The 223952-nt window shown below is 65.4% G+C and carries 238 protein-coding genes, 4 tRNA genes, 5 pseudogenes and 1 riboswitch (2 of these 248 cut by a window edge); of the genes and pseudogenes, 142 read left to right on the plus strand and 105 right to left on the minus strand.

Annotation, left to right across the window (positions count from 1 at the left end; translation table 11 throughout):
* A protein-coding gene (locus N539_RS0111985) for an alpha/beta hydrolase family protein (RefSeq protein ID WP_028970450.1) crosses the window boundary here: on the plus strand, positions 1-108 show its 3' portion. The gene continues 1866 nt to the left of window position 1, outside the view; the window shows 108 of its 1974 coding nt (coding positions 1867-1974); its start codon lies beyond the left edge, outside the window; it ends in the stop codon at positions 106-108.
* Positions 109-361: 253 nt separating this feature from the next.
* On the opposite strand, the gene rpsD is transcribed toward N539_RS0111985, so the two are convergent.
* The 6 genes from rpsD to rpiB all read right to left on the minus strand — a co-directional run bounded on the left by rpsD (position 362) and on the right by rpiB (position 4375).
* Positions 362-976, minus strand: a complete 615-nt coding sequence (gene rpsD / locus N539_RS0111995; RefSeq protein ID WP_028970451.1) for a 30S ribosomal protein S4 — start codon at positions 974-976, stop codon at positions 362-364.
* A gap of 148 nt (positions 977-1124) precedes the next feature.
* Positions 1125-1379 carry a hypothetical protein gene (locus tag N539_RS0112000; RefSeq protein WP_028970452.1) on the minus strand — a complete coding sequence of 85 codons (255 nt, stop codon included), beginning with the start codon at positions 1377-1379 and terminating at the stop codon, positions 1125-1127.
* 56 nt (positions 1380-1435) lie between these two features.
* Positions 1436-2158, minus strand: a complete 723-nt coding sequence (locus N539_RS0112005) for an RNA methyltransferase (protein WP_028970453.1) — start codon at positions 2156-2158, stop codon at positions 1436-1438.
* Positions 2148-2600 carry a transcriptional regulator NrdR gene (gene nrdR, locus N539_RS0112010; protein WP_028970454.1) on the minus strand — a complete coding sequence of 151 codons (453 nt, stop codon included), beginning with the start codon at positions 2598-2600 and terminating at the stop codon, positions 2148-2150. Before nrdR ends, N539_RS0112005 begins: the two co-directional genes overlap by 11 nt.
* Before the next feature lie 3 nt (positions 2601-2603).
* Positions 2604-3923 (minus strand): serine hydroxymethyltransferase, encoded by a 1320-nt coding sequence (gene glyA, locus N539_RS0112015; protein WP_028970455.1) that lies wholly within the window; start codon positions 3921-3923, stop codon positions 2604-2606.
* Positions 3923-4375, minus strand: coding sequence for a ribose 5-phosphate isomerase B (rpiB, locus tag N539_RS0112020; RefSeq protein ID WP_028970456.1), 453 nt, complete (start codon positions 4373-4375; stop codon positions 3923-3925). Before rpiB ends, glyA begins: the two co-directional genes overlap by 1 nt.
* A 139-nt stretch (positions 4376-4514) precedes the next feature.
* Here rpiB and N539_RS0112025 point away from each other — a divergent pair, with 139 nt between their 5' ends.
* Positions 4515-5699, plus strand: coding sequence for an MBL fold metallo-hydrolase (locus N539_RS0112025; RefSeq protein ID WP_081774344.1), 1185 nt, complete (start codon positions 4515-4517; stop codon positions 5697-5699).
* Between the two features lie 21 nt (positions 5700-5720).
* On the opposite strand, the gene hemA is transcribed toward N539_RS0112025, so the two are convergent.
* Positions 5721-6932 (minus strand): 5-aminolevulinate synthase, encoded by a 1212-nt coding sequence (gene hemA / locus N539_RS0112030; RefSeq protein ID WP_028970458.1) that lies wholly within the window; start codon positions 6930-6932, stop codon positions 5721-5723.
* 72 nt (positions 6933-7004) lie between these two features.
* Positions 7005-7793 carry a glutamate racemase gene (gene murI, locus N539_RS0112035; protein ID WP_028970459.1) on the minus strand — a complete coding sequence of 263 codons (789 nt, stop codon included), beginning with the start codon at positions 7791-7793 and terminating at the stop codon, positions 7005-7007.
* A gap of 131 nt (positions 7794-7924) precedes the next feature.
* On the opposite strand from murI, the gene plsY reads away from it, so the two are divergent.
* From plsY to topA, 3 genes are read left to right on the plus strand one after another with little or no spacing between them, the layout of a single operon-like run.
* Complete coding sequence (plsY, locus tag N539_RS19055) at positions 7925-8527, plus strand: glycerol-3-phosphate 1-O-acyltransferase PlsY (protein ID WP_028970823.1); 603 nt, start codon at positions 7925-7927, stop codon at positions 8525-8527.
* Positions 8503-9579 (plus strand): DNA-processing protein DprA, encoded by a 1077-nt coding sequence (gene dprA, locus N539_RS19060; protein WP_028970460.1) that lies wholly within the window; start codon positions 8503-8505, stop codon positions 9577-9579. The genes plsY and dprA overlap by 25 nt, the downstream gene beginning before the upstream one ends.
* A gap of 50 nt (positions 9580-9629) precedes the next feature.
* Complete coding sequence (gene topA / locus N539_RS16930; RefSeq protein WP_037552772.1) at positions 9630-12089, plus strand: type I DNA topoisomerase; 2460 nt, start codon at positions 9630-9632, stop codon at positions 12087-12089.
* A gap of 3 nt (positions 12090-12092) precedes the next feature.
* On the opposite strand, the gene N539_RS0112055 is transcribed toward topA, so the two are convergent.
* From N539_RS0112055 to N539_RS0112090, 8 genes and pseudogenes are all read right to left on the minus strand, one after another.
* Positions 12093-12935: a hypothetical protein gene (locus tag N539_RS0112055; protein WP_028970461.1), complete on the minus strand. Its 843-nt coding sequence runs from the start codon at positions 12933-12935 to the stop codon at positions 12093-12095.
* A 175-nt stretch (positions 12936-13110) separates the two neighbouring features.
* The gene (locus N539_RS0112060; protein WP_156029922.1) at positions 13111-14034 is read right to left on the minus strand and encodes a hypothetical protein; all 924 of its coding nucleotides are present in this window, start codon (positions 14032-14034) and stop codon (positions 13111-13113) included.
* A gap of 132 nt (positions 14035-14166) precedes the next feature.
* A complete protein-coding gene (locus N539_RS17925; RefSeq protein WP_051531775.1) occupies positions 14167-14640 on the minus strand; it encodes an Lrp/AsnC family transcriptional regulator in 474 nt (157 codons plus the stop codon).
* Complete coding sequence (locus N539_RS0112070; RefSeq protein ID WP_028970463.1) at positions 14624-15400, minus strand: HesA/MoeB/ThiF family protein; 777 nt, start codon at positions 15398-15400, stop codon at positions 14624-14626. Before N539_RS0112070 ends, N539_RS17925 begins: the two co-directional genes overlap by 17 nt.
* Positions 15397-15834 (minus strand): dUTP diphosphatase, encoded by a 438-nt coding sequence (dut, locus tag N539_RS0112075; RefSeq protein WP_028970464.1) that lies wholly within the window; start codon positions 15832-15834, stop codon positions 15397-15399. The genes N539_RS0112070 and dut overlap by 4 nt, the downstream gene beginning before the upstream one ends.
* Positions 15831-17008, minus strand: a pseudogene (gene coaBC / locus N539_RS16940) (bifunctional phosphopantothenoylcysteine decarboxylase/phosphopantothenate--cysteine ligase CoaBC). The gene dut and the pseudogene coaBC overlap by 4 nt, the downstream one beginning before the upstream one ends.
* A gap of 4 nt (positions 17009-17012) precedes the next feature.
* Positions 17013-18545 (minus strand): 2-polyprenylphenol 6-hydroxylase, encoded by a 1533-nt coding sequence (ubiB, locus tag N539_RS0112085; protein WP_028970465.1) that lies wholly within the window; start codon positions 18543-18545, stop codon positions 17013-17015.
* On the minus strand, positions 18542-19270 hold the full coding sequence (locus tag N539_RS0112090) for a class I SAM-dependent methyltransferase (RefSeq protein WP_028970466.1): 729 nt from the start codon (positions 19268-19270) through the stop codon (positions 18542-18544). Before N539_RS0112090 ends, ubiB begins: the two co-directional genes overlap by 4 nt.
* Positions 19271-19320: 50 nt before the next feature.
* Here N539_RS0112090 and mutM point away from each other — a divergent pair, with 50 nt between their 5' ends.
* The 3 genes from mutM to dnaA all read left to right on the plus strand — a co-directional run bounded on the left by mutM (position 19321) and on the right by dnaA (position 22240).
* On the plus strand, positions 19321-20127 hold the full coding sequence (gene mutM, locus N539_RS0112095) for a bifunctional DNA-formamidopyrimidine glycosylase/DNA-(apurinic or apyrimidinic site) lyase (protein ID WP_028970467.1): 807 nt from the start codon (positions 19321-19323) through the stop codon (positions 20125-20127).
* A gap of 86 nt (positions 20128-20213) precedes the next feature.
* A complete protein-coding gene (gene rpsT, locus N539_RS0112100) occupies positions 20214-20477 on the plus strand; it encodes a 30S ribosomal protein S20 (protein ID WP_028970468.1) in 264 nt (87 codons plus the stop codon).
* A 371-nt stretch (positions 20478-20848) separates the two neighbouring features.
* Positions 20849-22240, plus strand: coding sequence for a chromosomal replication initiator protein DnaA (gene dnaA, locus N539_RS0112105; protein ID WP_028970469.1), 1392 nt, complete (start codon positions 20849-20851; stop codon positions 22238-22240).
* A 12-nt stretch (positions 22241-22252) separates the two neighbouring features.
* Here the strand turns inward: dnaA and N539_RS0112110 are convergent, their stop codons facing one another.
* The 6 genes from N539_RS0112110 to secB all read right to left on the minus strand — a co-directional run bounded on the left by N539_RS0112110 (position 22253) and on the right by secB (position 27117).
* The gene (locus N539_RS0112110; RefSeq protein WP_028970470.1) at positions 22253-22945 is read right to left on the minus strand and encodes a 2OG-Fe(II) oxygenase; all 693 of its coding nucleotides are present in this window, start codon (positions 22943-22945) and stop codon (positions 22253-22255) included.
* Entirely contained in the window at positions 22942-23121 is a 180-nt protein-coding gene (locus N539_RS19065; protein ID WP_331280086.1) for an MGMT family protein, read from the minus strand. Before N539_RS19065 ends, N539_RS0112110 begins: the two co-directional genes overlap by 4 nt.
* Positions 23122-23246: 125 nt before the next feature.
* A complete protein-coding gene (locus tag N539_RS0112120; protein ID WP_051531776.1) occupies positions 23247-23909 on the minus strand; it encodes a DUF4136 domain-containing protein in 663 nt (220 codons plus the stop codon).
* An 86-nt stretch (positions 23910-23995) separates the two neighbouring features.
* Positions 23996-24991, minus strand: coding sequence for a tryptophan--tRNA ligase (trpS, locus tag N539_RS0112125; protein ID WP_028970473.1), 996 nt, complete (start codon positions 24989-24991; stop codon positions 23996-23998).
* A 10-nt stretch (positions 24992-25001) separates the two neighbouring features.
* On the minus strand, positions 25002-26558 hold the full coding sequence (murJ, locus tag N539_RS0112130) for a murein biosynthesis integral membrane protein MurJ (RefSeq protein WP_028970474.1): 1557 nt from the start codon (positions 26556-26558) through the stop codon (positions 25002-25004).
* Positions 26559-26580: 22 nt separating this feature from the next.
* A complete protein-coding gene (gene secB / locus N539_RS0112135) occupies positions 26581-27117 on the minus strand; it encodes a protein-export chaperone SecB (protein ID WP_028970475.1) in 537 nt (178 codons plus the stop codon).
* A gap of 181 nt (positions 27118-27298) precedes the next feature.
* Here secB and N539_RS0112140 point away from each other — a divergent pair, with 181 nt between their 5' ends.
* From N539_RS0112140 to N539_RS0112155, 4 genes are all read left to right on the plus strand, one after another.
* Entirely contained in the window at positions 27299-27952 is a 654-nt protein-coding gene (locus N539_RS0112140; RefSeq protein WP_028970476.1) for a Tim44/TimA family putative adaptor protein, read from the plus strand.
* 5 nt (positions 27953-27957) lie between these two features.
* Positions 27958-29148 carry a murein transglycosylase A gene (gene mltA / locus N539_RS0112145; protein WP_443027630.1) on the plus strand — a complete coding sequence of 397 codons (1191 nt, stop codon included), beginning with the start codon at positions 27958-27960 and terminating at the stop codon, positions 29146-29148.
* A 108-nt stretch (positions 29149-29256) separates the two neighbouring features.
* Positions 29257-29643, plus strand: a complete 387-nt coding sequence (locus tag N539_RS16945; protein ID WP_331280087.1) for a Smr/MutS family protein — start codon at positions 29257-29259, stop codon at positions 29641-29643.
* A 74-nt stretch (positions 29644-29717) separates the two neighbouring features.
* The gene (locus N539_RS0112155) at positions 29718-31403 is read left to right on the plus strand and encodes a putative bifunctional diguanylate cyclase/phosphodiesterase (protein WP_051531778.1); all 1686 of its coding nucleotides are present in this window, start codon (positions 29718-29720) and stop codon (positions 31401-31403) included.
* On the opposite strand, the gene dapE is transcribed toward N539_RS0112155, so the two are convergent.
* Positions 31400-32530: a succinyl-diaminopimelate desuccinylase gene (gene dapE / locus N539_RS0112160; RefSeq protein ID WP_028970479.1), complete on the minus strand. Its 1131-nt coding sequence runs from the start codon at positions 32528-32530 to the stop codon at positions 31400-31402. The genes N539_RS0112155 and dapE overlap by 4 nt on opposite strands.
* A gap of 164 nt (positions 32531-32694) precedes the next feature.
* Between dapE and N539_RS0112165 the strand changes: the two genes are divergently transcribed.
* Positions 32695-34800, plus strand: coding sequence for a TonB-dependent receptor plug domain-containing protein (locus N539_RS0112165; protein WP_051531779.1), 2106 nt, complete (start codon positions 32695-32697; stop codon positions 34798-34800).
* A 182-nt stretch (positions 34801-34982) separates the two neighbouring features.
* A complete protein-coding gene (locus N539_RS16950; protein ID WP_331280093.1) occupies positions 34983-35294 on the plus strand; it encodes a cupin domain-containing protein in 312 nt (103 codons plus the stop codon).
* On the opposite strand, the gene N539_RS0112175 is transcribed toward N539_RS16950, so the two are convergent.
* The 7 genes from N539_RS0112175 to N539_RS0112205 all read right to left on the minus strand — a co-directional run bounded on the left by N539_RS0112175 (position 35291) and on the right by N539_RS0112205 (position 39399).
* Complete coding sequence (locus N539_RS0112175) at positions 35291-35959, minus strand: glutathione S-transferase family protein (RefSeq protein WP_028970481.1); 669 nt, start codon at positions 35957-35959, stop codon at positions 35291-35293. The two genes, N539_RS16950 and N539_RS0112175, sit on opposite strands and share 4 nt — an antisense overlap.
* Before the next feature lie 10 nt (positions 35960-35969).
* On the minus strand, positions 35970-36608 hold the full coding sequence (yihA, locus tag N539_RS0112180) for a ribosome biogenesis GTP-binding protein YihA/YsxC (RefSeq protein WP_028970482.1): 639 nt from the start codon (positions 36606-36608) through the stop codon (positions 35970-35972).
* A complete protein-coding gene (gene yidC / locus N539_RS0112185) occupies positions 36608-38314 on the minus strand; it encodes a membrane protein insertase YidC (RefSeq protein ID WP_028970483.1) in 1707 nt (568 codons plus the stop codon). Before yidC ends, yihA begins: the two co-directional genes overlap by 1 nt.
* 15 nt (positions 38315-38329) lie before the next feature.
* Positions 38330-38542 (minus strand): membrane protein insertion efficiency factor YidD, encoded by a 213-nt coding sequence (yidD, locus tag N539_RS0112190; RefSeq protein ID WP_028970484.1) that lies wholly within the window; start codon positions 38540-38542, stop codon positions 38330-38332.
* On the minus strand, positions 38539-38856 hold the full coding sequence (rnpA, locus tag N539_RS16955) for a ribonuclease P protein component (protein ID WP_037552920.1): 318 nt from the start codon (positions 38854-38856) through the stop codon (positions 38539-38541). Before rnpA ends, yidD begins: the two co-directional genes overlap by 4 nt.
* Before the next feature lie 5 nt (positions 38857-38861).
* Positions 38862-38996, minus strand: a complete 135-nt coding sequence (rpmH, locus tag N539_RS0112200) for a 50S ribosomal protein L34 (protein WP_028970824.1) — start codon at positions 38994-38996, stop codon at positions 38862-38864.
* 91 nt (positions 38997-39087) lie between these two features.
* Positions 39088-39399, minus strand: coding sequence for a PGPGW domain-containing protein (locus N539_RS0112205; protein WP_231463055.1), 312 nt, complete (start codon positions 39397-39399; stop codon positions 39088-39090).
* Positions 39400-39529: 130 nt separating this feature from the next.
* On the opposite strand from N539_RS0112205, the pseudogene N539_RS16960 reads away from it, so the two are divergent.
* Positions 39530-40261 (plus strand): annotated as a pseudogene (locus N539_RS16960) (magnesium chelatase domain-containing protein); the annotation flags it as partial.
* 63 nt (positions 40262-40324) lie between these two features.
* Here N539_RS16960 and N539_RS18625 read toward each other — a convergent pair.
* The gene (locus N539_RS18625; protein WP_156029924.1) at positions 40325-41254 is read right to left on the minus strand and encodes a hypothetical protein; all 930 of its coding nucleotides are present in this window, start codon (positions 41252-41254) and stop codon (positions 40325-40327) included.
* Positions 41206-41436, minus strand: coding sequence for a DUF6471 domain-containing protein (locus N539_RS19205; protein WP_028970488.1), 231 nt, complete (start codon positions 41434-41436; stop codon positions 41206-41208). Before N539_RS19205 ends, N539_RS18625 begins: the two co-directional genes overlap by 49 nt.
* Positions 41437-41536: 100 nt before the next feature.
* Between N539_RS19205 and N539_RS0112230 the strand changes: the two genes are divergently transcribed.
* On the plus strand, positions 41537-42496 hold the full coding sequence (locus tag N539_RS0112230) for an IS1595 family transposase (protein ID WP_028970489.1): 960 nt from the start codon (positions 41537-41539) through the stop codon (positions 42494-42496).
* A gap of 242 nt (positions 42497-42738) precedes the next feature.
* Here the strand turns inward: N539_RS0112230 and N539_RS18630 are convergent, their stop codons facing one another.
* Positions 42739-43074 carry a hypothetical protein gene (locus N539_RS18630; protein ID WP_156029926.1) on the minus strand — a complete coding sequence of 112 codons (336 nt, stop codon included), beginning with the start codon at positions 43072-43074 and terminating at the stop codon, positions 42739-42741.
* Positions 43075-43194: 120 nt separating this feature from the next.
* Complete coding sequence (locus N539_RS0112245) at positions 43195-43614, minus strand: hypothetical protein (RefSeq protein WP_197018417.1); 420 nt, start codon at positions 43612-43614, stop codon at positions 43195-43197.
* A gap of 70 nt (positions 43615-43684) precedes the next feature.
* Between N539_RS0112245 and N539_RS16970 the strand changes: the two are divergent.
* Positions 43685-44476 (plus strand): annotated as a pseudogene (locus N539_RS16970) (YifB family Mg chelatase-like AAA ATPase); the annotation flags it as partial.
* A gap of 54 nt (positions 44477-44530) precedes the next feature.
* Positions 44531-45028, plus strand: coding sequence for a DUF805 domain-containing protein (locus tag N539_RS17930; RefSeq protein ID WP_197018418.1), 498 nt, complete (start codon positions 44531-44533; stop codon positions 45026-45028).
* Between the two features lie 3 nt (positions 45029-45031).
* Here the strand turns inward: N539_RS17930 and N539_RS0112260 are convergent, their stop codons facing one another.
* On the minus strand, positions 45032-46810 hold the full coding sequence (locus tag N539_RS0112260) for a thiamine pyrophosphate-requiring protein (RefSeq protein WP_028970493.1): 1779 nt from the start codon (positions 46808-46810) through the stop codon (positions 45032-45034).
* A gap of 107 nt (positions 46811-46917) precedes the next feature.
* Here N539_RS0112260 and N539_RS16980 point away from each other — a divergent pair, with 107 nt between their 5' ends.
* From N539_RS16980 to N539_RS17935, 3 genes are all read left to right on the plus strand, one after another.
* Positions 46918-48147, plus strand: coding sequence for an AI-2E family transporter (locus tag N539_RS16980; protein WP_051531781.1), 1230 nt, complete (start codon positions 46918-46920; stop codon positions 48145-48147).
* A gap of 21 nt (positions 48148-48168) precedes the next feature.
* Positions 48169-48245, plus strand: a tRNA-Asp gene (locus tag N539_RS0112270).
* Between the two features lie 35 nt (positions 48246-48280).
* Positions 48281-49027 (plus strand): J domain-containing protein, encoded by a 747-nt coding sequence (locus N539_RS17935; RefSeq protein WP_051531782.1) that lies wholly within the window; start codon positions 48281-48283, stop codon positions 49025-49027.
* Here N539_RS17935 and N539_RS17940 read toward each other — a convergent pair.
* Both N539_RS17940 and N539_RS0112285 read right to left on the minus strand, forming a co-directional pair.
* Positions 49024-50127, minus strand: a complete 1104-nt coding sequence (locus N539_RS17940; RefSeq protein ID WP_051531783.1) for a cell wall hydrolase — start codon at positions 50125-50127, stop codon at positions 49024-49026. The two genes, N539_RS17935 and N539_RS17940, sit on opposite strands and share 4 nt — an antisense overlap.
* A gap of 33 nt (positions 50128-50160) precedes the next feature.
* Positions 50161-50529 (minus strand): DUF2842 domain-containing protein, encoded by a 369-nt coding sequence (locus N539_RS0112285; RefSeq protein ID WP_331280088.1) that lies wholly within the window; start codon positions 50527-50529, stop codon positions 50161-50163.
* Between the two features lie 24 nt (positions 50530-50553).
* Between N539_RS0112285 and N539_RS0112290 the strand changes: the two genes are divergently transcribed.
* A complete protein-coding gene (locus N539_RS0112290) occupies positions 50554-51879 on the plus strand; it encodes a sugar MFS transporter (protein ID WP_028970495.1) in 1326 nt (441 codons plus the stop codon).
* A gap of 18 nt (positions 51880-51897) precedes the next feature.
* Here N539_RS0112290 and N539_RS0112295 read toward each other — a convergent pair whose 3' ends face one another.
* Together N539_RS0112295 and N539_RS0112300 are read right to left on the minus strand one after the other, a co-directional pair.
* Complete coding sequence (locus N539_RS0112295) at positions 51898-52254, minus strand: hypothetical protein (RefSeq protein WP_028970496.1); 357 nt, start codon at positions 52252-52254, stop codon at positions 51898-51900.
* Positions 52255-52370: 116 nt separating this feature from the next.
* The gene (locus tag N539_RS0112300) at positions 52371-53087 is read right to left on the minus strand and encodes a Crp/Fnr family transcriptional regulator (protein WP_028970497.1); all 717 of its coding nucleotides are present in this window, start codon (positions 53085-53087) and stop codon (positions 52371-52373) included.
* 209 nt (positions 53088-53296) lie between these two features.
* Between N539_RS0112300 and N539_RS0112305 the strand changes: the two genes are divergently transcribed.
* The 6 genes from N539_RS0112305 (at position 53297) to N539_RS0112330 (ending at position 55549) form a co-directional block, all read left to right on the plus strand.
* Positions 53297-53554, plus strand: coding sequence for a hypothetical protein (locus N539_RS0112305; protein WP_197018419.1), 258 nt, complete (start codon positions 53297-53299; stop codon positions 53552-53554).
* A 70-nt stretch (positions 53555-53624) separates the two neighbouring features.
* The gene (locus N539_RS0112310; protein ID WP_028970499.1) at positions 53625-54113 is read left to right on the plus strand and encodes a hypothetical protein; all 489 of its coding nucleotides are present in this window, start codon (positions 53625-53627) and stop codon (positions 54111-54113) included.
* A gap of 120 nt (positions 54114-54233) precedes the next feature.
* A complete protein-coding gene (locus N539_RS0112315; protein ID WP_028970500.1) occupies positions 54234-54638 on the plus strand; it encodes a hypothetical protein in 405 nt (134 codons plus the stop codon).
* Positions 54639-54840: 202 nt separating this feature from the next.
* Positions 54841-55068: a hypothetical protein gene (locus N539_RS0112320; RefSeq protein WP_028970501.1), complete on the plus strand. Its 228-nt coding sequence runs from the start codon at positions 54841-54843 to the stop codon at positions 55066-55068.
* Positions 55062-55301, plus strand: a complete 240-nt coding sequence (locus N539_RS0112325) for a hypothetical protein (protein WP_028970502.1) — start codon at positions 55062-55064, stop codon at positions 55299-55301. The genes N539_RS0112320 and N539_RS0112325 overlap by 7 nt, the downstream gene beginning before the upstream one ends.
* 35 nt (positions 55302-55336) lie before the next feature.
* Positions 55337-55549 carry a hypothetical protein gene (locus N539_RS0112330; protein ID WP_028970503.1) on the plus strand — a complete coding sequence of 71 codons (213 nt, stop codon included), beginning with the start codon at positions 55337-55339 and terminating at the stop codon, positions 55547-55549.
* A gap of 21 nt (positions 55550-55570) precedes the next feature.
* Here N539_RS0112330 and N539_RS16995 read toward each other — a convergent pair whose 3' ends face one another.
* The gene (locus tag N539_RS16995) at positions 55571-57007 is read right to left on the minus strand and encodes a hypothetical protein (protein WP_051531784.1); all 1437 of its coding nucleotides are present in this window, start codon (positions 57005-57007) and stop codon (positions 55571-55573) included.
* 244 nt (positions 57008-57251) lie between these two features.
* Here N539_RS16995 and N539_RS0112340 point away from each other — a divergent pair, with 244 nt between their 5' ends.
* Together N539_RS0112340 and N539_RS0112345 are read left to right on the plus strand one after the other, a co-directional pair.
* Positions 57252-57656 (plus strand): MerR family transcriptional regulator, encoded by a 405-nt coding sequence (locus N539_RS0112340; protein ID WP_028970504.1) that lies wholly within the window; start codon positions 57252-57254, stop codon positions 57654-57656.
* Positions 57657-57661: 5 nt separating this feature from the next.
* Positions 57662-58012, plus strand: coding sequence for a DUF3147 family protein (locus tag N539_RS0112345; protein WP_028970505.1), 351 nt, complete (start codon positions 57662-57664; stop codon positions 58010-58012).
* Here N539_RS0112345 and N539_RS17945 read toward each other — a convergent pair.
* The 3 genes from N539_RS17945 to N539_RS18635 all read right to left on the minus strand — a co-directional run bounded on the left by N539_RS17945 (position 58009) and on the right by N539_RS18635 (position 59308).
* The gene (locus N539_RS17945) at positions 58009-58653 is read right to left on the minus strand and encodes a 5-formyltetrahydrofolate cyclo-ligase (protein WP_051531785.1); all 645 of its coding nucleotides are present in this window, start codon (positions 58651-58653) and stop codon (positions 58009-58011) included. The two genes, N539_RS0112345 and N539_RS17945, sit on opposite strands and share 4 nt — an antisense overlap.
* A gap of 148 nt (positions 58654-58801) precedes the next feature.
* Complete coding sequence (locus tag N539_RS0112355) at positions 58802-59131, minus strand: cell division protein ZapA (RefSeq protein WP_028970506.1); 330 nt, start codon at positions 59129-59131, stop codon at positions 58802-58804.
* Positions 59132-59308, minus strand: a complete 177-nt coding sequence (locus N539_RS18635) for a hypothetical protein (protein ID WP_156029930.1) — start codon at positions 59306-59308, stop codon at positions 59132-59134. It lies immediately after the preceding gene.
* 122 nt (positions 59309-59430) lie between these two features.
* Here N539_RS18635 and tkt point away from each other — a divergent pair, with 122 nt between their 5' ends.
* Genes tkt through N539_RS0112385 form a run of 5 tightly spaced genes read left to right on the plus strand, consistent with a single transcriptional unit; the run spans position 59431 to position 65033 of the window.
* Positions 59431-61419 (plus strand): transketolase, encoded by a 1989-nt coding sequence (gene tkt, locus N539_RS0112365; RefSeq protein ID WP_028970507.1) that lies wholly within the window; start codon positions 59431-59433, stop codon positions 61417-61419.
* Positions 61416-62423 (plus strand): type I glyceraldehyde-3-phosphate dehydrogenase, encoded by a 1008-nt coding sequence (gene gap / locus N539_RS0112370; protein WP_028970508.1) that lies wholly within the window; start codon positions 61416-61418, stop codon positions 62421-62423. The genes tkt and gap overlap by 4 nt, the downstream gene beginning before the upstream one ends.
* Position 62424: 1 nt before the next feature.
* The gene (locus tag N539_RS0112375; protein WP_028970509.1) at positions 62425-63630 is read left to right on the plus strand and encodes a phosphoglycerate kinase; all 1206 of its coding nucleotides are present in this window, start codon (positions 62425-62427) and stop codon (positions 63628-63630) included.
* Complete coding sequence (locus N539_RS17950; RefSeq protein WP_051531786.1) at positions 63627-64130, plus strand: GNAT family N-acetyltransferase; 504 nt, start codon at positions 63627-63629, stop codon at positions 64128-64130. The genes N539_RS0112375 and N539_RS17950 overlap by 4 nt, the downstream gene beginning before the upstream one ends.
* Positions 64131-64133: 3 nt before the next feature.
* Positions 64134-65033, plus strand: a complete 900-nt coding sequence (locus N539_RS0112385) for a fructose bisphosphate aldolase (protein ID WP_028970510.1) — start codon at positions 64134-64136, stop codon at positions 65031-65033.
* Position 65034: 1 nt separating this feature from the next.
* On the opposite strand, the gene N539_RS0112390 is transcribed toward N539_RS0112385, so the two are convergent.
* The 3 genes from N539_RS0112390 to N539_RS0112400 all read right to left on the minus strand — a co-directional run bounded on the left by N539_RS0112390 (position 65035) and on the right by N539_RS0112400 (position 66219).
* On the minus strand, positions 65035-65214 hold the full coding sequence (locus N539_RS0112390; RefSeq protein ID WP_231463056.1) for a hypothetical protein: 180 nt from the start codon (positions 65212-65214) through the stop codon (positions 65035-65037).
* A 103-nt stretch (positions 65215-65317) separates the two neighbouring features.
* Positions 65318-65722 carry a VOC family protein gene (locus tag N539_RS0112395; protein WP_028970512.1) on the minus strand — a complete coding sequence of 135 codons (405 nt, stop codon included), beginning with the start codon at positions 65720-65722 and terminating at the stop codon, positions 65318-65320.
* Positions 65719-66219 (minus strand): helix-turn-helix transcriptional regulator, encoded by a 501-nt coding sequence (locus N539_RS0112400; RefSeq protein WP_028970513.1) that lies wholly within the window; start codon positions 66217-66219, stop codon positions 65719-65721. The genes N539_RS0112395 and N539_RS0112400 overlap by 4 nt, the downstream gene beginning before the upstream one ends.
* A 57-nt stretch (positions 66220-66276) precedes the next feature.
* Here N539_RS0112400 and thiE point away from each other — a divergent pair, with 57 nt between their 5' ends.
* Positions 66277-66942, plus strand: coding sequence for a thiamine phosphate synthase (thiE, locus tag N539_RS0112405; RefSeq protein WP_028970514.1), 666 nt, complete (start codon positions 66277-66279; stop codon positions 66940-66942).
* On the opposite strand, the gene N539_RS0112410 is transcribed toward thiE, so the two are convergent.
* The gene (locus N539_RS0112410) at positions 66943-68949 is read right to left on the minus strand and encodes a S9 family peptidase (RefSeq protein ID WP_051531787.1); all 2007 of its coding nucleotides are present in this window, start codon (positions 68947-68949) and stop codon (positions 66943-66945) included.
* 32 nt (positions 68950-68981) lie between these two features.
* A complete protein-coding gene (locus tag N539_RS0112415) occupies positions 68982-69740 on the minus strand; it encodes a DUF72 domain-containing protein (RefSeq protein WP_028970516.1) in 759 nt (252 codons plus the stop codon).
* 39 nt (positions 69741-69779) lie between these two features.
* On the opposite strand from N539_RS0112415, the gene N539_RS0112420 reads away from it, so the two are divergent.
* The 25 genes and pseudogenes from N539_RS0112420 to N539_RS0112540 all read left to right on the plus strand — a co-directional run bounded on the left by N539_RS0112420 (position 69780) and on the right by N539_RS0112540 (position 90616).
* Entirely contained in the window at positions 69780-70835 is a 1056-nt protein-coding gene (locus tag N539_RS0112420; protein ID WP_028970517.1) for a L,D-transpeptidase family protein, read from the plus strand.
* On the plus strand, positions 70835-71455 hold the full coding sequence (locus tag N539_RS0112425; RefSeq protein WP_037552774.1) for a M23 family metallopeptidase: 621 nt from the start codon (positions 70835-70837) through the stop codon (positions 71453-71455). The genes N539_RS0112420 and N539_RS0112425 overlap by 1 nt, the downstream gene beginning before the upstream one ends.
* A 43-nt stretch (positions 71456-71498) precedes the next feature.
* Positions 71499-72062, plus strand: coding sequence for an elongation factor P (gene efp / locus N539_RS0112430; RefSeq protein WP_028970519.1), 564 nt, complete (start codon positions 71499-71501; stop codon positions 72060-72062).
* A 3-nt stretch (positions 72063-72065) separates the two neighbouring features.
* Entirely contained in the window at positions 72066-72878 is an 813-nt protein-coding gene (locus N539_RS0112435) for an inositol monophosphatase family protein (protein WP_028970520.1), read from the plus strand.
* Complete coding sequence (locus N539_RS0112440) at positions 72875-73777, plus strand: hypothetical protein (RefSeq protein ID WP_028970521.1); 903 nt, start codon at positions 72875-72877, stop codon at positions 73775-73777. Before N539_RS0112435 ends, N539_RS0112440 begins: the two co-directional genes overlap by 4 nt.
* Before the next feature lie 74 nt (positions 73778-73851).
* On the plus strand, positions 73852-74229 hold the full coding sequence (gene ndhC, locus N539_RS0112445; protein WP_028970522.1) for an NADH-quinone oxidoreductase subunit A: 378 nt from the start codon (positions 73852-73854) through the stop codon (positions 74227-74229).
* A 92-nt stretch (positions 74230-74321) separates the two neighbouring features.
* Positions 74322-74801, plus strand: a pseudogene (locus N539_RS0112450) (NuoB/complex I 20 kDa subunit family protein); the annotation flags it as partial.
* Positions 74801-75607, plus strand: coding sequence for an NADH-quinone oxidoreductase subunit C (locus N539_RS0112455; protein ID WP_028970524.1), 807 nt, complete (start codon positions 74801-74803; stop codon positions 75605-75607). The pseudogene N539_RS0112450 and the gene N539_RS0112455, both read left to right, overlap by 1 nt.
* The gene (locus N539_RS0112460) at positions 75604-76860 is read left to right on the plus strand and encodes an NADH-quinone oxidoreductase subunit D (protein ID WP_081774350.1); all 1257 of its coding nucleotides are present in this window, start codon (positions 75604-75606) and stop codon (positions 76858-76860) included. Before N539_RS0112455 ends, N539_RS0112460 begins: the two co-directional genes overlap by 4 nt.
* A gap of 196 nt (positions 76861-77056) precedes the next feature.
* Complete coding sequence (gene nuoE / locus N539_RS0112465) at positions 77057-77746, plus strand: NADH-quinone oxidoreductase subunit NuoE (RefSeq protein ID WP_028970526.1); 690 nt, start codon at positions 77057-77059, stop codon at positions 77744-77746.
* Positions 77746-77970: a hypothetical protein gene (locus N539_RS0112470; RefSeq protein ID WP_028970527.1), complete on the plus strand. Its 225-nt coding sequence runs from the start codon at positions 77746-77748 to the stop codon at positions 77968-77970. The genes nuoE and N539_RS0112470 overlap by 1 nt, the downstream gene beginning before the upstream one ends.
* The gene (locus N539_RS18640) at positions 77967-78113 is read left to right on the plus strand and encodes a hypothetical protein (RefSeq protein ID WP_156029932.1); all 147 of its coding nucleotides are present in this window, start codon (positions 77967-77969) and stop codon (positions 78111-78113) included. Before N539_RS0112470 ends, N539_RS18640 begins: the two co-directional genes overlap by 4 nt.
* Positions 78110-78253 carry a hypothetical protein gene (locus N539_RS18645; RefSeq protein ID WP_156029934.1) on the plus strand — a complete coding sequence of 48 codons (144 nt, stop codon included), beginning with the start codon at positions 78110-78112 and terminating at the stop codon, positions 78251-78253. The genes N539_RS18640 and N539_RS18645 overlap by 4 nt, the downstream gene beginning before the upstream one ends.
* Positions 78253-79563, plus strand: a complete 1311-nt coding sequence (nuoF, locus tag N539_RS0112485; RefSeq protein WP_028970528.1) for an NADH-quinone oxidoreductase subunit NuoF — start codon at positions 78253-78255, stop codon at positions 79561-79563. Before N539_RS18645 ends, nuoF begins: the two co-directional genes overlap by 1 nt.
* Positions 79560-80201: a hypothetical protein gene (locus tag N539_RS18650; RefSeq protein ID WP_156029937.1), complete on the plus strand. Its 642-nt coding sequence runs from the start codon at positions 79560-79562 to the stop codon at positions 80199-80201. Before nuoF ends, N539_RS18650 begins: the two co-directional genes overlap by 4 nt.
* Positions 80198-80341 carry a hypothetical protein gene (locus tag N539_RS18655; RefSeq protein WP_156029939.1) on the plus strand — a complete coding sequence of 48 codons (144 nt, stop codon included), beginning with the start codon at positions 80198-80200 and terminating at the stop codon, positions 80339-80341. Before N539_RS18650 ends, N539_RS18655 begins: the two co-directional genes overlap by 4 nt.
* Entirely contained in the window at positions 80334-82343 is a 2010-nt protein-coding gene (gene nuoG / locus N539_RS0112500; protein WP_028970530.1) for an NADH-quinone oxidoreductase subunit NuoG, read from the plus strand. The genes N539_RS18655 and nuoG overlap by 8 nt, the downstream gene beginning before the upstream one ends.
* A gap of 26 nt (positions 82344-82369) precedes the next feature.
* A complete protein-coding gene (gene nuoH / locus N539_RS17010; RefSeq protein ID WP_081774351.1) occupies positions 82370-83521 on the plus strand; it encodes an NADH-quinone oxidoreductase subunit NuoH in 1152 nt (383 codons plus the stop codon).
* Positions 83521-84003 carry an NADH-quinone oxidoreductase subunit NuoI gene (nuoI, locus tag N539_RS0112510; protein WP_037552775.1) on the plus strand — a complete coding sequence of 161 codons (483 nt, stop codon included), beginning with the start codon at positions 83521-83523 and terminating at the stop codon, positions 84001-84003. Before nuoH ends, nuoI begins: the two co-directional genes overlap by 1 nt.
* A 24-nt stretch (positions 84004-84027) precedes the next feature.
* On the plus strand, positions 84028-84633 hold the full coding sequence (locus N539_RS0112515) for an NADH-quinone oxidoreductase subunit J (RefSeq protein WP_028970532.1): 606 nt from the start codon (positions 84028-84030) through the stop codon (positions 84631-84633).
* A complete protein-coding gene (gene nuoK, locus N539_RS0112520; protein WP_028970533.1) occupies positions 84630-84935 on the plus strand; it encodes an NADH-quinone oxidoreductase subunit NuoK in 306 nt (101 codons plus the stop codon). The genes N539_RS0112515 and nuoK overlap by 4 nt, the downstream gene beginning before the upstream one ends.
* On the plus strand, positions 84935-86974 hold the full coding sequence (gene nuoL / locus N539_RS0112525) for an NADH-quinone oxidoreductase subunit L (protein ID WP_197018420.1): 2040 nt from the start codon (positions 84935-84937) through the stop codon (positions 86972-86974). Before nuoK ends, nuoL begins: the two co-directional genes overlap by 1 nt.
* Positions 86971-88494, plus strand: a complete 1524-nt coding sequence (locus N539_RS0112530) for an NADH-quinone oxidoreductase subunit M (protein WP_028970535.1) — start codon at positions 86971-86973, stop codon at positions 88492-88494. Before nuoL ends, N539_RS0112530 begins: the two co-directional genes overlap by 4 nt.
* Positions 88491-89927, plus strand: coding sequence for an NADH-quinone oxidoreductase subunit NuoN (nuoN, locus tag N539_RS0112535; RefSeq protein ID WP_028970536.1), 1437 nt, complete (start codon positions 88491-88493; stop codon positions 89925-89927). The genes N539_RS0112530 and nuoN overlap by 4 nt, the downstream gene beginning before the upstream one ends.
* An 11-nt stretch (positions 89928-89938) precedes the next feature.
* The gene (locus N539_RS0112540; protein ID WP_051531867.1) at positions 89939-90616 is read left to right on the plus strand and encodes a biotin--[acetyl-CoA-carboxylase] ligase; all 678 of its coding nucleotides are present in this window, start codon (positions 89939-89941) and stop codon (positions 90614-90616) included.
* Here N539_RS0112540 and N539_RS0112545 read toward each other — a convergent pair.
* Positions 90608-91330 (minus strand): hypothetical protein, encoded by a 723-nt coding sequence (locus tag N539_RS0112545; protein ID WP_028970537.1) that lies wholly within the window; start codon positions 91328-91330, stop codon positions 90608-90610. The two genes, N539_RS0112540 and N539_RS0112545, sit on opposite strands and share 9 nt — an antisense overlap.
* Positions 91331-91536: 206 nt before the next feature.
* Between N539_RS0112545 and N539_RS17015 the strand changes: the two genes are divergently transcribed.
* The 6 genes from N539_RS17015 (at position 91537) to N539_RS0112575 (ending at position 97844) form a co-directional block, all read left to right on the plus strand.
* The gene (locus tag N539_RS17015; RefSeq protein ID WP_051531788.1) at positions 91537-92430 is read left to right on the plus strand and encodes an alpha/beta fold hydrolase; all 894 of its coding nucleotides are present in this window, start codon (positions 91537-91539) and stop codon (positions 92428-92430) included.
* A gap of 76 nt (positions 92431-92506) precedes the next feature.
* On the plus strand, positions 92507-93430 hold the full coding sequence (locus N539_RS0112555) for an alpha/beta fold hydrolase (protein WP_051531789.1): 924 nt from the start codon (positions 92507-92509) through the stop codon (positions 93428-93430).
* A 3-nt stretch (positions 93431-93433) separates the two neighbouring features.
* Positions 93434-95119: an FAD-dependent oxidoreductase gene (locus N539_RS0112560; RefSeq protein ID WP_028970539.1), complete on the plus strand. Its 1686-nt coding sequence runs from the start codon at positions 93434-93436 to the stop codon at positions 95117-95119.
* Positions 95120-95158: 39 nt separating this feature from the next.
* Positions 95159-95947: a type III pantothenate kinase gene (locus N539_RS0112565; protein ID WP_028970540.1), complete on the plus strand. Its 789-nt coding sequence runs from the start codon at positions 95159-95161 to the stop codon at positions 95945-95947.
* On the plus strand, positions 95944-97584 hold the full coding sequence (locus N539_RS0112570) for a ribonuclease J (protein WP_028970541.1): 1641 nt from the start codon (positions 95944-95946) through the stop codon (positions 97582-97584). The genes N539_RS0112565 and N539_RS0112570 overlap by 4 nt, the downstream gene beginning before the upstream one ends.
* Positions 97581-97844: a DUF1467 family protein gene (locus N539_RS0112575; protein WP_028970542.1), complete on the plus strand. Its 264-nt coding sequence runs from the start codon at positions 97581-97583 to the stop codon at positions 97842-97844. Before N539_RS0112570 ends, N539_RS0112575 begins: the two co-directional genes overlap by 4 nt.
* Here the strand turns inward: N539_RS0112575 and N539_RS0112580 are convergent.
* Complete coding sequence (locus tag N539_RS0112580; RefSeq protein WP_028970543.1) at positions 97841-100147, minus strand: hypothetical protein; 2307 nt, start codon at positions 100145-100147, stop codon at positions 97841-97843. The two genes, N539_RS0112575 and N539_RS0112580, sit on opposite strands and share 4 nt — an antisense overlap.
* A gap of 73 nt (positions 100148-100220) precedes the next feature.
* Here N539_RS0112580 and N539_RS17020 point away from each other — a divergent pair, with 73 nt between their 5' ends.
* The 3 genes from N539_RS17020 to N539_RS0112595 are packed head-to-tail and all read left to right on the plus strand — an operon-like array spanning position 100221 to position 103807.
* Positions 100221-101414 (plus strand): NTP transferase domain-containing protein, encoded by a 1194-nt coding sequence (locus tag N539_RS17020; RefSeq protein ID WP_051531790.1) that lies wholly within the window; start codon positions 100221-100223, stop codon positions 101412-101414.
* Positions 101415-101439: 25 nt separating this feature from the next.
* Positions 101440-102498 carry a DUF2336 domain-containing protein gene (locus N539_RS0112590; protein WP_028970544.1) on the plus strand — a complete coding sequence of 353 codons (1059 nt, stop codon included), beginning with the start codon at positions 101440-101442 and terminating at the stop codon, positions 102496-102498.
* Positions 102479-103807: a sensor histidine kinase gene (locus tag N539_RS0112595; protein ID WP_028970545.1), complete on the plus strand. Its 1329-nt coding sequence runs from the start codon at positions 102479-102481 to the stop codon at positions 103805-103807. Before N539_RS0112590 ends, N539_RS0112595 begins: the two co-directional genes overlap by 20 nt.
* Before the next feature lie 4 nt (positions 103808-103811).
* On the opposite strand, the gene N539_RS0112600 is transcribed toward N539_RS0112595, so the two are convergent.
* On the minus strand, positions 103812-105098 hold the full coding sequence (locus tag N539_RS0112600) for a citrate synthase (protein WP_028970546.1): 1287 nt from the start codon (positions 105096-105098) through the stop codon (positions 103812-103814).
* A 21-nt stretch (positions 105099-105119) separates the two neighbouring features.
* Positions 105120-106514, minus strand: coding sequence for a glutamate--tRNA ligase (gene gltX, locus N539_RS0112605; RefSeq protein ID WP_028970547.1), 1395 nt, complete (start codon positions 106512-106514; stop codon positions 105120-105122).
* A gap of 53 nt (positions 106515-106567) precedes the next feature.
* Between gltX and N539_RS17025 the strand changes: the two genes are divergently transcribed.
* Complete coding sequence (locus N539_RS17025; protein ID WP_081774394.1) at positions 106568-108679, plus strand: ComEC/Rec2 family competence protein; 2112 nt, start codon at positions 106568-106570, stop codon at positions 108677-108679.
* Here the strand turns inward: N539_RS17025 and N539_RS0112615 are convergent.
* The 3 genes from N539_RS0112615 to N539_RS0112625 form a co-directional block, all read right to left on the minus strand.
* Entirely contained in the window at positions 108676-109020 is a 345-nt protein-coding gene (locus N539_RS0112615) for a VOC family protein (protein ID WP_028970548.1), read from the minus strand. The two genes, N539_RS17025 and N539_RS0112615, sit on opposite strands and share 4 nt — an antisense overlap.
* A 1-nt stretch (position 109021) precedes the next feature.
* On the minus strand, positions 109022-109669 hold the full coding sequence (lexA, locus tag N539_RS0112620; RefSeq protein WP_028970549.1) for a transcriptional repressor LexA: 648 nt from the start codon (positions 109667-109669) through the stop codon (positions 109022-109024).
* Between the two features lie 82 nt (positions 109670-109751).
* Positions 109752-111686 carry a peptidylprolyl isomerase gene (locus tag N539_RS0112625; RefSeq protein WP_028970550.1) on the minus strand — a complete coding sequence of 645 codons (1935 nt, stop codon included), beginning with the start codon at positions 111684-111686 and terminating at the stop codon, positions 109752-109754.
* Between the two features lie 101 nt (positions 111687-111787).
* Between N539_RS0112625 and tpiA the strand changes: the two genes are divergently transcribed.
* From tpiA to trxB, 5 genes are all read left to right on the plus strand, one after another.
* Positions 111788-112531 (plus strand): triose-phosphate isomerase, encoded by a 744-nt coding sequence (gene tpiA / locus N539_RS0112630; protein ID WP_028970551.1) that lies wholly within the window; start codon positions 111788-111790, stop codon positions 112529-112531.
* 54 nt (positions 112532-112585) lie between these two features.
* On the plus strand, positions 112586-112954 hold the full coding sequence (gene secG / locus N539_RS0112635) for a preprotein translocase subunit SecG (protein WP_028970552.1): 369 nt from the start codon (positions 112586-112588) through the stop codon (positions 112952-112954).
* Positions 112955-113025: 71 nt separating this feature from the next.
* Positions 113026-114660 carry a CTP synthase gene (locus N539_RS0112640; RefSeq protein ID WP_028970553.1) on the plus strand — a complete coding sequence of 545 codons (1635 nt, stop codon included), beginning with the start codon at positions 113026-113028 and terminating at the stop codon, positions 114658-114660.
* Between the two features lie 375 nt (positions 114661-115035).
* Entirely contained in the window at positions 115036-115185 is a 150-nt protein-coding gene (locus N539_RS18660; protein ID WP_156029941.1) for a lmo0937 family membrane protein, read from the plus strand.
* Between the two features lie 55 nt (positions 115186-115240).
* Positions 115241-116206 (plus strand): thioredoxin-disulfide reductase, encoded by a 966-nt coding sequence (trxB, locus tag N539_RS0112650; RefSeq protein WP_028970554.1) that lies wholly within the window; start codon positions 115241-115243, stop codon positions 116204-116206.
* On the opposite strand, the gene truA is transcribed toward trxB, so the two are convergent.
* Both truA and fmt read right to left on the minus strand, forming a co-directional pair.
* On the minus strand, positions 116207-116965 hold the full coding sequence (truA, locus tag N539_RS0112655; RefSeq protein WP_028970555.1) for a tRNA pseudouridine(38-40) synthase TruA: 759 nt from the start codon (positions 116963-116965) through the stop codon (positions 116207-116209).
* A complete protein-coding gene (fmt, locus tag N539_RS0112660) occupies positions 116962-117858 on the minus strand; it encodes a methionyl-tRNA formyltransferase (protein ID WP_028970556.1) in 897 nt (298 codons plus the stop codon). The genes truA and fmt overlap by 4 nt, the downstream gene beginning before the upstream one ends.
* 49 nt (positions 117859-117907) lie before the next feature.
* Here fmt and recR point away from each other — a divergent pair, with 49 nt between their 5' ends.
* The 3 genes from recR to N539_RS0112675 are packed head-to-tail and all read left to right on the plus strand — an operon-like array spanning position 117908 to position 119455.
* Complete coding sequence (gene recR / locus N539_RS0112665; RefSeq protein WP_028970557.1) at positions 117908-118504, plus strand: recombination mediator RecR; 597 nt, start codon at positions 117908-117910, stop codon at positions 118502-118504.
* Between the two features lie 31 nt (positions 118505-118535).
* A complete protein-coding gene (gene def / locus N539_RS0112670) occupies positions 118536-119078 on the plus strand; it encodes a peptide deformylase (protein ID WP_028970558.1) in 543 nt (180 codons plus the stop codon).
* Entirely contained in the window at positions 119078-119455 is a 378-nt protein-coding gene (locus N539_RS0112675) for a DOPA 4,5-dioxygenase family protein (protein WP_028970559.1), read from the plus strand. The genes def and N539_RS0112675 overlap by 1 nt, the downstream gene beginning before the upstream one ends.
* Here the strand turns inward: N539_RS0112675 and N539_RS0112680 are convergent.
* Complete coding sequence (locus tag N539_RS0112680; RefSeq protein ID WP_028970560.1) at positions 119452-119838, minus strand: four-helix bundle copper-binding protein; 387 nt, start codon at positions 119836-119838, stop codon at positions 119452-119454. The genes N539_RS0112675 and N539_RS0112680 overlap by 4 nt on opposite strands.
* A gap of 112 nt (positions 119839-119950) precedes the next feature.
* On the opposite strand from N539_RS0112680, the gene N539_RS0112685 reads away from it, so the two are divergent.
* Positions 119951-121306 (plus strand): DNA recombination protein RmuC, encoded by a 1356-nt coding sequence (locus N539_RS0112685; protein WP_028970561.1) that lies wholly within the window; start codon positions 119951-119953, stop codon positions 121304-121306.
* Positions 121307-121440: 134 nt separating this feature from the next.
* Here N539_RS0112685 and N539_RS0112690 read toward each other — a convergent pair whose 3' ends face one another.
* Genes N539_RS0112690 through N539_RS0112730 form a run of 9 tightly spaced genes read right to left on the minus strand, consistent with a single transcriptional unit; the run spans position 121441 to position 127328 of the window.
* Complete coding sequence (locus N539_RS0112690; RefSeq protein WP_028970562.1) at positions 121441-121866, minus strand: META domain-containing protein; 426 nt, start codon at positions 121864-121866, stop codon at positions 121441-121443.
* A complete protein-coding gene (locus N539_RS0112695) occupies positions 121847-122188 on the minus strand; it encodes a COG3650 family protein (RefSeq protein ID WP_156029943.1) in 342 nt (113 codons plus the stop codon). Before N539_RS0112695 ends, N539_RS0112690 begins: the two co-directional genes overlap by 20 nt.
* Positions 122189-122223: 35 nt before the next feature.
* Positions 122224-123021 carry a TrmH family RNA methyltransferase gene (locus N539_RS0112700; protein WP_028970564.1) on the minus strand — a complete coding sequence of 266 codons (798 nt, stop codon included), beginning with the start codon at positions 123019-123021 and terminating at the stop codon, positions 122224-122226.
* A complete protein-coding gene (locus N539_RS0112705; protein WP_028970565.1) occupies positions 123021-123293 on the minus strand; it encodes an HPr family phosphocarrier protein in 273 nt (90 codons plus the stop codon). Before N539_RS0112705 ends, N539_RS0112700 begins: the two co-directional genes overlap by 1 nt.
* Positions 123290-123697 carry a PTS sugar transporter subunit IIA gene (locus N539_RS0112710; protein ID WP_028970566.1) on the minus strand — a complete coding sequence of 136 codons (408 nt, stop codon included), beginning with the start codon at positions 123695-123697 and terminating at the stop codon, positions 123290-123292. Before N539_RS0112710 ends, N539_RS0112705 begins: the two co-directional genes overlap by 4 nt.
* On the minus strand, positions 123694-124623 hold the full coding sequence (gene rapZ / locus N539_RS0112715) for an RNase adapter RapZ (protein WP_037552776.1): 930 nt from the start codon (positions 124621-124623) through the stop codon (positions 123694-123696). The genes N539_RS0112710 and rapZ overlap by 4 nt, the downstream gene beginning before the upstream one ends.
* Positions 124623-125081 carry an HPr kinase/phosphorylase gene (locus tag N539_RS0112720; protein WP_028970568.1) on the minus strand — a complete coding sequence of 153 codons (459 nt, stop codon included), beginning with the start codon at positions 125079-125081 and terminating at the stop codon, positions 124623-124625. Before N539_RS0112720 ends, rapZ begins: the two co-directional genes overlap by 1 nt.
* Complete coding sequence (locus N539_RS0112725) at positions 125078-126649, minus strand: sensor histidine kinase (RefSeq protein ID WP_028970569.1); 1572 nt, start codon at positions 126647-126649, stop codon at positions 125078-125080. Before N539_RS0112725 ends, N539_RS0112720 begins: the two co-directional genes overlap by 4 nt.
* On the minus strand, positions 126618-127328 hold the full coding sequence (locus N539_RS0112730; protein ID WP_028970570.1) for a response regulator transcription factor: 711 nt from the start codon (positions 127326-127328) through the stop codon (positions 126618-126620). Before N539_RS0112730 ends, N539_RS0112725 begins: the two co-directional genes overlap by 32 nt.
* Before the next feature lie 179 nt (positions 127329-127507).
* Here N539_RS0112730 and N539_RS17030 point away from each other — a divergent pair, with 179 nt between their 5' ends.
* From N539_RS17030 to N539_RS0112750, 4 genes are read left to right on the plus strand one after another with little or no spacing between them, the layout of a single operon-like run.
* Positions 127508-129157 (plus strand): phosphoenolpyruvate carboxykinase, encoded by a 1650-nt coding sequence (locus N539_RS17030; protein WP_051531792.1) that lies wholly within the window; start codon positions 127508-127510, stop codon positions 129155-129157.
* Between the two features lie 40 nt (positions 129158-129197).
* Positions 129198-129644 carry a hypothetical protein gene (locus tag N539_RS0112740; RefSeq protein WP_028970571.1) on the plus strand — a complete coding sequence of 149 codons (447 nt, stop codon included), beginning with the start codon at positions 129198-129200 and terminating at the stop codon, positions 129642-129644.
* A gap of 44 nt (positions 129645-129688) precedes the next feature.
* Positions 129689-131458: a DUF885 domain-containing protein gene (locus tag N539_RS0112745; RefSeq protein ID WP_028970572.1), complete on the plus strand. Its 1770-nt coding sequence runs from the start codon at positions 129689-129691 to the stop codon at positions 131456-131458.
* A 57-nt stretch (positions 131459-131515) separates the two neighbouring features.
* Positions 131516-131794 (plus strand): hypothetical protein, encoded by a 279-nt coding sequence (locus tag N539_RS0112750; protein WP_028970573.1) that lies wholly within the window; start codon positions 131516-131518, stop codon positions 131792-131794.
* On the opposite strand, the gene N539_RS17035 is transcribed toward N539_RS0112750, so the two are convergent.
* From N539_RS17035 to N539_RS0112765, 3 genes are read right to left on the minus strand one after another with little or no spacing between them, the layout of a single operon-like run.
* Complete coding sequence (locus N539_RS17035; protein WP_037552777.1) at positions 131791-133629, minus strand: DUF885 domain-containing protein; 1839 nt, start codon at positions 133627-133629, stop codon at positions 131791-131793. The two genes, N539_RS0112750 and N539_RS17035, sit on opposite strands and share 4 nt — an antisense overlap.
* An 11-nt stretch (positions 133630-133640) precedes the next feature.
* Positions 133641-134096, minus strand: coding sequence for an NfeD family protein (locus N539_RS0112760; RefSeq protein WP_028970574.1), 456 nt, complete (start codon positions 134094-134096; stop codon positions 133641-133643).
* Positions 134093-135064, minus strand: a complete 972-nt coding sequence (locus tag N539_RS0112765) for an SPFH domain-containing protein (protein WP_197018421.1) — start codon at positions 135062-135064, stop codon at positions 134093-134095. Before N539_RS0112765 ends, N539_RS0112760 begins: the two co-directional genes overlap by 4 nt.
* Positions 135065-135135: 71 nt before the next feature.
* Between N539_RS0112765 and N539_RS0112770 the strand changes: the two genes are divergently transcribed.
* The 4 genes from N539_RS0112770 to N539_RS0112785 are packed head-to-tail and all read left to right on the plus strand — an operon-like array spanning position 135136 to position 139157.
* Positions 135136-135939 carry an HpcH/HpaI aldolase/citrate lyase family protein gene (locus N539_RS0112770; protein WP_028970576.1) on the plus strand — a complete coding sequence of 268 codons (804 nt, stop codon included), beginning with the start codon at positions 135136-135138 and terminating at the stop codon, positions 135937-135939.
* A 40-nt stretch (positions 135940-135979) separates the two neighbouring features.
* Positions 135980-137452 carry an IMP dehydrogenase gene (gene guaB / locus N539_RS0112775; protein WP_028970577.1) on the plus strand — a complete coding sequence of 491 codons (1473 nt, stop codon included), beginning with the start codon at positions 135980-135982 and terminating at the stop codon, positions 137450-137452.
* Positions 137453-137455: 3 nt separating this feature from the next.
* Positions 137456-138631, plus strand: a complete 1176-nt coding sequence (locus tag N539_RS0112780) for an RsmB/NOP family class I SAM-dependent RNA methyltransferase (RefSeq protein WP_028970578.1) — start codon at positions 137456-137458, stop codon at positions 138629-138631.
* 28 nt (positions 138632-138659) lie between these two features.
* Complete coding sequence (locus N539_RS0112785; RefSeq protein ID WP_028970579.1) at positions 138660-139157, plus strand: tetratricopeptide repeat protein; 498 nt, start codon at positions 138660-138662, stop codon at positions 139155-139157.
* Here N539_RS0112785 and rsmA read toward each other — a convergent pair.
* The 4 genes from rsmA to N539_RS0112805 all read right to left on the minus strand — a co-directional run bounded on the left by rsmA (position 139154) and on the right by N539_RS0112805 (position 144647).
* Complete coding sequence (gene rsmA / locus N539_RS0112790) at positions 139154-139972, minus strand: 16S rRNA (adenine(1518)-N(6)/adenine(1519)-N(6))-dimethyltransferase RsmA (RefSeq protein ID WP_028970580.1); 819 nt, start codon at positions 139970-139972, stop codon at positions 139154-139156. The two genes, N539_RS0112785 and rsmA, sit on opposite strands and share 4 nt — an antisense overlap.
* Positions 139969-140973 (minus strand): 4-hydroxythreonine-4-phosphate dehydrogenase PdxA, encoded by a 1005-nt coding sequence (gene pdxA, locus N539_RS0112795; protein ID WP_028970581.1) that lies wholly within the window; start codon positions 140971-140973, stop codon positions 139969-139971. The genes rsmA and pdxA overlap by 4 nt, the downstream gene beginning before the upstream one ends.
* A gap of 27 nt (positions 140974-141000) precedes the next feature.
* Positions 141001-142302, minus strand: coding sequence for a peptidylprolyl isomerase (locus N539_RS0112800; RefSeq protein WP_051531794.1), 1302 nt, complete (start codon positions 142300-142302; stop codon positions 141001-141003).
* Positions 142303-142433: 131 nt separating this feature from the next.
* Positions 142434-144647, minus strand: coding sequence for an LPS-assembly protein LptD (locus N539_RS0112805; protein WP_028970583.1), 2214 nt, complete (start codon positions 144645-144647; stop codon positions 142434-142436).
* A gap of 151 nt (positions 144648-144798) precedes the next feature.
* Here N539_RS0112805 and N539_RS0112810 point away from each other — a divergent pair, with 151 nt between their 5' ends.
* From N539_RS0112810 to ndk, 3 genes are all read left to right on the plus strand, one after another.
* Entirely contained in the window at positions 144799-146271 is a 1473-nt protein-coding gene (locus tag N539_RS0112810; RefSeq protein WP_028970584.1) for a leucyl aminopeptidase, read from the plus strand.
* Positions 146272-146277: 6 nt separating this feature from the next.
* A complete protein-coding gene (locus N539_RS0112815; RefSeq protein ID WP_028970585.1) occupies positions 146278-146715 on the plus strand; it encodes a DNA polymerase III subunit chi in 438 nt (145 codons plus the stop codon).
* Positions 146716-146793: 78 nt separating this feature from the next.
* On the plus strand, positions 146794-147216 hold the full coding sequence (ndk, locus tag N539_RS0112820; RefSeq protein ID WP_028970586.1) for a nucleoside-diphosphate kinase: 423 nt from the start codon (positions 146794-146796) through the stop codon (positions 147214-147216).
* Here the strand turns inward: ndk and N539_RS0112825 are convergent, their stop codons facing one another.
* Genes N539_RS0112825 through purM form a run of 4 tightly spaced genes read right to left on the minus strand, consistent with a single transcriptional unit; the run spans position 147217 to position 149705 of the window.
* Positions 147217-147711 (minus strand): hypothetical protein, encoded by a 495-nt coding sequence (locus N539_RS0112825; RefSeq protein WP_028970587.1) that lies wholly within the window; start codon positions 147709-147711, stop codon positions 147217-147219.
* On the minus strand, positions 147708-148064 hold the full coding sequence (locus N539_RS0112830) for an MmcQ/YjbR family DNA-binding protein (RefSeq protein ID WP_028970588.1): 357 nt from the start codon (positions 148062-148064) through the stop codon (positions 147708-147710). The genes N539_RS0112825 and N539_RS0112830 overlap by 4 nt, the downstream gene beginning before the upstream one ends.
* Positions 148061-148621, minus strand: coding sequence for a phosphoribosylglycinamide formyltransferase (purN, locus tag N539_RS0112835; RefSeq protein ID WP_028970589.1), 561 nt, complete (start codon positions 148619-148621; stop codon positions 148061-148063). The genes N539_RS0112830 and purN overlap by 4 nt, the downstream gene beginning before the upstream one ends.
* On the minus strand, positions 148614-149705 hold the full coding sequence (purM, locus tag N539_RS0112840) for a phosphoribosylformylglycinamidine cyclo-ligase (RefSeq protein ID WP_028970590.1): 1092 nt from the start codon (positions 149703-149705) through the stop codon (positions 148614-148616). The genes purN and purM overlap by 8 nt, the downstream gene beginning before the upstream one ends.
* Positions 149706-149770: 65 nt before the next feature.
* Here purM and N539_RS17040 point away from each other — a divergent pair, with 65 nt between their 5' ends.
* Both N539_RS17040 and N539_RS0112850 read left to right on the plus strand, forming a co-directional pair.
* On the plus strand, positions 149771-151057 hold the full coding sequence (locus N539_RS17040; protein ID WP_051531795.1) for a hypothetical protein: 1287 nt from the start codon (positions 149771-149773) through the stop codon (positions 151055-151057).
* A complete protein-coding gene (locus N539_RS0112850) occupies positions 151054-151677 on the plus strand; it encodes an HdaA/DnaA family protein (RefSeq protein WP_028970591.1) in 624 nt (207 codons plus the stop codon). Before N539_RS17040 ends, N539_RS0112850 begins: the two co-directional genes overlap by 4 nt.
* On the opposite strand, the gene N539_RS0112855 is transcribed toward N539_RS0112850, so the two are convergent.
* The 3 genes from N539_RS0112855 to rnd are packed head-to-tail and all read right to left on the minus strand — an operon-like array spanning position 151674 to position 153461.
* Positions 151674-151967: an I78 family peptidase inhibitor gene (locus N539_RS0112855; protein WP_037552778.1), complete on the minus strand. Its 294-nt coding sequence runs from the start codon at positions 151965-151967 to the stop codon at positions 151674-151676. The genes N539_RS0112850 and N539_RS0112855 overlap by 4 nt on opposite strands.
* A gap of 20 nt (positions 151968-151987) precedes the next feature.
* Complete coding sequence (locus N539_RS17955; protein ID WP_028970593.1) at positions 151988-152284, minus strand: I78 family peptidase inhibitor; 297 nt, start codon at positions 152282-152284, stop codon at positions 151988-151990.
* Positions 152277-153461, minus strand: a complete 1185-nt coding sequence (rnd, locus tag N539_RS0112865) for a ribonuclease D (RefSeq protein WP_028970594.1) — start codon at positions 153459-153461, stop codon at positions 152277-152279. The genes N539_RS17955 and rnd overlap by 8 nt, the downstream gene beginning before the upstream one ends.
* 110 nt (positions 153462-153571) lie before the next feature.
* Between rnd and aspS the strand changes: the two genes are divergently transcribed.
* Together aspS and N539_RS17050 are read left to right on the plus strand one after the other, a co-directional pair.
* Positions 153572-155347, plus strand: a complete 1776-nt coding sequence (gene aspS / locus N539_RS0112870; RefSeq protein ID WP_028970595.1) for an aspartate--tRNA ligase — start codon at positions 153572-153574, stop codon at positions 155345-155347.
* Between the two features lie 107 nt (positions 155348-155454).
* Positions 155455-156201 (plus strand): hypothetical protein, encoded by a 747-nt coding sequence (locus tag N539_RS17050; protein WP_037552779.1) that lies wholly within the window; start codon positions 155455-155457, stop codon positions 156199-156201.
* On the opposite strand, the gene greB is transcribed toward N539_RS17050, so the two are convergent.
* Both greB and N539_RS17055 read right to left on the minus strand, forming a co-directional pair.
* Complete coding sequence (greB, locus tag N539_RS0112880; RefSeq protein ID WP_028970596.1) at positions 156198-156683, minus strand: transcription elongation factor GreB; 486 nt, start codon at positions 156681-156683, stop codon at positions 156198-156200. The two genes, N539_RS17050 and greB, sit on opposite strands and share 4 nt — an antisense overlap.
* A gap of 8 nt (positions 156684-156691) precedes the next feature.
* Positions 156692-158650, minus strand: a complete 1959-nt coding sequence (locus N539_RS17055) for a lytic transglycosylase domain-containing protein (RefSeq protein WP_197018422.1) — start codon at positions 158648-158650, stop codon at positions 156692-156694.
* Between the two features lie 87 nt (positions 158651-158737).
* On the opposite strand from N539_RS17055, the gene dapA reads away from it, so the two are divergent.
* From dapA to clpX, 7 genes are all read left to right on the plus strand, one after another.
* On the plus strand, positions 158738-159613 hold the full coding sequence (gene dapA / locus N539_RS0112890; RefSeq protein ID WP_028970597.1) for a 4-hydroxy-tetrahydrodipicolinate synthase: 876 nt from the start codon (positions 158738-158740) through the stop codon (positions 159611-159613).
* 6 nt (positions 159614-159619) lie between these two features.
* Entirely contained in the window at positions 159620-160102 is a 483-nt protein-coding gene (gene smpB / locus N539_RS0112895; protein ID WP_028970598.1) for an SsrA-binding protein SmpB, read from the plus strand.
* A gap of 15 nt (positions 160103-160117) precedes the next feature.
* Positions 160118-160657 carry a DUF2062 domain-containing protein gene (locus N539_RS0112900; protein WP_028970599.1) on the plus strand — a complete coding sequence of 180 codons (540 nt, stop codon included), beginning with the start codon at positions 160118-160120 and terminating at the stop codon, positions 160655-160657.
* Positions 160658-160758: 101 nt separating this feature from the next.
* Positions 160759-162831, plus strand: a complete 2073-nt coding sequence (locus tag N539_RS0112905; protein WP_028970600.1) for a M13 family metallopeptidase — start codon at positions 160759-160761, stop codon at positions 162829-162831.
* Between the two features lie 10 nt (positions 162832-162841).
* Positions 162842-165229, plus strand: a complete 2388-nt coding sequence (locus N539_RS0112910) for a response regulator (RefSeq protein ID WP_081774354.1) — start codon at positions 162842-162844, stop codon at positions 165227-165229.
* Between the two features lie 41 nt (positions 165230-165270).
* The gene (locus N539_RS0112915; protein WP_028970602.1) at positions 165271-165627 is read left to right on the plus strand and encodes a response regulator; all 357 of its coding nucleotides are present in this window, start codon (positions 165271-165273) and stop codon (positions 165625-165627) included.
* A 198-nt stretch (positions 165628-165825) separates the two neighbouring features.
* A complete protein-coding gene (gene clpX / locus N539_RS0112920; RefSeq protein ID WP_028970603.1) occupies positions 165826-167094 on the plus strand; it encodes an ATP-dependent Clp protease ATP-binding subunit ClpX in 1269 nt (422 codons plus the stop codon).
* A gap of 22 nt (positions 167095-167116) precedes the next feature.
* Here clpX and N539_RS17060 read toward each other — a convergent pair whose 3' ends face one another.
* Together N539_RS17060 and N539_RS17065 are read right to left on the minus strand one after the other, a co-directional pair.
* Entirely contained in the window at positions 167117-168550 is a 1434-nt protein-coding gene (locus N539_RS17060; RefSeq protein WP_156029945.1) for a L,D-transpeptidase family protein, read from the minus strand.
* Between the two features lie 62 nt (positions 168551-168612).
* Positions 168613-168825: a hypothetical protein gene (locus N539_RS17065; RefSeq protein WP_037552781.1), complete on the minus strand. Its 213-nt coding sequence runs from the start codon at positions 168823-168825 to the stop codon at positions 168613-168615.
* A 93-nt stretch (positions 168826-168918) separates the two neighbouring features.
* Between N539_RS17065 and lon the strand changes: the two genes are divergently transcribed.
* Complete coding sequence (gene lon, locus N539_RS0112935) at positions 168919-171318, plus strand: endopeptidase La (protein ID WP_028970604.1); 2400 nt, start codon at positions 168919-168921, stop codon at positions 171316-171318.
* 6 nt (positions 171319-171324) lie between these two features.
* Here lon and N539_RS0112940 read toward each other — a convergent pair whose 3' ends face one another.
* Entirely contained in the window at positions 171325-171930 is a 606-nt protein-coding gene (locus N539_RS0112940; RefSeq protein WP_051531798.1) for an ATP-dependent Clp protease proteolytic subunit, read from the minus strand.
* A gap of 185 nt (positions 171931-172115) precedes the next feature.
* Between N539_RS0112940 and N539_RS0112945 the strand changes: the two genes are divergently transcribed.
* Positions 172116-172388, plus strand: coding sequence for an HU family DNA-binding protein (locus N539_RS0112945; RefSeq protein ID WP_028970606.1), 273 nt, complete (start codon positions 172116-172118; stop codon positions 172386-172388).
* A gap of 56 nt (positions 172389-172444) precedes the next feature.
* Positions 172445-172519, plus strand: a tRNA-Val gene (locus N539_RS0112950).
* Between the two features lie 19 nt (positions 172520-172538).
* On the opposite strand, the gene N539_RS0112955 is transcribed toward N539_RS0112950, so the two are convergent.
* Both N539_RS0112955 and N539_RS0112960 read right to left on the minus strand, forming a co-directional pair.
* A complete protein-coding gene (locus N539_RS0112955; RefSeq protein ID WP_081774355.1) occupies positions 172539-173249 on the minus strand; it encodes a Crp/Fnr family transcriptional regulator in 711 nt (236 codons plus the stop codon).
* A 67-nt stretch (positions 173250-173316) separates the two neighbouring features.
* Entirely contained in the window at positions 173317-173745 is a 429-nt protein-coding gene (locus N539_RS0112960; protein ID WP_028970608.1) for a hydrolase, read from the minus strand.
* Positions 173746-173826: 81 nt separating this feature from the next.
* Between N539_RS0112960 and N539_RS0112965 the strand changes: the two genes are divergently transcribed.
* From N539_RS0112965 to N539_RS17070, 9 genes are all read left to right on the plus strand, one after another.
* A tRNA-His gene (locus tag N539_RS0112965) sits at positions 173827-173903 on the plus strand.
* 30 nt (positions 173904-173933) lie between these two features.
* Positions 173934-174983 carry a Glu/Leu/Phe/Val family dehydrogenase gene (locus N539_RS0112970; protein WP_028970609.1) on the plus strand — a complete coding sequence of 350 codons (1050 nt, stop codon included), beginning with the start codon at positions 173934-173936 and terminating at the stop codon, positions 174981-174983.
* Positions 174984-174993: 10 nt separating this feature from the next.
* Positions 174994-175710, plus strand: coding sequence for a heme ABC transporter permease (locus N539_RS0112975; RefSeq protein WP_028970610.1), 717 nt, complete (start codon positions 174994-174996; stop codon positions 175708-175710).
* On the plus strand, positions 175707-175835 hold the full coding sequence (locus tag N539_RS19140) for a hypothetical protein (protein WP_269319432.1): 129 nt from the start codon (positions 175707-175709) through the stop codon (positions 175833-175835). The genes N539_RS0112975 and N539_RS19140 overlap by 4 nt, the downstream gene beginning before the upstream one ends.
* A complete protein-coding gene (gene ccmE, locus N539_RS0112985) occupies positions 175832-176272 on the plus strand; it encodes a cytochrome c maturation protein CcmE (protein ID WP_028970611.1) in 441 nt (146 codons plus the stop codon). Before N539_RS19140 ends, ccmE begins: the two co-directional genes overlap by 4 nt.
* Positions 176273-176369: 97 nt before the next feature.
* Positions 176370-178292 (plus strand): heme lyase CcmF/NrfE family subunit, encoded by a 1923-nt coding sequence (locus tag N539_RS0112990; protein WP_028970612.1) that lies wholly within the window; start codon positions 176370-176372, stop codon positions 178290-178292.
* Positions 178289-178816 (plus strand): DsbE family thiol:disulfide interchange protein, encoded by a 528-nt coding sequence (locus tag N539_RS0112995; RefSeq protein ID WP_028970613.1) that lies wholly within the window; start codon positions 178289-178291, stop codon positions 178814-178816. The genes N539_RS0112990 and N539_RS0112995 overlap by 4 nt, the downstream gene beginning before the upstream one ends.
* The gene (locus N539_RS0113000) at positions 178813-179211 is read left to right on the plus strand and encodes a cytochrome c-type biogenesis protein (protein ID WP_028970614.1); all 399 of its coding nucleotides are present in this window, start codon (positions 178813-178815) and stop codon (positions 179209-179211) included. The genes N539_RS0112995 and N539_RS0113000 overlap by 4 nt, the downstream gene beginning before the upstream one ends.
* Positions 179211-179837, plus strand: a complete 627-nt coding sequence (locus N539_RS17070) for a tetratricopeptide repeat protein (protein ID WP_051531799.1) — start codon at positions 179211-179213, stop codon at positions 179835-179837. The genes N539_RS0113000 and N539_RS17070 overlap by 1 nt, the downstream gene beginning before the upstream one ends.
* Here N539_RS17070 and ald read toward each other — a convergent pair.
* Positions 179834-180934 carry an alanine dehydrogenase gene (gene ald / locus N539_RS0113010; protein WP_028970615.1) on the minus strand — a complete coding sequence of 367 codons (1101 nt, stop codon included), beginning with the start codon at positions 180932-180934 and terminating at the stop codon, positions 179834-179836. The genes N539_RS17070 and ald overlap by 4 nt on opposite strands.
* A 175-nt stretch (positions 180935-181109) precedes the next feature.
* Between ald and N539_RS0113015 the strand changes: the two genes are divergently transcribed.
* Genes N539_RS0113015 through N539_RS17080 form a run of 3 tightly spaced genes read left to right on the plus strand, consistent with a single transcriptional unit; the run spans position 181110 to position 184134 of the window.
* A complete protein-coding gene (locus tag N539_RS0113015; RefSeq protein ID WP_028970616.1) occupies positions 181110-183050 on the plus strand; it encodes a potassium transporter Kup in 1941 nt (646 codons plus the stop codon).
* 32 nt (positions 183051-183082) lie between these two features.
* A complete protein-coding gene (locus N539_RS17075; protein ID WP_051531800.1) occupies positions 183083-183646 on the plus strand; it encodes a hypothetical protein in 564 nt (187 codons plus the stop codon).
* Positions 183631-184134 (plus strand): 2'-5' RNA ligase family protein, encoded by a 504-nt coding sequence (locus N539_RS17080; protein ID WP_037552783.1) that lies wholly within the window; start codon positions 183631-183633, stop codon positions 184132-184134. Before N539_RS17075 ends, N539_RS17080 begins: the two co-directional genes overlap by 16 nt.
* Here N539_RS17080 and N539_RS0113030 read toward each other — a convergent pair.
* Positions 184131-184556, minus strand: coding sequence for a DUF3775 domain-containing protein (locus N539_RS0113030; RefSeq protein ID WP_028970618.1), 426 nt, complete (start codon positions 184554-184556; stop codon positions 184131-184133). The genes N539_RS17080 and N539_RS0113030 overlap by 4 nt on opposite strands.
* A gap of 129 nt (positions 184557-184685) precedes the next feature.
* Here N539_RS0113030 and N539_RS0113035 point away from each other — a divergent pair.
* Both N539_RS0113035 and N539_RS0113040 read left to right on the plus strand, forming a co-directional pair.
* Positions 184686-184762: transfer RNA gene (locus tag N539_RS0113035), tRNA-Met, on the plus strand.
* 106 nt (positions 184763-184868) lie between these two features.
* Positions 184869-185183 (plus strand): hypothetical protein, encoded by a 315-nt coding sequence (locus N539_RS0113040; protein ID WP_028970619.1) that lies wholly within the window; start codon positions 184869-184871, stop codon positions 185181-185183.
* 5 nt (positions 185184-185188) lie between these two features.
* Here the strand turns inward: N539_RS0113040 and metC are convergent, their stop codons facing one another.
* From metC to N539_RS17085, 4 genes are all read right to left on the minus strand, one after another.
* Positions 185189-186349 (minus strand): cystathionine beta-lyase, encoded by a 1161-nt coding sequence (metC, locus tag N539_RS0113045; protein ID WP_028970620.1) that lies wholly within the window; start codon positions 186347-186349, stop codon positions 185189-185191.
* Between the two features lie 55 nt (positions 186350-186404).
* Entirely contained in the window at positions 186405-186701 is a 297-nt protein-coding gene (locus N539_RS0113050) for a hypothetical protein (protein WP_028970621.1), read from the minus strand.
* A gap of 40 nt (positions 186702-186741) precedes the next feature.
* Entirely contained in the window at positions 186742-186969 is a 228-nt protein-coding gene (locus N539_RS0113055) for a hypothetical protein (protein ID WP_156029947.1), read from the minus strand.
* Between the two features lie 124 nt (positions 186970-187093).
* Positions 187094-187564 (minus strand): energy transducer TonB, encoded by a 471-nt coding sequence (locus N539_RS17085; protein WP_051531801.1) that lies wholly within the window; start codon positions 187562-187564, stop codon positions 187094-187096.
* A 311-nt stretch (positions 187565-187875) separates the two neighbouring features.
* Here N539_RS17085 and proS point away from each other — a divergent pair, with 311 nt between their 5' ends.
* From proS to dnaE, 6 genes are all read left to right on the plus strand, one after another.
* Positions 187876-189246, plus strand: a complete 1371-nt coding sequence (gene proS / locus N539_RS17090) for a proline--tRNA ligase (RefSeq protein ID WP_051531802.1) — start codon at positions 187876-187878, stop codon at positions 189244-189246.
* Positions 189243-190493 (plus strand): lipoprotein-releasing ABC transporter permease subunit, encoded by a 1251-nt coding sequence (locus N539_RS0113070; RefSeq protein WP_028970623.1) that lies wholly within the window; start codon positions 189243-189245, stop codon positions 190491-190493. Before proS ends, N539_RS0113070 begins: the two co-directional genes overlap by 4 nt.
* On the plus strand, positions 190486-191193 hold the full coding sequence (locus N539_RS17095; protein WP_081774357.1) for an ABC transporter ATP-binding protein: 708 nt from the start codon (positions 190486-190488) through the stop codon (positions 191191-191193). The genes N539_RS0113070 and N539_RS17095 overlap by 8 nt, the downstream gene beginning before the upstream one ends.
* Before the next feature lie 35 nt (positions 191194-191228).
* Complete coding sequence (locus N539_RS17960) at positions 191229-192104, plus strand: lysozyme inhibitor LprI family protein (protein WP_156029949.1); 876 nt, start codon at positions 191229-191231, stop codon at positions 192102-192104.
* Between the two features lie 80 nt (positions 192105-192184).
* Positions 192185-192742: a hypothetical protein gene (locus tag N539_RS0113085; RefSeq protein WP_051531803.1), complete on the plus strand. Its 558-nt coding sequence runs from the start codon at positions 192185-192187 to the stop codon at positions 192740-192742.
* Positions 192743-192801: 59 nt separating this feature from the next.
* Positions 192802-196260 (plus strand): DNA polymerase III subunit alpha, encoded by a 3459-nt coding sequence (gene dnaE, locus N539_RS0113090; RefSeq protein WP_037552786.1) that lies wholly within the window; start codon positions 192802-192804, stop codon positions 196258-196260.
* Here dnaE and N539_RS0113095 read toward each other — a convergent pair.
* Together N539_RS0113095 and mtgA are read right to left on the minus strand one after the other, a co-directional pair.
* Positions 196257-196904 carry a hemerythrin domain-containing protein gene (locus tag N539_RS0113095; RefSeq protein WP_028970627.1) on the minus strand — a complete coding sequence of 216 codons (648 nt, stop codon included), beginning with the start codon at positions 196902-196904 and terminating at the stop codon, positions 196257-196259. The genes dnaE and N539_RS0113095 overlap by 4 nt on opposite strands.
* A 338-nt stretch (positions 196905-197242) precedes the next feature.
* Positions 197243-197968: pseudogene (gene mtgA, locus N539_RS17105) on the minus strand (monofunctional biosynthetic peptidoglycan transglycosylase); the annotation flags it as partial.
* A gap of 80 nt (positions 197969-198048) precedes the next feature.
* Here mtgA and alaS point away from each other — a divergent pair.
* The gene (gene alaS / locus N539_RS0113105) at positions 198049-200706 is read left to right on the plus strand and encodes an alanine--tRNA ligase (protein ID WP_028970628.1); all 2658 of its coding nucleotides are present in this window, start codon (positions 198049-198051) and stop codon (positions 200704-200706) included.
* Here alaS and N539_RS0113110 read toward each other — a convergent pair.
* The gene (locus N539_RS0113110) at positions 200703-202478 is read right to left on the minus strand and encodes a cation:proton antiporter domain-containing protein (protein ID WP_028970629.1); all 1776 of its coding nucleotides are present in this window, start codon (positions 202476-202478) and stop codon (positions 200703-200705) included. The genes alaS and N539_RS0113110 overlap by 4 nt on opposite strands.
* 47 nt (positions 202479-202525) lie before the next feature.
* Between N539_RS0113110 and N539_RS0113115 the strand changes: the two genes are divergently transcribed.
* On the plus strand, positions 202526-203743 hold the full coding sequence (locus N539_RS0113115; RefSeq protein ID WP_028970630.1) for an FAD-dependent oxidoreductase: 1218 nt from the start codon (positions 202526-202528) through the stop codon (positions 203741-203743).
* Here the strand turns inward: N539_RS0113115 and N539_RS0113120 are convergent.
* Positions 203733-204962 carry an NADP-dependent isocitrate dehydrogenase gene (locus N539_RS0113120; RefSeq protein WP_028970631.1) on the minus strand — a complete coding sequence of 410 codons (1230 nt, stop codon included), beginning with the start codon at positions 204960-204962 and terminating at the stop codon, positions 203733-203735. The two genes, N539_RS0113115 and N539_RS0113120, sit on opposite strands and share 11 nt — an antisense overlap.
* Before the next feature lie 102 nt (positions 204963-205064).
* Here N539_RS0113120 and N539_RS0113125 point away from each other — a divergent pair, with 102 nt between their 5' ends.
* Together N539_RS0113125 and N539_RS0113130 are read left to right on the plus strand one after the other, a co-directional pair.
* Positions 205065-205805: a phosphatidylserine decarboxylase gene (locus tag N539_RS0113125; RefSeq protein WP_028970632.1), complete on the plus strand. Its 741-nt coding sequence runs from the start codon at positions 205065-205067 to the stop codon at positions 205803-205805.
* 35 nt (positions 205806-205840) lie between these two features.
* Positions 205841-206566, plus strand: coding sequence for a CDP-alcohol phosphatidyltransferase family protein (locus tag N539_RS0113130; protein WP_051531871.1), 726 nt, complete (start codon positions 205841-205843; stop codon positions 206564-206566).
* Here the strand turns inward: N539_RS0113130 and N539_RS0113135 are convergent.
* Positions 206529-206744: a hypothetical protein gene (locus N539_RS0113135; protein WP_156029951.1), complete on the minus strand. Its 216-nt coding sequence runs from the start codon at positions 206742-206744 to the stop codon at positions 206529-206531. The genes N539_RS0113130 and N539_RS0113135 overlap by 38 nt on opposite strands.
* Positions 206745-207009: 265 nt before the next feature.
* Between N539_RS0113135 and rpsB the strand changes: the two genes are divergently transcribed.
* From rpsB to fabZ, 11 genes are all read left to right on the plus strand, one after another.
* Complete coding sequence (gene rpsB, locus N539_RS0113140) at positions 207010-207765, plus strand: 30S ribosomal protein S2 (RefSeq protein WP_028970635.1); 756 nt, start codon at positions 207010-207012, stop codon at positions 207763-207765.
* 90 nt (positions 207766-207855) lie between these two features.
* Positions 207856-208800: a translation elongation factor Ts gene (tsf, locus tag N539_RS0113145; RefSeq protein ID WP_028970636.1), complete on the plus strand. Its 945-nt coding sequence runs from the start codon at positions 207856-207858 to the stop codon at positions 208798-208800.
* 92 nt (positions 208801-208892) lie between these two features.
* A complete protein-coding gene (gene pyrH / locus N539_RS0113150) occupies positions 208893-209621 on the plus strand; it encodes a UMP kinase (protein WP_028970637.1) in 729 nt (242 codons plus the stop codon).
* Entirely contained in the window at positions 209618-210178 is a 561-nt protein-coding gene (frr, locus tag N539_RS0113155; RefSeq protein WP_028970638.1) for a ribosome recycling factor, read from the plus strand. Before pyrH ends, frr begins: the two co-directional genes overlap by 4 nt.
* Before the next feature lie 68 nt (positions 210179-210246).
* A complete protein-coding gene (gene uppS / locus N539_RS0113160) occupies positions 210247-210915 on the plus strand; it encodes a polyprenyl diphosphate synthase (RefSeq protein ID WP_081774359.1) in 669 nt (222 codons plus the stop codon).
* Positions 210912-211544 (plus strand): phosphatidate cytidylyltransferase, encoded by a 633-nt coding sequence (locus N539_RS0113165; protein ID WP_028970640.1) that lies wholly within the window; start codon positions 210912-210914, stop codon positions 211542-211544. The genes uppS and N539_RS0113165 overlap by 4 nt, the downstream gene beginning before the upstream one ends.
* Positions 211541-212701 (plus strand): 1-deoxy-D-xylulose-5-phosphate reductoisomerase, encoded by a 1161-nt coding sequence (locus N539_RS0113170; RefSeq protein WP_028970641.1) that lies wholly within the window; start codon positions 211541-211543, stop codon positions 212699-212701. Before N539_RS0113165 ends, N539_RS0113170 begins: the two co-directional genes overlap by 4 nt.
* A complete protein-coding gene (locus N539_RS0113175) occupies positions 212701-213831 on the plus strand; it encodes a M50 family metallopeptidase (RefSeq protein WP_028970642.1) in 1131 nt (376 codons plus the stop codon). Before N539_RS0113170 ends, N539_RS0113175 begins: the two co-directional genes overlap by 1 nt.
* A 74-nt stretch (positions 213832-213905) precedes the next feature.
* Positions 213906-216509: an outer membrane protein assembly factor BamA gene (gene bamA / locus N539_RS0113180; protein ID WP_051531804.1), complete on the plus strand. Its 2604-nt coding sequence runs from the start codon at positions 213906-213908 to the stop codon at positions 216507-216509.
* The gene (locus N539_RS0113185) at positions 216509-217096 is read left to right on the plus strand and encodes an OmpH family outer membrane protein (RefSeq protein WP_028970644.1); all 588 of its coding nucleotides are present in this window, start codon (positions 216509-216511) and stop codon (positions 217094-217096) included. The genes bamA and N539_RS0113185 overlap by 1 nt, the downstream gene beginning before the upstream one ends.
* Positions 217097-217157: 61 nt before the next feature.
* Entirely contained in the window at positions 217158-217580 is a 423-nt protein-coding gene (fabZ, locus tag N539_RS0113190) for a 3-hydroxyacyl-ACP dehydratase FabZ (protein ID WP_051531872.1), read from the plus strand.
* On the opposite strand, the gene N539_RS17110 is transcribed toward fabZ, so the two are convergent.
* Genes N539_RS17110 through N539_RS17115 form a run of 5 tightly spaced genes read right to left on the minus strand, consistent with a single transcriptional unit; the run spans position 217546 to position 222803 of the window.
* Positions 217546-218274, minus strand: coding sequence for an ATP-binding cassette domain-containing protein (locus tag N539_RS17110; RefSeq protein ID WP_051531805.1), 729 nt, complete (start codon positions 218272-218274; stop codon positions 217546-217548). The two genes, fabZ and N539_RS17110, sit on opposite strands and share 35 nt — an antisense overlap.
* Positions 218271-219236: a FecCD family ABC transporter permease gene (locus N539_RS0113200; RefSeq protein ID WP_028970646.1), complete on the minus strand. Its 966-nt coding sequence runs from the start codon at positions 219234-219236 to the stop codon at positions 218271-218273. Before N539_RS0113200 ends, N539_RS17110 begins: the two co-directional genes overlap by 4 nt.
* Positions 219233-219994, minus strand: a complete 762-nt coding sequence (locus N539_RS0113205) for an ABC transporter substrate-binding protein (protein ID WP_156029953.1) — start codon at positions 219992-219994, stop codon at positions 219233-219235. Before N539_RS0113205 ends, N539_RS0113200 begins: the two co-directional genes overlap by 4 nt.
* Positions 219988-220923, minus strand: coding sequence for a cobalamin-binding protein (locus N539_RS0113210; RefSeq protein ID WP_037552787.1), 936 nt, complete (start codon positions 220921-220923; stop codon positions 219988-219990). The genes N539_RS0113205 and N539_RS0113210 overlap by 7 nt, the downstream gene beginning before the upstream one ends.
* Positions 220911-222803, minus strand: a complete 1893-nt coding sequence (locus N539_RS17115; protein WP_051531806.1) for a TonB-dependent receptor plug domain-containing protein — start codon at positions 222801-222803, stop codon at positions 220911-220913. The genes N539_RS0113210 and N539_RS17115 overlap by 13 nt, the downstream gene beginning before the upstream one ends.
* A gap of 81 nt (positions 222804-222884) precedes the next feature.
* Positions 222885-223027: riboswitch (cobalamin riboswitch) on the minus strand.
* 105 nt (positions 223028-223132) lie between these two features.
* On the opposite strand from N539_RS17115, the gene rpmE reads away from it, so the two are divergent.
* Both rpmE and N539_RS0113225 read left to right on the plus strand, forming a co-directional pair.
* Entirely contained in the window at positions 223133-223363 is a 231-nt protein-coding gene (rpmE, locus tag N539_RS0113220) for a 50S ribosomal protein L31 (RefSeq protein WP_028970649.1), read from the plus strand.
* A 3-nt stretch (positions 223364-223366) separates the two neighbouring features.
* Positions 223367-223912, plus strand: a complete 546-nt coding sequence (locus N539_RS0113225) for a GNAT family N-acetyltransferase (protein ID WP_081774362.1) — start codon at positions 223367-223369, stop codon at positions 223910-223912.
* On the opposite strand, the gene N539_RS0113230 is transcribed toward N539_RS0113225, so the two are convergent.
* Positions 223913-223952, minus strand: partial view of a DUF2207 domain-containing protein gene (locus N539_RS0113230; RefSeq protein WP_037552788.1) — the 3' portion only. It continues 1859 nt past the right edge of the window; 40 of the gene's 1899 nt are visible here — the last part of the coding sequence; its start codon lies beyond the right edge, outside the window — the gene reads right to left on this strand; its stop codon occupies positions 223913-223915. It lies immediately after the preceding gene.

The following is a 223952-nucleotide window of genomic DNA, read 5'->3' on the forward strand; positions in this document are numbered from 1 at the left end:
GATTACCTGGAGTTCAAAGGGCTTTATCACAGCCTTGAGGACTCAACTGTCCGGACCGAATTGCTGACGAAAATCGGGGCATTGCTCGATCGCACGATCGGGCATTGAGATAGGCCTCGACCAGCCGTTCGTCGATCGGCCATTCCGCTCCTGCCGCAGGCTGGTACGACGGCTGCACGAGAATTAATCGGGGCGTGATGCTCGGACAGTGGAAATACCTCGCCGTCGTCCCGGTTGCGAACCAGACCCCGGCGCAAATGGCGCTGTTCCAGCGCTGGCTGCTGATTCCCTACCCGAAGGCGCCGTAACGAAAAGGGCGGCCGTTGCGGGCCGCCCTCGTCTGTGTTCGTGATGCCGCAGACTAGCGCGAATAGAATTCGATCACCAGGTTCGGCTCCATCCGGACCGGATAGGGCACTTCGTCGAGCTTGGGCACGCGGGTGTAAGTGATCTTCGAGGTGCCGTCGGGAACGACGTAATCTGGGATCTCGCGCTCGGCGAGGCTCTGGGCCTCGATCACCAGCGCCATCTCCTGCGCCTTCGCGCCAAGCTCGACCACGTCGCCGACATCAACGCGGCGAGAGGCGATGTTGCACTTCACGCCGTTCACGCGAACGTGGCCGTGGTTGACCAGCTGGCGCGCCGCCCAGATCGTCGGCGCGAACTTGGCGCGATAGACGACCATGTCCAGCCGGCGCTCGAGCAGGCCGATGAGGTTCTGCGAAGCATCGCCCTTCATCTTGCTGGCGTCGAAATAATTCTTCTTGAACTGCTTTTCGGTGATGTCGCCGTAATAGCCCTTCAGCTTCTGCTTGGCGCGCAGTTGGATGCCGAAGTCGGAAATCTTGCTCTTGCGGCGCTGGCCATGCTGGCCTGGGCCATATTCGCGGCGGTTGACCGGGCTCTTGGGCCGTCCGAAGACGTTTTCGCCCATGCGGCGGTCAAGCTTGTATTTGGCGCTGCTGCGCTTCGACACTGTACTTCTCCAATTCGCGTTATCGATGCGCCCGGAACCGCACCGCCAGGCATTGCGCTTGGCGCGATCACCGCTTCACCGGGCATGCGGGATCAATTGCGAGCGGCGCGCCTAGCCGAACTCGACAAGTATTTCAAGAAGCCAGCGCTTAGCGCGGGCTCTCCGAAGGCGTTGCCATCCGGGCGTTACCATCGTTGACCAGGTGCTGGATCGAGTCCTTTTCCTGCTTGTCGATGAAGTCGCGGTCCGATTTGCGCATGCACACCTTCTTCGGGCGCATGCGCGTGCCGACCTCCGAGCCGACATTATCCCGGGTGCAGATGATCGGGTCGGCGTCCTTTTGCGCCGGTTGCGCCGCCGGGGCCTGTGCGGCGGCGGCCAGAGCAGTCACGAGAGCGAGCATGAGATTCCCCTCAAATCCTTGGCCGCAGCAATGCCACATGCGTTGGCCTGCGCCAATCACCGCCGGCGCGGCGGCCCCATAAGTGCCCGGAAAATCCCTCGAACAGCCTTAACCTCGCGTGACGACCAGCCGGTTTTGGTGAAGATTGTCCGGATCGTGTTGCGGGTCGCCTGCATCCTCGAGGGGGGATGGAAATAGCCCTTTTCGACGAGGGCTTCGTCGAGCTGCGCAATCATCCCCTCGATCTCCGCGTGCGGTGCAGGCAGCTCGAGTTCTCTGGCTGGAGGGACCGCGAGCTCCGACCGTTTCGACCATTCGTAGGCGAGCAGGATCACCGCCTGGGCGAGATTCAGGGAGGCAAAATCCGGATTGATCGGAACGGTCACAATGGCGTTCGCCAGCGCGACTTCCTCGGTCTCGAGCCCCGAGCGCTCGGCGCCGAACAGGATCGCGGTGCGCTGGCCAGCAGCCGTGGCGTTCTCGGCCACCTGCTCCGGGGTGAGCACCGGCATCACCAGGTCGCGGCGCCGAACCGTAGTCGCATAGACCATCGAGCAGTCGGCGACCGCTTCCTGGACCGTGTCGAACACTTGTGCGCGTTGTAAGACCACGTCGGCCCCGCTGGCCGCAGGGCCAGCGTCTGGGTTGGGCCAGCCGTCCCGCGGCCGCACCAGCCGCATCTCGGTCACCCCGAAATTGAGCATCGCCCGCGCCGCCTTGCCGATATTCTGCCCCAGTTGGGGGCGGACCAGGACGATGACGGGCGGCTCAGCTCCCATCGCCGACCGCGCCGGCGATCTCGGCGAAATCGCCGGGCTCGCTGAAGTCCTTGTAGACCGAGGCAAAGCGAATGTAGGCGACGTGGTCGAGCGCCTTGAGCCCGTCCATCACCGCCTCGCCGATCTCGCTTGCCCGGACCTCGTCGCCGCGGGTTTCGAGCTGGCGCTGGATCGACGAGACGAGCCGGTCCAGCCGCTCGGTCGGGATGTCCCGCTTGCGGCACGCGATGGCGATGGAGCGCGCGAGTTTCTCGCGGTCGAATGGTTCGCGCTCGCCATCCTTTTTGACCACGGTCAGGTCGCGCAACTGGATCCGCTCGAAGGTGGTAAAACGCGCACCGCAGCCTTCGCATTGCCGGCGGCGGCGGATCGCCGCGCCATCCTCGCTTGGCCGGCTGTCCTTAACCTGGCTGTCTTCATGCGCGCAGAATGGACAGCGCATCCGCTATCCCTGATAGATCGGGAAGCGCGCGCAAAGCTCCCGCACACGCCCGTTCACGTCGCGCTCGATGCTTCCGTTGTTGTCTGGCCCGTTTTTGGCGAGTCCGTCCAGAACGTCGGCGACCATGTCGGCGATATCGCAGAACTCACGCTCGCCGAAGCCCCGCGTGGTGCCTGCGGGCGAGCCGACGCGGATGCCGCTGGTTTGCACGGGTGGAAGCGGGTCGAACGGTACGCCGTTCTTGTTGCAGGTGATTCCGGCGCGCTCGAGGCTCTCGTCGGCGTCCTTGCCGGTGAGGCCGAGCGGGCGAAGGTCGACGAGGGCAAGATGCGTGTCGGTGCCGCCAGCGACGAGATCCGCGCCGCGCTCCTTCAACCGATTGGCGAGCTTTTGGGCATTCGCGATCACCGCCTTGGCATAATCCTTGAACTCGGGCTGGAGCGCTTCGTGAAACGCGACCGCTTTCGCCGCGATGACGTGCATCAAGGGTCCGCCCTGGAGCCCGGGGAAGACCGCCGAATTGATTTTCTTGGCAATGGTTTCGTCGTCGGTGAGGACCATACCGCCACGCGGTCCGCGCAGGGTCTTGTGGGTGGTCGTCGTCACGACATGAGCATGACCGAATGGCGAGGGGTGCTCGCCCGCCGCGACGAGACCGGCGAAATGTGCCATGTCGACCAGGAACAGCGCCCCGACTTCGTCGCAGATGGCGCGGAAGTGGGCGAAATCGAAGTGGCGGGGATAGGCCGAGCCGCCGGCGATGATCAACTTCGGCCGATGCACCTTGGCCAGTCGCTCGACCTCATCGAGATCGACGAGATGATCGTCCTGGCGAACGCCATATTGCACGGCATTGAACCATTTGCCGGACTGGGCCGGCGGGGCGCCATGGGTGAGGTGGCCGCCGGCGGCAAGGCTGAGGCCCATGATCGTGTCGCCGGGCTTCACGAGCGCCAACATGACGGCGCCATTGGCTTGAGCGCCCGAATGCGGCTGGACGTTGGCGAACTGGCAGCCGAACAGCTTCTTGGCGCGCTCGATCGCCAGGGTCTCGACGGCGTCGGATGGCGCGCAACCCTGATAATAGCGGCGGCCGGGATAGCCTTCGGCATATTTGTTGGTGAGCACCGAGCCTTGCGCCTCGAGGACGGCCCGGCTGACGATATTTTCCGACGCGATCAGCTCGATCTGCGTCTGCTCGCGGTGAAGCTCGGCGCGAACTCCCTCTTCGACCCCCGGATCTCCTTCGCTTAAGCCGCTGGTGAAGAAGCCGTGCGGAACGCGGTAACTGCGCTGCTGCTCGAGGTCGGCGGCGGTGGCCATTAGGCATTTTCCCGTTGCGAGGAGGGGGCGGCAAGCTGGTCGACGCGGCGCTGGTGACGGCCGCCTTCGAAGTCGGCGGAGAGGAAGGCCGTGACGCAGGCCTTGGCCATCTCGACGCCGATCAACCGCGCTCCCAGCGCGATCGCATTGGCGTCATTGTGCCGCCGGGCGAGCGCGGCCGACAGCGGCTCGCCGACCTGCGCGCAGCGGCAGGCCGGATTGCGATTGGCCGCAATGGCGACCCCGATGCCGGACCCGCACACGGTGATCCCGCGCTCGGCCCGGCCCTCCGCCAGCGCATCGGCCAGCATCGCGCCGTATCGCGGATAATCGACGCTTTCATGGCTGTTCGTGCCAAGGTCGAGCACGTCGTGGTTCTGTTCCTTGAGCCACGCCGCGAGCTCGTCCTTGAGATCGACGCCGGCATGATCGGCGGTGAGGGCGATGCGCATGGGCAACGCCTAGGGCAACGCCATAAGATTCGCCAGTGCCGCCACCCGTCTAACGGACGCTCCCATCCGTCGAGCTTTGCTGGACAGGTGCAGCTCACTAGTTCAACTCTTATGCAATAATTGAACAGAGAGATGGACGATGCGAATTCTACTCCCGGCGATTGCTTTGATGCTCGGGTCGGCGACCGCGATTGCTCAGCCCAGGGAAACGGCCGTGTCGTCGACGCCCGACATTCGCCCGTTCATCGCGCAGGAGATCAATCCCAAGGTCCACCTGCTGACGTTGCCCAAAGACTGGTATGCAGCGTTGAGCGGCAACGTCGTCCTGATTGAGCAGAGCGACGGCTTCGTAGTGGTCGACAGCGGCGGCAACGCCGGCAACGGCCGCGCAGTGGTGCGCTACGCGAAATCCCTCGCGGACAGGCCGATCAAAGCGGTGATGATTACCCACTGGCATGGGGACCATCCGCAGGGCCTGTCGGCGATCCGCGACGCCTATCCGAAAGTTCGAATCATTTCGACACGCGGCACCGAAGAGGGGATCCGAGGCCCCGCCTCCTATGACATTGGCTATACGCCTGACCCGAAGTTCGATCGCGCGACGGCCAACCTCGCCGAGAAAAACAAGGCGGATTACCTCAAGCTGCTTGACGACCCCACCACGCCGCCCGACCGCAAGGAGCGGATCAAGAGAGCGTTGGGTCAATTTGATGAGATGACTCGCGATTTTGTCGGCAGCTATCTCGTTCTCCCGACCGAAACGTTCGAGCACGAGCTGGTGATCAAAGACCGCGACGTGCCGGTGCATATGCTGTTCCTCGGGCGCGCGAATACTGATGGCGACGCTATCGCCTGGCTGCCGAGGCAGAAGATCGTCGCCAGCGGCGACATCGTCGTGTCGCCTTATCCGTTTGGCTTCGGGAGCTACCCGGCGGACTGGATCGTCACTCTAGGCAAGCTCAAGGCCTTGGGATTCAAGACGCTCATTCCGGGCCATGGGGACCCGATGACCGGCGTTGGCTATCTCGACCGGCTGATCGCATCGATCCGCGACCTCCAGGCGCAGGTCGGCCCGCTCGCAAAGGCTGGCGTGTCGCTCGATAATGCCCGCAAGAGAGTCGATTTTTCAAAATCGATCGCAACATTCGGGGATACGGCGGTCATCAAAGCCAATCTGCAGGGACTATTTTTCGATCCAATGATCGGGAGTGCCTATAAGGAAGCCCGCGGAGAACCGATCCTTCAGGGCGACCTTGAGGGATTTCCCCCACCGGAGGTGACCGACACGCCACCGCTTTCGCGGGCCATCCACCACAAGTTCTGAAGGCCAACAATGACACGGGCGTTAAGCGGCGAGAGCGATTTCTTCGCGGCTCCAGATTTCGACCAGCCCGCCGGTCAGCGCGTCCATCATCTCGGCGCTGTGATGCGGGCCGGGGGTGAAGCGCAGCCGCTCCGTGCCGCGGGGCACGGTCGGGAAATTGATCGGCTGAACGTAGAGCCCGTACTCGGCAAGCAGGATGTCGCTGATGCGCTTCGCCTTGACCGGGCAGCCGACCAGCAGCGGCACGATGTGGGTCACGCTCGGCATCAGCGGCAGGCCCGCGGCCGCGAACTTGGCCTTGAGCATCGCCGCCGATTGCTGCTGTGCTTCGCGCTCGGCGGCTGACGCCTTGAGGTGGCGGACGCTGGCCAGCGCTCCGGCGACGAGCACCGGCGACAGCGAGGTGGTGAAGATGAAGCCCGGCGCGTAGCTGCGGATGCAGTCGATGATCGTGCGGTCGGCGGCGATGTAGCCGCCCATGACGCCGAACGCCTTGCCGAGCGTGCCCTCGATCAGGGTCAGGCGGTGCGCGACATCCTCGCGCTCGGAAATCCCGCCGCCATGAGCGCCGTACATGCCCACGGCGTGCACCTCGTCGAGATAGGTCAGCGCGTTGTATTTGTCGGCGAGGTCGCAGATCGCGGCGATCGGCGCGATGTCGCCGTCCATCGAATAGACGCTCTCGAACGCGATCAGCTTGGGCGTGTCCTCGCCTGCCTCGGCCAGCAGCTCTTCCAGATGATCGAGGTCGTTGTGGCGGAATATGCGCTTCTCGCAGCCGGAGCTTTTGATCCCCGCGATCATCGAGGCGTGATTGAGTTCGTCGGAGAAGATGATGCAGTCGGGGAGCAGCTTGCCGAGCGTCGACAGCGCCGCTTCGTTCGAGACATAGCCGGAGGTGAACAGCAACGCGCCGTCCTTGCCGTGAAGACCGGCTAGCTCGGCCTCCAGCTCGGTGTGATAGTGGGTGTTGCCGCTGATGTTGCGGGTGCCGCCCGAGCCGGCGCCGACGGTGCGCAGGGCTTCGTCCATCGCCTCGACCACTGCGGGATGCTGGCCCATGCCCAGATAGTCGTTGGAGCACCAGACGGTGATCGGCTTCGGTCCATTGCCGCCGAAGCAATGGGCGTTGGGGAAGCTGCCCTTGGTGCGCAGGATGTCGATGAAGACGCGGTAGCGCCCTTCCTCGTGCAGCCTGTCGATGGCGGATCTGAAGATGCGGTCGTAGTCCAACGCTAACCCTTCGCTCGCCGCGCCTTTAGCCTCGGCTCCCTCTCAATTCCATTGCGAACGACTCGCAACAATTCAGAGGATCAGGATTTCATTCAGGCCGAACCTGGCGAGGGCGCTGTCGAGTGGGCGGCGGGCCGCGCTGGTGAAGACCGCGACCCCGGGGCGATGCTCGGCGGGCCACGGCTGTTCCCGCGTCAGATAAGCGATGCGCCGGGCGATGCCTGGCCCGCCATCGACATAGGCAACGTCCGGGAGGGCGGCGCGCAGTTCGTCGGCAAGGAGCGGAAAATGGGTGCAGGCAAGCACGACCGTATCGATCTTCTCGCCGTTCGGCGCATCGAACATTGGCCGAACGGCGACGCGAACCGCATCGACAGCGATATTTTCGCCGCCAAGCTTCGCCTCGGCAAGCTCGACCAGCTCGGGCGAACCATGGCGGATCAGCGTGCAATCCGCCGCGAATCTCGCGGCGAGGTCGTCGACATAGGGCTGGCGCACCGTCGCCTCGGTGCCCAGCACTCCGATCACGCGAGTCTTCGACATCTCGGCGGCCGGCTTGATCGCCGGGACGGTGCCGACCACTGGCAGGTCCAGCGCCGAGCGGACGTGGTCGAGGGCGATGGTCGAAGCGGTGTTGCAGGCGATTACCGCCAGCCGCGGATGGAACCGCTCGACGAGCCGCCCAAGCAGCGCCGGAACGCGGCTGGCGATTTCGGCTTCGCTGCGCTTGCCATAAGGGAACCCGGCGCTGTCCGCCGCATAGACGATCGGGGCGTTCGGCAGCAGCTCGCGGGTCGGGGCGAGCACCGACAGCCCGCCAACACCGGAATCGAAAAACAGGAGGGGGGCCGAAGGGTCCATGGCACCGTCATTGCGAGGAGCGCAGTGACGAAGCAATCCATTTGCGCGGACCGAATCGCTTCCTCCGGCTTCCGCCGGGGTCGCAATGACAGCTCATTGCGTGACCGCATTGATTTGCTACCACTCGCTGAATGACCCGCGAGATGCTCTTCGCTTTGGCGCTCGGTTATCTGTTCGGGTCGATCCCGTTCGGGCTGATCCTGACGCGCATCGCCGGCAAGGGCGATCTGCGGACTATCGGCTCGGGCAATATCGGGGCGACCAACGTGCTGCGGACCGGCAGCAAGCCGCTTGCCGCACTGACACTAATCCTCGACTGCCTCAAGGCGACCGCGGCCGTCTTTCTTTGCCAATATTTTTTCGGCGACGAGACCGGTCCGTTCGCGGCCACTGGCGCGCTCGTTGGACACGTCTACCCGTTCTGGCTGCGCTTTCGCGGCGGCAAAGGAGCCGCGACCCTGTTCGGAATTCTCATCGCGCTGCTTTGGCCGGCAGCGTTTGTCTATGCCGCCGTGTGGCTGCTCCTGTTGCGGACGACCCGAATCTCGTCCGTTGCCGGGATGGGGGCAGCCTTAAGCGTGCCAGTCAGTGCCGCCGTCATCGGCGATTATGCCCTATTTCCAATGCTGCTCGGTTTCGCGTTGCTCGTCCTGTGGAAGCACCGCGAGAACATCGTCCGCCTCCGGAAAGGAACCGAGCCACGCATAGGATCGAAGACCTCGTCGACCGCCTGAGACTGGTCCGGTCACCCGGCATCGGGCCCGTCACCTATCGCCAGTTGATCGCCCGCTTTGGCAATGCCACGGCCGCACTCCGGGCGGTGCCCGATCTGGCGCGGCGTGGGGGCGGTCACGTCCCCGCGCTGTGGGGCCGCGACCAGGCCGAACGCGAAATCGCCCGCGTGGACAAGCTCGGGGGGCGCTATCTGGTGCTCGGGCAGGGCCTTTACCCGCGCATGCTCGCGGAACTCGAGGACGCGCCGCCGCTATTGATCGCCAAGGGGAAGTTCAGCCTGCTCGAAGCGCAAGCCGTGGCGATGGTCGGCGCACGCAATGCGTCGGCGGCGGCGTGCCGCTTTGCGCGCGGTCTCGCTCATGATCTCGGCAGCCAGGGGATAGTGGTCGCGTCGGGCCTCGCCCGGGGCATCGACGCCGCAGCCCACGACGGAGCGATGGACACGGGCACCATTGGCTGCGCGGCCGGCGGCATCGACGTCTTCTATCCGCCCGAGAACGAGCAGCGGCAGCGGCGGATGTGGGAGGTCGGGCTGGTCGTCAGCGAGCGTCCGCCGGGTCTCGAGCCCCGCGCGCGCGATTTTCCGCGACGGAACCGGATCATCGCCGGGATCAGCGTCGGCACCGTTGTTGTGGAAGCAGCCCCACGCTCCGGATCGTTGATTACCGCGCGTCTCGCCGCCGAGGCCGGGCGCGAAGTGATGGCGGTTCCGGGCTCGCCGCTCGATCCGCGCGCCCAGGGCTGCAACCAGCTGATCCGCGACGGCGCCACCTTGATCCAGACCGCCGCCGACGTGATCGAGGCGATCCGGCTGCCGGCGAGCAGCGTTCGCGCCGCACCGGCCCCCTACGATCCGGCCGAGGAGCTCAACGGCGACGATGCACTCGATGCGATCGAGTCGTTGCTGGGCCCGTCGCCGGTGCCGGTCGACGAGATCATCCGCCTGTCAGGTGCTTCGAGCGGCGCCGTGCAGATGGCCTTGCTCGAGCTCGACCTCGCCGGACGGCTCGACCGGCACGCCGGCGGCAGGGTCAGCCTCAGGCCCGCTTGACGAGTGGAATCTCGCGACCCCACCTTTACGCGTATGCGTGAGGACATCCTTTGAAGCTGGTCGTCGTCGAATCGCCGGCCAAGGCGAAAACCATCGAAAAATATCTGGGGAGCGGGCACCGCGTGCTCGCCTCCTTCGGGCACGTGCGCGACCTGCCGCCGAAGGATGGGTCGGTCGATCCCGACCAGGGCTTTGCGATGCAATGGCAAGTTTCGCCCGACCGGTCCAAGCAGCTCAAGGCGATCGCGGATGAAGCGAAGAACGCCGATGTGCTGATTCTCGCCACCGACCCCGACCGCGAGGGCGAAGCGATCAGCTGGCACGTGCAGGAAGTGCTTCGCCAGAGGAAGGTGCTTCCCGCCAAGGTCGAGCGGGTGACTTTCAACGCGATTACCAATTCGGCGGTCACCGAGGCGATGAAAAAGCCGCGCGGGCTCGACGAGAATCTGATCGATGCGTACCGCGCCCGCCGCGCGCTCGACTATCTCGTCGGTTTCACGCTTTCGCCGATCCTGTGGCGCAAGCTGCCGGGCGCCAAGTCGGCGGGACGGGTGCAGTCGGTCGCCCTGCGGCTGATCGTCGACCGCGAGCGCGAGATCGAGATCTTCAGGCCGCAGGAATATTGGGCCGTCGGCGCCAGCTTCGAAGCCGGCGGCCAGGCCTTCGCGGCACGGCTCGTCCAGCTCGACGGGACCAGGATCGAACGATTGACCATCGGCAACCGCGGCGACGCCGACGCCGCGAAAGCCGTGGTCAAAGCAGGGCGCTTCACCGTGTCCTCAACCGAGACCAAGCCTTTTTCGCGGAACCCGCCGCCGCCGTTCACCACCTCGACGCTGCAGCAGGAAGCGGCGCGCAAGCTCGGCTTTGCCGCGAGTCATACGATGCGCGTCGCCCAGTCGCTCTACGAGGACGGGTTGATTACATATATGCGGACGGACGGGGTCGACATGGCACCCGAGGCAGTGAGTGCCGCGCGCCGTGCGATCGCGAACCGGTACGATGCGGGTTACGTGCCCGACCGCCCTCGGCAATATCAAAGCAAGATCAAGAATGCGCAGGAAGCGCACGAGGCAATCCGGCCGACCGATTTCGACCGGTCTCGCGGGGCGTCCGGCGATCACGCCCGGCTCTACGAGCTGGTCTATAATCGCGCGCTCGCCAGTCAGATGGCCTCGGCGCGCCTGGAACGGACGACGGTGGAACTGACCGACGGGCCGGGCAGGGCGGTGCTTCGGGCGACGGGGCAGGTGATGCTCTTCCCCGGCTTCATGGCGCTGTACGACGAGGGCCGCGACGATCCGCAGGACGAGGAAGGCGCGCGGATGCCGCTGCTTCATGAGGGCGATGCGCCGGCGAAGACCGGGGTCGAGGCGACTCAGCACTTCACTCAGCCGCCGCCGCGTTATTCGGAAGCGAGCCTGGTCAAGCGCCTCGAGGAGCTCGGGATCGGCCGGCCCTCGACCTACGCGTCGACCCTTCAGACCCTCAAGGACCGCGAATATGTGCGGGTCGAAAAGGGCCGCTTCGTGCCCGAGGAGAGCGGGCGGCTGGTGACGGCATTCCTCGAGCGCTTTTTTGAGCGGTACGTCAGCTACGATTACACCGCCGAGCTCGAAGATGAGCTCGACGACGTCTCCGGCGGCCGTCTCGACTGGCAGAAGCTGCTCGACGACTTTTGGCACGACTTCCGGCCCAAGGCCGGCGAAGTGATGGACCAGCAGCCGTCTGAGATTACCGCGGCGCTCGACGAATTCCTCGCGCCCTGGCTTTATCCGCCGCGCGCCGACGGCAGCGATCCACGAACCTGCCCCCAATGCGGCAACGGCCGGCTGAGCCTGCGCGGCGGACGGTTCGGCGCCTTTGTCGCGTGCTCAAACTATCCCGACTGCAAATATACGCAGAAGTTCGGGCAGGGCGGCGATCAGGCGCAGAGCGACGGGCCAACCGAGCTCGGCGAAGGAATTCTGCTAAAGACCGGGCGCTTCGGGCCTTACGTCGAGCGCGGGGACAAGCGCGCCTCGATCCCCAAGGACGTGCCCGTGGAGGATCTTACGGCCGAAGTCGCCGAGCGCCTGTTGTCGCTGCCGCGCGAAATCGGGCCGCATCCCGAGACGGGCAAGCCGATCACCGCGTCGATCGGGCGTTACGGCCCATACCTCGCACATGACGGCAAATATGCGAAGCTCGGCTCGACTGCCGAAGTCTTCGAGACCGGCATGAACGCGGCGGTGGCGAAGCTCGCCGACGCGGCTTCGGGTAGCGGGCGGGAGCGCGGAGCTTCACGCGAGCCGATCGCGGTCCTCGGCAAGCACGCCAACGGTAAGGACGTGAAGGTGATGGCAGGCCGTTATGGGCCCTACGTTAGCGACGGCACGACCCACGCGACCCTGCCCAAGGGCGCCGATCCCAAGGCGATCAGTCTCGATGAAGCCGTTCGACTGATCGATGAAAAAGCCGCCAAGGGTCCTTCGAAGCGCCCGGCCAGACGAGCGCGGAAGAAGTCCTGACGCTTATTCGGCGACGTAACGCCAGGGCTGGTCCGGAGCGGCCTTCCGCCACACGGTGAAGAACGGGAATGCCGCCGGCTCGCCCGCCTTGGGCTCCTTGGCGCGGATGAACCCCCAGGTCACGCCGAGATCACCGCTCGTGGCGACCAGCGCGCCCTTGTCGGGTCCCCAGGTGATCGGCGCCGCGTTTCCTTCGCCGGCCGCCTTGGCGATCGCGGTGTTGCCGAACGTAAAGTCGGAGCCGCCGCCCATGTTCATCGCATCTTCCGATCCGAACTCGGCGAAGGCGGGTCCGACGCCGATCTCCTGCGCCCGGTCGGAGAAGGCCTGCTCGGCGGCCTTGAGCGACACCAGGTTGTCCTGCAGCCGTTGCGGGTCTGGTGCGACCATCTCCACGGGAAGCGCGGGATCGACCCGCGTCGTGATGTCCCCGTCGGCGCTGCCGGCACGCTTGTAGAAGGCGACTCGCCAGCCCTCCGGCCGCTTCACCCAATAGGCGAGATATTTGGCCCGGCGATCGGGCTTCCCGGCATCGTGAATGAACATGAAGCCGTAGGTGAACCCCTGAGTGCCGTCGGCCGAGATGCCCGCCCGGATCGGTGACCATTCGGCGCTCGCCGCGGCGTTCGCGGGGTTGCTCTTGAGCGCCTCGACGATGGCCGACTTGCCGATCGCAAAATCGAGCTTGGGCGTCGGCATCACGGCGTTTTCGGTCATCATGGCGCTGATCGAATCGACGATGTTCGCCTTGGCGCCGGCATTGGAAAAAGCGCGGTCGGCAGCGATCAGCTCCGACGCGAGCGTGCGCGGTTCCTGCGCCACCGCAGGAGCCGCGATGACGACCATGCATGCCAGCGGGAATAGTCTTGAGACCATCGTTGTTCGCTCCTGTTTGCACGGACCTTAGCGAAATCTTTTGGCGGCGGCTCGCCTCGTCGTCGAAGCCTTTGCCGTTCCATCGAAAGAAAGTCCCGCGAGCACGAATGCCCGCGGGACTCCGTCGCCGGCTAGGAGGCCGTACCTACTCGGCGACGTAGCGCCAGGGCACTTGGGGCGAAACCCGACGCCACACCGTAAACCAGGGGATGCGAGCGAGGCGGCCAGGCGGAACCGTGCCGTTGCGCTCGAGATAGCCGTAGGTGATTCCGAGATCGCCGCTCGAGGCGACAAGCACGCCGTCCGGCGCCCAGCGCAGTGGGCTACCCTTGTCGGTCCCGAACCCCGCCGCGATCGCGTCGTTGCCGTAGGTGAAATCGGCGCCGCCGCCGACGTTCATCGCATCGGCGCTGCCGTATTTGCGAAATCCGGCGCCCAGGCCAACCACCTGCGATTCATCGGAGAAGGCGCGCTCGGTCTTGTCGAGATCGGCGCGATAGGCGGCGATGGTCGCAGCATCGGCCGGGACTCCGACCAACCGCTCGGGAACGGCCGCGGGCCTGACGTCGGTCGACACCGGGCCCTCGTCGCGCGGGACCAGCTTGAATGCCGCGACGCGCCATCCGGCGGGACGCTTGATCCAATAGGCGACATATTTGTCCAGGACCGGGGGCTTGCCCGCCATGGTCCGGGTCGCGAAGCCATAAGTGAAGCCTTGCGTCCCGTCCGCGGAAACGCCCGCCCGCACCGGTGCCCAGCCGAGGCTCGACGGATCGGCGGCGAACGCCTTGCCAAGAAGTTCGACCGCGTCGGAGCGCCCTTTCGCCAAAGGCGGCTGGGGCACGATGAACATGACCACGTCATCATCGAGCATCGCCGCAACGGCGTCGCCGGCCGGCTTGCCGGCGGCGGCGGCGGCAAAGCCGCGATCCGCGGCGAGCAGATCGTCCGCGACGGCCTGCGGACTTTGACTGATGGTGGTGGTAGGCGGCGAAGACTGCGGCGCCGCCAGCGCGGTGACGGAAAGCAACGCAACTGACGCCGCGAGGCCACGCAATGCTGCGCTCATTTCGATCCTCGATGATTGTTCGACCTGCCTCAGGCTAGGCTGAAGGGCCGCCGATCATCCATGCGGGATCGTCGGGAAAACTGGCCTTAAGGTCACGGGATCGAAGGTTAAATCGCCTTTGACGACGAGAATTTAAGCCGCTGTCTCGTGCGTCGAGTCCGCGAAGATCGGGCGCTCCTCGATGTCGGTCGACAGGATCACCGCGGTCTTGGTGTCGCCAAAGCGGGTGAACTCCCGCAGCAACTCGGTCAGGGACGCATTGTCCGCCAGGCGAACCATCAGCACCAGCAGGCTGGGCCCGGTGACTCGGTAGCAAGCGAATACCGCCTGGTGCTTGCACACCGCGGCAATGCCCTCGGCGTCATTGTTGGCACGCGGCTGGAACTCGATGAGAGCGGAGATCGGCAGGCCGACCTTCGCCGGATTGATCCTCACCGTGAAGCCCTGGATGACGCCGATGTCGCGGAGGCGCGCAATTCGCTCCGCCACGGTCGGGGCTGACAGCGATGTCAGGCGAGCGATCTCCGAGCTCGATCGGCGGCCGTCGACTTCGAGCAATGCCAGGATCTCGCGATCCTTCGCATCGAGATCATGAACTCTGCGCATCGTTTCCCCCGCAAGTTTTACAAGCGCTGTCCTTGGGAATTCTAATGGGTCTGAAATTAAGGGAAAGTCCGTCAAACAGGAACAACTTTCCCGCCCCTTCGTCCCCAATATCGGCGATTTGTCGAAGAGCGAGCAGGGCCGCGAAGCTGCCCGCGATCGCGCTTACCGCGCCGAGGACCCCGTGGTCTGCGCAATTGTCGCAATCGTCGTTGTCGAACGCGTCTCCGACGAAGCAGCGGTAGCAGGGCTGGCCGGCCTCCCAGCCGCGAAACAGGCCGACCTGGCCCTGGAATTGCGCTGCGGCCGCCGAAACCAGCGGAATCCTGAGGCGATGGCTGGAATCCGATACCGCCAGTCGCGTCGCGAAATTATCGCTGCCGTCGAGGATCAAGTCGTGCCCGCCGAGCAATTCGTCGGCGTTGGTCGCATCGATGCGCTCGCGCACCGGACGAATCTCGATCGTCGGGTTGACGGACCCGGCAAACCCCGCCGCGAGCTCAGCCTTGGATTGGCCGACCTGGTCGTCGCGAAACAGCCACTGTCGTTGCAGGTTGGAGCGGTCGACGTCGTCGTCGTCAACAATGGTCAGCCGTCCAATCCCCGCGCCAGTGAGAGCGGGAATCGCCGCGCTACCGATGCCGCCGGCTCCTACGACGACCACTCGCGCCGCCTTGAGCCGCCGTTGGCCCACGCCCCCGATTTGCGGAAGGACGATGTGGCGCGCGTAACGGTCCAGCTCGTCGTCGCTGAGTTCGGTCACCGGCCGGTGCTTCCGAACCCCCCCGCGCCGCGCGCGGTCTCGGCCAGCGCTTCGACCTCGATGAAATTTGCCCGGAGCACCGGAGCCGGGACCATCTGGGCGATCCGTTCGCCGCGCCGGATTTCGAACGGTTCGGCGCCGAGGTTGGCGAGGATCACCTTCACCTCGCCGCGATAGTCGCTGTCGATCGTGCCTGGCGTGTTGAGGCAGGTGATGCCGTGCTTCAGCGCGAGGCCGGAGCGCGGCCGGACCTGGACTTCATAACCGTGCGGGATCTCGATCGCGAAACCGGTCGCCACGGCATGGCGTTGCCCGGGCCGGAGGACGAGATCTTCGGCCGCGCAAACGTCGAGGCCGGCGGCATGTTCGGTCGCATATGTCGGCAGCGGAAGGCCGTCGCCATGGGGTAGCCGCGTGAGTTTGATCTCGATCATCCAATCTCCTCGCCGACGCGCTCGACCAAACGGCGGGCAATCTCTTCCTTAGCCGCTTCGGGCCAATCTTCGATGCCGCCCGCGGTAATCAGGTGCACGCGGTTGCGCGCTCCGCCCATGACGTCGCCCGACACGTCGTTGGCGACGATCCAGTCGGCCTTTTTGGCGGTCCGCTTTGCCATCCCCTGCTCGACCACCCGCTCGGTCTCGGCGGCGAAGCCGATGAGCAGCCGGGGCCGCGATGTGCTGGCGCCGAGTTCGGCGAGAATGTCGCGCGTCGGCACGAACGCGAGCGTCGGCGGCCCGTCGCCCTTCTTGAGCTTGGCGCTGGCCGGCTCGACCCGCCAGTCGGCCACCGCGGCGACGAGGATCGCGACATCGGCGGGGAGGGCGGCAAACACCGCGTCCGCCAGCTCGGCCGCGGTCTCGACATCGACCCGCTGGACGCCCGTGGGCGTTTCGAGCGCGACCGGTCCGGCAATGAGCGTCACGCGTGCCCCAGCCTCCGCGGCGGCGGCGGCAACGGCGAAGCCTTGTCGCCCTGACGAACGGTTGGCGAGGACGCGCACGGGGTCGATCGGCTCGTGCGTCGGGCCGGCGGTCACGAGGATGTGCTTGCCCGCGAGCGTCACTTTCCGCCGAGGAAGCCGTGCTGGCCAAGCCAGTCCATGATCTCCTGCGGCTCCGGCAGCCGCCCCCGGCCATATTCGCCGCAGGCCATGTCCCCTTCGGCCGGCTCGATCACCTTGACCCCGTCTTCGACCAGCTGCTGAACGTTGCGCCGCGTCGCCGCGTGGAGCCACATCCGCACATTCATCGCCGGCGCGACCACCACGGGTTTGTCCGTCGCCAGCAACAGCGTCGTCGCGAGGTCGTCGGCGATGCCCGCCGCCATTTTTGCGAGCAGGTCGGCCGTAGCGGGACAGACGAGCAGGAAGTCGGCCGCTCGGGAAAGCTGGATATGGCCGATCTCGACCTCGTCCTTGAGCTCCCACAGCGATGTGTGAACCTGGCTTTCTGCCAGCGTTCCCAGGCTCATCGCGGTGATGAAATGCTCGCCGCCCCTGGTCAGTACCGGCGTCACCTCGTGGCCGGCCTTCTTGAACAGCCGGACGAGCTCCAGCGCCTTGTAGGCCGCGATGCCGCCGCCGACGATGAGGAGCACCTTTGCCATCGCTCTATCCTAGCACAAACAGGAGCACGGCGCCGATGCCCGCGCCGATGATTCCTGCGATGGCGTAGCCCTGCCAATTTCGCCGCTCGATCACTGCAATGTCGGGTAGCGGCGGGGCTGGCGGGGCGGCGCCGCGCGGCGGGTAATATTCGTCGAGGCGGTTGATCAACTCGGGGATCTTTTTCAGTGCCCGGACGACCTCGATGATGCGGTCGGCATAATAGGCTTCCGGCCCCAGCTCGGAGCGGATCCATTCCTTGAGGAACGGCTCGGCCGTCTCCCACATGTTGATGTCGGGATCGAGCGCGGTCGCGACCCCCTCATTCATCACCATCGTCTTTTGCAGCAGCAGCAGGTGGGGCTGCGTTTGCATGTCGAAGTCGCGGGTGATCGAGAACAGAGTCTCGAGCATCCGCCCGACCGAGATTTCCTTGACTGGCAGCCCACGGATTGGCTCCCCGGCGGCGCGCAGCGCGGTCGCGAACTCGCGCACGCTGTGGTGCGCCGGGACGTATTGCGCGTCGAAGTGGATTTCGGCGACGCGGTCGTAATTGCCGGTGATCAGGCCGTAGAGGATTTCGGCAAGCCAGACGCGCGCGCGGCGGTCGATCCGCCCCATGATCCCGAAGTCGATCGCTCCGATCCGGCCGTCGGGCAGCGCGAACAAATTGCCGTGATGGAGGTCGGCATGGAAGAAGCCGTCCACCACGGCCTGGCGCAGGAAGGCGCGGACGAGGATCGCGGCAAGCGCATTGCAGTCGTGACCCGCCTCGATCAGCGCTTCGCGGTCGTTGAGCTTGATCCCGTCGAGCCACTCCATCGTCAGCACGCGGCGAGCGGTCCGCCGCCAGTCGATTTCCGGGATGTAGTAACCCGGCTCGGCGACCATGTTCTCGCGCAGCTCGGAAGCCGAGGCGCCCTCGCGCTGAAGGTCGAGCTCACGAGCGGTCCACTGGCGGAAATGGGCGACGACCAGGCGAGGGCGCAACCGTTCCGCCTCGCCGCCGTAGCGCTCGACGTGGGCCGCCGCCCATTCGTAGGTCTCGATCGCCCGGGCGAATTCCTCTTCGATGTGCGGACGCAGGACCTTGACCGCAACCTCGCGGCCGTCGGTCGTGACCGCGCGATGGACCTGCGCGATCGAAGCGGCGCCGATCGGCACCTCGTCAAAGCGCGAATAGATCGCTTCGAGCGGCTGGCCGAATGAGCCCTCGATGGTCTGCCGAATGGCTGCGAACGGGGCAGGCGGCAGGTCATCCTGCAGCTGCGACAGATTGGCGGCGGCGCGCTCGCCGACCAGGTCCGGTCGGGTCGAAAGGGCCTGGCCGAGCTTGATTGCCGCCGGGCCGATGTCCTGAAGCGCGCGCGCGTAATCGGGGATGGGCGGCACTCGCGCGCCCAGCCGGGCGATCCGCGCCAGCCGCCGCACCGGGCGCGGGGTCATCGGGTCTTCCTCGATGCCCTGCAGCGCGCCATGACGCGCCAGCGTCCGGCCCCACTTCAGCAAACGCCACAGATGAGTGACAGAAGTGGTCAAATCTTCCAGCCTGAGTGAATGGTCACGAGTCCGCCTAGCATCGGCTCCGCAGCGGCGCGGACGAAGCCCGCCTCAGTCACCATCGCCTTGAACGCCGCCGGACGCGGGAAGCGGCGGATGCTTTCGACGAGATAGCGATAGCTGTCCTCGTCATCTGCGATCGCCTTGCCGAGGCGCGGGATCAGCTTACCGGCCCAGGTCTCGTACAGCTTGGCGAACCCGGGCCAGTCGCTGGACGAGAACTCCATGCAGAAGAAGCGCCCGCCGCGCTTCAGAACGCGATGCGCCTCGCGCAGCGCTGCCGGGATGTCGGTCACGTTCCGGATGCCGAACACGATGGTGTAAGCGTCAAAGTTGCCGTCGGCGAAGCTCAGCTTTTCCGCATTCTCGACCTGCCATGATAGGCTCAGGCGGTGGCCTTCAGCGCGCCGCTTGCCGACTTCGAGCATGTCGGCGTTGATATCCGCGACCGTTACGTGCGACCCGCGCCGCGCCATTCGAAATGCGACGTCGCCGGTGCCGCCGGCCATGTCGAGGATGGTCTCGCCGGCGCGCGGCTTCACGCGGGCGACGAAGCGGTCCTTCCACAGCCGGTGCATCCCGCCCGACATCAGGTCGTTCATGAGGTCGTAGCGCCGGGCGACCGAGCTGAAGACTGCGCCGACTCGCCGTGTCTTCTCTTCGGGGCTGACGAGCTCGTCGCCGAAATTGACCTGGTCGCTCATGGGCCTGCGCCTCTAGCGGGCTTGGCAGCGGTCCGCCATATCGTGCGCCTATGCCCGAGCTTCCCGAAGTCGAGACCACCGTTCGCGGACTGGCGCGCGTGCTCGACGGACGTCGCATCGCGAGCGTCGAAGCGCGGCGGCCCGATCTGCGCCGCGCCATGCCGGTCGATCTCGGCCAGCGCTTGACCGGCTCCCGGGTCACCGGGCTTCACCGCCGCGCCAAATATGGGCTGATCGACACCGACCGCGGCGACACGCTCGTCTTCCATCTCGGCATGTCCGGGCACTGGCGGGTCGACCCGGGCGAGCTTGCCAAGCACGACCACTTTCTGATCGCGACCGATGAGGGAAGGCGAGTCGCGCTTAACGATGCCAGGCGCTTCGGATCGCTGGACCTGGTGCGAACGGACGAACTTGCGCAGTGGCCGCCGTTCAAGGCGCTCGGGCCCGAGCCGTTCGGCATCGATCCGCGGGACCTGAAGCGCCGCCTGACGGGCCGATCGGCCGCTATCAAGCTGCTCCTGCTCGACCAGACCATCATCGCCGGACTGGGCAACATCTACGTTTGCGAGGCGCTGTATCGGGCCGGCATCCATCCGCGCCGCGCCGGCCGGTCGGTCTCGCTCGAGCGATTGCGGCGGCTGGTCCCGGCGATCGAGGCGGTCCTCGACGAAGCGATCGCGGCGGGCGGCTCAACCTTGCGCGATTTTGCCTCACCCGACGGCGAGCTGGGCTATTTTTCAAAGACCTTCCAGGTCTACGACCGGGAGGGCAAAGCTTGCGCTTGCGGTGGAACGGTCAAGCGGATCGTCCAAGGCGGCCGCTCGACCTTCCATTGCCCTCGCTGCCAGCGTTGACCTTCACGGCCTTTGCGGGTAGGGAGCCGGCACTTCGGTGCGACCCCCAAGGGGCGCGCCGTTTTTCATTGAGCTAGAGGATCACAATGGCGAATACGCCGCAGGCCAAAAAGCGCATCCGGCGCAACGCGAGCCGCGAGACCATCAACCATTCGCGAATCAGCCGCATCCGGACCTTCATCAAGCAGGTCGAGTGGGCGATTGCGGCCGGCAAGAAGACCGACGCCGCCGAAGCTCTCAAAATGGTACAACCGGAGATGGCTCGCGGCGTTGCTCGCGGAGTCATCCACAAGAACACGGCTTCCCGCAAATTTTCCCGCCTGTCCAAGAGGGTTGCGTCGCTCGGCTAAAAGCTGGGCTTAACGAAATAGCGAACGCGCCGTCGGGAAACCGGCGGCTCGTTTCGTTTCGGGACCGTCAAAAAAATGCAGCAATTCCGGCGATTCGCGCATTCGTTAACGCGGAAATAATCTTAAAAACCGCAGTTTTGCGCGACTTTCGGCCATGATTGGCCCAATTCCTATGTCAAGGGCCATTATTTCACTTTCGTGAAAAAACGGCACTTGCAAGCTTGGGCCGACACTCTCAAAACCGATCCTTCCGGGCGCGAATCCGCGCCGTGGGCAAGAGAGAAGTGAAGCGTTGAGCGCGCGACTCGGTTCGGGCGCAGCGCTTTCCTTTTGCCTTCGAACGGGGGGCTAGACGAGGGAGGCGCGGAACAGTGCAGGGGGTTGTTGCGAATTCGGTTGACGAGCCTGCCGGAGCGGTCGCCGCACCGCTCGAGGCGGCCTGGGACTCCATCCGCACCGGACTTCGCCGTGACCTTGGCGTTCGCACCTTCGACGGCTGGCTGAAGCCGGCCGAGCTTGGGACCTTCGATCCCGACAGCGGCGCACTCAATCTCGTGATGCCGAGCCAGTTCATGGCCGACTGGGTCCGCTCGCATTTCGGCGAGCGCCTGTCCCTGGCCTGGAAGACCGTGCTTCCGGTGGTTCGCGAAGTGCGGGTGGTCGCGGCATCGGACGCGCCGCGGCCGGCCCCGCTACTCATTCTCGACGAAAGCCCGTTGCCGTCCGAGCGCGATCCCAACGCGCCGAACTTCGATCCGCGGTATCGGTTCGAGACCTTCATCGTCGGCAAGGCCAACGAAGTCGCCGCGACGGCTGCCCGCACGCTGGCGACGTCGCAGACCGTCAGCTTCAACCCGCTGTTCATCCATGGCGGCACCGGCCGCGGCAAGACCCACTTGCTGCATGCGATCGGCCACACCTTCGTCGCCCACAACCGGGGCAGCAAGGTCGTTTCGATGTCGGCCGAAAAGTTCATGGTCGAGTTCATCCGGGCGCTAAAGGAAAACGACACGATCGGGTTCAAGCAGCGCCTCCGGAGCGCCGACCTGCTGCTCATCGATGACGTCCAGTTCATCGCCGGCAAGGATTCCACGCAGGAGGAATTCTTCCACACAATGAACGAGATCATCACCGCCGGGCGGCGGCTGGTGATCACTTCGGACCGCGCTCCGCAGGACCTCGACGGAATTGCCCCGCGCATCCTGTCGCGCCTGTCCTGGGGTCTGGTCGCGGACATCAACGCGGCGGATTACGAGCTTCGCTTTAACATCATCGTCGCCAAGCTGGAGGTGCTTCCCGGCGTCGAAATGCCGCGTCCGGTAATCGACTTCCTCGCCCGCCGGGTGACGTCCTCGGTACGCGAGCTCGAAGGCGCGCTCAACCGCATCGGCGCCTATGCGATGATGACTGGGCGGCCGATCGACGTCGCGTTCGTCGAGGAAGTGCTGGCCAATGTGCTGCGCGCCAACCAGCGTCGCATTTCCATTGATGAAATCCAGACCCAGGTCGCCGAGCATTACCGCATCCGCAAGGCAGAGATGACCTCGGCGCGCCGGGCGCGCGAGGTCGCGCGTCCGCGCCAGGTCGCGATGTATCTGTCGAAGCAGCTGACGCCCAAGTCGCTGCCGGACATCGGCCGGCGCTTCGGCGGCCGCGATCACACCACCGTGATCCACGCCGTCCGCCAGATCGAGAAGCTGCGCGCCAGCGACGCCGAGCTCGACGCCGACATCCGCCTGCTGACGCGCCAGCTCGAGGGCTAGTCCGCGCGGCGGTCAAGCCGCGTCATGGAAGATGATTCCCAACGTGTGGCGACTTCCGGAGCGGATCTCGCTGACGCCGTGCCGGTGCTGCGCGCGATAGTAGCCGCGTGAGCCGCGAACCGGCCGATCGCGGACCGGGAAGATCACGGCGTCGCCCTGACCGAGCGGAACCACCCGCGCCAGCGACTGCCGCCGTGGCCGTTGCTCGGTCAGGATGAATTCGCCGCCTGAAAACTGTGCGGGGTCCGACAACAGCACCGCGACCTGCAGCGGGAACAGGCTTCCGCCGTACACATCCTGATGCAGGCAATTATAGTCGCCGGGACCATAGCGGAGGATCAATGGCGTCGGCCGCGTCTGTCCGGTCGCTCGGCACCGCGCCAGAAAATCCTCGTGGCGGTCGGGATAGCGGATCGGAGAACCGAGCGCCTCCTGCCATCCGTTGGCGATCGGGACGAGCCGTTCATAGAGCATGGGCCGGAGCTCGGCGATCAGCGGCGGGAGCGGGTAGCGGTAATATTTGTATTCCCCGCGTCCGAAACCGTGGCGAGCCATGACGATGGTGCTTCGGTACTGGTCCGACTCGTAACCTGCCGACAGCGACTCACAGGCGTCCGGCGCGATAAGCCCAGGAATGATGTGGAAGCCGCGGCCGTCGAGCCCGTCGCGGACCGCCTCACAGTTGAACCCTGCTAGGTCCGTCACGCTGCGTTCCGCTCGCCGATGAGAAGCTTCGCCTTGCGCCTGGCGCCCCACCGATAGCCGCCGAGCGAGCCGTCCGCGCGAATGACGCGATGGCAGGGGATCAGGATCGCCAGCGGATTTGCCGCGCACGCCTCGGCGACTGCACGGGCGGGCGAAACGAACGCAGGCTTGGTCACGACGCATCTCCTGAAGGCTTGGGAGTCGCTAACAGCGACCGCCTCCGCTTGCGTCCGGCCGATTGCGCCCAAAAGAAAAGGCCCGCCGGATCACTCCAGCGGGCCTGCTTTTGCGGTCGGTCTGCTTAGCCGCGTACTGGCTGCGGCCTTGGAACCGTAATCTTCACCACTTCGCCGTTGCGGCCCGGGAACCCGGTGAACAAGGCTTCGACCAGGCTCGGCACCAGCACGTCGAGGCGATTGGTCTGGGAGCGTGCCTGCGCACGGCCGTCGAACAGCGGCGTATTGGTCCCCGCAGCCCGGATGTGGAGGTCGATCTGGCTGTGATATTCGACGTAGCTGTCGATGCCACGGCCGCCATAGCCGCCGTACCCGAAGGGATCGTCCCACCCGTAATAGAAGGGCGAATGGAAGCCGAAGCGCGGATAATAGAACGGACTGCCGAAGCCATAGCCGCCATACCGCGGGAAGGGGTCCGACTCGATCCGGACCTGGCCGCGATCGACACCGTAGCCCAGCTGGACCGTCATTGACGCGGTTTGGAGGCTGCCGGCGGGCGTGTAGCCACGCGCTTGCAGCTGCTGTGCGACGATCCCGGCATAGCGCTGGAATTCGAGCCCGCCGTTGGCCGCCATGCCTTCACCGGGCACGACAACGAAGGTCTGGCCCTGCGGCGCCGGCATCGCCTGGTAGCGCGAAACCTCGGTGTTCAAAGTATTGGCACAGGCCGACAGGCCGAGCGCCGCGACGCCGAGAAAAGCCGTCGCTGCAAGCTTGGAAATACGCATACCCACACCCCTTCGAATCGGGAAACTTGTTGAATATCAGTGGTGTTATACCACTAACAGCGGTGAACCGTCGATGAAGCGAGTTTCTAGCGCGTCAGTCCGACGGCGTCATATGCAGCCGCAAGCGTAGGTGCCGCGATCTCTGTCGCCCGTTCACTGCCGCTGCGAAGCAGGCGGTCGAGTTCGGCCGGATCTTTCCGGAACTCCTCGAGACGGGAGCGCAATGGGGCGAGAAGCGCGATCAGCGCGTCGGCCAGTGCCGGCTTAAACGCGCCGAAGCCTTGACCGGCAAAGCGCTGCAGCACCTGTTCGACGCTGTCACCGGTGACTTCGGCGTAGATGCCGACGAGGTTCTTGGCCTCTGGGCGGCCGTCGAGTGCGGACTCGTCATCGGGCAGCGGCTCGGGATCGGTTTTTGCTTTGCGGATTTTCTGTCCGATCAGTTCGTCGCTGTCGGTCAAGTTGATCCGGCTCATGTCGGACGGATCGGTCTTGGACATTTTCATGTTGCCGTCGCGCAGGCTCATCACCCGCGCCGCGGTGCCGCCGCCGATATAGGGCTCGGGCGGGACGAACAGGTCGACGTCGAAGTCGGTGTTGAACTTGAGCGCGATGTCCCGCGTCAGCTCGACATGTTGCTTCTGGTCCTCGCCCACCGGCACGTGCGTCGCCTTGTAGAGCAGGATGTCCGCCGCCTGGAGCACCGGGTAGGTGAACAGGCCGACCGACGAGCCTTCCTTGTTCTTGCCTGCCTTGTCCTTCCACTGCGTCATCCGGTTGAGCCAGCCCATCCGGGCCGTGCCCTGAAGGATCCAGGCCAGCTCAGGGTGGGCCGCCACGGCGCTTTGGCGAAACACGATCGACTTGTTCGGATCGATCCCGCTCGCGATCAGCGCCGCCGCCATTTCGCGGACACTCGCGCCCAGGCGCGACGGATCAACCTCGACCGTGAGCGCGTGGAGGTCGGCGAGGAAGAACAGGCATTGGGCCTCATCCTGCATCCTCACCCATCGCAGGATCGCTCCGAGCAAATTGCCGAGGTGCAAGTCGCCGGTTGGCTGGATGCCCGAGACGACGCGCATGGGCCGCGAATCAGCCGGCATCGGTGTAGGACCTCCGTCGCCTCAACAGGGACTTGAACGCCTCGCGGTCGGTGCCGCCGAGGACCCACACCAGCGGAAAATAGACGAGCATGCCGCCGCTGACGACGGCAACCACTCCGACGAGCCGGTGGCCGAGCGAGCCTGTGAACCAGCTGCCGAGCAGCATCTTGATGCCGACAAGCGCGGCGACCATCGCCGCTGCGGCGATCAGCTGCCGGGCGAGGCGCGAGGCGAGCCATCTTTCCAGCCGGAAATGGCCGCGGCGGTGCAAGAGGGCATAGAGAATTGCGCAATTGAGCCACGAGCTGAGCGCAACCGCCGCGGCGAGCCCGCCGATCCCGAACGAAGGGATCAACGCGAAGTTGAGGATGACGTTGACGACGAGTACCACCAGGGCGATCTTGACCGGAGTGGCGGTGTCGCGGCGGGCATAGAAGCCGGGCGTCAAAACTTTCACCAGCACGTAAGCGGGCAGGCCGAGCGCGATGATCGACAAGGTGAGCGCCGTGAAATGCGCGTCGCGAGCGTTGAACTTGCCTGCCTCGAAGATCGCCGAGACGAGCGGCAGGGCGCTGACCGCCAGCGCCAGCGCGGCCGGCAGGCACAGCAGCATCGCCAGCTCCGCCGCCTGTCCCTGGACGCGGGCCGCCTTGCCGGCCTCGCCGATGTCGACGTGGCGGCTGACTTGCGGGAGGATGGCGGTGCCGATCGCGGCGCCGATCACGCCCAAGGGAAGCTGATTGAGGCGGTCGGCATAGTTGAACCAGCTGACCGCGCCGGTGCCGATGCGGGCGAGGAAGAAGGTGTCGATGAACACGCTCACCTGGTAGACGCCGGCGCCGAGGGTGGCGGGCAGCACCACCCTGATGAACTGCTTCACCCCGGGGGTGAGCCGCGGCTTGCGGACCTTGAGAACGATGCCGGCGCGCTTGCAGGCCGCCACTAGCAGGCCGAGCTGGAGCACGCCGCCCACGGTCACGGCGCCGGCAACGGCCGTCGCCGTGATGGCGCCACCCTGACGCACAAAGATTAAAGCCGCCAGCATCGCCAAGTTGAGCAAGGCCGGCGCGAACGCCGCCGCGGTAAAGCGCGAGATGCTGTTGAGGATTCCGGAAAACAGCGAGACCAGGCTGATCAGCAGCAGGTAGGGAAAGGTGATCCGCGTGAGATACGTCCCGAACGCCAGTTGATCGCCGTGCCATCCCGTAATCGCGAGGATGAACAGCGGCATGATCAGTTCGAACAGGATCGTGAACAAGATCAAGGTCGGTAGGAAAACCGCCAGCACTTCCTCGGAGAAGTTGCGAGCTTCGCCTTCGCCGCCGGACTGGAGGCGCTGGCTGTAGAGCGGCACGAACCCGGCCGAAAACGCGCCCTCGCCGAACAGCCGCCGGAAGGTATTGGGCAGGCGGAAGGCGACGTAGAAGGCATCGGTGTAGAAGCCCGCGCCGAGTACGCGCGACATCAGCATCTCGCGCGCAAAGCCGGCGATCCGGCTGACCATCGTCAGCCCGCCGATGGTCCCGGTGGCCTTGTGGAGGTTCATCGCTCGCTCGGCCGCGCCGGCGTCAGGATTCCGAGGGAGCTTCGGACGGCGCCGGCTGGCCCGAGCCGTTGCTCTCGCCGCCCTGCTGTTCCTGGAACGCCTCGAGCTGCGCGAGATAGGCGCCGGCAAAGTCGATCGGGTCGAGCAACAGCGGCGGGAAGCCGGTGTTGGCGACCGCTTCCGACACGATCTGCCGCGCGAACGGGAAGATCAGCCTCGGCGCCTCGATCAGCAGGAACGGCGGAAGCGCTTCCTCGGGGATGTTGCGCAGGCCGAACAGCCCGCCGTAGCTCAAATCGACGACGAAATGGACGCCATTCTCCGAGCGGGCGGAGACCTCCATCTTGAGCACGATCTCGTGAACGTCGTCGCCGAGCTTCTCGACGTTGATGTTGAACTGGACGTCGACGCTTGGCTGAACCTGCCATTGGAAGACCTGAGGCGCGCTCGGATTCTCGACCGACAAGTCCTTGATATATTGCGCGAGTACCGAGACCTGCGGCTCTTCACCTGGCTCGCCCGAGCCATTGCCGTCATTGGTCGGTTCCTGGTCCGCCATTCATGCTGTCCTTACAAAGCCTTGAGTTGTGTCGGGAGCCGCTTCGAGAGGGCGGCGCGTCGGGCTGGGCGACTAGCAGCCGCACAAATGGGGCGCAATGGCGGGTTCGTGCGTTGCCGGTGTTGGAATCTAAACCCGTTGCGCACTATGTTGCGCATCAGGATCGAAATAGGATTGCAAGTTGACCGTCATCGTTATTCTCGCCCTCGTCGCTTTGTTTGTCGGCCTGCGCCTCTATAGCGTGCTGGGCGAGCGCACCGGGCATGAGCAGCAGCCGATCCTCAAGCCAGCCGACCCCGATGCGCGGGTCGAGGCGCGGGTCAGCCAGCCGGCCGTAACCACCCCGGCAGCGACCGATGCCGGCGACATGGCGTTCGTTCCGACCGCCGGACCCGGGGTTCGCGCGATCCTCGCCGCCGACCCGGCATTCGACGTCGCCCGCTTCCTCGAAGGCGCCAAGGCTGCTTACAAGATGATCCTCGAGGCCTTCTGGAAGGGGGATCTCGACGAGGTCCGGAGCCACGTCGACGATCACGTCTATGAAACCTTCTCCAGCGCCGTCGAGCAGCGCCGGAAAGACGGGCTGGTCCTCGACAACCGCCTGGTGGCGATCGAGCAATCGGTGATTTCCGAAGCGACGGTCGATCGCAACATCGCCGTCCTCACCGTCCGCTTCGAGGCCGACATCGCGGCGGTGACTCGCAACGCAGGCGGCGACGTGGTCGCGGGGTCGATGAGCGACGCGGTCCAGACCCGCGACCTGTGGACCTTCCGCCGCGACCTTTCCACCCGCGATCCGAACTGGGTGCTGATCGAGACCGACGAGGACGAGTGACCGGCGTGATCCGGGCATTCGCGCTCGCAACCTTCCTCATTCTTGCGGCCTGCGCGACCATTCCGCCGCCAGCCCCCACTCCCCCGCCGGCACCCGTTCCAGTCCCGGTTCGACCCGTTCCGACCCCCGGTCCAACGCCGCCGACTCCTAGCCCGATCGGACCGACGGCGCGCGCAACCGGCTTCAAGGTCGAGGCGCCGCGCACGCTGAAAGCCGAAGAGGCGCGGAGAGCGCTCGCCGCCTTTCAGGCGAGCTGCCCGGCGCTGATGCGGCGCCAGGACCAGTCGCAGCTGACCAGCCCCGGCAGCTGGAATGCGGTGTGCACCGAGGCGGCGTCGCTCGCTCCCGATTATGCCCCGGGCTTCTTCTTCTACCGCTTCGACTGGCTCAAGGTCGGCGACGGCCGCGCTTTCGCCACCGGTTATTACGAGCCGGAGATCGAGGGTTCGCGAACGCCCGAGCCGGGCTATGTCCCGCTCTATCAACTGCCCCCCGACCTCGTCCGCTGCACCAAGGCCGACGGGACCACGGGCCGCGGCAGGGTCGATCAGACCGGCACCTGCGTCCTCTATTTCACTCGCGCCGAAATCGAGGACGGCGCGCTGGCGGGTAGGGGGCTCGAATTGGCCTGGGCCAAGGATCCGGTCGACCTCTTCTTCCTCGAGATCCAGGGCTCGGGCCGCATTCGCCTTCCCGACGGGACGGTGATACGCGTCGGTTATGCTGGGCAGAATGGCCGCGACTATGTCGCGGTCGGGCGGTTGCTGCGGGACCGAGGGATCCTTCCGCCAGGCGGCGCCAGCATGCAATCGATCAAGGACTGGATCCGCGCCAATCCCGAGGCCGGCAAGGCGTTGATGCGCGAGAATCTCTCGTACGTTTTCTTCAAGGAACTGACCGGGCCAGGTCCGCTCGGCGCGCTCAATGTCGCCGTCACGCCGCACGCCACCGTCGCCGCCGATCCCAATTACGTTCCCCTCGGCGCACCCGTCTTTCTCAAGATGGACCGCGCCGAAGCGACCGGCCTGTGGGTCGCTCAGGATACCGGCGGGGCGATCAAGGGCTCCAACCGTTTCGACACCTTCTGGGGGGCGGGGCCGGAGGCGGTCGCGATTGCCGGGGGCATGTCGGCATCCGGCGAGGCGCTGATTCTCGTTCCCAAGGGAGCGGCGGGCAGTGCGTCCGCTCAGCCCTGACGAAGCTGAGCTGTGGTCCATGTCGCCGCGACCATCAAGCCGCTGTCGCGCGATAGGGTCGAACCCCAAAGCGTTGATAAACCGGCACTATCGGCCGCCAAGCCAAGCGTGGCCAAACCTCCGCGCAGCAACGCCGTCGGCCCGTCCCGGACATCTCTCGGAACGACCCTCGACGGCGGCTGGGACCGCCGGCTTCTTTCCGGCTCCGTCCAGCCCGACGTCACGCTCGACCTTCATGGGCTGAGCCTCGACGCTGCATGGACCGCGATCGACCGCACGCTGGAGCGCGCGATTGCGAATGGCGCGCGGATCGTCCTGCTCATCACCGGCCATCATCGCGCCGGCGATCCGCCGGTCCAGCGCGGGAGGATCCGCGCTGCGGTTCACGATTGGCTCGCGGCGTCGCGCCATGCGCCCGCGATCGCCGCGGTACGGGGCGCGCATCGTCGCCATGGCGGCGGCGGCAGCCTCTACATCGTGCTCAGGCGCCACTGACTTTTTCTTAACCCCTCGCGCGTAACGCGAGCGGATAGGCGGGCACGCCATCCGCGCGAGGTTGCTGACGTTCGATGAAAGCTGGCACGGCCCAACAGATCAGCAACGCGATCCTGTCGTGTGTGGCCGGCTTTGCCTCCTTCCTCTTCTCGCTCGCCGCCTTCCTCTACATCACCGAGTTCGACACCAAGCTGCTGGCCGCGCTCGCCGCCGGGGCGTTTTGCCTGTTGATCAGCTACATCGCGTCGGAGCGGCCCAATAGCGAGAGCGCCCGGGCCCTGAACGCGCTCGGCGACCGCTTGCTTGCCGTGGAGCAAGGGGACCTGACGTCGCCGGCCCCGCCCGCGCTGCGCCGGACCATGCCCAAGCTGGCAACCGCGGTGGACACGCTGTTCGCCGAGGTTCGCACCTCGATCGAGAACGCGCATGCCCTCGGCATGTACGACCCGGTGACGTCGCTTCCGAACCGGCTGCATTTCCGGTCCGAGGCCGACCGGTTGCTGGGCGAAGCGCCGGCCGACGCCAGCTGCGCCATGCTGTTCGTCGATCTCGACCGCTTCAAGAACGTCAACGACAGCCTGGGCCACGCACGGGGCGACCAGCTGCTGATCATGGTCGCCAACCGGTTACGGGTCTGCGTCAACACGGAGTTCGTCGGCAACGCGGCGACGCGACCGTTGCTGGCGCGGCTCGCCGGCGACGAGTTCACGATTTTCTTCCCCGCCATCGAGTCGGTTGCCGCGATCGAGCGGGTTGGGCGGCGGGTGGCGCAGGCGGTCTCCGAGCCGTTCGAGCTTTCTTCGCATAGCGTCGACATCGGCGCGTCCATCGGCGTTGCCGTATCGCCCGATCACGGGACCACCATTGAAGCCCTGATGCGCGCGGCCGACATCGCCATGTACCAGGCCAAATCCAATGGCGGCGGGCAGCATTGCCTGTTCAACGCCGAGCTTGCGGCCCAGCACCAGGAGCGGATCGACACCGAGCGAGCACTGACCGAAGCGGTCCAGCGCGGCGATTTCCTGCTCGCGTTCCAGCCGCAGATGAGCCTGGTGACGGGCGTGGTCGTGGGCGCCGAAGCGCTGCTTCGCTGGAACCACCCGCGCGACGGCCTGCGCCTGCCCGGCACCTTCATCGGGGTGGCCGAACGGACCGGCGTCATTTCGGAAATCGGCGATTGGGTGATGGCCGAGGTCGCCTCCGTCCTCGGCGATTGGCGGCGCACCGGCTTCAAGGGGCGCCTCGCGTTCAACGTGAGCCCCCGCCAGGTCGATCGCCCCGACTTTTTCCTCCGGCTGCGCTCCGCGTTCGAGGACGCGGACGTGCCCCTGTCGATGATCGAGCTCGAGTTCACCGAAACGGTCGCAATGCGGGTCAGCGAGGCGGTGCTCGAGGAAATCGGCGCGCTTCGAGAGGATGGCGCGCGCATCGCGATCGATGACTTCGGAACCGGCTATTCCAACCTCGCACGGCTGCAGGCGATGCCGCTCGATCGGGTCAAGCTCGATCCGTCGCTGATCGCCGAGATCGAATCGTCGGAGAAAGCCCGGGTGATCGTCCAGGCGGTCATCCAGCTGATCAAGGGCGTCGGCTGCGAAGTCGTGGCCGAAGCGGTCGAGACCGTCGCTCAGGGCGACATCCTCCGCGCCATGGGCTGCGACACCGTCCAGGGCTATCTGTTCGCCGCGCCGATGTTCGAGGCCGAGTTCCTCGACTGGATCGGCAACGCCGACCGCGGCAGCGTTAAGTCGGTGGCTTAGCCCAGCACTTTCCGCACCACCCGCTCGTAGATGCGCGACAGTGCGCGAATGTCTTCGACCGCCGCAACTTCGTCCAGCTTGTGCATGGTCGCGTTGGGCAGGCCGAAGTCGACCACCGGGCAGAGCTGGATCAGGAATCGCCCGTCCGACGTGCCGCCGCTGGTCGACAGCTCGGGCTTTTGGCCGGTTTCCTCCTCGATCGCCGCGACGATCACGTCGTAAAGCAGCCCCGGCGGCGTGAGGAACGCCTCGCCCGAAATCCGCGCGCGGACTTCCGATCCCGGAGCTTCGCGCGCGGCGATTTCCTCGACCATTTTGACGAGATCGGCGCCGCGTTGAAGATTGTTGAAGCGGATGTTCAACTGCGCGGTCGCCGACCCGGGGATGACGTTGCTGGCATGCGTCGGGGTGTCGATGCCGGTGAATTCGAGGTTGGATGGCGGAAAGGTGTCTGTTCCGTCGTCGAGATGCACGGCCTCGAGCGCGGCGACGACCCGCGCCAGCGGCGGGATCGGGTTGGTTGTCCGGTGCGGGTAGGCGACGTGGCCTTGCACGCCCGGCACGTCGATCCACATGTTGACCGAGCCGCGCCGCCCGATCTTCACGGTGTCGCCGAGCCGGTCGACCGAGGTCGGCTCGCCGATCAGGATCATGTCCGGGCGGATGCCGCGCTCGTTGAGCCAGTCGATGATCCGCGGCGTACCGTAGACGGCATAGCCTTCCTCGTCGCCGGTGATCAGCAGCGACAGCGTGCCCGCGGCTTGCTCGATCCGTGACAGCGCCGCGACGTAGGCCGCGATGGCGCTCTTCATGTCGTTGGCGCCGCGGCCAACGAGCGCTCCGTCGACGATCTGACCGGCGAACGGGTCGACGCTCCAGCCATCGCCCGGCGGCACCACGTCGAGATGGCCGGCGAAGCCGAAATGCGGGCCGCCGGACCCGCGGATCGCGACCATATTCTCGGTCGGCCCATCGGGGGCTTCGCCCATCACCCAGCGATGGACCTCGAAGCCGAGCGGCGCGAGCGCGCGCTCGAGCGTGTCGAACACCGCTCCGCTCGCCGGCGTCACGCTGGGGCAGGCGATAAGCTCTGAGGCGAAGGCGACGGGATCGATCTCGGGGGGCATGGGGGAGCCGTAGCAAGCCTTCGGGTCGAGGCAAGTTCGGCCCGAGCGGAACGGTTCACCGAGTCATTGGTCGGTTCATCGAAATAGGGCTTGCGTCGACGCTACAAATGTAGCACGCTACAAATGTAGCACTGGCGATTGTGCTAGTGAAACAGGGGAAGTCCATGCTCGTGTTCGGTCGGTTGCGTGGGGTCATGCTGTGCGGAAGCGTCCTTGCCGCGCCCGCGTTCGGCCAGGCTGCAACGCCCGTGCCTGCGTCGGATCCGGCGGTGGCTTCGCCGGCGGTGGCGACGCCAGTGGCCGGGAAACGGATCTACACCACGGCGGACTTCGCGCGCTTCGCCCCCAAGACTGCCTACGACATGCTCGTCCAGGTGCCGAGCTTCACCATTCGCACCGCCGACACGACCGAGCGAGGCCTCGGTCAGGCATCGGAGAACGTGCTGATCAACGGCGAGCGAATCGCCAACAAGTCCGGCGGCGCCGTCGATCAGCTCAAGAAGGTGCCCGCCGCCAATGTCGAGCGGATCGAGATCGTCGACGCCGCGAGCCTCGGCATCGCCGGGCTATCGGGCCAGGTGGCGAACATCGTCTTGAAGCAAGCGACGGCCTCCTCGGGCCAGTTCGACTGGGAGCCGAGCTTCCGGGCGCATTTCGCCAAGCCCGAGCTGCTCGGCGGATCGGTCAGCTATTCCGGCAGGAGTGGGCCGGTCGACTATACGCTCTCGCTCAAGAACAACCCCGGGCGCGGCGGCTTCGGTGGTCCGATCCTGATCTACGATGCCAACCACGTGCTGACCGAGCGGCGGAACGAAATCTATCATTCCGAGACCGAGAATGCGAACGCGGAGGCCAAGTTCACCCTCCATGGGCCGGGCACGTCGATCGGCAACATGACGGTCGGCTACAACCCCTATTGGTCGCCGACCCACATCCGGGACCGGCGCGACTTCGTCACCGGGGAGACCCGCCGGCGATCGACCATCACCAAGCTCGACGGTTATTTCTTCGACTGGAACGGAGATTATGAGTTCGCGCTCGGGCCGGGCCGCTTGAAGACGATCGGCCTTTATCATTTCGAGCACGAGCCGCTGGTCACCACGCAGATCCTGCGCTTCGACAACGGCAATCCCAGCACCGGGACGCGGCTCGACCGCAACACGCGAATCAAGGAAATGATCGGCCGCGCCGAATATGGCTGGAAGGGTGGCAGGAACGACTGGCAGCTGTCGCTCGAGCGCGCGTTCAACTCCCTCGACCAGATCGGACGCCTGTTCAGCCTGTCGCCTGACGGCGAATTCGAGGAGGTCGAATTTCCCGGCGGAAGCGGCAAGGTCCAGGAAGTCCGCTATGAAGCGATCGGGACGCTGAGCCGGCCGCTGACATCCAATCTCGATCTGCAGGTCGCGGCGGGGGCGGAAATCTCCAAACTCGAGCGAGTCGACGGCGACCTGCCGCCGCGTAAATTCTTCCGGCCCAAGGGAAGCGTGACCTTGGGCTGGCGACCGGCGGACGGCTGGGACGCCAGCCTGAAGCTGCGCCGCCGTGTCGGCCAGATCAGCTTCTACGACTTCCTCGACCAGCCTAATCTGTCGAACGACCGCGAGAACAGCGGCAATCCCGACCTGGTCCCTCCACAAAGCTGGGAAGGCGAGGTCGAAGTGGGACGCGACCTTGGTCCGTGGGGCAAGACGCGGCTGCGCACCTGGTATTATGCAGTCGAGGACATCATCGATCGCATCCCGTTGCCGAACAACGGCCAGGGCGTCGGGAACCTGCCAAGCGCGAAACGCTACGGATTCGAGAGCACCAGCACGATCCAGTTCGATCCGATCGGCTGGACCGGCGCCAAGCTCGACCTCACCCTTCTTCGCGAATGGACCTCGGTCCGCGATCCACTGACTCGGGAAAAGCGGTCGATCAGCGGCGTGCAGGATGTTTTTGCAATCGCCCAGCTTCGGCACGACATCCCGCATACCGCCTGGGCGTGGAGCGTTTACGTGCAGCGCAATCACTACGCCAAATATTACTACCCCACCGAGGTTTACGACGCGCAGGATATCCCGACGATCGCCGGCTTCTACGTCGAGCACAAAAACGTCTTCGGGATGACCGTGAGGGCAACGGTCGACAACGTCTTCAACGGCCGACATACGCTCGATCGGGTCGTCTACACCGGTTATCGCGACCGCTTTCCGGTCTCCTTCTTCGACAAGCGTGACCAGCTCGTCGGGCCGCTGTTCAACCTGTCGGTCAAAGGCACCTTCTAGCGCAGCCGCGCCGCCGTCTGTAACGGCGGGCGAGCGGAGGTGCAGCATGCCGAAGGTCGATCTCGAAAGCGTCGAGAAGGTTCAGCGGACGGGCTACCCGCCGCCCGCACGACGCGCAAGTCCGCGGCCGCTGGGCGCAGCGGCTTGCGGCGCCGTTCGGGCTGACCGATTTCGGCGCCAACATTGCGACGCTCGAGCCCGGCGCCTGGTCGAGCCAGCGTCATTGGCACGTCGGCGAGGACGAGCTGGTCGTGATGCTCGAAGGCGAGGCGGTGCTCGTTGAGGACGAGGGCGAGACGGTGATGCGGCCGGGCGATGTCGCGGTCTTCGCCAAGGGCGTCGCCAATGGGCACCATTTGATCAACCGCTCGGATCGGCCGTGCCGCCTCATTGCGATTGGCCGGCCGCCGGCCGACGTCTGCTATTATTCGGACATCGACATGATGGTCGGCGCAGACGGCAAGTACACGCACAAGGACGGCTCGCCTTATTAGGCCGCCTTGTCGACCTCATACTGATCGATCACCCACGGCTCGTCCTGGGCCTTGTCGATCCACTCGGCGACGTCGGGGTGGGACAGCACCGCCTTCATGTAGACCCCCGCGAACGACGGCACGGCGACGCCGTAGGTGATGAAGCGCGTGACGACCGGCGCGTACATCATGTCCGCCGCGCACCATTCGCCGAACAGGAAGTCGCCGGTGCCGCCGAAGCGCGCCCGAGCCTGCGCCCACAGCTGGAGGATGCGGTCGATCTCGTCGCGCATCGGGTCGCTGAGGTCGATCGGGGGAAAACTCTTGCGGACGTTCATCGGCAGCTCGCGGCGGAGGTTGGCGAAGCCGGAATGCATTTCCGCCGCCATCGATCGGGCCATCCCGCGGGCGCTGTCTTCCTCCGGCCAGTAGAGCTCGCGCCCATAGCGGTCGGCGAGGAATTCGATGATCGCCAGGCTGTCCCACACCACGCAATCGCCGTCCCACAGGATCGGCACTTTGCCCAGCGACGGCGCGAATTCGTCGCCCTCGCGGCGTTTCTCCCATTCGGAGTCGAACATCGGCACGACCAGCTCCTCGAATTCCTCGCCCGATTGCTTGCACGCGAGCCAGCCGCGCATCGACCAGGTGGAATAGGCACGGTTGCCGATAATGAGCTTGAACAAGGTAAGCTCCCTAGATGGTTGCCGCTTCGAGGATCGCGGTTCGTAACTCGGCGATTCCGCTACCGGTTTCGCTCGACGTGGTGAAGATGGCCGGGTGCGCGGCGGGATGCTTGCGCGCCTCGACCATCGTGGCTTCATAGAGTGCGCCGAGCGCCGAGGGCTTCACCTTGTCGCCCTTGGTCAGCACCAGGTGATAGCCGACCGCGGCGTCATCGAGCATCCGCATCACGTCGCGGTCGACGTCCTTGAGCCCGTGGCGCGAATCGACGAGCACAAGCGCACGCTTGAGCACTGCCCGCCCGCGCAAATAGTCGTTGACGAGGAAGCGCCAACGCCGGACCAGATCCTTGGGCGCGTCGGCGAAGCCATAGCCGGGCATGTCGACGAGCCGGATTTGCGGCGGGCTGCCGACGTCGAAGATGTTGAGCTCCTGTGTGCGCCCCGGCGTATTCGACGTCCGCGCCAGCGCCTTGCGGTTGGTCAAGGCATTCAGCAGCGAACTCTTGCCGACGTTCGAGCGCCCCGCGAAGGCGATCTCGGGCACGTCGGGATCGGGCAGGAATTTGAGCTCGGGCGCCGACTTCACGAACGCGATCGGTCCCGCGAACAGCTTGCGCGCGCGCTCCCCAAGTTCGCCGTCGTCGGTCATCAGTCGTGAACCGGGTGCGTGTCGGAGAAATGGAGACCGTACTTGCGGTACAGCCACCATTGCTGGGCGATCGTCAGCAAATTGTTGGTGATCCAGTAGAGCTGCAGGCCCGCGGCGAACGGCGCCATCATGAAGACCAGGAACCACGGCATGAGCGCGAACACCTGCGCTTGCGCGGGGTCCATCGGTTGCGGGTTCAGTTTCATCGACAGCCACTGGGTCGCGCCGACCAGGATCGGGAGAATGCCGATGGCCAGGAACGCCGGCGGCGTGAAGTGGAGCAGCCCGAACAGGTTGACCGGCGTCAGTGGGTCGTGCGCGGACAGGTCCCTGATCCAGCCCACGAAAGGCTGATGCCGCATTTCGACGCTGACTAGGAGCACCTTGTAGAGCGCATAGAAGACCGGGATCTGAAGCAGGATCGGCAGGCAGCCCGCGGCGGGATTGATCTTTTCCTGCTGGTAGAGTTTCAGGATCTCCTGCTGCTGGCGCGGTTTGTCGTCCTTGAAGCGCTCCTGGATCGCCTTCATTTTCGGCTGGACCTTGCGCATCGCCGCCATCGACTGGAACTGCTTGTTCGCGATCGGGAACATGATCGCGCGCACGATCAGCGTCAGGCAGATGATCGCGACCCCGAAATTGCCGAGCGTGCGGAACAGGAACAGCAGCAGGTCGAAGATCGGGATCATGAACCAGTGGAACCAGCCCCAGTCGATCGCATAGCTGAAGCGCGGGATGCCCGCCGTCTCGTAGCGATTGAGCAGCGGCTTCTCCTTCGCGCCCGCGAAGAAGCGCGTCGTGGTCGTTTGCGTCGCTCCCGGTGCGATGGTTGACGATGCGAGTGCGTAATCGGCCTGATAGCCGCCGCGGGCGCTCTTGCGGAACTCGCCGCTCAGCGCGCCCTGTGGGGCCAGGGCGGTCAGCCAGTATTTGTCGGTGAAGCCGAGCCATCCGCTCGCGCCGGTGAAGGTTTCGGACTTGCCTTCGTCGAGGTCCTTCCAGTTGACGTCGTAATTGGCCTTGTCGTCGAACACCCCGATCGGACCGACCTGATTGGTCCAGCTGTCGGGGTCGGGTGACTTGGTCGCGCGGCTGACGAGGCCGATCGGACGGACGCTCAGCGACTGCGTCGACGCATTGGCGACCGACTGCTGGACCGTAAACAGATAGTCGGCGTCGACCGCGATTTTGATCTGGTAGCGCGCGCCGGACGGTGCCTGGGTGCTGAGGGTCACCGGTTCGCCGGGCGTCAAAGTCGCGCGGTCCGTCGACCACACCGCGTCGAGGCCGGGCGCCTGTCCGTCGGGCGCCGTCCAGCCGAATTGGGCCACATAGGCGCCCGGGGTTCCGAGCGGCGACAGCAGCCGCACGGGCGGCGAGTCCTTGGCGATCGTCTGCCGCTGTTTCACTAGCAGCAGATCGTCGATCTGCGCCCCCTTGAGGTTGATCGATCCCTGGAGCGAGGGCGTCTCGATGCGCACGCGCGGACCCGATCCGAGCGCCGCGGCGATGCTTTGAACCGTCTTGGGCGTCGTAGGGCCGGCCGGCTGCGCCTGCGGCTGCGGAAGCGGCTGCGACTTGCCGTTCTCGATCTTGGTGCTCGGCGGGTTGGCGGTCGGGAAATATTTGTTCGCCGCCCACGTCCAGCCGAGTAGCACGAGCGCGCTCAACACCACCGCGAGGATCATATTCTTGCTGTCGTTCACTGGTGTAGGATCCTCTTACGGTACCGGGTCATGGCCCTGGCCGCCCCACGGATGGCAGCGCAAGATGCGTTTGAGTGCCAGCCACCCGCCATGCGCCGCCCCATAGCGTTGGATTGCGGTGATCGCATAGGCCGAGCAGCTTGGCTGGTAACGGCAGCTTGGCGGCAGGATCTGCGACGGCCCTTTCTGCCAGCCCTTGGCGATCAGGATCATCAGGCGGGCAATCACGCGCGCAACCGGTCCAGCGCGTTCGCAAACTCCGAACGCAGCAGCTCGAAATCCCGTTCGATGCCATTGGCACGGCCGATCATGACATGGTCCGACCCGGCCACGCCCTTCGCTGGCACGATCTCCCGCGCAAGCGCGCGGAAGCGCCGCTTCATGCGGTTGCGGACGACCGCGCCGCCGATCTTCTTGGTCACGGTAAAGCCCACGCGCATCGACGGATCGGCGTCCTTGCGATCGCGAACCAGCAGGATGAAACCGGGGGTGGATGCCCGCTTCCCGCTGTTGGCAGCGAGGAAGTCGGCGCGTTTCCTCAGCGTGACTAGGCGCTGAGCTTCTTGCGGCCGCGGCCGCGGCGCGCGTTCAGCACCTTGCGTCCGCCGACCGTCGCCATGCGGGACCGGAACCCGTGCCGCCGCTTGCGGACCAGATTGCTCGGCTGGAAGGTGCGCTTCATCGCTCATGCCTTTAAGTTCGAATTCAAAGAAAAAGGGCCGCCCAGGGGCAGCCATTGTTGAGCGCGCCGATAGAGGAGAGGCCAGCCGAAGTCAATCGGCCGCGCCGCCTTGTTCGGCCTTGCGGAGCGCTTCGCGGCGCAGCGCGCTGCGGCGTCTCAGGCCCCAGTCCATCCACCGTCCGGCCTTGGGCTGCCAGCGCTTCAGACGGACATAGCGCCGCTTGGCCCACATGCTGGTCTTGAGGATCAGCGCGACTCCGGGCGCAATCAGGAAGATGCCGCCCGGACCGGGCAGCGGCGCGAGGACGAGGCCGGCGACGACCAGCAACACGCCGAGCGCGAACAGCCCCCATTCGACCACGGGCATGTCGATCAGCTTCCGCCATTGCTCGCGCGAAATCATGCGTATTGATGTGGTGACACACCTGGGTTGACGCAAGCGGCTTGCAGTTATGGTCCACCGCGGGCTAGCTTCGCTCCGCCGAGCTAGGGGGAAGTCTGACCAGCGCCGGGTTTTGTGGGGACGGGGCCTGATGGCCGCGACCGTCGCCACTGTCGCTTATCTCGGCCTCGAGGCGCGCGCCGTCGAGGTTCAGGTCCAGCTGTCGTCGGGTTTGCCGGCATTCATTATCGTCGGGCTGCCGGACAAAGCAGTTGCCGAGAGCCGCGAGCGCGTGCGCGCGGCCTTGGCGTCGATCGGCCTCGCGCTTCCGCCCAAGCGGATCACCGTCAATTTGTCGCCGGCCGATCTGCCCAAGGAAGGCTCGCACTTCGATTTGCCGATCGCTTTGTGCCTGCTGGCGGCGATCGGGGCTACGGACGCCGAGACGCTGTCGCATTATGTCGCGGTCGGTGAGCTCAGCCTCGACGGCCGGGTTGCTCCGTCGCCGGGCGTGCTGCTTGCCGCGATCCATGCCTCGGCGCAGGACAAGGGCCTGATCTGCCCGGTTGCGCAAGGCAGTGAAGCGTCCTGGGCCGGTGAGCTCGACGTCATCGCCGCGCCCGACCTGCTTGCCTTGCTCGCGCATCTCAAGGGAAGCGCGCTACTGCCTGCGCCGCCCGTCGCAGAGGCCGAGCCGCCCGACGGCGGCCCTGATCTTGCGCAGGTCAAAGGGCAGGAGGTCGCCAAGCGCGCGCTCGAGATTTGCGCCGCGGGCGGCCACAATCTGCTGATGAGCGGCCCGCCCGGCGCCGGCAAATCGCTGCTCGCCGCGTGCCTGCCCGGCATCCTCCCGCCGCTGCAGCCGTCCGAGGCACTCGGCATTATGTAGCAGTCTCCGGAAAGGGAGCGCGCCTAGCGGCGCGAGCCGCGCTTGATTAGCGGGTGTCTAGGCGCGCTTCTTGCGGCCCTTCTTAGCCTTCAGAGCCAGTCCCTTTTGCGCGGGTTCTTTATGTGGGGCGGTGGTGCATTTTGTCGTGAAAACCACGCCGGTTGCCACCGATTGGCTGCCGGAAACAACATGTTGTTCGTATCGCCAGTGATCGCCAAACATATCGACGAACGTGATCGCCATATGCAATTCAAAGCGGCCAATCCCGGCGCGCATCGCACGGAGCTTTCCGGGGCTCAGTCGCATCGGGGTGTAGGCTTCCACAGGGACCTGCGGGCCAACCGTTCCCATCGCGGTTTTGTAATTCATGCTCGGGAAAATTCTGGGCTTCTTTCGTCCAGCGATGAAGTAGAGTCGGCGCTCGCTCGCGACTTCCTCCGCCGGGGTTTTTCCAACGTTCCGCAAGAACACGTCGATGCTAGCCTCATTGCCAGAGATCCTAAGCTTCTCCTTTTCGGCAGCCAGGTAGGCCCTCAGTTCGGCGCGCGTCACCTTTTCGGAATGTCGCAGACCCTTTTCGGCGGCGTTAGCAGCCCGCCGCGCTTCGATTGCACCGGCTTCGGTGTGCTCAGCAGCGTTCTTTGCGAAAAAGGCGGCGGCGGCAGCGGCACCGAGCGTGAGCACTCCAATCAGCGTGCCCAGCCAACCAAACAACAAAGTGTAATCAGCGGCATTGCGGGCGGCGTCCGCGGCCTTCCATTGGGCGCAAAGGTCGCTGGCACCGTTGTTCTGGCCTTCCTTACATGGCTCCTGATAACCCTTGGGCTCATTCGGGCGCTGGAGCGCCGCCGCCACATTGTTGAGGGCGTTGGCTACGTTCTGGTTGGTTGCGTCGGCTGGTTGATTACCGGTCTGCTTTGGGTCGGCGGCGGCTAGGCTTAGCCATCCGACAAACGCAACGAGGATGCACCGACAGACTCTAGGCATTGGATTAGAAACACCGCCGTAAACTTGCCCCGAGCAAGCTTGTTTCTAACATTCGGTTCGGTTTCGTGAACCCCTATTGCGGATAGCCTCTCAACCAACTGCGCGTAGGTAACCCCACGCTTCTTCAGCTCGGCCTTGAGCAGACCCTTCGCCTTCGCCTCCCATTTCGCATTATCCGGCATTTGCCACTCCGTTCGTCGCAAATGCCATCATATACAACACTTTTGCACTTGCCTAGAGTGCATCAATGCCATTATATCCGATGCATAGGCACTGGAAACGATGGCAATTCACTTCCTCCTCTCGGCAAAGGCCCGCACTCTGAGCCTGAAAGCTGTGTTCTCGATGAGCGAGGACAAGGCTTACGAGACGTTCAAGGCTCTGCGTTTCGCAGAGACGGACGGCGAGGCTGTTTGCCCGCGCTGCGGCTGTCTCGAAAGCTACAGGAATGCCAAGCGCCGCAACTTTGAGTGCGCCGGGTGCAAGCACCAATTCACAGTCACGAGCGGGACGATCTTCGCCAACCGCAAAATGTCGTTCACCGACTTGCTCGCGGCTATCGTGATCTTCGTGAATGGCGCGAAAGGCGTTGCCGCGCTCCAGCTGAGCCGTGACCTAGACTGCCAATATAAGACCGCGTTCGTTCTCTCGCACAAGCTGCGCGAGGCGATGGCGCGCGAGCAAGCGAGCGTCCAGCTGAACGGCATTGTCGAGATTGATGGCGGCTATTTTGGCGGCCACGTTCGCCCGGAAAACCGCAAGGAAGATCGCAAGGACCGCCGCCTGAAAGCGCACCGTTCCGACAAGCGCCAGTGCGTCGTTATCATGCGCTCCCGCAGTGGCCGCTCGCTACCGTTCGTGGTCGCCAACGAGGGTGACGCTTGTCCGATCGTTCGCGATCGCGTCGGCACCCTCGCCACCATCTACGCCGACGAAGGCACGGGTTGGGATGCGCTCCATGCCGGTTGGGATACGAAGCGCGTCAACCACTCGGTTGCATTCATGGACGAAGGCGTTTGCACCAATCAGGCGGAGAGCTATTTCTCTCGCCTTCGTCGCGCCGAAATCGGGACGCATCACCACATCGCCGGCCCGTATCTCCACGCCTATGCGAACGAAATGGCATGGCGCGAAGATCACCGCCGCGTGGACAACGGCAGACAGGCAATGCTGGTCGCGGGAGCGGTCATGGCAAGTCGTCAGAGCCGCAGTTGGACCGGCTACTGGCAGCGAGCGGCCTAGAGGTCGGGCGGCTCCCAACCCTTCGGGGCCAATCTCGCCATATCCGAGAGCAGGCGTTGGAATCCCCACGGATCGGCATAACCGTCCTCATCGACGGGGACAGTGAACGGCACATGCGGTTCCCATGGGAAGCGCCACCATTCGGCGGTATTCAGCGGGCCAACGCCTTCAAGCGGCTCACAGCCGTAGCTACGGAGAACCCCTTCCCACTCTTCGCGGGGAAACCGGCGCAGCGCGATCAATTAACAGTTCGGGGAAAGTCCCACGTAAGGCACCGGACCGCAAAGATGCGCAGGCATATTGAACGCATCGTCATCGACGTGCGTAGCCTTAAGCACCCTCATAGGCATACCATACATGGCGGACAGGATGGTTTCGAGCGCAGGCTCGACATCGGCACGCACCAAGTCGGCATCACGGTGCGACAGGACAAAGCCAGGCACCGAGTCCGAGTATGCGCGCAGACCACCATCGTCGCGGCTTTCAAACCGGACTTTGACGATTACGGGGCTTTCGGGGCGGCTAGCCATAAAGTGAGTCCTCAAATATTCGTGGCACACAACGAATCCGAGCTTCACTTGTTCACGTTAACAGAACACGCACCATCGAATCCGATGCGTAAGTCATTATTCGCAATGCAGTGAATACCTGATTCGGGTCTTAGACGCAATTCTTTCGGCAATGCAATAGCGCGGCAATTAGGACACTATCCAAAGTTGGTACTGTCCCGGCCCGTCCACAGAAGTCGCGCGGCCTTTGTCCCGCTGCTCGCGCAGGGCAACGCCAACGCGCTTCGTCATAACCCTCAACATACGTTGATCTTCGGCGTCCATTGCCCGCTCCAGCAGCATCTGAGCGGCAATCTCGCGGGTCGTTAGCGGTTCCTTGGACGTTCGCAGTATGGACAGCACCAAGCGCGACATTTGCCCGCGCTTCGCCCAATCGTCGGGCGGGCGGAACGCCTTGGGCCGTATCGCTTCCAGCTCCATATCCGGCGCGACGATCCGAAGCGTCCCGTCGATATGCTCCAGAGCATTGACCAGCTCGCGCAACCGTTCGTGCGTCCGCTCAATGTCGAAAGCTAGCTCGGCCCGCTTCTTTACGAGGCCCGTCACCATGTAGTCTGTCATGGCGATTATGTAGCAATCGCACCAACGGCAGGCTTCCGGAGACTGCTACATAATGCCGGAGGCACTCGAAGTGTCGATGGTCGCATCGGTCGCGGGCGAGCTCAATGGCGGCAAGATCAGGCGGCGGCGTCCGTTCCGCGCGCCGCATCACAGCGCCTCGATGCCGGCGCTGGTCGGCGGTGGCCTTCGCGTCCGCCCTGGCGAGATCAGCCTGGCGCATCTCGGCGTCCTGTTCCTCGACGAGCTTCCCGAATTCCAGCGGCCGGTTCTCGATTCCCTTCGCCAGCCGCTGGAGACCGGATCGGTCAGCGTCGCCCGCGCCAATACCCACGTAACTTTCCCGGCGCGTGTGCAGCTGGTGGCGGCGATGAATCCGTGCCGCTGCGGCCATCTCGGCGATCCGGCGCTGGCCTGCAGTCGCGCGCCGCGCTGTGCCGCCGATTACCAGGCCAAGGTGTCGGGCCCGCTGCTCGACCGCATCGATCTGCATGTCGAGGTGCCGGGCGTGTCGGCGGCCGACCTGACGCTCCCGCCGCCCGCCGAGGGCAGTGCCGAGGTCGGCCGGCGTGTCGCCGCCGCGCGCGAGCTGCAGGCGCGGCGCTACAACGGCAATGGCGTCCGCACCAACGCCGAAGCCGACGGTGAGCTGCTGGATTCGGTGGCGACCCCCGACGACCCCGGCCGCAAGCTCCTCGCCGACGCGGCCGCCGCGATGCGCTTGTCGGCCCGCGGCTTCCATCGCGTGATGCGCGTCGCGCGAACCATCGCCGACCTCGCCGGCACCGAGCAGGTCGGCCGGATCCACATCGCCGAGGCGCTCAGCTACCGCCGCCAGGCACCGCGGAATTGACCAGTTGTTAGTAACGAGGAAGGATTAGTGCGGGATGCGAAGGGGGCAGAGCCATTGGAAAATTTGAATCCGGTCGAATGGGCGATCCGCCCTTTTAGGCGCTACGCGGACTTTGGTGGTCGTTCGCCGAGGGCGGAATATTGGTGGTACGCCGTTTTCGTAGGGATCGTCGGGTTCCTATTGGGCGCCATCGACGGAGGCGTACTTCACACCATCATCCTTGGCACTCTTGGCCCTCTTGGTTTGGCGTTCACAGTGGCCTGCATCCTGCCTAGTGTCGCCGTGCTGGTCAGGCGTCTTCACGATACCGAGCGAAATGGCTGGTGGGCGCTGGTGAAAATTCCTTCCTATGGCCTCATCATGACCGGCACCTCTACGACCGTCGGCGTTTTCGAGGCGATGCCGATGCCCATTATCGTTGTCGCTGTAATCGCATGGCTTGGAGTCGGCATTACCGTCTTCCTTTTCGTAATCAGCGAAGGCACCGGGGGTCCGAATCGCTACGGGCCAGACCCTTACGGTCCAGCCGATCTCGAGGAGGTATTCGCCTAACCTCTAATCGGCATCCTGCTTGTGGAGCACGGCGTTGACGACCTGTCGCGCCGTGTCGCGGATTACGTGCCCGGCATCCTCATCTTTCGACAACGCGAACATGAATTGCTTCGCCTCCTTGAAGCTGATGTGCGGCGGCAATGGCGCGATTTCCGGATCGGTTTTCACTTCGAGCACCACCGGCGTGTCGGCTGAAAGGGCCTCGTCCCACGCCGCTCCGAGGTCCTTCGGGTCGTCGACGTAAATGCCCTTGAGTCCGATCAGCTCGGCAAACCGTGAATATCGCACGTCGGGGATGTCCTGGCTCGCGTCGAAGCGCGGGTTGCCGTTCATCACGCGCTGCTCCCAGGTGACCTCGTTCAGATCCTCGTTGTTGAACACGCATGTGACAAGACGCTTGTCCGGCCAGCGCTCAGCGTATTTCGCGATGGTGATGAGCTCGGCCATGTTGTTCATCTGCATCGCTCCATCGCCGACGAGTGCGACAACCGGCCGGTCCGGATGCGCGAACTTCGCACCAATCGCGTAGGGTACGGCCGCGCCCATCGAGGCCAGACCGCCCGACAGCGAGGCCATCTGCCCCTGCTTCACGCGATAATCTCGGGCATACCAATTGGCGCATGAGCCGCTGTCGCTGGTCACGATCGCATTGTCGGGCAGGCGCGGGGACATTTCCCAAACGACCCGCTGCGGGTTGACCGGATGCGCCTTGGTCTTGGCCCGCGCTTCGAGCGCCTGCCACCAATCGCTCATCCAGCCCTCGATCTGCTCGCGCCAGCCGGGGTCGGCCTTCCGGTCGAGCATGGGCAGGAGCAGGCGAAGAGTCTCGGCGGCGCTGCCGTGCAGGTTCACTTCGCACGGGTAGCGCAACGACAGCATCGCCGGATCGACGTCAATCTGGACGGCTCGCGCGGCGCCGGTCTTGGGCAGGAATTCCGACCAGGGGAAGCCGCTCCCAACGATCAGCAGGGTGTCGCAGCCGTTCATGAGGTCGGAGCTCGGGCGGGTGCCGAGCAGCCCGATGCAGCCGGTCACGAACGGCAGATTGTCGGGCAGGGCAGCCTTGCCGAGGAGCGCTTTGGCCACGCCCGCGCCAAGCTTTTCGGCAACTTCGATCACTTCATCCGCGGCTCCGAACGCGCCGGCGCCGATCAGTATTGCGACCTTGTTGCCGGCGTTCAGCACGTCCGCTGCGCGCCGCAGATCAGCCTCGGCCGGCACGATCACCGGGCGCGAGTATCCCGGTCCCGATCGCGTGAATCCGTGGGCCCGGGCGGGTTCTTCGAACGCTTGTTCCTGCACATCCTTCGGGATGATGACGACCGATGGCCCACGCCGGGCAAGCGCCAGCCGGATGGCCCTGTCGATGACGTGCGGAAGCTGCGCCGGATGCGTGACCTCCTGAACATATTCGGCGACATCGGAGAAGACTCGGTCGAGGTTCAGCTCCTGCTGATAGCTTGCGCCGCGCACCGTCGACTCGGCCTGGCCGCAGATGGCAAGCACCGGCATATGGTCGAGCCTGGCGTCGCACAGGCCGGTGATGAGGTGCGTCGCGCCTGGACCTCCAGTTGCCAGGCACACTCCAAGCTCGCCGGTGAATTTGGCATGAGCGACTGCCATGAAGGCGGCCATCTCCTCGTGACGAGGCTGGATGAAATCGATCGTCCCGTCGCGCTGCAATGCGCCGATGACGCCGTTGATGCCGTCTCCGGAATAGCCAAAGATCCGCTTGATGCCCCAGGCATTCAGCCGGTCGACAAAGAAGTCGGCTGTTTTCATCTCGGGCACAACAACGCGGCGGCGCGCCGTATGCTCCCGGTTGTCGGCGGAGCGCTATACTGACATCCTGCTGGCAGGAGCCCCGTGCCGGCGATAAGGTGCCCGCCATGGACGCGCGGACCCGCAAGCATAGTGAAATCGACCCGGCCTCGGACGAGGCGCGGTTGCTGGCGGAAACGATTACGGTCAAGCGCGACCGCTTGCTCGCTTCGCTGACCCTGATCGCGGGCGTCGGCCTCATCGTCGCTTTGCCGTTCGCGCTTCGCTACGGCGCGGAATTCTTCATGCCGGTGACGGCGGCGCTAGTGGTCGCGATTGCGCTCGTCCCGCTGCTCGAATGGTTCGAACGCCGCGGAGTGCCATCGAAGCTGGCGGCGGGCCTGTGCCTCATCATCTTCCTCGCCATCGCCATCTTCGCCATCGGCTCGATCCTGGTTCCCGCGACCGATTGGGTGGCGCTGGTGCCGAAGCGTATCGGCAAGGTTCGCGATGCGCTCCAGCCGGTGCTCGACCTGTACAAGAATCTCGACCGGTTCATCGACCGTACGACGTCGCAGATCGCGATCTCCCAGCCGCAGGGACGCACCGTTCGGATCGAGACGCCCAACTCCGTGCTCGGCCTGCTTACGTCGTCGGCGCCGCACCTGCTGATCCAGCTGTTCTTTGCGCTGCTGGTGATCTTCTTCTTCCTCGCCGGCTGGACGACGATGCGGAAGAAGACGATCGTCAGCCGCGGCAGCTTCGAAGGTGCATTGACCACGGCGCGGGTGATTCAGCAGGTGGTCGACGCGACCTCGACCTATCTCGGCACGATCACGCTGATCAACGTCGGGCTAGGCGCTCTGACCGCCGCCGTCCTGTGGTGGCTCGGGATGCCGTCGCCGGTGATGTGGGGCGGCATCGTCGCGGTGCTCAACTACATCCCCTACCTCGGCCCGATCGCCTCCGCGCTGCTGCTCTTCTTTGGCGGGCTGATGACCTATCCCGACATCTGGAGCGCGCTCGCCCCGCCGGCGGCATTCATCTCCTTCCACCTGATCGAGGCGAACATCTTCACGCCGCTGGTCGTCGGTCACCGGCTGACCATCAGCCCGCTGTCGATCCTCGTCTCGCTGTCCTTCTGGGCGTGGGTGTGGGGAACCACCGGCGCGTTGCTCGCGGTGCCGCTGCTGATCATCCTCAAGACGATTTTCTCTGCTGCCGGGACGCCCGACATCGCTGGCTTCCTGTTCGAGCATGGTACGCTGACCCACATCGGCGATCCGGACGAGGAGGAAGAGGAGGAGAAGCGCGAGATCCAACCCGCGATGGTTGACACCGAAAAGCCCGCCACCTAGGTCGCCGCCCACGCCAAAAACGCGGGTGTAGCTCAGTTGGTTAGAGCGCCGGCCTGTCACGCCGGAGGTCGCGGGTTCGAGCCCCGTCACTCGCGCCACTTTTCACGCGGCCTTGTGCTGGATAGACGGCGTCATGGCCGGCCGACCCTCCGCTTATGCTGCGCTCGGGCTCGAGCCCGGTGCGGACAGCGCCGCCATCGACCAGGCCTACAAGGACCTCATCAAACGCTACCACCCCGACCGCGCCGGGGGCGATGCCGATCGCGCCGCAGAGATCATCCAGGCCTATCGCCAGCTGCGCGGTTCCGCGGCCCGGGACGCGCTGGAATTCAATGAATTCGAGGGGCTGGCGGCCAAACCCTGGTTCACCCGGGCCGCTCTTCCCATCGCGGCAGCCGGAGCGATCCTCATCCTGGTCCTGACGACTGGGCCGGTCAGCCGCCTCAAGGGTGTGCCCAGCCTGCCGCTCGGGAAAGTCAGCAGGGAGCGCCCTTCCGATCCGATGGAGCAGCCGCTGGCGCTCGCCGCGGTCGACCGCGGAGTGGAGGATGCCCTGCGGCTGAACCACTCAAGCGACGAGATGGCGCTGGCAAGCGCGACCCGCGATTGCCACCATCAGTTGCGGCTCAGGCCAAGCCTCGGCCAGCTCGACCGCTGCGCGGCGTTCGACGACGCCGTCGTCGTCCTCCAGGACCGTGATCCGCTGCGCGACCAGGGGCCCTTCAGCGAGCTTGCCGTGACCGGCCGCCAATGGAGCGGCGCGCAGACTTTGTCGAACGACAATCTGGCGATCGACGGCCGGCTCGACCGGATCCGCCTGCGGGTCGAGCTGGCGCTCGCGCCGGCCGTCCCGCCGTCTCCACCGCCCGAAGCCGATTAAGGCTGCGCGCCGCCTCCGGCCGGGGGAGGGGCTGCGGCGCGCTTGCCGAGAGGCTGCTCGGTCGATGCTGTCTCGCCCGACAAGGCATATTTAAGGTTGTCGGAAGCGTCGAACTTCTTGACGTAGTCCTCGTGCCCCGCATCGTCGGCCGCCTTGCGGGCGACGAGGTTGAAGCGCACCGCGACCCGCTTGTCGCCGCGCATCGACGGCGCCAGCTTGATCGGCTCCGCGCCCGGGATCTTGGCGATCTCCGAGGCGACGCTGCCCGGCCCGGTGACAACATGCTCGACCGCGAGTGCGGCATTACGCAGTGTGACCGCGTTGGGCTCGCGCCCGGCGTAGCCCGAGCTGAACGCGGCGGGCAGGCCCCAGCCGCCGGCCCAGCGGTAGAAGATGTGCGCCCCGACGATCGCGCTCTTGGCCAGCGTCGACGACCAATAAGGGACGACGTAATTGGCGTGATAGTGAGTGGCCCAGCCGACCGGCGCATAGACCGCGCCCGACAGCGCCGCCTCGGCGACCGAATAAGCGCGCTTCCACCCATCTGCGTCGGGCCGGCGATAAAGCGAGCCGTCGCAGGTAAAGGTAAACTGGCAGCCGGTGACTCGAGTCGAGCCTTCGTAGACCACACCGCAGACGCTGGACGGGAAGGCGGGGTGGCGGACGCGATTGAGGACGACCTGGGCGACCGCACGCTTGCCATCGCTGTCCTGATTCCCGGCCTCGTAATAGACCGCGCTGGCGAGGCAGGTGAGCGCCTGGCTGCGAGCGGCGGCATTGCCCTTGAAGGCAAACGGCGCCGCGGCCGGATTGGGGCCGGCCGCGACCGGAATCGCCTGGTTGATCTGCAGCGCCTGCTGTGGCGCCACTTGCTTGAGGATCAGCGGCGGCGGAGCCGGGGGCGCCGCCTGCGGCGTTGCGACGTCCGATACCGAGCCGACCGATCCGGCGATGGCCGCGGCGCCGATCAGGCCGAGCAGGCCCGTGCCAAGCGCCTCGCGCGGATGGGCGCGCCAGAGCTCGATCGGGCGCGCCCTGAGAGCGCCCACTCGAGCCTTGAACGCCGCCAAGGGCGGGGAAAGGGCCAGCGATGCGGTCATTGCGAAGTGATATAGTCCCCTAACACGCGTGATTCAATCGCGCCGCTCAGGCGCCGCCCGGAAGCGGCCGGTTTGCGACCACCTTATCAATGGTTTCAATGGGATGATCCAGACAAGTCCCATAATGAGATAGAATGTCATCTGAACCAGAACAGGCCAGCGCCCGACGAAATGCGCGAGGCTTGCGACGAGCATCGCCCAGACGATTATGAGCAGGAGAATCGCGGCGATTCCGGCTGCTTTCCTGCCCGAAGGTTGCGCATTGTGAGCCATCGGCGCGCCTTTACACGCAAATTTGCGCCGTCCCCAGCCCCCACGGGTGGGCAACAAGAGAGCGTTCACAACGGCGGTTGCCCAAGGATTCAAACCGATTACAAATGCGTCCTGACAGGCGCCGCGCATCCGCCGACCGAGGGGAAAGATTCGATGGTCATCGCAACCCAACCGACTGAAGGTGAAGCCAACACGTCGACGCTCGAGCTGCCGGAGGGCGGCGTCGACGCGCCGAACCTGCGATATTTCGTGATGGCGCTGTTTTTCATCTTCGGTGGCATCACCAGTCTCAACGATGTCATCATTCCCAAGCTGAAAGAGCTGTTCACGCTCAACTACACGCAGGCGATGCTGGTCCAGTTCTGCTTCTTCACCGCTTATCTGGTGATCGGCATTCCCGGCGCCCAGCTGGTCAAGAAGATCGGCTACATGCGCGGCGCGGTGGCGGGCTTGCTGACGATGATGGTCGGTTGCCTGCTGTTCATTCCGGCCTCGGCGACCGCGACCTATGGCCTGTTCCTGTTCGCCTTGTTCGTGCTGGCGAGCGGCGTGGTGGTCGTCCAGGTGGTGTCGAATCCGCTGATCAGCCTGCTCGGGCCGCCCAAGACGGTCCACAGCCGGCTGACCTTCGCGCAAGCGTTCAACAGCCTCGGCACGACGATCTTCCCACGGGTCGGTTCGGCGCTGATTCTCGGCGGCCTCGCCGGTGTGACCGCCGCGCAGCTGTCGGGCGTGGCGCTCGACCAATATCGCACGGCGGAGACCCGCGCCATCGTTCACACCTACATCGGACTGGCCGTCGCGCTGGCCGTGATCGCCGCCGTCGTGTGGTCGTTCCGCAACAAGCTGCCGGGCGAGACGCATGACCACAGCTCGCCCCTGGCCGGCTTCTCCTTGCTCAGGCGCCCCCGCTTCGGCTTCGGCGCGCTGTGCATCTTCCTTTATGTCGGGGCGGAGGTCTCGATCGGCTCGCTGATCGTCAATTACCTGATGCAACAAGATGTGCTCGGGATCACCGACGCCGACGCCGGCAAGATGATCATGTATTATTGGGGCGGGGCGATGGTCGGCCGCTTCATCGGCTCCTACCTGCTTCGCGTCATGAGTCCCGGCAAGATCCTGGCAACGGTCGCGGCGGGAGCGATCGTGCTGATCGCCATTTCGGCCAACACCACCGGTACGACGTCCGCCTACAGCTTGCTTGCGATCGGCCTCATGAACTCGATCATGTTCCCGACGATCTTCAGCCTTGCATGCGAGAAGCTGGGGCCGCGCGCGGCGGATGGGTCCGGGATCATCAACATCGCGATCTTCGGCGGGGCGGTGGTCCCGGTGCTGACCGGGCTGCTGGCCGACAAGTCCGGCAGTCTTCAGTTCGCGCTGCTCCTGCCGGCGCTGTGCTACGCCATCATCGCCGGGTTCGGAATCTATGCCCGCCGCCCCGCCGAAGGGCCGGTGATGAAGGCGGTGACCACCTAGCCGGCGGTTTGACCCTGGCTATCCCATCTGGATGAGCAGGGCATCCATCAGCAAGGCGGTATCGACCGGCTTGACGAGGACCGTGATGCGGAGCTCCAGTTGCGAAAGCGGCGAGGGAAGCGTCTTCGCCGACAGGACCGCCATCGGGATGCTCCGTTCGGCCAGCAGCTCGACCACGTCGGGGCCAGCCGATCCGCAATCGTCCCAGTCGACCACGGCCGCCGAGATGGTCTCGGATTCGAGAATGCTGATGGCGTCAGCGATCGATGCGACCGGGCCGGCGACGCATCCGTCGCGTTCCTCGATGGCCGACGAAAGATCGAGCCCGTGATAGGCATTTCCATCAACGATCAAGACGATCTTGGAGCCGAACATCGCACTCCTTTTGAGCGGGGAGCGCGCGAGGTCTCTCAGTCGCGGCTGGCTCGAGGCGGCTCCGCGATGCCAGTCTAATGCTTCTGATCTATTTAAGTTTCATCCACTTACGCAGATTAATTCACTGCGTCTCCGCGGTCCAGGTGCAGGTAGCCGCTGTCGAAATCGCCGGCCGCCGCCAGCTTCCGCCAATCGCCGATGTAAATGGAACGCGGATTTGCTCGATCGATCAGGCCATCCGCTTCAAGCCCCTTGATGGTGCGGTTGACGTGGACCGCCGTCAATCCAGTCGCATCGGCGAGCTGTTCCTGAGTCATCGGCAACTCATAGTCGGTTTCCACGCCCATCCCGGCGACCTTCAGGCGAATCGAGAACTCGCACAGCAGGTGAGCAATCCGGGTTCGGGCATCGCGCCGCCCCACGTTTGCGATCCATTCACGGAAGATCGAAGCGTCGACGAGAGTGTCCAGCCACATCGCGCGGCCGATCGCCGGCCGCTCGAAGGCGATGCGCAAGATGTCTTCGCGCGGGATCAACGCGACCTTGCCCGTCGTCAGCATTTGCACGCTGTGGTCGGCCACCTTCAGAAGCGAGTTCTGCAGATCGACCATCTCCCCTTTCATGTGGATCGAGACGATCTGGCGATTTCCGTTGCACACGATTTTCGAGCGGACGGCGAAACCGGACAGTATCACGCACGAGTGCGTCGCGACGTCCCGCTCGCGCACGACATAGTGATGCCGATCGTAGGTTCGGATGTGGAATGGCAGCGCCAGCAGCGCGTCTCGATCAGCCTGGCTGAAGCGTTCGTGGTACTCGAGCTTGCGGAGCATCGGCGCGAGGGATGACTCGCTCGGTGGTGATGTGGAGGTCTCGCTCAACTCAGTCTCCCGCTGCAGGGGCGGGAGCACAAGTCTCTCTCTGTCGCCAAGGACAGCCCGTAATACGGTGGCGATTTCTTGCTTTAACACAGTTAGGCTGGATGGGCTGATTTATTATATCTCCTAAGGCTCTCGAAGTTAGCGGCCATCCCCGACATAGATTGGCAGCGGTTGATCCATGTTATTGGTATCTCTCGCAAATTGGTGTGGAGTACCGGCTCGGGGGTGAGGCGATGTCGGAGTATCGGGTCTACTGTCTGGACCAGCAGGGCAAGAGCGTCGAGGTGCAGGAAATCGCTGCGTCGACGGACGAAGAGGCGATCAGGCAGGCACGCGCCCTGAAAGGGTTGCGCCAGTGCGAAGTTTGGCGCGGGCACAACCTAGTCGCGAAGATTACCGATTTTAGCCTGGTGAGCTGACCCGTCCGAAGCGGCGTTGGCATTGCCGACACTCGGCCGGCGTGAGACAATCCCGGCCAGGGAGTGGCCGATGCCGATACGCTTGCCGATCAAAGCTCCGTTCAATCGCATTGGCAGAGGCTCGCCTGGCGTCTCCGCCGCCGCGCTCCTGCTCGCTGCTTGCGCTCCGGTCCCGCCGGCGCAGCCCGCGATCGCCAAGGTCAATCCCGCAAGTATCGCCGCCGCTCCCGGCACGTGGGACGGGCGCGCGGTGGAGGTCGTGGGGCTGGTGCTCTGGGAGGGCGGAAGCTTCGGTCTCTATCAGGATTATGGCGCTTACTGCCGCGGGGCGGAGCGCGCGGCGATCTACGTTCATTGGGCGGAGTGGCCCGGGGTGACGAAGGCGGACAGCCGCCGGCGCGCGATCGTGCGCGGGGTGTTCCGCAACCGTCTGGGCGCAAAACTTTCCGATGGAAGCACCTTGGGCCTGACGGCGGCGCCCGGCCCGGGACCGCTGGAGCCCGGCAGCATCGTCCGCTGGCTGTCCAAGCCTCAGCGCCCATGCCCCAATCGTTCGTAGGCCAGGCTGAAGATCTGCGATCCCCCCAATTCGCCGTTTTCAGCATTTCCTCACTTCCTGCTCATGCCTTTCATCCCGACTGGGGCCATGACGAGCCGCCAGTCATCAGGAGGTAGGCCCATGATCGGTTCGAGCCGACCGGCCGGCGCCGCGGCATCGGCGAGCGGGAGCGGAGCCTATCGGGCAGGCGTCGCCACGGCGCTGGTGACGTCGTTCGCGACCGTGTGGACCACGATCGTTCGCGACGATGGCAATGGCATCGGTTTCTTCCTGCTGATCATGGCGGCCACGGTGGGTGCGTTCGCCGCTTGGTTTCGGCCCGCAGGCATGGCCCGGACCATGCTCGGCGTGGCGATCATGCAGGCCTTGCTGGGCGTGGCCATTGCCACCGCGCCGTCGATCGCGGGCTTGTCGGATGGCGGGTTCAAGCTACTGTTGTTCAGCGGCATCTTCGCGGCGCTGTGGCTGATGTCGGCAGCGCTTTTTTGCGCCGCCGCAAAGGCCGGCAGCCGGGGTTTTGATTAGGGAAAAAACGGCCGCCGTGGTAAGCAGAGTCATCGCGCGGAAAATCCGACCGTAGGCCCGCGCGACTGAGAGACTTGATGTGCTCCCGCTTACCGATGTGGGAGTGCCGCGTGGACCTCAATTACCGTTACCTGGAATCTTTCGAGCGACCGGCACTGTGCCCGCGCGACGCTTTGGCTGTGGCCAAGCGGCAGGGCCAGTCATGAGCCGCACGCTCTATCTGAGCCTCGACGAGGGCAAAGTCGTCGCCCGATGCCTCAAGGAGAAGGTCGGAGTATCCGCGATCGAACGCTTGCCGCGCGGCGGCGTTCGGCTGGTGTGCATGAGCAGCGACGGCGCCGAGCGGATCCGGCGCGCGCTCAAGAGCCACTTGCTCGACGAGGATGGCGTAGCCCGCGAACGGCATCGGCCGAGCACGCCGTTATGGTAGCGAAGAAACCCGAGGACACCGCGGACGGGTGTCGCGCACTGGCGCAGGCCGACCGGGCGCGGGCGGCCGAAGCGGCGAACGGCCATATGCGTGGCACGCTCGAGCCAAGCGCCGAATCGTGGGCCGCCCGCGCGGATTTGCTGGCCGGGCTCCAGGCCAATTTCAGCGCCCGGGCCGAAGCCTATTCCCATGATCACGATGACCGTCGCGCCGGAAGGAAAAGCCATGGATAAAGGACAGATGCGACCGACCATGGAGGTCCGCGGCGATGCGAATTGAAGGCTCAATTCGCTCGAACCTGATCGCGGCGGTCGCAAGCGCTCGCCGCTGGCGGGGGCGGAGGGTCCACAAGGATACCGCGGATCATTGGCGCCGACTGGTCGAACATGGGCGCCTGGTCGATCGCCAGCCTTATGGCGAAGCGGTCGGCGACCTTGTGCAGGAACTCGAAATCGAGCTGACGCACACCAAGGTCAGCTGACGCCGCACCTCAGTTGCCGAGCTAGCGCAGCTTCACGCGCACGAAACCCATCGTTCCGATCGGGTTGTGCCCGCCATAGGCCGCCGCCAACGCATCGGGCACGAAATTGACCGCGACCAGTCCGCCGGCGCCGAACGACCAGTGATCGGCGATGCGGAAGTCGCGGATGGCCCCCAGCGACGCCTTGCCGACACGATAGGCTGGGCCATGCTCAAGGTCGGTGAGCTCGCGGTTCTCGGTCATTTCGCCGCGGCCGAAGATTGTCCACGGCCCGTGCTTGATCGACGCTTCAGCGGCTAACGCATCGTCGTTATGATGCTCGACGGTCTTGCGGCCCCAGGCAAGCGTTGTTGCCATCTTCCAGCCGGGCGCGATCTCGTCGGCCCATAGTGCGCTTGCCGACCAGCGTTTCTGGTCGATGCCGGGTTCGAGCTGCTCCGGATCCCTGAACTGCCCCCAGCTGCCCTGGAGCGCGAGCGTCCGCGCCGGATTCCATGAAACCCGGACCGCGGTCGAATCGAGCGGCCCCGTCTCGATGTTCCAGCGGCGCTGGTCGGGCTCGCGCGCGTTGAAGCGGCTGACCTCGAGCTTCACCCGGTCGACAACGATGCCGCCAGTCACCATGCCGAAGCTGATGTGGGTCGAATCGAGCCAATGGTGGGTGATCGGCGCTTCCGGCGAATCCATGATCGCCTCGCGGTGCATGAACGCCGGCGGCCCGAACGCCGGTTCGCCAGGCAAGCCGGCATAAAGGAAGGCGCTGCTGTTGCTGCCGATGGCCTGGGACACCGAGGCCGACAGCTCCATGAACAAATCGTGCGGGTGCTGGCGGTCGATCAGCCGGGTGGTGTCGTTGGCCGTCTCGCCGCTGGCGAGCAGCAACGGATAGCCGCGACGGCCCATGAGCGGGTCGGGGCTGAGCATCGCCTTGAATTGCAGCGTGCCATTGCCGAGCGGGCGCCGGGCCATGCCCATCAGCATCCCGCTGGCGAAAATCTTGTCGTCGCCGCCCCGCCCCGACTGATGGTCGGCGACGAGGTTGAACACGCCATGCGCCATCAACGTCCAGTCGCCGCTCACGACGTGGAGTGCGTCATGCTCGGACGAGTCCGGCTGCCACGCCGTGCCCGAGCTCTCACGGGTCATCGGATAGGAGCAGAGCGCGCCGGTCATCGCCATCGCCTGTCCGGCGTGGCCAGCCGGGGGCATGCCTTCCATCGGCATTTGTCCCATTTGAGCATGGTCCATCTGGGAATGGTCCATCGGCATTGGCTGTTGCACGGGCTTGTTCGCCGGCTTCCTCGCCGCCGCCTTAGTTGGGCTCGTCTTGCCGACCGCCTTCTTCTTCGCCGCGGGCTTGGTCGCCTTCTTCTCCGGCATCGGCATGGTCATTCCGGGCATATGCTGATGCTGCGCGGTCGCCGACGCGGCTGACAGGAGCGCGCCGGCCCCGAGCAAAAGCGAAAGATGTCTCAGCGGACAGTCCTCAAATAGCTTGGCGCCCCCGGAATAGCCGAGGGCGCCCCTCAATAGCGAACGATCAGCAGCTGCAATTCTTACAGGTGCACGGGTTGCAGCGGCAGCCCGCGCCGGTCGCGCAGCCGCAATTCATTTCCGCCTTTTTGTCCTTACGATCGGTCATCATCTTTCTCCGTTTTTCAAGTTGCTCGAAGCGAGCGAATCGCCATATAGCTTCCGTACCATGGTACAGAGTCAAGCGCCGCAATCACTCAGCATTGGAAAGCTCGCTACGGCGGGCGGCGTGGGGGTCGAGACGATCCGTTTCTACCAGCGCCGTGGCCTCCTCGAGACGCCATCGCGCGGCGACGGGATGCGCCGCTACGGCTCCGACGACGTCCGCCGTCTGCGCTTCATTCGCCAGGCCCAGGCCGCGGGCTTCACGCTCGAGGAGATCAAGGAGCTGCTCGACCTCGACGCGAGCGAGGATCGGAGCCGCGCCCGCGAGCTCGCCAACGCGCGAGTGAAAGCGCTGGACGCGCGAATTTTGGAACTTCAGCGTGCGCGCGACGCACTCCGCCGCCTGGCCAAAGAATGCGGCTCGGGTGGCGCCGGACCGTGCCCGATCCTGACTTCGTTCGAGGACTGAGAAAAATGCTCTATCTCGCGATCAAGGCCGCCCTGTCCGGGATCATCATCGCCGTCGTTTCCGAAGTCGCCAAGCGATATCCCGGGCTCGGCGCTCTCATCGCCTCGCTCCCGCTGGTATCGCTCCTAGGCATGATCTGGTTGTGGCGCGACAAGCCGGACGTCGCCAATATGGCGGCGCACGTCGAGGCGACGTTCTGGTTCGTCCTGCCGTCGCTGCCGATGTTCCTGCTCGTGCCATGGCTCCTGCGCCACGGGACACCCTTCTGGCTCAGCCTCGGGGTCGGCTGCGGACTGACCATTGCGCTTTATCTTACCCTGGCCGCAATCGGGTCGCGCTTCGGCCTGAGGCTCTAGAAGGGCAGCGGCTGTTGCCCGAACCACTCCACGCCGTCGGGGGAAGCGAAGCCGTCGAGCGGAATGTCCCAGGCGTCCGCGGGAATCGTGTCGGCGAGGCGCTGCAAGGGCCAGCCGACGCCGATCAGCTTCGCTCCGATCTTGCGCAACCGCACCAGTGCGCGGTCGTAATGCCCCTTGCCGCGGCCGAGACGGGTGCCTCGTCCATCGATCGCGATCAGGGGCACGAGAACCAGGTCGGGCTCGACCACCGGGTGGCGCTTGGCCGGTTGCATGATCCCGAACGGGCCCGGCTCGAGTGGGTCGCCGGCGAGGAATTTGAACGGCTTGGCCGGGTTGGCGAAGCAGGGATAGCCGACGATTGCGCCGACTGCGCGGGCTTCCTCCATTGCGGAAACGGGACTGATCTCGCTGCCCATCGGGCAATAGCCGCCGACCACCGAGACTCCCGCGAACACAGACGTCAGATGCTCGGCGAGGCGCTGCTCGAGCCGGGCGCGGTCGGCGTCGGACAAAGTGCGGACGAAGGCTTTGCGCGCATCCAGCGCGGCGCGGCGAAGCGAATCCTTGGACAACGGGTCCAGCTCGGCGCGCGCATGCGCCGGGCCGCCGGGGCCGGGAGGGAGTGACGGGACCACCATGGCCGTGTGCCGGAAATCCTCTGACGCCACAAACGTCAGGTGGGAGCCATATGATCCGGACCAGGGTCCAGGCAGGGACAGCCCCCTTGGATTAATAAGCCTCAGGGATGTTCAAGGCTCGTACCGGGCAGTACCCGTCCGCCCCAATCTAGGCGTTCGAGCCCTCGCGCTCAAGGGCGTCGGCGAGCGATTCGAGGCGCGACGCAAGCGCTTCGGCGCGGCGCTGGAGCTCCGGGTCCGGTTCCACGGGGGGTGGAGGCTCAGCGGCTTCCGGCCGATTTTCTACGATCTGGTCCGCGAGCAACAGCGCCGCGAACAGGAACTGGCGCGCTTCCGACAAAGTGCCGAGCCCGGCCAGCGCCTCGCGGCTCTTGCCGTCGACCAGGCGGCCGGCGGCGCGCAGATTCTCCTCTTCGCCCTCGCGGCAGGCGACCTGGTAGGCCCGCCCGGCGATGGTAAGGTCGACATAGGCGGCCACTTAGACGGCGGCCTCGCGGATCAGCTGGTCGAGCTCGGCGACCGCTTCGCGGACCCGGGCGCGCAACTCCTCGTCCTTGCCGGCGGCCGGGGCCGGGCGATCGGCGAGGGCGCGCTCGACCCGTTCGAGAGCCCGTTCGGCGCGGTCGAGAGCGGTGGAAAGCGACGCATCGTCCATGACTCTCCCGCTACGCAAGTCAGCGAGTCCCGGCAAGCTTTGACGCCGGGAATAAGGTCGCTAATGGGCGTCCCGTCACTGGCCTCGTTCATGGCCGGACCGATCCCGACCGACGGAGCCACATGCAGCCGACCCAACGCCGCCTCGCCAACGCGATCCGCGCCCTCGCGATGGATGCGGTGGAGGCCGCCAATAGCGGCCATCCCGGCATGCCCATGGGCATGGCCGACGCGGCGACGGCGCTGTTCACCAAGCATTTGAAGTTCGACGCGGCCGATCCGCGCTGGCCCGACCGCGACCGGTTCATCCTGTCGGCCGGTCACGGCTCGATGCTGATCTACGCCTTGCTCTACCTGACCGGCTATGAGCGGCCGACGCTCGACGACATCAGGCATTTCCGCCAGCTCGGCTCGCCCACCGCGGGCCACCCCGAGAATTTCGAGCTGCCGGGGGTCGAGGTCACGACCGGGCCGCTCGGGCAGGGCGTCGCGATGGCCGTCGGCATGGCGATCGCCGAGCGGCATCTGAACGCGGTTTACGGCGACGAGCTGGTCGACCATCGCACCTTCGTCATCGCCGGCGACGGCGACCTTATGGAGGGCGTCAATCACGAGGCGGTCGGGCTCGCGGGACATTTGAAGCTCGGCCGGCTAATCGTGTTGTGGGACGACAACAAGATCACCATCGACGGCTCGACCGAACTGTCGCGGAGCGAGGATGTCGTCGCGCGCCACCAGGCGGCGGGGTGGCAGACAGTGGAATGCGACGGGCTCGACGCCGGCAAGGTCAGCAAGGCGATCGAGAAAGCGGTCGCCGACGAGCGGCCGAGCCTGATCCGCTGCCGCACGATCATCGGCTATGGCGCGCCCCACAAGCAGGGCACGGCGGCGACTCACGGCGCCGCGCTCGGCAAGGACGAGGTCGAGGCGGCGCGCAAGGAGCTTGGGCTCGAAGACCGTGACTTCGCGGTCTCCGACGATGTCCTCGGCAGCTGGCGCGCCTCCGGGCGCAATGGCGCCGCACCCCATGCCGAATGGCAGCAGCGGCTCGAGGCGAGCGGCAAGAAGGACGAGTTCCTGGCGCGGATCGCGGGCAAGGCCGACGAGGGCTGGCTCAAGCCTTATGTCGACGGGCTGCTGGCCAATCCGGTGACCGTGGCGACGCGCAAGGCCTCGGAGATGGCGCTGGAGGCGATCAACCCCGCGCTTCCGGCGACGATCGGCGGCTCGGCCGACCTCACCGGGTCCAACAACACGAAGACGAAGGGATTAGAGCCGCTTACGGATACGAACTACGGCGGCCGCTATATCTATTACGGGATTCGCGAGTTCGGCATGGCCGCGGCGATGAACGGGATGGCGCTGCACGGCGGCGTGATTCCGTATGGCGGTACGTTCCTCGTCTTCACCGATTACGCGCGCCCGGCGATCCGTCTCTCCGCGCTGCAGAAGGCCCGGGTCATCTACGTAATGACCCACGACAGCATCGGCCTTGGCGAAGACGGCCCGACCCACCAGCCGATCGAGCATCTCCAGAGCCTTCGCGCAATGCCGCAGCTCCAGGTCTATCGACCCGCCGACGCGGTCGAGACGGCCGAGTGTTGGGCGCTGGCGCTGGCGAGCGAGGGGCCATCCATCCTCGCCTTGACCCGGCAGAATCTGCCGCAGGTGCGAACCACCGCCGCGGACGAGAACCTCTGTGCGCGCGGCGCCTACCGGCTGAAGGTGGCGCAGGCGGAGCGCAGAGTCATCCTCATCGCCACCGGCTCGGAGGTCGAAATCGCGCTCAATGCCGCCGAGCTCCTTGAAGCGCAGGGGATCGGCACCGACGTGGTGTCCATGCCCTGCACCGAGCGGTTCGACGCCCAGCCCTGGCAATATCGGGAGGATGTCCTGCCCGATGTCAGCAATCGACAGATCCTCCGCGTCTCGATCGAGGCGGGCACGACCTTCGGGTGGGAGCGCTACACCGGGCTTCACGGCCTCAAGGTCGGCATCGACCGCTTCGGGGTCAGCGCGCCGGCGAAGGACGCCTACGACTATTTCGGGCTCACCCCCGACAAGATCGCGGCCCGGGTCCTCGATCATATGAAACAAAGGGAAATTGCATGACCAAAGTGGCAATCAACGGGTTCGGCCGGATCGGACGGCTGGTCGCCCGCGCGATCCTCGAGCGCCCCGATTGCGGGCTGGAGCTGGTCAGCGTCAACGACCTCGCCGACGCCAAGTCGAACGCGTGGCTGTTCAAGCGCGACAGCGTCCACGGCCTGTTTCCCGGCGATGTCACGACCGATGGCAATGACATCGTCGTCAACGGCAAGCGGATTCACGTCACCGCCGAGCGGGATCCGGCGAAGTTGCCGCACAAGGCGAACGGCGTCGAGATTGCGCTCGAGTGCACGGGCTTCTTCGCCGACCGAGCCGGCGGCGAGAAGCACATTGAGGCTGGAGCGAAGCGGGTGCTGATCTCGGCTCCGGCAAAGGGCGCCGACCTGACCGTGGTCTATGGCGTCAACGACGACAAGCTGACCGCCGACAGCGTCATCGTCTCCAACGCATCGTGCACCACCAACTGCCTGGCGCCGGTCGCCAAGGTTCTCAACGACGCGCTGGGCATCGAGCGCGGGCTGATGACGACCGTCCACGCCTACACCAACGATCAGAAGATCCTCGACCAGATCCATTCCGACCTGCGCCGGGCACGCGCAGCGGCCATGTCAATCATTCCGACGACGACCGGCGCCGCGCGCGCGGTCGGCGAGGTGCTTCCCGAATTGAAGGGTAAGCTCGACGGCTCGGCGATCCGTGTCCCCGTGCCCGACGTCAGCCTGGTCGACCTGACCTTCACGCCGGGCCGCGACACCAGCCGCGACGAGGTCAACCAGATCCTCAAGGCCGCGTCTGAGACGCAGCGCCTCAAGGGCATCCTCGATTACACCGATGAGCCTTTGGTCTCGATCGACCTTCAGCACACCAGCGCGAGCTCGACCATCGACAGCCTCGAAACGGCGGTGATCGAGGGCAAGCTGGTCCGCGTGGTCAGCTGGTACGACAATGAATGGGGCTTCTCGAATCGCATGGTCGACACCGCGGCGGCGATGGCGCGCCTGGGGTGACGTGAGCGGGTTCAAGACCCTCGACGACCTGCCGGAGGAGCTGACCGGAAAGAAGGTCCTCGTCCGGGTCGACCTCAATGTGCCGATGGACGGGGCCAAGGTTACCGACGACACGCGGCTGCGGGCCATGCTGCCGACGGTGCTGGAGCTGAGCGATCGCGGCGCGATCGTCCTGCTGCTGTCGCATTTCGGCCGGCCCAAGGGCGAAATCCGACCCGACATGTCGACCGCGCAGCTGGTGCTTCCGATCCACCGGCTGGCGGGACGCTCGGTGCGGTTCATCGAGGATTGCCAGGGCGCGGAGGCGGCGAGGGCGATCACGACCATGCTGCCGGGCAATATCGGCGTGCTCGAGAACACCCGCTTTCACCTCGGCGAAGAGAAGAACGATCCGGAGCTGGCCAGGGCGATGGCCGCGCTCGGCGATTTTTACGTCGACGACAGCTTCTCGACCGCGCACCGCGCGCACGCCTCCACCGAAGGCATTACGCACTACCTTCCGAGCTATGCCGGCCGCGCGATGGAGGCGGAGCTGAAGGCGCTCGAGCGCGCGCTTGGCGATCCCGAACGTCCGGTCGCGGCGGTGGTCGGCGGGGCCAAGGTCTCGACCAAGCTCGCGGTGCTCGGCCACCTCGTCGGTAAGGTCGATCATCTGATCATCGGCGGCGGCATGGCCAACACCTTCCTCGCGGCGCGCGGGGTGAATGTCGGCAAGTCCCTGTGCGAGCATGAGCTGACCGGCGAGGCGAACGCGATCTTCGATCGGGCCGAGGAAGCCGGATGCACCATCCACCTGCCCTATGATGTCGTGGTGGCCAAGGAATTCGCAGCGAACCCGCCGAGCCTGCGCACCTGCAACGTGCACGAGGTCGCGGCGGACGAGATGATCCTCGACATCGGCCCGGCCGCGGTCGAGGCCCTCGCGGACGTCTTGAAGACTTGCCGCACCCTAGTGTGGAACGGTCCGCTGGGAGCGTTCGAGACGCCGCCGTTCGATGAAGCTACCGTCGCGCTGGCCAAGACGGCCGCGGCGCTGACCAAGGAAGGCTCGCTCGTTTCGGTCGCGGGCGGCGGAGATACGGTGGCCGCGCTTAATCTCGCTGGGGTCGCCGGCGACTTCACCTTTGTCTCGACCGCCGGCGGAGCGTTTCTGGAATGGATGGAAGGCCGCACGCTTCCTGGCGTCGCCGCCCTGGAACGCCAATGATCCGGCCGGCGCGGGACAGTGACCGGGATGCCATTGCGGCGATCCATACTGCGAGCTGGCAGGACACCTATCGCGATGTGTTGCCCGATGATCTTCTCGACGGAACGCTCAGCAGTATCATGGCCGATCGGTGGCAGACGCAGGAGATCGGGGATCGCGACGTGGTGCTGGTCGCGCAAGCGGACGACGGTGAAATCCTCGGTTTCGCGGCCACCTGGGTCGAGGAACAAGGCGGCGGCTACATCGACAACCTTCATGTGCAGTTTTCCGCGCAGTCGCAGGGCCTGGGCCGGGCAATGCTGCGCGAAACAGCCGCTCAGCTGTTGCGCAACGGTGTTCCGACCGGGTACCTGCACGTGGTCGCTTCGAACCAGCGGGCCCGCTCGCTCTACATGAGGCTCGGCGGCGAGCCTGGTCCGATCGAAGACAAGAATCTCTATGGCACGATTGTGCCCAATCAGCGGATCGATTGGTCCGATCTTTCAATCCTTGCGGGGTGACGAATGAACCAGTCTGAGATGACGGCCAAGATCGAGCAGGGCGACGGCTTCATCGCCGCGCTCGACCAGTCGGGCGGGTCCACGCCCAAGGCGCTGCAGGGTTATGGCATCGAAGAAGGCGCCCGGTCGACTGACGCCGAGATGTTCGACCTCATCCACCAGATGCGCTCGCGGGTGATCACTTCCCCCTGCTTCGCCAGCGGCAAGGTGATCGGCGCGATCCTGTTCGAGCGGACGATGGACGGCACGGTCGACGGCAAGCCGACCCCGCAGGCGTTGATCGACCGCGGAATCGTGCCCTTCATCAAGATCGACAAGGGGCTCGAGGACGAAGAGAATGGCGTCCAGATGATGAAGCCGATGCCAGGGCTCAGCGGCCTGCTCGAGCGCGCGCGGCAGCTCGGGGTGTTCGGGACCAAGGAACGGTCGGTCATCAATCTGGCGAACGAGGGTGGAATCGCGGTCCTCGTCGCGCAACAGTTCCAGGTCGCTCAGCAGGTCCTGGAGCACGGCCTGGTCCCGATCATCGAGCCCGAAGTGAACATCAAAAGCCCGGAGCGAGCCGAATGCGACCGGCTGTTGCTCGCGGCATTGCTCGAAGAGCTCGATGAGATTCCCGATGGTCAACGGGTCATGCTGAAGCTCTCAATTCCGGCCGAGCCAAACTCGTTCGCCCCGCTGGTCAGTCATCCGAAGGTGCTGCGAGTGGTTGCGCTGTCCGGAGGGTTCAGCCGCGAGGATGCCTGCCGCGAGCTGGCCAGGAACCCCGGGATGATCGCAAGCTTCAGCCGCGCGTTGCTGTCGGACCTCCGCGCTCAGCAGAGTGACGAGGAGTTCGACCGCACCCTCGGCGCGGCAATCGACGAGATCTACCAGGCGTCGACCGAGAAGGTGCTCGCCTAATCTACGATGGCTGTCGTTTCTCGCGCCACGCCGCCGCGTAGGGCAAACCGAACATGTAGAGGCCCGTGAACATCAGCAGGAACAGGGGCGGCAACGGCGAGTAAGTGATCCAAGCGGGAGGCTGGCCAAGCGCCATGGCGATGAAATTTGCGATTACGGTCAGCGTGAATAGAATTGCCAACCAGCGGTGCACCTGCCGGAACCAGCTGCTCCACTTCAGTTGAGGCTCCTTTGACTGAGGACGAGAATCATCTGGCTTTGTCGAGTAGAACCGCGCCCACATCTTACCGTGCCTCGATCATCTTCCACCCGTTCCCCGACGGGTCGCGGAAGTTCGCGTCGACATTGCCGAAGCGTTCGGTCGGCTCCTGGGTGAATTCCACGCCGCGTGCGCGAAACCGCTCGTACGCCTCGCGGCAATCGTCGACCACGAGGATGAGCGGCGGCATGGCACCCTTGGCGACGATTTCGCTCAGCGTCTGCGCGGTCGCTTCGTCGACGGTCGGCGGCTGAGGCTTGAATAATCCGAGCTGCACGCTCGGCTGGTCCGGATGCTGCACCGTCAGCCAGCGATAGTTGCCGTTCCGCGCGTCGGTGTGGACGCGAAAGCCGAGCTTCTCGACATAGAAATCTAGGGCCTCGTCCTGATCGCGGACGTAAAGACCGGCCACTCCGACACCCTGACTCATGGAATCTCCTCTTGGTTGGGCCTAAGCGCATTATTGTCTGATTCCTGCCGTCGCTTCTCCGAAACTGCGATTGTAAGGTTGGGCCGGTGGGCCGCGCTAACGAAGCAGTGAGGCACGTCCGCGAGGCGGTGCGGGACGGCTTTTTCGCGGGCCCGAAGCTCACTCGGGCTCTCGCCCGTGATGTCGCGGAAGATGCGTCCGAACGTCCCCAGGCTGTTCCAGCCTGTGTCGAACGCGATCTCGGTGATGGACCGCTCAGTGTCGCGGAGCAGCGCCTTGGCCCGCTCGATTCGACGAGTGAGCAAGTAGCGGTGCGGCGGGATTCCGAACGCGTCCTTAAACGACCGCGCGAAATGGGCCTCGGAAACGCCGCTGACGCGCGCGAGACAGGAGACCGTCCATTCTTCATCGCTGGCGGCGTCCATCCGGTCCTTTGCGCGCAGGAGGCGGCGCAGCAGCGCGGGGTCGTGGCTGGCTGGGCTGCGTTTGTCTCGCATCGGCCCCCGATAGGGGCGACTAGCCTCCCCGTGCAAACACGCTAGTGAGCGATCGCGATGGACGAGGACGACTTCGACCCGATCGACTTTCCGCCGCCCGAGCGGACCGAGCCGTCGCGACTCTATCTGATCAGCCCGCAGGAGGTCGGTGGAGCGTTCCCGGACCGGCTCAAAGCGGCACTGGAGCCGGGCGTCGCGACGGCGTTCCAGCTCCGCGTCAAGGACGTCGGCGAGCATGAGCTGGCGCGGCTGGCAGAGCCGCTACAGCGGATTTGCGCCGAGGCCGGCGTGGCCTTCATCGTCAACGACAGCATGGCGCTAGCGAAGCGTCTTGGCGCTGACGGAGTGCACCTCGGCCAGTCGGACGGGGACATCCGCGAGGCGCGGGCGCTGCTCGGGGCGGACGCGCAGATCGGACGGACCTGCCACGACAGCCGCCACCTCGCGATGCAGGCGGGCGAGGATGGCGCCGATTATGTCGCATTCGGGGCCTTCCATCCGACCACGACCAAGCCGTCGCATTACCGTCCGCAGCCTTCGATCCTGAGCTGGTGGTCGACCGTGTTCGAAATCCCCTGCGTGGCGATCGGTGGAATCACGCCGGACAATGCGCGGCCGCTGGTCGAGGCCGGGGCCGACTTCATTGCCGTATGCCAGGCGGTGTGGGGCACCGACGATCCGGGCGCCGCCGCCGCTGCATTCGGCCCGGTACTCGCACTCTGATTATTTGAGATACTTGGCGTACCAGTCGAGGTAGCGCTGATAGCGGTCGCGGAGGAAGCTCGGCCGTTTCAGCCCGTGATATTGGCCCGGGTAGATCACCAGCTCGGTCGGCACGCCGCGGCTCTTCAGCGCCTGGTACATCTGCTCGCTGTTGAGCAGCGGCACGTTGAAATCCTTGTCGCCGACCTGGAACAGCGTCGGGGTGACGATCTTGTCGACGTGATAGAAGGGGTAGGAGTTCTTCATCCACACATCGAGATGCTCCCACGGCTTGCCCAGCTCCACCTCATAGTCGCGGATATATTGGTCGGTGCCGTAGCCGGCGAGGATATTGGAGATGCTGGCGCCGCTGGTCGCGGCCTTGAAGCGCGGGTCGGATGCGATGGTGTAGTTGGTCAGCATCCCGCCGTAGCTCCAGCCGCCGACGCCGAGCCGATTGGGATCGGCAATCCCGCGGGCGACCGCGTCATCGACGGCGGCAAGCACGTCAGGCACGGCAACTCCGCCCCAGTCGGCGTAGAGGGCCTTGGCATAATCCTGCCCAAACCCGGTGCCGCCGCGCGGATTTGCAGCGACGACGGCGTAGCCGTTGGCGGCAAGCAACTGCCATTCGAAGGTGAACCCGTAGTCAAACTGTGACTGCGGTCCGCCGTGAAGGCGGAGGACCGTTGGGACGCGGCCGTTGGCGCCGGTCAGCGGGCGGACGAGAAAGCCATGGACCTCGGTGCCGTCCTTGCTGTGCAGCACCGTGTCCTCGACCGGGGCGAGTTGGACGTCGGCCAACCAGGCATCGTTCTGGCGGGAGATGCGGCGGAGGTTTGTGCCGTCGAGCGCGAACACTTCGGGCGGACGCGCGAAGTCCTCGGCGAGAGCGACTGCATGACCCTTCGCCTCGGCTTGCGCCCAGACAACCGTCTTGCCGGTGGTGAGCCGACGGACGGCGCCGCCTGATGCCGGCACGCTCGCGAGATACTGGGCCTTGTCGTCCTCGACGATGATCCGCAGCGACTTGCCGTCGGCCGACCAGATCGGGTTGCCGACATTGCGGTCGAGCGAGGCGGTAACGACGCGTGGCTCCCCGCCCGAGGCGGGCACCACGGCGAGATGCCGGGTGCCGTAAGAGAAAAGCTCGACCGGACCGCCCTGGATGTAAGCGATGCTACGGCCGTCCGGACTCCAGGCCGGGTAGCTCGAATAATCGGGATCGTTGTCGTCGCCGGCAAAGATGGTGAGCCGGGTCGGGGCCTGCGCCGCGCCATTCGTCGGTACGACCCACAGATCGGTGTTGTAGGTGCGGTCCGGGTCCTTATCGCGATTGCTGACGAAGGCGATCTGGCTGCCGTCGGGCGAGAAAGCGGGGAGGTAATCGTCGAAGTCGCCGGTGACGAGGCGGCGCGCCTGGCCGCTCGCGACATCGAGCAACATCAGCCGCTGGCGACGGTTCGAGAGATAGCCTTCGATGTCGCGCTTGAACTGGAAGCGGTCGATGACGATCGGCTTGGGTGGCTTGTCGTCGTCCTTGGCGTCGTCCGACGATTGCTCAGGATCGGGATCGAGGACGATTAGTGCGATTTGTCGGCCGTTGGGCGACCAGGCATAATCCACTACGCTGCCGTCCACCTTCGTCAGCGGGCGCGCTTCGCCGCCGGTGCGGTCGAGCAGCCACAGCTGGTCGTTGTCGTGCTTGTCCGTGCGCGAGGAAATGAACCCGAGATAGCGCCCGTCGGGGCTCCAGCGGGGCGTGCTTTCGCTTTCCTTTTCGCGACTGGTCAGCTGCAGCGTCCGTGCGCCGTCCCACGAGGTCATCCAGAGATGCGTGAAGGCCTTGTCGGCTTTTACATCGACCGAGCCGACTTGGTAGGCGACCCAGGTCCCGCTCGGGTCGATCGCGGGCGCTGAGACGTCGCGAATGTTGTTGATGTCACTGACGGCGATCGGCCGAGCGGCAGTGGGAGAAGCGCAGATGGCGGTCGTCGCCACGGCGAACGCGAGATAGTTTGATTTCACGAGAACGGCCCCCTCTTCAGAAGGAGCGAGGGTTAAGCGCCTTCTCCGTCCGCGACCATCCCTTTCAACGTGCGCGCGTCTTCGATCGCGTCGCCGCCGATGTCGTTGTTGAAATAGGCCCAGACGGAGCGGCCTTCGTCGCGTTGGGCGAGGAGCCATTCGGCCCATTCGTGCAGCTGGCCGTCGGAATAACGCCCGCGATATTTGCCGCCGGTGCCGTGGAGGCGGACATAGGCAGTCCGGCCGCTCGCCCAGCGAGGGGTCTTCAACCCGACGAGGTCATGAGTGACGAAGCCCGCCCCATGACGGTCGAGCAGGGCGAGAACATCCTCGTGGTACCAGCTGTTGTGGCGGAACTCGAAGACGTGCTCGACCGAGGTTGGAAGGAGGTTCAGAAAGGGTTCGAGCCGCGGAAGGTCTTTGTGAAGGCTCGGCGGCAACTGATAGAGGATCGGGCCGAGATAGGACTTCAAGCGCTGCGCGAGATCTACGAACGTGTCGAGCGCTTCCTCACAGTCCTTGAGCTTCTTCATGTGGGTGATGAAGCGGTTCGCCTTGACCGCGTAGCGGAACCCCGGTGGTGCCTGGTCGTGCCATTTGTCGAATGTGGAGGCGAGCGGGAGTCGGTAGAAGCTGGCGTTGATCTCAACCGTGTCGAACTCGCTCGCATAACGCTCGAACCAGCGCTTCTGCGGCAGGCCTTCGGGATAAAAACTCCCCTTCCAGTGGCGATAGACCCAGCCCGAGCAGCCGACGTGGACGCGGCCATTGGAAACAGTTGAACGCTCCATCGTTGCAACGCCGAACCTTCATTCACGAGGAGAGTTGCGTTGCGTGCCTTGATGTTTTCGGCCGGCCTGATCGGGGCGGCCGTCGCCGCGAGTGCCTGGGCAGTGCCAGGCCACGAAAATCCGCCGCCTTCGCGGATCAGCGGCTGGGTCGCGCCGGGAACGCCGGGATCGCAGATCGACGGCGAGCTGTTCCACGCCCAGGTGCTGCTCGACGCCGCGGGCTTTTCAGCGGGCGTGATCGACGGGAAGAAGGGAACGTCCTTCACACAGGCCGTGCGCGGCTTCCAGGAAGCCAACGGACTTCAGGCCTCGGGCAAGCTCGACGGCCCGACGCGAAGCGCGCTGCTTCGGCAGAACCGCGTGTCGACGATCTACGTAAAGCTCACCGGCGACGACGTTGGCGGGCCGTTCGTCTACCCGTTTCCGAAGAAGCCTGAAGCCCAGGCGAAGCTCAAGTTCATGGGCTATCGCAACATGCTGGAGAAGGTCGCCGAGCGTTACCACACCACGCCGCAAACGGTTGTCGCGCTCAATGGTCCGGACAAGCTGATCGGGCCGGGACAGACGCTGCGCCTGCCCAACGTCGTGCCGGCTTCGCGCAACTATGGCGGCGCTATCAATGACAAGCAGGTGCAGCTCATGGCCATGCTCAACGTCGGCGGCGATCAGCCCAAGGGCGATTATGTGGTGGTCGACAAGAGCGACGGCACGCTCAAGGTCTATCAAGGCGACAAGCCGGCCGGCCGGCTGATCGCGCAATTTCCCGTGACGACGGGCTCGGGCCACGACCCGCTGCCGTTGGGCACGTGGAAGGCGACGACCTATTCCTTCCTGCCGCCGTTCAACTATCAGCCGGACCTATTCTGGGATGTCGCCGACGACAAGGCCGAGCAGAAGCTGCCGCCGGGACCGAACGGGCCGGTCGGCGTCGCTTGGCTCGATCTCACCAAGAAGCATTACGGCATTCACGGCACCAACGAGCCGCAGACCATCCAGCACACCGAAAGCCACGGCTGCCTGCGGTTGACGAACTGGGATGTGATGCGCTTGTCGCGGATGATGAAGCCCGGCTTCACTGCGGTGTTCGTCGCCTGATGCTGCGGCTGATCGGAACCGCGCTGCTCACCGCCGTAGTGACGAGCGCCTTCTGGATTTGGTTCTATAATTTCGTGCCGCAGGGAACGCCCGCGGTCGCACGCAGCGGGAATATCGTCACCGTGCAGCCGGACCAGGAAGCGCCTGTCGTGGTGGCGCAGCAGGTCGTGGTCGGCCCCGCGGGGCTCGCGTTGCCGGTAGTTGGCATCAGGACGGATCAGCTCGTCGACACGTACGACCAGGCTAGGGGCCAAGGTCGGAGGCACGACGCGATCGACATCATGGCCGCGGAAGGGACGCCGGTGATCGCCGCCGCCGACGGCACCATCGAGAAGCTGTTCAATAGCGTTCGCGGCGGATTGACCATCTACGAACGCTCGCCCGACCGGAAGTGGACCTATTATTACGCGCATCTCTCGGCCTACGCGCCCGGGCTCAGCGAAGGGCAGCAGGTCAAACGCGGCCAGGTGATCGCCCGCGTCGGTCACACCGGCGATGCCAGCGCGGCCGGCCCGCACCTCCATTTCGCGATCAACCAGATGGCTCCCGGCGAGCGGTGGTGGAACGGCACGCCGATCAATCCCTATCCCCTGCTTGCCGGGAAAAAGGCCAACGGCTAGGGCTGCGAGGCTCTTTCAATCAGTCTAGCAGGTAAGCGATCCCATGAAGATCAGCGGCGTGGACATTCGTCCCGGCAACATCATCGAATATGAAGGCGGCATTTGGCGCGCCGTGAAGATCCAGCACACCCAGCCGGGCAAGGGCGGCGCCTACATGCAGGTCGAGATGAAGAACCTCATCGACGGCCGCAAGACCAACGTCCGCTTCCGCTCCGCCGAGACCGTCGAGCGCGTCCGCCTCGACACCAAGGACTACCAGTACCTCTATCATGACGGCGACATGCTCGTGTTCATGGACAAGGATACCTACGAGCAGGTGTCACTGCCCGAGGATTTGATCGGCGAGCCGGCGGCCTTCCTCCAGGACGGCATGGACGTGGTGATGGAGCTCTACAACGAGCGGCCGATCTCGGTTCAGTTGCCCGATCAGGTCGAAGGCACGATCGTCGAGGCCGATGCGGTGGTGAAGGGTCAGACCGCGTCATCCAGCTACAAGCCGGCCAAGCTCGATAACGGCGTCCGGGTCATGGTACCGCCGCACATTGCGGCCGGAACGCGGATCGTGGTCGATGTCTACAACAGGGAATATGTCCGCCGCGCGGACTAGCTTATGGTCTCTCACTCCGGCCTGATCACCGTCATGCAACGCGCCGCGCGCAAGGCGGCGCCGCGGCTGAGGCGCGACTTCGGCGAAGTCGAGCAATTGCAGGTCAGCCGCAAGGGGCCGGCCGACTTCGTGTCGATGGCCGACAAGCGGTCGGAAGCGACGATCGTCGACGAGCTCAGGTACGCGCGGCCCGACTGGGGCCTGCTCGTCGAGGAAGCCGGTGAAATCGCCGGCAATCCGGACAAGCCGCGGTGGATCGTCGACCCGCTCGACGGCACCACCAACTTCCTTCACGGCGTGCCGCATTTCTCGATCTCGATCGCGGTCGAGGAGAAGAAGGCCGGCGGCGGGACCGAGATCACGCAGGCGTTGGTCTACCAACCGCTGACCGATGACAGCTACTGGGCGGAAAAGGGCAGGGGCGCGTGGCTCCAGGATGCGCGGCTACGCGTGTCGGCGCGCCGCGACCTCAACGAAAGTCTGATCGGCACCGGCATGCCGCATTGCGGACGCGGCGATCCCGAGCGCTGGGCGAAGATCTATGCCGCGGTCGGGCCGCAGGTCTCGGGCGTGCGCCGGTTCGGATCCGCTGCGCTTGATCTGGCGTGGGTGGCCGCTGGTCGAATGGATGGCTTCTGGGAAGACGATCTCGACCTATGGGATACCGCGGCCGGCGTGCTGCTGGTCAAGGAAGCGGGAGGGTTCGTGACCGACTATCGAGGCGGTGACCGCTCGTTCGAGCGGCGCGAATATGTCGCCGGGTCGTCGGCGATCCACAGCAAGCTGCAGAAACTGGTTGCCGGAGCGGTCCGGTGATCGGGCTGCTGGCGCTGGCAGCCGCCGCCGCACAGCCGCAGACCGTCCTGACCATCGATCCCAGGCACCGCCTGGTCGAAGGCGTCGCGAGCGACGGCAAGACGATTTGGGTCTCGAGCATTCTCGACCGCCAGGTGCTGGAGTGCCAGGCGACATGCCGCACCCTCGCGACCCTGCCCGAAGGCCTGCATCCCTTCGCCATCGCCTGGGACAGTTTGCGCGAGCGGTTGTGGGTTGCGGCGGATTGTCCGCCCGGGGTTCCGGGGATCAAGGCGTGCGACCGTGGCGCGCTGTTGGCGCTCGACACCAAGGGCCGCATCCAGACGCGCATTGCGCCGTTCATCGGCGAGTTCCATCCCGGCGACGTATCTGCTTCGCGCGGGCAGGTGTTCGTCAGCGACAGCCAGAACGGCATGGTCTTCCGCCTGACCAAGAACGAACGGGGCATCATGGCAGTGGTGCTGCCGGACGCCGGCAAGAGCGCGCAAGGGACTGCGCTCAACGCGAACGGGACGGAACTCCTCGTCGCCGACTACAGCCAGGGTATCGCGGTGGCGGACCTAGCGAGTTTCAAGCGAACCCTCCTTCCGAGGCAGGACGGCAAGCCCCTGCGCGGGATCGATGGCCTGGTCCGCTGCGGATCGACCTATTACGGCATTTACAATGGCGCCGCGCCCGGCTTGCTGGTGTCGATCAGGCGGACGGACAAAGGGATCGAGTTCACCCAGCCGCTCGGTGACACGACGCTGCCTGACCCGACCCAGATTGCCTATGACGGCAAGCGCCTGCTGATCGTCGCCGATTCAGGCTGGGCGTCGGTCGACAAGCAGGGGCAACCGCGGACTTCGGGCGCGCCGATCATCGCGGTGCCGTTGTCGGGCGATTGCAAGCCGAAGTAACGCCCTCTCCGGGTTGCGGGAGAGGGGTGTAGGTCCTAAAGCCCGCGCCAAGTTTCGAGCCCCGGAGTTTTCCCTTGGCCAGCGTCGCCTTCGGCTACCTGCCGATCCTGTTGTTCCTGATCGTCGCTTTGGGCCTGTCCACGGCGTTCGTCGTGCTGCCGATGCTGGTTTCGCGGCTGACCGGGGCGCATAAGCCGGACCCCGCCAAGCTCAGCGAATATGAGTGCGGCTTTCCCGCCTTCGAGGACGCCCGGGCCGAGTTCGACGTCCGCTTTTACCTCGTCGCCATCCTGTTCATCGTGTTCGACCTCGAAGCGGCCTTCCTGTTCCCATGGGCGGTCAGCCTTGGCTTCACCAAGTGGACCGGCTGGGGCGCGATGGTGCTGTTCCTGATCGAGCTCGCGCTCGGCCTCGCTTATGCGTGGAAGAAGGGCGCCCTCGAATGGGAGTGATGCTGCGCCCCAACGAAGACCGCATGCCGAACGAGGAAGAGCTCGCCCGGCTAGCCGGGCTCGTCCCCGGTGACATCGACCGGAAGCACCTGGAGGCGCTTCAGCAATCGCTGAACGAAAAAGGCTTCATGGTCACGACCGCCGAGGACCTGTTCACCTGGGCTCGCACCGGCTCGTTGTGGTGGATGACCTTCGGCCTCGCCTGCTGCGCGGTCGAGATGATCCATGTGAACATGCCGCGCTACGACCTTGAAAGATTTGGCGCCGCGCCGCGCGCTTCGCCCCGCCAGTCGGACGTGATGATCGTCGCGGGAACGCTGTGCAACAAGATGGCGGCGCCGCTGCGCCGGGTCTACGACCAGATGAGTGAGCCCCGCTACGTTATCTCGATGGGCAGCTGCGCCAACGGCGGCGGCTATTACCATTACAGCTACTCGGTCGTGCGCGGGTGCGACCGCATCGTCCCCGTCGACATCTACGTCCCCGGCTGCCCGCCGACGGCGGAGGCTTTGCTCTACGGGATACTTCAGCTGCAGCGGAAGATCCGCCGCGAAGGGACGATCGAACGCTAATGGCCTCGGCCGCGCCTCGCTATGCCGATGCTCCGGCGTCGCTCGGCAAGCTTGCCGGTGCTCGCCCGCGCGCCGGGCTCGAGACCGCGTTCGATGTCGATCGCGGCGATCTGGTTGCGGTGCTGAAGGCGCTTCGCGACGAGCATGAATATCAGCAGTTGATGGAGATCGCGGGGGTCGACTATCCCGACCGCGCCGAGCGCTTCGAGGTGGTCTATTGTCTCCTCTCCCTGACCAGGAACCACCGCGTTCGGGTGCATGTGGCGACCGACGAGGAAACACCGGTGCCAAGCGTCACGGGGCTGTGGGCGGTCGCCGGCTGGCTCGAGCGCGAAGTCTACGACATGTATGGTGTCGGCTTCAGCGGCAACGACGACCTTCGCCGCATTCTCACCGATTACGGCTTCGAGGGCTTCCCCCAGCGCAAGGATTTCCCGCTCACCGGCCATATCGAGCTGCGCTACTCGGAGGCTGAGAAGCGCGTGGTCTATGAACCGGTCTCGCTGCCGCAGGATTTCCGCACCTTCGATTTCCTGATGCCGTGGGAAGGGCCCGAATATGTCCTGCCCGGCGACGAGAAGGCGAAGGCGGAATCGCCCGGGGCGCCGAGCCCGATGCCGGCACCGGGCGGGCCGGCGCCGCAGAACGTGAAGACTCCGGCCGAGACGCCGAAGACGACCGAGAAGCCCGCGCAAACTGGCGGCGGAGCGCCGGCCGACAAGCAGGCGACCAAGGAAGCCCGCAAGCCGCGCGTCGCCAAGGCAAAGGGCGAAGTCAGCAAGAAGCCGCGAGCCAAGAAGGCATGACCGACGTGCGCACCCGCAAAGTCGAGGTGAACGTCGGCGCGATCGGCGAGGGCGCGGAGCTCGGCCATCCGCGCGACCCGGGCGATGAGGCGATCAACAATTACACGATCAACTTCGGCCCGCAGCACCCGGCCGCGCACGGCGTCCTCCGGCTGATCATGGAGCTCGACGGCGAGATCGTCGAGCGCGTCGATCCGCACATCGGGCTGCTCCACCGCGGCACCGAGAAGCTGATCGAATACAAGACCTACCAGCAGGCGCTGCCCTACTTCGATCGCCTCGATTACTGCTCGCCGATGTGCATGGAGCACAGCTTCGTGCTTGCGATCGAGAAGCTGATGGGCCTCGAGATTCCGCTGCGCGCCCAGTACATCCGGGTGCTGATGGCGGAGCTAACCCGCATCTCCAACCACATGCTCAACCTCGGCAGCCACATCATGGACGTTGGCGCCATGACGCCAAACCTGTGGCTGTTCGAAGTGCGCGAGGACACGCTGCAATTCTATGAGCGGGCATCGGGCGCGCGGATGCACGCCAATTACTTCCGCGTCGGCGGCGTGCGCGAGGACCTGCCCGAGAAGATGCTCGCCGATTTGGGCGACTGGCTCGACAACCGGCTGCAGCTGTTCGAGGACGCGATCAGCCTGGTTGCCGACAACCGCATCTTCAAGCAGCGCAACGTCGACATCGGCACGGTCGGCCGCGACGATGCGATCGCCTGGGGCTTTTCGGGACCGATGATCCGCGCCAGCGGCGTTCCGTGGGACATCCGCCGCAGCCAGCCGTACGAAGTCTACGACCGGATGGACTTCGAAATCCCGGTTGGGACGCGCGGCGACTGCTACGACCGCTTCATGGTCCGGGTCGAGGAAGTGCGGCAGTCGGCCAAGATCATGCGCCAGTGCCTGAAGGAAATTCCGTCCGGCCCGATCGGCGCCGACAGCAAGGTGTTCCCGCCGCGCCGGGCCGAGATGAAGACCTCGATGGAGGCACTGATCCACCACTTCAAGCTCTATACCGAGGGCTATCACGTGCCCGCGGGCGAAGTGTATCTCGCGACTGAGAGCCCCAAGGGCGAGTTCGGCGTCTATCTCGTCGCAGACGGAACGAACCGGCCCTACCGGTGCAAGATCCGCCCGACGGGGTTCAGCCACCTCCAGGCGATGGACTTCATGATGAAGGGCCACATGCTCGCCGACACCACCGCGGTGCTGAGCGCGATCGACATCGTGTTCGGGGAGGTGGACCGGTGAGCGCGCTGATAGTTGCCCGCCGCACCTTGGTCGCCTTCGTCCTGCTGTGGCTAGCCGCGGTGGTCATGATGTTACTTGTTGGCGGTCAAACGGCAGAGGCGGCCTTCGTTGTCGCAATTTGCGCCCCTATCGGCATGGCTCTGTCTGCAGCTACATGTTTGGTGCTTCAGTTCTTCTCAAGACGGAATGCGCGCTGATGGCCGGGCAGGCAGGCATCCTCGACAGCGCCGAACAGCGCGCGCAGTGGGAAGGGTTTCGCTGGACCGACGACAATGCGCGCATGGCGAAGGAGTTCATCGCCTTCTACCCGGAAGGGCGCCAGCGCTCCGCAATTCTCCCGTTGCTCGACCTCGCCCAGCGCCAGGTCGGCGCCGAAACGCACACGCAGGGCTGGCTGCCGATCCCGGTGATGGAGTTCGTCGGACGCGAGCTCGACTTGCCCTACGTCCAGGTGCTCGAGGTCGCGACCTTCTATACGATGTTCAACCTGGCGCCGGTCGGTCGCTTCCACGTTCAGGTGTGCGGGACGACGCCGTGCATGCTGCGCGGCTCGGATGATGTGCTGAACGCCTGCTTCAAGCGGGGCTTGAGGAAGGGCTACACGACCGAGGACGGCATCTTCACGCTGAGCGAAGTCGAGTGCCTCGGCGCCTGCGCCAACGCGCCGATGGTCCAAATCAACGACGACAATTACGAGGACCTGACCGACGCGAGCATGGGCGCGATCCTCGACGCGCTGGCCGCCGGCCAGACCCCCAGGCCCGGCCCGCAGATCGAACGCCAGACGAGCTGCCCGGAAGGCGGCCCGACCACGCTCAAGAAAATGGCCGAGCGCAATTACGATTATCGCCCGCAATGGACGGCGACGGCCGGGGAGGGGGCGTAATGGCGCTGCTCAAACCCAATTTCTTCAGCGAGCATCCGGTTCGGGCGGGCATGATGTGGGCGCTCGGCTTCGCCGTCCTGTTCCCGTTGGCGATGGCGCTGATGGGGCGGCCGCTTCACGGGCGGATTGTGTGGGTCGTATTCCTTTTAACGACGGTCGTCGGCGGCCTCGGATGGGGATATTCGATGAAGCGGCGTTTCGATCAGAAGGCAGGCGAGCAGTGATCGGCCTGATCGTCGCCGTGATCATCGGCATCTTGGTGATCGGGCTGGTGCTCAATCTGCTCAAGCTCGCGGTCATTGTCGCGGTCGTCGCGGGTATCGCGATATTCGCGCAGAACAAATTCGGGACCAAGCGGCTCAAATGACGATTGTCGGAATCCTCATCGCCGGGGTGCTCGCCTTCCTTGCCTTCCGGTTTGTGACCGGAATGATCAAGTTCGGCGTGATCGCGCTGATCGTGCTTGCGGTGCTGTTCTTCCTCGCCAAGGGCGGAGGGCTCGGCTGATGGGCTACACCGGCCCCCTCGCGGACAAGGACCGCATCTTCACCAATCTCTACGGCTTCCAGTCGCCCTTTCTGAAAGCGGCCGAGGCGCGCGGGGACTGGGACAATACCAAGGGTCTGATGGCCGTCGGCCAGGACCCAATCATCGACGCGGTCAAGGCGTCTGGCTTGCGCGGCCGCGGCGGCGCCGGCTTCCCCACCGGCATGAAGTGGAGCTTCATGCCCAAGGAGCCCAAGCCCGGGAAACCCAACTTCCTGGTCATCAATGCCGACGAGTCTGAGCCTGGGTCGTGCAAAGACCGCGAGATCATCCGGCATGATCCGCACAAGCTGATCGAAGGCGCGCTGATCGCCGGCTATGCGATGCGGGCACGCGCTGGATACATCTACAGCCGCGGCGAATTCATCTACGAAACCGAGGTGTTACGCCGCGCAGTTGCCGAGGCTTATGAAGCTGGGCTGCTGGGCAAGAACGCGGCGGGGTCGGGCTATGACTTCGACCTGTTCGTTCACCGCGGCGCCGGCGCCTACATCTGTGGCGAAGAGATGGCGATGCTCGAAAGCCTCGAGGGCAAGCAGGGCAAGCCGCGCCTGAAGCCGCCATTCCCCGCCGGCGCCGGGCTCTACGGCTGCCCGACCACGGTCAACAATGTCGAGAGCATCGCGGTCGTCCCGACGATCCTGCGGCGCTCACCCGCATGGTTCGCGAGCTTCGGCAACCCCAAGAACGAAGGCACCAAGCTGTTCCAGATCAGCGGGCACGTGAATTGCCCGTGCACCGTCGAGGAGACGATGGGGATCGACTTCAGGGAGCTGATCGAGCGCCATGCCGGGGGCATTCGCGGCGGCTGGGATAATCTCCTCGCCGTGATCCCGGGCGGGTCATCGGTGCCGCTCGTGCCCGCGGCCGAGATCATGGACGCGCCGATGGACTTCGACGGGCTGAAGGCGCTTGGCAGCGGCCTCGGCACCGCGGCGGTGATCGTCATGGACAAATCGACCGACATCGTCCGCGCGATCAGCCGCATCAGCTATTTCTACAAGCACGAGAGCTGCGGCCAGTGCACGCCGTGCCGCGAGGGCACCGGCTGGATGTGGCGGATGATGGAACGGTTGCGCGAGGGCGATGCCGAGGTCGCGGACATCGACAAATTGCTCGACGTCACCAAGCAGGTCGAAGGCCACACCATCTGCGCATTGGGCGACGCCGCCGCCTGGCCGATCCAAGGCCTCGTCCGCCATTTCCGCCCCGAGCTAGAGCGGCGGATTGCCGAGCGCGCCGGGCGCACGATGCTGGAGGCGGCGGAATGACCAATCGTTTCGCCGCCGTTCTTGTTGCAGCTTCGGTCGTAGCTACGCCCGCCGGCGCCGGCACCAGTAAACGTGCGAAGGCAGAGATGATATGGCCCGGAATGATTCTTCAGGTTCCAAGCGTGCGACAGTCGGAGGAAACTATCCGGCGCTTCGCTCAATGTATCGCGAACGAGCACCTTGAGGGCGTGAAAGCATTCTTGGCCGTGCCGGCAAACAGTCCGGACGTCCGAAAAATCGGTGCGGAGCTTGCCACGAATAGTGCGACTGATTGCTCACCCAATCTCTATATGACGATATACGCGCCGACTTTGCGCGCTGCGCTGATCGAGGTCCTCTACAACCGCGACTTCCGAGGAGTAGCATCGCCGCCCCTTCATTTGGGAAGTGATGGCGGTATGATCGATCCCGCCAAGTGCATCGTCTCAAAAGCAGCCGTCATCGCCGATCAGCTAGTGGCCACGGCGCCTGCGTCCAAAGCGCAGAAGACGGCATTCATGTTATTGAGGTCGGCCGCCGATAGCTGTGGAGTTGCCCTCCCGACGGATCAGCGGAAGCTACAATGGCTACGCTTTCAGATTGCCGAGGCCCTGTATCGTCAACGCTCGATCACATCGACGTTCGTAACCGTCAAATGACCACGACGCAGATCACAATCATTATCGCGGCGGCGATCGCGATCATCGCCGCGCTTGCTGCTCGCGGCGGTGGGCCGCGCATCACGCAGATCACGCGCACGGTGGAGCGCGACGACGATAAGGACGGCGACGATGCCTAAAGTCACCGTCGACGGCGTCGAGATCGAGGTGCCGCAGGGCGCGACCGTGCTTCAGGCGTGCGAGCTTGCGGGCAAGGAGATTCCGCGCTTCTGCTATCACGAGCGGCTGTCGATCGCCGGCAATTGCCGCATGTGCCTGGTCGAGGTCGCGCCGGGGCCGCCCAAGCCGCAGGCGAGCTGCGCGCTGCCCGCCGCCGACGGCCAAGCGATCCGCACCGACACCGCGATGGTCAAGAAGGCGCGCGAGGGCGTGATGGAGTTCCTGCTCATCAACCACCCGCTCGACTGCCCGATCTGCGATCAGGGCGGCGAATGCGACCTCCAGGACCAGGCGATGGCCTACGGCCGCAGCTTCACCCGCTACGAGGAGAACAAGCGGGCGATCGACGACAAATATATGGGCCCGGTCATCAAGACCTCGATGACGCGGTGCATCCAGTGCACCCGCTGCATCCGCTTTTCTTCCGAAGTCGCGGGCGTCGACGAGATCGGCATGCTCTACCGCGGCGAGGACAGCCAGATCACGAGCTACCTCGAACACGCGGTGAGCGGCGAACTGTCCGGCAACCTCGCGGACGTCTGCCCGGTCGGCGCGCTGCTGCAAAAACCGCAAATCTTCGAGAGCCGGCCGTGGGAACTGCGCCGGGTGCCTGGCATCGACGTCATGGACGCGGTCGGATCGAACATCCGCTTCGACGTCCGTCAGCGTCAGGTGATGCGGATCCTGCCGCGCATCAACGAGGACGTGAACGAGGAGTGGATCCACGACAAGACGCGCCACCACGTCGACGCACTCGTCCGCAACCGGCTCGACCGGCCGTGGATCCGCGAAAAGGGCAAGCTCAGGGAAGCAACCTGGAAGGAAGCGCTCGACCTGTTCGCCAAGCGATTGAAGAAGGCGGGCAGCAAGGTCGCGGCAATCGCTGGCGACCTGCTCGACGCCGAGACCATGTACGCGGCGAAGAAGCTGCTCGAAGGGCAGGGCTCGACCCTGATCGAAGGACGGCAGACGGGCCTCGACTACGACACGTCGAGCCTCAGCGCCGTCGCGTTCAATTCGACCATCGCCGGCATCGAGGACGCCGACGTCGTGCTGCTGGTCGGATCGAACATCCGGTGGGAAGCGCCGCTGATCGCGACCCGGGTGCGCAAAGTCGCGCGCAAGGGCGGCAAAGTCTTCGCGATCGGGCCGGAAGTCGACCTCGGCATGAAGGTCCAGTGGCTGGGGAATGACCTCAAGCTGCTCGGCGACCTGCCCAAGACCGTCACGGACGGGTTTGTGCGGGCCGAGCGGCCGGCGGTGATCGTTGGCGGCGGAGCTCTTGCCGCGGGCGCGCAGGGGGCATCGCTTGCGCTCGTCGACACGCTCGGCCTGATCAAGGACGGCTGGAACGGTTACAACATCCTTCATTTCTCCGCGTCGCGCATGGCGGGGCTGGTCCTCGGCTATGCGCAGAAGGGCGGGATCGCGGACCTCGAAGCGACGTCGCCCGAGCTGGTGCTGCTGCTTGGGGCGGACGAAATGCCCGCGACCCGGTTCGAAGGCGCGTTCAAGGTTTATATCGGTCATCACGGCGACGCCGGCGCGCGGCAGGCGCATCTCGTGTTGCCGGGCGCGGCCTATGCCGAGAAGCACGGCACCTACGTCAACACCGAAGGCCGGGTGCAGCGTGGCGAGAAAGCAGCGTTTCCGCCGGGCGAGGCGCGCGAAGACTGGGCGATCCTGCGCGCGGTCAGCGAGCTGGCGGGGAAGAAACTGCCGTTCGACACTTTCGCTCAGCTGCGCGCCGCAATGATTATCGAATATCCACAGCTCGGCCGCGACGGCTTGATCGACTTGCCGTGGGCGCCGCCGAAGCTGAGCGCGAAGGTGGAAGGGCCGGTGCGCTACCCGATCGGCGACTTCTTCCTGACCAATGCGATCTGCCGCAATAGCCCGACGATGCAGCGCTGCTCGGAAGAGCTGGTGCACGGCGTCGACGTGCGGGAGGCGGCGGAGTGAGCCTGTTCGTACATCCGACAGCAACGATGGTCGGTTGGGGCATGCAGTACGGGTGGGCGTATTTCATTGCGACGTTCGTCCTCATCTTGCTGATCGCTTTGCCGCTGATGCTCGCGGTGGCGATGGTCATTTACGCCGAACGCAAGATCTGGGCCGCGATAGCGCTTCGCCGCGGGCCCAACGTGGTCGGGCCGTGGGGGCTGCTGCAGAGCTTCGCCGACGGGCTCAAGGTCTTCCTCAAGGAAACGATCATTCCGACCAGCGCCAACAAGGGCCTGTTCCTGATCGCGCCGATCGTCACTTTCACCGTGGCGCTGATCGTGTGGGCGGTCATCCCGTTCCAGCCGGGCCTAGTGCTCGCCGACGTCAACGTCGGACTGCTCTACATCCTCGCGGCAAGCTCGCTCGGCGTCTATGGCGTGATCGTCGCCGGCTGGGCGTCCAACTCCAAATATCCGTTCTTCTCGGCGTTGCGCGCCGCGGCGCAGATGGTGAGCTATGAAGTGTCGATCGGCTTCGTGGTGATTACGGTCGTGCTCTATTCGGGCAGCTTCAACCTGAGCCAGATCGTGCTCGCCCAGACCGGTCATGGCCTCGGCATCGTCAACGCCTACGCCTTCAATCTGCTGCTGTTCCCGATGTGGGTGGTGTTCTTCATCAGCTCGATGGCCGAGACCTTTCGCACCCCGTTCGACCTGGTCGAGGCGGAGAGCGAGCTCGTCGCCGGCCACCAGACCGAATATTCGTCGATGAGCTTCGCGCTGTTCTGGCTCGGCGAATATGCCAACCTCATCCTGATGTGCGCGCTCAACGCGACCCTGTTCTGGGGCGGGTGGCTGCCGCCGCTCAACATCGACCTCATCCCGTGGTTCGATATCCCGGGCTGGATCTGGCTGATCGGCAAGATGTGCCTGTTCTTCTTCATGTTCGGCTGGGTGAAGGCGACCGTGCCGCGCTACCGCTACGACCAGCTGATGCGCCTCGGCTGGAAGATTTTCCTGCCGCTGTCGCTGCTGTTTGTGGTCCTAACGTCGGGGTGGTTGATGCTGACGCGCTTTTCCGCACCCCAAGAAGCGGAGATGTTTGCTCCCTGCGACCCCAGAGTGATTGCGCCTGACGAAGCGCGCGCGATAGAGCAGGCAAATGCCAATCTGCCTGCAAGCGAGGCTATTTGTTGATGATTTCCCGCACCATCAAAGCCTTTACCCTGTGGGAATTCGTCAAGGCGCACGCCCTGACTTTGAAGTATTTCTTCAAGCCCAAGGCGACGATTAATTATCCCTACGAGAAGGCGCCGCAGAGCCCGCGCTTCCGCGGCGAGCATGCGCTGCGCCGTTATCCGAATGGCGAAGAGCGCTGCATCGCGTGCAAGCTGTGCGAGGCGATCTGCCCGGCGCTGGCGATCACCATCGAGGCCGAGCCGCGCGAGGACGGCAGCCGCCGCACCACGCGCTACGACATCGACATGGTCAAGTGCATCTATTGCGGGCTGTGCGCCGAGGCCTGTCCGGTGGATGCGATCGTCGAGGGACCGAACCTCGAATTCGCGACCGAAACGCGCGAGGAATTGCTCTACGACAAGGGCAAGTTGCTTGCCAACGGCGACAAGTGGGAACAGGCGATCGCCGCCAACCTTGCCGCCGATGCCCCCTACCGATAACGCGCCGCCGACAGGGTCCCATTCTTGATTGCAGCCATCGCCTTTTACCTGTTCGCGACGCTCACGATCGTTCCGGCGATCGCGGTGATCTTCTCGCGCAACCCGGTGCACAGCGTGCTGTGGCTGATCCTCGCCTTCTTCAATGCGGCGGGCCTGATGCTGATCCTCGGCGCCGAGTTCATCGCGATGCTGGTGGTGATCGTCTACGTCGGCGCGGTCGCGGTGCTGTTCCTGTTCGTCGTCATGATGCTCGACATCGACTTCGCCCAGCTCCGCTCGGGCTTTACCAAGAACCTGCCGTTCGGGATCATCGTCGCGTTGGTGCTGGCCGGTGAGATCGGCGCCGCTTTGTGGTCTCGGCAGGCGGGGCCGGCGATGAGCGGCCGAGTCATTCCCGCGGCCGGCCAGCCCAACATCGTCGCTCTCGGACAGATGCTCTACAGCCGCTACCTGTTCCCGTTCGAGATCGCGGGATTGATCCTGCTGGTGGCGATGATCGGAGCGATCGTCCTCACCCATCGCAGCCGCCGCGACACCCGGCCACAGAAAGTCTGGCGCCAGGTCGCCCGGCGTCCCCAGGACGCGGTGCGCAACGCCAACCCTGGCGTCGGCGAAGGGATGAAGCTGTGATCGGCCTGACGCACTACCTGACCGTCGCCGCCATCCTGTTCACGATCGGGGTGCTCGGCATCTTCCTCAACCGCCGCAACGTCATCCTGATGCTGATGGCGATCGAGCTGATCCTGCTTGCGGTGAACATCAACCTCGTCGCCTTCTCGGCCTATCTTGGCGACTTGACCGGCCAGGTGCTGGCGATGTTCGTGCTGACCGTCGCCGCCGCCGAAGCCGCAATCGGACTCGCCATCCTCGTCATCTTCTTCCGCCGCCGCGGCTCGATCGCGGTCGACGATGCCAACCGGATGAGGGGCTGATGGCGGTCATCCTGATCGTCTTCCTGCCGCTCGTCGCCGCCATCATCGCCGGGCTTGGCGGCCGCTCGATCGGCAGGGTGCCGGCCAAGGTCGTGACGACTGCGGCGCTGTTCATCGGCGCACTGCTCAGCTGGCCGATCTTCTTCCAATATATCGCGGGCGACGCCCAGCCGGTCGTGGTGCCGGTGGTGAAGTGGATCGAATCGGGAGGCCTGACGGTCGACTGGGCGCTTCGGGTCGATGCGCTGACGGCTGTCATGCTGGTGGTGGTGACGACGGTCTCCAGCCTCGTCCACCTCTACAGCTGGGGCTATATGGAGGAAGACCCGAGCCAGCCGCGGTTCTTCGCTTATCTGTCGCTGTTCAGCTTCGCGATGCTGATGCTGGTGACGGCGGACAATCTCGTGCAGATGTTCTTCGGTTGGGAAGGCGTCGGGCTCGCCTCCTACCTGCTGATCGGCTTCTGGTACCACAAGCCGTCGGCCAATGCGGCGGCGCTCAAGGCGTTCGTCGTCAACCGAATTGGCGATTTCGGCTTCAGCCTCGGCATTTTCGGCACCTTCCTCGTGTTCGGAACAGTATCGATTCCGGCGATCCTCCACGCTGCGCCGGGGATGATCGGCTCGACCATCGGCTTTGCCGGGATGCGGGTCGACACGATGACCTTGCTCTGCGTGTTGCTGTTCATCGGCGCGATGGGCAAATCGGCCCAGATCGGGCTGCACACCTGGCTCCCCGACGCGATGGAGGGCCCGACCCCGGTCAGTGCTCTGATCCACGCGGCAACGATGGTCACCGCGGGCGTGTTCATGGTCTGCCGCCTGTCGCCGATGTTCGAGACCTCGCCGACCGCGATGCACGTCGTCACCTATGTCGGCGCCGCGACCTGCATTTTCGCGGCGACGGTCGGATGTGCGCAGAACGACATCAAGCGGGTGATCGCTTACTCGACCTGCTCGCAATTGGGTTACATGTTCTTCGCCGCGGGGGTCGGCGCGTACGGCGCAGCGATGTTCCATTTGTTCACGCACGCCTTTTTCAAGGCGTTGCTGTTCCTCGGCGCCGGCAGCGTGATCCACGCCATGCACCACGAGCAGGACATGCGTTATTATGGAGCGCTCCGGAAGGAGATCCCAATCACCTTCTGGGTGATGGTCGCGGGCACGCTGGCGATCACCGGGGTCGGCCTTGGCCCAGTCGGTTTCGCTGGCTTCTGGTCGAAGGATGCGATCCTCGAGAGCGCGTGGGCGAGCGGCTCGGTGCCCGGCGTGATCGCTTTCTGGCTGGGCGCGCTCGCGGCGCTGCTGACCAGCTTCTATTCGTGGCGGCTGATCTTCCTGACCTTCTTCGGCGAGCCGCGCTGGGCCGCGTCCGAGCATATCCAGCACGCCCTCCACGGCCATCATGATGCGCCGGACGAGGAGCATGGCGACAGCGGGCATGACGCGCGTCCGGTGCCAATGGGCAGCGGCGGCTATCATCCGCACGAGAGCCCGCTGACCATGCTGGTGCCGATCGGACTGCTGGCAGTCGGCGCGGTATTCGCGGGGCAGGGCTTCCACAGCATCTTCGTCGATGCCGAACGGGCGCCCGAGTTCTGGCGCCAGAGCATCGCGTTCAGCGAGCACCTCGCCCACGCCGCGCACCAATCGGGTTTGTTGATCAAGCTGACGCCCACGATCGTGATGCTGATCGGGCTCTACATCGCGTGGCGGAACTACATGCAGAAGCCGCAGGCGCCCGCGAACTTCGTCGCGCAATTCCCTTCGCTGTACCGGTTCGTGTCCAACAAATGGTATTTCGACGAGCTTTACGACGTCATCTTCGTGCGTCCCGCGCTGTGGCTCGGCCGCCTGCTGTGGAAGGGCGGTGACGAGGGCACGATCGACCGCTTCGGCCCGCACGGCGCGGCTTATGCGGTGAGCATCGGCAACCGGATCACGACGCGCTTCCAGTCCGGCTACCTCTATTCCTACGCGCTGGTGATGCTGCTGGGGCTGATCGGGGCCGCGAGCTGGGCGATCTGGTGGGCGCAATGACCGGGACGCCGTGGCTCAGCCTGCTGATCGCGATCCCGATCATCGCCGCGGTGCTGTGTCTGTTCGTTCGAGCGGAGGGCGCGCGCTGGGTAGCGCTGGTCGCCACGCTGATCGACTTCGCCATCAGCGTCTATCTGTGGATGCAGTACGACCCCGACGGCGCGCAGTGGCAGTTCGTCGAGAAGCTGCCGTTGGGCGGCGGCGTCAGCTGGGCGCTCGGCATCGACGGTATCGCCCTGCTGCTGATCGTCCTCACCGCTTTCCTGATGCCGATCTGCATCGGCGCGAGCTGGCGCGCGATCGAGAAGCGCGTGCCCGAATATATGGCGGCCTTCCTGCTGATGGAGGCGCTGATCATGGGCTCGTTCGCGGCCCAGGACCTGTTCCTCTTCTACATTTTCTTCGAAGGCGGCCTGATCCCGATGTACCTGATCATCGGCGTGTGGGGCGGCGCCGAGCGCATCAAGGCGAGCTACAAGTTCTTCCTCTACACCTTGTTCGGCTCAGTGCTGATGCTGATCGCCATGATCTACATGGTCGGCACGGCCGGCACGACCTCGATTCCGGTCCTGATGGCTTACGACTTCCCGGTCGACGCGCAGAGATGGCTGTTCCTCGCCTTCCTGGCAAGTTTCGCGGTCAAGCTGCCGATGTGGCCGGTCCACACCTGGTTGCCGGACGCGCACGTCCAGGCGCCGACTGCAGGCTCGGTGATCCTCGCCGGCGTGCTGCTGAAGCTCGGCGGGTACGGTTTCATCCGTTTCTCGCTGCCGATGTTCCCCGACGGATCGGCGCAATTCATACCGTTGATGTTCGTCCTGAGCGGAGTTGCGGCGATCTACACCAGCTTCGTGGCCCTGGTGCAGACCGACATGAAGAAGCTGATCGCTTACTCATCGGTCGCGCACATGGCGTTCGTCACCTTCGGATTGTTTGCGATGAACGAGCAGGGCATCGAAGGCGCTTTTTTGGTCATGCTCGCGCACGGGCTCGTGTCAGGGGCGCTCTTCCTGTGCGTCGGCGTCGTCTACGACCGGCTGCATACCCGCGAAATTTCGCGCTACGGCGGGCTTAGCGACAACATGCCGGGTTACGCCCTGTTGTTCATGATCTTCACCATGGCAAGCATCGGCCTCCCCGGCACGAGCAACTTCCCCGCCGAATTCCTGAGCATGGTCGGGACTTATCGCGCTTCGACTTGGGGAGCGATCGCCGCCTGCTTCAGCACGATCCTCGCCGCGGCCTACATGCTCTACCTTTACTGGCGGATCTGCTTCGGCACCCAGCGCAATGCCGACGCAGCAGCAATGACCGACTTGTCGGCGCGCGAATGGTGGCTGCTACTGCCGATCATTGCCGGCGTATTCTGGATGGGCATCTATCCCGAGAGCTTCCTGCACCCAATCCGCAACGATGTTGGGCGGCTCATGACCCGGCTCGAGCGTGTCGCCCCCGCGGGTGATTCGAAGATCAAGCTTGGCCCGGGGTGGATGAGCATGGATCACGGAGCGATGCATTGATTTCCCGCTTCGCTCCGCTTCTGCCCGAGCTGATCCTCAGCATCGGCGCGACCGTGTTGATGATGGTTGCGGCGTTCGGCGGGCGCCGGCTGTCCGGGGTCGTCAGCTGGCTGTCCGTCGCGCTGCTCGTCGGGGCCACTTTCGCACTGATCGGCGCCCCGTCGCACAGCGGGCCGGAGTTCGAGGGGCTGCTCTCAGCGGACCTGTTCGCCAGCTTCGGCAAGGCGCTGATCTTCCCCTCGGCCGCGGTCGCGATCATCGCCGCTCATGGGTGGTTCGAGCGCGGCACCGAGCATGCGAGCGAATATGCGGTGCTGATCCTGTTCAGCGCCGTGGGCATGGCGGTGATGATGTCGGCGACCAGCCTCATCACGCTCTACGTCGGGCTCGAGCTGACCAGCCTCGCGAGCTATGTTCTCGCCTCCTATCGCCGGACCGACGAGCGGTCGGCCGAGGCGGGCCTCAAATATTTCGTGCTTGGGGCGCTTGCCAGCGGCATCCTGCTCTACGGCATCTCGCTTCTGTACGGGTTTACCGGAACCACGAACTTTACCGGCGTCTCGGCGGCGTTCGGGCGCGGCGCTCCGTCGCTCGGTCTGTTGTTCGGGCTGGTCTTCCTGCTCGCCGGCCTCGCCTTCAAGATCAGCGCGGTGCCGTTCCACATGTGGACGCCGGACGTGTACGAGGGCGCCCCGACCCCGGTCACCGCCTTCTTCGCCTCGGCCCCCAAGGTGGCCGCGGTGCTGATGTCGACCAGGGTCTGTCTCGACGCGCTCGCGCCCGCCACCGACGCATGGCGCCAGATCGTCATCTTCGCCGCGCTCGCCTCGATCTTCCTCGGCGCGATCGCCGCGTTCGGCCAGACCAACATCAAGCGGCTGCTCGCTTATTCGTCGATCAACAATGTCGGCTTCGCGTTGATCGGCCTTGCCGCCGGTGGCCCTCGCGGCGGTGCAGCGGTGCTGTTCTACATGACCGTCTATATCGTCATGACGCTGGGCGCCTTCCTGTGCGTGCTGTGGATGCGCGATGCCGAGGGGCGGCCGGTCGAAAGCATCGAGAGCCTGTCGGGACTGGCGCAGACACGGCCGGCGTTCGCGTTCGCGCTGTTTATTTTTATGCTCAGCTTGGCCGGCATCCCGCCGATGTTCGGCTTCTGGCCCAAGCTGGTCGTGTTCCAGGCCGCAATCGCCAGCGGTTATATCGCGCTCGCCGTGGCCGGCATCCTAGGGACTGTTATCGGACTTTATTACTACCTGAAGATCGTCAAGGTGATGTACCTCGACGAGCCGGCGGCGCCTTACGCGCGGGTTCGCGAGCCGGTGCAGGGGCTTCTGATCCTCGTCGCCGCACTGATCGTCTCGCCGCTCGGCTATCTGTTGATCGGCCCACTCGGACGGCTTGCCGACCGGGCAGCGGGATCGATCTTCTGAGCCGCATCCGGATCGTCGAGTCGACCGGCTCGACCAATGCCGACATTCTCGCAGATCAAGAGCGGGTCGAAGGCGACTGGCTCGTCGCCCTGGAGCAGCATTCGGGCAGGGGCCGCCAGGGCCGCGAGTGGGTCTCGGCCAAAGGCAATTTCTATGGCAGCACCCTCGTCACGATGAAAGCAGCCGATCCGCCGGCGCCGAGCCTTTCGCTCGCCGCCGGACTGGCTCTGATCGAAGCGGTTGAACTCGCCGTTCCCGCCCGAGGCTTGGTGCTCAAATGGCCCAACGATCTGATGCTGCAAGGCAGGAAGCTCGCCGGCATCCTGCTCGAGCGTAGCGGCGACAGGGTCGCGGTCGGCTTCGGGGTGAATCTCGCCTCCGCGCCCCCCCTCGCCGATCGCCAGGCGGCGGCGCTCGGCGGCAAGGTCGCGCCGCAGGTCTTCGCGCCGCTGCTGGCGGGCAGCCTCGCGCGGCTGCTGCAGCTGTGGAGGTCGACCGAAATCCCGGCGCTGGGGCGGGCCTGGCAGGAGCGGGCACACCCCCTTGGAACGCGGCTGTCGGTCCATGTGAACAAGGAAGAGACGGTCACCGGCCTGTTCGCGGGGCTCGAGCCCGACGGCGCGCTGCGGCTGCAGCGGGAGGACGGCGCGATCGACATCATCCGCGCGGGCGACGTCGACCTAGCTTAGCGCGGCGTAAAGGGCCTGGCCCGCGCGCTGCCACAGCGGGCTGTTGAATGTCGCGATCTCAAGCGCTTGCTCGATCACCAGAGCAGGCGCGACGAATTTCCACACCGGATGAATCTTGCCGTAGCGCGCCTTGTCGCGGATCGAGGCCACAAGGATCGGCGAGTAAGCGAGGACGAGCGCCAGCCAGATTTCGGGCCGCGGCACCATGGGTAGCAGGTGGCGGAGGCGGAAGAAGGCCGGCCACAGCACGTGAATGGTGGCAAGCAGCATCAGCCGCTTGTGCCAATCGGGACGGCGGCGGAGCGCCAATGCCGCGATCACCAGCAACAGGAACAGCGTCAATCCGCTGGTCGTTGCAGCCAGGCTCGAGGTAGCCGCGGTGCCGAGATCGGGAAGGTCGCGCTCGGTTGCCCAGCGCTGGGTCGCGATTCCGCTGGCCCAAATCAATGCGGCGAGAGGAAGCGCGACCCGGCCGAGGCGGCGATGCGTGGGCGTGCGGGTCGCCCGAACCAGTCGCGATTGGGCAATCACGAACAGAATCCAGCACAGGCTGGCGGCGCCGTGGAGATGGACGAACCTCGGCGCGGCGAAAGTGCGCCTGGCCATCGGCAGGAAATAGGTCGTGCTGAAGCCCAGCGCGACGACCGTCAGCCCGACCAGCGCATATCCTCCGTAGAAGCGAGTGGCGCGGTCGCGCGCCCATGCAGTGGCCATGCTGTCCCCCGGGAGCAAAGGTAACAGTCTCGTGGCGCCCTGCAAGACAGTCACGGAAGGGTCTGCGCCATCGCCGAGTCGTGCTCTCGCTTCCCGCAGCCAGCGGGAGTAGGCGCCACTTCGTTTCGCGACCGAGTCGAAGAACTCTTCTCGAGACTCAGCGCCGGTCCTGCCCGGCCGGCACCTGTTTCCGCAGGAGCGAACTTATGCCCACGTTCAAGACCCGCGATGGTACCGAGATTTTCTATAAGGACTGGGGCGCGCGGGATGCCCAGGTCATCTTCTTCCATCACGGCTGGCCGCTGAGCTCGGACGACTGGGACAACCAGCTGATGTTCTTCCTTGGCCAGGGCTATCGCGTGATCGCCCACGACCGCCGCGGGCATGGCCGCTCGACGCAGACCGATACCGGCAACGACATGGATACCTATGCCGCCGACGTGACCGAGCTGACCGATCATCTCGACCTCCAGAACGCGATCCACATCGGGCATTCAACCGGCGGCGGCGAAGTCACGCGCTATGTTGCGCGGGCGAGGCCCGGGAGGGTCTCGAAGGCGGTCCTGATTTCGGCGATTCCGCCCCTGATGCTGAAAACCGAGGCCAACCCCGGCGGGACTCCGATTGAGGCCTTCGATGCCTATCGTGCGGGCGTCGCGGGCAACCGCGCGCAAATTTATCTCGATGTCGCGTCAGGCCCATTTTACGGCTTCAACCGCACCGGCGTGCTTCCGCAGGAGGGGGTCATCCGCAATTGGTGGCGGCAAGGCATGATGGGCGGCATCAAGGCCCACTACGACTGCATCAAGGTGTTCTCGGAAACCGACCTTACCGAGGACTTGAAGCAGATCGACGTGCCGGTGCTGCTGATCCACAGCGAGGACGACCAGATCGTGCCCTACGCCGATAGCGCGCCACTGGCGGTGAAGCTGCTCAGGAACGGTCAGCTCAAGACCTATTCGACGCTTCCGCACGGCTGCATGACCACCCACCCGGACGAGATCAACTCGGACATCCTGGGCTTCCTTCGCGGTGAGCAAGTCGGCGTGCCGGGCGCGGCCGCCCCGGCGTTGGTGGCGGAGCCGATTCCCGTTGACTAAGTCTGTGATGGCCGGGCCGTCTTCTGGCGGCCCGGCCAGTCCTGGGGGGAAGTGCATAATGATGGCGGGAAGAAACATGGCGCTGCTGTTGGCCGTGGCAGGCTTGTTGCTCCCTGCGCCCGCCACGGCAAAGGTCGAACCCTTTCCAGCCGTGTTCACGACGCGCGACATCCCGATCGACGGCGCGACGATTCATGCTCGCGTCGGCGGAACTGGACCGCTCGTCCTATTGCTCCACGGGTTCGGCGACAGCGGCGACATGTGGGCTCCGCTCGCCGCCCGGCTGGTTAAGGACCACACGGTCGTCGTACCCGACCTGCGCGGGATGGGCCTCTCCTCCCATCCGGAAACGGGCTACGACAAAAAGAGCGAAGGTCAGGACATCGCCGCCGTCCTCGATGCGTTGAAGCTCGATGGACCGCTGGCATTGGTCACCCACGATATCGGGAACATGGTCGGCTACGCGTTCGCCGCCCAGAACCGCCAACGCGTGACGCGGTGGGTGGTGATGGACGCGCCGCTGCCGGGTATCGGTCACTGGGATGATGTGATCAAAGACCGGCGAACATGGCATTTCGATTTCTACGGACCGGATGAGGAGCGGCTCGTCGCCGGTCGCGAGCGAATCTACCTCGACCGCTTCTATAACGAGCTTTCGGCCGACCCTCGCCATATCGACGAGGCAACTCGCGCCCATTACGCCGCGCTCTATTCGCGCCCCCATGCCATCCATGATGCGTTCGCGCAGTTCGCCGCCTTCCGTCAGGACGGCGCCGACAACCAGAAATTCCTGGCCGAGGGCAAGCTCACCATGCCCGTGCTCGCGATTGGCGGCGAGAAAAGCTTCGGGCAAGGCTTCGCCAACGAGATCGCGTTCGTGGCTGACAATGTCCAGCCGCTCAGTGTCGCGAATTCCGGCCATTGGCTGATGGAAGAGCAACCCGAAGCGACAATGGCGGCGATTCAAGCATTCCTGGCCGGATCGACCCCTGGAAAGTGACATATGACCGACCCTAAGGAGACCAACACCTACGCGACGCGCGCGCCGCAGATGTTTCTCCGATTCAGCGACGAGGAGATCGAACGCCTGTCGCGGTTCGGGGAGGCGCGATCCTATCGCGCGGGCGATATGCTGGCGCGGGTCGGCGAGGTTGGCCCGGGCCTCATGCTGATCCTGTCAGGCCAAGTCGAGGTGACCCAGTCGCATGGCGGCGAACACCGACATATCGTCACCCACGAGCGGGGCAATTTCATGGGCGAGCTCGCCCAGCTCTCGGGGCGCCCGTACCTGGTCGATGAAAAGGCGCTGACGGACGTGGAAGCGGTCGCCATTGCGCCCGACCGCCTGAGAGCGTTGCTGGTTGCCGAGGCCGATATCGGCGAGCGGTTGATGCGCGCATTGATCCTGCGCCGGGTCGGCCTGATCGAAACCGGCGCGGGACCGGTCATCGTCGGCGAGGACACCAACGCCGACGTGCTTCGGCTGGTCAATTTCCTGCGCCGCAACGGCCATCCTTACCAGCAGCTGAGCCCGCGCGACGACAGCTGCGCGCAGACGCTGGTCGAGCGCTTCGACGTTACTCCCGAAGAACTCCCGATCGTGTTGTGCCCAAACGGGCAATTGCTCCGCAACCCAACCGAGGACCAGTTGGCGCGCTGCGTCGGGCTCGTTGGTCCGATCAATTCCGAGCGCATTTACGATGTCGCGATCATCGGCGCCGGGCCGGCAGGGCTGGCGACCGCCGTCTACGCCGGATCGGAGGGTCTTTCGGTGCTGGCGATCGACTGCCGCTCCTTCGGCGGCCAGGCCGGGGCATCGTCGCGGATCGAGAATTACCTTGGCTTTCCGACGGGTATTTCCGGGATGGCGCTGATGGGCCGCGCGTTCAGCCAGGCCCAGAAGTTCGGGGTGGAGATCGCGATCCCCGACGAAGCGGTGAAGCTCGAATGCGGCAACGATCCCTGCCGCCTGAGCCTCACCACGGGCGAAGTGATCAGGGCGCGTTCGATCGTGATCGCGACTGGGGCGGAGTATCGCCGGCTCGGCGTCGCGCGCCTCGACGAATTCGAGGGCGCTTCGGTCCATTATTGGGCATCGCCGCTGGAGGGAGACTTGTCGGCGGGCAAGGACGTTGTCCTGGTCGGCGGCGGTAATTCGGCCGGGCAGGCGACTGTGTTCCTGGCCAATCGCGCGCGTAGGGTGACGATGATCGCGCGGCGGCCGTTGAGCGCGACCATGTCGCAGTATCTGATCGACCGCATCGCCGCTCAGCCCAATGTCGAGGTGATCGCCGGCTGCGAAATCACCGAGCTCGTGGGCTCGAACGGCGTGCTCGAGCGAGTCGGCTGGGTCGAACATCCGTCAGGCAAGCGAACCGAGCGGCCCGCCCGCTTCCTGTTCTCCTTCATCGGCGCCGAGCCGAATACCGACTGGCTCGCCAGCTCCGGCCTCAAGCGCGATGATCGCGGCTTCGTTCTCACGGGCGACGAGGTCGGCGAAGGCCGCCTGCCGCTGGAGACCAGCCGCCGCGGCATTTTCGCGGTGGGTGACGTGCGCTCCTGCTCGGTGAAGCGGGTCGCGGCCGCGGTCGGCGATGGCGCGCAGGTCGTTGCCGCGATCCATGCCTATTTGGCGCAGAGTCGCGAGGCGGCGCCGCCGGTCATCCAGCAGGTGGTCGAGACCGCCTGATCGCTTTGCCGCCGCCAGTTCTTGCCCTAAGGGCGCGGCATGCTGCTGGCGATCGATGCGGGAAACACCAACGTTGTCTTCGCGCTGGTCGATGGCGGCGCAATCAAAGCCCGCTGGCGCATCGCGACCGACCCGCGCCGGACTGCCGACGAATATGCCGTGTGGCTGCACCAGCTGCTCGAGCTCGAGGGCCGTTCGAAGAGCGATGTCGAGGCGGTAATCATCGCTACCGTGGTTCCGCGCGCTCTGCATAATCTCGAAGTGCTCAGCTCCAAATATTTCCACGTTGAGCCGATGATTGCAGGGCAGGGCAATGCCGCTTGGCCAATTGCGCTGGACGTTGATGAACCGCACGCTGTGGGCGCCGATCGGGTGCTCAACGCGATGGCCGTCCATGCCAAGCACAAAGGCGACTTGATCGTAATCGATTTTGGCACGGCAACGACATTCGATGTGGTGGATTCGTCCGGCGCTTACAAAGGCGGTATCATCGCGCCAGGCATAAACCTTTCGCTCGACGCTTTGGTGAATGCTGCGGCTAAATTGCCGCGCATCGCTATCGAAGCCCCAAAGGGCAATCTGAGTGTCATCGGCCGCACCACCGAGAGCCAGATGATCATCGGCATCTACTGGGGCTATGTTGCGATGATCGAGGGCCTGACCGATCGGCTGAAGCGTGAGCTCGGGCGACCGGCGACCGTGATCGCCACCGGCGGCCTTGCCATCCTCTTCGACAAGCACACCAATGTGTTCGATGCGATTGAGCCCGATCTCACCATCCAGGGGTTGAGCCTGTTGCACGCGATGGCGATCCAAAAAGCGAAATGATTCCGGGCGAAGAGCTCCTGTTTTGCGCGCTCGGCGGTTCGGGCGAGATCGGCATGAACGTCAATCTCTACGGCTGCCGAGGCCAGTGGATCATGGTCGACCTCGGCCTGACCTTTGCCGACGCTACGTATCCCGGCATCGACCTCATCCTCCCCGACCTCGAGTTCATCGAGAAGCAGCAGGAGCGCCTGGTGGGGATCGTCCTCACCCACGGGCACGAAGACCATATCGGCGCGCTTCCCTATCTCGCCGACGAGCTCAAGAGCCCGCTTTACGCGACGCCCTTCACCGCCGGACTGATCGCCGGCAAGCTCGAGGAGGAGGGGCTGACCGGCCAGGTCAAGCTCAACATCGTCGAGCGCGGCGGAAGCATCGAGCTTGGCCCGTTCAAGGTCAGCTTCGTCGCGCTGTCGCATTCGATCCCCGAAGGCAACGGCCTGCTGATCGAGACTCCGTTCGGCAACATCTTCCACACCGGCGATTGGAAGATCGACGACACCCCGGTGATCGGGGAAGCGCCGAGCACCGAAACGTTGACCGCGATCGGGGATGCCGGAGTGCTCGCCTTGGTGTGCGATTCGACCAACGTCTTCCAGGAGAAGCCGTCCGGATCGGAGGAAAGCGTCCACGAAGGGCTTCTTGCCCAAACGACGAAAGCCAGCGGACGCGTGCTGGTGACGACCTTCGCATCGAATGCCGCGCGGCTCCAGACCATCGGGCGCGTCGCCACCGAAACCGGGCGCAGGGTCTGCATCGCCGGGCGTTCGCTCGAGCGGATCCTGCGCGTTGCCCAGGCAACCGGTTACCTCCGCGACTTTCCGTCGCCGGTCAGCTTCGACGAGGGGATGCGGCTGCCGAAAAGCGAGTTGCTGATCATCGCCACCGGCGGGCAGGGCGAGCCGCGGGCGGCGCTCGGCCGGGTCGCCTCGGGCAACCACGAGCTGAAGCTGACCGAGAACGATACGGTGATCTTCTCCTCGCGCATCATCCCCGGCAACGAGACGGCGATCGGCCGGATCATGAACCAGTTGTCCGACCTCGGCGTGCAGATCGTCACCGAACGACAGTCGCACGTGCATGTCTCGGGGCATCCCGGCCGGCCCGAGCTGGTCCAGATGTACGAATGGGTGCGTCCGCAGATCGTGGTGCCGGTCCACGGCGAAGCGCGACACATGGCGGAACAGGGGCGCCTCGCGCTCAGCCATGGCGTCCCGCACGCCGTCGTCCAGAACAATGGCGACGTGATCCGGTTGGCGCCCGGCGAGCCGAGGAAGGTCGACGAGGTTCGGGTCGGGCGGCTCGTGCTCGACGGCGATGTGATCCTCCCGGCCGACGGCGCCACCATCACCGAGCGCCGCCGCATGGGCTTTGGCGGGCTGATCACGGTTGCGGTGCCGGTTGGCGGCGATGGTCAGCTTGCGGGCAAGCCGCTGGTCCGCGCGTTCGGGGTGCCGGTCGAAGAGGACCGTGACGATTTCATTGCCGATGCGACCGATGCGGCGACCCGGGCCTTCAGTCCGGGAGGCGATGAGGACCGGATGCGCGAGGCGGTGCGGCTCGCGGTCCGGCGGTGCGCCACGCTGTGGACGGGCAAGAAGCCGGTGGTCGAGGTGATGGTGCTGCAAGTCGCCGCATGAAGCTCACCTCGATCGTCGCCATCTATTTCCTGTTCTTCGCTTTCGCGGCATTCGCGCTGCTTCCGTTCGGGGTGAAGACCGATGAGGAGGCCGGAACGCCCAAGGTCCCGGGCCAGGCCGATAGCGCGCCGCACCATTTCGATCTCAAGCGGCATTTGCTGAAAGCCGCGCTGGTCGGCGCGCTGCTGTTCGCGATCTATTACGCCAATTGGGCATTCGGCTGGATCACGCTCGGCGACGTCGAATTCTACCGCGCCTAGCGGCGCTTATCGATCGCCTGGGCGAGCGCCGCGTAGAGCTTGCCCATGTCCGAGGACATCAGGGTCACCGCGATCATTCCTCCCTCGCGTTCGGCGAGGACGCGGCGAAGCATCGCTTCGAAATCGTGGACGTAGCGGTTGACCGAATTCTGGAACTCCGCGTCCGTTTCATAATGCGCTGCGATCGAGCGCGTCTCCGAGCCGCCGATCAGCCGTACCGCGCGGCGGGTGAAGATGCCGCGATTGCCCTTGAGGTAGGCGCCCCAGGCTTTCTCATCGACTTCATCCGACAGGATCTTCTGCACGTCGATGGCCGCCGAGTGCATTGAATCGATCAGCAGCGAGACGCGCCGCGCGAAGGCTTCGCTGTCCTTCTCGCGCTGCTCCTGCCCGGTGCGGTTGATGTGCTGCTCCAGGGCCGCCGCGCTCTGCCCGATGTTGAGCATCTGCTGCGACAAGCGGTCCGACGCCGAGCGAGCCGCGTCGACCGCACGAGCGGCGACGTTCTCGACCTCGCGCAGCCGGTCCTCGATGGTTTCGCGGATGACCCGCTCGAGCGCCTCGCGCGATGCGTCGGAAAGCTTGGCGGCGCTGTCCGGAATCACTCCTTCGATCGCCTCGCGCGCCCGCTCGGCGGCGTGGCCGGCAGCCTCCTTGACCTGCACCAGGGCCGCGACCAGCGCCGGCGCGGTTTCCGCACTGAGGTTGGCGGCTTCACCCTGAGCCTGCGCAATCGCCGAGGTCAGCGCACTAAGCTTCGCTTCCGAGCTCGCGACTCCACCGTCGACGGCGGCGAGTAACGCCGCGAAGCGGTCCTGATGGTCTGCGATCGCCTCGCCGGTGGCGCTCATCCGTTGCCCGGCTTCAACCGCGGCGTCACGCACCCAGCCGATCTCCGGCTTCATGGTGGCGGTGGTTTCGGCCAGCCGTTCGGCATGACCGTGCGCCTCGCCGAGCGCGGAGCCGACCTGGTCGCGGACTTCGGTTGCCAGGCGATCGATGCTTTCGCGCAATCCAGCCGTGCGCTCGGCGAGGGAGCCAATGGCGCTGTCCTGGGAGCCGGCCTGAACGGCGAGAGCGTCAAGCTCGGTGCGGGCGCGGCCGAGCGAGTTGAGGAAATGATTGGCCCGCTCGTCGCCGTTCGAGGCGAGCTCGGTGAAGCGTTGGTCGATCATGGCGAGACCGCGATCGATCTCGGCGATCATCCGCTGCGACGCCCGGTCCTGTTCGGCAACGTTGCTGGACAGGGTGGCGAGCGCGGTATTGGCGTGATTGACGTTGAGCGCCAGCGCTTCTGCGGCTTCGGCGCCGGTCTGGCCGATCCCCGCGGACGACTGCTCGACCAGCGCGGCAACAGCTGCCGCCTGGGCATCGATGCCGCTGCGGATGCTTTCGAGAGTCGCGGTCGTGCGTTCGAGCAGCGCATCGAGAGAGCCCGAGAAGCTGCTTTCCGCCTCGTTGACTTTTTGTGCGGCCGAGCTGCCGGCGCTGTCGATCTCGGCAAGCCGGGCGGCGAGCCGATCGGTGGCCTCGCCGATGATCCGGTCGGCCTCCGTGGCTCGGTTTGTGAGGCTGCCGACATGCTCGCCAAATTGCACCGTCCGCGCACCGGCTTCGGCGCCGACCGACCTCAGTTGCTCGGCGATCGAGCGCGCGGTTTGTTCCGCGCGCGGCAAGTCGTCGAGGAGGACGGCGATGTCGGTGCGGGCGGATTCAGCGGCGCGGTCGAGCGCCTCGCCATGGCGCGCGAGGCGTTCGGTGCTCGAGTCAAACTCGCGGGTAAGGCCGCTAAACTTGCTGCTCGCATCGTCGCCGAGTTGCATCAGATTCTGGGTGATCACCGTCAACTCGGTGCGGCTGTCGGTGATCCGTTGGGACAGCACTTCAAGCAATGCCTCGAGCGACTGCGCCTCGGTTCGCATCACAATGACCGACTGGGTGAAGCGCTCGGCTTCCTTGCGCCGCGTGCGCCCGAACACCAGCCAGGCAAGGCCGAGCAGGGCGAGCGGTCCGGCCGCCACCGCAACCCATTGCGCGACCAATGGAGAAGTCAGCGGCTGCCCGGCCAACGAGCGCCCGGCGGACCAGGCGGTGAAGGCGAGCCACAGCGCGGCGATCATGCTGAGTGCGATCGCCAGCACCTGCCGTCCGCCGGCGCCGCGGACCTCGACCGGCGCTTCCGCCGCCCATTGGCCGGGATCGAACTCCGTTTCGAAGGGCGCGTCGCTCCCGCCCAGTTCGAGGATCTCAGTCTGGTCGGGGACCGGAGACAGCGGCTCGGCGCGTTGCGGGGTGGGTGTCATGGCGACGGCAGTTTACCACCTTTGACGCGCCGCGAAAGCGATTACAGAGGCTTCGCATGCGAGAGGGAGGTTAATGGCGGTCGGGGCGCTGATCGGAGCGTATCAGGAAGACGATTCGGGCGGTCTCCGAGCACTGCTTCCGCTCGCCGGCCGCACCCTGCTCGAATATCAGGTTCGCTGCGCCGCGGCGGCTGACGCCGCGCCGATCGTGGTTGTCGTGGAGCGGGTGCCGCAATCGCTGCAGGATGCGTTCGAGCGTCTGCGGCTCGACGGTCTATCGGTGTTCGCCGTCAGCGACGTGCAGGAAGCGGTCAGTCGGTTCGAGGCGGGCTCGATGATCCTCCTGATCGGCGACGGCGTTGCGCCGCCGGCAGACCTGGTCGCGGCGCTCGCCGAGGAACCGGAGCCGGCGGTGGCGACGGTCCCGGACGCAGAGGAGCACGCAGCCTTCGAGCGGATCGACGGGGAGTCGCGCTGGGCGGGAGTTGCCCTCGTCGACATGCGAAATCTTGGCTCGACGGCCGCGATCCTCGGCGACTGGGACCTGCAATCGACATTGTTGCGCAAGACCCTGCAAGAGGGCGCCTTGCGGGTTCCGGTGAGCGATGACGCCGCGCCGTTGCTCGCCGAGCGGGCCGAACAACTCGCCGACTTCCAGAAGATGCTGATTGCCGCCTCTCGCGGAGCGAGGACCGATTGGGTGAGCCGGTATCTTTTGCCGCCAGTCGAAGAGCTCGCGGTCGAGCGGCTGATGGAAACGGCGGTGCGACCAGGCTGGCTGATCTGGCTTGGCCTGGGGCTCACCTTGGCCGGCGCAGTTTGCTTCGCCAAGGGATGGCTTGGCGCGGGCCTCGGGCTGCTGGTTCTGTCGACGCCGCTGGACATCGTGGCTTCGCGGCTCGCCTCGCTCCGCCTGCGGCCATTGCCGACGCGCATGATGAGCCGCTTGGCTCTGTGGCCAGCGAGCGGGCTCGCCGTGCTCGCGCTGGCCTGGTATGAAGCGCGGCACGTGCCGGGCTGGGGCGCCTTCGTCACCGCCGGCTCCGCGCTTGCCTTTGCCGAAGCGGCGCGGATCGAGAAGGCGATCTTCCCGGTCGGAAGCGAAATCTGGCTGCTGTCACGCCGCAATGCGATTTTCGCGGCGATCCCGTTCGCGCTTGCCGGCACTTGGACTGCGTACCTGATCGCGCTGCTGGCCTATGCGGCGGTGTCCTTCTTCGTCGTTCAGCACGTTCGTCATTTCGGGCCCGAGTTGACGCGAAGTTAACGGAAACCCGATAAGCCGGGTTGCAATGTTGCCAGAGGAATGGCCGATCGCTGCCCCGGCAGCCGACCATGACGCGCCCGCGTACGCGGCGCGGCGCGACCGCTTGTCCACCGTCCGCGCGGATTTCTTTCTCGATTCCACGACCCGCCTGACCGAGCAGGAGCGGGCGCTGATGACCGCCATGCTCCATTGCCTCGTGGGGGATGTCGCCGATGAAATTCGCTCGGCTCTGCCCAAGGGCTGGACGGCCGCAAACGACGAGAGCAACCTCGACGTCATCGAGACGCTGACGAGGTCGCGGCTGCTGGACGAGCCGGCGCTGATGGCGTTGCTGCTACGCCGCGCCGACGAGGAACGGATCACCACCGGCGCGCGGGCCCGCAGCGGCCGTCACGACGCGCGAATCCTCCAGGGGCTGGTGAGCCATGAGAATGGCGCGGTGTCCGCCGCGGCCATGGCATTGATCCTGGCGCGCGGGCGGCGGCGCGACCGCTTCGGCCAATGCCTGGTCGCTTTCGACGATTTAACGACGGGATCGGCGCGGACGTTGGTCCAGACCGTCGCAGCCGTGCTTCGGCAGGGCCTGGCGGCGACGCGGAGCGGGCCGGCGGTGGATGCCGAGCTGGCCAAGGCGTGCCAGCGGGTATTGGCGGACCAGGACCCCGCGCGCGGGATCGACGGGCTGACCGCGGAGCTGGCCCGTCTGCTCGATGAGAACGGTAAGCTTGACGATGAGCTGATCCTCGCCGCGGCGCATGAGGGCGAGATCACATTCGTGGCCGAGGCGCTCGGGCGTCGCAGCGGCCTTACCGGCGCGGTCGCCGCAAGCGAGCTTCTGTCAGGCTCGGCGGAGCGGATCATCGCGCTGTTCCGCTTGGGTGCCTTGCGGCGCGAACTGGTTGCCGGCTTCCTCGCCAGCATCGGCGACCTGTTGGGCCTCACGGACGTGGGCCGCGCGATCGGTCTGTTCGATACCATGACCGACGACCAGGTGGCCGCGGCGCGCGCCTGGCTGACGGTCGATCCCGCCTATCGCCGGGCCCTCGCAATTCTGGAAACGGACGATGGCCAGCGTTCCCTCTGAACCGCGCGCCGTGCTCGGCCGGGTCGACAAGGCGGGGCGGCTGATCGCCGCCGGTCCCGAGCTCGAGGCGCTGCAGCAGGAGGCTGGCTCCACGCTTGGCCAGACGTTAGCGCTTCCTCAGATTGCCGCGGTCGCTCAACTTGCGCGCAAGCTCGGCATCGCGGTGGTTCGCCCGGCATTCGCGGCGTCGAGCGACCACGATATCGAATTTTCGGTGCGGGCGGTCCCCGAAGGCGACGAGGTCGCCCTGACGCTCGAAGGCTGGACGCTTCGTGCTCCTGCGGCGCCGCGGCTTGGCTCGCTCCTTGGCGGAAACGGTCACGCCGACGCGGAACCGGCTACCAGCGAGTGGGCGGCGGACGAGGAGCTCAAGATCATCTCGGTTTCGTCCGAGCTCGGCGAAATGCTGGGAGTCGAAGCGGTCGAGGCCGCCGGAGCGTCCCTGACCCGCCTGTTGCGGCTCGAAGAAGATGAGAATGGCGAGATGCCGCTGATCAGCGCGCTTGCCGCACGGCGCGGTTTTACGGGGCAACGCGCGCGGGGCCGGACCGATGAGAGCCGGGCGATCATCCTCAGCGGCGAGGTGGTGACCGCCGCCGACGGCAGCTTTGCCGGATTCCGCGGAACCGCCCGGCCGGAGCGGGCGGAAGCCGCCGATGAGTCGAGCGCGGCCGCCTTCGATCATGCGCTCGATGAAGTGCTTCGTTCGCCGCTCGACCGGATCATCGAGAGCGCCGAGCGCATCGTCGAACGCGCCGATGGGCCGCTGCGCAACGAATATGCGAGCTACGGCAACGACATCGCGAGCGCGGCGCGGCATCTGCTGTCCGTGGTCCGCGCGATGAGCGAAGACCCGACGCAGGGCCAGCGCGCGATCGATCTGGCCGCGCTGGCCGGCGAAGCGGTGGTGATGGTCGAACCGGCGGCGGAGGAGCGCAATGTCGGGCTCGAGCTCGATGGCAAAGATGCGCTGTTCGCCAGCGGGCAGGAGCGGGGCGTCATCCAAATCCTCGTCAACCTCATCGGCAACGCCGTCCGCCATTCGCCCGACGGCGGTCACGTCCGCCTGTCGTTCGTCAGCACGCCGGGGACGGCCTCGGTGATCGTGTCCGATGAAGGCCCGGGCATCGACCCCGCGGACCAGCAGCGCATCTTCGAGCGGTTCGAGCGCGCCGACGCCGGGAAGGGCGGCACCGGGCTCGGCCTGGCAATTTCGCGGCGCCTGGCGCGATCGATGGGCGGCGACGTGACGGTCGACAGCGTGCCGGGCGCGGGCGCGCGCTTCACCCTGACGCTGCCCAGCCCCTAGCCTTTCAGCGCTTCCCGACCGGCACGTAGTTGCGCTGGGTGGCGCCGACGTAAAGCTGGCGCGGCCGACCGATCTTCTGCTCAGGGTCGGAGATCATTTCGTTCCATTGCGCGACCCAGCCGACGGTGCGGGCAAGCGCGAACAAAGCGGTGAACATCTCGGTCGGGAAGCCGATCGCGTTGAGGATCACGCCCGAATAGAAATCGACGTTGGGGTAGAGCTTCTTTTCGATGAAATAATCGTCGCTGAGCGCAATCCGCTCGAGCTCCTTGGCGACATCGAGGACCGGGTCCGAGATGTTGAGCTCTTTCAGCACCTCGTCGGCGGTCGCCTTCATCACCTTCGCCCGCGGGTCGAAATTCTTGTAGACGCGGTGGCCGAAGCCCATCAGCCGGAACGGGTCGTCCTTGTCCTTCGCCCGGGCGATATATTTCGGGATGTTCGAGGTGTGGCCGATCTCGCGCAGCATGTTGAGCGCGGCTTCGTTGGCGCCGCCGTGCGCGGGGCCCCACAGGCACGCGATCCCGGCCGCGATGCACGCGAATGGGTTGGCCCCCGACGAGCCGGCGAGGCGGACGGTCGAGGTCGACGCATTCTGTTCGTGGTCGGCATGGAGGATAAATATCCGGCGCATCGCCCGCTCGATTACCGGATTGACGTGATAGGGCTCGGCCGGGACGCCGAACGTCATGCGCAGGAAGTTGCCGGTGTAGGTGAGGCTGTTGTCGGGATAGAGGAACGGCTGGCCGACCGAATATTTGTGCGCCATCGCGGCGATCGTCGGCATCTTGGCGATCAGCCGGTGAGAAGCGATCATCCGCTGCTCGGGATCGGTGATGTCGGTGCTGTCGTGATAGAAAGCGCTGAGCGCGCCGACGACGCCGCACATGATCGCCATCGGGTGAGCGTCGCGGCGGAACCCCCGGTAAAAGGTCATCAGCTGCTCGTGCAGCATGGTGTGGCGACTGATTGTCCAGGTGAAATCGTCGAGCTCAACCTTCTTCGGCAGCTCCCCGTGGAGCAGCAGATAGGCGACCTCCATGAAGGTCGAATTCTCGGCCAGCTGGTCGATCGGATAGCCGCGGTGGAGCAGGATGCCCTTTTCGCCGTCGATGTAGGTGATCGCGCTCTGGCAGCTGGCGGTCGACGTATAGCCGGGGTCGTAGGTGAACATCCCGGTCTCGTTGTAGAGCTTGCGGACGTCGAACACCTCGGGGCCGACCGAGCCTTCGAGCACGGGATAGGGGTGGTTCGTGCCGTCGATCGCCAGGGTCACGGTCTTGTCGGTCATTCGTTCGGCTCCAGCATTAGATCACTTTGGCATCTGGTCGGCGATCCGGGCCAGGCTTTCGTCCTTCCCGAGCAACGCAAGCACATCAAAAATTCCGGGCGAGGTCGTGCGCCCGGTCAAGGCGGCGCGGAGCGGTTGAGCGAGCTTGCCGAGCTTGACCTCGGCTGCTTCTGCCACTTCGCGGATGGCCGCCTCTACCGACGCCGCATCCCACTCGGCAAGGGTGGTCAGCCTGGCGTGCGCCGAGGACAACAAGGCCCTTGCCTCCGGAGGAAGCAACGCCGCCGCGGCCTCGTCGGGTGCAATCGGCCTTTGCGCGAACAGGAAGCGCGCGCCCTCGGCGAGCTCGAGCAGGGTGTGGGCGCGGGCCTTGAGCTCGGGCATGGCGCGAGCGAGCAGCGCTTTCTGTTCATCGGCCAGGTCAAGCCGCGGCGCGACGAAGTCGGCAAGCCGTTGGTCATCGGCCTCGCGGATGTAATGGCCGTTGAGGCTTTCCAGCTTCTTGAAGTCGAAGCGCGAGGGCGACTTTCCGACATGGTCGAGATCGAACCATTGGATGGCTTGCTCGCGGCTGATGATCTCGTCGTCGCCATGCCCCCAGCCGAGGCGGAGCAAGTAGTTGCCGACCGCTTCGGGAAGCATTCCCAGTTCGTCGCGATAAGCGTCGACTCCGAGTGCGCCGTGGCGCTTGCTGAGCTTGGCACCGTCGGGCCCGTGGATCAGCGGGACGTGCGCGTAGGTCGGCTCGGGCCAGCCCATCGCGCGGATGATGGCGATCTGGCGAAAGGCATTGTTCAAATGATCGTCGCCGCGGATGACGTGGGTCACGCCCATGTCGTGGTCGTCGACGACGACGGCCAGCATGTAGGTCGGGCTCCCGTCGGAGCGCAGCAGGATGAAATCGTCGAGCTCGGCGTTCTGGACGGTGACTCGGCCCTGAACCCGGTCGTCGATAATCGTTTCGCCGTCGCGCGGCGCTTTCAGGCGGATAACGGGCGATCCTTCGCCTTCATCGGTTCGATCGCGCCATGGGCTGTTGATCCGGAACGGCTTGCGCTCGGCCTGCGCCTTCTCGCGCTGCGCCGCGAGCTCTTCCTGGGTCATGTAGCAGCGATAAGCGTGGCCTCGCTCCAGCATCTTGTGCGCGACTTCGGCGTGGCGCGCCCAGAATTGCGACTGGTAATATTCGTGGCCGTCCCAATCGAGGCCGAGCCAGCGCATCCCGTCGAGGATCGCGTCGATCGCTTCGGCGGTCGAGCGCGCCTTGTCGGTGTCCTCGATGCGGAGGAGGAACTTGCCGCCGTGGTGGCGCGCAAACAGCCAGTTGAACAGCGCCGTGCGGGCGCCGCCGATGTGGAGGAATCCGGTCGGGGAGGGCGCGAACCGCGTGACCACCGGCTTATCACTTGCGCTCAAGCACGCATTCCTCTCAAACTCATGCTGCAATGCAATGGACGAGCGCCCCTAGCATGGGGGAAGCGCCTCTTCCACAGCGTGCTCGGAGCTATTGGAAGACGCGTATTTCCGCGCTTCACGAGGAGCTGGAGAAGCTCCTCGAGGCCGAACGCGCGCAGCTTCCGCCATGGCTGGTGGTCGGGTTCGGCACTGGGATCGCCGCCTGGTTCGCTCTCGACGTCCGCGCGCAATGGGCGGCCGTCCTGTTCCTCTGTGCCGGGCTGGCCGTGGCCGGCTTTGCCCTCGTCAGCGGGCGAGCCGGGCGGGCGCTCGGCTGGTTCGCGCTCGCCGCGACGCTCGGTTGCGCGCTCGTCTGGGCGCGCTCCGCACGGGTGGCGGAGCCGAGGCTGGCGCGTCCCATCGTCACCGATCTGTCGGCACGGGTTGAAAGCGTCGATTTTCTCGCCGCCAAGGACCCTGTCAGGCTGATCCTCGCGCCGAGCGACCCGGAATTGCCGCCCCATGTTCGCGTGTCCGTCGACGAAACGGATTTCCCCGCGGGAATCGCTCCAGGCGCGGAGATCCGGCTCAAGGCGCGATTGGCGCCGCCGCCCCCGATGGCGCTTCCGGGGACCTACGATTTTTCGCGCGACGCCTGGTTCAAGGGGCTGGGTGCCGTCGGCAAGGCGATGGGCCCGGTCACCGTCTCGAAAGCGGCAAAGGCGCACGGGCTCGACCGCATGCGGGCCGAACTGAGACAGCATATCTTGGAGCATCTGCCGAGCAGTTCGGCGGGAATCGCGATCGCGCTGGCGACCGGCGACCAAAATGCGGTCGGCGCCGACGATGCCGAGGCGATGCGCCGGAGCGGCCTCACCCACCTTCTGTCGGTGAGCGGACTGCACATTGCTGCGGTGGTCGCGTTTGCGATGTTCCTGACCCTGAAGCTCCTCGCGTTGAGCGAGCGCCTCGCGCTCCGGTTCAACCTGGTGCTGGCGGCGGCGGCGGTCGCGGCACTCGCGGGGATCGGCTACACGCTGCTAACCGGGGCGCAGGTGCCGACGGTGCGCAGCTGCGTCGCGGCGCTGCTGATCCTCGCCGGCATCGCCCTCGGCCGCGACGCGATCAGCATCCGGCTGATCGCCGTCGGCGCGCTGGTCGTGCTGCTGTTCCGGCCCGAGGCGCTGGCCGGCGCCAGCTTCCAGATGAGTTTCGCCGCGGTCACTGCAATCGTCGCGCTTCATTCGACCGCCTGGTCGCGCCGATGGTTCCAGCGCCGCGATGAGGGGGTGCCGGCGCGCCTGCTCCGGGCGCTGGCCGGGATGATCGCGACCGGCCTGGTGGTCGAGCTGGCGCTCGTGCCGCTGGCCCTGTTTCATTTCCATCGTTCGGGACTCTACGGCGTCGGTGCGAACATCATTGCTATTCCGCTGACTACATTCGTGATCATGCCGCTGGAGGCTGGCGCGCTGCTGCTTGACGTCGCAGGCTGGGGAAAGCCGCTGTGGCTGCTGTGCGGCGTCGCGATCGACGGCCTCATTCGCCTGGCCCACGCCGTGGCCTCGGCCAAAGGCGCCGTTGCGCTGATACCTTCGATGCCGGCATGGGCGTTCGGGCTGATCGCCGTCGGCGGCGTTTGGCTGTGCCTGTGGAGCACGCCGCTGCGGCGGTGGGGCCTGGTGCCGGCGCTGATCGGGGCGGCGGGGGCTGCTGCGGCGCCCTCGCCCGACCTCCTCGTCACCGGCGATGGCAAGCATCTGGCGATCGTCCGCGACGGCACCCCGTTCCTGCTGAGAGAGCGCGCGGGCGATTTCGTTCGCCAGCTGCTGGCTGAAGCCTCGGGCTTCGACGGCGATCCTTTGGCGCTCGGCATTCGACCGTTCAGCGCGTGCTCGCGCGACGCCTGCGTCGCAATCATCCATCGCGATGGCCGCGATTGGCGGATCCTCGCCACCCGCTCGAATTATCTGATGGATTGGCAGTCTTTCATTCGAGCCTGCGGCGAAGCGGATGTGATCGTCTCGGATCGGCGGTTGCCGCGCGGGTGCGTGCCGCGCTGGCTCAAGCTCGACCGTCCTGCGCTGGCCCGAATGGGGGGCGTCTCGATCGTGTTCGGCGACACTCCTCGGGTCGAAACCGTCGCCGATCATGTCGGCGCGCACCCTTGGGTGGAGAACGAGCGCTAGGTCTCGCTCCACACGGCGAGCTCGTTGCCGCCGGGGTCGATGAACTGGAAGCGGCGGCCGCCGGGGAAGCTGAAGATCGGCTTGGCGATGGTCGCGCCTGCCTTGGACACGGCTTCGAACGCGGCCTCGAGATTGTCGGTGCGGATCACCGGAAGCGGCGCGGATAACGCATCACCCGGATCGCCCTGCAGGCCGACATCGGTCGTGCCGTTCGTGGTGGCCGAATAACTCGGGCCATAATCGGAGAAGGTCCACCCGAACGCCTTGGCGTAAAAGGCGCGCGTCAGCTCATGCGCGGTCGCGCTGGGCAGCTCGACATAATCGATCCGCGCGCCGGTCACCTCAGTATCGGCGGATCAGGCCGGCGAGGCGTCCCTGGATCTGGACCCGCGCCTCGTCATAGCGCTGTGCCTCATACCGGCTGTTGGCGGGGTCGAGGCGGATCATGCGGCCCTCGCGGCGGAAGGTCTTGAGGGTCGCTTCTTCATTGTCGATCAAGGCGACCACGATCTCCCCGTCGCGCGCGGTATCGGCCTTGCGGATCAGGGCGAAGTCGCCGTCGAGAATGCCTTCCTCGACCATGGAATCGCCGGATACCTCGAGGGCATAATGCTCGCCCGGCCCAAGCAGGGCAGCGGGAACGGCAAACGTCTCGGTCCCCTGCAGGGCTTCGATCGGCGTGCCCGCCGCAATGCGCCCGTGCAGCGGCAGCTCGATCGTGTCGTTGGCCGGAGCCGGGGCCGCCGGCCGCAGCTGGACCACCTTCGCCGACTGAACCTCGGGAAGCTTCAGCACCTCGAGCGCCCGGGCGCGGTTGGCGAGCCGGCGAATGAAACCGCGCTCCTCCAGCGCCGAGATCAGGCGATGGACGCCCGACTTCGACTTGAGGTCGAGCGCTTCGCGCATCTCGTCGAAGCTGGGGGAAATCCCGTCCTGCTTGAGCCGATCATCGATGAACAGCAGCAGCTCGCGCTGTTTTGCGGTGAGCATATGCGGGTCACTCCCCGTTGGAACGAACGGAGAACGTGTAGGCAACAAACGCGTGCCGGTCAAGAGGCCCGGTCTACGGCGATCAACCGCCGCTTGCAGTGATCCGCTGCTTCACCGTCTTGATCGCGGCCTCGTTGCGCTTGACCTTCATGTCGGCGCGCACGGCGGCGATGAATTCCTGGGCATAGTCCTGGCTGAGCGCGTCCTGCAGCTCGCTTTGCATCCGGCTGACGAGTCCAGGCTGCAGCAGCGCGTTGCCCGGGGTGATTTTCGTCGCCTTCACGACGAAGAAACCGCGTCCGTTGGAGTCGGCGACCATCCGGCTCTTGCCCTCAGTCAGGCTGAACAGCAGCTGCATCGGCGGCGCGATCTGGCCATTGGCTTCGGCGAGCTGAAGCCGCCGCGCGGCCATCGGACGGGTGGCGGGAAGGGCGATACCCAGTTCCTTGATCGCCTGCGCGACCGAAACGCCCTGCGATGCGCGGGCGGCGATTCGGGTCGCGGCGGCGCGCGCCCGCAGCAGAGCCTGGCCAATGATCCAATCCTCGGCGACCCGGTCGCGGATGTTGGCAAGCGGCGCCGGAGCGGCCGCGACGACCTCGGCCGGCGAAACCATCGCATAGCCCTGACTGTTGGGCAGGGTGACGATCTCCGGCGGATCGTTGGGCGCAATCTCAAAGCCGGTCTTGAGCGCCGCGGCGAGCTCGGGCGGGAGCTTGTAGGCCGCGTCGGTCCGCGTCGTTCCCGCCGCCGTGACCAGCGGCGTCGTCGTCACCGGGATCTTGTTGGTGGCAGCAGTCTCGGTGAAATTATTGCCTCCGTCGACCGAGTTCTGGACCTTGTCGACGACGTCCTCGATCGCCTGCTTGCGCTTGTCTGCGGTCAGCTTGGCCGCGATTTCAGACCTGGCCTCCGCGAGCGACTTGCCGCCGATCTTGGTGACCCCGTCGACCTTGACGACGGCCCAGCCGAAATCGGACTGAAGCGGCCCGACGATGGCGCCGGAGGGTGCGGAAAAGACCGCGGCAGCGGCCTTGTCGCCGGCCACGGCGGCGTAGGCTTGCCGGGTTTGATCCTTGAGCGAGCTTGTGGCGGCGTTGGCGCTGGCGGTGGCGGACAGCGCAGTGCCGGCCTTGGCCTTGACCGCGATCGCATTGGCGGTGGCCTGGTCGGGAACGACGGCCTGGCTGATGCTTCGCGTTTCCTTGGCGCCGTAGGTCGCCTGGTTGGCGTTGTAATAGGCCGCGATCTCCTGGTCCGACGGGGCGACGCCCGAGACCAACTCGGGGCCGATCCGCGCGATGCGGATCGTGCGTTGCTCGGGGACCATGTAGCGCCCCCGGTTGGCCGCGTAATAGCGCTGAAGGTCGGCGTCGGTCGGCTTGAGCCCACCGCGGAAGGATTCGACCGGCACCGCCGCCGCTTCGCCTTCGCGCGATTCGAGCAGCATCGAGGCATAAGGCATCGCCATCCCGACCGAGACACGGGCGTTGGTGGCGACTGGCGTTAGAATGACCCGCTGAAGCAGTGAACCGGAAATGAGCGTGCGCACCTCGGCGTCGGTCAGGCGCTGCTGGGCGAGAAACTGCCGGTAGGACTGGTCGCTGAACTTGCCGTTGAGGCCCTTGGTTTGCGGGATCTGGGCGATCTCGCCGTCGATCAGCCGCTTCGACAGATGGATGCCGTATTTGTCGGCGAACGCGAGCAAAGCGCGCTGGTCGATCAGGCTATCGAGAAGCGTGTCGAAGTCGCCGGCGATCGTCGCATAATCGGCCTCCGGGCGCTGACGCCGGACCTCCTGGAGCCGCTTTTGCATGGCGTCGCTCATCTCGGTCTCGAGCACCTGCTGGTCGCCGACCTTCGCGAGTGTCGAGCTACCCATGCCGAAGCCGATATTGCCCGAGCCGAAATTCCGGATGTCGCCGATCGCGAAACCGGCGAGGATCAGGATGAAGAAGGAGGCGACGATGCCAGTGCCGAACTTGGATTTGGAGAAGCGGCGAAAGTTGGTGATCATGACAGCCAGATGATGAAGGGAGTGGAGGGCGCTTTAGGGGCGGGGCTGGCGCGCTTCAAGTCGCCCCGCTAGTGCCCGCTCGCGAGCGGAGGGGAGCTGCGTTGAACAAGCTGGTTGCCGGCAATTGGAAGATGCACGGCCTGTCGTCCGACCTGGCCGAGATCAAGGCGATCGACGACGCGTCCCGCCGATATCCGTCGGTCGACGTCGCGCTGTGCGTGCCGGCCATCCTGATTGAGCGCGCGTCGAGGGCGGTGCCGAACTTCGCGATCGGCGGGCAGGATGTGCACTACGCCGATAAGGGCGCCCACACCGGATGCGTTTCCGCCGCGATGCTGGTCGATGCGGGCGCGGTTCTGACGATCGTCGGTCATTCGGAGCGGCGGGAGGCGCAGCGAGAAACCGACGCCGAGGTCAAGGCCAAAGCCGAGGCAGCGCTGTCGGCATCGCTGCGAGTGATCCTCTGCGTTGGCGAAAGCCTTGAGGTGCGCGAAGCCGGTGGCGCGGTCGAGACGGTGCTGGCGCAACTGGCGGCATCCCTGCCGGACCATGCCGATGCCGCCCGCCTAGCGATTGCCTACGAGCCGGTGTGGGCGATCGGCACCGGCAAGGTGCCGACCAACGATGAGATCGAGGAGATGCATGCGGCGCTTCGCCGGCGATTGATCGCCGCTTACGGCGATGCGGGCCGCGGAGTGCGCATCCTCTACGGCGGATCGGTCAAGGCCTCGAACGCCGCCGAGATTTTCGCGGTGCCAGAGGTCGACGGCGCGCTGGTGGGTGGGGCGAGCCTCAAGGCCGCCGACTTCATGCCGATCGTCGCCGCGGCCGCAGTCGGCGGTTGAAGGCGGGGCAGGGATCGCCTAGATCGCCGCGACCAAATCTCTCGAAAGCCCGACATGTTCGCCTTCTTGCTGATCGTTCAAACCCTTGTCGCCGGCTCGCTGGTGGGCGTCATCCTGATGCAGCGGTCCGAAGGCGGCGGTCTCGGAGTCGGAGGCAGTTCGTCGGGTTTCATGACCGCGCGCGGCGCCGCGGATTTCCTTACCCGGTCGACGTCGGTCCTCGGCGGGCTGTTTATCGTGCTGTCGATCGTGATGGCGGCGATCGCCGGTGCGACGCGGGTGCCAGCCAAGATCGATACCTCGCTGGCGAAGACCGCCGCGCCGCTCGAGCGTTCGCAGCCGGCGACGCCCGCGCAATCGGTGCCGACGCAGCAGCAACCGGCGCAGAACCAGCAGCTTCCGGCCGTCCCGCTCGCGCAATAGGCGAAATTCACAAGAATTTTTTGCCGCCCGGCTTGCTTAAGACGGGCGAAGCCCCGTAAGCCTCAACTCCCATGGCGCGGTTCATTTTCGTTACCGGCGGCGTGGTCTCATCGCTCGGCAAAGGTCTTCTCTCGGCGTCCCTCGGGGCGCTCCTCCAGGCGCGCGGATTCAAGGTCCGAATCCGCAAGTTCGATCCCTATCTGAACGTCGATCCGGGGACGATGTCGCCCTACCAGCATGGCGAAGTCTATGTGACCGACGACGGGGCGGAGACCGACCTCGACCTTGGTCACTACGAGCGCTTCACCGGCGTTTCGGCGCGCCAGACGGACAATGTCACGACCGGCCGGATCTATCGCGACATCATCGCCAACGAGCGGCGCGGCGACTACCTCGGCGCGACCGTCCAGGTCATCCCGCACGTCACCAACGCCATCAAGGAATTCGCCCTCGCCGAGACCGACGGCCTCGACTTTATCATCTGCGAGATCGGGGGAACTGTCGGCGACATCGAGAGCCTGCCGTTCATTGAATCGATTCGGCAGCTGAGGAACGACCTTGGCCGCGACAATACGGTCAGCGTCCACACCACCCTGGTGCCCTGGATCGCCGCCGCCGGCGAGCTCAAGACCAAGCCGACCCAGCAGTCCGTGCGCGAGCTTTCGAGCCTCGGAGTCCAGCCGGAGGTGCTGCTGTGCCGATGCGATCGCCCGCTCCCTGAGAGTGAGCGGGAAAAGATCGCGCTGTTCTGCAACGTGCCCAAGTCGGCCGTGATCGAGGCGCTCGATGCCCGCAACATCTACGACGTGCCGCTGCAATATCACGAAGCCGGTCTCGACGATGAAGTCCTGCGCGTTTTCGGGATCACGGATGCACCTGCTCCCGGGCTTGCCGTGTGGCAGGACATCATGGACCGCATCGACCATTACGAGAGTGAGGTGACGATCGGCGTGGTCGGCAAATATGTCGGCCTGCCGGACGCCTACAAGAGCCTGCGCGAGGCGTTGATCCACGGCGGCGTCGCCAATCGCACCAAGGTCAACATCCAGTGGATCGATGCCGAGCTGTTCGAGCATCCGGATTCGGACGTCGTCGCGGAGCTTGAGCCGCTCCACGGCATCCTCGTCCCCGGCGGCTTCGGCGAGCGCGGCAGCGAAGGCAAGATCGCCTCGGTCAAGTTCGCCCGGGAGCGCGAGATTCCCTTTTTCGGCATCTGCCTCGGCATGCAGATGGCGTGCATCGAAGCCGCACGGAACCAGGCGGGAATCGCCGAGGCGTCGACGACCGAGTTCGGTGAGACTTCCGAGCCGATCGTCGGGCTCATCACCGAGTGGATGAACGAGGAGGGGCTGCAGCAGCGCGCGGTCGACGGCGACCTCGGCGGGACGATGCGCCTTGGCGCCTACGAAGCGAAGCTCGACGGCAACAGCGTCGTGCGCTCGATCTACGGCCAGGATTTGATCAGCGAGCGGCACCGCCACCGCTACGAAGTGAACGTCCATTATCGTGGCGCGCTGGAAGGGGCGGGGCTGATCTTCTCCGGCATGTCGCCCGACGACCAGCTGCCCGAGATTGTCGAACGCCCGGACCATCCCTGGTTCATCGGCGTTCAGTTCCATCCCGAGCTGAAGAGCCGCCCGTTCGAACCGCACCCTTTGTTCGCGGGGTTTATCGAAGCGGCGCTCAAGCAGAGCCGGCTGGTCTGACCGCTACGGCGGCGGAATTTCTCGCTTACCCGACTGATTTTTGATAAGAAAAGCGCGGCCGTTCTCGACTGTGAGAACCAGCATGCGTGTAATTGCTTTGCTTGCGATCGCCGCTCTCACCCTTTCTGCCAGGGTACCCGACCCGTCGAATTGTGGGCCGTGGGTCCCGCAGACCAATGGCACGAAGTGGCGGATGTGCGTCGATCCGAACAACCAGCGCTACTGCGAGTTGAAGGCGGGACGAGCGATTACCCGCTTCGATTGTCCGTAGCCGCTCGTCGCGACCACTGTTTCCGGGTCAATTGGCGGAGGGCGGAACGCGCTCTGCGCTCGACCGTTACGCGGCCGTTCCACCCTTGCTGAGGAAGGCTGCACATGCTTTTGACCATCGCCATCATCCTGCTCATCCTGTGGGCGCTCGGCTTCTTTGCCTTTCACACCGCAGGCGCGCTGATCCACATCCTTCTGGTGGTCGGAATCATCGTTCTGATCTGGAACTTCGTCGCCGGACGCCGGGCGGTTTAACACTTCACCCGGGCGAAGCGTTGCCGGGGCGGTCAACGGCCCCTAAATCGACGCCATGACGAACAGCATTTCGACGCGCCTGGTCGTGCTCGGCTCGGGTCCCGCCGGTTATACCGCTGCGATCTACGCCGCGCGCGCCGGCCTCAACCCGATCGTGATTCAGGGGATCCAGCCCGGCGGGCAGCTCACCACGACGACCGACGTCGAAAATTATCCCGGTTTCCGCGACGTCATCCAGGGCCCGTGGCTGATGGAGGAGATGCAGGCCCAGGCCGAGCATGTCGGGACCAAGATCGTCTGGGACCACATCACCAGCGTCGACCTGTCGCGGCGGCCGTTTCGTCTCACTGGCGACGGAGGAGCGCAATATTTCGCCGACTCGCTGGTCATCGCCACCGGTGCCCAGGCGAAGTGGCTCAACCTTCCGTCCGAGGAGCATATGAAGGGCCGGGGCGCCTCGGCCTGTGCGACATGCGACGGCTTCTTCTATCGCGGCAAGAAGGTCGCGGTGATCGGCGGCGGCAACACCGCCGTCGAGGAAGCCTTGTACATGACCAACCACAGCCATGAGGTCACGCTGATCCATCGCCGCGACAGCTTGCGCGCGGAGAAGATCCTGCAGGACCGCCTGTTCGCCAACCCCAACATCAACGTCATCTGGGACAGCGAAGTCGTCGAGTTCGTCGGCGGCGGTGATCCGGACGCGCTGATCGGCCTCGACATCAGGAACAAGCGAACCGGCGAAGTCGGTCGGGTCGAGGTCGAGGGCGCGTTCGTCGCCATCGGCCATTCGCCGGCGACCGAGCTGTTCGCGGGCCAGCTCGACCTTGACGGCGAGGGCTACATCAAGGTCGAGAACGGGACGACCCGGACCAGCATCCCTGGCGTGTTCGCCTGCGGCGACGTGATGGATAAGATCTACCGTCAGGCGGTGACCGCGGCGGGCACCGGCTGCATGGCCGCTCTGGATGCGGAGAAATATCTCGCGGCCCAGGAATATGAGGCGATTGCCGCCGAATAATCAGCGGTTTGCGCCGACTTCCGGATAGATGGCCTCGACGAAATAGAGCCCGTGCGGCGGGGCGTTGAAGCCGAGCGCCGACCGGTCGCGCGCTTCCAGCGCCTTGCGCATGTCGTCGGCTTGCCATTGGTCGCGCCCGACGAGCGCCAGGCAACCAACCATCGACCGCACCTGATGATGGAGGAAGCTGCGGGCAGCAGCCTCGACGTGGATCTCTTCGTCGACCCGGCGGACGTCGAGGCGATCCAGCGTCTTTACCGGACTGTCCGACTGGCATTGTGCCGAACGGAAAGTGGTGAAGTCATGGCGTCCGATGAGATGGGCCGCGCCTTGCTGCATCGCTTCGGCATCGAGCGGCACTGCGACGTGCCAGACGCGGCCGGCATCGAGGGCCGGCGGCGCCCGCCGGTCGAGGATGCGGTAAAGGTAGCGCCGGCCGATGCACAAGAAGCGGGCATGCCAATCGTCCGCCACCTTCGCGACTGCGAGGATAGAGACGGGGTGCGGCCGGACGAGCGCGTTCAGTCCCTCGCGGAGGCGATGCTCGGTCAGTGTCTTCGCGATCTCGACGTGCGCGGACATGGCGAGGGCGTGCACGCCGGCATCGGTCCGCCCCGCAGCATGGACCGCCGCCAGCTCGCCGGTCATACGATGGATCGCTTCCTCCAGCGTTTGCTGGACCGACGGCCCATGCTCTTGGCGCTGCCAGCCCATGAATGGCGTTCCGTCATATTCGATCGTCAGCCGCCAGCGGGTCATGGGAGGAGCGTGCCTTCGGCGATGGGAAAGCCGCGGAGCAGCTCGGCCGGGCTCATCGGCGCTCGTCCGGCCCGCTGCAACTTCAACGGCCGAATAGCGCCGCTTCCGGCGGCGATGGTCAGCTGGCCGATCACTTCGCCGGGGCGAGCGCTCCCCGTCGCTGCTTCCGCGGCGAGAATCTTGATCCGCTCGCCATTGGCCTCGAACCAAGCCCCCGGAGCGGGGGTGAACGCCAGGACCTGCCGCTCGATCTTCTCGGCGGACCTGTGCCAGTCGATGCGCGCCTCGGCCTTGTCGATCTTGGAAGCGTAGGTGATTCCCTCGCCCGGCTGCGGCTCCGGAGACGTCCGATCGCGAAGCCAGTGCATCAACGCCGTGGCGCCAAGTTTCGACAATTCCTCCGTGACTTGGCCAGCGTTCTTGCCGCGGATGTCGAGCTCGCGCTTGAGCAGCATCGGGCCCGTATCGAGGCCCTCGTCCATCTGCATGATGGTCACCCCGCTGATGGCGTCGCCGGCGAGAATGGCGCGCTGGATCGGCGCGGCGCCGCGCCACCTTGGCAGCAGGGAGGCGTGGACGTTGATGCAGCCGTGCTCGGGCGCATCGAGGATCGGGTTGGGCAGGATCAAGCCATAAGCCGCAACAACCGCATAATCGGCGGCGAGCGCGCGAAACCGCTCTTGCTCGTCGGGATCGCGCAGGGTGCGAGGCGTCCGCACTTCGATCCCCAGTTCCTCCGCGCGCTCTTGAACGGCGGTCTTGCGATCGGCCTTGCCGCGTCCGGCCGGCCGCGGGGGCTGCGCATAGGCCGCCACGACATCGTGCCCGGCCTCGACCAGCGCGTTGAGGCTCGGCACCGCGAAATCCGGCGATCCCATGAAGACGATCCGCATCGCGCCCGCACTTGCGGGGCTGCCTTCGCGCGGTCAAGGAGTGCGCAATATGGCCTCACCGGAGATCGAAGCACTGAGCCAGGCTCTCGCGCGCCTCCCCGGGCTTGGGCCGCGCTCGGCGCGGCGCGCGGTGCTCTATCTGATGAAGAAGCGCGAGAATGCGCTGCAGCCGCTGCTGGCGGCCCTCGGGAACGTCGCCAACAAGCTCTCGACCTGCTCGGTCTGCGGCAATGTCGACACCTCCGACCCTTGCTCAATCTGCCGCGACCCGCGGCGTGACGACAAGATGCTGTGTGTGGTCGAGGAAGTCTCCGACCTGTGGGCGCTCGACCGCTCGCGCCTGTTCCCCGGCCGCTACCACGTGCTCGGCGGGCGTTTGTCGGCGCTCGAAGGGGTGCGGCCCGAGGATTTGTCGATCGACCAGCTGGTCAAGCGCGTCGCGGCAGGCGGGATCGAGGAGGTCGTGCTGGCAATGAACGCGACATTGGAGGGGCAGACCACCGCCCACTACATCGCCGAGCGGCTGGAGAAATATCCGCTCCGTCTCAGCCAGTTGGCGCACGGTCTTCCAGTCGGTGGCGAGCTCGACTATCTCGACGAAGGCACGCTGGCCCAAGCGCTGAGAGCGCGGCGTCCGATTGCTTGAACCCCCTCGGTTGAAAGACTAAATTACCGCCATGGCATTGCTACCGATCGTCGAAGTTCCCGATCCACGCCTGCGGCAGATCTCCTCGCCCGTCGAGACGGTCGATGGCGAGGTGAAGTCGCTCGTCGCCGACATGTTCGAGACGATGTATGCCGCGCCTGGCATCGGGCTCGCCGCGATCCAGGTCGGCGTGCCCAGGCGCATCCTGGTGATCGACCTCCAGGAACCGGCCGACCCGGAAGACCCGGAGAGCAAGCCGGTCAGGGACCCGCGCGTGTTCATCAACCCCGAGATCGTCGAGCATAGCGACCACGACGTGCCCTACACGGAAGGCTGCCTGTCGGTCCCTGACCAATATGCCGAGGTCGACCGCCCCGATCGCATTCGCGCGCGGTGGCTCGACCTCGATGGCAAGTCACACGACGAGGAGATCACCGGGCTGCTCGCCACCTGCCTGCAGCACGAGATGGATCACCTGGAAGGCGTTCTGTTCATCGACCATCTGTCCCGGCTAAAGCGCGAGATGATCTTAAAGAAGCTCGCCAAGCAGCGGAAAGAGCTGGCGGCGGCCTGATGGCTGTCGGCGACGCGCCCTACCACGCCCACATCTATTATTCGGCCGAGGAACGGCCTTCAGCCGAGCGCTTGCGCGACGATTTTGCCAGTCGACCCGAGATCCTGTTCGTCGGCCAGCTGACCGACCGCGGCGTCGGCCCTCATCCGATCCCCCAATATGAGGTGCACTTCCGCGAAGGCTCTCGATCGGCCGTGATCGAGGCGATCGAAGCGTCCGGCCTGCGCGCGCTGGTGCATCCCCTGACCGACGACGATCTCGCCGACCACACGAGCCTGGCGCATTGGATCGGCGAGCCGGTCGCGCTCGATGCCAGCGTCCTCGATCCGCCCGGGGTGAACCAGGGCGTTCCCCGCTTCGGGAAATCCGACTTTTAGAGCGATTCCGCGGCGACGCGGCAGTCGGCGGCGCATTCGCGGCACATCTGGGCGCACAGCTTGCAATGCTCGTGGTCGTGCTTCTCACATTCCGCCGCGCATTCGTCGCAGACGCGGGCGCATAGTTCGAGCATTTCGCGCAGGACCTGCTCGTTGGCGCCGGTGCGGCGAACCGCCAGCTTGCCGGTCGCCTCGCACACATCGCTGCAATCGAGGCAGGTGCGGATGCACTGCTTCATGTCCATCTTCTCGGCGGCGCAGGCGTCGGCGCAGCTGAGGCACATCCGCGCGCAATACATCAGGTGATGCGCGGCATCGCCGAGCGGCTGGTTGACCCGGCCCTGGACGTCGGGGTGGAGGGCGATCATCTTGCGAATGGACATTGGAAGCTCCCGAGATTCCTGTGGAGAACCGGCCCCGGTGCGAGCGGTTCCTATTGTGAAAAAAGACAATTCGCCCTAAAGTTCGCCTTCTGTTCCGGGGAGGCGCGGTCTCATGGGCGCGATAACTATCATAGTCGGCTTGATCGCGCTCCTGTTGGGCGGATTGATCGGCTGGCTGTTCGCGAGCCGCGAGGCGGCCGGCGCCAAACAGACCGTGACAAGCTTGCGCTCCCAGCTCGACGAGGTCGTGAAGGAACGCGACGCCAATCGCGATGCGGCGGTCAGGCTCGCCGCGCTCGAGGCCTCGCAGTTCGAACGTGAGCGCGGCTTCGAGGCCCGAATCCAGGAGCTGGTCGAGGCAAAGGAGTCGCTGTCGGCGCAGTTCTCTGAGATCAGCAACAAGCTGCTCGCCGAAGCTCAGGAGACCTTTCTCAAGCGCGCGGACCAGCGCTTCCGTCAGTCGGAAGAGAACGCCGGCCAGAATCTGAAGGCGCTGCTGCAACCCGTCCACGAGCGCCTGGAACGCTATGAGACCACCGTCCAGAAGGTCGAGGCCGAGCGCCGCGACGCCTTCGGCATGCTGTCCGGGCAGATCGAGGCGATGCGGACCGGCACCGAGCGCGTCTCCGCCGAAGCGGCCAAGCTGGTCAATGCATTGCGCAATGCGCCCAAGGCGCGCGGGCGCTGGGGCGAGCAGCAGCTGCGCAACGTGCTCGAGACGTGCGGCCTCTCCGAGCATTGCGATTTCGCGACCGAGGTGAGTGTGGCGGATGGAGAGGGCGGCAAGCTGAGGCCCGACGTGGTCGTTCGCGTGCCCGGCGGCCAGTCGCTGGTAATCGACGCCAAGGTCTCACTCAACGAATATCAGGACGCCTACGGAGCGGTCGACGAGGCGGTTCGCGATACGCACCTGACCGCTCATGCCTCGGCGATCCGCGCCCATGTGAACGCGCTCGGCGCCAAGGCCTATTGGTCGCAGTTCGAGGATGCGCCCGACTATGTCGTGATGTTCATCCCGGGCGAGCATTTCCTGACCGCCGCGTTGGAGCAGGACCCGACCTTGTGGGACTACGCCTTCAATAAAAAGGTTCTACTGGCGACACCGACCAACCTCATTGCGATTGCCCGGACGGTGGCGGCGGTGTGGCGACAGGAGCGGCTGGCGAAAGAAGCGCGGCAGATCGGCGAGCTCGGCAAGGAGCTTTACGAGCGGCTCGCCAAGGCCGCCGACGACCTGCGCAAGGTTGGCAGTGGTCTGTCCACCGCCGTCAACAATTACAATAGCTTCGTCGCCAGCTTTGAGACTCGGTCACTAGTCACGGCGCGCAAGTTCCGCGAGCTCAACATCGAGCCCGGTCGGCGCGACATCGATGTCCTGACGCCGGTCGAGGCGCTCCCGCGCTACGCCGAGGAAGAACTTGAGCTAAGCGGCGAAGCGGACGACCCGCCGCAGATCGCTGCGGAATAGTTTGCAAAATAGGGTTTCGGCTGACAGTCCGCTGTCAGCTCTTTGAAATCGCGGCGGGAATGCCGCGAAGTTGACGAAGTTGACTCACCCCCCGGGGTGGGCGCTAAAGCCCGCCGCAGATCGCGCCGGAATGATCATAGTCTTCGACCGGTAACCACCGGAGCAAGCTCCAGACTTCCGGCGCCGTTGCTGAGAATCGTCCCGCCGGTTTTTGGATTTCGACCGATCTGCATCGGCAATCGAAGCACATGCAGGGCGCGTTCCTCCATTTGCTGCCGGTGAAGATCGGCGCAGGCGCGCTCCGTCGTGATCACGTGCGAAACAATAAGTTGGCCGGCGGCGAGGCGATATTCTCCTGACCCGCCGTTGCAGCCGAATCCACCGTGGATGCGGCCGCCTTCGAAGGACATGGGATAAGGGCTCGACGGGTCGGTTGCTTCGACGTTGATCGTCGTGATGCGCCACTGCGTCCCCTCGAACGAGCGCTGGTCGAAGACGAGGTTGGTGCACCCCGCGCAAACCAGCCCGAGGAGCGCTAGTCTAGAGCCCGCCGCAGCCATGGAACTGACGCCCGTCGATCGTGACCTGGACCTTGTCCGGATAGGTGCGGTCGCTCATCCCGTCGCTGCAATTGCCGTGGACGATGTTCACGCCGATCCGCGGGGTCTGGTAGATTTCGCCGGCGAACCCGATGATGACCTTGGGCGTCGGCTGGGTGATCGGCGCCGCGTCGGGTTGGGTGAAGGTCAGATCGTGCTCGTCGATCAGGAGGTTCCAGAAGGGCTCGGTGCCGATCGCATGATAGGGCGGTGGCGGCGGAGGCGGCGCGGTCAGGCAGCCGGTTAGTGATGCTGCAAGCGGCAATGCGATCCATCTTTTCATGATCGAAACAACCGTGGGCCGGCGCTGCGGTTCCGTCACCGCCAGCTGGACCGGATCGCGAATGCCATCACCGCCGTCGCCATCGCCGCGTTGAGGCTGTCGGCGCGCCCGGCCATCGGGATTTTGACCAGCAGGTCGCATGCCGCCTCATAATCGGCTGGGAGGCCCTGCTGTTCGTTGCCGATGAGCAGGAAACATGGCCGCTCGTACTTCGAGTCGAGATAATCGTCCGTGGCCTTTAGGCTGGTCCCGACGAGCTGTCCTTCGCCGGAGCGGAGCCAGGCGATGAACTCGTCCCACCGCGCGGTCGCGATCTGTTGCGTGAACAAAGCCCCCATCGAGGCGCGTACCGCCTCGACCGAGAAAGGGTCGACGCAATCGTCGATGAGGATCAGCCCGCCGGCCCCGGCCGCGTCGCCGGTCCTAAGGATGGTCCCGAGATTGCCGGGATCGCGCAGTGCCTGGGCGACGATCCACAGGTCGGCCGTGGAACGGTCGATCCGGTCGAGCGACGTGTCCGGCTGGCGGTAGGCGCCGAGCAGCATCTGCGGATTGTCCTTGCCGCTCATCTTCGCGAGGATGTCGGCGGTTGTCTCGACCGCGTCCGCGCCGGCGGCTTCGGCTTGGGCAATGATCTCGGCAGCAAGCGGATGCTTCGCGCCCTCAGGCGAGAAGGCGATAATCTCCGGCAGTTGCCCGCTGTCGCGCGCCTCGGCGATGATCCTCAGGCCCTCGGCGAGGAACAAGCCTTCCGCACGCCGCGCCTTTTTCTCGCGAAGCGAACGGAGGCGCTTGACCGTTGCGTTGGAGAATGCGGTGACCTGGCGAACCATTATTCTTCGCCGAAACGGTCCTCGACCATGGCGGCGAGCCTGGCGAGTGCCTCCTCGGCCTGAACGCCCTTGACGTGGATCGTGATGGTATCGCCCATCGCCGCGCCGAGCATCATCAGGCCCATGATCGAGGTGCCGCAGACGCGGTTGCCGTCCTTTTCGACCTCGACTTCACCGTCGATCTGGCTGGCGAGGTTGACGAACTTGGCGCTGGCCCGCGCGTGAAGCCCGCGCTTGTTGCCGATGCGGACCTCGCGGCTGACGCCGTTCAAGCCGCCGCTTCCCCGAGGATCTCCGAGGCGACCGAGATATATTTGCGGCCTGCCTCACGCGCGGCGGCGACCGCAGCATGGACCGGCATGACCTTGCGAGCGCCCTCGAGCCGAATGAGCATCGGCAGGTTAACCCCGGCGATGACCTCGACATTCTCGCTCTTCATCAGGCTGATCGCGAGATTCGACGGAGTCCCGCCGAACAGGTCGGTGAGGATGATCACGCCCTGGCCCTGCTCGACCTTGCCGATCGCCTCGGCGATGTCCTTGCGCCGCGCTTCCATGTCGTCGTCCGGACCGATGCAGATCGCCTCGATCGCCTCCTGGGGGCCGACCACATGTTCCATCGCGGTGACGAATTCGGCCGCAAGGCGGCCGTGAGTCACCAGCACTAGTCCGATCATTCGTTCAACTCGCCTGCCTCAGCCTCTCGCCGCGGATGACGCTCGATCGTGTCCCTGGGCGGCGAGGCGAGATCACGGTGGCGGACATTCGGAGCAAATCCGGCGTTGCGCAACCGTTCGGCCATTTCGACTGCCGCTGCCACCGAGCGGTGGCGTCCTCCTGTACATCCGAACGCAACGGTTACGTAACTTTTGCCCGCGGCCCAGTAGCGGGGAATCCAATCGATGAGAAGCGATTCGATACGCGCCATCGTCTCGGACCAGGACGGGTCGGCACGGAGATAATCGCGGACCGCCTGGTCCTCGCCGGTCTGCGGCCTCAGCTCATCAACCCAATGCGGATTGGGCAGAAAGCGAAGGTCGAACACCAAATCGGCGGTGCGAGAAATCCCGCGGGCGAAACCGAACGAGGCAATGGTCAGCACCGGTTGATCGGCATCGCCGCTGTAGCGCCGCATGAGCTCGTCGCGCAGGTCGGCCGGCTTGAGGTCGGTAGTATCGAGCACGCTGTCCGCGGCGTCCTTGAGCGGGGCCGTCAGTGCGCGCTCGCGGGCGATGCCGTCCTCGGCGGGCCGGTCGAGTGCGAGGGGATGCATTCGCCGCGTCTCGTCATAGCGACGGATCAGCTCGCCGCCGGCGCAGTCGAGATAGAGCAGCTCGGCCTCGACGCCGGGGATGCCGCGGACGCGCGCGGCCAGTGTCTGCGGGTCGAACCCGCGGCTGCGAACGTCCATCCCAACCGCGACCGGCACCACGCGGCATTCGCCGGCGCCATGGATAAAGCCTTCGAGGAGGTCGGCGGGGAGATTGTCGACGACATCCCAGCCAAGATCCTCGAGCGCGTCGAGGACCGTGGATTTGCCGGCACCGGACATGCCGGTGACGAGCAGCAATCGGGGCAGCGGGCTTGGCCCCCGCTTCGACATCAGAATTTGAGGCCCATGCGATCGAGCGCCAACGCAACTTTCGACGGCGCCGAGGCCGACCATGCGTCGATGCTGATCAGCGGCAGGCCGACGCCGAGGATCGGGCGCTCGCGGCTGTCGTCGGGAAGACGCTCGATGTCGAGCGTCAGCTCCACGAGGAGAGCAACCGGAATGTCGCTCACCGTCCCCATGTCGACGATGCCGATGCCGCGGATCTCGAGCTTTCCGGCGATCGTGGGAGGAGCCGAGGCGATCAGCCGGTCGCCGTCGCGCCGGACGATCGTCTGGTCGTCGCTGACCAGCGTGAAGCCGCGATCGAGCAGCCGCAGCGCCAGGTCGGACTTGCCCGAGCCCGAGGGGCCGGTGATCAGGACTGCGCGCCCTTCGCTCGCGACCGTGCTCGCGTGTACATTCTCGGTCGACAGTCGCGCCGATCGTGAAACGCTGCCCTGGTTCATTCGCGGTCCGCTGCTGGAAGCCGGATGGTGAAGCGAGCGCCGGAGGGCGCGTCGTCGCGGTCCTGCACGTCGATCTCCCCGTCGTGGCCTTTGACGATGGCCTCGGCGATCGCAAGGCCGAGTCCCGAATGGCGCCCGAAGCCGTCCTGTTCCGGTCTGACCGAGTGGAAGCGGTTGAAGATCGCCTGGCGCGCTTCTGGAGGGACGCCGGGGCCCTCATCGTCGACGCGGATGCGGACCTCGTCGCCCACTCGGGCCGCGGCGATCTCGACCAGCCCCCCCGGTGGCGAGAAGCTGACGGCATTGTCGAGCATGGCGTTGATTGCGCGCGCCAGCCGGTCGGGCTTGCCCATGACGACGGCGGTATTCATTCGTGGCCGGGCGAAGGCAATCCGCGCATCGCCGGTTTCCCTCCGCGTCTCCCAGGCATGGACGATCTGCTCGATCAGCGGACCGAGGTCGACTCGCTCGAACTGGGCGCGCGCCAGCTCGGCGTCGGTCCGCGCCGCCTCGGAAATGTCGTTGATCAGGCGATCGAGCCGGAGGACGTCATCGCGGGCGATTTGCATGAGCTTGTGCTTGAGCTCCGGATCGTCGACGCGGTCGATGCCGTCGACGGCCGAACGGAGCGACGCGAGGGGGTTCTTGAGCTCGTGCGTGACGTCGGCGGCGAAGGCCTCGATATTATCGATCCGCTGCCTCAGCGATTGACTCATGTCGGAGACGGCGCGGGCCAACAGGCCGATCTCGTCGCTGCGTGAAGGGAGGCGGGGCACGTTGACTTCGCGCGAGCGGCCAAGGCGGACGCGGTGCGCCGCAATCGCCAGGCGGCGCAGGGGGCGAACGATCGTGCGCGCCAAGAACAGCGACAGCAGGATTGAAAGCAGGATGAGCGCGGTCATCACCGAGACAATTACCGCGCGCTGACTGCGCACCGTGCGAGTGAAAGCGCGATCGTTGTCGGTGGCGAGGAGCACGCCGGTGCCAGCGGGGACGGCGGCCGACAGCACCGGCGTTAGGTCCGGCGCATTGCGCACGGCCGTGGCGGCCTTGTTGAGCGCTTTGGCCTTGACTGCCTCCGGCCAGGCCTGAAGTCGATCGACCGTTGGTTCGGCGAAGTCGCCCACTTGGGGAGATCCGACAAGCGCGTTGAACCCGCGATCGAGCGCGCGAGCGACGCCCTTGGTCCACTTCTGGGTGCTCGGATCCTGCAGTTCATAGGTCGGACCGGTCTGCCGCCAGCTGTCCGCGATCAGCTTGCCGTCTGCCCCGTACAGCCGCAGCCGGGTTCCGGTCGACTTCGAGATTGTCGCGAGAATCGGTTCGCGGTCCTCGGGCCCGGCGGCGAGGATCGCCTGCGCAGTCGCGGTCGCCTCGATCCGGGTCTGGCGCACCCGTTCCTTGCTGAGGCGGTTGCGCAGGACATCGAGATAGAGCGTGCTCAGCGCGACCAGCACGATCGTCAGAATGTTCACCGCGAGGATTCGATAGGCGAGGCTGAACCGCCCCGACCATTTCAGGGCGAGGTCCGATTCGTCATTGCTCGTCGAAGCGATATCCGACGCCATAGAGGGTCTCGATAGCATCGAACTCGGGGTCGCTCGCGCGGAATTTGCGGCGGATGCGCTTGATGTGGCTGTCGATGGTGCGGTCGTCGACATAGACGTCATCCTGATAGGCCACGTCGAGCAGCTGGTTGCGATTCTTAACGACACCGGGGCGTTGCGCCAGCGTTTCGAGGATGAGGAACTCCGTGACGGTGAGGGTCACATCCTTGCCGGCCCAGCGCACCTTGTGCCGCGCCGGGTCCATGGTCAGCCGGCCGCGCTCGAGCAACGGAACTTCGTCTTCCGGAATGGCCGAGGCGGCCTCGCTCTTAGCCAGCTCCTGACGGCGCAGGAGCGCGCGGATGCGGGCAATCAGAAGGCGCTGCGAAAAGGGCTTGGAGATATAGTCGTCGGCGCCCATCGCGAGCCCGAGCGCTTCATCGAGCTCGTCGTCCTTAGAGGTCAGGAAGATCACCGGCATCGTGCTCGTCTCGCGCACGCGGCGAAGCAGCTCCATCCCGTCCATGCCCGGCATCTTGATGTCGAACACGCCGAGATCGGGCATGGTGTCACTGAAGGCCTTGAGAGCGGTCGCGGCGTCGGAATAGACGCGGGTGACGAAGCCTTCCTGCTGAAGCGCGATCGACACCGATGTCAGAATGTTGCGGTCATCGTCGACCAGCGCGATCACTTGGCTCATTCGCGGCTTTCTCGACTGCCCCCGCAGCGGCTTAGCCAGCGCCCAAACGTGACACAAGGCGCGCCGAGCCGTTTTGACCGGACCGTGTTTCCGGTTTATCGGAACCGGCAAAACTGCACGCGGCGGCAGGCCCCTCGGCCGCCGCCGCTTTGGCATATAAGGGAAGGGAACGTTCACAAGTGACGGATCGGGTTCCGAGTAGCGGTCTGGACAAACAGGGCATTGCGACGGGCGCGGAGATTTTCTGGAATCTCACCACCGCGCCGCTTGTGGAACACGCCGTGCGCCGGGGCGAGGGGCTTCTCGCCAAAGATGGTCCGCTGGTAGTTCGCACCGGCAAACACACCGGTCGCAGCGCGCAGGACAAGTTCACCGTCAAGGACCAGCTGACTGACGATGTGATCTGGTGGAACAGCGGCAACAAGCCGATGGAACCGGAGGCGTTCGATCGCCTCCATGAAGATTTCCTGCTGGCGCTGGCCGACAAGGACCAGCTCTACGTCGCCGATCTCTATGGCGGGTCGCAGCCCGAGCATCGGGTCCGGGTGCGCGTCGTCAACGAACTCGCCTGGCACAATTTGTTCATCCGCACGCTCCTGGTGCGCCCGGAAGCAGACGAGCTCACGCGCTTCGAGCCAGAATATACGATCATCGATCTGCCGAGCTTCCGCGCCGACCCCGAGCGGCATGGCTGCCGCACCGAGACGGTGGTCGCGGTCAACTTCTCGAAGAAGCTGATCCTGATCGGCGGCACGGCCTATGCCGGCGAGATGAAAAAGTCGGTGTTCGGCCTGCTCAACTTCATCCTGCCGCCGCAGGGCATCATGCCGATGCATTGCTCGGCCAACATCGGGCCGGACGGCGACACCGCCATTTTCTTCGGGCTTTCGGGCACCGGCAAGACGACGCTGTCGGCCGACCCCAATCGCACGCTGATCGGCGATGACGAGCATGGCTGGTCGGACACCGCCGTCTTCAATTTCGAGGGCGGCTGCTACGCCAAGATGATCCGTCTCTCGGCCGAGTCCGAGCCGGAAATCTATGCGACCACCAAGAAGTTCGGGACCGTGCTCGAGAATGTCGTGATCGATCCCGTCACGCGCGAGCTCGACCTCGACGACCCCAGTCTCGCCGAGAACAGCCGCGGCGCGTATCCGATCGATTACATTCCGAATTCCTCGGCCGACAATCTTGGTCCGCTGCCGAAGAACGTCGTGATGCTGACGGCGGACGCGTTCGGCGTCCTCCCGCCGATCGCCAGGCTGACTCCGGACCAGGCGATGTATCACTTCCTTTCCGGCTACACGGCGAAGGTCGCGGGCACCGAGATCGGAGTCACCGAGCCGCAGGCGACCTTCTCGACCTGCTTCGGCGCGCCGTTCATGCCCCGGCATCCGTCGGTTTATGGAAACCTGCTCAAGGAACGGATCGCCAAAGGCGAAGTCGACTGCTGGCTGGTCAACACCGGCTGGACCGGCGGTAAATACGGCGTCGGCAAGCGCATGCCGATCAAGGAAACCCGGGCGCTGCTGAACGCCGCCCTCGACGGCTCGCTCAACAACGTCGAGTTCCGCAAGGATCCCAACTTCGGCTTCGAAGTCCCGATCGCCGTGCCTGGCGTCGACATGTCGATCCTCGATCCTCGCGGGACCTGGTCGAACGCCGCCGAATATGATGCGACGGCCGCACGGCTGGTCGACCTATTCGTGGAGAATTTCGCGCAGTTTGCTGACCAAGTGGACGAGGGCGTGCGCCAAGCCGCCCCGAAGGTGACCCAAGGCCAAGCGCAACAACAAGCGCAACCGGCCGCACAAACCACTTCAGCTTAAGGCCCGGCCGACGGTCGGGCCCTCCACAAGGACCCGATCAATGACCGATCACCGACCCCGCTTCTTCGCTTCCGCCGCCGAAATCGAGCATATCGGCGAGGGCCTGCTCGCACGCACGCTGCCGCGCGACGAATGGACTCACGAAGCCCATCTCGCGGCGACGACCTACCTGCTTACCCACCGCCTCGACGTTGATGTGGACACGGAGCTGCCGGACATCATCCGCCGTTACAACGAGAGCGTCGGCGGCGTGAACAGCGACACCGAAGGCTATCACGAGACGATCACCCGGGCATTTCTCCACGGTGTCCGATTGTTTCTAGGCGAAGCCGACGCAACGCACCCCGTGCATGAATTAGTCAACGAGCTGCTGCTGTCGCCGATGGGCCGGCGCGACTGGCCGCTGCGCTTCTACACCCCGGCGAAGCTTTTCTCGGTCGACGCGAGGCGGCGCCTTGTGCCGCCCGACATTGCCGCGTTGCCGTGAGCGCTGGCGCTGCTAGCGTGCCTCGCGAGTGAGGGGAGGGACGGATGATCCGGACGTTGAAGTGGGCTGGCCCGTTGCTGATGGCGAGTGGTTCGCTGGTCCCGCTTTCGGCGGCTGCGGCTCCTCCTCCTCCTGCCTCGCAAGCTTCTGCGGATGCTCGTCTGAAGGCGCTTTACGACGGCTATGCGGCGTGGGACGCGAAGGAGTCCGGAGTCCTCCAGAATGCCGATGGAGAGACCAAGCCGGCCAGCTACCTGCCGCGGATCGATCCCGCGACCCAGCAACGCCGAGCGGCTCATCTGCAGGACCTGTTGACGCAGTTGAACGCGATTCCCGTGGCGCAGCTGTCCGCCGCGGAGAAGGTTAATGCCGCGGTTTTCCGCACCATCCTCGAAAACGCCATTTCCGATGCGCGCTTCCGGCTGTGGGAGATGCCGTTCAACAGCGACAGCTCATTCTGGACCTATCTTGATTCGAGCCATTTGAACGATGCGGCCGAATACCGCCGCTACATCGCGCGGATGCGGGACATTCCGCGCTATTTCGACGATCAGATCGCCAACATGCGGGCGGGGCTGGCGCGCGGCTTCAGCGTGCCGCGGGCGACGCTTGAAGGACGCGATGCGTCGATCGCCGCCTTCCTCGCCGACGACATCGGCAAGAGTCCCTTCCACAAGCCCTTCGACACCATGCCCGCGACCATACCGGCATCGGAGCAACAGGCGTTGCGCGCTGAGGGCGAGGCGGCCATCCGCGACGCGGTCCAGCCCGCCTATCGCAAGCTGCTCGATTTCTATCGCTCCGAATATCTGCCCAAGGCGCGGACGACGCTGGCCGCTCGCGACATGCCCGATGGCGATGCATTCTACCGGGCCCAAATCCGCGAATATACGACCCTCGATCTTGCGCCCGAGGAGATCCACCAGATCGGCCTCAAGGAGGTCGCGCGGATCGAGGCCGAGATGGGCCGGACGATGGCCGAAAGCGGCTTCAAGGGCTCGTTCCAGGACTTCCTCAAGTTCCTGAAGACCGACCCGCAATTCATTGCCAAGACGCCGGACGAGTTGATGGGCGTGTCATCCTACGTCGCCAAGCGGACCGACAACGTCATCGGCAATTATTTCGGCAAGCTGCCGCGGCGCCGCTTCGGGATCGTTCCCGTGCCGGATGCCCTCGCGCCCTTCTACACCTCGGGCCGGGGCGGGCTCGAGAATTGCATGATGAACACCTACAATCTGCCGGTCCGCCCGCTCTACAACATCCCCGCGCTGACGCTTCACGAATGCGAGCCGGGGCACAGCTTCCAGGCCGCGCTTTCCGAAGAGCAGAAGACGCTGCCCCGCTTCCGGCAGAATCTCTATTTTTCCGGCTACGGCGAAGGGTGGGGCCTCTATTGCGAGTGGCTCGGCAACGAGATGGGCATCTACCGCAACCCGTATGAGCGGTTTGGCCAGCAGAGCTATGCGATGTGGCGCGCGGCCCGGCTGGTGATCGACACCGGAATCCACCGCTACGACTGGTCGCGCAGCCAAGCGATCGATTATTTGGCCTCGCACACCGCGCTGTCCCAGCATGAGGTCGAGACCGAGGTCGACCGCTACATCAGCTGGCCCGGGCAGGCGCTATCCTACAAGGTCGGCGAGCTGACGATCCGCCGGCTTCGGTCCGAAGCCGAAGCGAAGCTCGGGCCGAAGTTCGACATCAAGGGCTTCCATGACACCTTCCTCGACATGGGCGCGGTGCCGCTGAGTGTGCTCGAAGACCAGATGCATGCGTGGATGGCGGCCGAGGCAGCGAAGCCCCCGAAGAGCTAGCGCGCCGGGGCTCGAACCGTGCTAGAGTCGAGTCAACGACACTGGATGGAGAGCAAGATGGGCATTCTTGACGGTTTACTGGGCCAATTTGGCGAATCCGACGTAGCGAACCTGGGCGCCAAGCTTGGGCTATCTACGGAGCATGTCGAAATGGCGGTGAAGGCGTTCGACACGGCGGAAGGCGCCGCGGCAGAGACCGGACTTCCGGTCGACAAGCTCAAGGAGATCATCGGTCAAATCGGCGGCGAGGGTTCCCTCGGCCAGTATGCATCGATGCTCCAGGGCGGCAATCTCGGCGACATTGCTTCCAACCTGCTCGGGGACCGGAAGGGCTAGGCGTTCCTGGTTCGCGCGACGTAGTCGCCGACGTTCTTGGCGAGCACGTCCATCGGGACATTGCCGCCAAGCACGACCGCATCGTCGAAATATCTCAGGTCGAACTTCGGGCCGAGCGCGGCCTTGGCCTTGTCACGCTCGCGGACGATGGTCGTGTGGCCGACCTTGTAGCCGCAGGCCTGACCCGGCCATGAGCAATAGCGGTCGACCTCGCTCGCTACCTCGCCAGGATTGGAGCCGTTGATGTCGACGAAATAGTCGACGCCCTGCTGCCGGCTCCAGCGCTTGGCGTGGAGCCCGGTGTCGACCACCAGCCGGGCAGCGCGGAAGGCGAGGGACTGGAGATAGCCGAGCCGGGCCTCGGGGAAGTCGTCATAAACCCCCAGCTCGTCGACCAGCTGCTCGGCGTAGAGCGCCCAGCCCTCGGAATATGCGTTGAACGCCAGCTGGGTGCGGATCAGCGGAAGCTTGTGCGCATATTCTCCCTGCCACACGTGACCAGGAATAGCCTCGTGCGCGGCCAAGTCGGGCAGATCGTATTTGCGATGCAGGTCGGTGGTCAACAGGTTGATCCAGAACTTGCCGGGGATCTTGCCGTCGATCGAGCCGGCACCGCCATAGGCGCCGGGCGCGCCGGGCTCTTCCGCGGGCGGGAGGCGGCGAACCTCGAGATTGCCTTTGACCATCGTATGGAAGGCGCGCGGCAGTTGCGCGCGAATGAGTTTCAGGCGCTCCTGGATGAAGGCCATGATCTCGGCGCGTCCCTTGTCGCCCTCCGAAAATTTGTAGCGCGGGTCCTTGGCCAGCTGCTTCATCCGCTCGCCGACTGAGCCGCTAGTGTAACCTGCCGCCCGCAGGATCGGGTCCATCCGGCCGTGCAGGTCGGCGACCTGCTGAAGGCCCATCTGATGAACCTCTTCGGGCGACATGGTCGTGGTCGTCGAGGCCTTGAGCGCCCAGCGGTAATAATCGTCCCCGTGCGGGCGCGCCCACATTCCGGGGTCGCCCTTCGCAAGTGCGCGCTGGACTTTCAGCTCGCCTACCTGGCGCTTGAGGGCCGGAAGCACCTGCTGCTGAGCGATCGCGCGCGCCTTCGCGGCCCAATCGCCGGGAATCTTCTTTTCGCGGGTCCGGCGTTCGATTGATTCGACCAGGCCGCCGCCCGAAGCGGTGTCCTTGATCGTCGTCGCCATCGCCGTCAGCGCCTTGTCGAGCAGGAAGTCCGGCGGAATCAGCCCCGCGCTGCGGGCCGAGCGCATCCGATCAAGCTCGCCATCGAGCTGAATGGGATAGGCCTGAAGCCGGGCGAGATACGCGTCGGCGTCGTCCCTGGTCTCGATCGGATGCTCGGCGTCGAGGAAGCGGGGAATGTCAAGATAGGCCCCGACGTTCTGAATGACGACGTAGGGCGTATTGCGCCATCCGCCGACCGCGACGTCGCCGTAGGGCTGCGCAAATCCTTCCAGCGCGGTTGTGTACGCGCTTCGCACGACCTCGACGCTGGTGCGGACCGGGAACGACAGTGCCGAGACGTCAAAGGCCTCGGCGCGGGCGAGATCCTGCTTCAACAGGTCTGCAACGCGTTGCCGGCCCGCGGCGGAGCGATCTTCGAGCTGCGAGCGAAGTGCCGCGCGCCCGCCGGTGTCCACTCCCAGCGTCGTGGCGCCGCTCGGCGACAGGCGTAGGAGATTCTCGCCGATCGAATCGAGCAGCTTACCGGCATCTGCGTCCGATGCAGCTGAGCCCGCGCGACGGCAGGAAACGAGCGGCAGCGCCGCGGCCGAGGCCGCTAGCGCCGCAACGGCCTCGCGGCGGGTGAAAGTCAGGTTGGGCAAGGGATTCTCCCTCAGGATTGAGACAGTGCCCGCTCGGCTTCCACGGTCAGGCAATTGCCTTCGACGCCTGTGATGCGCACGCGAGTCCCGGCTTCGGCCGGGCCGCCGCGCGCGCTCCACTCGCCGTCGCCGACACGAACACGGCCGCCATGCTCATCGACGGCGGTGACCACCGTCACCACTTTTCCGACAAGCCGCGCTGCCCGGTCGTTAAGCAGCGGGTCGATGCTGTCCAAACTGCGGTTGGCGTAGAAACGACGGCCGATCATTACCGCAAGCAATGCATAGAGCGCGAACAAGGCGAGCTGCGGTACGGCGCCAAGGTCGAACAGCAATGTGAACAGCCCGGTCGCGACCGCGGCGGCGCCGATGAACACGAGGAAAAAGCCCGGCGCGATGATCTCGGCAATCAGCAACACGACGCCGCCGATCAGCCACAGCCAGCCGGGATCGATGCTCTCGATCATTTGGTTTCCGGAACGCCGCTACCCTTGACCTTGGGCGCGGCGATCGGCCGGGGTACGCTATCGCCGAACGCCTCGCGAGCAAGCTCACCGATCCCGCCGAGCGTTCCCATGAGCTGCGTCGCTTCGACTGGGAACAGGATCGTTTTCGAGTTGGGCGAAGTCGCGAACTTGCCTAAGGCTTCGACATATTTCTGGGCGATGAAATAATTGATCGCCTGGCTGCTTCCGCCCTCGATCGCGTCGCTGACCGATTTGGTCGCATTGGCCTCCGCCATGGCGGAGCGCTCGCGCGCTTCGGCGTCGCGGAAGGCGGCTTCCTTCTGTCCTTCGGCCTGAAGGATCCGCGCCTGCTTTTCGCCCTCGGCACGCAGGATCTCGGACTGGCGCATGCCTTCGGATTCGAGAATCGACGCGCGCTTCTCGCGTTCGGCCTTCATCTGCCGCGTCATCGCGTTGACGATATCCTGGGGCGGACGAATGTCCTTCAATTCGACGCGGGTGATCTTGACGCCCCACGGTTCCGTCGCATGGTCGACGACGGCGAGCAGCCGGGCGTTGATCTCGTCGCGTTTGGACAGGGTCTCGTCGAGGTCCATCGAACCCATCACGGTTCTCAAATTGGTCGTCGAGAGTGCCATGAGCGCGCTGTAGAGGTCGCTCACTTCGTACGCTGCTTTGGCAGCATCGATGACCTGGAAGAAGACGACGCCGTCGACCGCGACCATCGCATTGTCCTTGGTGATGATCTCCTGGCCCGGGATGTCGACCACCTGCTCCATCATGTTGATCTTGCGGCCAACGCGATAGACGAATGGAGTCACGAGATTGAGGCCCGGCTCGGCGACGCGGACGAAACGCCCGAACCGCTCGATCGTATAGCGGTAGCCCTGGCTCACGATCTTGACACTCATCATCACGATCAACAGCACCAGGACCGCGATTGCAGTCATGAAAGTCGTCAGCAGCATGTCTCTTCCCCGATGTCCCTCTTTCAAGGCATGATGCGACGGTGACGAGCCGAGCGGAAGGGAAAAGCGACTTGAGCGGCGATTTGTTCGGCGTGCGGTCGGTCCTGTTCCTGCCCGCCTCCAATCCGCGGGCGATCGCAAAAGCGCGCGAGGCCGGCGCCGACCTTGTCGTGCTCGATCTCGAAGATGCGGTGAAGCCGCAGGACAAAGCGGCCGCTCGCGATGCCGCGATCCAGGCTGTCGACACACAGTGGCCGATGCCGGTCGCGATTCGGGTCAATTCCGTCGGCAGCGAATGGCATGCGCTCGATCTCGATGCCGTGGCGCAGTCGCGGGCGCGCTATGTGGTCGTGCCGCGTGCGGAGTCGGGCGAGCTCGTCGGCAGCGTTGCCACAACGGTCGGAAAGCCGGTTCTGGCTATGATTGAGACCGCGGCAGGCGTGCTTGCGGCCGGCGAGGTCGCGCGGGAGAGCGTGGCGCTGATCGCCGGGACCAACGACCTTCGCGCCGACCTCCGGCTGCCGCTCGACGCAACGCGTGACCCGATTTCCGCCGCGCTCCAGTGGATCGTGCTGGCGGCGCGGGCTGCCGGAGTGGCCGTGTTCGACGGGGTATTCAACGGTCTCGACGATCCCGATGGGTTCGCAAGGGAAGCCGCCGAGGGGCGCCGGCTCGGCTTCGACGGCAAGAGCCTGATCCACCCGAACCAGATCGAGCTGTGCCATCATGCGTTCGCGCCGACGGTCGCCGACATCACGCGTGCACGGTCGCTGGTGGAGGCGTTCAGTGGCGGCGCCGAGCGCTTCGGCGACGAGATGATCGAGCGCATGCATGTCGAAGCCGCGCAGCGCGTGCTGGCCCGGGCACGGACGTAGCGCCCCTTGGCGAATCGCGCTTGCTCTGTCATGGGCCGATATGGCCCAACCCAATTCAGCTTCTGACATTCCCCTCGGTCTGACGTTCGACGACGTCCTGCTTCAGCCGCTCGAATCCTCCGTTCTCCCGAGCCAAGCTGACACCAGCACACAACTGACGCGCGGGATTCCGCTCAACATCCCAATCCTCTCCTCGGCGATGGACACGGTGACCGAGGCCGACATGGCCATCGCGCTTGCCCAGCTTGGCGGGATCGGCGTGCTCCACCGCAACCTCAACGTCGACGAGCAGGCGGCCGCGGTGCGCCTGGTCAAAAGGTTCGAGAGCGGCATGGTGGTCAATCCGATCACCATGACCCCCGAGCAGACGCTGGCCGAGGCGCTCGAGCTGATGAAGATCAACCGCATCAGCGGAATCCCGATCGTCGAGAAATCCGGCAAGCTCGCGGGCATCCTCACCAACCGTGACGTCCGCTTCGCCGAAAACCCGAAACAGAAGGTCAGCGAGCTGATGACGCGGGAGAATCTGGCAACGGTCCCGGTCGGCACCACCGAGACGGACGCCCGCCGGATTCTTCATCAACGGCGGATCGAGAAATTGCTGGTCGTCGACAAGGACGATCATTGCGTCGGGCTGATCACCGTCAAGGACATCGAGAAGTCGGTCGCGGCGCCGCTCGCGACCAAGGATGCGGAGGGGCGGCTGCGCGTTGCCGCGGCGACGACGGTCGGCGATTCCGGCTTCGCCCGCTCCGAGGCGCTGATCGACGCGGGCTGCGATTGCATCGTCATCGATACCGCGCATGGTCACAACATCGACGTGGCCCGCTCGGTCGAGCGGGTGAAGAAAGTATCCAATTCCGTACAGGTGATTGCCGGCAACGTCGCCACTGCGGACGCGGCGAAGGCCTTGGCGGATGCCGGGGCGGACGCGATCAAGGTCGGCATCGGCCCGGGCTCGATCTGCACGACGCGGATCGTCGCCGGCGTCGGCGTGCCGCAACTGACCGCAGTGATGGAGGCGGCGAGGGCGGCGAATGGCGTTCCCGTCATCGCCGACGGCGGCATCCGAACCAGCGGCGACATCGCCAAGGCGCTCGCCGCCGGCGCGTCGGCCGTGATGGTTGGCTCGCTCCTTGCCGGTACCGCCGAAGCGCCTGGCGAAATCTTTCTTTATCAGGGCCGCAGCTACAAATCCTATCGCGGGATGGGGTCGGTGGGGGCAATGGCGCGTGGGTCGGCGGACCGCTATTTCCAGCAGGACATCCGCGATCATTTGAAGCTCGTTCCCGAGGGCATCGAGGGCCAGGTGCCGTTCAAGGGCCCGGTGCGCGACATCATCCACCAGCTCGTGGGGGGAGTGAAGGCGGCGATGGGCTATACCGGATCGAACACCATCCCCGAGCTGCAAAAGCGAGCGAAGTTCGTTCGGATCACCAACGCCGGCTTGAGCGAAAGCCATGTGCACGACGTCGCCATCACGCGAGAGGCGCCCAACTATCCGACGCGGTGACCCATGACGCCACCCGCGCGCCTGCAGGCCGCGATCGAAATCCTCGATGAGGTGGTTGACGCGGCGCGCGAGGATGGGCCGCCGGCCGACCTGATTGTCAGCCGGTATTTCAAGCAACGGCGTTACGCGGGCTCGGGCGACCGGCGCGCGGTGCGCGAGCTCGTGTTTCGCGCGATCCGGCGCGCGGCCGAGAGGCCTGATAGCGGGCGGGCAGCCATTGTCGGGCTTGCGAATGACGATACCGACCTGCGGGCGCTGTTCGGCGAGCCGCGTGGCCCCGAGCCGATTACCGATGGCGACGTCGGGGCGGGAGCCGGCATCGTCCCCATGTGGGTCGTGTCGGAGCTTTCGCCGTTAGTTGGCGCAGGCGAATGGCCTGCGCTCCTCGAACGCGCGCCGCTCGACCTGCGCGTCAATGCCGCGCACGCCGCCCCCGACGACGTGCTTGCGCAATTCCCAAGTGCCACCCCGACCCCGCACAGCCCGTGGGGCATTCGGCTGGCGTCCGACAGCCGGGTCGACGATCATCCCGTCTATCAGCAGGGGCTGGTCGAGGTGCAGGACGAGGGCAGCCAGCTGATCGCGCTTGCCTGCGGAGCGCAGGATGGCGAGCAGATCCTCGACCTCTGCGCGGGCGCCGGTGGCAAGTCGCTGGCCCTGGTTGCGGCCGCGCCGGGCGCGCACATCCTCGCGACCGACAGCAATCGCGCGCGCCTGTCCAAACTTCCGGCGCGGGCCGAGCGTGCGGGTGCCCGGATCGAGACGCGCTTGCTCAGCCCGCCGAACGAGCTCGCGGAACTGCCCGACTGGCAGGCGAAGGCCGACCTGGTCGTGATCGACGCGCCCTGTTCGGGCAGCGGGACATGGCGGCGCAATCCCGAAGGACGCTGGCGGTTGACCCCCGAGCGCCTGGAGCGCGTGATCGCTGTCCAGGAGCGGTTGCTCGACATTGGCGCCGAGCTGGTCCAGCCGGGCGGGCGGCTCGTCTACGCGGTCTGCTCATTGCTGTCCCGCGAAGGGGCAGGCCAGATCGAACGCTTCCTCGCGCGCCATTCATCGTGGATTAGTGAAGCAACGCCCATTGCCGCGGGGCGTTTGGATGGTGCCGGCCGGCTGTTGACTCCTGGCCACGATGGCACCGACGGCTTTTTCGTCGCGCGGCTCGGTCGCCCGTGCTAGGCGGCGAGACGAGAGAAGTGGAGAAACTATGCGTTCCTTGCCCCGCCTTTTGCTGATCGGTTTCGCCGGCCTTGCGCTTGCGGCGCCCGTCATGGGCCAGCGCACCGATGATCAGATTCAGCCGCGCTCGGTCGAGCTTCAGCGGCAGGGCAAGAGCCTGCTCGCCACGGGCAAGTTCGAGCAGGCCGAGGATGCCCTGGAAACCGCGCTGGCAGTCGATCCGCGCAATCGCGGCGCATTTGTCGACCTTGCCCGAGTAGCCGAGAAGCAGCACCTCTACGGCAAGGCCATTCGCATGACGAACAAGGCCTTGGCGCTCGAGCCCAACGACCCGGACGCAATCGCCGTCCAGGGCGAGGCGATGGTCGAGCTGGGCGCGACCGCTCGCGCTCAGGCGAACCTCCAGAAGCTGCAGACGATTTGCGCAAAGGGTGGCTGCCCGCAGGTCGCGCAATTGTCGACCGCGATCACGCGCGGGCCTAGCGTCGCCTCGGCGACGGCTCCGCAGGTGCCGAAAAAGAACTAGCTCAGGGCGCGCGCCAGCTCGACGAACTCGGCCACGGTGAGCGTCTCTGCGCGTCGTCGGACATCAATCCCCATCGCTTCCGCCGCGTCGAGCGCACCCGGAAATTGCTTAAGGCTTGATCGCAGCATCTTGCGGCGCTGGCCGAAGGCCGCTTCGGTGAGCCGCTTCATCACCTTCGGGTCGACGCCGGGCGGCTGGTCCGCGGGCTCAAAATGGACGACGGCCGAGGCGACCTTGGGCGGCGGGACGAAGGCAGAACGGCTGAGGCGCATGGCGATGCGCGGAGTGGAACGCCATTGGGCGGCGACCGACAAGCGGCCGTAGGCATCGCTATCGGATGCCGCGACGATCCGGTCGGCCACCTCCTGCTGGAACATCAACGTCAGTGACGACCACCACGGGGGCCATTCTCCGCTCAGCCAATCGAGCAGGAGCGCGGTGCCGACATTGTAGGGCAGGTTCGCAACAACGTGCGCGCCCGCGCCGGCGATTTCGCGTTCATCGACCTTCAGCGCATCGCCTTCGATCACCGTGAGGCGGGTCGGGAAGTCCCGGCGCAGCTCGTCGAGCGCGGGAAGGCAGCGCCGGTCGCGCTCCACCGCCACCACATTCGCGCCGGCATCGAGCAAGGCTCGGGTTAGCCCGCCAGGACCGGGGCCAACTTCGTACACTTTCTGGCCTTCAAGCGAACCTGGAATGGCCGCGATCCGCGCCAGCAGCTGCCGGTCGAGGATGAAATTCTGGCCGAGTGCCTTGCTCGCGCTAAGCCCGTGGCGGGCGATGATCTCGCGAAGCGGTTCGGGCGAGCTGCTCAAGCCGCTTCGGCACGCAGTGCGGCGGACTGTGCTGCCATGCGGATCGCCGCTGCCATCGGACGGGGGTCGGCGCGATCCTGCCCGGCAATATCGAACGCAGTGCCATGATCGGGGGCGGTGCGGACGATCGGCAGGCCCAGCGTGACGTTGACCGCTTCCTCGAAGTGGAGCGCCTTAATCGGGATCAGCGCCTGGTCATGGTACATGCACAACGCCGCGTCGTAATTGGCCCGCGCGCGGACATGAAACATCGTGTCAGCGGGGTGAGGCCCGCTGACGCGCCAGCCCTCCGCCGCGAGCGCCGCGATGGCGGGCTCGATAATCTCGATCTCTTCGCGGCCGAGCTGGCCGGATTCCCCTGAGTGGGGATTGAGGCCCGAGATGGCGAGCCTCGGATCGGCAATGCCGAAATTTCGCTGGAGCCCGCGCAGCGCGGCCCGCCCACGCGATTCAATCAGCGCCGCCGAGAGAAACCGGGGCACGTCGGCCAAGGCGACGTGGGTCGTTACCGGCACGGTGCGCAGCGTGGGCCCAGCGAGCATCATGACCACGTTGCCCGGCGCAATTCCGCAGCGCTCCGCGACGAACTCGGTCTGTCCCGGATGCTGGAAGCCGATCGCGTAGAGCTGCTCCTTGGCCACGGGGCCGGTGACGACCGCGGCGGCTGAACCCGAGCGGGCAAGGCCGACTGCCAGCTCGAGCGAATCGAGCGAGCAATGGGCGCCGGCGACGCTCGGATGGCCGGGAACGTCTTCGTCGGCGGACGGAAGCTGGATCAGCGGAAGCGCGTAATCGAACGCGGAATCGGCCTGGCGGGGATCGTCGACGACCTCGATCGGCCCGTCCCATACGGCGGCGATCGATCGTCCATCGCCGATCGCGACGAACGGCGGCAGCCCGAATTCGGCGCGGCTGTCCCAGCATTTGGCGATCACTTCCGGACCGATACCGGCAGGGTCGCCGAGCGAGACCGCAAGCGGAAAGTCGGGGACGGAAGACACGGCCGCCGCCTTAAAGGAATTTCGCGATTAGCGGAATTCGATCACCGCGTCGCGGCGAAGGTCGCGCAGATAGCGGCGCGCGCGGGTGTTCACGCGCTCATCGTTGAGCTGGTTGTAGACCTGATCATAGCTCGGCTGATCGGGGTCGACTTCATCCCGGCCGCAAATCACGAGGACGCGGACGCCGTCCTCCAGGTTGCCGTACGGCAAAGTGGCCTGGCCGACCTGCATCGGCACCATCATGTTCTGGAGGGTCGAGGGAAGGTCGCGCAACTTGGTGCCGTCGCTCTGCACGATCTCGGCATGGAAATCCGCGGCGAGCTTGTCCGCCGCGCCGCAGCCCGCGACATTCCGCGCGGCTTCGGCGAAGCGGGAAACGATCGGCTCCGCCTGGGCCCGGCTCGTGCCCTTGGGAAAGACGATCGAAACCTGCTTGAGCGTGAGGACGTCGTCGCGCGGATCGTGAGTTAGCAGGCGCCGTGTGTCCTGCACCGCGATGATCGATACTCCGCCCGAATTCGGGATCGGATTGCTGATCGTTCCCGGGGCCATGCCGCGAAGGACCGTGGCGATGGAATCGGGCAGCTGTTCGGGACGCATCCAGCCGAGGTCGCCGCCGACCGCCGCCGACGACGATTGCGAATATTGCCGAGCGTATCCCGCGAACGATGCGCCGTTCTTCAGCTGGTCGAGAATCTTGTTGGCGTTGTCCATCGTCTGCGCCTCCTCTCCTGGGGGAGAGGGCAGGAAGATTTCGCCGACACGGAATTCCTGAGTGCCCTTCGCCGCGGTCATCTTGTCGATGACGGCCTTGACCTCGTCGTCGCCGATGGTGACCTCGATCTTGCGCTGCTGCAGCCGTTGCCAGGCAATTTCCCCCTGGATCTGACGGCGGATCGTCCTGATCGACGAGCCCCCGTTCTCGAGGTACGCGGCGAATTGCTCCGGTGTTTGCTTCACACCGCCTGCGACCCGGGCGATGGTGCGATCGATATCCGCCGTCTTGACGTCGATCTTCTCGGTCTTCGCCGCCTGAATCTCCAGCGACTCGTCGATAAGGTTGCGGAGGATTTGCTGACGCAGGCGATCGATCTCCTCGGCCGGGATCTGGGCGCCCTGTGAAATGGCGAGCAGGGCGAGCCGCTGGTCGACGTCGGTCTGAGTGATGACGTCGCCGTTGACGATTGCGGTCGCCTTGATCACCGACGGCATCTGAGTGCCGAAGACCTGAGCGTTTTCCGGCAGGTTGAGAAACTTCGAGCTATTTGGCGCCGGGGTGGGGGACGGCGGGCCGGCCTGCTGCGCGATCGCTGTAGTGGCGATGGCCATAGCCCCCAAGGCAGCGGCGCCAAGCGCGCGCGTGGAAATCATTCGAAAAACTACTGCCACGTCTTGATTTTCCCTTATTCCCCAACCCAATATGTCGATTGCCGCTTTATCCCGACCTGCTGAACGCAGCCTTAGCGGCCTAGCCCTTTTAATGACACGTGAAGGGCGAAGGTACTTCCCTTGCGGAACGTCCCGATGCGCTCATAGTCGCGGCGCCACGTCAGGCCAAGCTCCAGACAATCGTCCTCGTAAAGAAAGCCGAGCCGGTGCCGCACGGGAGTGAATCCGTCGGCGATCGATAGCGGGTCCTCTTTCTGATCGGTGAGATCGAGCACGGTGGCGCCAAAGATGGACCAATAGCGCCGGAACTTCACCCGGCCCGCCAGGCGCAACTCTTCCTTGTCGCGCAAATCCTCGATGGTCGGGTCGATGTTGCGATCGAGGCGCAGGTAGCCGACCTGGACATAGGTCTGGTCGGTTCCGACCGTGAGATCGAGCTCGCTTCGGCGGAGCGCCAGGTTGTTCTTGTCGAGCCGGAAGCGATGAGTGAGGTCGATCAGCCGGCCGTAGCGGATGCGGGTCCTGCCGACGATGTCCGACAGCTGATCGGTGAGCCCCGTGCCTTCGGGAAAGATGCCCGGCCGGCTGACGATTCGATAGCTTTGGCCGATGTTGCTGGTGACCGACAGGTTCGGCCGATCGAGCGACCAGTCGACGCCATAGGTGATCCGCGACCCGTCTTCCCAGCGGTCGTAGCCGGGGAAGCGGTTGAGCGCGAAAAGATTGCTGTCCTCGAGGTCGATCGCGCGGGCGTCCTCGTTCGGAATGTCGAGGTTTGGGGTCGCCGGCGTCAGCACCAGCTGCACGCGCGGGACGAGGCGCTGGGTGCCGCCGAAGGCGCTGCCCACGAACGGCCATTTCACGTCCGCGGCCAGCGCGCCGATCGCGCGCGTATGCCAGCCATCCTCGCCGCGATAGACGGCGACGGTCGTGTCGGCGGCATCGTCGGTGTGGTAGACATCGCCGCGTCCGTAGGCCGTCAGCGTCACCTCCTGGCCGAGGGCAGTCAGGAAGCGCCGGTCCCATCGCGCGCTAAGGAACGCGCGCTGGGTATCCTGGCCTTCGATACGGATGATGGACAGGCTGTTGCCCTGCAACTCGACCTTGCCGCCGGCGATGTCCTCCAGCCGGAATCGTGCGTCGATCGCCGGAAGCGCGATCGGGATCTGCTTCTGGACATCGTCGACGCGCAAGCCTTCGAACGCCCAACCGGCGATGCTGACGTAGGAGTCGACATCGATCCGCTCGACATTGACGAAATTGCGGAGCCGGTCGTCGTAGGTGATGTCGTAGCGCTGGGTCACCGTCTTGTCGGTGGCAACCCGGACCGAGCTGGTGATGCTCCATACCGGGCTCAGCTGGAACTTGCCGTTGCCTTCGACATAAGCGCGCAAATCATGCCGGTTGCCGGTCGAAGTGGCGGTGGGGTCGGGGTCGTCGATCTTGCCGTAGGTCAGGAAACCTCCGAGCTGGAACGCCCCCACCGAATTCAGCGCGCGATACTTGGCCTCGATTCCCGGGAGCACGCCGGTGTAGACGTGCGGTGTGACCGTCAGGTCGCGGTTGGGGCCAAGCTGCCAATGGTACGGCAGCGCGACCTCCAGCCCCTTACGCGTGGAAAGGCTGATGTCGGGCACGAGCCAGCCCGACGCCCCCGCCGTATCGGTATTGATGCTGAAGATCGGCAGCAGCGGCAGCTCGATCCCGAACAGCCGGAACCGCCCGCCCTGAAAGCGGACCTTGTGATGGGCGGGATCATCGATGACTCGGACCGCGGTGATCGCCCAGCTTGGATTCTTGGGGCAGCCGGTCGCGGTCGTCACCGGGCATGGCGAATAGATCGCGTTCTCTAGGGTCGTGGTCTCGCCCGACCGAACACCACGGGTGGCGGCGATGCGGCCGCCGCTGTCGAGCACGACCAACAGATTCTGGATCGTGCCGTCCCGCAGCGTGTCGGTGAGGACGACATCGGCGCCGACGAGCTTGTCGCCCTGGGGCGTGACCATAACCACATCGCCATTGGCCCGAACCTCACCGGTCTCGCGGTTCCAGGTCACTTGCTCGGCCGCAAGATAATTGCCGTCGCGGGACATCCTCACCTGGCCGCTGGCGGTGACGATGTCGGCGTCGCTGTCGTAGCTGACCTGATCGGCGCTGAATTCGATGATCTGATCGGGAGTCGCCGGGGCGGGCGGTGTCGCTGCCGCGGGTTCCTGGGCCCAGGCCGCAGTTGGCACCGCGATCAGGAAGGGCAGGGATGTCCACCAGGCGAATGATCTTCGCAACGCTGCCCGTCCCAACTCGCCTTGATGCCTGCTTGGCTCCGCCTATCGCACCTGAAAAGCGCGCCGACAATCGTCCAGCGCGCGACTTTGCCAAGGCCGCGCTTGCATCCTAAAGGAGCCGCAACATTTCGCGTTGCGAGGAATATCCAAAATGCAGATTCGTTTCGCCGACGCGCGGCCCGAGGGCGACTATGCGCTGGTTCTGCCGGTCGCCGGCAAGGACCGCTCCGCGCTCAACGCGCTCGGCGCGGCGCAGCCGTCGGTGGTAGCAGCCCTCGAACGCCAGCGTTTCGACGGTGAAGCCGCGAGCGCGGCGGAGCTGTTCATTGATGACCACGGCACGTCCCGGCGCCTGCTCGTTGTCGGTACGGGAAACGGATCCGACCAGCACGATATTGCCGAGAAGCTTGGCGGCACCGCGGTCGGGCGACTGCTGACCTCGGGCGAGGCCAAGGCGGTGGTCGACGTCACGGGCCTTGGGCTCGATGCGGACAGCGCGGCCCGGGTGGGTCTCGCGGCGGCGCTTCGGGCCTGGCGCTACGATCGCTACCGCACCAAGCTCAAGGACAAGCAAAAGCCGACTCTGAACGAGGTTATCGTGGTCGGTGGCGGGGAGGCCGCGGGCCAGCATTACATGGATCGCTGGGCACCGGTTTACGAAGGCGTCTCCCTGACTCGCGAGCTCGTCACCGAGCCGGCCAACATCATCTATCCCGAGAGCTTCGTCGAACGCGTCCAAGCCTCGCTGAAAGGATCCGGCGTCGACATCGAGGTACTTAACCGGGCGGCGATGGAGAAGCTCGGCATGGGCGCCTTGCTTGGCGTCGCCCAAGGTTCGGTACGCGAGGCGCGTCTTCTCATCCTGAAGTGGAACGGGGGCGGCGAAGGCGGTCAGCCGGTCGCCTTCGTTGGCAAGGGCGTGACCTTCGACACCGGCGGCATCTCGATCAAGCCGGCCGCCGGCATGGAAGCGATGAAGTGGGACATGGGCGGCGCCGGTGCGGTCGTCGGGGCGATGAAGGCGCTTGCGCTGCGCAAGGCCAAGGCCAACATCGTCGGTATCTGCGGACTGGTTGAGAACATGCCCGGCGGGAATGCCCAGCGCCCGGGCGACGTCGTTACGACGATGTCGGGCCAGACTGTCGAAGTTATCAACACCGATGCGGAGGGCCGGCTCGTGCTCGCCGATGCGATCACCTACGTCCAACGCAACTTCAAGCCTTCGACGATCATCGACCTCGCGACGCTGACCGGTGCGATCCTCATCAGCCTCGGCCACGAATGGGCCGGCCTGTTCTCCAACACCGATGAACTGGCAGAGAAGCTGCAGCAGGCCGGCGCGGATTCGGGGGACAAATTGTGGCGCATGCCGCTTGCCGAGCCGTTCGACCGGCTGATCGATTCGCCAATCGCCGACATGAAAAATGTCGGCCCTCGCGAGGGCGGTTCGATCACCGCGGCGCAGTTCATCCAGCGCTTCGTCGAGAATGGGGTGAAATGGGCGCACATCGATATGGCCGGCAAGGCCTGGTCCGATAAGCCGAGCGCCACCTACGACAAGGGCGCGACCGGCTACGGCGTTCGCCTGCTCGACGAATATGTCGCCGAGGTGCTGGAGGCTTAAGGAGCGGTGCAGGTCGATTTCTACCAGCTAGGCGGAAGTCCCGCCGATCAGGTCATCGCGAGCCTCGCGGAAAAAGTCATCGCCGCCGACGGCAGGCTGTTGGTGGTCGCGTCCGATGAGGCGTTCCTGACCCGGCTCGACCGCATGTTGTGGGACCACGGCCCGACCAGCTTCTTGCCCCACGGCCTTGCCGGCGGCGCCGATGACTCCCGCCAGCCGATCCTGCTGTCGCAGAGCCCCGATGCGCCCAACCTCGCCCGCAACATGCTGATCGCCGATGGCGAGTGGCGGGATGCCGCGCTTGCCTACGACCGCAGTTTCTATTTGTTCGGCGCGGACACGCTCGACGCGGCCCGGCTGGCGTGGAAGCTGCTGGCCGGCAGGGATGGGGTGGAGCGCCGCTACTGGGCGCAGGTCGAGGGACGCTGGAAGCAGCAGGCCTGAGGGTTGCAGCGCTTGGTCCGCGCGGCTAGGCGCAGCGGCCAATTCCCCATTCACCCAAATACAGGAGACCGCCCGGTCATGGCCGTGACGCGCACCTTTTCGATCATCAAGCCCGATGCGACTCGCCGCAACATCACCGGCGCCGTCACCAAGATGCTGGAGGAAGCGGGCCTCCGCGTCGTCGCGTCCAAGCGCATCCACATGACCCGCGATCAGGCCGAAGGCTTTTACGCGGTCCACAGCGAGCGGCCGTTCTACAACGATTTGTGTGCCTTCATGACGTCAGGGCCGGTGGTGGTTCAAGTCCTCGAGGGCGACAATGCGGTGCAGCGCAACCGCGACGTGATGGGCGCTACCAATCCGGCCGACGCGGCCGAGGGGACGATCCGCAAGGCCTTCGCCGAGTCGATCGAGGCGAATTCGGTCCACGGCTCGGACAGCGACGAGAATGCGAAAATCGAGATCGACTTCTTCTTCAGCCAGTCCGAAATCGTCGGCTAGTCAGCGGCCAAAGCCGGTCAGCCGCAAGGAGCGGCCGCCGAACAAGCCTCCGCCCTCCCAGCGGTAGCGCAGCACGTAGCTGCCGCCGCCGCGCCGGTCCTTGCCCATTTCGACGTAACGGGCATCGATCCGGACCGGCAGGCTGTGCGCGCCCTTTGCGTCGTCCTTGTCGCCGATCGCCGATTCGACGGAACCGGCGTCCAATCTGCCGTCACTCCCGAGCTCGATCGGGCTTGCGCCCTTGATCGTCAATGTCAGCGATTCGAGGGCATGGCTCTGCTCGATCGGCTCGATGACCAGCGCGCGGCCCTCATCCTGGACGGTTCCGCGAAGAGTCAGCGGGATCGCCTGGCGCTGCTCGACGACTCGCGTCGGCTTGTCCTCGCTGCTGCTCTTCCACGCGATCCACACGCCGACCGCCGAGACAGCCAGCGCGGCGATTGCGATCAGCTCACCCAGGTTGATCAAGCGGCGGTGGGCCTGGTCGTCGGTCATCGGCCGCCTGCTTCGAGCAATCGTCGCGGCGCCGCAAGCTCCCAGCTCGCCGCGATGCGGTCGGCGACACGGTCCCAGTCGACGCCATTACCGACGAGATTGATCGAGATCCAGCTCGGCAGGTACGCGGGCTTCGAATAAGTGGCGGGATCGGCCTCGATCAGCATGGACTGCTCGTCGAAGCTGCTGACCCGGACGCAGACGACGGTCTTCGCGTCGCCGTGATGATTGTCGCGGAACTGCGCGAACTGCTTGCCGGCGACGAAAAAGGTCGGCTGGCCGTGCGATAGCCGCTCTTCCGTCTCGGGGAGATCGAGCGCGGCCTGCCGCACTTGGTTCAAGGCTTCGGTCATTTGTGGACGAACTCGCCCAGCACTTTGGGGTAAAGTTGATGTTCGGCGGCGAGCACTCGTTGTTCAAGGCTTTCGGGAGTGTCATCGGGCTCGATCGGTACTTCCGCGCTGCCGAGCACCTCGCCCGCGTCAAGCTCCTCGGTGACGAGGTGGACCGAGCAGCCGCTGACCGCGTCCCCCGCCGAAAGCGCGCGCACATGGGTATCGAGGCCCTGGTATTTGGGCAGCAGTGACGGGTGAATGTTGACGATCCGCCCACGCCACTGATCGACAAACCAGGGCGAGAGGATGCGCATAAAGCCGGCGAGGGCGATCGTCCCGACCTGGTGGTCGTGGAGCGCGGCACTGAGAAGCCGGTCGAACTCCTGCTTGTCCACGCCTTTGCCGTCCAATGCCCAAGTCGGCAGGCCGGCGGCGCGTGCCCATTCGAGACCGGGCGCGAGCGGCTTGTTGGATGCGACTAGCACGACCTCATAGCCCTGAGCCTGTTCGACCAGCGCCTTCATATTGCTGCCGCGACCCGAGATCAGGATCGCCACTCGACCCGGATCACGCATTGTGGGTCGCGGACCAATCCTCGGTCGAGTTCCAGGTTCCCGCCTTGCCCTGAACGGTGCAGCCGCGCGGCCCGGCTTCTATGCGACCGATACGCTGAGCAGCTCCGGTGAACAGGTATTGATCGCTCAGCAACTCGTCCGCGTTGTCCTCGCTCACGATGACGGCCATCCCAATGCCGCAGTTGAAGGTCCGGGCCAGCTCCTCCGGGGCCACGTTTCCGCCCTCCTGCAGAAGCGCGAAGATCGCGGGCAGATCCCACAGTCCGGTATCTACGACAGCATGGCAATTTTCAGGCAAAACTCTTGGAATATTCTCAAGAAGTCCGCCACCGGTGATATGTGCAAGACCTTTGATCTGGCCCTTTTGGATCGCCGGGAGAAGCTGGCGAACGTAGATGCGCGTCGGTTCAAGCAGCATCTCGCCAAGAGTTTTTCCGCCCTCGGACGGAAGCGGCTCCTCGAGATTCCAGCTATGCTCGGCAATGATCCGCCGGACCAGCGAGAAGCCGTTGCTGTGGACCCCCGAGCTGGCAAGTCCAAGGATCAGGTCGCCGGGAGCGATGTTCGCTCCCGTCAGCACCTGGTCCCGCTCGACCGCGCCGACGCAGAAGCCGGCGAGGTCGTAATCGCCCGGCGCGTACATGCCGGGCATTTCCGCGGTTTCGCCGCCGATAAGCGCACAGCCGGCCTGGCGGCAGCCTTCGGCGATCGAGGCGACCACTGCCGCGGCCACTTCATTGCCGAGTTTCCCGGTCGCGTAATAGTCGAGGAAGAACAGCGGCTCGGCGCCTTGAACGATGAGGTCGTTGGCGCACATAGCAACAAGGTCGATGCCGACACCTTCGTGCCGCCCGGTCTCGATCGCCAGCTTGAGCTTGGTCCCGACCCCATCGTTGGCGGCAACCAGCAGCGGATCGCTGTAGCCGGCCGCCTTGAGGTCGAAAATGCCGCCGAAACCCCCAAGCTCGGCGGTCGCGCCAGGTCGGGCGGTCGAACGGGCAAGGGGGCCGATCGTCTTGACCAGCGCGTTTCCGGCATCGATCGAGACGCCGGCGTCGGCATAAGTCAGGGGCTTTTGGCTCATCGCGAGCCGCCAGTAGAGACAAGCTGCTTGGATTTCCACGCCGTTGTCGCCAAAAGGCGCCGCGAATGCTGCGCCGCCGCTTTGCCATCCCTTTATTGCTGCTGGTCGCCATCTCCGGGCTGTCGGCGCTTGTCTACGCGCAGCTCGAAGGTGGCGACCGCGGGATCTCGCCGATCGACAGTTCGGGCACGCTCGAGATCACGGGCATCCATGTCGACGTTGGCGGCACCGATCCGCAGGCGACCCGCTACGCGGGCTGGCGCATCGCCCAGCGCCAGGGATTCAAGGCGCTGTGGGCGAAGATGCACCATGCGCCGATCGGCCAGGCGCCGAACTTGCCCGACGGCACGCTCGACCAGATCGTCAGCTCGATCAACGTCGAGCACGAGCTGATCGGGCCCAACCGCTATATCGCCGATCTCGGGATACTGTTCGATCGCGCGCGTGCCGCACCGTTCCTCGGAGTCGAAGGAGGCGAGGTTCGGCGGTCGGTACCGATGCTGCTGATTCCGGTGACGATCACCGCCGGGACCGCGACCAGCGTCGAGCTGCGCAACGCCTGGCAGCGCGCCTGGGCCCAGTTCCGCACGTCGCAGAGCCCGATCGATTATGTCCGGGTGAGCGGCCTTGGAGTCGACCCGATGCTGGTCAACGCGGCGCAGGTTTGGCGTCCCGGCCGAGGTTGGTGGCGCAACATCATCGACCTCTATGGCGCTGCCGACATCCTGGTCGCCGAGGTCCAGCTGCAACGGCTTTATCCCGGGGGTCCGGCGCGCGGGCGGTTCATCGCCCGCCACGGTCCCGATGGTGAAATTGTCGGTGGCTTCACCTTGACCGCCCGCAACAGCGATCAGATCCCGGCGATGATGGCGCAGGGCGCGGAGCGCATGGACGAGTTGTTCGGCCAGGCGCTTGCCGCCGGCCGGCTCAATCGCGACGAATCGCTCAACCTGCCGCCGCCGCCGCTGATCGAACTGCCGCCGACCGAGGTGTCGGCCGCGCCGGTCAACCTCGCCAACGCATTCCAGGTGCAGGTCACCGGCAAGAACGTAAATTTCTACAATTTCGCGATGGCGCACCTGCGCACGCTGCCCGGCGTTGAATCGGCGAGCCCGCAGCAGATCAACCCTGGCGGCACCAGCTACATCCTGGTCAAGTTCAAAGGCGACATCTCCCAATTGGCGGGAGCGCTTGGCGCTCGCGGATGGGTGGTCGAAGTCGCTGGCACCGTAGTTCGCCTCCGGTCCGATTCCGACAAGCCGCCGGCGATGCCGCCGTCGCCCACGCAGCCCGCGCCCGCACCTCAGCCGGTGCCACCGGCGCAACCGGCGGCGAAGACCGGGGACGAATGAAGCCCGGCCCCGACCAGATCGCGCTCCCGCTCGACTGGCCGCACAGCGAGGGTGACGCGCGCTTCATCGTGTCCGACGCGAATCGCCAGGCGTTCGAACATTTTCGGCAATGGAGCTTGTGGCCGGTCAAGGCGACGATCCTCACCGGTCCGCGGCGGTCGGGAAGGACGCTGCTCGCGCGCAGCTTCGTCGAACGCGTCGGCGGGCGGCTGTTCGACGACGCCGAGCAGCGCAACGAGGAGGAGCTGTTCCACGCCTGGAATCAGGCGCAGGACATTGGCCGGCCGTTGATCATGATCGCGGACGAAGTGCCGCCCGCCTGGACGCCGCGTCTGCCCGACCTCCAGACCAGGCTGGCGGTTACTCCGGTCGTTCGTATCGAGCTCCCCGACGATGTCCTGTTCGGCGCGCTGATCCAGCTGTTCTTCGCGGACCGCGGGCTGCATATTCCGCCGGACGCCTTGCGCTTCATGGTCGAGCGCCTGCATCGCGATTACTGGACCGCCGAGCGCGCCGTCGAAGCGGTCGACCGGTTCGCAATCGCCGAGCGCGCGCGATTGTCGCTGCCCACCATCCGTCGAGCCCTGATGGAAGCGAAGATGATCGGCGAAGCCGCCTAGCCGCAGCGGATCTTGGTAATCTTGTTAGCCTCGTCGAGCCAGATCGTGACCCGGTCCGCGCGATAATCCATGGTGAGCATCACATTGGGCGGCGCCCAGCGAATGACCGCGGCATGAGTCGCGGCGAGGATTGCCTTGCCGACGGCGTCACTTCGCACCTCGCCGAAGTGACTGTCGGCCGCGCCTTCGACGCAAGTGTGACCCGGGGTTTGGCCATGCACGACCGGCTGCGCAGGCGCCGTCGAGCAGGCAACGAGCAGGGCCGGTGCGATGAGGACGATCTTACGCATTTGAAAATCTCCCGCGCTTTTTAGCCGCAGGTCATCGATACCACACGGTTCTCGGCGTTAAGCTGAACGGTCAGGCGATGCGCACTGTGATCCATCGTCACGGCTTGCCCCGCGGCCACCCAGCGCAGCTTCGGCGCTCGTGCCGCGGTCATCAACCTGGCGGCGAGCGCGACCGACGCGGGCTGTCCGACGAAGGAGTTGAGGATCGCGCTCGGTTCGCACTTCGAACCTGGCGGAACCTGGTCGATCCCGACCTTGAGATTCTGGGTGGCTGCGCAAGCGATCAGAGCGATGGGCGCAAGTACGAGCTTATGCATCGACACTCTCCGGCTCGGCCACTCGGCTCATCTTGAGCTTGCCGTTCTCGATCGCGAAGGCGAGGCGGCCCTCGACCAGATCGAGCGCGTCCTTGCCGAATTGCTCGTAGCGCCAGCCCGACAGCATATTGAGGCCCTTGCGGACGCCTGCCGCCAGAGCCTCGAGGTCGTCCGACCGCGCAATCAGCTTGGCGGCGACGCCGCTTTCCTTGGCGCGGATCTTGAGCAGCAGCTTGAGGAGGTCGCTGACGAGGACGGCGTCCTTGGTGAGGCCAGGGCGTTTCGGGTCCCGCTCAGGCATTTCTTCAGGATCGAGCGGCTTGACGTTGGCCAGCGCGGCCACCAGCCGCGCGCCGATATCGTTGTTCCGCCATCCCGCCGACAGCCCGCGCACTCGGCCAAGGTCGTCCTGGGTCTTTGGCGGATGGAGCACAATCTCGGCCAGAGTGTCGTCCTTGATGATCCGGCCGCGCGGCAGGTTCTTCGATCGCGCCTCGGTCTCGCGCCACGCCGCGAGCGCCTTCAGGCGGCCGAGCACCGCGGGGTTGCGGCTCGGAAGCTTGAGCCGCTTCCACGCGTCCTCCGGCGGAAAGGCGAAGCTCGAGGGATCGGCGAGGCGTTCCATCTCTTCGTCCAGCCAGGCTCCGCGCCCGGTCTTGCGGAGCTTCTCCACCATGCGCGGGAACACGGTCGCAAGATGGGTGACGTCAGCAATGGCATAATCGATCTGGCGCTTGTCCAGCGGTCGGCGGCCCCAGTCCGTGAAGCGCGCGCCTTTATCGAGGCTGTGCCCGAGCAGGCTCTCGATGAGATTCGAATAGCCGATCTGCTCACCATGGCCGAGCGCCATCGCGGCGATCTGGGTATCGAACAACGGGCTGGGGGCTTTTCCCGTCAGATTGTGGATAATCTCGAGGTCCTGTCCCCCGGCGTGGAAGACCTTGAGGACGTCTTCGTTCTCGACGAACAGCGACAGCAGGGGCTTGAGGTCGAGATCAGCCTTGGGATCGATCGCCGCCGCTTCATCGACGCTCGCGACCTGGATCAGGCACAGGTCGGGCCAATAAGTATTCTCGCGCATGAACTCGGTGTCCACGGCGATGAATGGATGCTTCGAGAGGCGATCGACCAGGGCCTGGAGGTCGTCCGAACGGGTGATCAAAGGATGGATACGCATGAGTCCTCATGGCCAATAGCCGCGCCCTCGCGGGTTGACAAAAAGCTTTCCCCCATTGAAGCGCGGCCCGCGTTTTCCGCCATCATCGTTCGAACGAGAACCGTTTCCAAATGCACGCCTATCGCACCCATAGTTGCGCCGAGTTGCGCGTCACCAATGTCGGTGAAACCGTCCGGCTGTCCGGCTGGGTCCACCGCAAGCGCGATCACGGCCATTTGCTGTTCGTCGATCTTCGCGACCATTTTGGAATCACCCAGATCGTCGCCGATACGGATTCGCCCGCGTTCAAGATCCTCGATCGGCTGCGTGTCGAATCGGTCGTGACGGTCGAAGGCGCGGTCGTCGCTCGCTCGGCCGAGACGATCAACGCCAATCTCGGAACTGGCGAGATCGAGGTCCGCGCCGGGCCGGTGACGGTCCAGTCGGAAGCTGCCGAGCTTCCGATGCCGGTTGCAACCGAAGCCGACTATCCGGAGGAGATCCGCCTCAAGTACCGCTATCTCGACCTCCGCCGCGAGCAGGTTCACACCAACATCATGCTGCGCTCGGCAGTCATCGCCTCGATCCGCGGGCGCATGATCGACCAGGGTTTTACGGAGTTCCAGACGCCGATCCTGACCGCGAGCAGCCCGGAAGGCGCGCGCGACTATCTGGTCCCGAGCCGCGTCCACCCGGGCAAGTTCTACGCACTTCCGCAGGCGCCGCAGATGTTCAAGCAGCTGATCATGGTCGCCGGCTTCGACCGTTATTTCCAGATCGCCCCCTGCTTTCGCGACGAGGACGCCCGCGCCGACCGGTCGCCCGGCGAATTCTACCAGCTCGACTTCGAGATGAGCTTCGTCACCCAGGATGACGTGTTCGCTGCGATCGAACCGGTGTTGTCGGGTGTGTTCGAGGAGTTCGCCGACGGAAAGAGCGTGACTCCCGCGGGCGAATATCTGCGCATTCCCTACAAGGAAGCGCTGCTCAAGTACGGCAGCGACAAGCCCGACCTGCGCAATCCACTGCTGATCAGCGATGTCGGCGAGCATTTCAAAGGCTCGGGCTTCGGGCTGTTTGCCGGCCTCGTCGAAAAGGGCGCCGTCGTTCGCGCTATCCCGGCGCCGGGCACCGCCGAGAAGAGCCGCAAGTTCTTCGACGACATGAACGAATGGGCGCGCGGCGAAGGCTTCGCCGGCCTCGGCTATGCGACGCGCAAAGGCGGCGAGTGGGGTGGGCCGATCGCCAAGAACCATGGCGAGGAGGGCATGAAGCGTCTCGCCGACGAGATGGGCCTCGGCCCGGACGACGGAATATTCTTCGCCGCCGGGAAGGGAGAAGAGGCCGCCAAGCTGGCGGGTGCTGCGCGCACGCGTGTCGCCGAGCAGCTCGACCTAATCGAGAAAGGCGCGTTCCGCTTCTGCTGGATCGTCGACTTCCCGATGTTCGAATATAACGACGATCAGAAGAAGGTCGATTTCAGCCACAATCCGTTCTCGATGCCGCAGGGCGGGATGGAAGCGCTGGAGAGCAAGGACCCACTCGACATCCTCGCCTGGCAATATGACATCGTCTGCAACGGCGTGGAGCTGAGCTCCGGCGCGATCCGCAACCATCGTCCCGACATCATGTACAAAGCCTTCGAGATCGCCGGCTACACGCGTCAGGAAGTCGACACCAACTTCGCGGGCATGATCAACGCGTTCAAGTTCGGCGCGCCTCCCCACGGCGGCTCGGCGCCCGGCATCGACCGGATCGTCATGCTGCTCGCCGACGAGCCCAACATCCGCGAGGTGATCCTCTTCCCGATGAACCAGAAGGCCGAGGATCTGATGATGAACGCGCCTTCGGAAGTCTATCCCAACCAGATCAAGGAGCTGAACATCCGGATCGTCGAGCCGAGCTGACGCCGGTCGTGGCCGACCGGCCACGGTTGCGTGCCAAATCGGGACGGGTCGCTCGATCCGTTTCGACGTCAATTGTGGACCAATCGCCGCGCGGCTACTCTGCAGCGATGGCCGAAACCGGATCAGATTGGCTGCAAGCCGCGGGCGGGGAGCCGTTCCATTCGACGCTTGCGGCGCTGTGCGATCAGCTTGGGGAGCTGCAGTTGCCGCAGGTCGCGCACGGCCGCCGCGCGATCATCATTTTCGAGGGACCCGACGGCGCCGGAAAGAAGCACGCGCTGAAGCAGCTCGCCGCGGCCTTCGACCCCTGCCACGTGCGGATTTGCCCGATTCATCATGACCGGCGGGAGTCGGCCGAGGGTCATTGGCTGGCGCCCTTTTGGCGGCAGCTGCCGAGCGCCGGCGACACGACCGTCTTCTATCGCAGCTGGTACCGGCGGGTGCTCGACGATCGCCTTCAGGGGCGGATCAGCGACAAGGCGGCGGCTCGCGCCTTCGACGAGATCAACGAGTTCGAGGCGCAGCAGCGCGACTATGGGACGCTGATCGTCAAATTGTTCTTCGAGATTACCGCGGACGTCCAGGAGCGCCGCCTCGCCGAGCGCGCGGGCAACATGTGGTGGCCGGTCATCCGCCGCGACGAGCCGGTTCGCGTTGCCGACGAAGGCTATGCGAAAGCCGTCGCCGAACTCTTCGCCAACACCGACACCCGCTGGTCGCCGTGGCGGAAGATCGATGGCAGCGACGAGCGTTCGGCCGGGCTCGCCGCGCTTACGACGATCGCGGACGTGTGGGCCGAGACCATGCCGGCGGAGCCGCCGCACATCGTGGGAGCTCCGAACCGCGCCGCCTAATCCGGATAGCGGATCGCCATCACTTCATAGCTTTTCTCGCCGGCGGGCAGGTGCACGATCCGCTCCTCGCCCACTTTCGCGCCGACCAAAGCGCGAGCCAGCGGCGCGCTCCAGCCGATCTTGCCGGAGCCCGCATCGGTTTCATCGTCGCCGACGATCGTCAGCGTGCGCCGATCGTTGTCCTCATCCGCCAGCTCGACCGTTGCGCCGAAGCGAACCTGGTCGCGCGCCTGCTGGGCGGCGGGGTCGACGACCTTGGCCGCCTTCATGATCCGCGACAGATAAGTGAGCCGACGGTCGATCTCGCGGAGCCGCTTCTTGCCATAGAGGTAATCGGCATTTTCGGACCGATCCCCGAGCGAAGCGGCCCACGAGACGACTTCGACGATCTTCGGCCGCTCGATGCCGAACAACTCCTCATATTCGGCGCGCAGGCGCGCGAACCCTTCGGGCGTGATGAAGCGCGGTGGGGAATCGGCCATGAGGCCCTTTACGCGGGCCTGGTCTTCCCCAGGTAGCGCGAAACGTGGAGCGCCTGTTGCTGCGACGGGCTGCCGCGCATCGAGTCGTAAACGACGCTGTTCTCGATCACCCGCTGCACGTAGGCCTTGGTCTCCGTGTAAGGGATCGCCTCGATCCACTTCAGCATGTCCACCTGGCTCCGGGGGTCGCCATATTGCCGGACCCATTTGCCGACATTCCCCGATCCCGCATTGTAGCTCGCGACCGCGAGCGGGACGCTGCCGTTCCAGATGTTGAGCATGCGCTGGAAATAGGCCGAGCCAAGCATGACGTTGTAATTGGGATCGCTGATCAGGCGATAGCTGTCGTAGCCGACGCCCATCTTGCCGGCCTGCTCGCGCGCCGTGCCGGTCATTAGCTGCATCATTCCCCGGGCGCCCGCGTGGCTCACAGCATAAGGGTCGAACGAGCTCTCCTGGCGGCTGATGCCGTGGGCGAGCGACCAATTGTCTCCCGAAACCGAGGCCAGCGTCGGATAGGCCTGGCGGACGTAGAACATCGATCCTTTGACTCGCGCCATCCGCGCCACCCACACCGCAAGATCCTGCCGCCCGAGTTGCTGGCCAAGCTCAACCGCCAAACCGCGGTCGGCGTCGTTATTGAGCGACTCGGCGAGCGTCCTCACGAATAGCGCCTGCTCGGTCGATTGGCGTTGCTGACCAAGGACTCGCAGCGCCTGGACGATCCGGTTGTTGGAGAAGGCCGCGCGCGCCGCCGGAGCGGTCGTGATATTGGCCAAGGATTGCGGCGGCGCCGGAACCGAGCGGCCGAGCCGCTCGAGCGCGAGTTGCCCGTAGAACAGCTCCGGATAGGCGGCTGCGCGCTGGAAATAGCTGTTGGCCGTCGGGAACTGGCCCGCCGACAGTGCCGCACGGCCCGCCCAGTAATCGCCCTTGGTATGCACCTGGAGTGAGCGCCCCGCGCGCGAATAGCGATCGAACATCGCGATCGCATTGGAGGGCCGATTGAGGCGATCGAGCGCGACGTTGCCCGCGAGCCAGACCAGGCTCGTATAATTGTCGCGCACCTCGAGGGGCTGGTCCGCAACCGCCGAGCCGTTGGGCAGCGCATCGTCGACCTGGCTCGCGATATTGTAGGCGAGCTGCCACTGTCGGTCCTGCGCCGCGTCGGCGGCGAGCTGCAACAGCATGTCGTAGAAACGATCCGGGTCCGCGGGGCGATAGGTGAAATTGTGCGCCCGCGCGGCAAGGTCCTGGGCCGACCGATTGAAATTGTTGGCGCGCAGCCAGCGGGCCCGGTCCATCATCAGGCCGGCGTCGCTGGTGACGGTGCCGATGACGGTGCCGTAGCGGCTCTCGGCGTCGGCATCGTTGCGCTGCATTGCGACGCGCGCTCCGAAGGCGGCCTGGCGCGAAGGCGTGGCCATCGGCACGAAGCGCGCGGCATCGTCAGCCTTCTTGGCGAACAGAAGCGAATCGACGCGCCGGTCGTGGTCGGCGCGAGTGAAGCTGCCGCCGTAGCGCCCCCAAATCACCTGCTCGTCGGCCCCGCTAAGGTCGTCCGAGGCCCAGGCATTGCGCGCGGCTTCGAGACCTTCGGTCATCCGCCCGCTCGACGCATAGGATTCGGCAAGGCGGGCATAGCCGCTTCCGGTCGCCGGCTTGTCGTGCGCGAAGAAGGCAATGACCGTGGCCGCGTTTTCACCCGGGTGCATGGCTTTCTCGGCCCAGCGCCGCATCTTTGCTTCGTCCGGCCAATCGGGATTGGCGATCAGGAAATTCGCATAATCGGCGAAACTGTAGCCGCTGCTCTGACGCAACCGCCGCCAGTCGTTGAGCGCATAGCCGACGTTGCTTGCCGCCGGTGCCGCATAGACCCGCGGGTAAGCATAAGGCACCGGCGATTGCGCCGAGCTCGACGGAGCAAGGGCCAGTAGGGCCGGCAAGACCAGGCTAGGACGCCACATGCTGGACATTTTGCCGCCCCGCTCCTTATCAGCCAGTGAACACGGCCAATCCGTCCACAGAAAACTCCCGATCGAGGAAGCAAGTTCATGTTTTTCGGTTCGATTCCGGCGCTTGTGACCCCATTTTCGGGCGGGCGTGTCGCCGAAGACACATTCCGCGAGCTGGTCGAATGGCAAATCGCCGAGGGCAGCAATGCGCTCGTGCCATGCGGGACCACCGGCGAAAGTGCGACGATGAGCGCCACTGAACAACGCCGCGTGATCGAGATCGCGGTCGAGGTGGCGGCCGGTCGCGTGCCGGTCATTGCCGGCTGTGGCAGCAACAATGTCGAGCATGCGATCGAATATCTGCATGCGGCGAAAGACGCGGGCGCCGATGCGGCACTGATCGTGATGGGCTATTACAACCGGCCGAGCCAGGCGGGCATGCTTGCCGCGTTCAAGGCGCTGTCCGTTGCTTCGGCGCTGCCGATCATCGTGTACAACATCCCTGGCCGCGCGGTGGTCGACATTTCAGTCGAGACCCTGGCCGAGATCGGCAAGCTAGCGAACGTCGTCGGGGTAAAGGATGCGACCGGCAATCTCGGGCGAGTCACCGCTCAGCGCCTGGCCTCCGGCGAGGAGTTTATCCAGCTCAGCGGCAACGACGAGACCGCGCTCGCCTTCAACGCCGTGGGCGGCGTCGGCTGCATCTCGGTCACCGCCAACGTCGCGCCTCGGCTCTGCGCCGATTTCCAAAAAGCGACGCGGGAGGGCCGCTGGGATGACGCGTTGAAGCTGCAGGACCGACTGTTCCCGCTGCACACGGCTCTGTTCACCGATGCCTCGCCCGGCCCGGTTAAATATGCCCTGTCTCGCATTCGGCCGGGCTTCCCGACCGATCTCCGCCTGCCCCTGGTCGAAGCGTCCGACGCGTCGAAGCGCGCCGTCGACGAGGCGCTCGAGCGTGCGGGGCTCGCCTGATCCTTCATGGCCAAGCCGCTTCCTGCCCCGTTCGACAAGCAAAAGGTCGTGGCCGAGAACCGGCGCGCGCGCTTCGACTATTTCGTCGAGGATCGGCTCGAGGCGGGGATCCAGCTGACCGGAACCGAGGTGAAGTCGCTGCGCCAGGGCGAGGGGTCGATCGCCGAGAGCTACGCCACCGTGGAAGGGGAGGAGGTATGGCTGATCAACAGTCACATCCCCGAATACAGTCATGGCAACCGCCTCAACCATCAGCCTCGGCGGCAGCGCAAACTGTTGCTCAAAGGCCGCGAGATCGCGAGATTGCACGGAGCGATCACCCGGCAGGGGCTAACGCTCGTCCCGCTTTCCCTCTATTTCAATTCGAGCGGGAGGGCGAAGGTCGAGCTGGCGCTCGCTCGCGGCAAGAAGGTTCACGACAAGCGCGAGACGGTGAAGGAACGGGACTGGAAGCGCGAGCAACAACGACTTCTCCGGCACAATGGCTGAGGTAGGCCCACGCGCATGAAGTGGCTCCGAGACCACATCCCGACCCGCGAGAATATTCACCGCCATCGAATCCTGCGGCCGTTTGCCCCGCACCTGGGCCAGGCAGCGCTGTGGCGAATGACCCCGCGATCGGTACCACGCGCCGTTGCGCTTGGGCTGTTCGTCGGAATCATCATCCCGGTGATGCACACCGCGATCGCCGCTCTCCTCGCGATCCCGCTGCGGGCGAACATCGCCATCACCGCGGTCTTCACCTTGGTGGTCAACCCGCTGACCATTCCGCCGCTCTATTATGCCGCTTACCGGATCGGCTCGTGGGAGCTGAACCATGACGCAACGCTGGTGAACCCGGCGGCCGCCGAGCGCTTTTCGGGCGAGCTCAGCCGGATGCTCTTCTGGATCCACGAGGCTTCGGGGCCGATCGCGGTCGGAGTGCTGACGATTGCCGTCGGCGCGGCCGCGCTTGGTTATCTGACCTCGGGCATCGCCTGGCGGGCATGGCTCGGGAGCCGGTCGCGCCAACGCCGGCAGGCCCGGCGCGCGGAGCGAATCTGAGGTGCTGTTTGCAGCCAGGAAGGGCGCGGCCGTCGATTCCGGGATGGCCGAGAGCCCGCCGGTGGGCAATCGCCGCGTCGTACAGATTTGAGGGAAATCACATGAACCGCGTTATCGTTTTGGGCTTGGCCACCTCCATTCTCGCCGGTTGCGCAACGACGCCGCCCGCACCTCCGCCCCCGCCTCCAGCGATCGTTGAGGCCGTTCTTCCGGCGCCCGAGCCGGCCCCTGCTCCCAAACCGCAATACGGCAGCTTCGGCTTCGACTCCGCGGGGATGGATACGAGCGTTGCACCGGGCGACGATTTTTACCTCTACGCCAATGGAACCTGGCTAAAGAACACGCCGATCCCTTCCGACAAGTCGAATTACGGGTCGTTCTCGGTCCTGCAGGACCTCAGCCAGCAACGGGTCCGCGATATCCTCGACGCGGCGAAGGATGATCCCAGCAGCCGCATCGGCATGGCCTATTCGAGCTTCCTCGATGAGGCCGGGGTCGAGGCCAAGGGGCTGTCGCCGATCCAGCCCTGGCTCGATCAGGTGCGCGCGCTCAAGAGCCGCGACGGCTATGCCGCCCTCCAAGGCGAGGCCGCGCGCAACGGCATCACCGGCCTGTTCGGCGGCGGCGTCATCCAGGACGACCGTAACACCGACATTTATATCACCGGCCTCGGCCAGGCCGGGCTCGGACTGCCCGATCGCGACATGTACCTGCTTCCCGACGCGAACTTTGTCTCGCTCCGGGCCAGTTATCTCGATCATTTGACGAAGATGCTGACGCTAGCCGGCGAGACCAACGCCGCCGCTGCTCGCGCCAAGGCGATCATGGATTTCGAGACCAGAATCGCGAAGGTCTCATGGACCCGCGAGGACGTCGGCGACGCGACCAAGACCTATAACAAGATGACCCTTGCGCAGCTCCGGAAGCTCGCGCCGGGCTTCGACTGGACGGGATATTTCAAGGGACGCAGCGCGAGCGTCAACGAACTGCTCGTCGCCGAACCCAGCGCGTTTCGCGACATCGCAGCGCTGTCGGCCAAGGCTCCGCTTCAGGTACTCAAGGACCAGCTCATCGTCCAGTCGCTCGACACGTATGCCGACGTCCTTCCTCAAGCGGTGGCGGATGAGAATTTCGCTTTCTTCGGCACCAAGTTGAACGGTACGCCGGAGAACCAACCGCGGTGGAAGCGGGCGGTCGATTTCACCACGAACGTCCTCGATGACGACGTGTCGAAGCTCTATGTCGCCAAGTGGTTTCCGCCCGAATCCAAGGCGGCGATGGATGACCTCGTCGCCAACATCATCGCGGCGATGGGCCGGCGCATCGACAACCTCAGCTGGATGGCCCCAGAGACTAAGGTGAAGGCAAAGGCGAAGCTAGCCGCCTTTACGCCGCGCATCGGTTATCCGACGCAGTGGCACGATTACACCTTCGACGTCCGCCGCGACGACCTGTTCGGCAATGCGATGCACGCCAATCAATGGTCGCATGATTGGAACATCCACAAGCTCGGTCAGCCGATCATGCGCTGGGAATGGGGCTTCGATTCGATGACGGTGAACGCCCAGGCGAATTTCAAGCTGGTCGCGATCACGTTCCCGGCGGCGATCCTCCAGCCGCCCTTCTTCGATCCCAACGCCGACCCGGCGATCAACTACGGCGGGATCGGCGCGGTGATCGGCCACGAAATGAGCCACCACTTCGACGACCAAGGATCGAAATACGACATCCACGGCAATTTGTCGGACTGGTGGACGCCGAAGGATGTGGCGAGTTTCAAGGCTTTGACCGGCAGACTTGTGAAGGAATATGACGCCTACGAAGTCTTTCCCGGAGCGCACGTGAAGGGCGAGTTCACGCTTGGCGAAAACATCGGCGACCTCGCTGGGATGTCGTCGGCGTACGATGCCTATCATGCGTCGCTGAACGGCCGGGAGCCGCCGGTGATCGACGGTACAACCGGGGACCAGCGCTTCTACCTCGGTTGGGCGCAAGTCTGGCGGCGCAATTATCGTGAGGCGAATTTGCAAGCCCGGTTGCTGACCGATCCGCACTCGCCGTCCGCGCAGCGCACCTGGATCGTCCGCAACTTCGACCCTTGGTATCCGGCCTTCAAGGTGCAGCCCGGCCAGAAGCTCTATCTTGACCCTGCGGACCGCGTTCGCATCTGGTAAGACGCCATAGATGCTGCACCAGACCCTCCCGCCGCTAGAATCTGCACAGCTTGATCGGTGGGAGCGGTGGCTTGCCCCGATCCTGTCGACCGGAGCGGGAGCGACTTTGGCGATCCTGCTGCTGCTGATCAGTCAATTGTGGCTCGCGGCAGCGGCTCTGGTAGGCGGGCTGATCGCGGCGGGACTGGTCGTTTGGCGAAAGCCGCTTCCATCGCCCCGGATCGAACCGATCGTGCTTGGGCCCGACTATTCTCTGGTCGGGTCCGCGCTCGGGCTCGGCCGCGACCCCGCGGCGCTGACGACGAGCGAAGGCTCGTTGCTAATTGTCAACGCCGCTTATCGTGAGCGGTTCGGCGGCAGCCGGCCGCCGCTCAGCCTCGGCATCGACGAGGAGGCGCGCAACGGCCTCGAAATGGCAAAGTCCATGGCCAGCCGGGACGGGGCAGGCTGCGTCGCCGGAATTGGCACCGAAGGCGGTCTGATCCCGGTCGAGGTCGAGCGGGTGGGCGCGCAGGATCATCATCTGCTGTGGCGCTTCCCCGGGCCGTCCTCGCCCGACGCGTTGACGACCGCCGCCCGCCGCATTCAGGGCCTGACCGGATCGCAGATCGCAGCTGCAGGGGTGCTTGCGGCCGTGGTCGACGCCAACGGAAAGCTGCTAGCCGGAAACGAGCCGTTTCTCGAGCGGGCGCTGAGGCCCGGGCAACTCGTCGGCGCCGTCGATTTTCTCGATCTCGTCGAAGCCGACGAACATGGCGAGATGCGGCTGGTCGCCGAAGGCGAGGGCGGCGGCTCACTTAGCGCGGTGCATATTTCAGCCGATCCGACGAACGAGGCGGGCGGTCCGGGCACATTCCTGTTGTTCGACCCTGGCCAGTCCGGGACTCGATCCCAGTCCTCCAATCTGCAAGCCCTGCTTGATGTCCTTCCGATCGGTCTTGCGCTGGTCGACCGGGACGGCCGCTTCCTGACGATGAACCAGGCGTTCCGCCAGGCTGGCGGCATCAAAGGTTCGGCGCTTCCCGTCTATCCCGGCGACCTCGTAGTCAAAGAGGACAAGGCCGCGGTTGCGGACGCGGTGCGGCGCAATTCTCGCGGCCCCGCAATGTCGGGCGATCTCGCGGTGCGCTTGACGGGTCAGAGCTCCGAGCCCGTCGCGCTGACGATCGCCGGCCTCCGAGGCCTCGGCGACGCCGCGGTGCTCCTTTTGCTCAAGGACAATAGCGAGGAAGCCAAGCTCAAGCGCCAGGTGGCGCAGGCGACCAAGATGCAGGTTGTCGGCCAGCTCGCGGGCGGCGTCGCGCACGACTTCAACAACATCCTGACCGCGATCATCGGCCATTGCGACCTCATGCTCATGCGCCACACGCCAGGCGACAGCGACTATGACGACATCCAGCAGATCAAATCGAATTCGAACCGCGCCGCAGGCCTTACTCGACAGCTGCTTGCCTTCTCGCGCCAGCAAACCCTGCGGCCGCAGGTGCTGCAGCTCCCCGACGTGGTCTCGGAAGTTTCGCACCTGCTGAAACGGCTGCTCGGCGAGACCGTCGAGCTGGTCGTCAAGCACGGCCGTACGCTGGGGCCGGTTCGAGCCGATCCAGGCCAGCTCGAGCAGGTCATCGTCAACCTCGCCGTCAACGCGCGCGACGCCATGGCCGAGACGAGCGGCGGCACGCTGACCATCCAAACCTATTCGGTGCGGGCCGATCAGGTTGCCGAGCTCGGCTCCGACATCCTGCCCGTCGCCGACTATAGCGCTCTATCGGTGACCGACACTGGTTGCGGCATCGCGCCCGCGGTGCTCGGCAAGATTTTCGAGCCTTTCTTTACCACCAAGGAAGTGGGCAAGGGCACCGGCCTTGGGCTTTCGACGGTATACGGCATCGTCAAGCAATCGGGCGGTTTCATCTTCGCCGATTCCAAAGTCGGGCACGGTACGCGCTTCGTAATCTACCTCCCCGTCTTTCGCGAGGAGGCCGGCGCCGCGCGTTCACGCAAGCTCGGCAAGCCCAAGCAGGACGAACTATGGGGTAGCGGGACCGTGCTCCTGGTCGAGGACGAGCCGATGGTTCGCAGCGTCGCCGAGCGCGCGCTGACCCGGCACGGCTATACGGTCATCTGCGCCGACAATGGCGAGGACGCGCTGGAAGTCCTTGGCCGCGGCGAGCACATCGACTTGCTGATCACCGACGTCGTAATGCCCGGGATGGATGGCCCGACGATGGTTCGGGAGGCGCGCAAGACCTGGCCCGACCTCAAGATTCTGTTCATGTCCGGCTATGCCGAGGAGCAGCTTCGCAACTCGATCGACATCGATCATGTCAACTTCCTGCCGAAACCCTTCTCGGTGACCGAACTGGCGGAGGCGGCGAGGCGAACGGTGGGCACGAAATAGCACTTTGCCGATCATGGCGCGCTGGCCTATGCCAGCAGCCTATGCCCAGTCCGCGTTCCATCCTGATTGTCGAAGACGAGCCCCTGATTGCCATGATGCTCGAGGATTTCCTCGACTCCCTCGGGCATAAAGTCCGCGGCACCTGCGACACCGTGCGTTGCGCCCTCGACGAGGTTGAAAAGGGCGGGTTCGATCTCGCGATCCTCGACGTCAATCTGAAGGGCGAGAATGTCTGGCCCGTCGCGACCAAGCTGCGCGAGAAGAAGGTGCCGTTCGTGATCGCGACCGGCGGCCACGTCGATCCGCCGCCGCCGGAGTTCAATGATGCCCCGGTGATCGAGAAGCCCTATACCGTCGACCGCGTGACGCCGGCCATCGAGGCGGCGTTCGCCGGTTAACCCTCTTCGCGGCCGTCCGTCTCAAACTGCGACACGCGCCCACTTGCGGCTGGCGCGCACCCAATCCATATTCTTGAATTCAAAGGAGCAATCGCGAGGCGGGTGGCGTTAAGACTCCGGCAGAGTTGATTGTGGCATAAAGCGGGCTAGCATGGCCCAAATCAGGCGGCCGTTCGCGGCCGAGGTACAAGGACGGGAATGACCAAGCTTTCAGGCAGCGACAGCAAGAGCACTCTCTACTGCTCGTTCTGCGGCAAATCGCAGCACGAGGTCAGGAAGCTGATCGCCGGGCCGACCGTGTTCATTTGCGATGAATGCGTCGAGCTGTGCAACGATATCATTCGCGAGGAATCGAAGTCGGCGCTGGTCAAGACCCGCGACGGCGTCCCGACCCCGGCCGAGATCTGCAAGGTCCTCGATGACTATGTGATCGGCCAGGATCGCGCCAAGCGCGTCCTCTCGGTCGCGGTTCACAACCATTACAAGCGTCTGGCCCATGGCTCGAAGGCGGGCAACGAGGTCGAGCTCGCCAAGTCGAACATCCTGCTGATCGGCCCGACCGGCTGCGGCAAGACCCTGCTTGCGCAGACCCTCGCGCGGATCCTCGACGTGCCCTTCACCATGGCCGACGCGACCACGCTGACCGAGGCCGGCTATGTCGGCGAGGACGTCGAGAACATCATCCTCAAGCTGCTTCAGGCCTCCGACTATAATGTCGAGAAGGCCCAGCGCGGCATCGTCTACATCGACGAGATCGACAAGATCAGCCGCAAGTCGGACAATCCCTCGATCACGCGCGACGTGTCGGGTGAGGGTGTCCAGCAGGCGCTGCTCAAGCTCATGGAAGGCACCACGGCTTCGGTCCCGCCGCAGGGCGGCCGCAAGCATCCGCAGCAGGAATTCCTGCAGGTCGACACCACCAACATCCTGTTCATCTGCGGCGGCGCTTTCGCCGGCCTCGAGAAAATCATCTCCGATCGTATGCAGGGCAAGTCGATGGGGTTTGGCGCTCATGTCGTCGCGCCCGACGAGCGCAAGACCGGCGAAGTGCTGCAGCATTGTGAGCCCGAGGATCTGCTGAAGTTCGGTCTGATCCCCGAGTTCGTCGGCCGCCTGCCGGTGATCGCGACGCTGCTAGACCTCGACGAGCCGGCGCTGGTGAAGATCCTGGTCGAGCCGAAGAATGCGCTGATCAAGCAATATGCCAAGCTGTTCGATATGGAGGACGTGGAACTCGAGTTCACCGAAGATGCCCTCCATTCGATCGCGGTCAAGGCGATCGAACGCAAGACCGGCGCGCGTGGCCTGCGCTCGATCCTCGAAGGCATATTGCTCGACACGATGTTCGATTTGCCGGGGATGGACGGCGTCGACGAAGTCCATATCGACAAGGACGTCGTGGAGGGCCGCAAGGAGCCGGTGCGGGTCTATTCGACCCAGGACAAGGAAGCCGGCGACGCCGCCTAAATCGGGCGAATCCTACTGAAGCTTATTCCCCGCGCACCCCGGCCATCAACTGCGCGCTGAAGCGCTCCATCAGGTGCGCGTCGCGGCCGTAATGGTCTTCCATGAACTGCACTCCGTTCGCGGTCGGCTGAACGGTTAGATAGGTCATGTACACCGGGACCGGACGCGGCAGGTCGACTTCCTCTTCGACCTTCGGATCCTTGCCCTTGGGCACATAGCCGCCGAATAGCCAGGTCGCGAACCGCTTATAATCCTCGACCCGGACGCAGCCGTTGCTGATCCACAGCTCGTTTTTGGTGAAGTGTTCCTTCTCAGGCGAATCGTGAAGATAGATGCCGAAGTAGTTGGGAAGCATGAACTTCATCATGCCCATAGAGTTGGCCGGGCTGGGCAGCCGGCGGAGGCGCACCTCCTCGCGGCCGTCGACCACCGCCTGCCAGTCGACCGTGCTTGGGTCGAGCACCCTCGCATCGTCGGCATAGCTCGTCAGCACCTGATATTCGCGGTCGGTCAGATAGCTCGTGCCCTGCGCCAGGATGCGGGGCCCGATCAGGTTCCTCGCCAGCTCGGGCGGGACGTTCCAGTACGGGTTCACGCTGGCATATTTGATATAGGCCGCCATCATCGGCGTTGCCGTTTCGGCCTTGCCGACGATGACTTTCATCTCATCGACCTTGCGGCCGTTCTCCCACAGCGAAAGGCGCGCGTCGCCGGCGTCGACGATCGCATATTTCGCCTGCTCCTCGGGCGCGGGAAGGCGCTTGGCGCGTTCCATGTTGAGGAAGATCAGCTGCTCGTAATATTGGGCGCCGCGGTTGAGGGCGTCGACCGTCCCGGCGCCGGCGATACCGTCATCCTTGAGGCCATGGACCGCCTGGAACTCTTTCACCCTTGCCGCGACCGCCGCGTCGTAGGCGGGACCCTCGCCGAGGCCGAGCCGCTGGCGGAGCAGCCCGACGCGTTCGCCGGTCATTGCGGCCTTGAGCGTCGGTCCCGACGGGATCGTCACCTGCGGCAGGTCGCCCCAGCGCTGCTGATACTTGACCAGACCGCGGCGCAGGTCGGTGTAAATCGGATTGACCGAGGTGAAGAGGTCGACCGGCGCCCCACTCCAGGCGGCTAGATTCATGTCGCCGAGCGCGCCGTTATTGTCGTGCACCGACCGAGGGACCAGCTCCTCGTCGATGTAGATCATGTCGACGCCTTGCTCGATGGCCGGCGGAAGGTCGATTGGCTCGAGCGCGGGAGCGCGGATCGATGCGGCCGCGGGGGACTGCCACGGCTGCTGCGGATTGGCGGGCTGCGGCTGCGCCATCCACGGCTCGGCAACCACCGGCCGCTGCAAGACGGGAGGACGCGGCGGCGGAGGCGGACTGGGCCAAGGCGCATATTGCGCCAACGCCGTCGCGGGCAGGGTCAGGGCGCTAAGCGTCAGCAAGGATTGGCGAATGGTCACGACCCCAAAATAGTGAACGAAACTGAACGGTTACAGAATCATCCGCGAACCGCGTACGTGAGTTATTCGCCTTCCAGCGGCAGCGTGTCGCCTTCCCCGCCCCGTGCGCCGAGCTTTCTAGCCGTCTTTTCCACCTCTTCGTCGCTCGGAGGCTCGGGCAGTTCCTCGCCGGGCGCGAGCGCGTCGTCCGGAATGCCCGGTCCAGTGCCCGCGATGGTTTCGTTGATCGGCTCTTCGTTCGGGCCGGTGCTGATCTTCTCCCGGTCGTCGGCCATGGTCGCTTCTCCTCGCCTTCACAGCGAGCGATTGCTGTGGATTGTTCCGGCCCTTTGTTGCGTGGGGGCGGGGGTCCGCCCATATGTTGGTTCATGACCCGCTTTCTCCCCATTCTCCCGCTTCGCGACATTGTCGTTTTTCCGCACCGGATCGTCCCGCTGTTCGTCGGGCGCGAGAAATCGGTCGCGGCGCTCGAAGCCGCAATGGCGGCCGACAAGGAATTGTTCCTGGTCGCCCAGCTCGATCCTGGCGACGACGACCCGGATCGCGACGCGATGTACGATCTCGGCGTCGTCGCCACCGCGATGCAGCTGCTGAAGCTCCCGGACGGGACCGTCCGCGTGCTGGTCGAGGGCGTGAAACGGGCAAAACTCGTCAACTTGCACCCGCGCGAGGGCTATACCGTAGCCGAGGTAGAGGACGTGGCCGAGGAGCCATTCGCGGAGGCCGAAGCGCAGGCGCTGACGCGCTCGGTGCTCGACCAGTTCGAGAATTACGCGAAGCTCAACAAGCGCCTGCCGCCCGAGACCGGCATCCAGCTTGCCGAGATTGAGGACCCTTCGGCGCTGGCCGATGCGGTGGCCTCCAACCTTTCCGTCAAGGTGTCGGACAAGCAGGCGCTGCTCGGCGAGCTCAATCCGTCGCGCCGGCTGGAGATGGTGTTCGCCTTCATGGAGGGCGAGCTCGGCGTGCTCCAGGTCGAGAAGAAGATCCGCAGCCGCGTCAAGCGCCAGATGGAGAAGACGCAGCGCGAATATTATTTGAACGAGCAGCTCAAAGCGATTCAGCGCGAGCTCGGCAACGAGAGCGAAGAGGGCGGCGACGAGCTTCAGGAACTAGCAGACAAGATCCGCAAGACCCGCCTGTCCAAGGAAGCCCGCACCCGGGCCAACGCCGAGCTGAAGAAGCTCAAGGCGATGGCGCCAATGTCGGCGGAAGCCACCGTCGCGCGCAATTATCTCGACGTGCTGCTCGGTCTGCCGTGGGGCAAGAAATCGAGACTCAAGAAGGACATCGCCGAAGCCCAGCGCGTGCTCGACGAGGACCATTACGGGCTCGAGAAGGTCAAGGACCGGATCGTCGAATATCTCGCGGTCCAGGCGCGGACCAACAAGCTCAAGGGCCCGATCCTGTGCCTCGTCGGCCCGCCCGGCGTCGGCAAGACGTCGCTCGGCCGCTCGATCGCTCGGGCGACGGGCCGTGAGTTCGTGCGCCAGTCCCTGGGCGGCGTGCGCGACGAGGCCGAGATTCGCGGTCACCGCCGAACCTACATCGGCTCGCTGCCGGGCAAGATCATCTCGAACATCAAGAAGGCGGGGACGTCGAACCCGCTGTTCCTCCTCGATGAGATCGACAAGCTCGGCCAGGACTTCCGCGGCGATCCGTCATCGGCACTGTTGGAGGTGCTCGACCCGGAGCAGAACAACCGCTTCCAGGATCATTATCTCGAGCTCGACTACGACCTTTCGGACGTGATGTTCGTGACCACCGCCAACTCGCTCGACATGCCGCAGCCGTTGATGGACCGGATGGAGATCATCCGGCTCGAAGGCTACACCGAGCACGAGAAGGTCGAGATCGCCAAGCGCCATCTGATCCCGAAGCAAATGGAAGCGCATGGGCTAAAGGCTGACGAGCTGGTGTTTTCCGACGACACTCTGCGCAAGATGATCCAGCATTATACCCGCGAGGCCGGCGTCCGGACGCTTGAGCGCGAGCTTGCCAAGGTCGCCCGCAAATCGCTTCGGCAGATCCTCGAAAATAAGGTCGAAAAGATCGAACTGACGCCGGACAATCTCGGCGATTTCCTGGGCGTCCGGAAATTTCGCTACGGAATGGGTGAGGAAGAGGACCAAATCGGCGCGGTCACCGGGCTCGCCTGGACCGAGGTCGGCGGCGAGCTGCTGACCATCGAAGCGGTGACGGTTCCCGGCAAGGGTCAGATCAAAACGACCGGCAAGCTCGGCGAAGTGATGCAGGAATCAATCCAGGCGGCAATGAGCTTCGTCAAAGCGCGCGCCCCGGCCTATGGCGTCAAGCCGTCGATCTTCGCCCGCAAGGACATTCACGTCCACTTGCCCGAAGGGGCGGTGCCGAAGGACGGTCCGTCTGCCGGCATTGGCATGGTCACCGCGATGATTTCGACGCTCACCGGCATTCCGGTTCGCCGCGATGTTGCGATGACCGGCGAAGTGACGTTACGCGGGCGAGTCCTGCCGATCGGCGGGCTCAAGGAGAAGCTCCTCGCGGCCTTGCGCGGCGGCATCACGACGGTGCTGATCCCGGCCGAGAATGAGAAGGACCTCGTCGATCTTCCGGCGACGCTCAGGGAAGGCCTGGAAATTCTGCCGGTGGAGCACGTCGACCAGGTTCTTGCGCGCGCCTTGGCCGAGCCGGTCAAGGCGATCGAATGGAGCGACGATGATGAGCACGCGCCCGAGCCGCCGGCGCACGGCACCGGAACCGCAGGCGAGCCCGCGGTCCGGCATTAACTTTGGTCATTCGCGCGGAATGTCGCGCGGGTCGCGAATAACGCTGGTCACCATGCCATAATCGATCGCCTCGTCGGCGGTCATCCAGTGGTTGCGGTGGATGTCCTTGTTGATCCGCTCGGTCGGCTGGCCGGTTTCCTCGGAGATGATGCGTACCAGCCGCTCGCGCATGCGGAGGATCTCCTTCGCTTCGATTTCGATGTCGGCCGCCATTCCCCGCATGCCTCCGGCCGGTTGGTGAAGCAGGAACCGGGTATTGGGCAGGCAAAAGCGGCGGTCCTTGGCGCCGGCGAGGAAGATATGCGCGCCAGCGCTCGCCACCCAGCCGGTCCCGATCATGTTGATGCGAACGTCGTTGCGGATGAAGCGGACCATGTCGTGAATGGTGTCGCCGGATTCGACGTGCCCGCCGGGCGAGTTGACGAAAATGTCGATCGAGGCGTCGGCATCGCGGTCGGCGAGGAGCAGCAGCCGTGAGCAGATATCGCGGGCGAGGCGGTCGTTGATGTCGCCGAAGATCAGGACCTTGCGATGCCGCAGCAGCTCGGTTTCGATCCGGCTGACGAAGTTCCCGCTGCCTTCGGGCTGTTGGTCAGGTGCGTCGTTGTCCATGATGGGCTCCCGGGAAGCGTCGTTGAACAGACCATATAGTCAGGCGAGGCAGCGACACCCAGAGGTATGTCCCAGAACGGTCGAATGACTTCCACAGCCACTGGACAGAGACCCGGACTCTTGCCTTAAAGGCGGACGCTCCCGGCGCGCGAGTCTCTGCGCTGGGGAGGGGAGAAGGCGGGATCATGAACAAGCAGGAATTGATCGGTCACGTCGCCGACCGCGGGGGACTCAGCCGCAACGATGCGATGAGGGCCGTGGAAACCATGCTTGAGGTGATCACCTCGACGCTGAAGCGCGGCGATGAGGTCCGGTTGGTCGGGTTCGGCAACTTTTCGGTGACCCGTCGCAAAGCCTCGACCGGGCGCAACCCGCGGACCGGCGAGCCGATGCAGATCAAGGCCAGTTCGCAGCCCAAGTTCCGCCCCGGCAAGGTGCTGAAGGACGCGGTTCAATAGCGGCGCTGGACAGCGTCGAGCGCTTCACTATATCCGCGCATTCCGCGAAATCGGGCGGGCGCGTAGCTCAGTGGTAGAGCACACCCTTCACACGGGTGGGGTCGTAGGTTCAAACCCTACCGCGCCCACCATCGCCCCGGGACGCCCCGATCAGACCGCCAGATAGCTCGGCTGGAAGCTGCCGACGCGGGCAATCTCGGCCCAGTCGCTGAACTGAATCTCGCGGCCCTTGCGTTTGATCAGGCCCTGGCGCTCCATGTCGGCGAAGACGCGGTTGACATTGACCGAGGTCTGGCCGGTGATGTCGGCGATTTGCTGCTGGGTGAACGGGTTCGTCATGTGCTGGGTGTCGACGTTCATGCGCACCGCGGTTTCGCACAGCAGGTGGGCGACCCGCGCGGTCGAATCGCGCCTGCCGCAATTGACCAGCCATTCATAACCGATCGCTTCGTTGCGCTGGATCAGCCGCCAGAAGAAGCGCTGCAGCTCGGGGTGGGCGAGGACGAGCGGATCGAAATCCTCGGCGCGCCCAACCATGATCTCGCTGCGTACGATCGCCTGGATGCCATATTCGGCGAGCCCGTCGCGCGGTAGGATCCCTTCGCCGGAAAAGCGCAAGGCGACGATCTGCCGCCGGCCGGAGGAATCGGTCTTGAACTTGGACAGGATGCCGGAGCGGACGAACATGACTTCGTCACGCTTCACCCCCTGTTCCCGGAAGGGCCGGCGCGGCTCGACCTGCACTACGCGGTGCGGCATTTCATCGAGCATGTCCGCAAGATGTGTCTCGAGACCTGCGGAGATCAACGTCTCGCGCAGCGACACACCCCGAGATGGCGTCTTGTCGCGCCGACTCGCCATGTGCAGTTCTCCCCACCAAGGGATGCGCCTCGCGCACCCCCGGTGCAAGAAATTATACCAACACCGGTTAGCGAAAGTTATCCGACAGATCGTGCCTCAGGCGAGCGATTTGGTCGTCGTCGAGGGCGATCGCCGCCCCCAGCTGCGGCGCCGACGGCCAGCCGGCATCGGGGAAGTCGAGACCGCCCCAGCGCCGCGGCTGCGAGTAACGCGGAATGACGTGAAAGTGCGGGTTCGGGTCGACCATCATCAACATTAGATAATTGATCTTCTCATACTCAACGAACGCGGCGAGCCCGCGCTCGATAAGCCCCACCGCCGCGCCCTGCTCGGCAAACGCCGCGGGCGGCAGCGCCGAGTAAGCCGTCGCATCGCCCTTCGCCGCCAGCACCAGGCTGCCGAGCGTCACCTGCGCCGGGCGAAGCAGGATCACCCAATGCTCGAGCTCGCGCAGCAAAGTCGCCGGATAGCCGAATTTTTCCATTGTAGCGTTCATGCTTGCCTCGCTTGCCTTGGCGCGGCTGCGACCCTAAGTGGCCCCGGCGCTTGCGGAAAGCTTTCCGCGGGCGTTCCCGTGGCGATCGTAGCTCAGCTGGTTAGAGCACTGGTTTGTGGTACCAGGGGTCGGGGGTTCAAGTCCCCTCGGTCGCCCCATTCACCTCTTGCGTGGAACTGATTGCAACGATGACAACGCCCTGGGGCCTGCCCGACTTCGACGCCCACGAAGAGATCCATTTCGTCACCGACGAGAAGTGCGGCCTCAAGGCGATCATCGCCGTCCATTCGACGCATGTCGGCCCCGCCGCCGGCGGGGCGCGCTTCTGGCATTATGCCAAGGACGCCGACGCTCTGACCGACGCGCTGCGGCTGTCGCGCGGAATGAGCTACAAGAACGCGATGGCGGGCCTGCCGCTGGGCGGCGGCAAGTCGGTGCTGCTCGCCGACGAGGCCAAGACCAAGACGCCCGAGCTGCTGCATGCGTTCGGCAAGGCGGTCGACCATCTCGGCGGGCGCTATGTCACCGCCGAGGACGTCGGGATGAGCGTCGCCGACATGATCGAGGTCGCGCGCTCGACCAAGTTCGTTGCCGGCCTGCCCAATTCGTCGGGCGATGTCGGCGGCGATCCGGGCCCGCACACCTCGCTTGGCGTGTTCCTCGGCATCAAGGCGGCGGTCAAATGGGCGCTCGGCAAGGACAGCCTGAGCGGCCTCCACCTCGCGCTTCAGGGCGCGGGCAGCGTCGCGACCGGGGTTGCGCTCCATGCCTGCGCGGAAGGGGCGAAGCTGTCGGTCGCCGACGTCGACGAGGTCAAGGCGCACAAGCTCGCCGAGCGCACGGGCGGCAAGGTTGTCTCCACCGACGAAGTCCTCGGCCTCGAGGCGGACGTGGTCAGCCCCAACGCGCTCGGTGCGATCCTGGACGAGCAGACCATTGCCGCGCTCAGGACGCCGGTCGTGGCGGGCGGCGCCAACAATCAGCTGGCAACGCCCGAGGACGGCGAGCGCCTCCAGCAGCGCGGCATTCTCTACGCGCCCGATTATGTCATCAACGCCGGCGGCATCATCAACGTCTGCACCGAATATCTCGGCGACGGCGACGCGACCCTGGTCCGCCGGCGGATCGAGGGCATCCCGGTCCGGCTCGAGCAGATCTGGAAGGAAGGCGCGGAGACCGGACGCGATCCCGCCGCGGTCGCCGACGCCATGGCGCAGCGGCTGATCGGGCGGGCCTAGCCCCGGCATCATGCACGCGCTCGCCAATCCGGCGCGTTTCCTGCGCATTGCCAGACCGGTGACGAGCTGGTCGCTGTGGATCGGGCTGGTGCTCGCCGCGGCGGGCATGGTTGCGGGGCTGGCGCTGACTCCGCCCGACTATCTGCAGGGCGAGACCGTGCGCATCCTGTACATCCACGTCCCCGCCGCATGGCTCGGCATGGCCGGGTGGCTCGGCATTGCCGCCGCTTCAGTCAGCCAGCTGGTGTGGAGGCATCCGCTAGCGGCGGTTGCGGGGCGGGCGACGGCGCCGGCGGGCGCGACGTTCGCTTTGGTCTGTTTGGTCACCGGGTCGATCTGGGGCCGGCCGACCTGGGGGACTTGGTGGGAGTGGGACGGGCGCCTGACCTCGATGCTGGTGCTGTTCTTCCTCTACCTTGGCTACATTGCGCTGGCCTCGGCCGAGCGTGAGCGAGGCGGGGAAGGGCGGATTACGGCGATCTACGGCCTGGTCGGCGCAATCAACCTGCCGATCATCCATTATTCCGTGCTATGGTGGCGCACGCTCCACCAGGGCCAGAGCATCTCGCTCAGCGGCTCGACCATCGACAACAGCCTGCTGTGGCCCCTGCCGCTGACCATGATCGGCTTCACCTGCCTGTTCGCAGCGGCGGTGCTGATGCGGATGCGCGCGGAGCTTGCCGACACCAAGGTCGAGGCGCGGTTGCGCCGCCAGGCAACGGCATGAACCCCTGGCCGTTTGTGATCGCGGCTTATGCCGTCGCGGTCAGCGCCACGGCAGCGCTGCTGCTGTGGGCCTTTACATCGATGCGACGCGCCGAGGCGGCGGCCGACGCCCTCAACCGCAAATGAAGCCGAAGAACCAGCGGCTGGTGCTGGTCATCGCCGCGCTCGCTGCGCTGCTCGCTGCCGTGGTCCTCGCGATGTGGGGCCTCAGGGACCGCGCATCATATTTCTACACGCCCGCCGATATTGCCGCCGGCAAGGCGCAGCAGGATCGTGCCGTGCGGCTCGGCGGGATGGTCGAGCGCGGCTCCGTGCGGCGCCAGCCCGACGGGGTGACCATCCGCTTCGTGCTTACCGACGGCAAGGCGGCCACGCCGGTGGTCTATCGCGGCATTACCCCCGACCTGTTCCGCGAGGGCTCTGGCGCCGTCGCGGAAGGCCGGCTGCAGGGCCGCACGTTCGTCGCTGACACGATCCTCGCCAAGCATGACGAGCGCTACATGCCACCCGAGCTCGGCAATCTTGCCGCGGAGCACAAGGCCGGTAAGACGCTGGCGCGATGACCCAATTGCTCCCCGGCGAAGGCCGGGGCCCAGACCAGCGCCGCAGGCGCTGCCTTCGGCAGCGGACTAGGCTCCTGCCTTCGCAGGAGAACAGATTGTGATCGCCGAGACCGGCCTTGCGGCGCTGTGGCTCGCGGCGGGGCTGGCGCTTTACCAGTTCGTGCTTATGATCCTGTCGCTGCGCACGCCAATCGAGGCCGCGCGGACGATGCGCGCGGTAGCGGTGGTCCAAGGGGCGCTGACTCTCGTCGCCTTCGCCGCCCTTCTGATCGTATTCGCGCGGACCGACCTCTCGGTAGCGCTGGTCGCCGACAACAGCCACAGCGCCAAGCCCTTCATCTACAAGCTCGCGGGCGCGTGGGGGAACCACGAGGGCTCGATGCTGATGTGGGTGACGATCCTCGCCGTCGCCGGGGCGTTCCTGGGACTGCTGTCGCGGCGAACCAGCCAAGCGACGCTGATCGGCGCGCTCGGCGCCCAGGCGGCGCTGGCGCTCGGTTTCTATGCTTTCCTGCTGATTGCCTCGAATCCCTTTGCGCGGCTGAACCCGGCGCCGATCGAGGGGCAGGGGCTCAATCCCTTGCTGCAGGACCCCGGCCTGGCGTTCCATCCGCCGACGCTCTACCTCGGCTATGTCGGGCTCTCGATCGCTTTCAGCCTCGCAGTCGGCGCGCTGCTGACCGGCGAAGTCGACTCACGCCTTGGCCGGGCGATGCGGCCGTGGGTGCTCGGCGCCTGGGTATTGCTGACGCTCGGCATTACCGCCGGCAGCTACTGGGCCTATTACGAGCTCGGCTGGGGCGGCTACTGGTTCTGGGACCCGGTGGAGAATGCCTCGCTGATGCCGTGGCTGGCGGCGACCGCGCTGCTCCACTCGGTCGGCGTTCTCGCCGCGCGCGGCGCGCTCAAGGCATGGACCATGATGCTCGCGGTCATCGCCTTCTCGATGTCGATGGTGGGCACGTTCCTGGTGCGCTCGGGCATTCTCACCTCGGTGCACGCATTCGCAATCGACCCGGAGCGAGGGACCTTCCTGCTCGCGCTCCTCGCCATCTACGTCGGCGCGGCCTTCGCCTTGTTCGCGTGGCGCGGGGCGAGCCTGAAGGAAGGCGCGCCGTTCGAGATGGTCAGCCGCGAGACGGGTCTGGTCATCAACAATTTGCTGCTGAGCGTGATCCTCGGGATTGTCTTCCTCGGCACGCTCTATCCCTTGTTCGTCGAGGCGCTGAGCGGCGAGAAACTGTCGGTCGGCGCTCCCTACTTCAACGAGGTCGCCGGCCCCCTCGCGCTGGTCCTTGCCGCGCTTGTGGGGGTGGGGCCGCTGCTTGCCTGGCGTCACGAGCGGCGGCGAATATTCGGCAAGCTGAAGGTGCCGGCGCTCCTCGGAGTGACGGCGCTGGCGATCACCATCATCCTCGCGCCGGGGATCGGGATCCTTCCGCGCCTGGGCCTGACGCTCGCGGCCTATCTCGCCGCCGCGAGCATACTGCCGCTGATCGGCCGCAACCCTTTCCGCGCCCCGCTGGCGACCTGGGGAATGGTCGTTGCCCACTTCGGAGTTGCAACTGCGCTGGCGGGGATGGCCGCCAATGGCGCCTTCACCAGCGAGCGCCTTGCCATCGCCAAGCCTGGCGAGACTCTGAGCGTCGGTCCGTGGCTCGTGCAGTTGCAGGGCGTCACGCCGACGGCGGGAAAGAACTGGACCGCGATGGAGGGCGAGTTGCTCGCCACCCGTGGGCATGGGCCGATCGCCCTCAAGCCGCAGACCCGTTATTTCAGCAATCCGCCGACCGAAACCAACGAAGCTGCGATCCACACCTTCTGGAACGGCCAGCTCTATACCGTGATCGGCAAGCCCGACGAGGCGGGCGGCTGGCAGCTGCGCTTGTGGTGGAAACCGTTTGTCACGCTGATCTGGCTCGGCGGAGCGTTGATCGCCTTGGGCGGCGCGATTGCGCTCCTCGGCCGGGTCTGGCGCCGACGGCGCGAGCCCCAGTGGGGCAGGAAGCGTTACGCATGAGCCGGGGGGTCCGCTTCGCGCCCTTGCTGCTGTTGGCGCTGATCGTGGCGGCACTGGTATGGCGCCTCGCGAGGCCGGTCGACACCAGCGTCCACTCGGCGCTCGAAGGCAAGCCGGTTCCGATGTTCGCGCTTCCTTCCGCACTGCCGGGCAAGGCAGCGTTGAGCACCTCCGACCTCGCCACGGGGCGACCACGGATCGTGAACGTCTTCGCCAGCTGGTGCGTGCCGTGCGTCACCGAGGTCAAGGTGCTCCAGCAGCTGAAGGCCGAAGGCGTGACGGTCGACGGCATCGCCGTGCGCGACCGACCCGAGGACCTGGCCGAGTTCCTCGCGCGGAACGGCGATCCCTACGAGCGGATCGGAAGCGACGTACAAAGCCGCGTGCAGATCGCACTCGGTTCATCGGGCGTGCCGGAGAGCTTCATCGTCGATGGCGCCGGCATTATCCGCTACCAGCATATCGGCCCGATCGAACGGGGCGACGTGCCGCTGATCCTCGCCAGGCTGGAGCAGTCGCGGTGAAGCGGATTGTCCTCTTGCTTGCCGTACTCGCAGCCCAGCCGGCGTTCGCCGAGAGCAATCTGCCGCCGGCCTATTGGTCCGATCGCCAGCTGCCAAATCCGAAGCAGGAGGCGCAGGCACAAATGCTGATGGGGGAGCTGCGCTGCCTCGTCTGCCAGGGCCAGTCGATCGCCGACAGCGACGCCGAGCTGGCGGGCGACATGCGCGACCTCGTGCGGCGGCGCATCGCGGCGGGCGAGAAACCGGCGGCGATCCGCGCCTGGCTGGTGCAGCGTTACGGCAGCTGGATCAGCTACAAGCCGACGAGCGAACCCACCGCATGGCCGCTGTGGCTGGCGCCGCTTGGGCTTCTGCTCGTCGGGGCATTGCTCGTTCGCCGCAGGATCAGCCGCTGATGGGCTGGGCGATCCTTCTGCTCCTGATTGCCGCGGCGTTCGGCGCGCTGTGGGCGTCGGGCGTGCGTGGCGGTCTGCTGACGGCGGCGCTGGCCGTAATGATGCTCGGCGCCTCGGGCTATGCGCTGCAGGGCCGGCCGACGCTTGCCGGATCTCCGGCCAAGGGCAGCGAGGGGCAGCAGGTCCAGTTGCTGACCGAGGCTCGCCACGCCTTCTTCGGCAACTTCAGCGCGGACGAATCCTGGCTCCGGATCTCCGAAGCACTCGCCAGCCACGGCAACACCGAGGACGCCGTCAACATCCTGCAAAACGCGGTGCGCCGTTATCCTGCCGATGGCCAATTGTGGATCGGGCTCGGCAACGCTTTGGTCGATCACGGCCACGGCCTCACTCCGCCGGCCGAGTTCGCTTACCGCCGGGCGGCGGCGCTTCTCCCCGCCGGACATCCGGCGCCGCGCTTCTTCCACGATCTCGCGCTGCTCCGCTCGGGCGGCGGCGAACCGGCGTTTCGCGACTTGATCGCGCTGATGCGCGAGCATCCCGACGCCAGCTGGCGCCCAATGGTCGGGAACTTGGTGATGGCGATCGCCTTTGACGGTGGCGGATACTCGCGACAGCAGCGCTAGGCGGGATCGTATTCCAGGCCCAAGGCTTCAGCGACGGCCCTGTGGCGGATCTTGCCGTTCGAGACGTTGAGCCCGTTTGCCAGATCGGGATCCGCTTCGAGCGCATTCTCGGCGCCGAGGTTGGCGATCTTGAGCGCGAAAGGGAGAGTCGCGTTGTTGAGCGCGAACGCACTGGTCCGCGCGACCGCACCCGGCATGTTCGCCACGCAATAATGGATGATCCCGTCGACCTCATAGACCGGGTCGGCGTGGGTCGTGGCGTGCGAGGTTTCGAAGCAGCCGCCCTGGTCGATTGCGATGTCCACCAACACCGAACCGCGCTTCATCGTCTTGAGCATGGCGCGGGTGACGAGCTTGGGCGCGGCAGCGCCGGGGACGAGCACCGCGCCGATCACCAGTTCGGCCTCTTTGACCGCGTTGGCGATCGCGGCGCGCGAGGCGTAGGCCGTCTTGATCTGGCTCGAGAAGAACATGTCGAGCTCGGCGAGGCGGTCGTTGTTGATGTCGTAGATGGTGACGTCGGCGCGCATCCCCGTCGCCATTTGCGCGGCGTTGACGCCGGACACTCCGCCGCCGAGGATCGCGACCTTGGCCGGAGCAACGCCGGGGACGCCGCCAAGCAACACGCCACGCCCGCCTTGCTCTTTCTCGAGATAGTGAGCGCCGACCTGGACCGACATCCGCCCGGCGACCTCGCTCATCGGCTTCAAAAGCGGCAAGGAGCCGTTCCTTGCCGTCACCGTCTCATAGGCGATGCAGGTCGCACCCGACTTCATCAGCCCCTCGGCCTGCGGCTTGTCGGCGGCGAGGTGGAGGTAGGTGAACAGGATGTGCCGCGCCTCCAGCATCGCAATCTCGGACTGCTGCGGTTCTTTGACCTTCACGATCATGTCCGATGCCTTGAACACTGCCGCGGCGTCGGGAAGGATGGTCGCACCGGCCTTTTCGTAAGCGCCATCCGGGCAATCGATACCGTTGCCGGCCTTGGTCTCGACGAACACCTCGTGGCCGTGCGCCACCAGCTCGGCGACCGAGGCGGGCGTCAGTCCGACGCGATATTCGTGGACTTTGATCTCCTTCGGCACCCCGACGCGCATTATTCGTTCGCTCCGTAAATTATGGTTTCGCGGGCCTATAGACAGGCTTTTCGCCTCTGTCCCCACCGATTGCAGCACTACGGCCGTAGTGCTAGTGGAGCGCGGCCGTGACCGACGACGTGGCGCGCGGCGTTAGGGATGCGAGCCGCAGTCTGTCGAGTCTGACCAGCACAGCATGAACATTACCGCGACCGGAGGTGCCGCAGGCGAGGCTCCGCAAGACGCTGCGCTCGGCCATGCGCGCGGCCCGCTCTACAAGCTCGTCATCGGCGCGATCGGGATCGTCTATGGCGATATCGGCACCTCGCCGATCTACGCCTTCCGCGAGACCTTCGCCGGCCATCACGAGCTCAAGGTCGACCAGCTCCACATCTTCGGCGTCCTCAGCCTGATGTTCTGGTCGATGATGATCATCGTGACGCTGAAATATGTGACGATCATCATGCGCGCCGACAACAAGGGCGAGGGCGGCAGCCTTGCCCTCCTCGCGCTGATCAACCGAACCCTCAGCGGCAAGAAGAAATGGACCAGCGGGATCGTCCTGCTCGGCGTTTTCGCGACCGCGCTTTTCTACGGCGATTCGATGATCACGCCGGCGGTCTCGGTCCTGTCCGCCGTCGAAGGGCTGACCACGGTCAACCCGGGCCTTCAGCCGTTCGTGGTTCCAATCGCGGTGGTGATCCTGATCGGGCTGTTCGCGATCCAGTCGCGCGGCACGGCGCGGGTCGGGCTGATGTTCGGGCCGGTGATGGTGTTCTACTTCGTCACGCTGGCCGTGCTCGGGATCCTGCACATCATGGATCATCCCGCGATCATCCTGGCGATGCTCAATCCGCTGAACGCGGTCTATTTCTTCACCTCCGATTTCATGCGCGCCTTCGTCGCCATGGGCTCGGTCGTCCTCGCCGTGACCGGAGCCGAGGCGCTTTACGCCGACATGGGCCATTTCGGCCGCAAGCCGATCCGCATTTCGTGGATCTACTTTGTGCTGCCCGCGCTCCTTCTGAATTATCTCGGGCAAGGCGCGATGCTCCTCTCGGCCGACAGCGCCACTGCGCTCCTCCAGGTCAAGGATCCGTTCTTCTACCTTGCCTCCGATGCGTTCCGGCTGCCCCTGGTATTGTTGGCGACCGCGGCGGCGATCATCGCCAGCCAGGCGGTGATCTCCGGCGCCTATTCGGTCACCCAGCAGGCGATCCAGCTCGGCTTCATCCCGCGCCTTAGGATCGCGCACACCAGCGAGAGCGCCGCCGGGCAGATCTACATTCCGTCGGTCAACTGGGCGCTGATGGTCATGGTGATCCTCCTCGTGATCACCTTCCGCAGCTCGTCGAACCTCGCCGCCGCCTATGGCATTGCGGTGACCGGCGCGATGCTGATTGACAGCGTCCTCATCTCGGTCGTCCTGCGGCAGATGTGGAACTGGAACCGATTCGTCGTCGGCGCGCTGGTCACGCTCTTCTTCGTGGTCGATTTCAGCTACCTCTCGGCGAACCTCCTGAAGATCCCAGCCGGCGGCTGGTTCCCGCTGCTGGTGGGCGCCATCGCGTTCACACTGCTGACCACCTGGGCCAAGGGGCGCCAGCTGATGATCAACCGCATGAACGAAGCCAGCCTGCCGATGGAGATCTTCATCAAGTCGGCGGCGCCGAGCGCGGCGCGCGTTCCCGGCACCGCGGTGTTCATGACCAGCTCGGCGACCGGCGTCCCTCATGCGCTGCTCCACAACCTCAAGCACAACAAGGTGCTGCACGAGCGCGTGATCCTGCTCACGGTCCGGATCGAGGACGTGCCCTATGTCGCCACGGAAAAGCGGCTCGAGACGAAAGACTATGGCTCGGGCTTCTTCCGGGTGCTGCTGCGCTATGGCTTCATGGAGGAAATCGACGTTCCTGCTTCGCTCGCGCAGCTCAAGGACATCGGGTCGCAGTGCAAGATGATGGACACCAGCTTCTTCCTAGCCCGCCAGACCCTGCTCGCCTCGTCGCGGCCGGGAATGGCGATCTGGCGCGAGAAATTGTTCGCGTGGATGCTGCGCAACGCCGAAAGCGCGATGGAATTCTTCAAGCTTCCGACCAATCGTGTGGTCGAGCTTGGCAGCCAGGTCGAAATCTGAACCATCGCGCCGGCCCGCGCATTTCCGGGGCCATGGCTGACCTCATTTCCTGGATCGCGACGGTCGCGACCATCACCGCGGCATTCATGACCGCCGCAAACCTCGGCGCTCGGATCACCGGTTTCGGTTTTGCCGTGTTCCTCGTTGGTTCCCTTTCCTGGCTGGCGACAGGATTGCTGACGGGTCAACCGGCCCTGACCTGGACCAACGCCGTCCTCACCGCGCTGAACATTTTCGGCGTGTGGCGCTGGCTCGGTCGCCAGGCCAGCGTCGAGGAAGGCGGACGCGCCGCTGCCGAAGCGAGCGCGGAAACGCCGGGCGAAGCGCTGTTCCCGGTTTCCCAACTCGGCCGGGCCGAAGTAGTCGGCGCGGAGGGCTCGCTCGGCCGTTGCATCGATGCGCTGGCGGGCTGCCGTAGCGGCAGGATCGCCTATGTCGTGGTGTCCGAAGGCGGCGTTGCCGGAGTGGGGGAGACCCTGCGCCGATTGCCCTGGTCCCAGGCGCATGTCGAAGGAGATGAGCTGGTGGCCGAGCTTGGCCGGGATGGGTTCGTCAACCTCCAAGAGCTGCAACGCGACCAGTGGCCGGCGCGCTGATCGTCACTGCCGAGCTCGGCGCCGTGTCCTTCGGTTGGCTCGAAGGCTTGCGCCGCAAACATTATCCGCCGGAGCGAAACCGGGTGCCGGCACATCTCACCATGTTCCATGCGCTGCCGCCGTCCGCCGAAACCGAGCTCCGGACGCGTCTGGCCGAGGCGGCGAGGGGTCCGCGGCCGACCGCGAGCGTCGCCGGGTTGATGGACCTAGGTGGGGGAGTCGCCTTTCGAATCGTCTCGCCGGACCTCGACCGGATCCGGGAGGACCTGGCCGACGCGCTTCACGGCATGATTGAACCACAGGATAGCGTGGGCTGGCGACCGCATGTCACGATCCAGAACAAAGTTGCGCCCAAGGTTGGTCGGGCGCTGTTGGCAGCGCTCGACCGGGACTTCGCCCCGTGTCCGCTGGAGATTCGCGGCCTTGGACTGCAGCGCTACCTCGATGGCCCGTGGGAGACGATCGGGACTTATCCGTTCCGCGGCTAGCTGAGGTCGCCGATCCCGTCGCAGCTGAGGTCGAAGGCCGCCAGTCCGGTTTCGAGCACCGAAGCAAGCATCGGCTGCTCCATCAGCTCGTCGATCGCGCCTGCGGTGCCCTCGCCGACGAGGGACTGCGCCTCTTCGAACGCTTCGTCCCAATCGCCGGCTTCGTAGGTGCCCTGGCCGACCCACGCGAAGGCCAGCACTTCGGCGAGCTGATCCTCGCCGAGGTCCTCGAACGCCGCCTTGAGCTCCTCCTCGACGCTGTCGTTGATCGTGTCGTCGAGAACCGAAAGGGGGCCTGCGTCCTCGTCGTCGACATTGTCGGCGGTCTCGTTGCCGTCATAATCGGTCGCGGTCTGGGCTTCGTACTCGCGTGCCCGAAGGATGATTCGGCACAAGGTGTCGAGCGGGGTCAGCGGGTCCATTCTTTCCTCTCTGCTGTCCGGCTCAACGAGAGCAAAGGTAAGCGGTTCCTCCCGCGTTGACCGGTCAGCCCACCCCACTTATATCGCGCGCCTCCGGCGCCTGCGATGGGGCGCAATCACGGCCTTTGGGGCGGAGTAGCTCAGCTGGTTAGAGCAGCGGAATCATAATCCGCGTGTCGGGGGTTCAAGTCCCTCCTCCGCTACCATTCAAAAATCTGTTATATTCCCGTTAACCTTGGCGTTGCGAGTCGTCGGGGATGGCGGCCCGAAGCCGTCGCGTGGTTGATCTCAGCTTCGAGGAGGGGACCCTCCATGGACGTTGACGAAGCCGCGATTGTGCGGGGCGAGCGCAGTGCGGAGGTAGAACCGGAACTGTTGTCCGCCGAGTGGTGGCAGGAACGCACCACCGTCGAGCTGCGCGATATCATCAAACGCGGCTTCAGTCTGGGACCGACCTATGACGGCGCGGTCGCCGAGACGGAGCGCCGCGCGCGGGAGGCGCTGCGGCGGATCCGCGATCAGAATGACTCCACCGCGCGGCGAAATGCGAAGCTGCGGCTGATCGTGCTCGGCGTCGTTCTCGTGATTGTGCTGGTGATCGGCCTGGTGGAGTGGCTGACTGGCTAGGCCCATCAGCCGCGGGCAATCCACTCAAATGCCTGCGACAAATCCGCAATGAGGTCGTCGGGATCTTCGAGGCCGACGTGCAGCCGCACGAGATTGGCAGCGGGCGGCTTGGAAACGGTGCGGATCGGGTCGACCGGCAGCGCGAGGCTTTCATAGCCGCCCCAACTAAAGCCGATACCGAACAGCTCGAGCCGATCGACCAGCGCCGAGCGGTCGCCGTTTAGAAGCTCGAAGGCAAACAAGCCCGACGACCCTTTGAAGTCGCGCTTCCAAAGCTCGTGACCGGGGCAGTCGGGAAGGGCGGGATGGAGGATCAGCCCGACCTCCGAGCGCCCCTTGAGCCACTGTACAAGCTTGAGCGCGCCTTCTTCGTGCGCCTTCAGCCGGACGGCCATGGTCCGCAACCCGCGCGACGCGAGCCAGGCGTCGTCCGCCGACACGCTATGGCCAAGGTCCCAGCTAAGGGTCTGGAGGTCGGCAAAATATTGCTCGGTCGCGGTTGCCGTCCCGAGCATCAGATCGGCATGCCCGCCGACATATTTGGTTGCGGCGAGGATCGAGATGTCGACGCCGGCGGCAAGCGCCGGGAACAGCAGGGGCGTTGCCCAGGTATTGTCGATGAGGGTTACGAGACCGCGTTCGCGGGCAATGCCGCAGATCGCCGGCACATCCTGGACCTCCATCGTCAGCGAGCCCGGGCTCTCGATCAGGATCGCCCGCGTGTCGTCGCCGATGAGCTCGGCGATTCCGGCACCGATGAGCGGATCGTAATAGCGCGTCGTGACGCCGTAGCGTTTGAGGAAAGTGCCGCAGAACTTGCGGGTCGGGCCATAGACGGCGTCGGTGACCAGCAGCTCGTCGCCGGGCTTCAGGACCGCGAGGATGGCCGTGGTGATCGCTGCCAGCCCGGAGGGATAGAGCGCGGTGCCGGCAGCGCCAGGCTCGAGCTGGGTGAGCGCTTCCGACAAGGCCCAATGGGTCGCGGTGCCCTGCAGGCCGTAATGATAATTGCCGAGCGCGGGCCGATCCGCCTCGAGCTCGCCGACGCTGTCGAACAGGATCGTCGACGCCCGCTCGACCGGCGGATTGACCAGCCGCCGCCGCCATTCCTCGCGGCGGCCGCCTTCGACCAGCCGGGTGCGCGGCCGTTGGTGCTTATCGCTCATCTTCGGCTCCGGACGCGGCGACTAGCTCACGCCAGCGCCGAGTCTGAAGATTGGTCTAGCGACCCCGACGCGGGAACAGGCCGATGAGGCCGAGCAGTCCGAGCACGCCCCACGGGAACCCGCCGCCCCTTTTCTCGGGCGCTGGCTCGGTGGCCGCCATGTCGTTCGCGACCGGCTCCGCTGGTGCAACAGCGACGTCGTTGGTCGCGACCGGTGCCGCGGCATTCGCATCGACGGCAACTGGCGCGGTCGCATTGACATCGACGGCAGCCGTGTTGTTGGCGTCCTGGGCAAGAGCGGGCGTGGAAGCGGCGAGCGCCGCCGCAAGGATCAACGGAACAGTCATCCGCATGGCTTTTTCCTCCTGTTTGAATGGCATTCGTAAGGCGAGCTTAGACCGGATCGTCGGTGTAGCCGTCATTGTCGCTTTCGCGCCAAAGGCCGCGAAGGCCGAGCAGGCCGACCAATCCAATGATGTTCCACAAGATGTTGCCATCACCGCCCGAGCGTTCGCGCTCCTGCGTTTCGGTCGGCACGCCGCCGGCTTGCCCCTGCGCTGCAGCCGGCGCGCTGACGAAGCACGCTGCAACGCACGCGGCGATCATCCATCGACTGCGCATTCCTACCTCCTGTTCGAAGCCCCAAGACTCGGCTGGCACGCAACCGGGGCCCTGATGCCCTGTTGCGACGCCTAGCGCCAGTGACCGATTAGCTTGAGGGGAGCGGAATGCAAACGGCGAACGTCTATTCTTCCAGACGCCACGTGATTGGAGGTGTCACCACGATATCGGTCATTGGATCGCCCTGGCTGTCGCGTGCCGGCTTGAAGCGTGCACGATTTTTCAGAATGCGGCAGGTCGCTTCGTCGAGTGAGCGGGACCCGGTTTTGCGGATCAGCACGCAGTCCGTGACTCGCCCCGCCGTATCGACCGTCAACTTGGCCTGCGCCGTGCCTTGCTCGCCTTTGCTCTGCGCTTCGGCGGGATAATCGTCGGCGCTGAAGATTTGCCGCGGGTCGCTTATCTTCGGGGGCGGCGGAGCCGCTGACGGCGGAATGCGATCGGTGTCCGGAGCGATATCCTGGATCCGGGCTTGCTGGATTCCCCACAGCGCGATCGCAATGACGGCTGCCGCAAGAAGGTAGGGCGCGCTGCTTGGCGGTGGCTGGACCGGCGAGCGCGGATCGGGATTGTTTCGGGCTGGGTCCGGCTGCACGCGTCGAGGTCTAGGGTTGCGACCTCCAAAAGCAAACGCCCGGATCGACCAGCGATCCGGGCGCCCTGCGTGACGATTGCTCGTCAGCCCCCTTGGATGTGTCGCGGCGAAACGTCCCCAGTCGGTCAGCCGCTTGTCCGAACCACGACCCAAGGTCAGTTCGTTCGGATGGCTGGGACTAGGCTGGGCCGGCGGGCGTTGTCACGGCCTGAATCGCAGATGAACGCATTTCTGCCGTGGCCTGTGTCGCATGAGCAACATGAGGCGGCGCGGTTGCCAGCGGCGAGGCTCGCCCGCTAGAGCGCTGCCCCATGCGCTGGTCCCGAGCTTTCCTTCCAGTTCTCAAAGAGAGTCCCGCCGACGCCCAGATCGTCAGCCACAAGCTGATGCTCCGCGCCGGGCTCGTGCGCCAGACGGCTGCCGGCATCTACGCCTGGCTGCCGCTCGGCTTTCGCGTGCTCCAGAAGATCGAGCAGATCGTGCGCGAGGAGCAGGACCGCGCCGGCGCCCAGGAAATGCTGATGCCGACGATCCAGTCGGCCGACCTGTGGCGCGAGAGCGGCCGCTACGACGCTTATGGCCCGGAGATGCTGCGTATCCGCGACCGGCACGACCGCGAGATGCTCTACGGGCCGACCAACGAGGACATGATCACGGCGCTCTTCCGCGATGAGGTAAAGAGCTACCGCGACCTGCCGCGCATGCTCTACCACATCCAGTGGAAGTTCCGCGACGAGGTCCGCCCCCGCTTCGGAGTGATGCGCGGCCGCGAGTTCCTAATGAAGGACGCCTACAGCTTCGACCTCGACGAGGCCGGCGCGCGCCTCTCGTATTACAAGCAGATGCTTGCCTATCTGCGCACCTTCCAGCGGCTTGGCATTCAGGCGGTGCCGATGAAAGCGGCATCGGGGCCGATCGGTGGCGACCTCAGCCATGAATTCATCGTCCTCGCGCCGACCGGCGAGAGCGAGGTCTTCTACGATGCCGCCTACGATGAGTTCGACTGGCACCAAGCGGACCTGAGCTATGGCGACGAGGCTGGCCTTCGGGGGCTCTTCGAGCGCGTGAATTCGACCTATGCCGCAACCGACGAGACCCACGACGAGGCGCGCTGGAGCGAGGTCGGCGAGGACCGGCGGCGCACCGGCCGCGGCATCGAGGTCGGGCACATTTTCTACTTCGGCGACAAATATTCGGCCGCGATGGGGCTGAAGGTCTCGGCCCCCGATGGGAGCGTCGCGACGCCGATGATGGGCAGCTATGGCGTCGGCGTGTCGCGCCTCGTCGGCGCGGTCATCGAGGCCAGCCATGACGACGCCGGCATCGTCTGGCCGGAATCGGTTGCCCCGTGGCTCATCGGTCTCGTCAACATGCGTCACGACGATCCCGCGTGCCTCGCCGTCGCCGAGGATCTCTATACAAAGCTTCAGCGGTTCGGCGATGTCGCGCTCTATGACGACCGCGACGAGCGCGGCGGAGTCAAGCTCGGCTCCATGGATGTGATTGGCCTGCCGTGGCAGTTCATCATTGGTCCGAAGTCGGTCGCCGAGGGGATGATCGAAAGCAAGAACCGGCGAAGCGGCCAGCGCGAGCTCATCCCGGTCGACCGCGCGGTGGAAGTGGTCGCGGCCATGCTGCCGAAGCTCGGGACTACGACGAACTCGGCGGATCCGAGCCTATGATCCTCGACCGCTATGAGCGGATGATCGCCCGGCGCTATCTTCTTCCGAGCAAGGGCGAGGGGTTCATTTTCGTCGTCGCCGGCTTCAGCGTGACTGCGGTTGCCCTAGGGGTCGCCGCGCTAATCATCGTGATGAGCGTGATGAACGGATTTCGCGCCGAGCTGTTCGACAAGATCGTCGGCCTCAACGGCCATGCCGTCGTCACTGGCTATGACGGGCGCCTCGGCAATTGGCAGCAGATCGCCGACCAGGCCAAGGCAACCCCCGGCGTGACGTCCGCGCTGCCGTTGATCGAGCAGCCGCTGATGGCCTCGGCCAACGGTCGCGTCGAAGGAGTGCTGGTGCGCGGCATGCGCATGTCCGACATCCTCGCCAACAAGACGATCACCTCCAACGTCGTCGCCGGCGATCTGAAGTCGATCGTTCCCGGGAGCGGGCGGGTGGCAATCGGCTCACGGCTCGCCGAAGCGCTCGGCGCATTCCCCGGCAGCGAGATCAGCCTGATCAGTCCGGAAGGGCGCTCGACGGTGGTCGGCACGGTCCCTCGCATCGTCTCCTATACCGTGGGCGCGATCTTCGAGGTCGGTATCTATGATTACGACAAAGCGTTCGTCGTCATGCCGATGGAGCAGGCGCAGGAGCTGCTGATGCTCGGCGACCAGGTCGGGATGGTCGAGATCCAGACCGTCGATCCCGACAAGGTCCAGCAGATCGTCGCCCCGCTTCAGCCAGTGGTGCGCGGCCGCGGCATCATCACCGACTGGCGGCAGATGAACGCGGCGCTGTTCCAGGCGCTCGAGGTCGAGCGCGTGGCGATGTTCGTCGTGCTGTGCATCATCATTCTCGTCGCCGCGTTCAACATCGCATCCTCGCTCATCATGATGGTGCGCGCGAAGACGCGGGACATTGCGATCCTGAGAACAATGGGCGCGAGCCGACGCGGAGTCCGCAGGATTTTCATGACGGTCGGCCTGACCATCGGGATCGTCGGGATCGCCGCGGGCGCGCTGCTCGGCGCCGTCTTCCTGTTCTTCCGGCAGGGCGTCGTCAACGCGATCCAGTTCATCACCGGCCAGAATTTGTGGGACCCGTCGGTCCGGTTCCTGACGGACCTTCCGTCCAAGACCGATCCGTTCGAAGTGACGGCGATCGTCGGTGTCGCTTTGCTGCTGTCGTTCCTCGCCACCTACTTTCCGGCGCGGCGGGCGGCGAGCACCGACCCGGTTCAGGTGCTGCGCTATGAGTGAGGAGTCTTCGTCGCGGCTCCGCGGGGACGCGACGCCGGTCCTCGTCACGCGGGACCTCAAGCGCAGCTTCACTCAGGGCGGCGTAACGATCGAAGTACTGCGCGGAGTCGATTTCGCGATCGCGCCGGGCGAGATCGTCGCGTTGCTTGGCCCGTCGGGGTCGGGCAAGTCGACCTTGCTCCAGGCCGTCGGCCTGCTCGAAGGGGGCTTCGAGGGCTCCATCCGGCTGCAGGGGGAGGAGGCGTCGGAGCTCGACGACGATGGCCGCACCCGGCTGCGGCGCGACCTGCTTGGGTTTGTTTATCAGTTCCACCACCTGCTTCCGGAATTCACCGCGATGGAGAATGTGGTCCTCCCCCAGCTGGTGCATGGGGCCCAACCCGGAGCCGCGCGCGAGCGTGCGGAGCAATTGCTGGGCACGCTCGGCCTCGCTCAGCGGCTCGATCATCGCCCATCCAAGCTGTCCGGCGGCGAGCAGCAGCGGGTCGCCGTCGCGCGTGCCCTCGCCAACCGCCCTCCACTGGTGCTGGCCGATGAACCGACCGGCAACCTCGACGAGCATACCGCCGATGCAGTGTTCGCCGAATTCCTGAAGCTGGTGCGGGGAGAAGGCACCGCGGCCCTGGTGGCGACCCACAACGAACGGCTGGCGAGCAGGATGGATCGGGTCGTTCGCCTCCATGAGGGCCGGCTCGAATAGTGGAGCCGCAGCGGCCCAGAGACGTTCAGCGGGCGATGCGAAAGCTCAATCCCACGCTGATCGCGCTCATCGGCGGAATTGTCATTGTCCTGTTGCTCGTCGCCTACTTCGCCACCAATCGAAACGCCGACCAGGACAAGCTCACCGGCAACGAGCTGGGCCAGACGATCGCGCCGGCCCAGCCCGGCAGGGAATGCGCCTCGTCGGCGACCTATAATTTGATCAAGAAGGAACTCTTCCTCAGCGCCGCGCAACACCGCGGCAGCGATCAGGCAACCTTCGAGGAAGTCGCCGGCTTTGCCGTGGTGCGGATGGACAATGCGGTGATGGAAAGCGAGGACGAGAGCAGCGGCACGATCGATTGTTCTGGCCTGCTGTCGCTCGATCTTCCGCCGGGGATCGCACTCGCGGACGGTCGCCGGAACCTGATGAGCAACATCGATTACAGCATCCAGCCGAACGGCGCCGTGGTGTTGCGCAACGCGAACGCGCTGATCGGTCCGCTGACGACGCTGACGCGTGTCGCCGAGCCCCAGCAGCCGGCAGCCGGCGCCGAGATGAACGGGACCGCGCCGACGGAGGAGAACACCGCCGCGTCCGTGTCGGCCAATGTTCAGCCCGGCCCGGCGTCGAGCTATCCGGGGCGGCCGAGCTTTGACTGCGCCAGCGCCCGGAGCCAAAGCGAGATCACGGTCTGCTCCGACGCCGGCCTGTCGGCGCTCGACGTCAACATGGCCACGCAATACCGGCGCGCGCTTGCCACCGCGACGCCCGAGCAGCGAGCGCTCTTGCAAAGAACCCGCGACCGTTTCCTCGGGTATCGCGAGCGCTGCGCGAACCGGCAGTGCATCGGCGATGCCTATGTCGGGCGCATGCGCGAAATCCGCGACATCATGGCGGGCCGGCTGTAAGTGGCCCGGTAGTCGCCGTTCGAATTGGCTATTGCGGAATAACCGAGACGATGGTCCCTCTCCAGCGAGAGGAGCGGCGTATGAGACTTCGCACTGGCTTGGTTGTACTGAACGCGCTGGTCATGGCCTCGACGGCCTCTGCTCAGACGCCGCCCGCAGCTCCGCCCGGTCCGCCGCCACCGGCCTGCACCGCGCCCGAGCACCGGCAATTCGATTTTTGGGTTGGCTACTGGGACGTCTATCCGACCGGCAGGGAGAAGCTCGTCGCGCACAGCCTGATCGAGAAGCTCTACGCGGGCTGCACGGTCAGGGAGAACTGGATGCCGCTCAACAACAGCAACGGCGGCAGCCTCAATATGTATGATGCGGCCGACAAGAAGTGGCACCAGCTGTGGCAGGACAGCCAGAATGGCCGGGTCGCGTTCGATGGCGCCTTTGGCGACGGCAAGATGGTCCTGGTCGGCAATTGGCAGGGCGCCAACGGTCCCGGTCAGGATGCGCTGACGCGGATGACCTACAGCAGCAATGCCGACGGGTCGGTCCGCCAGTTCGGCGAACAGTCGACCGACCACGGCAAGACCTGGGCTCCAGCCTTCGATTTCACCTACCGGAAGAGCGCGTCGGCACCCTCGAAGTAATTGTGGAAAAAGGCGCTCCAAGCGCTTTCATCGCCAGCTAAAAACCCCATAGTGAGGAGGTGAATTCTCCTTACGTCCCGCTGCGCGTCTTTTCGTCCTTCACCATGCTCGAAGGGGCGATGGAGCCCAAGACCATCGCGGCGCGCGCGGCAACGCTCGGCTTTCCCGCGGTCGCCCTGACCGACCGCAACGGCCTTTACGGCGCGATGCCCTTCAGCGACGCCTGCATCGGCAAGGGCGTGCAGCCGGTCATTGGCGCGATGCTCGGCGTCGCGCGTCCGCCCGAGATCGGTGGCGAAGCGGGCATCGACTGGCTCGTCCTGCTCGCCAAGGACGACCTCGGCTACGCCAACCTCTGCAAGCTTGTGTCATCGGCGCATCTCGATCGCCCGGTTGAGCTGGAGCCTCATGTCCAGTTCGCCGAGCTCGAGGGATTGAGCCAGGGCCTGCTGGCCCTGACGGCGGGCGGGGAGGGGGCGATCGCGCGCCTGTTCGCCGACGGCCAGAAGGACAAGGCGCAGGCCTATTGCGAGCGGCTGCACGCGCTGTTCCCCGATCGTTTGTACGTCGAGCTCAGCCGCCGGGGCGATCCGGTCGAGGAAGCCGCCGAGGAGCTGCTGATCGAGCTAGCTTATGCGCGCGACCTGCCGCTGGTCGCGACAAACCCGGCGGCCTACGCCGATCCCAGTTATCATGCGGCGCACGATGCCATGCTGTGCATCGCCAATTCCGCCTATGTCGAAAGCGCTGACCGCATATCCTCCTCTTCGGACGCGTGGCTCAAGGACAGCGCGGGAATGGCCGAGCTGTTCGCCGATTTGCCCGAAGCGATCGCCAACACCGCCGTGATTGCCCAGCGTTGCGCGGTCGCGGCTCCGCAGCGCCGCCCGATCCTGCCGCGACTCGGCGACGACGAGGACGAGCAGCTGCGCCGCGACGCCCGTGCCGGGCTCGAGCAGCGGCTAACTGGACGCGCCCACGATAACCGCCAGGCCTATGCGGACCGCCTCGAATATGAGCTCGAGATTATCACCGGCATGGGCTTTGCCGGTTACTTCCTGATCGTCGCCGATTTCATCAAATGGGCGAAAGCGAACGATATTCCGGTCGGGCCGGGGCGCGGCTCGGGCGCCGGCTCGGTGGTCGCCTGGGCGCTGACTATCACCGACCTCGACCCGATTGCGCTGGGACTGCTGTTCGAGCGCTTCCTCAATCCCGAGCGCGTGTCGATGCCCGACTTCGACATCGACTTCTGCGAAACCCACCGCGACAAGGTCATCACCTACGTTCAGGGCAAATATGGCCGCGACCGGGTCGCCCAGATTATCACCTTCGGGCGATTGAAGGCGCGCGCTGTGCTCAAGGACACCGGGCGGGTGCTGCAAATGCCGTACGGCCAGGTCGACCGGCTGGCGAAGCTGATCCCCAACCATCCCACCGATCCATGGACGCTCGAGCGCTCATTGAATGGGGTTTCCGAGCTTGCCGCCGAATATCGCGACGACAAGGACGTGAAGCGGCTGTTCGACCTTGCCATGAAGCTTGAGGGTCTGCCCCGTCACGCCTCGACCCATGCCGCGGGCGTGGTCATCGGCGACCGCCCGCTCGATGAGCTGGTTCCGCTTTACCGCGATCCGCGCTCGGACATGCCGGTTACCCAGTTCGACATGAAATATGTCGAGGCGGCGGGGCTGGTGAAGTTCGACTTCCTCGGCTTGAAGACGCTGTCGGTGCTGAAGGAAGCGCGCCGCCTGCTGGCCGAGCAAGGCGTCGAGGTCGATTTCGACGCGCTGCCGTGGGACGATCCGGCGGTTTACGAGCTGCTTCAGCGCGGCGACGCGGTCGGCATCTTCCAGCTCGAATCCGAAGGCATGCGGCGCACGCTCGCGGCGGTTCGCCCGACCGGCTTTGGCGACATCGTTGCGCTCGTCGCCCTCTACCGGCCGGGGCCGATGGACAACATCCCGATGTTTGGCGACCGCAAGAACGGGCGCGCCGAGATTGAATATCCGCACCCGCTGCTCGAGGGGATCCTCGCCGAGACCTACGGCATCTTCGTCTACCAGGAGCAGGTGATGCAGGCGGCACAGGTGCTGGCCGGCTACAGCCTCGGCGGCGCCGACCTGCTGCGCCGGGCGATGGGCAAGAAGATCCAGTCGGAAATGGACGCCCAGCGCGCGATCTTTGTCGAGGGCTGCGCCACAACCAACCAGATTCCGGCAGCCAAGGCCAACGAGCTGTTCGACTTGATCGACAAGTTCGCCGGCTACGGCTTCAACAAGAGCCACGCCGCCGGCTACGCCCTGATCGCCTACCAGACCGCCTGGCTGAAGGCGCACCATCCGGCCGAGTTCTTCGCCGCCTCGATGAGCTTCGACATGGCGCTGACGGACAAGCTTGGGGTGTTCGTGGAAGATATGCGGCGCAGCGGGATCGAGTGTCTGGCGCCGGACATCAATGCCAGCCGCGCCCACTTCACGGTTGAGAATGGACCCGCGGGCCATGGCGTCCGCTATGCGCTCGGCGCGCTGAAGGGCGTCGGCGAGAAAGCGATGGACGCCTTGGTCGCCGAGCGCGAGCGGGGAGGGCCGTTTTCCAGCCTCGAGGATTTCGCCTCGCGGATCGACCCGCGCCTGCTCAACCGCCGCCAGCTCGAGAGCCTCGCCGGGGCGGGAGCGTTCGACGCGATCAAGCCGGACCGCGCCGCGGTTCATGGAGCGGCGGAAACGATCCTCGCCCATGCGTCGAGCGCGCACGAGCAGCGCGAAAGCGGCCAGGCCGGGCTGTTCGGGGTCAATTCGGCCGAGGCGGCGCCAATCCGCCTGCCGCGCGATGCCTCGTGGACACTCGCCCAGCGCATGGCGGCCGAGCGCGACGCCTTCGGCTTCTACTTCTCCGCCCACCCGGTCGATGCGCAGCGGCACCTGCTCGCTGCGCACAAGGTGCGGACCTTCGCCGAGCTCGCCGAGATCCGCATCGGCAACGGCGAACGGGCGGGCGCGACCATGGTCGGGCTGGCCGAGGCGGTCCGCTGGCGCGTCTCCGCCAAGGGCCGCCGCTACATGATCGCCAGCCTGTCCGACCGCTCGGGCCAGTTCGAGGCGACGGTGTTCGATGAGGAACCTGCCACCGCACTCGAAGCGGCGGCCAAGACCGGCGCCTGCGGCTTGCTCACAGTCGAGCTGGACCGCCGGGCCGGTGACGATGTCCCGCGCGTGACGATCAAGCGCTTCCAGCCGCTCGACGCGCTGGCGAAGAAGACGCGGCTGCAGATGATCGTGCGCGTCTCCGACGCCGGGATGGTCGAGCGAGTGGCGCGCGAGCTCGCCGCGGCGACGGGGGGCAACGGCATGGTTCGCCTGGTCGTGCCGATCACCGGCGGCGGCGAAGCGACGCTCGTGGCGGGCCGGGACTATGCGCTCGACGGCGAGATCGCCTCACGCATCGAGCGCATCATCGGCGAGGGCACCGTCGATTTGTCCGCGCAAGAGCCGCCGAAGCTCGCGCTGGTCGGCTAAGCCATCCAAAACCCGTCGCGGTTGACGAGGCTGGTGATGTGCGCGGTCTGCTCCTCGTCCATGTCCTGCTTGAAGCGCGGGAAGACCTCTTCTTCTTCCATGTGCGCATGTTCGGACACCAGCTGGCGGAACTCGCGAACCTTTTCGAGCCAGTTGGAGGCATCGGGGCCCATTTCATTCAGCTCGAAGATGAAGGTCTTGATGTAGCCGTGCTCGCTTTCGAGATGGTCGGCGGCGGCCGTTTCGTTGGCCTCGCGGAGCGCCGGATAGACCACCATCTCTTCCTGGTGCGCGTGCTTGTCGAGCGCGTGGGTCAGCTTCATCAGCAGCATCTTGCGCTTGAACGTCTGGGTCTCGTCGGTCGCCAGCATCTTGTCGAAAATGGCGAGCGCCATGTCGTGCTCGGCGGCGAGGATTTCGTCCCAGTCGCCCGCGGCGGCTTCCATGCTCTGCATGACGAACTTGCGGCCGAAGTTCGCGGCCACCCCGATGGCGACACCCGCGAGCGCCGCGCCGAGGACGGGAGCGGCGCCTTCGCTCCACGAAAAGGCGCTCCGGCTGCCGCCGCCACTGCGGTTTCCGTTGCTGCTGCTGCGGCTCGATGAGCTGCGATTCGACGAACGATTTTGGGTACGCGTGGCCATAACTCCTCCTTGGCTGGATTTGCCCGTTTCAACGGTTGGAGGAGGCGCGGCGTTCCGGTCGTGAGCGGGTCAAAACCACCGCTCGACGCATGGCGTCAAAGGCCGTTCGAGGGTTGCTGCGGCTCTTGCGCCGGTGGCGCCGTTTCGACCTGATTCTCAGGCACAGCAGGCTCGGTCTCCGAAAGGTTGACGGTTTCGGTGGTCGCCGGCGCCGTTTCGTCGACGTCTTCGCTCGGCGGCGGCGGCTTGGCGGTTTCATATTCCTCGCCTGGCAGTGGCCGCGGCTGCCTGGTGACCGGCGGCGGCGCCTTGTTCACCGGCGCGGTCGTGCCCTTGTAGACGCAGGCGTCGAGCCCGTCGCGGCCGACTACGCCGAGCCGTGCCGCGATGGTGTTGCCGTAGCGCCGGGTGAAGCCCTTGGGCGCGACCGCGCCGCGCTTCTTGGGTAGCGGTAGGATGGCGGCGATCCGAGCCGCCTCGGTCGCGCTCATCGCGCTCGCATCATGCCCATAATAGCGCTGTGACCCGGCATTGACGCCATAGGTCCCGATGCCGCTCTCGGCATTGTTGAGATAGACCTCCATGATCCGCCGCTTGCCCCACAGATGCTCGATCAGGAAGGTGAACCAGGCTTCGACACCCTTCCTCGCATAGCCGCCGCCGTTCCACAGGAAGGTGGTCTTGGCGGTCTGCTGGCTAATCGTCGATCCGCCGCGAATTCGCCCGCCCGAGGCATTCCGTTTCATCGCGTCTTCAATGGCTTCCAAGTCGAAGCCGTTATGCTGGCAGAACTTGCTGTCCTCGGCCGCGATGGCGGCGCGGACCATGTCGCGGTCGATCTCGCGGATCGGCATCCAGTCCTTGTGAAGGCCGCGCCCCGCGAACACGTCGCCGATCATGGTGATCGTGATCGGCGGAGGCACGAACCGGTAGATTAGGACCCACAGGATCGAAATGACGAAGAAGGCGACGACCAGCTTGACGATCCAGCCGAGGATGCGCCCCGGCAGCGAGCGCTTCCGCCGCCGCTTGTATCGCGGGATTGCTGGGCTGCGCTTCGCCATGCGCCTCGCCTAGCGGCACTTCGCACGCCGTGCCAAGCCTTCGCCTTGCCGCAGCGCAGCATGACATTTACATCGTGGGCATGACCTCGACCAACGACGTCCGCCGCTCCTTCCTCGAATATTTCGAGAAGAACGGGCACGCGCGGGTCGCGTCGGCGCCGCTGGTGCCGCACAACGACCCGACGTTGATGTTCGTCAACGCCGGCATGGTGCCGTTCAAGAACGTGTTCACCGGGCTGGAGACACGGCCGTACGTCACCGCCACCAGCTCTCAGAAATGCGTGCGTGCTGGCGGCAAGCACAACGACCTCGACAACGTCGGCTATACCGCGCGCCACCACACCTTCTTCGAGATGCTCGGCAATTTCTCGTTCGGCGACTATTTCAAGGATCGCGCGATCGAGCTCGCGTGGAACCTGCTGACCAAGGAATGGGAACTCAGCCCCGACCGGCTGACCGCGACCGTCTATCACACCGACGAGGAAGCCTTCGGCCTGTGGAAGAAGATCGCCGGGCTGCCCGAAAGCCGGATCATCCGCATTCCGACCAAGGACAATTTCTGGGCGATGGGCGACGACGGCCCATGCGGCCCGTGCTCGGAGATCTTCTACGACCATGGCGAGAGCGTGCCAGGTGGGCCGCCCGGCAGCCCCGACGAGGACGGTGACCGGTTCACCGAGGTATGGAACCTGGTTTTCATGCAGTTCGAGCAGGCGGCGGGCGAAATCGTCTCGGAATTGCCGAGGAAGTCGATCGACACCGGCATGGGCCTGGAGCGCATCTCGGCGGTGCTTCAGGGCACGACCGACAATTACGAGACGGACACGTTCCGCGCGCTGATCCGCGAGAGCGAGGCGCTCACCCACACCAAGGCGGAAGGCGAGAACAAGGCGAGCCACCGGGTCATTGCCGACCACCTGCGCGCATCGGGCTTCCTGGTGTCCGACGGCGTGCTGCCGGCCAACGAGGGCCGGGGCTATGTCCTCCGCCGCATCATGCGCCGCGCGATGCGCCACGCGCAGCTGCTCGGGGCCCGCGAGCCGCTAATGTACCGGCTGGTGCCGGCGCTCGTCGCCGAGATGGGCGCCGCTTACCCCGAGCTGGTCCGCGCACAGCCGCTGATCGAAGCGACGTTGCAGCAGGAAGAACTGCGCTTCCGCCAGACCTTGGTGACCGGTCTCAAGCTGCTCGACGAGGCATCCGAAGGTTTGCCTAAGGGCGGCACGTTGTCGGGAGAGACCGCGTTCAAGCTCTACGACACCTACGGCTTTCCGTACGACTTGACCGAGGACGCCCTGCGCTCCCGCGGCCTGGAGGTCGATCGCTCCGCCTTCGACGCGGCAATGGCCGAGCAGAAAGCTAAAGCGCGGGCCGCGTGGAAGGGTTCGGGCGCCAAGGCCAATGAGGAAATCTGGTTCGACCTCGTCGAGGAGCATGGTGCGACCGAGTTCACCGGCTATTCGGGCGACGAAGGCGAGGGCGTGGTGCTGGCCATCGTCAAGGACGGGCTGCGCGTCGAACGGGCGGAGATCGGCGAGACCGTCGACATCCTGCTCAACCAGACGCCCTTCTACGGCGAGAGCGGCGGCCAGATCGGCGACACCGGGAAACTGACCACGCTCAAAAGCTTCGTTGGCGAGGTTGAGGATACCTCGAAGCAGCTGGGCAAGCTCCACGTGCTGCGGACCAAGGTCGTGAAGGGCGAGCTTTCGGTTGGCGAGACCGTGCACCAGCGGGTCGATGCGGAACGTCGCGACCGGGTCCGCGCCAATCACAGCGCGACCCATCTGCTCCATGCCGCGCTCCGCCGCCAGCTCGGCACGCATGTGACGCAGAAGGGCAGCCTGGTGGCGCCTGATTATTTCCGCTTCGACTTTTCGCACCCGAAGGCGCTCGCTCGCGACGAGATCGACGCGGTCGAGGCCGAAGTGAACGCGCAGATTCGCTCCAATGAGACGGTAACGACCCGGCTGATGACTCCCGATGACGCGATTGCGGCGGGCGCGATGGCGCTGTTCGGTGAGAAATACGGCGACGAGGTCCGCGTGCTCTCGATGGGTCAGTTCGACGAGGGCGATTATTCGGTCGAGCTGTGCGGCGGCACGCACGTGCGCGCGCTCGGCGACATCCAGCTGCTCAAGATCACCTCGGAGAGCGCGGTATCCTCGGGCGTGCGCCGCATCGAGGCGCTGTCCGGCGAGGCCGCCCGGCTTTGGCTTAACGAACGCGATTCACGGCTGCGCGAGGCGGCGGCGACGCTGAAGAGCGCGCCCGACGAGGTCCCTGCGCGCGTCGCCGCGCTTGTCGAGGATCGCAAGCGTCTGGAACGCGAGCTTGCCGATGCCAGGAAGGCCCTCGCAATGGGCGGCGGTACGGCGAAGTCCGAAGGCCCGGCGACCGAGGACGTTGGTGGTCACAAATTCATTGGCCAGGTCGTGGAAGGCTTCGATCCCAAGGGTTTGCGTGCGGCCGTTGACGACATGAAGAAGCGCCTCGGCTCCGGCATCGGCGCGCTAATCGCGGTCAACGAAGGCCGCGCCAGCGTCGCCGTCGGCGTCACCGACGACCTCGCCGGCCAGGTCAGCGCCGTCGAGCTGGTGAAAGCCGCGGTCGCGACCTTGGGCGGGCAGGGCGGCGGCGGTCGTCCCGACATGGCCCAGGGCGGAGGTCCCGACGGCGCCAAGGCCCACGAAGCGCTCGAAGCAGTCAGGGACGCGTTGGAGAAGGTTGCGGCCTAGCCCGCGTCCCGCAGCCGCCGCCCGCCGAGGCGCGGCGCCACGTCCAGCTCTGCGTCCGCCTTGATCTCGGCGCGTAGCTCGTCGCGCTTTTCGTGGATCGAGGCGATCACCGGGCCCATCGCCACGCCGAGGTCGACCAGCACGGCCTCCGACAGCTGCAGCGAGGCTTCCAGAGTCTCAGGGACCGCGTCGCTCGCGCCCGCCTTGTAGAGTTCGGCGGCATGCGCGGTGTCGCGCGCACGGGCGACGATCGGAAGGTCGGGGAAGGCGTTGCGCAGGGACTTTGCCAGCCGGTTGACCAGCACCGGATTGTCCATCGTCAGAATCAGGGCGCTCGGCTCGCGCTCGCGCAGCTGCTCGATCAGCTCGGGCCGGCTGACATCGCCGAACAGCACGTCATACCCTTCCTTGCGCGAGGCTGCGACGGCGTCGGTGTCGCTGTCGATGGCGAGATAATCCTTGGCGTGCATGTCGAGCATGTCGGCGACCATCTTGCCGACGCGGCCGAAGCCGAGGATCACGACCTGCCCGGGCGCGGCACCGTCGAGCGTCGCATCCATCTGGTTCGCCATCGCCTGGCCGGCGAAGCGGCTCCCGACCCCGCGCCCAAGCCTGGCGAGAAGCGGCGTGACGGTCAGACCGAGCGCGGTGACGATCTGCCAGAACGCCGCCGTCTCAGCGGTGATGAGCTGCGCAGCCGCGGCCGAGCCAAGCACGATCAGCGTCGTTTCGGACGGCGAGGACATCAGCACGCCGGCTTCCGCGGCGACCGCCATGCGCTCTCCGCCGAGCTTGAGCAGGGCTGCCGTCACCAGCGCCTTGATCAGCAGCACGGCAAACAGCGCCGCCAGCAGCATTTGCCACTGACCGAGCAGGATATCGAAATCGACGCTCATCCCGACGGTAATCAGGAAGATGCCGAGCCCGAGGCCGCGGAAGGGCGCGGTGATGACCTCGATTTCGCCGCGATAGTCGGTCTCGGCAATGACCATCCCCGCGATGAGAGCGCCCAGTACCGCCGAAAAGCCGATCGCCGACGTGACCAGGCTGGCGACGATGACCACCAGCAGGCACGCCGACAGGAACAGCTCCGGGCTCTTGGTCCTCGCGGCCTGGGCAAACAGGCGCGGCAGCAGGATCCGCCCGATAACCAGCATGCCGGCGGCGGTGACCACGCCGATGGTCAGCGTCGTCAGCAGCGAGCCGACGCCCGCACCGGCCTGGGGTGCCATCGCGCCGAGCAGGAACACGATCGGCACCAGTGCCAGGTCCTCGAACAGCAGCATCGCCAGCGCGGAGCGGCCGACGCGGCTGTGCGTGCCGACCAGGGGAATGACGATGGCGGTCGAGGACAAGGCGAGCGCCAGCCCCAGACCGATCGCACCCGCGATGTTCTGACCCGTGACGTAGAGACCGCCGCCGAGGATGATGGCCGAACCGAGCAGCTCTGCGGCGCCGGCGCCGAACACCAGCCCGCGCATCCCCCACAGCCGGCGGAACGACAACTCGAGCCCGATCGAGAACAGCAGCAGCACGATCCCGAGCTCGGCGAACGGCTCGATCGCGTGCGGGTTGGAGATGGTCACATAGTGGAGCCACGGATTGGCCGCGCTCAGCGCGCCAAGGCCATGCGGGCCGACCAGCATGCCGATCAGGATGAAGCCGATGATCGGACTGATGCGGAAGCGCGCGAAGGCGGGGATGACAATCCCGGCGGCGCCGAGGATCACCAGCGCATCGGAAAAGCCCGAGGTCGCGAATTCGCCGTTCATGCGCTTGCTTCTGCCCTTTTCCCGGGAACGACGGTAGAGGTGACGTCATGACGCCAGATTATGACGCGATCGTTGTCGGCGGCGGGCCGGCGGGGATGATGGCCGGGCTTCTGTTCGCGCGCGCCGGCTGCAAGGTCGTGGTGCTGGAGAAGCACGCTGACTTCCTGCGCGATTTCCGCGGGGACACGGTTCATCCCTCGACGCTCGAACTGCTGCGCGAGCTTGGGCTGCTCGACGAGTTCCTGAAGCGGCCCCACGATAAAGTTCGGTCACTGACCGCCCGCGTCGCCGACCGGCAGATCACGATCGCGGATCTCAGCCACCTGCCGGTGGAGACCCGCTTCATCGCGATGATGCCGCAATGGGAATTTCTCGATTTCCTCGCCGATGAAGCGCGCCGCTACCCGACGTTCAGCCTGCGGATGGAGGCCGAAGCCGTCGACCTCGTCATCGAAGGCGGTCACGTCGCCGGTGTTCGCTTGAAGGACGGTGAAGAGCTTCGCGCACGCCTGACACTCGCGGCCGATGGCCGCGGCTCGGTCCTCCGCGACAAGGCCGGCCTGCCGAAAAAGGATCTCGGCGCGCCGATCGACGTGCTGTGGTTCCGTTTGCCCAAGCAGCCGACGCCGACGAATGAAACCGGCGGCACGTTCGGCGCGGGAACGCTGGTCGTCGAAATCGATCGCGGCGATTACTGGCAGTGCGCCTACGTCGTTCCGAAGGGGGCGGCGGAGGAAATTCGCGGCAAGGGCATTGAAACCTTCCGTGCGGACGTTCGCCGAGCCGCGCCCGATCTTGGTGACGCGGTCGATACGCTCGAGGATTGGGACCAGGTGAAGCTGCTGTCGGTCTCGCTCGACCGTCTCGAGAGATGGTGGCGGCCCGGGCTGCTGGCGATCGGCGACGCCGCGCACGCCATGTCGCCGGTCGGCGGAGTGGGAATCAACCTCGCGGTCCAGGACGCCGTCGCGGCCGCCAACATCCTCGCGGCTCCGCTCGCGAGCGGCGGAAACCTCGATCCGCTACTCGAACAGGTCCAGGCTCGGCGGCTGTTCCCGACGCGGGTGATCCAAGCCGTGCAAAAAGCCGTGCACGATCGGGTGCTCACCCCGCTCGTCGTCCGTCGGGCGGTGCTGCAGAAGGTCCCGCTGCCCCTCAGGCTCTTTGAACGTTTCCCAATCCTTCGCCGGATTCCCGCGCGTCTCGTCGGGCTCGGCGTTCGCCGGGAGCATATTCGCTCGCCCGACGCAGGCCTCAGGCGCTGACGGACCCCTGAGCCATCGCCGCTTCGAGGTGGTGGACGATCGCCTCGAAGAACTGTTCGGTCGTCATCCATGCCTGCTGCGGTCCGACAAGGATGGCGAGGTCTTTGGTCATTTGGCCGCTCTCGACCGTCTCGATGCAGACGCGCTCGAGTGTCTCGGCGAAGCGGACCACCTCGGGCGTGTCGTCGAACTTGCCGCGATAGATGAGGCCGCGGGTCCAGGCGAAGATCGAGGCAATCGGGTTGGTCGAGGTCGCCTTGCCCTGCTGATGCATCCGGTAATGGCGGGTGACGGTGCCGTGCGCGGCCTCGGCTTCGACGGTCTTGCCGTCTGGCGTCATCAGGACTGAGGTCATCAGGCCGAGCGACCCGAACCCCTGCGCGACCTGGTCCGATTGCACGTCACCGTCGTAATTCTTGCAGGCCCAGACGAACTTGCCGCTCCACTTGAGTGCGGACGCGACCATGTCGTCGATCAGGCGATGCTGATATTCGATGCCAGTAGCTTCGAACTTCGTCTTGTATTCGCTGTCGTAAATCTCCTGGAAGATGTCCTTGAAGCGGCCGTCATAGGCCTTGAGGATGGTGTTCTTCGTCGACAAATAGAGCGGCCAGCTGCGGTCCAGGCTGTAGTTGAAGCAGGCGTGGGCGAAATCGCGGATGCTGGCGTCGAGATTGTACATGCCCATTGCGACACCCGAGCCAGGGAAGTCGAACACATCGAAGTCGAGCTCCTGCCCATCCTGGCCGACCCACTTCATGGTGAGCTTGCCCGGGCCCGGAACGCGGAAATCGGTCGCGCGATACTGGTCGCCGAAGGCGTGGCGGCCGACCACGATCGGGTCGGTCCAGCCCGGAATCAGGCGCGGCACGTTGGAAATGACGATCGGCTCGCGGAAGATGCAGCCGCCGAGGATGTTGCGGATGGTGCCGTTGGGCGATTTCCACATCTTCTTGAGCTTAAATTCCTCGACCCGCGCCTCGTCGGGCGTGATCGTCGCGCATTTGACGCCAACGCCATGCTGCTTGATCGCATTGGCGGCGTCGATCGTGACCTGGTCATCGGTGGCGTCGCGATTTTCGACACCCAGGTCGAAGTAGAGCAGCTCGACATCGAGATAAGGCTGGATCAGCTGCTCGCGGATCCATTGCCAGATGATCCGCGTCATCTCGTCGCCGTCGAGCTCGACGACCGGGTTTCTCACCTTGATCTTGGCCATTTTCGTTCCCGCGCTTGGAATATGGCCGCGCCTTAGGTTGTGGCCCGTCGCCAGGCAACCGCGCCGTTGTGCCGCCGATGGGCGGGCAGTAAGGACCGCCGAATGCCCGAACTCGACAAGCGCGAGACGCCGCTCCCGACCACCACGGTCAAGTGGCGCTTTCCCTCGATCCACCCGGAAGGCCGCAAATATTTGGTGATCGCCGCCGCGGCGACCTTCCTCGTCTACACGCTGATCAACCATTTCCTTGGCTGGCTGCTGATCGGCGGCACGATCTGGGTCGCGACGTTCTTTCGCGATCCGATCCGCACCACGCCGCGCGGCGACAAGCTGATCGTCGCGCCGGCCGACGGCCTGATCACGATGATCGCCAAGGTCCCGCCGCCGCCCGAGCTGCGCGGGCCCGAAGGCCTCGCCGACGGCGAATATACCCGCGTCTCGATCTTCATGAGTGTGTTCGACGTGCACATCAATCGCGCGCCGATCGCGGGACGGGTGAAACGCATCGCTTATGTGCCGGGCAAGTTCATCAACGCCGATCTCGATAAGGCCAGCGACGACAATGAGCGCCAGCACCTGCTGATCGAGAGCGCGACCGGCCTGAGGGTCGGTTTCACCCAGATCGCCGGCCTGGTCGCGCGGCGGATCATGGCCTTCGTCAAGGAAGGCGATGCGGTGGAAGCCGGCCAGCGCGTCGGCCTGATCCGCTTCGGCAGCCGGGTCGACGTCTATCTCCCGCAGGAAGCAGCCCCTCGCGTCGCGCTCGGTCAGCGCTCGATCGCCGGCGAGACCGTGCTCGGCATCGTCGGCCTGGACATCGCGGTCGCGGGCGACAGCCAGTGACCGAGGAGGGGCCGCGCGGAATCTCATTCCGCGCGATGATCCCCAACGCGATTACCGCGCTGGCGCTGTGCATGGGCCTGACGGGCGTCAGCCTGGCCATTCGCGGGGAGTGGGAAAGGGCGCTGGGCGCGATCATCCTCGCCGGGGTCCTGGACGGTTTCGACGGCCGAATCGCGCGGCTGTTGCGCGCGGATAGCAAGTTCGGGGCGGAGCTGGACTCTCTCTCCGACAATATCGCCTTCGGCACGGCGCCGGCGCTCATCCTGTTCCTGTGGTCGCTGCAGGATGCCCCGCGGTTCGGGTGGATTTCGGCGCTCGCGCTGGCGGTGTGCTGCGCGCTTCGCCTGGCGCGGTTCAATGCCCGCCTGGATGCCGCCGAACAGCCGCATAAATCGGCGGGGTTCAACACTGGCGTCCCCGCCCCGGCGGGTGCCGGGCTGGCGTTCGTCCCGATCTATTTGTGGCTGATCACCGGCAACGCGCAGTTCCGCCATTGGCAGCCGGTGATGGCGTGGACGCTGTTCATCGCCGCGCTGATGATCTCCAACCTGCCCACCTTCAGCTGGTCGAGCATCCGCATTCGCCAGGGCTGGCGGCTGTTTGCGCTGGCGGGTGTCGCGTTGCTGGGGGCGGCACTGATCGTCTCACCGTGGCAGACGCTGCTGCTCGTTTCCGCGCTTTACCTGGTGATGATCCCGGTTGCGCTGGCGAGCTATGCCCGGGTCAGGCAGCGTCGCGCCAGCGTGGGACGGCGCGCATAGGCCGACGAACCCGCGAGCGTGCCCGCATCCGGACCGAGGCGAACGCCGGGCGATGCGCGGACTTGCCCTTGAGGGCAGCGGCGATCCTGGCGCCGCTTTCCTCAAGAACCGCGGCGCCCACGACCGTCAGCAGCCACAAGGTGGCGAGAAAGGCGAGGGTGCCCAAAGGTGCAAGCATTTGCATCGTTCCTTCTTGGGAGCGCCTAACCGTTCCGGACCGGCTTTGTTCCGGAGAGCTCGAGTTCGCTCGGTTGAGACGGCATAATGTTCCTCTTTTGTTCTTCTCTGTCAAGAGCGATCTGCAAGCACTGGCCAAACCCTTGAAAGCACAGGCCGGTTCGGCTAGGGCGCCCGGCATTCCACAGACGGAGCTACCATACCGGTGCTAGCCGCAAGGCTGGTGACTTGGCTCCGATCGAGGCAGAACCGGAAGGAGAAGACTTATGGCGACCACCGTCGTCACGATGCAGCAATTGCTCGAGGCCGGAGCGCATTTCGGCCACCAGACCCACCGCTGGAACCCGAAGATGAAGCCGTACATTTTCGGCGACCGCAACGGCGTTCACATCATCGACCTGTCGCAGACCGTGCCGCTGTTCGCGCGGGCGCTCGAGTTCGTCCAGCAGACCGTCGCGCGCGGCGGAAAGGTGCTGTTCGTCGGCACCAAGCGCCAGGCGCAGGATGCGATCGCCGAGGCCGCCCAGGCTTCTGGGCAGCATTTCGTCAACCATCGCTGGCTCGGCGGCATGCTGACCAACTGGAAGACCATTTCCAACTCGATCAAGCGCCTCAAGAGCCTTGAGGAGCAGCTGTCGGGCGACACCGCCGGCCTGACCAAGAAGGAAGTGCTCCAGCTGACCCGCGAGCGCGACAAGCTCGAGAAAAGCCTTGGCGGCATTCGCGACATGGGCGGGCTTCCCGACGTCATGTTCGTCGTCGACACCAACAAGGAAGAGCTGGCGATCAAGGAAGCCAATGTCCTTGGCATCCCGGTCGTCGCGATCCTCGATTCGAACAGCGATCCTTCGAGTATCGCCTTCCCGGTTCCGGGCAACGACGACGCCAGCCGCGCGATCCGACTTTATACGGACGCCATTGCTCAGGCGGTCGGCGAAGGCCGCACGGGCGAGGCGCAGGGCAAGGGCCAGGACGTCGGCGAAATGGCCGAGCCGCCGGCCGAAGTCGCGCTGGAAGCTTAATCGGACTGTTCCCCGGCGAAGGCCGGGGTCTAGGATTTATTTGTTCGCTGGACTCCGGCCTTCGCCGGAGAACTAGGAAGAGGAATCGAAATGGCTGAGATCACGGCCGCAAGTGTCAAGGAACTGCGCGAGCGCACCGGCGCCGGCATGATGGATTGCAAGAAGGCGCTGGCCGAGAACAGCGGCGAGATGGAAGCCGCGATCGACTGGCTTCGCGCCAAGGGACTGTCGGCCGCCGCCAAGAAGGCCGGCCGGACCGCGGCCGAGGGGCTGGTCGGCATCGCCGTCGAGGGCAATCGCGGCGCGATGGTCGAAGTCAATTCCGAGACCGACTTCGTCGCCAAGAACGAGCAGTTCCAGGACTTCGTCGGCAACGTCGCCAAACTCGCGCTCGCTCATGGCACGGACATCGACGCGCTCGGCAACGCCCAGTATCCGACTGGCGGCACCGTCAGGGAGGCGCTGACCGAGAACATCGCCAAGATCGGCGAGAACCAGTCGCTGCGCCGCGCCGCTCTGCTCGAGGTTGGCGAGGGCGCGGTCGTGTCTTACGTCCACAATCAGGTCGCGCCGGGCCTCGGCAAGATCGGCGTGCTGGTCGCGCTAGAGAGCTCGGCTCCGGCGGAAACGCTCAACGAGCTCGGCAGGCAGATTGCCCAGCACATTGCGGCGGCGCACCCGCTGGCGCTCACCGGCGACCAGCTCCCGTCCGAGCTCGTCGAGCGCGAGCGCGGCATTGCAATGGAGAAGGCGAAGGAAAGCGGCAAGCCGCACAACATCGCCGAGAAGATGGTCGAGGGCGGCCTCGCCAAGTTCCGCAAGGAAAACGCTTTGATGTCGCAGCTGTTCGTTCGCGACAACAAGACGCCGGTGGCCGACGTCGTCGCCGCGGCGGCGAAGGAGGCTGGCGCCGAGATCACCGTCAAGGACTTCGTCCGCTTCCAGCTCGGTGAAGGCATCGAGAAGGAACAGAGCGACTTCGCGGCCGAGGTTGCCGCTGCCGCGGGAACGGCGAAGGCCGAACCGGTCGCTTAAGCAATCAACTGCCGCTTGGCAGTTGGCAACGGGGCGGCTGCGCCATAAAGGCGGGGCCGCCCTTGTCATATCTGTAAGGACCGTCCGCCAGCATGACCCTGCCGCGCTTCAATCGGATCCTGCTGAAGCTGTCGGGCGAGGCGCTGATGGGCCCGGGGCAGTTCGGGATCGATCCCGACGCCGTCGCCGGCCTCGCCGGCGAGATCGCCGCGGCCAAGGCGCATGGCCATGAGCTATGTCTCGTCGTCGGCGGCGGCAACATCTTCCGCGGCATGGCCGCGGCCGCCAAGGGATTTGACCGGGCGACGGCCGACTACATGGGCATGCTGGCGACGGTGATGAACGCCCTGGCGCTGCAGAACGCGCTCGAGAAGCTCGGCGTCGATACCCGGGTGCAGTCGGCGATCCCGATGTCGAGCGTGTCGGAGCCCTACATTCGCCGGCGCGCGCTGAGGCACCTGGAAAAAGGGCGCATCGTCCTGTTCGCGGCCGGCACCGGCAATCCTTTCTTCACCACCGACACCGCCGCTGCCCTGAGGGCGGCGGAGATGGGCTGCGACGCCTTGTTCAAAGGCACCAGCGTGGACGGCGTCTACACCGCCGACCCCAAGAAGGTGAGCGACGCCACGCGCTACGATCACGTCGGTTTCAGCAAAGTGCTCAGCGACGACCTCAAGGTGATGGACGCGGCCGCGGTCGCCTTGTGTCGCGACAACAACATTCCGATCGTGGTGTTCAACATCCGCCAGCCGGGCAACCTTGCCGAGGTCCTGGCCGGACGCGGAATCGCCACGATCGTTCAGGGTGAGGGACACAAATGACCACCAGCATCAGGACCGATGACCTCAAGCGCCGAATGCACGGCGCGGTGGAAGCGCTGAAGCACGATCTCGCGGGCCTGCGCACCGGCCGCGCCTCGACGGCGCTGCTCGATCCGGTCAATGTCGAGGTCTACGGCAGCACGATGCCGCTCAACCAGGTCGCGACGGTGTCGACGCCGGAAGCGCGCATGCTCTCGGTGCAGGTGTGGGACCGCTCCAACGTTCAGCCGGTCGAGAAGGCGATCCGCTCGGCCGGCCTCGGCCTCAACCCGATCACCGACGGCCAGATGATCCGCCTGCCGATCCCCGAGCTGACCGAGGAGCGTCGCAAGGAGCTCGCCAAGCTCGTCGGGCAATATGCGGAAAAGGCACGCATTGCCGTCCGCAACGTCCGACGCGACGGGATGGACCATCTCAAGTCGGACGAGAAGAAGCACGAGATCAGCGAGGACGAGCGCAAGCGGCTCGAGCATGAGGTGCAGAAGCTCACCGACGACACGATCAACGAGATCGACGAGACCGCCGAAGCCAAGGAAAAGGAAATCCTCGGCAAGTGACGCCTGCACCCGCCCCGGAGGGCGTCGCGCAAGTCGCTGGAGCGATTCCCCGTCACGTCGCGATCATCATGGACGGCAACGGCCGCTGGGCCGAGCAACGCGGACTGCCGCGCGTCGCCGGTCACAAGGCGGGCGCCGAGGCCGTCCGCCGCGCAATGCAGTCCGCGGCCGATCACGGGGTAGAGGTCCTCACGCTCTATGCCTTCTCATCGGAGAATTGGCGGCGGAGTGCCGATGAGATCGCCGACCTCACCGGGCTGATGCGCTTTTACCTCGAGCGCGAGCTCAAGACGCTGGAAAAGGAGCGGATCCGGCTCAAGCTGATCGGCGATTATTCGGCGTTTGGTCCCGACCTCGTCGACCGGCTCGAACGGGCGCTCGAGCGGACCGCGGGGAACGATCGGCTGACCCTGGTCGTCGCCCTCAATTATGGCTCGCGCTCCGAGATCGCGACGGCGGCGCGGACCCTGGCCGGCCAGGCCATGACCGGCCAGATCGATCCGGACGAGATCGATGAGCACGCCTTGGCCGCGTACCTGGAGACGGAAGGACTTCCCGAGCTCGACCTCCTGATCCGCACCTCCGGAGAAGTCCGCCTGTCCAACTTCCTGTTGTGGCAGGCCGCTTATGCCGAGCTCTTGTTCCTCGACCTGCTGTGGCCCGATTTCGACGAGGCCGCCTTCGCCGGAGCGCTTGAGCACTACGCGGCGCGTCAGCGGCGGTTCGGCGGCCGGTGAAGGAGCTTCTGGTCCGGACGCTGACCGGCGTCGTTTTGATCGCGGCCGCGCTGCTTGCTGTGATCCAAGGCGGCAACGTCTTCGCCTATGCAGTGGCGGCGATCGCGACCGTGATGTTTTACGAGTGGACTCGGATCGCCCGCGGCTGGGGCGCGGCGTGGTACGTCGGAGGCTTCGTTTATGCTGTCCTGCCGGCGCTGGCCCTGTTGTGGGTGAGGGAGCGCGACGCGCACGGCCTCGAGCTGCTGCTGTGGATTTTTCTCGTAACCTGGTCGACCGACATTGGCGCCTATTTCGTCGGCCGCGCCATGGGCCGCCGCAAGCTCGCGCCTTCGATCAGTCCGGGGAAGACGGTGGAAGGGTTGTTCGGCGGGCTGGCCGCGGCCACGCTCGTCGGTGGCGGATGGGCGCTTGCCATGGGCCTCGGCCACCCGCTCCTGATCCTCGCGCCGTTGTTTGCCCTCACTGCGCAAGCGGGCGATCTGTTCGAAAGCTGGATGAAGCGCCGGGCGGGCGTCAAGGACAGCGGGAACTGGCTCCCCGGGCATGGCGGAATCCTCGACCGGCTCGACGGGTTGGTGCCGGTGGCTGTGCTAACCGCACTCGCGCAGCTATCGGGTGTGACGTGAGACGCAAGATCGCGATCCTCGGCGCAACCGGCTCGGTCGGGTCGTCGACGCTCGACCTGGTCGAACGATCGCCGGACCGGTTCGAGGTCGTCGCCGTGACCGCCGCGGCGAACGTCGAGTCCCTCGCCGGGATCGCGCGCCGGACCGGTGCCAGGCTTGCCGTCATCGCTGACGAGACGAAGCGCGAAATCCTTGCCGAACTGCTCGCCGGCACAGGCTGCCGCGTCGAGGCTGGGCCAGGGGCCCTGATCGAAGCGGCGGCGGGCGACGCCGAACTGGTAATCGCCGCGATCGTCGGCTGCGCGGGCCTGATGCCGGTCATGGCAGCGGTCGAAGCGGGCAAGACCGTCGCACTGGCGAACAAGGAGGCGTTGGTCACGGCGGGCGAGCTGATGATCGGCGCCGCCGCCACGCACGGTGCGACGATCCTGCCGATCGACAGCGAGCATAATGCAATTTTTCAATGCCTTGCGGGGAACAACAAAGACACTGTCTCAAAAATTGTCCTGACCGCGAGCGGCGGGCCGTTTCGGACCGCGTCGGCCGGTTCGCTCGAAGCCGTCACGCCCGCGCAAGCCGTTGCCCACCCCAATTGGTCGATGGGCGCCAAGATCTCCGTCGATTCGGCGACGTGCATGAACAAGGGGCTGGAGCTGATCGAGGCGCATTACCTCTTCGGTCTGCCTTCGCAGCGGATCGAAATCCTGATCCATCCGCAATCCACCGTCCATTCGCTCGTCGAATTCATCGACGGATCAGTACTCGCGCAGCTCGGCGCAGCCGACATGCGCATTCCGATCGCTTACGCGCTCGCCTGGCCCGACCGTCTCGAAACCCCGGCGGAGAGGCTGGATCTTGCCGGACTTGGCCGGCTCGATTTCGAGGCGCCCGATCTCGAGCGCTTCCCGGCGCTGCGGATCGCTCGCGAGGCGCTCGAAGCCGGCGGGGCGGCCCCGATCGTGCTCAACGCCGCCAACGAAATTGCCGTGGACAGCTTCCTCAAGGGACGGATTCGCTTCCCGGAGATCGCACGGACCGTCGAGCAAGCGCTTGCCGAGTCTGCGGCCGAGGCGCCGCGATCGATCGCCGATGTGCTCGAAATCGACCGGGTGACCCGTGAGCGGGCTGAAGCGTCGATGAGCGAGGTGTGCCCGTAATGCTCCCGCAGCCGCCCCTCTGGCTGATCCTGGTCGCGTTCATGTGCATGCTCGGCCCGCTCATCTTTTTTCACGAGCTCGGTCACTATCTGGTCGCGCGCCTGTTCCGCATCCCGGCGGAGGCCTTTTCGATCGGCTTTGGGCACGAAGTGGCCGGCTGGACCGACAAGCAGGGGACGCGCTGGAAGATCGGCTGGATGCCGCTTGGCGGCTACGTCCGCTTCGTCGGCGACATGAGCCCGGCCAGCAATCCCGTCGACGAAAGCGAGATTCCGCCCGAGGACCGCGACCGGGCCTTCGCCCTCCGCCCCGTTTGGCAACGGTTCCTCGTCGTCCTCGCTGGGCCAGCAACGAATTTCCTCCTCGCAATCGCGATCTTTGCGGCGTTCTTTGCGACGATCGGGATGCCGAGCACGCCCAATCGCGTCGATGGCTTCTTGCGCGGCAGCGTGGCTCAAGCGGCGGGCGTCCATGTGGGCGACAGGATCGTGGCGATTGCCGGCCGGTCCACGCCGACCTTTGAAGAATTGTTCAGGGTCGTGATGTTGCGGCCTGGCGAACGGGTCGACCTGGAAATCCTGCGCTCGGGCAGGCCGATCACCATTCCGGTCACGATCAAGACAGAATTGCAACGCGATCGCTTCGGCCAGGAATTCAAGATCGGTCGGCTTGGGATCGGGGGCGCGGGCTTCGAATATACCCGCCCGTCCGCGATCCGACTTCTCCCGGAAGCGGTGGTCTACACTTTTCGCACCACTCGCGGGATGGTCGACGGGCTGGTCCAGATCATCACCGGGCGACGATCGGTCAAGGACGTAGGGGGCCCGATCAAGGTCGCGCAGGTCGCAGGTCAGCAGGCTTCGCTGGGCCCTTTGGCCTTCGCTCAGTTGCTGGCGCTGTTTTCAATTAATCTCGGATTCATCAACCTCTTGCCAGTCCCCATGCTGGATGGTGGCCACCTGTTCTTCTACGCAGTCGAAGCCGTTCAGCGGCGTCCGGTCAGTGCAAAGACGCTTGATTGGGCGTTTCGAGGGGGCCTCGCGCTCATCTTTGCATTGATGGTTTTCCTGACCGTCAATGATTTGGGTTCGCTTGGCCTCTGGGATCGGCTTCAGCGCTTGATTGGCTAGTTGGGTTGGGGCAGGGCGAACAGGGGCATGGCGGTCGGATGCCGCTGCACCCATTGCACAAAAGGCGGGGACGAGTGATTTCAAAGACGAAGAGTTTCAGGCGCGCCGGTGCGCTGCTCCTGGTTGGGACCGTCCTCGGGACATCGGCCACGCAATTGTGCGCCCAAACCGCACCTACACCAGCGCCTACGCCCGCGCCGCCACCTGCAGCTCCTGCGCCGGAGCGCACGATCCGCTCGATCATCGTTCACGGCAACCAGCGCCTCGAGCCCGAAACCATCCGCGCCTACGCCAACCTGACCCCGGGTCAGACCTACACCGCGAGCACGCTCGATCAGGCGCTGAAGGACCTTTACGGGACGCAGCTGTTCGCCGATGTCACGATCAGCGGCGCCGACACTGGCGACATTGTCATCGCCGTCCGCGAAAACCCGGTCATCAACCGCATCATTCTCGAGGGGAACAAGCGCCTCAAGGACGACAAGATCGTGCCTGAGATCAAGCTCGCCCCGCGGCAAATCTTCACTCGCCCCGCGGCGCGCGCCGACGTCGACCGCATCCTCGAGCTCTATCGCCGCCAGGGCCGTTTCGCGGCGCGGGTCGAGCCGAAGATCGTCCAGCTCGACCAGAACCGCGTCGACGTCGTGTTCGAAATCTACGAGGGCGACCTCGCCAAGATCCGTGCGATCAACATCCTCGGCAACACAAAATTCCCCGATGCACGACTGCGCAAGGAAATGTTCTCGAAGGCCGCCGGTGGCGTGCTCGGCTTCATGAAATCGAACGACACCTATGATCCGGATCGCCTTGCCGCCGACCAGCAGAAGCTTCGCGCTTTCTATCTGACCGAGGGCTATGCCGATTTTCGCGTGGTCTCGGCACTCGCCGAGCTGACCCCGGATCGGCGCGATTTCGTCATCACCTATGTGGTCGAAGAGGGACCGCGGTATAAGTTCGGCTCGGTCTCGGTCGACAGCGCGCTTCGCGACCTGCCCAACGACCGGGTCAAGCAAATCCTGAAGATCCAGCCGGGAACCTGGTTCAACGCCAAGGAGGTCGAGGACGCCGTCACCGACGTCAATGCGCAGGCGGGCAACCTCGGCTACGCCTTCGCCGACATCAACCCGGCCTATGACCGCGATCCCGAGAAAAAGTTGATGAACGTCACGCTCAAGATCACGGAGACGCCGCGCGTCTACGTCGAGCGGATCGACATCACCGGCAACACCTCGACCCGCGACAAGGTGATCCGCCGCGAGTTTCGCCTCAACGAAGGCGACGCGTTCAACGCACTCAAGCTCAAGCGCAGTCAGGACCGCATCCAGAGCCTCGGCTATTTCCAGGAAAAGTTGGAGATCAAACAGATCGAAGGTTCGGCGCCGGACCGCGTGGTGCTCGGCCTCGACGTCGAGGAAAAGCCGACGGGGCAGCTCTCGCTGTCGGGCGGCTATTCGAGCCTCGAGAAGTTCGTCATCCAGCTCGCGGTTTCGCAGAACAACTTCCTCGGCAAGGGCCAGTCGCTCGACGCCTCGGTGAATTACTCGGCGTATTCGAAGTCCATCGAGCTCGGCTTCGCCGATCCCTATTTCCTCGACAAGTCGATTTTGTTCGGCGGGCAGCTCTACCGCCGCGACTACCGCAGCTTCAATTTCGTCGGCAACCAGCGCAACACGACCTATTCCCAAGTCAGCACCGGCGGCGGCCTCCGCACCGGTTTCCCGCTCACGGAATACTGGACGGTCGGCACGCGCTACAATCTGGTTCAGGACAAGATCTCGCTCGACAAGAGCACGTTCTACACCGATCCAGATGGCACCGGACCCCTGGCCCCTCGCTGCGATCCGCTGAAGGCGGGCCAATATCTTTGCGACGAAGTCGGCACCCGGACGACGTCGCTTGTCGGTTATTCAACCGCCTACGACGACACCGACGGCATTCACCCGACCAGAGGCCAGCGTGCGGTCTTCAGCCAGGACATCGCGGGCCTGGGCGGCGACGTTAAGTACGGCCGGCTGCGCGCCGACGCGACCAAGTACAAGAGCTTCGGCGGCTTCATTTTGTCGGCCCATGTCGAGGGCGGCTACATCAAGGCCTTCCAGGCGGCGCCGGGGCCCAACCGCGATGCGATCCGGCTCACCGACCGCTTCTTCGGGCCTCAGCTCCGCGGCTTCGATATCCGCGGCATCGGCCCGCGGGTCCAGCGCATTCCGTATAATGCCGACGGCACGCTCGCGACCGATCAGGCGAGGATCGTCGACTCGCTCGGCGGCAAAACCTATTATGCCGGCCGGCTCGAGCTCGAGGTTCCAATCAGCTCGGCGCTGCGGAGCGCGGGACTTCGGCCGTCCGCATATGTCGATGCCGGGTCATTGTGGAACATCACGTCGCCGGCGCTGACCGACGCGCTCAGCATCTGCACCGCGAAGGCCGGAAAGACGGTGCCGACCATCATCCGCCATCCGGGCGATCCCGCTTGCTCGGCCACGGACTATGACATCGCCCCCGGGTTCAAGGAGTTCTTCCTCGGCAACTCCGCCAAGCCGCGCCTCTCGGTCGGCATCGGCGTCAACTGGGTTTCACCCTTTGGGCCGCTCCGGCTCGATCTCGCCAAAGCCCTCCTCAAGCAAAAGGGCGACGACACCAAACTCTTCCAATTCAACGTAGGGACTCAATTCTAATGAAGAAATTGCTCGTTTCCGCCGCTGTCGCGGCGGCCATCCTCACGCCCTCGGTCGCGCTGGCGCAGGCCGTCCCGGCGGCAGTCATCGCGGTCGTCGATCTCGACCGGATCACCACCGAGTGTACGGCCTGCAAGACGGCGTCCGCCGCGCTGCGCGCTCAGGTCACGTCGCTGCAGAACCGCGAAAAGTCGCTGGCGACACCGCTCCAGACCGAGCAGAAGTCGATCCAGGCGGCGATCGACGCGCTCCAGGGCAAGGAGCCCGACGCGGCTCTTCAGGCCCGCGTCAAGGCGTTCCAGGCCAGGCAGCAGCAGGGCGCTCAGGAAGTGCAGGCGCAGCAGGTCCAGATCCAGCGCAACCAGCAATTCATCCAGAAGCAGATCAGCGACAAGCTCGGGCCGATCTATCAATCGGTGATGCAGCGTCGCGGCGCCAACGTCATGCTCGAGACTGGGGCGACCCTGGCGACGACCACCTCGGTCGACGTCACCAGCGACGTCCTCGCGGCGCTGAACACGGCGATGCCATCGGTCTCGGTGACAGCGCCGGCGGCGCCCAAGCCGGCCGCGCCGCAGGGCCGCTAAGCCACCCGTGAACGACCAACCGGCCAGCGCCGCCGACACCACGCTCGATATCCGGCGAGTGATGGCGGCGCTGCCGCATCGTTATCCGATGCTGCTGATCGATCGCGTCGAATCCCTCGTCCGCGACGAGCGGATCGTCGCGGTCAAGGCGGTCTCGATCAACGAGGAGTTCTTCCAGGGCCACTTCCCGGGAAGGCCGATCATGCCCGGCGTTCTGCAGGTCGAGGCACTGGCTCAGGCGGCGGGCGTGCTTGCGATCGAAAGCCTTGGGCTCGCCGGTTCGGGCAAGCTGGTTTACTTCATGTCGATCGACGGCGTGAAGTTCCGCAAGCCAGTGGAGCCCGGCGTGTTGCTGAAGCTCGAAGTCGAGTTCATCCAGAAGCGCTCCCGCGTTTGCAAGTTCGCGGGCAAGGCGACGCTGGATGGCGAGGTTGCCACGCAGTGCGAGTTCACGGCGATGATCGCCGATCCGCCCTCGGACTGACCCGCCAGCCGTTCCCAGATCGCAATATTCTGAATGCCTCGGCGAGGACTTCGCTTGCCAGCATGTCTTCCGGCGGCAAGTCCGCGCGAATCGCGCCGTCCGCGACCAGCAAGGCGCGATCGAAGGCGGGCACGAGCTCGATGTCGTGCAAGGCGACCAGCGCAGCCGCGCCCGCCGCAACCGTCGAGCGCAGGACCTCAATCATCCGCAGCACCCAATAGGGATCGAGGTTCGACAAGGGTTCGTCGAGCAGCAGCAGGCGGGGGCGGGGTGCCAGGGTCCGTGCCAGGAGTACGCGAGTCCGCTCGCCGGTCGACAGCCGATCGACCGGCCGATCGGCCAGGCTCTCCAGCTCGAGAATGCCGATCAATTCTTCCACCCGGTGGGCATCAGGTGCCGGCAAACCGAGGGCGATGATGTCGCGGGCCAGGATCGGCCAGGCGATCTCGCGGCTAGCCGGCATGAAGCCGACGAGCCTGGGGCGCCGCGCCGGCGGGGCGGTGGCGATCGCCTCGCGATCGATCGTCGCCGATCCGGAGCTCGCCTCGATCGCGCCGAGCGCTCGCAACAGGCTGGTCTTACCGCCGCCGTTGGGGCCGATGACCGCCGTCAGCTGACCCGCTGGTACCTCGAGATCGGTCGCCTGCAGCCGTGCCGCCAGCGCTATGCCGCGGGCTTCGAAGAGCGCCGTCATGACGTCACCCTCCGCCGCATGGTGACGACGATCCATACGAACAGGGGCGTACCGGCGACCGTTGTCAGGATGCCCACGGGGATCGTCCGTCCCTCCGGCCCGAAGCGGACCGCGATGTCGGCGACGAGCAGGAGGATGCTTCCGATCAGGCCGGCGGGAACCAGCGCCTGGCCGGGATGGCCGCGGCTCAGGCGCCGCGCCGCGTACGGCGCCAGCAGGCCGACGAAACCGATCGCGCCGCACACCGATACGCAGGCCCCGATCGCAATCGAGGATAGGACAATGACCTGAAGCGCGAGCCGGCGCGGGTCGTAACCGAGCGATGCGAGGACGTCCTCGCCAAGGGCGATCAAGTCCAGGGGGCGGGAGCGCAGGGCAAGAATCGCGCAGCAGATCGCCGCAGGAATGAGAGCGATCGCGGCCTGGGGCAGGCTGCGGTCGACGAAGCTGCCCATCAGCCAGTCGAAGCTGTCGTAGAAAGCGAATGGCGAAGGAGCGAGGGCAAGCAGCAGGCTGGTCCCGGCACCCGCCGCAAGCGCGATCGCGATGCCGGCCAGAAGCATCGTTGTCGTTTCGGCCCGCCTGCCTGCAAGCAACACCATCAGCGCCAGCGCTCCAAGCGAACCGGCGGCGCCCGCTACGGCAAGCGCGAGCGGTTGCGTGGCGCCGAGCCAGTAAGCGGCGAAGACGGTGCCCAGCGCCGCGCCGCTGCTGCTCCCCGTCACGTCGGGCGAAGCGAGGGGATTGCCGAACAGCGACTGCAGCGCAGCGCCAGTCATTCCCAGCACAAAGCCATAGCCGAGCACCAGCAGCGTGCGCGGGAGACGAATTTCGAACAGCAATTGCCACGCCGTGTCGGGTGCGCTGCGCTGGAGCTCCGCGATCGGCGCGAGCGGCGTAACGAGATGCGCCAGCGCCAATGCGAACATCATCATCACCAGCAAGAGGGTCGTTCGGATCACTTCACGACTCTCCTCAAGCGTTCGATCTCGGCGATCATCAGCGGGCCCATACAGGTCCAAGCGCGTCCGTCCGTGACGATGCGCCGGGACGTTGCCTGCTGGACGATCGGATGCGACAGCCAGCGCACGCCGCCCGACATTTGACCGGATCGATAATCGCTGATTACCAATGCCTTGGGCGGTTCAGTAAGCAAGGTTTCCAAAGAAACTTTGCCGCCGACGACGGGCCGTTGGCGCAGCCCCGCCAGCCGCAGCCACTGCGCGCCGAGCGAATCCGGGGCGAGGGTGAAGCCGCCACCCGAAATCCACATCGCGTCTTCGGCCTTGGTCGGCGCGCTCTGTCGAAGGATCTCGATGCGGCGGACCCACGGGTCGGCTCGATGGACGTCCCCAAGCACAACCGCGACGCGCCGCAGGTTCGAGACAACGTCGTCGAGAGTCATTGGAAGCGCGACGTCGACCGGGTGGATACCGATGCGGCTCGCGAGATAGGCCCGCGAGCGGCCGCCGCCGCCCATGTTGAGAATGACGGCAGGGTGCTCGGCCAGAACCTGCTCAATCGTGCCGTCATTTGCTGGGAAGCGTCGTGCCTTGCGCCACAGCGCCGTTTCCCGAGGATCGCGCGAGAGGAAGCTGACGCTGGCAATTTCGCCCGGTTTCGCCAGCAACAGGAGCATTTCGTCCGTGCACAGGTTGACCGACGCAACGCGCGTTGGTGACGCGGCCGTTACAAGGGCGATGAGGAGAGCAGTTAGCATGACGCGGCCAGGTACGGCGTGAAACGGACCCACGAGCCGTCCTCGGATCGCTGAACATCGGCGGGCGCACGGAGCATGTCGGTGACCATTTCGGCCGACTCGACCAGCCGCGGCCCCGGGCGATTGAAGAAATACTGGCCGTCGGCAATGAACACACGCCCGTCGCGCACCGCGGTGAGGCTGGCCCAGCCGGCCAGCCGCGTCAACGCCCCCATCTCGGCCAGGCTCTGCTCGACTCGATATCCGCAGGGCATGACGATGATGACGCCAGGATCCTGCGCGGCTGCGTCCGCCCAATCGACATAGTGCGAATGCTGACCCGCGAGGAGCGGCATCCCACCGGCGAGCTCGATCAGCTCGGGGATCCAATTGCCGGCGATCATCAACGGATCGACCCATTCAATCGCGAGAACGCGCGAGCGCTCGTCGCCTTTCGGCAGCATCTCGAGACGTGCCTGCAGCCGACGGACGAGCTCGCGTCCGCGGTCCCCGACGCCGCTCGCGCAAGCGACCGAGGCGATATCACCCCAGACATCGTCCAATGTGTCGGGCGATAGCGACAACAGCCTGGGCGCCGTGCCCAGCCACGAACCGAGCGCTTCCTCGAGATCCGCCGGTGTCACCGCGCAGACGGCGCACTGCGACTGGGTCAGGATCACATCGGGCCGGAGACTTCGAAGCAGCTCGGCATCCACTTCGTAGACCGACAGGCCCTGGCGGACGATTTCGTGCACGCGGTCGTCGATCTGGCGCGAGGTCAGGCCCTTCTCGAGCTTGGTCGAAGTACAGACTGGAAGCCGTTGAACCCATTCGGGATAGTCGCACTCATGCGAGCGGCCGACGAGCTGCTCGCCGAGACCGAGCGCGACTACGATCTCGGTCGCGCTCGGCAGCAGCGAAACGATCCTCAGGTTTTTCACATCCGCCATCGCAGGCCTGCATAAGCCGCCCGGCCCGGCGAGACGAAGCTGAAGACCTGCTCGTAATGCTCGTCGAGGATATTCTCGACGCGGCCGAACAGCTCGAGGTGATCGCTGAGGCGGTAGTCGGCGTTCCAATTGAGCAAGAGATAGTCGTCGAGCTTGACCCTCAGTGGAGAGCCGAACGGCGGCAAGATGAAGGCGTCGTCGGCCGCCTTGCCGTTGTAGCGGGCGACGACCGTGGTCCCCCAGCGCTCCCCGGGAACTCGATAATCGACCGCGAGGCTCGCCACGTGCTTCGGCCGGCGGACTTCCTCACGACCCGCCTCGCGAGCGTGCAGGTAGGTGTAGGCCGCGTCGATTCGCCACGATGGCGTGAGACGCAGGTTGGCGAACGTCTCGACACCGCGTTGCGACGAAACTTCACTGCTGTTGGCGCCGACGAAGCCGATGCCCGGCAGGAACGCGAAGATGATCTCGTCGTGCAGCCGGTTGCTGAAATAGGTCGCTCCGATTTGTCCGCGGCCCGCTCCGAAGTCTTGCTCAATCCCCGCCTCCCAGCCCCGCGACGTCTCCGGCTTGAGATCAGGATTGCCGAGGAATTGACCGTCGACGAAGCCGAACAACTCGAAAATTCCGGGATATTTGACTCCCGATCCCGCGGCTGCGCGGAGGCGGGTCCCGCTCGCGAAGCGATAGCTGCCCTGCACCCGGTCGGTCGTGTCGTTTGCAAAGCGGCTGTTGAAGTCATGGCGGACCGCCGCGCCGAACGCTGCATTGTCGCCGAGGAGAAGTTCGTACTGGCCGACCACACCCGACGTATTGATGTGCTTCCAACCGTTGAAGGCGAAGCCGGCAGGGTCGGCATTGCGAAAGGACTCACGCTCACGATCCGCGGCCAGGGTCAGGCGGTGCTTCACGCTGCCAGTGCCGAAGCGGAACGTCGTGTCGTACGATCCCTTGAACCGACCGCCGCGATCTCCCGAGGTGCGTGCCGACGGGTCGAACGTGTCCCGCTTCACGTCCGCGAATTGCGCCGACAGCGCGTGGCTCCATCGTCCGTCGAGCAAATCGAGCTCGCCCCGAGCCAATCCATAAAGAGCGTCGTTTTTCAGATACGTGCCCGGCGAATCGATCGTCTGACCGAAGGTCGGGCTCGCCGGATCGGCCTCGGAGAGGTTGAAGTCGCTCTTGAGCCGTGAGTAGCGCAACACCCCTGTCAGACGAAAATTGGGAGCGGGGGTCGCGCCGAGCTTCGCCGACGCCGCCTCGCCGTCGGAGCCGAGCTCGCGCGAGCCATCCCTCGCATTGGGTGTGCCGCCGGTCCGGCGTCCCGTTGCCGTCAGCGCATAGTCGAAGTGCCCGCTGGCGCCGGCCGCGCGTGCGGAGGCGTTCACCGTGGCGAACGACCCGCCTTCCAGTCGCGCCGAGACGCCCGGCGCCTCGCGACCGCTTGCCGTGATGTACTGCACCACCCCGCCGATCGCATCCGAGCCGTAGATGGCGCTCTGCTGTCCGCGCAGCACTTCGACCTTGCTTGCCTCATCGGCCTGCAGGCTGCTGAAATCGAATTCCCCGAAGAACGGATCCGAGACCTCGATGCCGTCGATGAGCACCAGCACATGATTGCCCTCGGTGCCGCGAAGGCGGATCTGACTTAGTCCCGGGGTACCGGCGACCGCGACGCCCGGCACGTCGCGAAGGGCGTCCGACAGGTCGCGGACCTGGCGCCGCTCGATCGCGTCGCTGTCGATCACCGTCACCGATCCGCCGATCTGGTCCGCGGGAATGCCCTGGCCGGAGCGGTCGCCAGTGACGACGATCGTCTGGTCTGGCGGCACCTTCGCTGCAACTGCTTCCGCAGCGATCAAGATGAATGCTGAAATCATTGGTCAACCTCCTGAAACGACACGAACATGTCGTCACAAGAGGGACCTCGCCCTCCGCCCCGCGGCTGCTCCCGGCCGGGAAACGAACGACGGATCAAGGCAAGTGTCTGACTCGAAGGAGCGTGTCGCTCCGTCCTACAGTTGCGGGCACAGCGCCGGATTCAACACCGGCTTCCTTGTTAGCCGACGGTCGTAACCGCCGGACCCTGATCCTGCGCTCACGGCTGAACCGGCGCTCGAACCTTGTCAAGAACAGGCCCGTCCGCTAGGGGCGCGCGACACTTGTTGCGGCTGGTCGGAAACCAGCTGCTAACCCAAGGAAAATCAAGATGAAGTCCGAAGGCCATCCCGATTATCACATGATCACCGTCGAAATGACCGACGGGACCAAGTTCCAGACCCGTTCGACCTGGGGCAAGGAAGGCGACACTCTCCACCTCGAGATTGATCCCAAGGTCCACCCGGCGTGGACCGGCGGCAACCAGAAGCTGCTCGATGCTGGTGGCCAGGTGGCGCGCTTCAACAAGCGCTTTGGCGGACTCACCCTCGGCAAGAAGTAAGCCTTGCGGTTCTCGCCGCTGACCTCGGCTCCAGTGCTGGAGACCGAGCGTCTGATTTTGCGCGGATTCGTCGAGGACGACCTGCCGTCCCACGCAGCGATGCTCTCCGATCCCGAGGTGATGAAGCATTTCGGCGGCGCGCAGTTCGGCCGCGAGGAGTCGTTCCGCCGGCTGCTCGGCGGCGTCGGTCTGTGGCAGCTGCAAGGGACGGGGCTGCTCGGTGCCGAGCGGAAATCAGACGGCAAGCTGGTCGGTCACGTCGGATTGTTCGATTACCACCGCGAAATGGAGCCGCTGATCGAAGGCGTGCCCGAGCTCGGGTACATCTTTGCGACCGAGGTCCACGGTCAGGGCATCGCCAGGGAGGCGTGCGACGCGCTGCTCGGCTGGGCCGATGCCCAGTTGGACGCGGATGAGACGGTCGCGATCATTTCGATCGGCAACGACCCGTCGATGAAGCTTGCCGCGCGTTTGGGCTACGAGCGCGAGCCCGACGGGGTCTATCGGAACGAGCCGGTCAGCCTGTGGCGGCGCAGACGCCCGGCCTGATCACCAGCCGCCGCCACCGCCGCCACCACCGCCACCACCG

It is taken from the genome of Sphingomonas sp. URHD0057 (assembly GCF_000620665.1).
Classification (GTDB): Bacteria; Pseudomonadota; Alphaproteobacteria; order Sphingomonadales; family Sphingomonadaceae; genus Sphingomicrobium.

Coding starts and splice junctions, on each gene's coding strand:
- N539_RS0112385 (WP_028970510.1), top strand. CDS start 64,134: ATGAACCAGTCTGAGATGACGGCCAAGATCGAGCAGGGCGACGGCTTC.
- N539_RS0112090 (WP_028970466.1), bottom strand. CDS start 19,270: ATGAGCGACCAGGTCAATTTCGGCGACGAGCTCGTCAGCCCCGAAGAG.
- N539_RS0112565 (WP_028970540.1), top strand. CDS start 95,159: ATGCTGCTGGCGATCGATGCGGGAAACACCAACGTTGTCTTCGCGCTG.
- N539_RS0112750 (WP_028970573.1), top strand. CDS start 131,516: ATGGGCATTCTTGACGGTTTACTGGGCCAATTTGGCGAATCCGACGTA.
- N539_RS0112345 (WP_028970505.1), top strand. CDS start 57,662: ATGCTCTATCTCGCGATCAAGGCCGCCCTGTCCGGGATCATCATCGCC.
- def (WP_028970558.1), top strand. CDS start 118,536: ATGGCATTGCTACCGATCGTCGAAGTTCCCGATCCACGCCTGCGGCAG.
- N539_RS0112000 (WP_028970452.1), bottom strand. CDS start 1,379: ATGCTCGCTCTCGTGACTGCTCTGGCCGCCGCCGCACAGGCCCCGGCG.
- nrdR (WP_028970454.1), bottom strand. CDS start 2,600: ATGCGCTGTCCATTCTGCGCGCATGAAGACAGCCAGGTTAAGGACAGC.
- gap (WP_028970508.1), top strand. CDS start 61,416: ATGACCAAAGTGGCAATCAACGGGTTCGGCCGGATCGGACGGCTGGTC.
- guaB (WP_028970577.1), top strand. CDS start 135,980: ATGGCCCAACCCAATTCAGCTTCTGACATTCCCCTCGGTCTGACGTTC.
- N539_RS18650 (WP_156029937.1), top strand. CDS start 79,560: ATGACCAATCGTTTCGCCGCCGTTCTTGTTGCAGCTTCGGTCGTAGCT.
- N539_RS18655 (WP_156029939.1), top strand. CDS start 80,198: ATGACCACGACGCAGATCACAATCATTATCGCGGCGGCGATCGCGATC.
- N539_RS0113095 (WP_028970627.1), bottom strand. CDS start 196,904: ATGGCCACGCGTACCCAAAATCGTTCGTCGAATCGCAGCTCATCGAGC.
- N539_RS0112625 (WP_028970550.1), bottom strand. CDS start 111,686: ATGATCACCAACTTTCGCCGCTTCTCCAAATCCAAGTTCGGCACTGGC.
- N539_RS0112230 (WP_028970489.1), top strand. CDS start 41,537: ATGGCAATTCACTTCCTCCTCTCGGCAAAGGCCCGCACTCTGAGCCTG.
- N539_RS0112955 (WP_081774355.1), bottom strand. CDS start 173,249: ATGGCGAGTCGGCGCGACAAGACGCCATCTCGGGGTGTGTCGCTGCGC.
- N539_RS0112455 (WP_028970524.1), top strand. CDS start 74,801: ATGGCCTCGGCCGCGCCTCGCTATGCCGATGCTCCGGCGTCGCTCGGC.
- ccmE (WP_028970611.1), top strand. CDS start 175,832: ATGAAGCCGAAGAACCAGCGGCTGGTGCTGGTCATCGCCGCGCTCGCT.
- N539_RS0112165 (WP_051531779.1), top strand. CDS start 32,695: ATGCTCGTGTTCGGTCGGTTGCGTGGGGTCATGCTGTGCGGAAGCGTC.
- N539_RS0112120 (WP_051531776.1), bottom strand. CDS start 23,909: ATGCGTATTTCCAAGCTTGCAGCGACGGCTTTTCTCGGCGTCGCGGCG.
- rpiB (WP_028970456.1), bottom strand. CDS start 4,375: ATGCGCATCGCCCTCACCGCCGATCATGCCGGCGTCGATCTCAAGGAC.
- N539_RS0112460 (WP_081774350.1), top strand. CDS start 75,604: ATGACCGACGTGCGCACCCGCAAAGTCGAGGTGAACGTCGGCGCGATC.
- N539_RS0112415 (WP_028970516.1), bottom strand. CDS start 69,740: ATGGAGCGTTCAACTGTTTCCAATGGCCGCGTCCACGTCGGCTGCTCG.
- pyrH (WP_028970637.1), top strand. CDS start 208,893: ATGACCCTGCCGCGCTTCAATCGGATCCTGCTGAAGCTGTCGGGCGAG.
- N539_RS0112425 (WP_037552774.1), top strand. CDS start 70,835: ATGCTGCGGCTGATCGGAACCGCGCTGCTCACCGCCGTAGTGACGAGC.
- N539_RS0112330 (WP_028970503.1), top strand. CDS start 55,337: ATGCGAATTGAAGGCTCAATTCGCTCGAACCTGATCGCGGCGGTCGCA.
- N539_RS0113040 (WP_028970619.1), top strand. CDS start 184,869: ATGGACGTTGACGAAGCCGCGATTGTGCGGGGCGAGCGCAGTGCGGAG.
- N539_RS0112765 (WP_197018421.1), bottom strand. CDS start 135,064: ATGCTGCTGACGACTTTCATGACTGCAATCGCGGTCCTGGTGCTGTTG.
- N539_RS0112710 (WP_028970566.1), bottom strand. CDS start 123,697: ATGATCGGACTAGTGCTGGTGACTCACGGCCGCCTTGCGGCCGAATTC.
- nuoI (WP_037552775.1), top strand. CDS start 83,521: ATGATTTCCCGCACCATCAAAGCCTTTACCCTGTGGGAATTCGTCAAG.
- frr (WP_028970638.1), top strand. CDS start 209,618: ATGACCACCAGCATCAGGACCGATGACCTCAAGCGCCGAATGCACGGC.
- nuoG (WP_028970530.1), top strand. CDS start 80,334: ATGCCTAAAGTCACCGTCGACGGCGTCGAGATCGAGGTGCCGCAGGGC.
- N539_RS0112960 (WP_028970608.1), bottom strand. CDS start 173,745: ATGAACGCTACAATGGAAAAATTCGGCTATCCGGCGACTTTGCTGCGC.
- N539_RS0112970 (WP_028970609.1), top strand. CDS start 173,934: ATGACAACGCCCTGGGGCCTGCCCGACTTCGACGCCCACGAAGAGATC.
- N539_RS0112300 (WP_028970497.1), bottom strand. CDS start 53,087: ATGCTCCGCAAGCTCGAGTACCACGAACGCTTCAGCCAGGCTGATCGA.
- N539_RS0112060 (WP_156029922.1), bottom strand. CDS start 14,034: ATGAGCGCAGCATTGCGTGGCCTCGCGGCGTCAGTTGCGTTGCTTTCC.
- rpsB (WP_028970635.1), top strand. CDS start 207,010: ATGGCGACCACCGTCGTCACGATGCAGCAATTGCTCGAGGCCGGAGCG.
- N539_RS17110 (WP_051531805.1), bottom strand. CDS start 218,274: ATGACGGCGCTCTTCGAAGCCCGCGGCATAGCGCTGGCGGCACGGCTG.
- N539_RS16980 (WP_051531781.1), top strand. CDS start 46,918: ATGGACGCGCGGACCCGCAAGCATAGTGAAATCGACCCGGCCTCGGAC.
- tsf (WP_028970636.1), top strand. CDS start 207,856: ATGGCTGAGATCACGGCCGCAAGTGTCAAGGAACTGCGCGAGCGCACC.
- N539_RS0112675 (WP_028970559.1), top strand. CDS start 119,078: ATGGCTGTCGGCGACGCGCCCTACCACGCCCACATCTATTATTCGGCC.
- tkt (WP_028970507.1), top strand. CDS start 59,431: ATGCAGCCGACCCAACGCCGCCTCGCCAACGCGATCCGCGCCCTCGCG.
- N539_RS0113050 (WP_028970621.1), bottom strand. CDS start 186,701: ATGCGGATGACTGTTCCGTTGATCCTTGCGGCGGCGCTCGCCGCTTCC.
- dapE (WP_028970479.1), bottom strand. CDS start 32,530: ATGCCCCCCGAGATCGATCCCGTCGCCTTCGCCTCAGAGCTTATCGCC.
- N539_RS17075 (WP_051531800.1), top strand. CDS start 183,083: ATGGCTGACCTCATTTCCTGGATCGCGACGGTCGCGACCATCACCGCG.
- nuoE (WP_028970526.1), top strand. CDS start 77,057: ATGGCCGGGCAGGCAGGCATCCTCGACAGCGCCGAACAGCGCGCGCAG.
- N539_RS0112310 (WP_028970499.1), top strand. CDS start 53,625: ATGCCGATACGCTTGCCGATCAAAGCTCCGTTCAATCGCATTGGCAGA.
- N539_RS0112595 (WP_028970545.1), top strand. CDS start 102,479: ATGGCCAGCGTTCCCTCTGAACCGCGCGCCGTGCTCGGCCGGGTCGAC.
- glyA (WP_028970455.1), bottom strand. CDS start 3,923: ATGGCCACCGCCGCCGACCTCGAGCAGCAGCGCAGTTACCGCGTTCCG.
- N539_RS0113130 (WP_051531871.1), top strand. CDS start 205,841: ATGATCCCCAACGCGATTACCGCGCTGGCGCTGTGCATGGGCCTGACG.
- N539_RS0112640 (WP_028970553.1), top strand. CDS start 113,026: ATGGCGCGGTTCATTTTCGTTACCGGCGGCGTGGTCTCATCGCTCGGC.
- trxB (WP_028970554.1), top strand. CDS start 115,241: ATGACGAACAGCATTTCGACGCGCCTGGTCGTGCTCGGCTCGGGTCCC.
- mutM (WP_028970467.1), top strand. CDS start 19,321: ATGCCCGAGCTTCCCGAAGTCGAGACCACCGTTCGCGGACTGGCGCGC.
- N539_RS0112435 (WP_028970520.1), top strand. CDS start 72,066: ATGGTCTCTCACTCCGGCCTGATCACCGTCATGCAACGCGCCGCGCGC.
- N539_RS17015 (WP_051531788.1), top strand. CDS start 91,537: ATGCCCACGTTCAAGACCCGCGATGGTACCGAGATTTTCTATAAGGAC.
- N539_RS0112400 (WP_028970513.1), bottom strand. CDS start 66,219: ATGCGAGACAAACGCAGCCCAGCCAGCCACGACCCCGCGCTGCTGCGC.
- N539_RS0112725 (WP_028970569.1), bottom strand. CDS start 126,649: ATGGCGTCGGATATCGCTTCGACGAGCAATGACGAATCGGACCTCGCC.
- N539_RS17960 (WP_156029949.1), top strand. CDS start 191,229: ATGCGAAAGCTCAATCCCACGCTGATCGCGCTCATCGGCGGAATTGTC.
- greB (WP_028970596.1), bottom strand. CDS start 156,683: ATGGCCGATTCCCCACCGCGCTTCATCACGCCCGAAGGGTTCGCGCGC.
- metC (WP_028970620.1), bottom strand. CDS start 186,349: ATGAGCGATAAGCACCAACGGCCGCGCACCCGGCTGGTCGAAGGCGGC.
- N539_RS17935 (WP_051531782.1), top strand. CDS start 48,281: ATGGCCGGCCGACCCTCCGCTTATGCTGCGCTCGGGCTCGAGCCCGGT.
- trpS (WP_028970473.1), bottom strand. CDS start 24,991: ATGCGCGTCGTCTCGGGCATCCAGCCAACCGGCGACTTGCACCTCGGC.
- N539_RS0112055 (WP_028970461.1), bottom strand. CDS start 12,935: ATGGTCGTCATCGCGGCTCCTGCGGTGGCGCAGGAACCGCGCACGCTC.
- nuoF (WP_028970528.1), top strand. CDS start 78,253: ATGGGCTACACCGGCCCCCTCGCGGACAAGGACCGCATCTTCACCAAT.
- dut (WP_028970464.1), bottom strand. CDS start 15,834: ATGATCGAGATCAAACTCACGCGGCTACCCCATGGCGACGGCCTTCCG.
- nuoL (WP_197018420.1), top strand. CDS start 84,935: ATGGCGGTCATCCTGATCGTCTTCCTGCCGCTCGTCGCCGCCATCATC.
- murI (WP_028970459.1), bottom strand. CDS start 7,793: ATGGACCCTTCGGCCCCCCTCCTGTTTTTCGATTCCGGTGTTGGCGGG.
- dapA (WP_028970597.1), top strand. CDS start 158,738: ATGTTTTTCGGTTCGATTCCGGCGCTTGTGACCCCATTTTCGGGCGGG.
- clpX (WP_028970603.1), top strand. CDS start 165,826: ATGACCAAGCTTTCAGGCAGCGACAGCAAGAGCACTCTCTACTGCTCG.
- N539_RS17050 (WP_037552779.1), top strand. CDS start 155,455: ATGGCCGAAACCGGATCAGATTGGCTGCAAGCCGCGGGCGGGGAGCCG.
- N539_RS0113015 (WP_028970616.1), top strand. CDS start 181,110: ATGAACATTACCGCGACCGGAGGTGCCGCAGGCGAGGCTCCGCAAGAC.
- N539_RS0113125 (WP_028970632.1), top strand. CDS start 205,065: ATGCCCGAACTCGACAAGCGCGAGACGCCGCTCCCGACCACCACGGTC.
- N539_RS0113175 (WP_028970642.1), top strand. CDS start 212,701: ATGCTCCCGCAGCCGCCCCTCTGGCTGATCCTGGTCGCGTTCATGTGC.
- purN (WP_028970589.1), bottom strand. CDS start 148,621: ATGCGTGATCCGGGTCGAGTGGCGATCCTGATCTCGGGTCGCGGCAGC.
- N539_RS0113185 (WP_028970644.1), top strand. CDS start 216,509: ATGAAGAAATTGCTCGTTTCCGCCGCTGTCGCGGCGGCCATCCTCACG.
- proS (WP_051531802.1), top strand. CDS start 187,876: ATGCGCTGGTCCCGAGCTTTCCTTCCAGTTCTCAAAGAGAGTCCCGCC.
- thiE (WP_028970514.1), top strand. CDS start 66,277: ATGGACGAGGACGACTTCGACCCGATCGACTTTCCGCCGCCCGAGCGG.
- N539_RS0112470 (WP_028970527.1), top strand. CDS start 77,746: ATGGCGCTGCTCAAACCCAATTTCTTCAGCGAGCATCCGGTTCGGGCG.
- N539_RS18635 (WP_156029930.1), bottom strand. CDS start 59,308: ATGGACGATGCGTCGCTTTCCACCGCTCTCGACCGCGCCGAACGGGCT.
- N539_RS0112830 (WP_028970588.1), bottom strand. CDS start 148,064: ATGACCGAAGCCTTGAACCAAGTGCGGCAGGCCGCGCTCGATCTCCCC.
- N539_RS0112760 (WP_028970574.1), bottom strand. CDS start 134,096: ATGATCGAGAGCATCGATCCCGGCTGGCTGTGGCTGATCGGCGGCGTC.
- N539_RS0113115 (WP_028970630.1), top strand. CDS start 202,526: ATGACGCCAGATTATGACGCGATCGTTGTCGGCGGCGGGCCGGCGGGG.
- N539_RS0112690 (WP_028970562.1), bottom strand. CDS start 121,866: ATGGCTGCGGCGGGCTCTAGACTAGCGCTCCTCGGGCTGGTTTGCGCG.
- N539_RS0112685 (WP_028970561.1), top strand. CDS start 119,951: ATGGGCGCGATAACTATCATAGTCGGCTTGATCGCGCTCCTGTTGGGC.
- N539_RS17055 (WP_197018422.1), bottom strand. CDS start 158,650: ATGTGGCGTCCTAGCCTGGTCTTGCCGGCCCTACTGGCCCTTGCTCCG.
- N539_RS0112825 (WP_028970587.1), bottom strand. CDS start 147,711: ATGACCGACGACCAGGCCCACCGCCGCTTGATCAACCTGGGTGAGCTG.
- N539_RS0112260 (WP_028970493.1), bottom strand. CDS start 46,810: ATGAAAACAGCCGACTTCTTTGTCGACCGGCTGAATGCCTGGGGCATC.
- N539_RS0112340 (WP_028970504.1), top strand. CDS start 57,252: ATGGTACAGAGTCAAGCGCCGCAATCACTCAGCATTGGAAAGCTCGCT.
- fabZ (WP_051531872.1), top strand. CDS start 217,158: ATGGCGGCGCTGCCGCATCGTTATCCGATGCTGCTGATCGATCGCGTC.
- murJ (WP_028970474.1), bottom strand. CDS start 26,558: ATGAACCTCCACAAGGCCACCGGGACCATCGGCGGGCTGACGATGGTC.
- N539_RS0113030 (WP_028970618.1), bottom strand. CDS start 184,556: ATGGACCCGCTGACCCCGCTCGACACCTTGTGCCGAATCATCCTTCGG.
- N539_RS0112295 (WP_028970496.1), bottom strand. CDS start 52,254: ATGTTCGGCTCCAAGATCGTCTTGATCGTTGATGGAAATGCCTATCAC.
- N539_RS0112590 (WP_028970544.1), top strand. CDS start 101,440: ATGTTGCCAGAGGAATGGCCGATCGCTGCCCCGGCAGCCGACCATGAC.
- N539_RS0112850 (WP_028970591.1), top strand. CDS start 151,054: ATGAAGCCCGGCCCCGACCAGATCGCGCTCCCGCTCGACTGGCCGCAC.
- N539_RS17115 (WP_051531806.1), bottom strand. CDS start 222,803: ATGATTTCAGCATTCATCTTGATCGCTGCGGAAGCAGTTGCAGCGAAG.
- alaS (WP_028970628.1), top strand. CDS start 198,049: ATGACCTCGACCAACGACGTCCGCCGCTCCTTCCTCGAATATTTCGAG.
- N539_RS18660 (WP_156029941.1), top strand. CDS start 115,036: ATGCTTTTGACCATCGCCATCATCCTGCTCATCCTGTGGGCGCTCGGC.
- N539_RS0112975 (WP_028970610.1), top strand. CDS start 174,994: ATGCACGCGCTCGCCAATCCGGCGCGTTTCCTGCGCATTGCCAGACCG.
- N539_RS0112315 (WP_028970500.1), top strand. CDS start 54,234: ATGATCGGTTCGAGCCGACCGGCCGGCGCCGCGGCATCGGCGAGCGGG.
- N539_RS0112700 (WP_028970564.1), bottom strand. CDS start 123,021: ATGGTTCGCCAGGTCACCGCATTCTCCAACGCAACGGTCAAGCGCCTC.
- uppS (WP_081774359.1), top strand. CDS start 210,247: ATGGACGGCAACGGCCGCTGGGCCGAGCAACGCGGACTGCCGCGCGTC.
- smpB (WP_028970598.1), top strand. CDS start 159,620: ATGGCCAAGCCGCTTCCTGCCCCGTTCGACAAGCAAAAGGTCGTGGCC.
- N539_RS0113055 (WP_156029947.1), bottom strand. CDS start 186,969: ATGCGCAGTCGATGGATGATCGCCGCGTGCGTTGCAGCGTGCTTCGTC.
- lon (WP_028970604.1), top strand. CDS start 168,919: ATGACCCGCTTTCTCCCCATTCTCCCGCTTCGCGACATTGTCGTTTTT.
- N539_RS0112915 (WP_028970602.1), top strand. CDS start 165,271: ATGCCCAGTCCGCGTTCCATCCTGATTGTCGAAGACGAGCCCCTGATT.
- N539_RS0112555 (WP_051531789.1), top strand. CDS start 92,507: ATGGCGCTGCTGTTGGCCGTGGCAGGCTTGTTGCTCCCTGCGCCCGCC.
- secG (WP_028970552.1), top strand. CDS start 112,586: ATGTTCGCCTTCTTGCTGATCGTTCAAACCCTTGTCGCCGGCTCGCTG.
- N539_RS0112325 (WP_028970502.1), top strand. CDS start 55,062: ATGGTAGCGAAGAAACCCGAGGACACCGCGGACGGGTGTCGCGCACTG.
- yihA (WP_028970482.1), bottom strand. CDS start 36,608: ATGACCGACGACGGCGAACTTGGGGAGCGCGCGCGCAAGCTGTTCGCG.
- N539_RS0112780 (WP_028970578.1), top strand. CDS start 137,456: ATGACGCCACCCGCGCGCCTGCAGGCCGCGATCGAAATCCTCGATGAG.
- ald (WP_028970615.1), bottom strand. CDS start 180,934: ATGCGCGTCGGGGTGCCGAAGGAGATCAAAGTCCACGAATATCGCGTC.
- N539_RS0112940 (WP_051531798.1), bottom strand. CDS start 171,930: ATGGACAACGACGCACCTGACCAACAGCCCGAAGGCAGCGGGAACTTC.
- N539_RS17070 (WP_051531799.1), top strand. CDS start 179,211: ATGGGCTGGGCGATCCTTCTGCTCCTGATTGCCGCGGCGTTCGGCGCG.
- N539_RS0112810 (WP_028970584.1), top strand. CDS start 144,799: ATGCAGATTCGTTTCGCCGACGCGCGGCCCGAGGGCGACTATGCGCTG.
- N539_RS0112395 (WP_028970512.1), bottom strand. CDS start 65,722: ATGAGTCAGGGTGTCGGAGTGGCCGGTCTTTACGTCCGCGATCAGGAC.
- nuoH (WP_081774351.1), top strand. CDS start 82,370: ATGGTCGGTTGGGGCATGCAGTACGGGTGGGCGTATTTCATTGCGACG.
- rpmE (WP_028970649.1), top strand. CDS start 223,133: ATGAAGTCCGAAGGCCATCCCGATTATCACATGATCACCGTCGAAATG.
- N539_RS0112945 (WP_028970606.1), top strand. CDS start 172,116: ATGAACAAGCAGGAATTGATCGGTCACGTCGCCGACCGCGGGGGACTC.
- N539_RS0112005 (WP_028970453.1), bottom strand. CDS start 2,158: ATGGGAGCTGAGCCGCCCGTCATCGTCCTGGTCCGCCCCCAACTGGGG.
- N539_RS19140 (WP_269319432.1), top strand. CDS start 175,707: ATGAACCCCTGGCCGTTTGTGATCGCGGCTTATGCCGTCGCGGTCAGC.
- N539_RS0112205 (WP_231463055.1), bottom strand. CDS start 39,399: ATGATTTCGCGCGAGCAATGGCGGAAGCTGATCGACATGCCCGTGGTC.
- N539_RS0112785 (WP_028970579.1), top strand. CDS start 138,660: ATGCGTTCCTTGCCCCGCCTTTTGCTGATCGGTTTCGCCGGCCTTGCG.
- N539_RS0112025 (WP_081774344.1), top strand. CDS start 4,515: ATGCGAATTCTACTCCCGGCGATTGCTTTGATGCTCGGGTCGGCGACC.
- N539_RS19205 (WP_028970488.1), bottom strand. CDS start 41,436: ATGCCGGATAATGCGAAATGGGAGGCGAAGGCGAAGGGTCTGCTCAAG.
- N539_RS0112155 (WP_051531778.1), top strand. CDS start 29,718: ATGAAAGCTGGCACGGCCCAACAGATCAGCAACGCGATCCTGTCGTGT.
- N539_RS0112720 (WP_028970568.1), bottom strand. CDS start 125,081: ATGAACCAGGGCAGCGTTTCACGATCGGCGCGACTGTCGACCGAGAAT.
- rpsT (WP_028970468.1), top strand. CDS start 20,214: ATGGCGAATACGCCGCAGGCCAAAAAGCGCATCCGGCGCAACGCGAGC.
- N539_RS17925 (WP_051531775.1), bottom strand. CDS start 14,640: ATGCGCAGAGTTCATGATCTCGATGCGAAGGATCGCGAGATCCTGGCA.
- N539_RS17940 (WP_051531783.1), bottom strand. CDS start 50,127: ATGACCGCATCGCTGGCCCTTTCCCCGCCCTTGGCGGCGTTCAAGGCT.
- aspS (WP_028970595.1), top strand. CDS start 153,572: ATGCACGCCTATCGCACCCATAGTTGCGCCGAGTTGCGCGTCACCAAT.
- N539_RS0113110 (WP_028970629.1), bottom strand. CDS start 202,478: ATGAACGGCGAATTCGCGACCTCGGGCTTTTCCGATGCGCTGGTGATC.
- N539_RS0112680 (WP_028970560.1), bottom strand. CDS start 119,838: ATGTCCATTCGCAAGATGATCGCCCTCCACCCCGACGTCCAGGGCCGG.
- ndk (WP_028970586.1), top strand. CDS start 146,794: ATGGCCGTGACGCGCACCTTTTCGATCATCAAGCCCGATGCGACTCGC.
- N539_RS0113205 (WP_156029953.1), bottom strand. CDS start 219,994: ATGCTAACTGCTCTCCTCATCGCCCTTGTAACGGCCGCGTCACCAACG.
- N539_RS0112245 (WP_197018417.1), bottom strand. CDS start 43,614: ATGGTGACGGGCCTCGTAAAGAAGCGGGCCGAGCTAGCTTTCGACATT.
- N539_RS0112290 (WP_028970495.1), top strand. CDS start 50,554: ATGGTCATCGCAACCCAACCGACTGAAGGTGAAGCCAACACGTCGACG.
- N539_RS0112285 (WP_331280088.1), bottom strand. CDS start 50,529: ATGCGCGGCGCCTGTCAGGACGCATTTGTAATCGGTTTGAATCCTTGG.
- secB (WP_028970475.1), bottom strand. CDS start 27,117: ATGGCGGACCAGGAACCGACCAATGACGGCAATGGCTCGGGCGAGCCA.
- purM (WP_028970590.1), bottom strand. CDS start 149,705: ATGAGCCAAAAGCCCCTGACTTATGCCGACGCCGGCGTCTCGATCGAT.
- N539_RS0112910 (WP_081774354.1), top strand. CDS start 162,842: ATGCTGCACCAGACCCTCCCGCCGCTAGAATCTGCACAGCTTGATCGG.
- N539_RS18625 (WP_156029924.1), bottom strand. CDS start 41,254: ATGCCTAGAGTCTGTCGGTGCATCCTCGTTGCGTTTGTCGGATGGCTA.
- N539_RS17065 (WP_037552781.1), bottom strand. CDS start 168,825: ATGGCCGACGACCGGGAGAAGATCAGCACCGGCCCGAACGAAGAGCCG.
- N539_RS0113135 (WP_156029951.1), bottom strand. CDS start 206,744: ATGCTTGCACCTTTGGGCACCCTCGCCTTTCTCGCCACCTTGTGGCTG.
- rnd (WP_028970594.1), bottom strand. CDS start 153,461: ATGCGTATCCATCCTTTGATCACCCGTTCGGACGACCTCCAGGCCCTG.
- N539_RS0112855 (WP_037552778.1), bottom strand. CDS start 151,967: ATGCGTAAGATCGTCCTCATCGCACCGGCCCTGCTCGTTGCCTGCTCG.
- N539_RS17945 (WP_051531785.1), bottom strand. CDS start 58,653: ATGGTGGTCCCGTCACTCCCTCCCGGCCCCGGCGGCCCGGCGCATGCG.
- rapZ (WP_037552776.1), bottom strand. CDS start 124,623: ATGTCGAAGCGGGGGCCAAGCCCGCTGCCCCGATTGCTGCTCGTCACC.
- N539_RS0113085 (WP_051531803.1), top strand. CDS start 192,185: ATGAGACTTCGCACTGGCTTGGTTGTACTGAACGCGCTGGTCATGGCC.
- N539_RS0112600 (WP_028970546.1), bottom strand. CDS start 105,098: ATGACCGACAAGACCGTGACCCTGGCGATCGACGGCACGAACCACCCC.
- N539_RS17095 (WP_081774357.1), top strand. CDS start 190,486: ATGAGTGAGGAGTCTTCGTCGCGGCTCCGCGGGGACGCGACGCCGGTC.
- N539_RS0112800 (WP_051531794.1), bottom strand. CDS start 142,302: ATGGCCATCGCCACTACAGCGATCGCGCAGCAGGCCGGCCCGCCGTCC.
- efp (WP_028970519.1), top strand. CDS start 71,499: ATGAAGATCAGCGGCGTGGACATTCGTCCCGGCAACATCATCGAATAT.
- N539_RS17950 (WP_051531786.1), top strand. CDS start 63,627: ATGATCCGGCCGGCGCGGGACAGTGACCGGGATGCCATTGCGGCGATC.
- N539_RS0112545 (WP_028970537.1), bottom strand. CDS start 91,330: ATGGCCACTGCATGGGCGCGCGACCGCGCCACTCGCTTCTACGGAGGA.
- plsY (WP_028970823.1), top strand. CDS start 7,925: ATGACCCGCGAGATGCTCTTCGCTTTGGCGCTCGGTTATCTGTTCGGG.
- N539_RS0112695 (WP_156029943.1), bottom strand. CDS start 122,188: ATGAAAAGATGGATCGCATTGCCGCTTGCAGCATCACTAACCGGCTGC.
- recR (WP_028970557.1), top strand. CDS start 117,908: ATGGCCTCACCGGAGATCGAAGCACTGAGCCAGGCTCTCGCGCGCCTC.
- N539_RS18645 (WP_156029934.1), top strand. CDS start 78,110: ATGACGATTGTCGGAATCCTCATCGCCGGGGTGCTCGCCTTCCTTGCC.
- N539_RS0112905 (WP_028970600.1), top strand. CDS start 160,759: ATGAACCGCGTTATCGTTTTGGGCTTGGCCACCTCCATTCTCGCCGGT.
- N539_RS0112575 (WP_028970542.1), top strand. CDS start 97,581: ATGAAGCTCACCTCGATCGTCGCCATCTATTTCCTGTTCTTCGCTTTC.
- N539_RS0112560 (WP_028970539.1), top strand. CDS start 93,434: ATGACCGACCCTAAGGAGACCAACACCTACGCGACGCGCGCGCCGCAG.
- N539_RS0112730 (WP_028970570.1), bottom strand. CDS start 127,328: ATGAGCCAAGTGATCGCGCTGGTCGACGATGACCGCAACATTCTGACA.
- N539_RS0113120 (WP_028970631.1), bottom strand. CDS start 204,962: ATGGCCAAGATCAAGGTGAGAAACCCGGTCGTCGAGCTCGACGGCGAC.
- fmt (WP_028970556.1), bottom strand. CDS start 117,858: ATGCGGATCGTCTTCATGGGATCGCCGGATTTCGCGGTGCCGAGCCTC.
- rpmH (WP_028970824.1), bottom strand. CDS start 38,996: ATGAAGCGCACCTTCCAGCCGAGCAATCTGGTCCGCAAGCGGCGGCAC.
- N539_RS0112740 (WP_028970571.1), top strand. CDS start 129,198: ATGACCGATCACCGACCCCGCTTCTTCGCTTCCGCCGCCGAAATCGAG.
- N539_RS0112745 (WP_028970572.1), top strand. CDS start 129,689: ATGATCCGGACGTTGAAGTGGGCTGGCCCGTTGCTGATGGCGAGTGGT.
- N539_RS17025 (WP_081774394.1), top strand. CDS start 106,568: ATGGGGGAAGCGCCTCTTCCACAGCGTGCTCGGAGCTATTGGAAGACG.
- truA (WP_028970555.1), bottom strand. CDS start 116,965: ATGACCCGCTGGCGGCTGACGATCGAATATGACGGAACGCCATTCATG.
- lexA (WP_028970549.1), bottom strand. CDS start 109,669: ATGCTCACCGCAAAACAGCGCGAGCTGCTGCTGTTCATCGATGATCGG.
- N539_RS17040 (WP_051531795.1), top strand. CDS start 149,771: ATGCTGCGCCGCCGCTTTGCCATCCCTTTATTGCTGCTGGTCGCCATC.
- N539_RS0113070 (WP_028970623.1), top strand. CDS start 189,243: ATGATCCTCGACCGCTATGAGCGGATGATCGCCCGGCGCTATCTTCTT.
- N539_RS0113210 (WP_037552787.1), bottom strand. CDS start 220,923: ATGGCGGATGTGAAAAACCTGAGGATCGTTTCGCTGCTGCCGAGCGCG.
- N539_RS0112530 (WP_028970535.1), top strand. CDS start 86,971: ATGACCGGGACGCCGTGGCTCAGCCTGCTGATCGCGATCCCGATCATC.
- N539_RS0112320 (WP_028970501.1), top strand. CDS start 54,841: ATGAGCCGCACGCTCTATCTGAGCCTCGACGAGGGCAAAGTCGTCGCC.
- N539_RS0112580 (WP_028970543.1), bottom strand. CDS start 100,147: ATGACACCCACCCCGCAACGCGCCGAGCCGCTGTCTCCGGTCCCCGAC.
- N539_RS0112570 (WP_028970541.1), top strand. CDS start 95,944: ATGATTCCGGGCGAAGAGCTCCTGTTTTGCGCGCTCGGCGGTTCGGGC.
- N539_RS17955 (WP_028970593.1), bottom strand. CDS start 152,284: ATGCATAAGCTCGTACTTGCGCCCATCGCTCTGATCGCTTGCGCAGCC.
- N539_RS0112900 (WP_028970599.1), top strand. CDS start 160,118: ATGAAGTGGCTCCGAGACCACATCCCGACCCGCGAGAATATTCACCGC.
- N539_RS0112995 (WP_028970613.1), top strand. CDS start 178,289: ATGAGCCGGGGGGTCCGCTTCGCGCCCTTGCTGCTGTTGGCGCTGATC.
- N539_RS17020 (WP_051531790.1), top strand. CDS start 100,221: ATGGCGGTCGGGGCGCTGATCGGAGCGTATCAGGAAGACGATTCGGGC.